A 228,283-nucleotide genomic window follows, 5' to 3' on the forward strand; every position below is an offset into this window, starting at 1 on the left:
AATGTCCATCTACATGTTCGCAGCGGGAATATACGTGATGAGGTAATCAAACTGGCGGATGAGCTTAACGTCAGTGCGATTATTGTGGGATCACGTAATCCAAATATTCAAACTCATTTATTAGGGTCAGAGGCGGCGAGTATCGTTCGTTACGCGCATGTTCCTGTTTTCGTTATTCGTTAATGTCATGAAAGCAAGGTGATTTCTGAAAAGAACCTGAGGAAGGAACGATGATAACAGAAAAGCCTCACCGTCCGTATTATCAACAGACCGTTGATGAAACCCTGACAAATATCCAATCCAGCCTCGACGGACTTAGCAGTACAGAAGCCACCGCCAGGCTGGAAAAATACGGTGAAAATGCCTTACCGCAAAAACCGGGTAAACCTGGCTGGCTGCGCTTTCTGGCCCATTTCAACGATGTCCTTATTTACGTCCTTCTGGCGGCGGCGCTGCTGAAGCTGATAATGGGACACTGGGTGGATATGTTTGTCATTCTTGGGGTAGCCATTATTAACGCCCTGATTGGCCATATTCAGGAGAGCAATGCGGAGAAATCGCTGCAAAGTATTCGCAATATGCTCTCCAGCGAGGCTGTGGTCATCCGGCAGGGCAACCATGAAACTATCCCGACGACAGCGCTGGTGCCCGGAGATATCGTCGTGATACGCGCCGGGGATCGCATTCCTGCCGATCTTCGCGTGACAGAGGCGCACAATCTGCGGGTGGAAGAAGCTATTCTCACCGGCGAATCCACGGTAGTGGAGAAAAGCAGCGATGCGCTCCACGGGGAGTTGCCGTTAGGCGACCGTTACAACCTGCTTTATTCTGGCACCACCGTCAGCTCCGGTGGGGGAAAAGGGTTGGTGGTGGCGACCGGTGGGGAGACCGAACTCGGCCATATCAACCAGATGATGTCAGACATTGAAAAACACCGTACCCCGTTGATGGTGCAAATGGACAAGCTCGGCAAGACCATTTTTATCACCATTCTGGTAATGATGCTGGCGCTGTTCGTTTTCAGTCTTATCTTCCGTGATATGCCCGTATCAGAGCTGGTGCTGTCGTTGATTAGCCTTGCGGTAGCGGCGGTGCCGGAAGGATTACCGGCCATTATCTCGATCATCCTCTCGCTGGGCGTGCAGGCGATGGCGCGTCGCAAGGCGATTATTCGCAAGCTGCCTACCGTGGAAACGCTGGGGGCGATGACAGTTATCTGCTCGGATAAAACCGGCACCCTGACCATGAATGAGATGACGGTAAAAGCGGTGATTACCGCGGACACCACCTACCGCGTGGAGGGAGACAGCTACGAGCCGGTGGGTACTATTCACCCCGTTGACGATCCGACACCGGTCACCGTGAACCCGGGATCTGTGCTGGAGCGCTATCTGCGCACAGTCGATCTCTGTAATGACAGCCAGCTGATCAAAGATGAGCAGGGGCTGTGGAAAATCACCGGCGGTCCAACCGAAGGCGCGCTGAAGGTGCTGGCGGCCAAAATCCCGCTTCCGGCAATTGACGCCGAGTTGCGCAGTAAAATCCCATTTGATTCGCAATATAAATACATGTCCACCCTCTATCGCCTGGGCGACGAAGAGGTGATGTTAATCACCGGTGCGCCGGACGTCCTTTTCCGTCTTTGCCAGCACCAGCAGACCCAAAACGGGCTGGAGCCGTTCAACCTGCACTATTGGGAAGAGAAGATTGAAGAGTATGCGCGCGAGGGATTGCGCATGGTGGCTGCGGCCTGGAAACCGGCTGCCAGCGGGCAGCGCGAGCTGACGCATGCGGATCTGCAAGAAGGGGTCATACTGCTCGGCATTGCGGGCATGATGGATCCCCCGCGCCCGGAAGCCATTTCGGCCATTGCCGACTGCTTGCAGGCGGGCATTCGCGTGAAAATGATTACCGGGGATCATCCACAAACGGCGATGAGCATTGGACAGATGCTGGGTATTGGCAACGCGGCGAGCGCCATCACCGGGCGCGAGCTGGAGGCGATGGACGATCACCAGCTGAGCGAGGCGGCGCAAAAATACGATATCTTTGCCCGCACCAGCCCGGAAGATAAATTCCGCCTGGTGCAGGCGCTGCAAAGTAAGCAGGAAGTGGTCGGAATGACCGGGGACGGGGTGAACGATGCGCCGGCGCTGAAGCGGGCGGATGTCGGCATCGCGATGGGGATCAAAGGTACTGAAGTCACCAAAGAAGCCGCCGATATGGTGTTAACGGATGATAACTTTGCCACCATTGCCCGGGCGGTCCATGAAGGGCGTCGGGTCTACGACAACCTGAAAAAGACCATTTTGTTCGTTATCCCGAGCAACATCGCCCAGGCCTTACTGATCATTATTGCCCTGCTGGCGGGGAACCTGATCCCACTAACGCCGGTACTGATCCTGTGGATGAACATGGCAACCTCTGCAACGCTGTCGTTTGGCCTGGCGTTTGAAGCGGGTGAGAAGGACATCATGAACCGGCCGCCGCGTAAGTCTAACCTGCATGTGATGGACGGTTATGCCATCTGGCGAGTAGTGTTTGTCGGCCTGATGATTGCCATCAGCGCCTTTGTGCTGGAGGCCTGGCTGCAACCACGCGGCTACTCACCGGAGTTCATTCGCACCGTGTTGCTGCAAACGCTGGTCACCGCCCAGTGGTTTTACATGCTCAACTGCCGCGTCACCGACGGCTTCTCCCTGAGTAAAGGTCTGCTGGCTAACAAGGGGATATGGATAGTGAGCGGCGTACTTCTGGCCCTTCAGCTTCTGATCATCTATGCGCCGTTCATGCAAATGCTGTTCGGTACCGAAGCGCTACCGTTCCGCTACTGGATCATTACCTTCCTGATTGGGTTTGCGATGTTCATGATTGTTGAAGCAGAAAAAGTCCTTACCCGGAGATGGCGCACGACGAAAAGATGACTGAATGAGTAGGCTAAGCCTGCCCACCGGCAGGCTTTCTCTTTGACTGAGTACAGAACACTATGATTCGATTTGCCTCGTTCGTTTTTACGCTTGGTATTCTGTTTCCCGCTGCATCTGCTGTAACCTACCCCCTCCCTCCCGAGGGCAGCCGTCTGGTGGGGGCGCCGATCACCATCACCGTGCCTGAGGGCAATACTCTGCCGCTCGAAGCGTTTGCAGCGCAGCACGGACAGGGGTTGAGCAATATGCTGGAAGCCAACCCGGGGGTGGATCCGTTTTTACCGCGAGCCGGAACACAGCTGGTGGTACCCCAGCAGCTTATTCTGCCGCCAACCGTGCGCGAGGGAATTGTGGTGAACGTCGCGGAAATGCGACTTTACTATTATCCACCCGGCAGCAACACGGTTGAGGTGCTGCCTATTGGCATCGGTCAGGCCGGGCGCGAAACGCCGCGTAACTGGGTAACCGCCGTTGAGCGCAAACAGGAAGGCCCAACCTGGTCACCCACGCCAAATACGCGACGCGCTTACGCGAAAGAGGGGAAAACGTTGCCCGCGTTCGTTCCCGCCGGGCCGGATAACCCGATGGGGCTGTATGCCCTCTATATCGGCAGGCTGTACGCGATCCACGGTACCAACTCAAATTTCGGCATTGGTCTGCGCGTCAGCCAGGGCTGCATTCGCCTGCGTAATAACGATATCAAATACCTGTTCGATAACGTTTCGGTGGGGACGAGGGTACAGCTTATCGATCAGCCCTTAAAGGTGACCACCGAGCCGGACGGTAGCCGTTGGGTAGAGGTTCACGAGCCGCTGTCACGCAATCGCGCGGAATTTGAATCGACAAATAAGGTGCCGCTGCCCATTTCAGCCGCACAAAGGACGCAGCTAATAAGTGAAGGGGCGGGCGCTGAGCTGGAACGGCGGTCGGGGATGCCGGTGAAGCTTGCTATGCCCGGTGGCGCTGCGCTTACCGGGTCTACAGGACCGTAGGTCGGGTAAGGCGAAGCCGCCACCCGACAATTTTACCGAACGCAGAATGTAGGTCGGGTAAGCACAGCGCCACCCAACAAACTGACCGAACGCAGAAAAGCAAAAAGCCTGCTTTAAAAGCAGGCTTTTCAAATTTGGCTCCTCTGACTGGACTCGAACCAGTGACATACGGATTAACAGTCCGCCGTTCTACCGACTGAACTACAGAGGAATCGTGTGAACGGGGCGCATATTATCGACCTGCGTACGCCTTGTCAAAGGATGGATCGCCGACTTTGAACTGTTTGCTGACAAAACCAGCAAAGTGACGTTTTTGCCAACGGAATGCACCATTATTGTGCAGATATACCCCGAATGGGGCAGATCGGAAACCGTTGTCCTCGACTCAAAACAGGCACCAGTGATTGGCTTTCCTTATTTTCAGCCGCTTAGCAGCGACATACGCCCGCTGCAAAAAACTGGCATCCATATTGCAAAACCTGTTTAACAACACAGCCGTTACCGGCACGCTATTTTCGAACAGGGGGCAACATGAACTTAAGACGACTGAAATACTTCGTAAAAATCGTCGATATCGGCAGCCTGACCCAGGCGGCTGAAGTGCTGCATATCGCGCAGCCTGCGCTGAGCCAGCAGGTCGCGACTCTGGAAGGCGAAATGGACCAGCAACTGTTGATCCGCACCAAGCGCGGCGTAACGCCTACCGAAGCGGGAAAAATTTTATATACCCATGCCCGCACGATCCTGCGTCAGTGTGAACAGGCGCAGCTGGCCGTGCACAATGTGGGTCAGACCCTGAGCGGCCATGTCTCCATTGGCCTGGCGCCGGGAACGGCCGCATCGTCTGTCACCATGCCGCTGCTTCAGGCGGTGCGCGCGGAGCTACCGGAAGTGCTGGTTTATCTGCATGAGAACAGTGGTTCCGTGCTCAATGACAAACTGCTCAACGGTCAGCTGGATATGGCGGTGCTGTACGATCGCTCCCCGGTTGCCGGGATCACCAGCCAGCCGCTGCTGAAGGAAGATCTTTACCTGGTCGGTACCCGTGATTGTCCCGGTCAGAGCATTGATTTAACCGCTGTGGCAGAGATGAACCTGTTCCTGCCGCGCGACTACAGTGCCGTGCGCGTGCGCGTTGACGAAGCGTTCTCGCTGCGCCGTCTGACGGCGAAGATCATCGGCGAGATTGATTCCATCTCCACGCTGACTGCCGCCATTGCCAGCGGCATGGGTGTAACGGTTCTGCCTGAGTCTGCCGCACGTTCACTGTGCAGCGCGGCGAACGGCTGGATGGCCCGCATCACCACGCCATCCATGAGCTTACCGCTGTCGTTGAATATGTCCGCGCGCGGCTCCCTGTCACCGCAGGCGCAGGCGGTGAAAGAAATCCTGATGTCTCTGGTCAGTAAGCCGTCGCTGGAAAATCGCGAGCTGCAACTCGTCAGCTGATATTCCAAATAAGCATAAGATGCTGGTTTTTATTATTTGTTCTCCAGCCCGCCTGACTCTAACAATAGCCTTATGTCAGATGCGCCGGAGTGAATTGTGAATTTCCAGCAACTTAAAATTATTCGTGAGGCGGCCAGGCGGGATTACAACCTGACCGAAGTCGCCAATATGCTTTACACCTCTCAGTCGGGCGTCAGCCGACATATCCGCGAGCTGGAGGAGGAGTTAGGCATTGAGATTTTTATCCGTCGCGGCAAGCGCCTGCTGGGTATGACCGAGCCAGGCAAGGCATTGCTGACCATCGCTGAGCGCATTCTCAACGAGGCCAGCAACGTTCGTCGGCTGGCGGATCTCTTTACCAACGACGCTTCCGGTGTGCTGACTATCGCCACCACCCATACACAGGCGCGTTACAGCCTTCCGACGGTTATCAAAGCATTTCGTGAGATCTTCCCGGACGTACGTCTCGAACTGATCCAGGGCACGCCGCAGGAAATTGAAGTGCTGCTGCATAACGGTGGGGCCGATATCGGTATCGCCAGTGAACGGCTGAGCAATGACCCGCTGCTGGTGGCGTTCCCGTGGTTCCGCTGGCACCACAGCCTGCTATTACCCGCCGAACACCCGCTGAACCAGGTTTCACCGTTGACGCTGGAAGAGATCGTCAAATGGCCGCTTATCACCTACCGGCAGGGCATTACCGGGCGTTCGCGCATAGATGAAGCGTTCAAGCGTAAAGGGCTCACGCCGGACGTGGTGCTGAGCGCGCAGGATTCCGACGTGATCAAAACCTACGTCGAGTTAGGGCTGGGGATTGGCCTGGTGGCCGAGCAGTCTGGCGGAGAATATGAGGCTGGTAATCTGGTGCGTCTGGATACACGTCATCTGTTCGATGCGAACACCGTCTGGCTCGGGCTGAAGCGCGGGCAGCTTCAGCGTAACTATGTGTGGCGTTTTATCGAGCTGTGCAATGCGGGGCTCTCCGTAGATGAGATCAAACGCCAGGTGATGGAGCCGGAAGAAGTGGCGATTGATTATCAGATTTAACTACGCGTTTGCCCGGGTGCGCTGCGCTTTCCGGGCTTGTATTCCCCCTTCACCCTGTTTCTCCTTTATTTCTGAAGACGGCTTCCATATTTTGCATCCTTAACCTGCATACCAGCCAATCTGTCTGCATAATCGGCACTATAGTTTTGCATCTATATAGTTTTTGATCTATGTTGTACAAGGAGATCCCGTGTGGGCGATTAAAACTACGGACAGGTTTGACGACTGGTTCACCTCATTAAACGATAGCGAGAGAGCCAGCGTACTGGCCGCGCTACTTGTTTTGCGGGAGAGGGGACCGGGTCTGTCCAGACCGTATGCCGATACGCTGAAAGGCTCCCGCCACAGCAACATGAAAGAGTTGCGTATCCAGAGTAAGGGTGATCCGCTGAGGGCATTTTTCGCTTTCGATCCGAACCGTACGGGTATTGTACTGTGTGCGGGCAATAAGGTCGGTAATGAAAGGCGATTTTACGATGAGATGCTCCTCGTTGCGGATCGGGAATACACTCGCTGGCTGAACACATTAAAAGAGAGGAATTAACGCGATGGGCAGAACCCTGGAGCAGCTTATTGCAGATGAAAAACCTGAGGTTGTTGCCAGCGCACAGGCAATGGCAACGGATATTTTGCTCAATATCCATCTGGCCGAGTTACGTGAAAAAGTGCAAAAAACGCAGGTAGATATGGCCAGGGCGTTGGGTATTAAACAACCTACTGTCGCCGTCATGGAAAAGGCAGGACGCGATATTAAGCTTTCTTCTTTGAAACGCTACGTTGAGGCCGCCGGAGGGAAGCTACGGCTGGATGTAGAACTACCCGATGGTTCTCATTACGAGTTTGTGTTGTAACCCACGAAAGCAAAAAGCCTGCTCTAAAAGCAGGCTTTTCAAATTTGGCTCCTCTGACTGGACTCGAACCAGTGACATACGGATTAACAGTCCGCCGTTCTACCGACTGAACTACAGAGGAATCGTGTGAACGAGGCGCATATTATCGACCTGCGTGCGCCTTGTCAAAGGGGAAAACATCGTTTTTGTTCGTTTGCCGAGAATTTCAGCAAACCGATGATTTAATAGCAAATTTGCTTTCAAATTGCACAGCAAATCGCGCCGCCCGCAGGCGGCGCGCAGGATCAGAACAGAACGGAGTAGTTCAGGCCAAACGTACGTCCACGGCCTTTATAAGTATAAAGACCCGGTGAGCCATAGGTTGGGCTATACAGCCCCGGTGCGCGCTGGCCCCAGGCGGTGGTGTAGTCTTTGTCCAGCAGGTTTTCCACGCTGAAGCTGACTTTGCCCACCGGCAGGGCGTAGCTGCCCAGGAAATCAACGGTGTTATAGCCATCAATCTTCTTACCGTCGGCGTCAGACACGTCGAAGGTTTGTGTGCTCTGCACGCGCAGGGCCCAGTCGCCCGGCGCCCAGTTAACCCATGCGCTGGCTTTAGACGGGCTGGCGCTGTCGACCGTCAGCTTCTCCCATTTCCCGTTTTCACGCGTTTCGGACTTGATGGCGTTAAAGTTCGCCCCGGTGCTCCAGTCGCTGTCGGTGAAGAAATAGTCCACCTGGCCTTCAACCCCATAGATACGACGTTTATCGTCCTCCAGGTTGATGGTCATGTCGCTCTTGTTGATGGTGATGGTTTTATCCGAGAGCGAGTAGTACGCCGCCACCTGGGTACGCAGGTTATCGCCGGTGAAGCGCCAGCCCAGCTCGTAAGCATTGACCTTAATACCGTCCAGCGTTGAGTCGTTCACGTTGACGCTGTTTTGCAGGCGATAGTGACCATCGACCAGCTGATAGGTGCCGGAACCGTAGTACTTCGCCAGGTCCGGGATCTCGAAGCCCTGGGAGAAGTTAAACCACAGCTGCTGCTGTTCGGTAAGACGTCCAAGGATCCCGGCGTTAAACAGGAAGTTGTTGTAGTCGGTTTTCCCGCCCGGCACCGCGTCAGCAGAGGTCGCTTTGCCCGTGGCGATTGCCTGCTGCTGGGCGTAGCCGACAAAATCGTCCACCTTGTTTTCGGTGTACTGGTAACGCACGCCGCCGCTCAGGGTGATGGCGTCAATGTCATAGCTGGCTTGCAGGAACGGCGCGAGGTTGGTAATGCTGTAACCCGGATAACGGCCCACGTTGTAGGCATTGTCCAGCTCCATGCCGCCGCTCGCCGCCGCTTTGCTCAAGTCAAAGAACTGCTGGTTGGCATCGAATGTTTCGTGGTCGGCATCCACACCCCAGGTGAGGGTCAGGTCGTCCATCGGCTTGCTGTTTAGCGTCAGCTTGCCGCCGTAAAAATCGGTTTTCTGCTGGGACGCGCCAATGCTGGTCACCGCGCCTTTGCTCAGCGTCGGGAACGGGTAGTAGGTCAGGCTCTCGTCACGGTAGTAAATCTGCGCAACCAGATCCTGACCCCAGAAATCGGTGTTCGAGTATTGCAGGTTGATCAGGTGACGCTCTGTGCCCGGGATACGGTCAGAGTTCAGGTTATCTTTATTATAGGCTTTGGCATCGCCCGTGACCGCAGCGAAATTCTCCCCAAGGAACAGGCCGTGCTTGCCGTCGGATTCGCTCTTGTAGTACTGCGTGGTTAACTGGAGCTGCTGATGATCGTCGATGTTGATGGTGCCTGTCCCCATCACGTCGATACGGTCGGAATACTGCAAGCCGGTCTGGGTGTTATCGATAATCACCTCGTCGCCGTTGCCGTCATACCAGCCGCCGTAGCGCTGATAGGAGACCGACAGACGGCCAGAGGCGTTGTCATTGCCGCCGCTCACGGCTGCGGAGACGTTCTCATCATGGTCGTTATGGCTGTTAAAACCGCTTTTTGCCCCGGTCTGGAACTCCACTTCGGTCTCCGGCTGGCCTTTTTTGGTGACGATGTTCACCAGACCGCCGGTACTGCCGCCGCCGTACAGCGAGGTGGCACCGGAGATCACTTCGATGCGGTCAATGTTGAACGGATCGATAGAGTCGAGCTGGCGGCTGTCGCTGCGGGAAGAGTTCAGACGTACGCCGTCCACCATCACCATCATGGAGCGACCGCGCAGGTTCATGCCGTAGTTGGTACGTCCCTGGCTGCTGACGTCCATGCCGGGGATCAGCTGGGCCAGCACGTCTTTAATCTCTTTCCCGCCCTGAACCTGCTGCTCAATTTCCGCCCGCTCAATAACCCAGGTGGTTTGCGCCATCTCTGCCACGCTGCGATGTGCCCGGCTGGCGGAGACCACAATATCTTCTTCCTTTTGTTCTTCCGCCCACGCAGAGGTAGAAAGCATGGCAAGCAAGCACGGATTTAAAACCCAAAGATGAGAACGTTTCATTGTTATGTTGATCCTGAATGTGTGTGTCAGTACTCGGTGGTCTTCATTAATGATTTAAAAACCTGGCTGCTCTCCGGGCTGGTGGTGCTCCGCCAGTGGATCACGCCGGGGGTGGTTGCCAGCTCAAACGGCTCGTCATCGTGAGCGCGATTCAAAATTCGCGCCGCGCGCCAGGCCATCAGGCTGAGCTGGGGTTCGGCAATACCGAGACGGTGCATCCCGGCATTGACGGCAAACAGGCGGTTGCTCTGCGGGCCGTCCCATTCAAGGGTGAAATCGTTGTTGATGCAGAAGGCTTCATCCTCATCCAGACGCAGTCGGGAAGAGAGCGGGGCGAGAAACGCGGGCTGCACGGCGCGGTAGCCGGTGGCGAAAATCACCACGTCGCTCTCCAGCTGTTCGCGCCCGCCGTCCAGGTGATGCTGGATGCTGAGGCGATGTCCGGTTTCCTGGCGCGTCAGCGCCGTCGCCGAGCGGGACGGCATCAGATGCGCCCAGGGTTTTTCGCGCAGCACTTCGAAGCGGTGATACATGGCGCGATAGATGGCCAGCAGCGACTCGGTGGTGATCCCGTCGGAGGTCATCTTCTGCTCCTGCAACATCTGACGTCGGGCGTCGTCACCAAGGGTCGAGAAGCTGTCCACGTACTCCGGCGTGAAATACTCATTGGCAAACGCGGCTTCATCCAGCGCGTTGTAGTTGTTGCGGCGCGACACCCAGTTGAGGCTCAGCGGCTGCCCCCACTCCCCACGGAAGATATTTAAAAACAGATCCGCACCGCTCTGGCCGCCGCCGACGACGGTGACGCGCTTGCCCGCTAAATCCGGCGTGCGCAGCATCATTTCGCTGGCGTGGAAGCAGGTGTCGTCCTGCGCGGTGACGCAGTCTGGGAGATTGATCTGCTTCCCAATCCCCACGCAGACGTGGCGCGCCAGGAAGCGATCCCGCTGGGTCACGACCTCAAACAGGCCGTTTTGCTCATCAAAGCTGACCTGCTGTACCTGCTGGCTGAAGGCCAGGTTAGTGAGGTTATCCGCCGCCCAGCACAGGTAGTCGGCAAACTCCTCGCGCGACACGGTGCGCTGCTCGGTGGTGAGGAAACGGTAGAACTTTTTGCGCTGTACCAGATAGTTCAGGAAGCTATGGCGGTTGGTTGGCTCCACGGCGCTGACCAGATCCTTCAGGAAGCTGGTCTGCATATGGCAGTCCGGCACCATCATCCCCGGGTGCCAGGAGAAGTGCGGCTTGCGTTCAAGAAACAGCGAGCTAAAACCGTCCAGCCCCTCTGCCAGCGCGGCAATACTGAGGTTGAACGGACCGATACCAATGCCGATGAAATCATAGGTTTTCATTGCGCTGACTCCTGCGAGACCAGAAAAAGAGGGTTATCAAGATCGCAGACGTAGTTCGGCAGCATGCGGCTGCCGCCGTCGTGTTCTGAGAAGGTAAGTTTGACCGGGTTGAGGATCACGCGAATAATCTGCGGCTTAAACAGGTCGAATTTGGCGAAGCGCGCCGCAAGATCCGGATGGGCGGCCATATAGCGACGTAACACCAGCGCCAGGATCTGATAGAAGCGGGTTTCGCTCACGCCGCATTGCAGGGTGAGGCGGGATATAAAGCGCAGCACCGTGACAAAGTTGCCGGTTTGCAGGTCGTGGATGATGTAATCCGCGCTGAGGCGCGCCGTCACCGCTTTTACCTGCTCCGGCAGGCTCTGCATCTGCGGGAAATCTTCATCCACCAGGCGCATGTCGCCCTGGAAATCCTTCAGCAAAATGCGCTGCGGAACGTAATCTTTCATCACCAGCGTGACGTTCTGGCCGTGGGCGATGAGCGCCACCCCGTAGCGGCAGAGCAGGTGGTAGAAGGGGATCACCGTCGCCTCAAACAGCTTTTCCAGCCATGCGTCAGCGGTTAACCCCGAGCGTTTGATCCACGCGTCAATCAGCGGGCGCCCCTGGTTATCGGTTTCCATCAGCGCCGCCATCAGCACCGCCTGTTCGCCATCCTGTAAATAGCAGGATGGGTTCTCGCGCCAGATCACCCCCAGCATCTCCTGATAGCGGTACGGCGCCTCAGGCAATGCGGCATAACCCGGATGCGACAGATATCCGGCTGCGGGTTCGCCAAGCACCTGCGCCCCGGAGCGAATCAGCGTGGCATCGCTGGCGAACTGCTGCTGTAGCCAGCGCGAGGCCAGCGGACCGGCGGCGATATACTTGCCCGGAATACCGCGATAGCAGGAGGTGTTGTAGATGGTCAGCGGCAGCTTGATGTCATACGGCGCGCGACGGCTGGCGTTGGTCAGCGTGCGCAGGGACTGCTGCGCCAGATACTCATCGCCGAACTCACCCAGCTCCACCATCTCACCGCGCGCGAGCTGCGCCAGGAAATGAATGGCAATTTTTTGCTGCCACTGCCACGGGTGCAGCGGCACCGGCAGCCAGCTGTCGTCCAGATCCAGCTCCTGCCAGCGGGCGTTGAACCGTTCGCGCTCGGCATCGTCCATGGCGCTGGAGAGCAGGCCGTTAATATCGCAATCGGCGTCGCTGCTCCAGACCAGACGCTCGCGCTGCACGGCGACCCAGTGCAGGCGGAAACGCCCGCGATATTCCGGCGCGTACAGGCGCAGGGCATCCAGCCCCCAGCTGCGGCGTCCCTTGTTGAAAATAAACTTCGGGTGACCGCGCATCAGGCACTGTAGTTCGTCCGGGTCGAGGTGGATCAGCGCATCGGCATCCAGCGTTTCACGCGCCTGCAACAGCTGCATGTCACCCCGCAGCGTGGCGTAGAGATCTTCCATGTGCTCCGCCGTTTGCGCGTCGCTCATCTCCAGCACGGTGGCCAGTTGCAGCAGCGCGTTTTCCGCTTCGACCGCCGCGCCGCTGGTTGTGGTCAGGGTATCAGGGTCAATATGCAGCCACCCCCATATCCCACGCGTGGCGCGAAACTGCCAGCACGCGTTGCCCATACTGATGCGCCAGTTGTCCGCCGAAACCGGCTCGGCGCGCAGGGTGCGTTCATATTCCAGTTCGGCGAGGATCTTCGCCACCATCTCGCGGTTCACTTTCTGCCAGAGTGCGTTCACAGTTCCACCTCGTGGAAGAAGTGATGACGCTCGCTCATGATCAGACGGGAGCGTTTGTGCGGGAAGTCGAACTCTTTCACCGTGTCGAAACCGGCGGACGCCAGATGGCGGAACAGACGCTGATTGTCGAAGCGCGGCTCGGCGACAATGCGCGTGGTGCGCGGTTCATCGAGATACAGATAGTGGCTCAGGCCGCGCAGCCAGCTGCGGATGTATTGCGCGCCGCGCCAGTTTTCTTCACCCACCAGCATGTGCAGCCCGCGGTCAAACGGCTGCCAGCGATAGTGGCGGCCAATGCGATCTTCTGCCGCCCAGTAGAGTTCAAAATAGCCGAACGGCTGATCGTCAAAGCAGCCGATCACCGGGTAACAATAGGTCGAGTCGAGCTGGCGACGCAGGTAGTTCTCCTGCTCGGCCTGCGGACCGGCCATCTCCCAGAAGGCATTTACGCGCGGGTTGTTCATCCAGCGGGTAAAACGCTCGCCGTCCAGCGCCACGTCCGCCACGCGGAAGCTCAGGGTGCGCTTAATCTGCGGATCGTAACGGCGGTACACCTCGCTCTGCGGGCGGTGAGGGCGCAGCGGGAAGTACAGCTGACGGCTTTCGTCAAACTGCATTCCGCCGCTCGCCTGCGGACGTTCGCCTTTCAGCCACAGCGGCAGCTGCCAGAAAATTTCACGCGCCAGATAATCCCCGTGAACGAGGCTAAACAGCGCCTGCGCCTGAGGTTCATCCTGCCAGGCTGCCCACGGCAGGGTAATGCCGGTCAGGGCGGGCGCGGCAACAAACAGCTGGTCGAGGGCGTCCACCAGCCAGCCGTCCGGGAGCCCGGTCAGCCGCTCCAGCACCGCGCTGCCGTCGAGACCCAGCGTCAGCGGCAGGTTTTGTTCCGTGACCGTGCAGCGAAAGCCGTAGCCGGAATGGACGATATTCGCGTTTGCCATCACGCCTTCTCCTTATAAAACGGGTTGCTAAAGTCGAAATAGATCACCGCCGGATCGACGATGGTGTTTTCGTTGCGATCGTGCAGGTAGCAGAAAAAGTTGCCTTTGCAGTTCCAGGTCGGGCTGTTGAGCACATAATCGAGGCAGCGGGTCTGCTTCGCCGTGGTGCGCAGTTCGGCCAGCGCGTCACGCACGCGGGACATCAGGTTCTCTTCGCTGTCGAAGCCGGCGGCGGCGAGCGCGGCGGTGACGGCAAGGGTAGAGTTCAGCAGCAGGTAATAAGGAAAGTAGCGCAGCAGCTGGCTCTCACCGAAGCGGTTTTCCACCTCGGTTTCACCTGCCTCTTTCAGCCACGCGTCGGCCCCTTCGGTCCAGGCGCTGCCCTGGCAGTCGCGGTAGATCAGCCCAACGGGGAAATCCTGCTGCATCTCAACGAGGATATTTTGTTGGTGCGCCAGCAGGACCAGACCGTAGTCCGCCTCGGCGCTGAACAGCGGAAGCAATACCCGGTCGCAGTAAGCGTCCAGCCAGCAGCGCGCGGCCTGGGCGAGCGGGAGATCCAGACGCTGGCTCAGACGACGCACCGCCGCGGCGAGCAGGCTGTCGCCGCCGTCCGGCGCGGCCTGGGTCAGGCTCACCAGCACGTTGGTTTGCGTTTCAGGGGTATCGAACAGCAGGTTGACGCGCAGGGCCATCAGGCTCTCTTCCTGGACGACGCCGTGCTCATCGCACAGCCCCGCCCAGCCGTCCTCCTGCATCACGCGCATGGTCGGGTAGCGCGCCTGAAGTTCCTGCCAGCGTGCCGTTTTCGCCAGGCGTGCCAGGCGCATGCCGCGCTTAACCTCTTTCACCGACAGCGTGCGCACGGAGTTGGTCAGCCGCACGCTCAGGGAAAACTTAATCATGTCGCTGTTGGTTTCACTGTACAGCGAGCGGGAAGAGCTGGTGGGCAGCCATTGCGCACCGGCTTCGCCCAGATCGCGCAGGGCGCCTTTTTCTACCAGACGCTGGCACCAGCCCTGCTCCAGCAGATAGTCGGCCTGCCACGGGTGCATCGGCAGCAGCCAGCAGGTGTCGGTGAAATGACCGAGAAGGGCCGGCGCGCTCTGCGCTGCAAAGCGCAGCAGACGTTCCCGCAGGGAGACATTCAGGCTGTCGCCGGTAATCAGCTCATGCTCAACCGCAAACCAGCGCAGCGGGAAGCGGGAGGCGAAATCCGGCAGATAGCGACGCGCCTCGGCCTCGTTAAACGGCTCGTGCGACTTTGGGGCAGGATGAAAAGCATGGCCGACCAGCAGCGCCTGTTCCGCTTCGGCAAACGTCAGCGGCTTATCGCGCAGGTTTGCCCAGTTGTGGCGTAAATCAATGGCCTGCCAGGTGTGCGTATGGCTTTCCAGGACGCGCTGCTTAAAGCGAGCCAGCGTATCGGCATCCAGATCGCCTTTTACCGTCTCTTTTTGAAGAATGAAATCAATCAGTTGATGAAATGTGACCGTGTCACCGCCGTCGCTGTCGGCCTGAATCAGCGTTGCCGGAAAACGATACTGGTGATGCTGCGTGGGGGAAAAATAGCGTACCGGAACCCGAATGGCCTGGGTTGGGGAGAGCGGGATATGAATCTGTGATAACTCATCCGCACGGGTTGCGGGAAGATAATGCCAGTCCTTCGTTTCGCGCAGCAGCGCGTTCAAAAAACACTGGGCCGCAACATCTGTACCGGCGGAGCGGGGCAGAGTACGCATAGTTGTACCTCATTCCATGACTGATAATAATTCTCGTTATGATATTCATTCTGTTTACAGTGGCAACTATTTTTGCAATATTTGTTTTCATAAACTTCATAATTTCCACACATTTATTGACATTATCTTCACAATTTTATGCGCACCCGTACTGAGAATCTCACTGACGTTGTGACCCCTAAAGCTAACTGGCCCCTGGCACTGGGCGCCGGTTTATTAGGTATTGGGCAAAACGGTTTGCTGGTTATGCTGCCGCAGCTGGTCTCCCTGACCGGACTGTCGCTCTCCGTCTGGGCCGGGCTGCTGATGTTCGGCTCGATGCTCTTTTTACCCGCATCGCCCTGGTGGGGACGCCAGAGCGAGCGGCACGGCTGTAAGATCGTTATGCTGGCCTCGCTGGGCGGCTATCTGGCTAGCTTTGTCGTGATGGCGCTGGTGGTCTGGGCGATGGCGAACGGCGCGCTGAATGCCCTCTGGGGAATGGCGGGCCTGGTGCTGTCGCGCATGCTGTACGGCCTGACGGTATCAGGGCTGGTGCCTGCGGCCCAGACGTGGGCCATTCAACGCGCGGGGCTGGATAAAAGGATGGCGGCGCTGGCGACGATAAGCTCTGGCCTTAGCTGCGGGCGTCTGCTGGGACCGCCCCTGGCCGCGCTGATGCTCAGCGTCAGCCCGGTCGCACCGCTCTGGCTGATGGCGCTGGCACCGTTTATCGCGCTTCTGCTGGTGCTGCGCGAAGCCGCCGATCCCCCGCTGCCGCCGGTGGCGCACCAGTCGACGCGGTTACAGGCCTCCATGCTGCCTTTCCTGGTGCTGGCACTGCTGCTGGCGGCGCTGGTCAGCCTGATGCAGCTTGGTTTATCGCCGCATCTTCACCCGTTATTTAATGGCGATGCCGTGCAAATCAGCCATCATGTCGCGCTGCTGCTGAGCCTGGCCGCGCTGGCGACCCTGGCGGCGCAGTTTCTGGTGGTACGCCCGCAGCATTTTACCCCGAGAGTTTTACTCTTAATTGCCGCGGTCTTGATGGTGGCGGGTCTTGGGCTGATGTGTCTCGCCAGTTTAGCCCTGTTCTACGTGGGAATTGTCATCACTTCGCTGGGGGCCGCCATGGCAACGCCGGGATACCAGCTTTTGCTCAACGATCGGCTGACGACGGGCAAAGGCGCAGGGGTGATCGCCACCAGCCATACGCTGGGGTACGGGGCCAGCGCGCTGCTGGTACCCGTGGTGACGCGCTTTTACGGTGAGCAGTTTTTGATTACTGCCGCAGGGGGAATGGCGCTGCTGTTTCTCGCGGTGAGCGTGTGGGTACGATCGACCGATCGTACCCCTTAAACATTAGTGGAACGGATGAGGGGAGGTGCTGGCTGCGTCCTCACTTTGCCGCAGACGCTGGAGCGGATCCTGCTGATAAAACTGGCAAAAACGCTGCCACAGCGCCGGGAAGCGCGGGGCAAAAAGCTCAGGTGCGCTAAAGAAATACTCGGACAGTACCGCAAAACACTCGGCGGGATCGGTCGCGGCATAGGCATCAATGCTGGCCGCGCTTTCACCCACCAGGTCTATCTCATCCTGAATGTTTTCCATCGCCGCGTGCAAGTCGTGCTCCCATCCCGCGACTTCACGCAGCGGGATCAGCGGCACGCCGCTGGCGCGATCGCCGTTGCGGGTATCCAGCTTATGCGCCACTTCGTGAATGATCAGGTTGAAGCCCGAGGCATCGAACGAGTCCTGAATATCCAGCCAGTTGAGGATGATTGGCCCTTGCTGCCAGCTTTGCCCGGACTGCACCATACGCTGGTTGTGCACCAGCCCGATGTCATCCTCCCACTCATCATCGACGATAAACGGCGCCGGGTAGATCAGCACTTCGTGGAAGCCATCCAGCCATTCGATACCCAGCTCCAGCACCGGCAAGCAGAAGAGCAGGGCGATGCGGGAATTTTTAAGCGGATCCAGTTCGAAGCCCTGTAGCGGTACCAGCCGTTTTTGCTGTAAAAAGCGCTCGGCCAGCTGAATCAGCTTTGATTGCTCTTCAGGCAAGAGATTCGCCAGCACGGGGATCGCCAGAGCCTCATCCCAGGGCAGCGTCATATTTCGACCAGCGTCGTTCGTTTTCCAGGGCCACTTAATCATCGCTTTGCTCGTTACTCGCACGTGAACAAAATGGAAAGGTCAGGGGCTGTTAGCATGCCAACATACTCTGTTAAGCAGTATGACACTCCTCTTCGGCTGCATGCAGACTGGCAGCCTGTTTAAGAGGAATCCAGCCCGCATAAACTATCACTATGTGCCGTCAGGTTGATAGCGCTTTAGGGGTATCCCCTTCATTTTGTGAAGTATGTCGTGCGCGACTATGATAAATCTCTTCTTACCCTACCGTGCTTAAGGATCCCGTCAGTATGCCCGTCAATTTTGACCTCAACGATCTCTATGCCTTCCGCGCTTTACTGGAATATGGCAATTTCCGTCTTGCGGCGGAGTCTATCTGCCTTTCCCAGTCGGCGTTGAGTCGAAGAATTGAAAAGCTCGAGGCGGCACTGGGGACAAAACTGTTCGACAGAACCACCCGGCGCGTCACGCTGACCCTGTATGGACAGACCTTTGCCGACCGATGCGGACAGCTGCTTGCTGATGTGGAGTCCATGCTTTCGGATATCGATAAGGCCAGCGAGGAGCGTACGGGGCTAATCACCGTGGCGACGGTGCCGTCCGCCGCCTGTTACTTTATGCCGGATGTTATCCGCCGCTTTCAGTCCCGTTACCCCCGCGTGCGCATAAAACTGATCGACAGCAGCGCCGGAAATGTTATCGAGGCCGTCACCCGCGGACAGGCGGATTTTGGTATCTGCTTTGCCCGGAGTTTGCAGCCCGACATCGAGTTTGTCCCGCTGGTGGAGGATGTCTACGTGGCTGCCTGCCGGCGCGACAGCCCGCTTGCAAAAAGAAAAAGCCTGACGTGGCAGGCTTTTTATCAGCAGGATTATATCGGTCTGGATAAGACCTCCGGCAACCGCAATCTTCTCGACCAGCGGGTCGGGCATATTCGGCCTGAGCGCCCCAGCATCTGCGAAACGCGGCACGTGACGACCATGCTGGGGATGGTTGAAGCCGGGATCGGCATTGCGGCCGTTCCCGCCATGTCAATGCCCCGCGCAGAGCATTCGCTGCTGACGTCGGTACCTTTAACCGAGCCTGAGGTCAGGCGAACCGTGGGGCTGATCCGCCGCCGCGGGCGGATCCAGTCCTATATTGCTGCCGAACTCGAAACGCTAATTACCGAGCAGTATCGCGAGGTGCACTGACGGGCGTTAAGCCCGTTGCCGTAATGACGCTGGCGGCCTGTGGCGAAGAGAGAAAGGCCAGCAGCGCTTTTCCCTGTTCGGGATGGTCAGCCTTCTGCGTTACGGCTCCGGCGAAACGGGTAATGTACTGCATGTCGTCAGGCAACTTACCCACAAACGTCACCCCCGGGACCGGCAGAAGCTCGCTCACCTGCTGAAAGCCGAGATCGTATTTCCCTTTTGCCACTTCAGACGCCACCGGGATGCGCTCAACCCGGTGCGCTTTATCGTGGACCTGGCCGTCGATGCCCAGCTTACGGAACAGCTGGCTCTCTACATACCGGCCGCTGGCGCTGTCGGAATAAGCCATGGAATGCGCCTTCAGCAGCGTTTGCCGCAGGGCAGGCACCGTACTGATATCCGGCACCGGCGCGCCCGCTTTGACGACCATCCCGACGGGCGAATCCGCCAGCTCCACGCGAGAGCCCGCCGCCGTCCTGCGATCCTGTTCCAGTTTCGCCAGCGCATCGCCCACCATAATCACCACGTCCGCTTTTTCGCCCCGGGCGAGCCGGGCCGGAATGGCCTGCGGCGTTTTGCCCATCGACGGGCCGGAAATCACAATGAGCCTGTCACCGCTTTGCGCTTCGTACTGCGGCGTCAGCTTCTCCAGCGCCGCTTTGAAGCCGCCAGAAATCATCACCGTCACATCCTGCGCAAGCGCGCCCGCGCTGAGGGTGGCGAAGGTCAGGGCGGCAATCACCGTTCTGAATGTAAGCATGAGGGATCACTCCTTAACGGCAGTTTGCAGGATTAACGTGCGACGACGATAGAGATAAAGCGTTGCCAGCAGGGCGCAAACGGCGGCAAAGCTCATCCAGTAGCCCGGGGAGGCTTTGTCGCCGGTGTACTCAATTAAGGCAGTCGAAATCACCGGCGTGAAACCGCCAAAGACCGCCGTTGCCAGGCTGTAAGCCAGTGAGAAGCCCGCCACGCGCACCTCTGCTGGCATGATCTCCGTCAGGGCCGGGATCATCGCGCCGTTATACAGGCCGTAGAGGAAAGAGAGCCACAGCAGCACGGTCAGCATCATTGAGAAGCTCGGGGCTGCGGCCAGCATCGTCAGCGCCGGATAGCTGGTCGCCAGCGCCAGCAGCGTCATGGCGATCAGCACCGGTTTACGCCCGAAGCGATCCGACAGCGCGCCGCCCACCGGCAGCCAGATGAAGTTGGACACCGCCACCAACAGCGTGACCAGAAGACTGTCCGACGCGCTGAGCATCAGGACTTTTTTACCGAAGGTCGGCGCGTAAACGGTGATCAGGTAAAACGCGGTGGTGGTCATCGCCACCATCAGCATGCCCGCGACGACTACCGGCCAGTTGGCGAGCAGCGTTGTGAAGACCTGACGCATTGCCAGATGGTGGCGACGGGCGCTGAATTCCTCGGTCTCTTCGAGCTTGCGGCGCAGGAAAAAGATAAACGGCACAATCAGACAGCCAAACAGGAACGGAATACGCCACCCCCATTCGCGAATGGCACTCTCTTCCAGCACCACATTCAGGGCGAAGCCCATCGCCGCCGCGATCATAATGGCGACCTGCTGGCTACCCGACTGCCAGCTGGTGTAGAAACCCTTGCGGCCCGGCGTGGCGATCTCCGCCAGATAAACCGAAACCCCGCCCAGCTCGGCGCCTGCCGAAAAACCCTGCAACAGGCGGCCGGTCAGCACCAGCAGCGGCGCCCACAGGCCAATGCTCTGGTAAGAAGGGATCAGCACGATCAGGAAGGTTCCGGCGGCCATAATTGACAGGGTGACGATCAGCCCTTTACGGCGACCCACTTTATCAATGTAAGCCCCCAGCACAATGGCCCCGATCGGACGCATCAGGAAGCCCGCGCCAAAGACGGCGAAGGTCATCATCAGGGACGCAAATTCACTGCTTGCCGGAAAAAAAGTATGGGCGATGAAGGTGGCATAAAAGCCGAACAGAAAGAAGTCGAATTGCTCAAGAAAGTTGCCCGACGTGACGCGGAAAATCGCGCCCGCTTTGGCACGAAGCGTTGCAGGTGAGGTTGAGGAAACCATGATTATCTCCAGTTTTATAGTGACGTTATGCTCGTCTGTTTCTGAAAACTGGATCAGGAAGTGGAAATTAATAAGCGCAAATAGCGCATGGACTGATGCGTGTGGTGCATTAATGACAAAGCGTTGACCAGTATTTACATATTCAACAATAACTTAACATTTCGGTGATCTTTTATTTACTCGATTTCGCTAAGTTGCTGATATATCGGTTTTGTGACATCGCGCAGGTGAGAAGCCAGGCGGGGCCTGGCTTGGGATTATCAGCGCAGCGCGTTCGCAATCGCGCTAAACATCAGCGACGCTTCCAGCGGCTGGGCGCTGAATGACGGCTCTGCCTGCGGCCAGGTGGACCACTGGACGATAACCAGATTTTCTTTCTGATTAACCATGATCATCTGACCAAATATACCCAGCGCCCACAGGGAATCCTTCAGCGAATTTTCGACTTTCGGCTCCACGTGTGTGGCGGTGGCTGGTACTTCGTTGTTCCACCACTGGTAGCCGTATAACCCCTTCGGATGCGCGTCGGACACCGATCCTTTGGCCTGTGTCCAGGCTGAGGACTGTTTCACCCAGCCCTCGGGGAGGATCTGCTTCCCGTCCGGCAGCGTACCGTTATGCAGGATAAACTCCCCGAAACGCCCCCAGTCTTCCAGAGTGGCGTTGAACCCATGCGCACCCACGTCGTGCTGGCCTTTGCTGTAGGCATGCCACACGCCGTCGCTCGCCATGCCGTACGGCTGCCAGATGGTCTTCTCCAGATACGCCGCGAGCGTCATGCCGGTGGCGCGCTCAAGCACATCGCCTAACAGCCAGGCGCCACCCGAGGAATAGGACCAGTTTTCGCCCGCCGGGTGTTCACGGTGTAACCCCTTCACCAGGGTGCGCACGCAGTTGTAGGTGCCCGGCTTCGCTTCACATTCGGTAAGCCGGGCGAAGTCAGATTGCGGGTTGGTGTAATCTTCGTTCCACGCCACGCCAGAGGTGTGGGTGATGAGCTGTTTTAGCGTTACGCCCTCCCAGGCGGTGCCTTTTAAGTCAGGTTCGTATTGGGTGACAAGGTCGTCCAGGGAGTGGATTTTCCCTTCTTTAATTGCAGCACCCACCAGCGCGGAGACCACCGATTTGCCCACGGACCGCGACGTCCAGAGCGTTGAGTCGGTATTGCCTTCACCCAGGTATTTATAGGCCACTTTGCCGTTTTTCAGCACCAGCATGCCGCTGACGTTCTGGCGTTTCAGGTAATCCTGAAGAGTGTAACTCTTACCCTTCACCTGATAGCGGGCATCGGTGAGCGGTTTTTCTGCGGGCAGCAGCGGCGTAGCGTTGCCGTGGCGGAACACATCCCCTGCGTAGTTGCGGTAGTCATTGCGAAAGCCCACCACGCGATCGGCCTGGCTCCAGGTGAGCATGGTATGCGCGTCCGGGAGTCTGGCATCGAAAGGCGCCGGACAGGTGGTGAGGTCGGTACCGTTGCAGGCCGCCATAACGGCGGGCGAGAGCAGGCTGCTGACAACCAGCGCCGCGAGCAGCGTGCGGTTTGTTTTGATTTTCATATTTATCTCGTTTGGCTCAGGAAGGACTTCAGTTTAAGAACCTGCGGCCTATAATAAAAAACGCGTTATGGGGGAAAATCCCCCGTAAAAATTGCGTGGAGAATGGCGTGGCATCACTGATCTATTCCTTTGCCCAGCTTGAGGCGTTCACTGCCGTCGCTGAACACGGCAGCCTGATGAAGGCGGCCAGTAAACTCGGCAAAGATCGTACTACCCTGCGGGATCTGATCGATTTCCTTGAGGATGGGCTGGGCTATGCTCTGTTCCTGCGGGAGGGGCGCAGCCTGCGCCTGACGCCGGAGGGGGAGCAGCTTCAGCGGCAGGCGCACCTGCTGATGCGCCAGGTCAAAGCGTTTGAGGCGTTTGCCAGATCGGTACCGGACAGCGCGACGCAGGACATTGCCCTCGCTTACGATCCGTTCACCCCCAGAGCTTTTTTACAGGCGCTGATTGCCACACTGGCGACGAAAAAGATCCGCCTGAGCCTGACCAGCGCATCGCGCGATGAGGCGGAAGCGATGCTGGCAAACGGTCAGGCCGATCTGGGGATCTGCCAGGCGCGCAACCGCAGCGTGGGCAATGAGATGGAGTGGCGGGCGCTGGGGGCGATCGAAATGGATTTTTACGCCGCAACGGCGCTTTTTGCGGAGGTTGCGTCGCCGGTGTCGCTGCTCGATCTCTCTCTGGTGCCACAGGTGATTATGCATCCCGCGTCAGACGAGCCGGTTGCCCGTCGCCTGCAAATTTCAGGGCACACGCTTTTCACTAACGAACTGGAGATGCTGCGCGGCCTGCTGGAACAGGGCTGCGGCTGGGGGTTTTTGCCGACCCATCTTCAGGCAACGCAGTGGAAAAATGTAAAAAGGCTGCCCACCGAAGTGGGCAGCCAGGGGATAAGCCAGACGATGGTCACTATCTGGAAGCCGGGCAGCGACAAGCGCGGGTTGATCAACGATACGCTGTCGCTGCTTCCGGCGTTATGGAAACGTTCAGCGCTGTGAGCACCCTTTGCACTGTTTATTCTGGATCTGCTGGAAGAAGTCGTTGCCTTTGTCATCCACCAGGATAAACGCCGGGAAGTTTTCTACTTCAATTTTCCAGATGGCTTCCATTCCCAGTTCAGGATACGCCACGCACTCCAGGCTCTTGATGCTGTTTTGCGCCAGCACCGCCGCCGGGCCGCCGATGCTGCCGAGGTAGAAGCCGCCGTGCTTATGGCAGGCGTCGGTGACCTGCTGGCTGCGGTTACCTTTGGCCAGCATGATCATGCTCGCGCCGTGGGATTGCAGTAAGTCCACATAGGAGTCCATACGTCCCGCAGTGGTCGGGCCGAGTGAGCCAGACGCGTAACCTTCTGGCGTTTTGGCCGGGCCTGCGTAGTAAATCGGGTGATCTTTAACGTACTGCGGCAGTTCTTCCCCGTTGTCGAGCAGCTCTTTCAGCTTCGCGTGGGCGATATCGCGCGCCACGATGATGGTGCCGCTCAGCGACAGGCGGGTGGATACCGGGTGCGAGGAAAGCTGCGCCAGAATGTCGGGCATCGGCTTGTTCAGATCAATGTTTACCACGTCGCCTTCTCCCTGCTGGCGCAGGGATTCAGGAATATACTGGCCCGGATTGTGCTCCAGCTTCTCAATCCAGATCCCCTCGCGGTTAATCTTCGCCTTGATGTTGCGGTCAGCGGAGCAGGAGACCCCCATGCCGATCGGGCAGGAGGCACCGTGGCGCGGCAGACGGATCACGCGAATATCGTGCGCGAAGTATTTCCCGCCGAACTGCGCGCCAAGGCCGAGGTTTTGCGCTTCCTGAAGCAGTTCCTGCTCAAGCTGGACTTCGCGGAACGCCTGGCCGTGTTCGTTGCCTTCGGTTGGCAGCGCATCGTAGTAGCGGGTAGAAGCCAGCTTAACGGTTTTCAGCGTGGCTTCCGCTGAGGTTCCGCCGATAACAAAGGCAATGTGGTACGGCGGGCAGGCTGCGGTACCCAGGGTGCGCATCTTCTCAACCAGGTAGTTTTTCAGCTTCGCCGGAGTGATCAGCGCTTTGGTTTCCTGGTAGAGATAGGTTTTGTTGGCAGAACCGCCGCCTTTCGCCATGCACAGGAATTTATACTCGTCGCCGTCCACGCTGTAGAGGTCAATCTGCGCGGGCAGGTTGGTGCCGGTATTCACCTCTTTATACATATCCAGCGCCGCATTCTGCGAGTAGCGCAGGTTATCTTCAATGTATGTGTTATAGACGCCCTGGCTCAGGGCCGCTTCGTCACCGCCGCCGGTCCAGACGCGCTGGCCTTTTTTGCCCATGATGATCGCGGTGCCGGTATCCTGACAGGTTGGCAACACGCCTTTTGCGGCAATTTCAGAGTTACGCAGGAACTGGAGGGCAACGTATTTGTCGTTCTGGCTGGCTTCCGGGTCGTTGAGAATGGCGGCAACCTGCTTCTGGTGGGAAGGGCGCAGCATAAACGCGGCATCGTGGAAGGCCTGCTGTGCCAGCAGGGTCAGGGCTTCAGGCTCCACTTTCAGGACTTCCTGACCGTCGAACTCGGCAACGGAAACGTGCTCTTTGGTCAGCAGATAGTATTCGGTGTCATCGTGCGCAAGAGGGAAGGGGTTTTGGTAGATAAACGGTTTGTTTGACATAGCGTATTGCTCCACAAAAATAAAACCGCCGGAGGAGAAGTCCGGCGGTCAGGAATCAGAACATCATGGACATCCACGGGTAACCAATCAGCAGCAGAGCTGCCAGGAAGATGGCACCGAAGATGGTACCGAGGCGCCAGTAGTCTTTGGTTGGCAGGTAGCCGCTACCGTAGTAAATCGGGCTTGGACCCGTACCGTAGGGGGTAATGATCCCCATCACGCCCAGCGAGGTCACCATCAGCAGAACGAACACTTCCATATTCATGCCCGGAATGGTGGAGGCGATGGTCAGCATCGCAGGCAGCAGCGCCGTGGTGTGCGCGGTGGTGCTGGCGAACAGGTAGTGCAGCAGGTAGAACGCCAGCAGCAGCACGATGGTGGCGACACCCGGAGAGATACCGCTCATCAGCAGGCCGCCTTCTTTACCCAGCCAGCTGATAAAACCGGTGGAGGAGAGGCCATCCGCCAGCGCCACCAGGGTGGCGAACCAGACGAAGGTATTCCACGCGGCTTTGTTACCGGTGATATCGTTCCACTCCAGCACGCCGGTCCACAGCATCAGGCCAACGATCAGCAGGGCAGCCATGGCCGGTTCAATCCACGCCGCGGCGAAGATCCACATCAGCAGCGCACAGCACACGAACACCAGCAGCAGGATCTCATTGCGCGACAGTTTGCCCAGTTTTTCCAGTTCACGGGTCGCCCACAGCGGTACTTCGTTATTCACTTTTACTTCCGGCGGGTAGAACCAGTAGGCCAGCAGCGGCATGGTCAGGATCAGCAGGATGCCCAGCGGCAGGAAGGCGAGGAACCAGGTCCCCCAGGAGATATCAATTCCAACCGTGCTTTTTACCAGCGCCAGCGCCAGCAGGTTAGGTGCCAGAGCGGAAAGGAACATCGAGCTGGTGATACAGGCCGCGGTGATGGCTACCCACATCAGATACGAACCGATTTTGCGCGCGCTTGGGTCATTGGGTTTTGAACCGTACAGCGGCGGCAGGTTGGCGATGATCGGGTAGATGGTCCCGCCGCTGCGCGCGGTGTTGGACGGGGTGAACGGGGCCAGCAGCAGATCCGCAAACGTAATGGCGTAACCGAGCGTGAGGCTGCGACGGCCCAGGTACTTCACCAGAATCAGCGCCAGACGGCGGCCGAAGCGGGTTTTGTCGTAGCCTGCGGCGAACATAAAGGCACCGAAAATCAGCCAGACGGTGGAGTTACCAAACCCGCTGACCGCCCATTTAAAGGAGGCGCCCGCCAGCTTGAATTTTGGGTCAGCCAGCTGTTCCGGGCTAAAGAGCACCCACTGGCTGCACAGCGCAATCGCCACGACGCCGGTAAGACCGATCACGGCGCCCGGCAGCGGTTCGAAAATTAAGCCGACGATGACGCCGACAAAGATGGCGAAGTAGTGCCACGCATAAGGCGGCAGCCCTTCCGGAACGGGGACAAACAACAGCAGGACGGCAACAATGACGGGCAAAGCCATCATCAGCAGTCGTTTTGCTGTTCCATTTGATGCCAGATTCGCCGCAGGAGGCGTTACAGCAGTTTTTGTATTCATAGTTTCACGTCTTAAGTTGTCAAAAATTCGTCGCCCGGCGAAAACACAAATTCGATTGAAATATCCTTTTTGCTTTTTTTAGTTATTTAAGGTGCGGGTTTGTGTTTTCACTAATAGCGATTTAACGCATTTTTGTTTGCGCTAAATAAAAAATGATGATGTTTTTATATTGCTCTTTTGAATGCCATAACTATTGATCGCGATCAAAAAAACGGAACTGAATGGCTATTTTTATATTTTTTATAATAACCACTCTGAGTAGTGTGGTTATTCGCTAATTTTACGCATCTTATGTATCAAAACTATAACATTTGAATTCTGGTGCTTTTGTTTATCGTTGTTTTGTAAGGTTTTTTTATAGATTTGGTGTATTGGTTTGACCTTTTATAATTTAACTTTTTTTAAATTCTTGTGAACGAGTGAAACATTCCCGCTAACACCAATGTGTTATTAATGTTATCGAAGGGATTAAATAGTTTATTAACTAACGTAATGACTTTAGAAACTAAAAAAAGCTTTATATTACTATCATGACATCGGCAAAAAACACGAAATAAAAAATCATTCCGATAACGAATTCTTAATTTTTAAAGTTTGGAGTTTCTATTATGAGCACTAACGAACGTATTTTAAGCCCCTTCACATTACCGAATGGTACTGAACTGAAAAACCGTTTGTTAATGGCCCCGATGACAACCTGTACCGGTTATTACGATGGCACCGTGACCAGCGAGCTGGTGGAGTACTACCGCGCCCGCGCGGGCAGCATCGGCACCATCATCGTTGAGTGCTGTTTTGTTGACGATCTCGGCCTGGCGTTCCCGGGCGCAATTGGTATTGATAACGACGAGAAAATCGCCGGGCTGGCAAAAATCGCTGACGCCATCAAGTCCAAAGGCTCTAAAGCCCTGCTGCAAATCTACCACGGCGGCCGTATGGTCGACCCAAAACTGATTGGGGGTCGCACGCCGGTTGGCCCAAGCGCCGTTGCCGCGCCGCGTGACGGTGCCGCCACGCCGGTTGCCCTGACCGCGGAAGAGGTGGAAGGCATGATCGGCAAGTTCGGCGAAGCCGTGCGCCGCGCAATTCAGGCCGGGTTCGACGGCGTCGAAATCCACGGGGCGAATACCTATCTGATCCAGCAGTTCTTCTCCCCGAACTCTAACCAGCGCGACGACGAGTGGGGCGGCAGCCGCGAAAACCGCGCGAAATTCCCGCTGGCGGTGCTGGACATTACCCACAAGATGGTGCGCCAGTACGCGGACGACGCGTTTATCATTGGCTACCGTTTCTCTCCGGAAGAGCTTGAAGTCCCGGGCATTCGCTTCGAAGACACCCTGTATCTGCTGGAAAAACTGGCCGCGCGCGGGGTAGATTATCTCCACTTCTCCCTTGGCGCCGCCCTGCGTCCTTCTATCGTCGATACTCAGGACCCGACGCCACTTATCGAAAAATACTGCGCCATGCGCTCTGACACGCTGGCGCAGGTACCGGTAATGGGCGTTGGCGGCGTGGTGAATGCCACGGATGTGAATGAAGCGCTGGATCACGGTTACGACCTGATTGCCGTTGGCCGCGCCACCATCGCCTATCCGGACTGGACCGATCGCATCGCGGCGGGCGAAAGCCTGGAGCTGTTTATGGACAGTACCCGACGCGAAGAACTGAGCATCCCGGAACCGCTGTGGCGCTTCTCGCTGGTGGAAGCGATGATCCGCGACATGAGCATGGGCGAATCTAAATTCAAACCGGGCACCTTTATTGAAAAAGTGCAGGACGATGCTAACGAGCTGGTGATTAACGTCAGCCTCGAAACCGACCGCATCGCCGATATCGAACTGGCCTCCGGCCCGAGTGAAGACGTCGAGTTTGCCACCAGCTTCGAAGAGATCCGTACCCGTATTCTGGATGCCAACACCCCGCACGTGGACGCGATTACGGGCGCGACCAGCCAGAGCGAGGCGGTGAAAAAAGCGGTCTCGAAGGCGATGCTGAAATCCAGCAAAGCGCTGGCGGCGGAAGAGGGCGCAGACCCGAATGAGACTAAAAGCGTGGATGTGGTGGTGGTCGGCAGCGGCGGCGCCGGTCTGGCAGCGGCGATTCAGGCGCATGACGAAGGCGCGAGCGTGCTAATCGTCGAGAAAATGCCCACCATCGGCGGGAACACCATTAAAGCCTCGGCCGGGATGAACGCGGCGGAGACCCGCTTCCAGCGCGTGAAAGGTATTCAGGACAGCAAAGAGCTGTTCTACCAGGAAAGTCTGAAAGGCGGTGGCAACAAGAACGACCCTGAACTGCTGCGTCGCTTTGTCGAGAACGCGCCGCAGGCTATCGAATGGCTGGCCACGCGCGGCATTATGCTGAACGACATTACCACCACCGGCGGGATGAGCATCGACCGTACGCACCGTCCGAAAGACGGTTCCGCAGTGGGCGGGTATCTGATCAGCGGCCTGGTGCGTAACGTCAACAAGCGCAACATCGAGGTGATGCTGGATACCTCCGTGAGCGACATCATTTTCGAAAATGGCGAAGTGACCGGCGTGCGTCTGACCACCGAAGAGAACGAAACCCTCACCGTGGCAACTAAAAGCGTGATTGTGGCAACGGGCGGCTTCAGCGCCAACAGCCAGATGGTGGTGAAATACCGTCCGGATCTGGCAGGGTTCGTTACCACCAACCACAAAGGGGCGACCGGAGGCGGTATCGCGCTGCTGGAGCGTATCGGTGCGGGCACCGTGGATATGGGCGAAATTCAGATCCACCCAACCGTTGAGCAGAAAACGTCGTATCTGATTTCCGAATCCATCCGCGGCGGCGGGGCGATTCTGGTAAACCAGCAGGGCAACCGCTTCTATAACGAAATGTCGACCCGCGACAAAGTCTCGGCGCAGATCATCGCGCTGCCGGAGAAATACGCTTACATCGTCTTTGACGAGCATGTTCGCGCCAAAAACAAAGCCGCGGATGAGTACATCGCAAAAGGGTTTGTTACCAGCGCCAGCTCGCCAAAAGCCCTGGCGGAAGCGCTGGGGATGGATCACCACCAGTTCCTGGCAACGCTGGAACGCTACAACGGCTTTGTGGAGAAACAGCACGACGATGATTTCGGTCGCACCACCGCGCTGCGTGCGCCAATCAACGAAGGGCCGTTCTACGCCATTCAGATTGCACCGGGCGTTCACCACACCATGGGCGGCGTGACCATTAACACAGAAACCTGCGTGCTGGACAGCAACCACAACGTATTGCCGGGAGCGTTTGCTGCGGGTGAGGTTGTCGGGGGCATCCATGGCGGTAACCGCATCGGCGGTAACGCGGTGGCAGATATCATTATTTTTGGTACGCTTGCAGGACATCAGGCGGCTATGCGTTCGAAAACACGGTAAGGCTCCTGTTTCCCCGGCGGCGCGGTGCCTGCCGGGGCTACATCTGAGGACTCATGAAATGCCTGATAGCCATCGCGTTTACAGCTACTCCGCCGTTCTGATGGGATCGCCCATCCTCCTGAAACTCTTTTCCCATGACGAAGCGCTTGCCTCTCGCGTGTTTCGCCTGATCAAACAGTACGAAGATCTGCTTACCGTTAACCGAGCGCACTCCCAGGTAATGGACATCAACCATGCGGCCGGTCAGCATCCGGTTGCCGTCAGTCGTCCGGTGTTTGAGCTGATCCGCTGCGCGAAAGCGGCAAGCCTGCTTAAAGACAGCGCCTTTAACCTGGCGATCGGCCCGCTGGTGAAGCGCTGGAAAATTGGCTTTAAGGGGGATGCTGTACCGCCCGCGGACGAGATCGCCGCTTTGCTGGGCATCACGCATCCTGCGGACGTGGTGCTGGATGAAGCCAACAGCAGCGTGTTCCTTACTCGCCAGGGAATGGAGATCGATCTGGGGGCCATTGCTAAAGGCTATATCGCCGACAGGGTGCGGGATTACCTGCATAAAGAGGGCGTTGAACTTGGGCTGATCAACCTTGGCGGCAACGTCCAGACGTTAGGTTCGCCGGAGGGCGGCTGGCGCGTCGGCCTGAAAAAACCGTTCGCCGGTGACGCGCTGATTGGCGCCATGACGGTCGAAAACCGGTCGGTGGTGACGTCAGGCACCTATGAGCGCTACTTCGAGCTGAACGGCAAACGTTATCACCACATACTTGACCCACGCACCGGCTACCCGCTGGATAACGAACTGGACAGCGTGACGATTATTTCGCCAGACTCCCTCGACGGCGATATCTGGACCACGCTGATCTACGGCATGGGCGTGGAAAAGGGCTGCGCCGCGCTGCGTTCGCGCCCCGATATTGAAGCCATCTTTGTCACCAAAACAAAAGAAGTGGTGATCTCCTCGATGCACCACTTCCGTTTTACCCTTCTGGACGACAGCTACCGAATTACTGGCAGTACTGTTTGAGTAGGCCGACCTGTTCCGGCTGCAAACGGTAGCGATATACCGGCCGGCCGGTAGCGCCGTAGTGAATGCTGGTGAACAGGATATTAATTTGCGCCAGCCAGATCAGGTATTTGCGGCAGGAGACGCGGGAAATGTTGACCGCATTCGCCAGATCGTCGGTGGAAAACTCTATCTCCGGATGGCTGTCGATCCACTGGCAAATGGTGCGCAGCGTCTGCGGCGTTAGGCCTTTCGGTAATTTTTTGCTGTCGGCCAGCTCCGGCGCGCCTCCGTGGATCAGCCTGTCGACGTCGGCCTGTTCATAATACTGATGCGATCCCATCAGGCTGCGCTTTGCCTTCCAGCCGTTCAGCGCCTCTTCAAAACGCGGGAACTGGAACGGTTTAATCAGGTAATCCACCACGCCATAGTGCATTGAGGTCTGGATCGTTGCGGCGTCGGAGGCCGACGAGATCATGATGACGTCAATCGGGCGGCCCGACGCGCGGATGATGGGCAGCAGATCCAGCCCGTTATCCTGCTGCATATAGACATCCAGCAGCACCAGATCGATCGGCTGGCCTGGGTTGGCGATCAACGCCTCGGCCTGGTTGAGCGTGGAAGCGACGCCGCAGCAGCTAAAACCCTCAACGCGGTTAACATACAGACGGTTGAGGTCGGCTACCATGGCGTCATCATCGACAATTAACACATTTATCACGCGATATTCCTCTCGCTATCCCAGGGGATCTGAACAAAAAATTGGGTAAATACGCCAGGCTCCGACTCGACGGTAATATCTCCGCCCAGATTCTGGATCTGCTGACGCGCAAGGAACAGCCCAACGCCGCGGTTTTCACCTTTTGTTGAGTAGCCCTTTGTAAAAATAGCCTCCAGCCGCTCGGGATCAATGCCGGGACCGTCATCACTGACCTCACCGCTCAGCCAGCCGTTCTGATAATGCAGCAGCAGGCCGATCTCGCCTTCCGGCTGGCCTTCCATCGCATCCAGGGCATTTTCGATTAAATTGCCCAGCACGGTGATCAGCACCGCAACCTGCTCTTCATTGGCGGTGTCGGGAAGCTGGCTCTCCTCCGCCAGCGTCAGGGTCACTCCGGCCTCTTTAGCGCGGTTAATTTTACCCAGCAGGAAGCCCGCAATGACCGGCGATTTAACTTTGCGCTGTATTGCGCCGATATCCGTCTGATAATTCTGCGCGGTCTGGATGATGTACTCCTCCAGCTTATCGTAGCGCTTCATGTGCAGCAGGCCGAGGATCACGTGCAGCTTGTTCATAAACTCATGCGTATGGGAGCGCAGGGCATCAACGTAGCTGACCATGCCATCAATACGCTGCATTAACTGGCTGATTTCGGTCTTATCGCGGAACGTGCTGATCGCCCCGATCACCTGATTCTGGCTTTTCACGGGGACCATGTTGCACAGCAGCAGCCGCCCGTTACAGCCGATCTCCTGATCCTGGCGGGCAATGCCGGTCCTGGATACTTCGCGCAGGCTGGCCAGCAGCGGTTCACTGCTGCTTTCGGAGTGCTGGCCCGAGGTCAGGAGTAATATTTCTCTGGCGGTGTGGTTAATCATCGTCACGCGCCCGTGCATATCCACGGCCATCACGCCTTCGCGCAGGGACTGCAACATGGCCTGGCGCTGCTCAAAGAGGGCTGAGATTTCGTAAGGCTCCAGCCCAAAGAGGATACGTTTCAGAACCCGGACCAGACCCCAGATCGCCACTGAGCTCATCAGAACGCTGAATAAGATGGTCCACACGGCGTTGAGCCGCCCGCGGGCAATCTGATCTTCAACTTTATTCAGCGAAATACCCACCACCACCACGCCGATCTGGTCGTGCTGGTCGTCATACACGGGCGTAAAGACGCGCAGCGCTTCCGCGAGCGCGCCGCGGTTAACGGAGACATTCTCTTTCCCTTCCAGGGCGGGCGTCAGATCGTCGCCAATAAAATGCAAACCTAACAGCGCTTCGTTTGGATGGGAATAGCGGACCCCACGCAGGTCGGTGACCACGGTAAACAGCAGGTCGTTGCGCTTCGTCACCGCCTCGGCAATCGGCTGGATGATGCCAGCCTGCGGCGATTCCATCAGGCCACGCTTGATCTCCGGGCTGTCGGCCAGCGTCCGGGCGATACCCAGCGCGGTATCTTTCACGTCATCGCGCGTGGCGCGGGTGATCTGCACAGAGTACAGCGCGAAGACCACCAGCAGCACCGAGCCGATAATCGCGCACACCATCAGCGTAACCAGCGTATTCAGCTTCATAGGTCGCTTGCGCGTCGGGGGGAAGGGCTGCAAATCGCTCATTAACACTCCGCGATGAATAAGAAAGGGCTAATTATCGCTGATGACGGGCGTTTCATAAAGCCATGTAAAGAGAGGCGTTTCGTGAGCCTCCTCTCAGGTGACCTATATAAAACACTTTATAGTGTGAGGGTACTCATAATAAGGAGGCAGTTTATGAGCATTATGCTTACCGGTACGGCCAGGGAAAGACGGCACGCCAGCACCACGAACATCGACAGATTATCGACGCTGGATATGCTTAACGTCATACACCAGGATGACGCGCAAATCTCTTCTGCACTTACCCCTCACTTAAGTATGCTGGCCCGCGTGGTGGATAACGCGGCGGCGACGCTTAGCCACGGCGGACGTCTGGTACTGACCGGCGCGGGCGCGTCCGGACGCGTGGCTGAACAGGCGGCAGAAGCGTTTGCCCCGGGAAAACATCCCGTCATTGCGATGACAGCAGGCGATCACGCCGGTAGCTATGCGCGCGGCGTTGCCGACCTTCAGACGATAGAATTTGGCGAGCATGACATGATGCTGGCGCTGTCCGTCAGCGGCAAAACCCCATGGGTATGGGGCGCGATGCGTCATGCGTGGTCTCTGGGCTCAACGGTTGCGATCATTACGGAGGATGCGCAAAGTGAAGCGGCGCAGCTGGCGAGCATGGTCATTGCTCCCGATCTGGGCGCGGATGTGGTGGCCGGGTATACCAACGCTAAAGCAGGCATTGCGCAAAGCATGATCCTGCATATGATCACCACCGGTCTGGCGGTACGTTCCGGACGGGTGTACAGCAACCTGCGCGTTGATCTGGAGGCAAGCAACACCAGATGGGCCGAACGACAAATTGCCATTGTGATGGAAGCGGGGGGATGTAGCCGGGCGCAGGCGAAGGCCGCGCTGGAAAGCTGTAACCACCAGTGCAAAACGGCAGTACTGATGGTGCTGACGGGGCTGGATGCCTGGAAAGCGCACGAATTGCTGGCGCAGAATAACGGGTTTGTTCGCCTGGCCTTGCAGGAAGCGCCATAACATTTCAGCGTCAAATAAAAAAAGCCCGCATCGCGGGCTTTAATATTGATGGGGATTAGAACTGGTAGGTCATGCCTACGCCAACGATGTCATCGGTAGCAATACCGTTGTCATTGTAGAAGGCATCATCTTCGTCCAGCAGGTTGATTTTATAATCAACGTAGGTGGAGAAGTTTTTGTTGAAGCTGTAGGTCATGCCCACGTCGATGTAGTTAACCAGATCCTGGTCTACATAGTCATAGCCATTGCCTGGGTGATAATCGTTACCGCCCAAATCGATGCCTTTAGAATAGACCCACGCCAGGGATGGACGCAGACCGAAGTCAAACTGGTACTGCGCTACGGCTTCAAAGTTCTGAGTTTTGTTGGCGATGCCATCGTTGCCGTACGGAGTCATGTTACGGGTTTCCGCATACATCATGGCCAGGTAGACATCATTAGCATCGTATTTAGCACCGATTGTCCACGCTTCCGCACGTTCACCGCCAGCATATTTGCTGAAGCGGTTATAGGTGCCAGCGCCGTAAGCGACCTGGTCGTTAGTACGGTCAGAGGAAGAATAAGCCGCACCCAGCGTCAGGCCGAAATCGAAGTCATAGGTGGTAGACATACCGAAGCCGTCGCCGTTCTGGAAACGAACGTCATCATGGCCGTTTTTGGTGCCTTCCTGATTTTCGTTTGGTCCACCTTCATTATTTCCCTGATATTGCAGCGCAAAGTTCAGGCCGTCGACCAGACCAAAGAAATCATTGTTACGGTAGGTCGCCACACCGTTAGTACGGCCAACCATATAGTTATCCGTCCAGGTGTAAGAATCTCCACCAAATACCGGCAGCATATCGGTCCAGGCTTCAACGTCATACACGACGCCGTAATTACGGCCGTAATCAAATGAGCCGTAGTCGCCATATTTCAGGCCAGCGAATGCCAGACGGTTGAAAGATTTATCCCCTGCGCCTTCGGTGTCGTTAGCGTAGGTTTTATATTCCCACTGGCCATAGCCTGTCAGGTCGTTCGTGATCTGCGTTTCGCCTTTGAAACCCACCTGTACATAGGTTTCATCGCCGTCGTCGCCAGGGTTGTCGGAGAAGGTATGACGCGCATCAACCTTACCGTACAGGTCAACTTTGTTGCCATTCTTGTTATACATTTCCGCCGCATTTACTGCGCCAGCCATTAATAACGCGGGTACGAGAATTGCCAGAACTTTTCTTTTCATTATATATTCCCTTTAAATATAAATTGTCTGAATATATGTAATTACCCTCCGTAACTACATGGCTGATACTATTCTATGGATTATTATTTAGGTTCAAAAATAAATGTAATTAAAGTGGTAAAAATATTACAAAATATTTCTTTTTATCTCTTTATTTTTCATATGAATTAATTCATTGAAAATATAGCGGGTAATTATTATTAAGTATTTCGTAATTCTATTTATAAAGGATTTTAATTCGGGTGTATTATAATTCACTCACTTTTGAGCAACAGGACAGGATGATGGAACTTGCGCAGTGGCAACACCGTTTTGAGCGCTGGCTCGACGAAAATCATTTTACTGATGATGCGGCGCACGATATCGCCCATTTTCACCGCGTCTGGATGACGGCGCAGGGTATTATGGCTGACGAGGATAGCGATCCGCTGGTTGTGCTGACCGCATGCTACTTCCATGACATTGTCAGCCTGCCGAAAAATCACCCGGAACGTAGCCACTCCTCGCGGCTGGCAGCGCGAAAAACGCGCGAGATCCTCAGTCGCGACTTTCCTGATTTTCCGCCGGATCGTTATGCAGCCGTTGAGCATGCTATTGAAGCGCACAGCTTCAGTGCCGGTATCGCGCCGCAAAGCCTGGAGGCCAAAATTGTGCAGGATGCCGACCGGCTGGAGGCGTTAGGCGCTATCGGCCTGGCGCGCGTCTTTGCCGTCTCCGGTACGCTGGGCGCCGCGCTGTTTGATGCCGACGACCCGTTCGCCGGAACACGAGAGTTGGATGATAAAGCCTTCGCGCTCGACCACTTTCAGACCAAACTCCTGCGCCTGCCTGACACCATGCAAACCGCGCGGGGGCGCGAACTTGCGCGTCACAATGCCGATTTTCTGATCCAGTTTATGGCGAAGCTGAGTGCCGAATTACAGGGCGATTACCTCGGAACCGACAGCCAGATATTGACCCATTTCCGTCGCAGTGTGCGATCCTGAACTGTGGTACTCTGTTTTCTGTCTTTATTGTCCGGTTAAGAGAATGCAGGAAAATCGATCAGTGACTGTGCCCGCGCCTGAGCGGGTTGAGAAATCAACGGCAGCCGTGCAGGCACTCCTGCGTCAGCTGCTGGAAATGTATGATGCTAAAACGCTGGCAAACCAGCTGGTGGCCCATGGCGAGAGCCACTGGAGCCCGGCGATACTCAAGCGGCTGCTGATAAGCGACAGGGCAGGGCACCGCCTGAGCGACGGTGAGTTCCGCTATCTACAAAATTTGCTGCCGCGTCCTCCTGCTGCGCATCCAAATTATGCCTTTCGCTTTATCGATCTCTTTGCCGGTATCGGCGGCATTCGCCATGGCTTTGAAGCTATTGGCGGGCAGTGTGTATTCACCAGTGAATGGAACAAACATGCCGTCCGTACCTATAAAGCCAACTGGTATTGCGATCCCGACGCGCACCAGTTCAACGCGGATATTCGGGATGTCACGCTGAGCCACAAAACCGGCGTCAGCGATGAAGAGGCCGCCGAACACATTCGCAATACCATTCCGGCTCACGATGTGCTGCTGGCGGGCTTTCCGTGTCAGCCGTTCTCGCTGGCTGGCGTGTCGAAGAAGAACGCGCTGGGACGCGCACACGGCTTTGCCTGCGATACGCAGGGCACACTGTTCTTTGATGTTGCCCGGATCATTGATGCCCGCCGCCCGGCAATTTTTGTGCTGGAGAACGTCAAGAATTTAAAGAGTCATGACGGCGGCAAAACCTTCCGCATTATCATGCAAACGCTGGATGAACTGGGTTATGACGTGGCGGATGCAGAGGACATGGGGCCGGACGATCCGAAAATTATCGACGGCAAACACTTCCTGCCGCAGCACCGCGAACGCATCGTGCTGGTGGGCTTCCGCCGCGATCTCAATCTTAAAGGCGATTTTACGCTGCGTGATTTGCCCTCGCTGTATCCGGCGCGCCGCCCGACGGTGGCCGATCTGCTGGAGCCCGCCGTCGATGCGAAATTCATTCTGACCCCGGTGCTGTGGAAATACCTCTATCGCTATGCCAAAAAGCATCAGGCCAAAGGCAATGGCTTTGGGTTTGGCATGGTCAATCCGCTTAATCCTGACAGCGTGACGCGTACGCTGTCGGCGCGCTATTACAAAGATGGTGCGGAAATTCTTATCGATCGCGGCTGGGATAAGGCGCTGGGCGAAAAAGATTTTGACGATCCCCAGAACCAACAGCACCGACCGCGGCGCTTAACGCCGCGCGAGTGCGCCCGCTTAATGGGCTTTGAGACGCCGCAGGGCTACAGTTTTCGCATCCCGGTATCAGATACCCAGGCCTATCGTCAGTTTGGCAACTCGGTGGTGGTGCCCGCCTTTGCCGCGGTAGCTAAACTGCTGGCCTCACGCATTAGCAAGGCCGTTCAGCTTCGTCAGAGCGAGGCCGTCAATGGCGGACGTTCACAATAAGGCCACGCGCAGTAAAAACATGCGTGCCATCGGCACGCGTGATACCGCGATTGAAAAACGGATCGCGGGCCTTCTGACCGCCGCCGGGTTTGAATTCAGGGTTCAGGATGCCACGCTTGCCGGGCGTCCTGATTTCGTCATCGACGCGTACCAGTGCATCATCTTTACCCACGGCTGTTTCTGGCATCATCACGACTGCTATCTGTTTAAAGTCCCGGCGACACGCACCGACTTCTGGCTGGAGAAGATTGGCAGAAACGTCGAGCGTGATAAACGCGATGTTTCTCAGCTTTACGCTCAGGGCTGGCGGGTGCTGATTGTCTGGGAGTGCGCGCTGCGCGGAAGAATGAAGCTCAATGACGTGGAACTGACGGAGCGGCTGGAAGAGTGGATCTGCGGCGGCGGTCAGGCCGCGCAGATCGATACCCAGGGCATTCACCCGATCACGGTTTCTCCACCTCACACCTCGTGACAATCGGTTTCGCGGGCAGCAAATATTTACCCAGCGTGACCAGTACCACGGCAAAGACAATCACACCCAGCGCCAGCCATTCAATCGTCGACAGCACTTCGCCCGCAAAACCGGTACCCAGCAGCACGGCAACCACCGGGTTAACGTAGGCGTAGCTGGTGGCAACCGCCGGTGAGACGTTGCGGATCAGGTACATATAGGCGTTGATGGCGATAATCGAGCCAAACAGCGCCAGATACCCGACGGCCAGGAAACCTGAAAGGTCTGGCATCGCCGTCAGTTTTTCACCCGTCAACGCGGAGGCCATCAGCAGCACAATGCCCGCCGCGAGCATCTCAATCGCACCTGCCATCATCCCGGAGGGCAGCTCGATGCGTGAACCGTAGACCGAGCCGAAGGCCCAGCTCATGGAGCCGATCATGATCAGAACGGCAGCCCAGGGGTTCCCGCTCAGGTTACCGCCGCTGTTCAGCAGGATGATACCCACAAGCCCAATCGCGATGCCCAGCCATTCGAGCTTACGGGTGCGGATCCCGAAGAGGCGACTAAAGCAGAGCGTAAACAGCGGCACGGTTGCGACGACCACTGCGGCGATGCCCGACGGCACGTTCTGGTGTTCGGCGACGGTTACCGCGCCATTGCCCACCGCCAGCAGCAGCAGGCCAATCAGGGCGGCGTTAAGCAGGGGACGCCGCGGCGGTAGTCTGTGGCCGCGCAGCAATAAAAACGCCATCAGCAGCACGCCGGCCGTAAGGAAACGAATACCGGCCATCATCAGCGGGGGCCAGCTTTCCACGCCTATACGAATGACAAAATAGGTGGACCCCCAGATGATATACAGGGAAAAGAGTGCTCCAATGAGCGGTAATAAATGCCGGAAACGCATAGTCCCTCACGACGAAATAAAAAGTTCGCTCATAGTTAACGCCAAAACTATCAGCCTGGCGAGTGCTTTAATTGTGTTGTTGATGTGAAATTTTTGTTGACGCGAGGTGCCAGTTTCCGGGCGGTGAGTTTTGTTCCATACTATTCACTTAATTAGCAAAAAAAGAAGGAAAGAGATTTTGGCAGGAAGTAGCTTATTAACATTACTGGACGACATCGCCACGTTGCTGGATGACATTTCGGTTATGGGAAAACTGGCGGCGAAAAAGACCGCCGGGGTACTGGGAGATGATTTGTCGCTTAACGCGCAGCAGGTCAGCGGCGTGCGGGCGAACCGTGAGTTGCCGGTGGTGTGGGGCGTTGCGAAAGGGTCCTTTATTAACAAGGTGATCCTCGTTCCGCTGGCGCTGCTGATTAGCGCCTTTATACCCTGGGCCATTACGCCCCTGCTGATGATTGGCGGGGCGTTCCTGTGCTTCGAGGGTGCCGAAAAAGTGTTGCATATGTTCGCTGCACGCAAAGAGAAAGACACCCCGGAAATGCGCCAGCAGCGTCTGGAAGCGCTGGCCGCACAGGATCCAAAAACGTTTGAACGCGATAAGGTCAAAGGCGCGATCCGCACGGACTTTATCCTCTCGGCCGAGATTGTGGCGATTACGCTGGGGATCGTCTCAGATGCCCCTCTGATGAACCAGGTGCTGATCCTGTCCGGCATTGCGATCCTCGTGACGATAGGGGTTTATGGCCTGGTCGGGCTGATCGTCAAGCTGGACGATATCGGCTTCTGGCTGGAAAAAAAATCCAGTGCAATAGCGCGCGGCATCGGGAAAAGCCTGCTGGTGCTGGCGCCGTGGCTGATGAAAACCTTGTCGGTGGTGGGAACCCTGGCGATGTTCCTGGTCGGTGGCGGAATTATCGTGCACGGTGTTGCTTCGCTGCATCACATGATTGAACATTTTGCGTCAGGCCAGGGAACGGTAGTTGCTGCGATCCTGCCCACACTGCTTAACCTCGTACTGGGCTTTATCGTCGGTCTGATTGTGGTAGCCGTTGTTAAGCTGGTTGAAAAAGTACGCGGGAAATCGCATTAATTATTGCTGACCCCGGATGCAAAAAGACCATTCCTCGTCTAAATTGAAAACGTTTCACCCTGATACAGGAGGCAGGTATGGTCTTTTTGATCAGTGATGAAGTTAAGCCCAAAAATGGTGGTCCAGGTATGATCGTCACCGGGTATTCCAGCGGAATGGTTGAGTGTCGGTGGCATGATGGATACGGCATTAAGCGGGAGGCTTTTCGCGAAGACGAGCTTCAGCCTGCTAATAAAAGGCAAAAACGCGACAAGGCTTAATCACACAACGCCCGGCCTTGCCGGGCGTTTTTACTGGCAGAAGACTTATCATATCGGATGGTGAGCGACAATCAGGGAGTGTGTGTGCAGCACGATACCTTTGTTGTAAAACAATCTTTTTTGCAGTGGCTGCATAAGCGCAGCAATCCCCGTTTGATTGTTAACTTCTGTTTTATCGTTGTCCTGATCTTTTCCACCCTCCTGACCTGGCGCGAAGTTGTGGTACTGGAAGATGCTTATATCTCCAGCCAGCGTAACCATCTGGAAACGGTTGCCAGTGCGCTGGACAGACAGCTTCAGTTCAGCGTCGATAAGTTATTGTTTTTTCGCCACAGCATGCGTGATGCCCTGGAAACGCCGCTGGCGTTTGGCGTGCTGCATGATGCGGTAAAGCGTTTTGCGCATTTGCGCACGTCCCCCAGCTGGCAAATTGCGGTTGATAAACAGCGCACGTTACCGATCAACGGTGTTTCGGATGCCTTCGTTGAAAAGACGACCCTTCTGAACCGTGATGATGACTACCTTGATAATGAACTGTCCGCCGCGCTTGAAGTGGGGTATTTGCTGCGTCTGGCATCCAGCCCTTCCCGCAACGAAGAGCGCGTGATTTATGTCTCTCGCGCCGGATTCTTTCTGGAAACGGACACGCCGGGAAATTCCAGCGATATCGTGCAGCGCTATTACCATCTGGTCACTCAGCCCTGGTTTACCCAACAGTCCGAGCGTGAAAACCGTGCGCGTGCCGTGCGCTGGTTTATCTCGCCGCCTTCCACCTTTGTCGGCAAAAAGCCGCTGATCACCGCCAGCGTGCCGGTTTATTACAATCACGTCTGGTATGGCGTGGTGGCGATGGATTTCACCTTTGCCACCCTGCGTCGCCTGCTGGTGGAAGCCGTGGGCGATAACCCGGAAGGGGAATACCAACTGTATGACAGTCGGCTTACTCAGCTTGCAACGTCTGAATCACCTGCTGCGGACGTTAATCATTTTGACGCGCGCGAATTAGCGCAGATAGCGCACGCGATAGAATCGGATTCCGAAGGCGGCATTCGCCTGGGGAGTCGTTTTGTGAGCTGGGAGCGTCTCGACCATTTTGATGGCATCGTCCTGCGCGTGCACACCCTGGATGAAGGGGTGCGCGGTGATTTCGGCAGCATCAGCATTGTGCTGGCATTGCTTTGGGCGCTGTTCACCGCGATGCTGCTCATCTCATGGCTGGTGATCCGGCGCATGGTCAGTAATATGTATTCGATGCAGAACTCGCTGCAATGGCAGGCCTGGCACGACCCTCTGACCCGGCTGAATAATCGTGGGTCGCTGTTCGAGCAGGCGAAAATGCTGGCGAAGCAGTGTGAACAGCAGTCGCTGCCTTTCTCGGTCATTCAGATCGATCTTGATTGCTTCAAGAGCATCAATGATCGGTTCGGGCATCAGGCGGGTGATAAGGTGTTGTCCCATGCCGCGGGTCTGATTGCCAGCACCCTCCGGACTAAAGATATTGCCGGACGCGTCGGGGGCGAAGAGTTCTGTGTGGTGCTGCCGGGCATGACGCTTGAAGAGGCGGCGGAAGTCGCAGAGCAGATCCGCGAGCGTATCGACAGCAAAGAGATCCTGATTAAGAAAAGTACCACCCTGCGCGTAAGTGCGTCGTTTGGCGTCTCTGGCGCGCAGGAGAAGGGCAATTATCACTTCGAAAATCTGCAATCCACCGCCGATGCGCGTCTGTATGAGGCGAAACAGCGCGGGCGTAACCGGGTCATCTGGCAGGATCACGTCAAAAAGTAATCAAGCCCCTCGCACCAGCCGGTCGGCCCGGTGTGCTGAGTGTGATAAACCCGGGCGGGATCGTTGTTCTTAAGGCTGACGCCCTCCCGGTTGAAGCCTTTCACCACGACGGCAAAGCCTACGCTGTCCAGCAGCGGGGCATCATTCGGGCCGTCGCCCAGGCCCAGCGTCGTCGGTTCGGAACCCTCGTGCAGGCGATACTGGTCCACAAGCCAGTGAACCGCCGCGTCTTTGCCGCAGCAGGTGTCCAGGATATGCCAGAAGCGTGCTCCCTGGACGATCTTCAGCCCCTGCCGGGCGAGTTCGGCGGCAAAGCGTTCCATTTGTTCATCACTGTCACGCCAGATCAGCGTCACGGAAGCCTCGTGTTTACGCGCAAGCACTGAGCGGGGACGACTCAGCCCAGTCCATTCGGCGACCACGCGCTCATCCACGTCATCGAAGGTGATGAATTTAAGATGCATCTCCTGGCGTACCCGGGCAATACACTGCCGGATATCGTCATGCTTCTTTTCTGAGATGAACCGTGCGGCGTTTTCCCACCGTACGTCAGGCTGGATCACCGCGCCGTTTTCCGCAATATAGGGCAACCCGCCAAGCCCCAGCTCCTGCTGGATGTCATCCATCTCGGACGCGGTTTTGCTGCTGCACAGAATGACCGGTACCTGTTCATCCATTAACTTTTCCAGCCAGGGGGCCGCAGGCTGCCAGTCGAGTGTGTGAAAATCCAACAGCGTGCCGTCGAGGTCGGTAAAAACAAGCAGAGTCTCCTCAAACGAAGGCATAACGTCTCCCGGGTGATGATTTCACCTAAGATAAATCTTAAAAAAACAGGGATTGACGCGCCGTTGAAGTGGAAACGATCCCGACAAACCCACAGGCGGCGCATGTTTATACTCATAACCAAAATTCACATGTATAAAATATAATATTCGCTAAGAGAATATATGCTTGTAAGACTATTCCGTTGGGGATAATGTCTTACCTGCATCAGATTTCCTGGTGTAACGAATTTACAAGTGCTTCTTGCATAAGCAAGTTTGATCCCGGTCATCCCCATGACCGGGATTTTTTTCGCCTTAGCGGTTCGTCTCCGAGACGCTAAAGTCATGGATATCCAGCTCGAATGCTTCAGCCAGTTCACGGTAGGTATGGTAATCCCTACCATTGACCACGACACGGTCGGAATTATCCTCCGCGCGATGAACTTCGGACTCACTGATTTCATTGATGGCGGCAAGCAGGGCATCGACATCCACTTCAACCTCACGCTTAATGGTGTCGCTGTACTCTTTGTCGGTCTTCATGGCGGGTTCCTCATTTAATCGTCTCAACAGTTAAGTATAGACCGCACACAAAAACGCCATTCGCGCCAGGTGGCGATGCCAGGCAATGCAATTTGTTCTACACTGGCTCAAAACCACAGGAGGAATGTATGAAGGTCAACGATCGGGTAACCGTCAAAACGGACGGTGGGCCGCGCCGCCCGGGCGTGGTGCTGGCAATAGAAGAGTTTAATGAAGGCACAATGTATCTGGTGTCGCTGGAAGATTACCCGCTCGGCATCTGGTTCTTCAACGAACTGGGGCACCCGGATGGTATCTTTGTGGAAACGGCGGAATAGGGCGGCGTCGGGGTGTCTTCTCCCCGGCTCCGGCTACTGAAAAGCAAAATCTCTGGCCAGGCCAGAGATCAAGGTAGGGTACAACATGGCCGTGCAAATTAGCGCATATTAACGAAAATCCCATTCGTCACATTATCTGTCAGGCGTACGACATGGTATATGACTTGCTTATTATGCGTTTTAATTTTCCTTTTAATATTTCCTTTGTGTGACGATACTGTTTTTGCCTTGATATTCATCTGATCTGAGATCTGAATTGTCCCTTGTCCAGCCATCCACATTCTTAGCATACTTGATTCAGTTCTGCTTAATGATAGGGTGGGTAAGTTAATCGCCCCTACATTCTTAACTTCTTTATTCAAATAATCGCCCAGGATATCATCAAGCGACTCTGGTTTAATCGATTTCGAACTGATTAATAAGTTTTTACGCACCAACAAATACTCATCGAAATGAATATTGGCGATCGCCATAAAAACAATAAACAGGGTCTTAGGATGCTGATTAATGATCTGCTTAATGTGCTGACTGTTAGCGGGGTCGTGAATGAAACAGTCCTCATTAATAAACACCACGCCGGGCTTGTGGGCGTCACAAGCGGCTGCGAGTTCTTCAACGGTGTGTGCATCGTTGATGTCTCTCTTTCTTACCCCTCTGCTTGCTAAGTACCCGGTTAACCCTAGCCGGGTGTAGCTGCATAAATCCATAATGATCGTTGACATGGCATACCCTCACTCAATGCGTAACGATAATTCACCACCTGCCTGAGAGCTCATAAACAGCCATACGGGATGGAAAAAATCTAATAAAACCTGTGAGCATGACAAAGACTTTCAGGCGAACTCACTATCCCGTAAAGTTACGTATAATTTGCCAGGAATCATCTTAAAGTAAAGTAAATATTAAGTATTGTGAGGTGGTTAGAAACATTTAAACCGCGTCAGATATATCCTGGTAGATGTTTTTCGAGATTATTTTTAGGAATATCCTCAGAAAAACATTGCAAACACTGCGGGTTATTATTTGCGTGGAAGTTCGCTGACAATATCCGCTAACAGATTGAATATCTCGCTGAATAAATGCTCGCAGAAGGGGGCGATAAGTGGCATCAATAATGACATTAATAAAAGGCCAACCGTCAACGTCACCGGAAAGCCGATGACGAATACCGACAGCTGCGGGGCCATTCGGTTGAGTAAACCTAATGCGAGGTTAACGGTGAGCAGCAGGGTAATGATCGGCAGCGCCAGCATAAGCCCGTTAAGGAAGATCAGCCCGGCAGCCCGCACCAGCGCCAGAAACGCGTTGCTGTTAACCGGGTTGTCGCCAATCGGCAGCGTGTGGAAGGTGTCCACCAGCATCGAGATGAGCCACAGGTGGCCGTTGAACGAGAGAAACAACAGCATCGCCAGCAGGTCGATAATACGCGCCAGCACGGGCATATTCAGATGGCTGCCCGGGTCAACGAACGTCGCGAAAGACAGGCCCATCTGTAAACCGATCAATTCGCCCGCCGTTCGTACCGCGGCGAAGGCGAGCTGCATCGTAAACCCGACCGCCACGCCAATCATCACCTGTTGCAGGGCAATCCAGATCGCATTCGGGGAAAAGATCGGGATATCCACGGCTGGCAGGGAAGGGGCAACGATAATGGTGATAACGATGCCCAGCCCAATTTTGACGCGTTTAGGCACCGACTTTTCACTGAGTATGGGGGCGGTGGAGATCAGCGCCATGATGCGCAGCATCGGCCAGAAATAGATCCCGAGCCACTGAACAAACTGATCGCTGGTGAAATGCAGCATCGTCCGTCAGCCGATGATGTAAGGCAGATTGGTGAACAGGTTGCGCATATAGTCTAGCAGCAAATTGAGCATCCATGGCCCGGCAACGATAATCGCCACGAAGACGGCAATGATCTTCGGGATGAACGACAGGGTCATTTCGTTAATCTGCGTGGCGGCCTGGAGAATACTGATAATCAGACCGGTGACCAGCGCAACCAGCAGCAGGGGCGCGGCGACGGCAATCGCGACTTTCATCGCCTCCGTGCCCATCATCATGACCGACTCAGGCGTCATTGCGCGCTCCTCAACTGTAGAAACTCTGCGCCAGCGAGCTGACCAGCAGCTGCCAGCCGTCGACCAGCACGAACAGCATGATCTTAAAGGGCAGGGCAATGGTTGCGGGTGGGACCATCATCATCCCGAGCGCCATCAGGACGCTGGCGATCACCAGGTCAATAATCAGGAACGGAATGAAAATGGTGAAGCCAATCTGGAACGCCGTTTTCAGCTCACTGGTCACATACGCCGGGAGCAGAATACGCATCGGCACCGCTTCCGGCCCCTGTAACTCACCGGTGTTAGCGAGACGGGCAAACAGGGCCAGATCCGCTTCGCGCGTCTGGCGAAGCATAAATTCACGTAATGGCTGCGCGCCCTTTTCCAGGGCAACCTGCATGGAAATTTTATCTTCGCTGAACGGCTGGTAGGCCTCGGTGTAAATCTTGTCGATCACCGGCGACATAATGAAAAAGGTCAGGAACAGGGCTAAACCCAGCAGCACCTGATTGGGCGGCGCGGACGGCGTGCCGAGCGCGTTGCGCAGCAGGCCAAACACAATGATGATGCGGGTGAAGCTGGTCATCATTAGCAGGATCGCCGGAATAAAGGTCAGCGAGGTGATGAATACCAGCGTCTGCACGGACAGGGACCAGCTTTGTCCCCCGTTCGCCAGCGGCGTGGAAACCAGCCCCGGCAGTTGCGCATACACAGAGGGCGCGAACAGGCCCAGGCCTGTCAGCGTAAGGAATAACAAACGGCGCATCAGGATCTCCCGGGACGCTTGAGCAAACTCTTCATTACGGACTGGAAATCCGCAGGGGCCTGGGCGTTAGCCTCCACCGTGACAGGCGCAGGGGGGAGCGTGTGAAGGACGTTAATGCTGGAGGCGGTCACGCCCAGCACCAGTCGTGCATCTTCCACCTCCACAATGACCACGCGCTCGCGCGGTCCTAGCGGGGTGCTGGCGCTGACCTTCAACCCGCGGGTACCGGCCGTTTTCCCCGCCAGACCGAAACGCTTTGCCAGCCAGGCGGCGATAAGGATAAAGGCAATAATACCGAACAGCGCGCCGCTCACCTGGAGCAGCGGTGAGCCGGGTACGGCGGAGGGCGCGGACAGTGTTGCCTGGGTTTTCATACTTAACGACTCAGACGACGCATGCGTTCGGAAGGGGTAATGATGTCGGTGATACGTACGCCGTATTTATCGGCCACCACCACTACTTCGCCCTGTGCAATCAGGTAGCCGTTGATCAGAATATCCAGCGGCTCACCCGCTAAACCGTCAAGCGCCACCACGGAACCCTGCGTCAGGCGCAGCAGCTCTTTAATGGTCATGCGGGTGCGACCCAGCTCAACGGTCAGCTTGACCGGAATGTCCATAATCAGGTCGATGTCCTGCAACGTGCCGCTGACGTCGCCGCCGCCTAACTGCTGAAAGACCGCGTCTGCCGCGCTTTTCGTCGGCGTCGTTTTCTGCTCGTTTAACGCGTCAGCCCACAGATCGTCCAGTGCTCCGCTGTTTTCATCGGACGGATTGTTCATGTCACTCATTTGGGCTGTTCCTCATTCAGCGAATTCAAAATCGGGTTGATCAAGTGCTCAACGCGTAACGCATACTGGCCGTTAATCGTGCCGTACTGGCTTGTCAGCACGGGTACGCCATCCACATGGGCAATAATGCGGTCAGGTTTATCTATCGGCAAAACGTCGCCGGGTTGTAATTTCAGGATCTGCGATAACCGCATGGAGATGTCGGCGAAGTTGGCTACCAGCTCCAGCTGCGAATGCTGCACCTGACGCACCAGGTTTTCACGCCAGTTCTGATCTTCGTGACGTGAGTTCTCCAGCGGCGGGTTCACCAGCAGTTCGCGCAGCGGTTCAATCATGCTGAACGGCAGGCAGATGTTGAACTCGCCCGTCAGGTTGCCGATCTCGACGTGGAACGGGGTGTTCACGACGATGTCATTCGGGGAGGTGGTGATGTTGGTAAACTTCACCTGCATCTCGGAACGCACGTACTCGACTTCCAGCGGGTTAATCGCTTTCCACGCGTCGCTGTAGGATTCCAGCGCAAGCTTCAGCATGCGGTTAATCACACGCTGTTCGGTATGGGTAAACTCGCGGCCTTCCACTTTGGTCGGGAAACGGCCATCGCCACCGAACAGGTTATCCACCGCGATGAACACCAGGCTTGGCGAGAACACAACCAGACCGGTACCGCGCAGCGGTTTCAGATGGATCAGGTTAAGGTTGGTTGGCACCGGCAGGTTGCGGGCAAACTCATGATACGGCTGAATGCGGATCGCACCGACGGTGATATCCGGGCTACGACGCAGCAGGTTAAACAACCCCATACGGAACTGACGTGCGAAACGTTCGTTGATGATCTCCAGCGCCTGTAAACGCTCGCGCACCACGCGACGCTGGGTATTGGGATCGTAGGGACGAATATTATCATCGCCGGTCAGACCCGGCTTCGGTTCGTCACTTTTATCGCTGTCGCCGTTGAGCAGCGCATCGATTTCTGCCTGAGAAAGAATACTGTCGCCCATGTCGTTACCGCAGAATGAAGGCTGTATACAGAACGTCAGTGACTTCCTGCTTAGGTTGGCCGTTTACCAGCGGGGTCGCCAGCGTCTGTTTAATGGCATCGACCAGCTTTTGCTTGCCCACATCGGTGGCGAGCGCGGAGGCATCCTGACGAGAAAACAGCAGCAGCAGACGGCTACGCACTTCTGGCAGGTAGTCGTTCAGGCGTGCACGGGTCGCTTCATCTTTCAGACGCAGCGTAATACCCACGTAAAGCACGCGATCCGCATCGCCCAGGTTCACGGTGAACGTATCCAGCGGGTAGAAGACCGGCGCCGGTGGAGGCGGCGCTTCAGCTTTGGCGGCCGCGCTGGAGGGTTCCTGCTGCATACGCCAGTAACTGTAGCCTGCGGTGGCGCAGGCCGCGAGGGTAATCAACACCAGCAGCGGGATCCAGATGGAACGCTTGCTTTTTTTGGTGATAGCGGAGTCTGTCATCTGATACGAGCTTCCTGTTTCGGTACAGCTTAATACGGTGATTATCCCGTGTCCGGCTTAGGTCAAAGCGTGGAAAAGACGGGGATAATCACGTTACCTCTGGCGTTTAGGCAAAGATGTCTACGGCACGGCTGCCGCGCGCGGCGGATTGCAGGGCGGCAGGGGCAGGCAATAACTCTTCACTCTCATCGTTAAACCCGCCATGCTGGCCGGAACGCGAAGTGTGCTGTTGCTGCCCGGATGAGGACTGCTGTTGCCCGGCAAAGCCCTCGCTGCTGACGCTACTTTGGGAAAGCTGAATGCCGTTTTCCGCAAGCTGCGTGCGCAGGATCGGCAGGGCCGCTTCCAGCGCCGCGCGGACGTGGCTGTGGGGCGAAACCATCTGCAACTGCGCCTGGTTGTCATCCAGCTTAAGCGAAATTTGCACCTGACCCAGATCCTCCGGGTGCAGACGCAGCTCTGCGGTCTGCTGTCCCTGCTTTGTGAACAGGGTGATGTGCTGGCTCAGATTCTGCTGCCATTCGTGCGTGCCCAGCGGCTGGCTTAACACCGGCGCTGTCGCAACGGTAGCGGCAGGCTGTGAAGGCGCCAGGTGACTTACGATCGGTGCCAGCGTCGCGGTTGGGCTGGCGGCAGACGACGCCGCGCTCGCTACGTCCTGCTTCTCCGTGACGGCGGCGACGGCTGGCGTAACGGCTGCCGTGGCGGGCAGCGATGTGTCGCTGTCCTGAACCGGCATTTTTTCCTGACCCGTTAACGCATGGCTAAGCGGCTGATGCTGGCCGTTGTCCGTCTGGGCTAGCGCAGAGGGGAGGGCAGTTCGGGGGGCGATCTCCCCGGTGCTCGCAGGCTGCGTCGCTACCGGGGTGGTGGTCTGCTGGTGCGGTAACATCGCCATCAGCGCGCTTAACCCGGCCAACTCCTCTTCTTCAGTCGTGGTCTCGCTGTTTGTTTTCGCCTCCGGCTGGGTCAGCGTCTTCAGCGCATCCGTATTCGCGGCGGGTTTCAGGCCGGAGACGAGGCTTTGCAGGGAGACGGCGGTATCTTCACCAGTCAGGGTCTCCTGACGGGAGAGCAGTTCGGCGATTTTGGCCTGGAGCGTGGTATCACCGTTTTTTTCCTTTGCCGCTGTCGACAGCTTGTTGCCCGCCGCTTTCAGATCCGCCAGCGTCAGCGGGGCATCTTTGCCTTTGCCGGTGGTCTCGGTCAGCGCGCCCGCCAGCAGAGAAAGAAAATCTTGCGCGCCCTCAGCGCCTTTCCCGGTCAGCGTGCCGCCGGACGGGTCGCTGTCGGTCATCAGCAGTTGTTGCAGTGTGATCATTCTGGTTTCCTCATTGATGCGCGCTGGGCAAACTCATCCATTTTTTTCTGATCCAGACGGTTTTCCGCCAGGGTCGAGGCTGCAATCTGTCGGTCCTGTAAGGTTTGCCAAGCCTGCAACCGCTGTTTTTTCTCGCGCCAGAAATTCAGCGCGGTATCGACTTTTTGCGTCCACTGGTTGAGCTGCTGGCGATGCTGCTCAATCGCCTTTTCCAGCGTCTGGATAAACTGCTGATAGTTAATCCAGCGCTGGCTACCAATGCCTTGCGCCATGTCGGTGTTAAGGTTGGTGCGATATTCATGCTGATAGTCGATTAACATCTTCAACTGTTCTTCAGCCTGCTGGCACCCGCGTCGCATTGCGCCAAGCTGCAATGCGGCATCATCAACTTCTTTTTCAGCCAGATCTTTCAGCGTTGATAACGCGCTGTTCTGCGCCATGACCTTCGCCCTCCACCTGTGTTACACCTGCGGGAAAATCAGCTCCAGTGCCTGGAGGGAATCTTCCCAGTCGGCGCGTTCAAAAATACCCTGTTGCAGAAATGCCTCCAGCTGCGGCCACAGGGCAATCGCTTTATCGAGCATCGGGTCGCTGCCTTTGGCGTACGCCCCGACGCTTACCAGATCGCGGTTGCGCTGGAAGCTGGAGAGCAGTTGTTTGAAGTTACGCACGCGGGCGTAGTGTTGCTCGGTGATCAAGGCCGTCATCGCACGGCTGATCGAGGCTTCAATATCAATTGCCGGATAGTGCCCGGCTTCGGCCAGACGGCGCGACAGCACGATATGGCCGTCGAGGATCGCGCGCGCGGAGTCGGCAATCGGGTCCTGCTGGTCATCGCCTTCGGTCAGTACCGTATAGAACGCGGTGATGGAGCCGCCGCCGCTGATGCCGTTCCCCGCGCGCTCAACCAACGCCGGGAGCTTGGCGAAGACCGACGGCGGGTAGCCTTTGGTCGCGGGCGGCTCGCCGATGGCCAGCGCAATCTCACGCTGCGCCATCGCGTAGCGGGTCAGGGAGTCCATAATCAGCAGCACGTGCTGGCCCCGGTCGCGGAAATCTTCCGCAATACGCGTGGCGTAGGCGGCACCCTGCATACGCAGTAGCGGCGACACGTCCGCAGGCGCGGCGATCACCACCGAGCGGGCGCGGCCCTCCGCACCCAGAATGTTTTCGATGAAATCTTTGACTTCGCGACCACGCTCACCAATCAGGCCAACCACGATAACGTCCGCCTGGGTATAACGCGCCATCATGCCGAGCAGGACCGATTTACCCACGCCGGAGCCGGCAAACAGCCCCATACGCTGGCCGCGTCCCACGGTGAGCAGGGCGTTAATCGGCCGCACGCCGGTATCCAGTACGTGCTCGATTGGCGTGCGTTGCAGCGGGTTGAAGGGTTGGGTGATCAGCGCGCCGGTTTCGGTGGTATCAGGGGAGGGCAGGCCATCGAGCGGTTTGCCGCTTCCGTCCAGCACGCGGCCCAGCAGCGCCGGACCGAGCGGGAGCTGTTTGCCGCTTTGCAGGCCGTCACCGCTGATGTTTTTCGCGTAGACGCGGGCGCCGGGCAAAATCCCTTCCACTTCTTCAAGGGGCATCAGAAACAGGCGCTGACCGTTGAACCCGACCACTTCGCTTTCCACTTCACGCGTCTCCCCCCCGTCCTGACGCTCAATCACGCAGGTGGCGCCGAGCGGAAGTTGCAGCCCCGTGGCTTCCAGGACCAGACCGGTGGCGCGCGTCAGGCGTCCATAACGACGAACGGATGGCAGCTGCGCCATCTTCGTTTCAAAATTATCGAGCGTGTTAAGCCAGCGCGTAAGGCGAGCGGTCATCAGACGACTCCCGGTGCCGCCAGGCGGCACAGTTCCTGCCAGCGGGTCGCGACGCTGGCATCCAGATCGCCCTCATCCGCCGAGACCTTACAGCCTCCGTGATGGAGCGACGGATCGCCGCGCAGCCGCCAGCCGTGCAGGCTCAGCGTCGCGCCGAGGCTCTCTTCCACGCGCTGCAAATCATCAGGATGAACGCGCAGCTGCGGTTTGCCGCTGAACAGCGGCTCCTGCTGGAGCAGGGCCTGGATCTGCTTAATCAGCGAGGCGTTATCCACTACCGGCGTCTGGCCGATCACCTGACGGGCCGCCTCCAGCGCCATCTGCATCAGGCGCGAGGCAATCACGCTGTCGAGCGCATCCAGCGTGTGCTGAAACTCGCTCACCAGTTGCTGCATGCGGGCATGCAGCGGCGCCTGCTGCTGGCGCGCCTGCTCAATGCCCTGCTCTAAACCTTTCGCCAGCCCTTCCTGATAACCCTGTGCGTGCCCGGTCTGACGGCCTTCGTTCATCCCGGCGTTGAAGCCCTGCTCGTGCGCCTGCATTTGCATCTGGGCCAGCATCTGGGCGCGCTGTTCCTCTTCACTCAGCTCGGGGATGCCCGCCCCGGCGTCGCCCTCGTCGGACGACATAACGGCAGGGGTGAACTCTGCGGTGGGAGGGGAGAGGTCGTCAGGCGTCCAGCGCTTCCACGACAGTTCATCAGACATAGGTGTCGTCTCCGCTGCCAATCACCATCTCGCCGGTTTCTGCCAGACGACGAACAATAAGCAGGATCGCTTTCTGTTCGTTTTCCACCTGAGACAAACGCACCGGGCCACGGTTGGCCAGGTCGTCGCGCAGGATATCGGCCGCACGCTGGGACATGTTGCGCAGGAATTTCTCGCGCAGCGGCTGCTCGGCGCCTTTGAGGGCGATAAGCAGCGATTCGGAGTCCACCTCCTGAAGCAGGCGCTGGATACTGCGGTCGTCCACTTCGACCAGGTTTTCGAACAGGAACATCTCGTCGATAATTTTCTGCGCCAGCTCGCCGTCGAACTCGCGTACCGCCGTAATAACCGCCTCTTCCTGCTGCGTTTTCATCAGGTTGATGATTTCCGCTGCCGTTCTCACGCCGCCCATTTTGCTGCGCTTGAGGTTCTGGCCGTCGAGCAGGTTGTTCAGCACTTCGGTCAGCTCCGCCAGCGCGGCTGGCTGGACGCCGCCGAAGGTGGCGATACGCAGCATCACGTCGTGGCGCAGGCGCTCGTCGAACAGCGCCAGAATATCGGCCGCCTGACCCCGTTTGAGGTGGACCAGAATGGTGGCGATAATCTGCGGGTGCTCGTCGCGAATAAGATCGGCGGCGCTTTGCGGCTCCATAAAGTTGAGCGTTTCGATCCCGCTGGCGGTGTCGCGCGTTTCGAGAATATCTTCCAGCAGGCTGGCGGCGCGCTCTTCGCCCAGCGCCTTAACCAGCACGGAGCGCAGGTATTCGTTGGCGTTGACGTTGAGCGCGGCAAACTGCTCGGCTTCCTGCTCAAACTCCGCCAGCACTTCTGTCAGCTGCTTGTTGGAGATCTGGCGCACGTTGGCCATCGCCGCGCTGAGGATCTGCACTTCTCGCTGGGAGAGGTGTTTAAACACTTCCGCCGCGCGATCTTCGCCAATGGTCATCAGCAGGATGACGCTTTTATCGGTGCCTGTAAGCGTATTACTCATGTTCGTTACCCATCCAACCGCGGATGACCAGCGCGACGACGCGCGGATCGTTATCTGACATTTCGCGAATGCGCTGGCTCATCACCTCTGCGCCCATACGCTGGTTAGCACGGCGCTGCTGCATCTGTTCATCTTTGCTGAGACGAACTTCAACCGCTTCTTCCTCGTCCGGACGCGCGTTCTTCTGTTCCAGCGCGGCTTTCTCGGCTTCAGCACGGCGCTGTAGCTGAGGACGAACGCCCTTACGCCACAGCAGCCACGCGACAATCAGCACCAGCAGCCAGCGGCCTGCGGACATTAGCTGATCGAAGAACGCCTGCTGTTGCCAGAACGGCAGTTCGCCACCGGTCTCATCCACCGGGTTGAACGGTGAGTTCACAACGTTGAGGGTATCGCCACGTTTTTCAGAGAAGCCCATCGCTTCGCGGGTTAAATCTTCGATCTGCTTCATCTGCTCCGCTGTGAGCGGCAGCGGTTTACCGTCCGGCAGCGTTTTGTAGTTCACCACCACGGCAACAGAGAGACGCTGAATATCGCCCGTGTTCAGTTTGGTATGGCGGATAGTCCGGTCGACTTCGTAGTTGGTCGTTTCGTTACGGCTGCTGTTACGCGGGCCGGTACTGTTCGCGGTCGAGGTCGTCTGCTGATTCGTTTGCTGACCGTTCTGCGGGTTTGCCGGCGGGGTGGAGATTGGCGCGGCGTTGGCAGGCGCTGGCTGGTTAGAGAGCGCGCCCGGCACACCGCCAGGATACTGTCCGCCGACCTGTTCCGTCTCATTGATCTGACGCGAGCGTAACACGGCGCGGGAGGCATCCCCGTTCGGGGCGTACTGCTCTTCGGTCTGTTCTTTATTCGAGAAATCAATCTGCGCCGTGACCTGCGCGTGTACGTTGCTGCTGCCGACCACCGGGCCCAGAATCGCTTCGATGCGACGCTGGAGACGGCCTTCCACATCCGCGGCGTATTTCAGCTGAGCGTCGTTGAGATCGCGCCCTGCGGTGTTGGACTGCGTCAGCAGATGACCACTCTGATCCACCAGCGTAACGTTACCCGGCGGCAGGCCGGCCACCGCACTGGAGACCAGGTGCGTGACGGCGCTGATCTGCCCTTCATCCAGCGCACGGCCAGGTTCGAGGTTAACGGTCACAGAGGCCGAAGGGGACTTTTGTTCACGGACAAACAGGGACGGCTTAGGCATCGCCAGGTGCACGCGGGCACTTTTCACCGGGCCTAAGGTTTCAATCGTACGGGCCAGCTCACCTTCCAGTGCGCGCTGATAGTTAACCTGCTCGCTGAACTGACTGATGCCGAATTTTTCCTGATCCAGCAGCTCAAACCCAACCGCGCCGCCTTTTGGCAGCCCCTGCTGGGCGAGACGCAGGCGAAGCTCGTGCACTTTATCTGCCGGTACTTCAAGCGCACCACCGTTATCGGCAAAGCGATACGGGATGTTCATCTGGGTTAACTGGGTGACGATGGCACCGCCATCCTGGTCGGAAAGGTTGCTGTAGAGCGTGCGGTAATCCGGGCTTTTTGCCCATAAGACCATCGCGACAACGATCGCAATGGCGGCAGCGCCTGCCACAATCAACGGGATCTTAGGGTTGGCGCGAAGGCGGTTCATCCACTCGAGTGATTTATTCTGTGGCGCTGTCGATGCTGCTGTCGCACTCATTGCGCACCTCTTAAATCCTGGTGGTTTACGTTATTCGTGTAGAGAAACAAAACTGACTCCCGGGTCGGCAAACACGACAAAAGTTCCATACTGATGGCCCTGCCATTATTTGATGATTCGGGATTTTCTATGCGTCAAATAACCTGGTTTTTTAACGCTATTTACCGCCATTATCTTATTGACAAGCTGTTAGTCTTGACCTCGTAAAAAACCATCCAGGGGAGAGTCATGGCTATACAGGGCATTGAAGGGGTACTCAGTCAGTTACAGGCAACGGCGATGACCGCCCGTAATCAGAGCGTGGCTGACCAGCCGCCGGGCGTTAGCTTCGCCGGTCAACTGCATGCGGCGCTGGACCGGATCAGCGACAAGCAAAACGCGGCCCGTACCCAGGCTGAGAGATTTACCCTTGGCGAACCCGGCGTGGCGCTCAACGATGTGATGGCCGATCTGCAAAAAGCGTCGGTGTCATTGCAGATGGGGTTGCAGGTGCGTAACAAGCTGGTGTCGGCATACCAGGAAGTGATGGGGATGCAGGTTTAATCAATACCTATCTTACGCTGGCAGCCTGATGGCTTTAATGCCACAATATTTTTTTCTTCGCATGCAGGAAAGATGATGAAAAAAGTAGCAATTGTGGCTGCGATGCTGACGTTAGCGGGATGTGTTCAGGTCGATAACTACCAGGAAGTGATTAAGCACCCGGTACCTTCGCAACTGGCAGGTTACTGGCAGTCGAAAGGGCCGCAGAGCGCGATGGTGAGCCCGGAAGCGATCGCCACGCTGGTGGTGACGCCAGAGGGGGATACGCTGGATTGCCGTCAGTGGCAGCGCGTTATCGCGGTGCCGGGTAAGATCATGCTGCGTTCAGATGATTATTATAACGTGACGCGTAAGCTGGATGTCTATCCGCTGGAGCGTGATGGGGCGGCGCTGGAGTATGACGGTATGGAACTGTACAAGGTTGACCGTCCAACGGTGGAATGCGCAGATTACCTGAGCAAGAATCCGCTGGAGAGTAAGCTTCCGTAGCGGTAAAAGCAAAACGGCAATCATATTGCCGTTTTTAGGGTTTGCTCCCTCTCCCGGTGGGAGAGGGTCGGGGTGAGGGCATCAGGCCGCACTTTCCCAGCACTACAGCGCGTCCTCAATCACCCAGACGCTGACGCTTCCCCCGTTACAGAAGAACGTCCCTTCGCCATCCGCCGCCGTGGTCACGGTTTCCTCGCGGTTGCCTAAAAAATCACGCCAGGTCTTATTGCCGTAATTTTCTCCGAGGCAGATGGTCTTCTCGCCGTCATCACCATTCGACAGCACCACCACACAGCCCGGGTGCTCCTCAGTCCCGCTGCGGCTGAACGCAATGCAGTTTGGATGATCGAAAAACAGCGTCTGCACGCCGTGGGCAAAACGCTGCCGGGCGAGGATCAGCTCGTGGAGCTGTTCAATCACCGGCATATCGATGTGATACGTCTCGCCATCCCCGCCGGTGTCGTCATAGCTGGCGCCAAAAAGATCCGGGTAGAATACGCTCGGCACGCCGTTTTCACGCAGCAGGATGAGCGCGTAGGCCAGCGGTTTGAACCAGGCTTCAACCGGGGCTTCCAGCGCCTGCAAGGGTTGGGTATCGTGGTTGGCTACCAGGGTCACGGCATGGAACGGATCGGCTTCCACCAGCGTACCGGTGAAAATCTGGCTCATATCGTAGTCGCGTCCCTGGCGTGAGGCTTCGTGAAATTTCATTTGCAGTGGCGCATCAAACAGCATGGTTTTACCGTCCACCTGATTGATGTAGTGCTGCAATTTATCCACTTCGTGAGACCAGTATTCCGCCACGATAAACAGCGGCTGCGGGGCCACCTCCTGGACGTGCTCAATCCACTCTTTGTAGAACCAGGCCGGGATGTGTTTTACCGCGTCCAGGCGGAAGCCGTCGCAGTGGGTTTGCTCCATCACCCAGCGCGCCCAGTATTTGATCTCCTCCGTCACCGCATGGTTGCGAAAATCGATATTTTCACCCATCAGGTAATCGAAATTGCCCATCTCGTCGTCGACCTGATCGTTCCAGCCTTCGCCGGTGTAGTCGTTCACGATTTTGAAGATACCGTCCTCATTGGGGTTTTCAATGTGGTCGATACCGCTGAAGCATTTGTAATCCCAGATGAACTGCGAATACTGCCCGGCCCGAACGGGGAAGGTGTAACGCGTCCAGGCTTCGCATTCGATGATCTCATCGCTGATTTGGGTGCGATCCTGAGCATCCACGCGCTGCACGCGGACGGGTTCCTTTTCATCGGCCCCCATTTTATGGTTGACCACCACGTCCAGAAGCACCGCAATCTGGTTGCTTTTTAAGGCGTTGATGGCCTCCAGCAGCTGGGCTTTATCGCCGTATTTGGTGGCGACGCTGCCTTTCTGGTCAAACTCACCGAGGTCGAAAAGGTCATAAGAGTCATACCCGACGGAATAGCCGCCGGATGCCCCTTTGTATGCCGGCGGTAACCAGACCATATTGATGCCGATTTCGTTCAGGTTGGGGGCTAATGCCGTGACTTCTCGCCACAGTTCACCGCCGGTGGGGTAGTACCAGTGAAAACATTGTAAAAGTGTTGGGTTGCGCATGCACCATCTCCATGAGGTCGCGAAACTCAAGTATGGAGCAGGTTTGGCAGAAATGCCTGGCGAACGAAACGGTTAATGCTCGAACGCCAGTTAAATGGCTAATTAATATCGCTATTACTTTGCGGAACCAGGACATGACCGCCCTGGTTACCGTAGGTGGAGAGAACGGTTTTCTGGATGGAGGATTGCCCAACCAGCTTCGCCAGTTCATCCATTCTGGCTTGCAGCAACGTTTTTACCTGGCCTTCGTTGTCCAGGATCACCCGCAGCGTCGGGCGAAGCTGCTCCTGAATCTGCATCGAAGGTTCACTTTCCTGAGTGAGACGAGCCAGTGAGTGCACCGCATTAACATAGTCGGTTTCACAGATGATCAGATCATCCCATAGTCCCTGCCGGGCCAGTCGCAACATCAACTGGCTCTGCTCAAGGAGTTGCTGATAAAGGGCATAAAGTTGCGGTGCGTTACTCATTAGACGGCGTCCTGCATCAGTTGTGGCGTACCGGCAACCTCCTTCCACCCGTCAGCGATATTGCGCAGCAAGTTTTCCACCTCTTCGATGGCGCTGGCGTCGTTATTCACATTGGCGTGCAGGAGGCGACGTACCATATAGGCATAAAGGGCAATCAGGTTTTGCGTAAGCTCATCACCGTTATTTTCCACCAGGCCAACCTTCAGCCCGTTTTCGATAATGTTGATGGCTTTTGAGAGCGCCAGCCCTTTTGCCGGGATATTACCGTCTGCCAGGAACAGACGCGCGCGTACCAGCGCGCTGAGGGCTCCATCAAATAGCATGATAACCAGCTGCTGCTGGCTGGCGCTCATCACCGCGCTTTCAACTTCTATCTTTGCGTAGGCTTGCGTGCCTTTTGCGCCGTACATGTTATCCCCCTCGGGTCTGATTAGCGTTTACTACTTGTTGCTGGACGTATTTTCGAACTGCTGCGTCAGGTAGCTGCTGGTGTTGTTCAGCGAGGTCATCAGTACGTCCAGCTGGGTAAACTGGGCTTTGTACTGCGCCACTCTCGCGTCAATACGTTCGCTCACGGCGTTATATTGATCCGTTAACTTGTTCAGCGTTTTGCTGACGCCATCTTTGGCCGCCTGGATAATGCCTTTACTGGAAAGCCAGTCAGTCAGATGGGTGGCCATGGTGGTAGTGATCCCGGTGGTTTTACCGTCACCCACAACCAAATCTTTCACGGCAGACGGGTTATCCGTCAGCGCTTTTTTCAGCTTGTCGCTGTCCAGCTCCAGCTTGCCCGTGCTTGGATCGGAGGTAATGCCGACCTGAGACAGCGTTTTATAGGCAGTTCCGCCGACGGAGTTGCCCAGCATGGTTTTCAGCTGCGTCTGGATAGTACGCAGCGTACTGTCTCCGAGCAGGGCACCGTTGCTGGAATCCTGCGCATCTGTACCCGCATCAACCGCCGTATATTTGGTTAATGATGCAAAGCTGTCCTGAAGGGTGTTGTAGGCATCCACCCAGGCTTTCATCGCCGTTTCCGCTTTCGATGTATCTTTAGCGATCGTCAGCGTCTGGTTACCGGTGGTGACATCGTTCAGGTTCAGGGTGATATCTTCCAGCGCATCGCTGATGGTGTTGCTGCTGTTTTCGATATCGACGTTATTCACCTTCAGCTTGGCGTTCTGCGCGGTGACGCTTTCTGTCATGCCGTTGCTGGCGTCGGTGCTGGTGCCGTTGTAACCCATAAAGGATTGCAGGGCGCTGTCGCCGCTCACGCTGATGCTGACCGCGTTGTCCGCCCCGGTTTCGGTGGAGGTGATGGACAGACGGTACTGACCATTACCGACGTTAATAATACTGGCGGTCACGCCGGCGTCAGCTTTGTTAATCGCATCGCGAATGCCGGTCAGCGAGGAGTTTGCCGCGCTGATATCGACGGTCACCGGATCTTTACCGTTACCGGCGGTAAAGGTGATCTTGCTGTCAGCCGTGGCAATGGCCGTTTTGGTATCCGGCTGCGCGTTTTTGGTCGTCAGGGTTTGCGCCTGCGCCAGCTGCGACACGCTGATGGTGTATTTACCGGCAATCGCGCTGCCGGTAGTGGTGGCGCTGAATGCCGTGGTACTGCTCGACGTGCTGGTCGCTGTAAACAGGTCGGCTTTATTCAGCGCGGTGTTGGCGGTCTGAAACGCTTCCAGTGAACTTTTCAACGTGCCGTAAGCGCTCAGCTTGGCGGTATACGATGTCTGTTGTTTGGAAATTGGCGTCAGCTGTGCTTTTTCGGCCGTGGTCAGACTATCCAGAATGTCTGCTAACTTAAGACCCGAACCAATCCCCAATGATGAAATACTTGCCATATTTATTCCTTAATCTATCGACACGTAGAACGAATAGTGGGGTTATCGGCCTTAATGGGGGAAAGTTTACGGTTAATTTCTTTTTTTTAATGGCGGGAATAACGGTAATAGAGAAGAGCTTTTCCGTGGCTAAAAAAATTAACGCGATCCTGAAAAAATATCTAAAGGTTGGTTTGGACCAGACGATAACACCTTTGACGGCGATGAAGCCGAAGGGTGGAAACCCAAATCTAACCAAACAGATTTGATGAACAACAGGAATCGAAATCATGGCACAAGTCATTAATACCAACAGCCTCTCGCTGATCACTCAGAACAACATCAACAAGAACCAGTCCGCTCTGTCTTCTTCTATCGAGCGTCTGTCTTCTGGTCTGCGTATCAACAGCGCGAAAGATGACGCTGCGGGCCAGGCTATCGCTAACCGCTTCACCTCTAACATCAAAGGTCTGACTCAGGCTGCACGTAACGCTAACGACGGTATCTCTCTGGCGCAGACCACTGAAGGCGCACTGTCTGAAATCAACAACAACCTTCAGCGTGTTCGTGAACTGACCGTTCAGGCAACGACCGGTACTAACTCTGATTCTGACCTGTCTTCAATCCAGGACGAAATCAAATCCCGTCTGGACGAAATCGACCGCGTATCCGGTCAGACTCAGTTCAACGGCGTGAACGTGCTGGCTAAAAACGGCACCATGAAAATTCAAGTAGGTGCTAATGATGGTCAGACAATTGCCATTGATCTACAGAAGATTGATTCCTCAACCTTAGGTCTTAATGGTTTGTCGGTATCTAAAAACTCGTTGAATGTTAGCGAGCCTGTTACTCAAATTAATAACGCCGCAAATACCGCACCTCTGAAGGTTGACCTCAGCGCTGTAGCTACAGATTTAGGCGTTGATGCGTCGTCCTTAACGTTGAGTAACGTTTTAGACAAAGACGGTAACGCAACCAAAAACTATGTTGTGAAGTCAGGAAACGATTACTTCGCAGCGTCTGTAGACCGTGCAACTGGTAAAGTTGCGCTTAACAAGGCCGATGTTGAGTATACAGATCCTGCAAATGGTCTTACTACTGCTGCTACACAAGCAGGTCAGTTTGTTAAAGTTTCAGCTGATAAAGATGGAAACGCAACGGCCTTTGTTACTTTCCAAGGTAAGAATTACGCGGCAAAAGCAGCTTCACTTGTTGATACAGGGGATGCAACTACAGCAGCACAAGGTACCGCTGCGACTACTAATAAAGTAACGCTTCAACTCAGTGATAAAGCTGCAGTGATTGGCACTGGTACAGCTGCGAACCCACAGTTCCCAGCCACTTCTGCTACAGCTGAATTTGCTGGCACTGCTACGAACGATCCACTGGCTCTGCTGGACAAAGCTATCGCGTCCGTAGACAAATTCCGTTCTTCACTGGGTGCGGTTCAGAACCGTCTGAGCTCTGCCGTAACCAACCTGAACAACACCACCACCAACCTGTCTGAAGCGCAGTCCCGTATTCAGGACGCCGACTATGCGACCGAAGTGTCCAACATGTCTAAAGCGCAGATCGTTCAGCAGGCCGGTAACTCCGTCCTGTCCAAAGCTAACCAGGTTCCTCAGCAGGTTCTGTCTCTGCTGCAAGGCTAATCGCCTGATTACGCTCAAACCCCGCTTCGGCGGGGTTTTTTCTGTCCGCATTTACGCGTAACCCCCCAAATAACCCCTCATTTCACCCACTATTCACCCGATTAAAACCCCTCCAGAATCGGATAATCATGCCGATAACTCAACTAACGCAGGGCTGTTTATCGTGAATTCACTCTATACCGCTGAAGGTGTAATGGATAAACACTCGCTGTGGCAGCGTTATGTTCCGCTGGTGCGTCACGAAGCATTGCGCCTCCAGGTGCGTTTGCCGGCGAGCGTGGAACTGGACGATCTGCTACAGGCGGGCGGTATCGGGTTATTGAATGCAGTTGACCGGTACGACGCTCTGCAAGGAACGGCATTTACGACTTACGCAGTGCAGCGTATTCGTGGTGCGATGCTGGACGAGCTGCGCAGCCGCGACTGGGTGCCGCGCAGCGTTCGCCGCAACGCGCGCGAAGTGGCGCATGCGATGGGGCAGCTGGAACAGGAGCTGGGGCGCAACGCGACGGAAACCGAAGTAGCGGAGCGTCTGGGCATTCCTGTTGAAGAGTATCGCCAGATGTTGCTCGATACCAATAACAGCCAACTCTTCTCTTATGATGAGTGGCGCGAAGAGCATGGCGATAGCATCGAGCTGGTGACCGATGAACACCAGCAAGAAAACCCGTTACACCATTTACTGGAAGGGAATTTACGCCAGCGCGTGATGGAAGCGATTGAAGCTTTACCGGAACGTGAGCAACTGGTGTTAACCCTCTATTACCAGGAAGAGCTCAATCTCAAAGAGATTGGCGCCGTGCTGGAGGTGGGCGAGTCACGGGTGAGCCAGCTGCACAGCCAGGCCATTAAACGCCTGCGCACAAAACTGGGTAAGTTATAGGTGAGTTATTCGCCTTGGAAATGCCGCACAACGTATTGACAACCAGGAGTTATCATGACGGTGCAGCAATCTAAAAGACGGCCTTTAAGCCGCTACCTGAAAGACTTTAAACACAGCCAGACGCATTGCGCCCACTGTAAAAAATTACTCGACCGCATCACGCTGGTTCGTCGCGGTGAAATCGTGAATAAGATTGCGATTTCCCGCCTCGACACGCTGATGGATGAAGCCGCCTGGCTTGAAGAGCAAAAAGAGTGGGTAGCGCTTTGCCGTTTCTGTGGCGATCTCCATTGCAAAGAGCAAAGCGACTTCTTCGATATTATCGGCTTCAAGCAATTCCTGTTTGAACAAACGGAGATGAGTCACGGCACCGTGCGTGAATACGTGGTTCGCCTGCGCCGCCTGGGGCAGCATTTGACCATGCAAAATATCTCCCGCGATCTGCTGACGACCGGATACCTGGATGAAAATCTGGAACCCTGGTTGCCCGCCACCAGTACCAATAATTACCGCATCGCGCTGCGAAAGTACGCGCAATATAAAGTCCAGATGCCGGGCGTCATAAAGCAGAAAGTCCGCGCCGGAACAACTTCTGATATATATTAAAAAAGAATAAGATGTAGCGCAGCCGCCTTTGACGTTGCAGGCGATTTCTCTACACTACTCAAAAATTCCACTGTATCGGGGTACTTATGAAATTAGCACTTCTGGGTCGTCAGGCGCTGATGGGGATGATGGCCGTTGCGCTGGTCGCGGGGATGAGCGTGAAAACGTTCGCGGCAGAGAATCTGCTCAACAAAGTTAAAGAGCGCGGCACGCTGCTGGTTGGGCTGGAAGGAACCTATCCTCCGTTCAGCTTCCAGGGCGACGACGGTAAACTGACCGGTTTTGAAGTGGAGTTTGCGCAGGAGCTGGCGAAACACCTCGGCGTTAAAGCCTCCCTGAAACCCACCAAATGGGACGGGATGCTGGCGTCACTGGATTCCAAACGTATTGACGTGGTGATTAACCAGGTAACCATTTCTGACGAGCGTAAGAAGAAGTATGACTTCTCCACGCCGTACACCGTGTCCGGTATTCAGGCGCTGGTGAAGAAAGGTAACGAAGGCAGCATCAAGTCCGCAGCAGACCTGAAAGGTAAGAAAGTCGGCGTCGGTCTGGGCACCAACTACGAAGAGTGGCTGCGCCAGAACGTGCAGGGCGTGGACATCCGTACCTACGATGATGACCCGACGAAATACCAGGATCTACGCGTAGGCCGTATTGACGCCATTCTGGTTGACCGCCTGGCAGCGCTGGATCTGGTGAAGAAAACCAACAATACCCTGGCTGTCGCGGGTGATGCGTTCTCCCGTCAGGAATCCGGCGTGGCGGTGCGTAAAGGTAACGAGGATCTGCTGAAAGCCATCGATGGCGCCATTGCTGAGATGCAGAAAGACGGCAGCCTGAAGGCGCTTTCTGAGAAGTGGTTTGGTGCAGACGTGACGAAATAAGTCTCTGACTGACAAAAAAAGGCGCTTTTAAAAGCGCCTTTTTTATTTCTCGCGCGTCTGCGTGCATAATGAAATAACAATTGTTTGCGTGACCGGAGGAACCATGTCACTACAGAATTTAACGCGCTTTCCCCGTCTGGAATTTATCGGCGCACCCACGCCGCTGGAGTATCTGCCGCGATTTTCTGACTATCTGGGGCGCGATATATTCATTAAGCGTGACGATGTGACGCCCATGGCGATGGGCGGAAATAAGCTGCGCAAGCTGGAGTTTCTCGCCGCCGATGCCCTGCGTGAGGGGGCGGATACGCTGATCACCGCCGGGGCAATTCAGTCTAACCACGTTCGCCAGACGGCGGCAGTGGCGGCGAAGCTGGGACTCCACTGCGTAGCCCTGCTGGAGAACCCGATCGGGACGCAGGCAGAGAATTACCTGACAAACGGTAACCGTCTGCTGCTGGATCTGTTCAACGTGCAGGTTGAAATGGTCGACGCGTTGACCGACCCGGCTGCACAGCTCGACGAGCTGGCGACGCGTCTGGAAGCGCAGGGTTTTCGTCCGTACGTGATCCCGGTTGGCGGCTCGAATGCGCTGGGTGCCCTCGGCTATGTTGAGAGCGCGCTGGAAATCGCTCAGCAGTGCGAAGGCGCGGTGAGTTTATCCTCGGTGGTGGTGGCGTCCGGCAGTGCAGGGACCCATGCTGGTTTAGCGGTCGGGCTTGAGCAACTGATGCCGGAGGTCGAGCTGATTGGCGTGACGGTTTCCAGAAGCGTTGCGGACCAGAAGCCGAAAGTCGTCACCCTGCAACAGGCGGTGGCTGAACAGCTTGCGCTTCAGGCGAAGGCAGAGATACTGCTGTGGGATGACTATTTCGCGCCGGGCTATGGCACCCCCAATGATGAAGGGATGGAGGCGGTTAAGCTGCTGGCCCGTCTCGAAGGTATTCTGCTTGACCCGGTCTATACCGGCAAGGCAATGGCGGGTCTGATCGACGGCATCGCCCGCAAGCGCTTTAAGGATGAAGGACCCATTTTGTTTGTTCATACTGGCGGGGCGCCTGCGCTGTTTGCCTATCATCCTCATGTCTAAAAATCAGGTAGAAAAATAATAATGCAAGAAAGTATTCAACTGGTTATTGATTCGCTGCCGTTCTTGCTTAAGGGCGCGGTGTTTACTTTACAGCTCAGTATCGGCGGGATGTTCTTCGGGCTGGTGCTCGGGTTTGTGCTGGCACTGATGCGCATGTCGAACATCTGGCCGGTGCGGTGGCTGGCGCGGTTTTACATCTCCGTGTTCCGCGGAACGCCGCTTATCGCCCAGCTGTTTATGATTTACTACGGGCTGCCACAGTTTGGTATTGAGCTGGATCCGATCCCGGCGGCGATGATTGGCCTGTCGCTGAATACGGCGGCGTACACCTCTGAAACGCTGCGTGCGGCGATCTCCTCCATCGATAAAGGACAGTGGGAAGCGGCGGCCAGTATCGGGATGACCCCGTGGCAGACGCTGCGCCGGGCGATCCTGCCCCAGGCGGCGCGCGTGGCGCTGCCGCCGCTGAGCAACAGCTTTATCAGCCTGGTGAAAGACACCTCGCTTGCGGCGACCATTCAGGTGCCGGAGTTGTTCCGTCAGGCGCAGCTGATCACCTCGCGCACGTTGGAAGTGTTTACCATGTATCTGGCGGCCTCGCTGATTTACTGGGTGATGGCGACGGTGCTGTCCGCTCTGCAAAACTATTTTGAAAACCAGCTTAACCGCCAGGAGCGTGATCCAAAATGAGTGCAATTGACGTCAAAAACCTGGTGAAAAAATTCCACGGGCAAACGGTGCTGCATGGCATTGATCTTGAGGTTGAGCAGGGCGAAGTGGTAGCAATTATCGGCCCGAGCGGGTCAGGCAAAACCACGCTGCTGCGCAGCATCAATTTACTGGAGCAGCCCGAAGGCGGGACGATCCGCGTGGGTGATATCACCATTGATACCGGGAAACCCATCAGCCAGCAAAAAGGGCTGATTCGCCGCCTGCGCCAGCATGTCGGCTTCGTGTTCCAGAGCTTTAATCTCTTTCCGCACCGCACGGTGCTGGAAAACATTATTGAAGGGCCGGTCATCGTCAAGGGGGAACCTAAGGAAGACGCGACGGTCCGCGCCCGCGAGCTGCTGGCGAAGGTTGGGCTGGCAGGGAAGGAGACGAGCTATCCGCGTCGCTTATCTGGCGGGCAGCAGCAGCGTGTCGCCATTGCGCGCGCGCTGGCGATGCGCCCGGATGTGATCCTGTTTGACGAACCCACATCCGCGCTCGATCCTGAGCTGGTCGGGGAAGTACTGAACACGATCCGACAGCTAGCGCAGGAGAAACGCACGATGGTGATTGTGACGCATGAAATGAGCTTCGCTCGCGACGTTGCCGATCGGGCTATTTTCATGGATCAGGGGAGAATAGTTGAGCAGGGGCCGGCTAAAGCGCTGTTTGTCAATCCGCAGCAGCCCCGTACCCGTCAGTTCCTTGAAAAATTCTTAATGCAGTAGCATTTTAGCGTTCAATTTGCTCCAGATGCCGCTTCTGGAGCAAATTATCCTCCCTTAAACTCCGTTCTGTTGCTTTTTTATTCCGCCTGATGTGGATAAGCCATCGCCAAATTAAAGATAATCTGCCTGTGGCCGATATTTTATATAAATAATCATGCTTTATGTGTTAGGTTATATTCACCATAATAATGATTATCTTTATCAGAGGCTTCATTCAGTAAGTATGAGGGATATAGACTTTTTCACCTGGCGACGGGAATGCTTCCTCCGGTTTCAGGAAATGACCTGTGCCGAAGAGGTATATCAGGAACTTCAGCGACAAACGCAGGCGCTTGAATTCGATTATTATGCGCTTTGTGTTCGACACCCTGTGCCATTTACCCGCCCGCGAACCTCCGTCCATTCCAGTTATCCGCAACAATGGATGGCGCAATATCAGTCCGAGAATTATTTCGCCATTGACCCGGTGCTGAAGCCGGAGAATTTCATTCATGGACATTTGCCCTGGACGGATGAATTATTCACGGATGCCCAGCAATTATGGGACGGCGCGCGGGACCACGGTTTACGCAAGGGAATAACGCAGTGTCTGATGATGCCAAATCATGCGCTCGGTTTCCTCTCCGTGTCATGTACCAGCTTACAGGCACACTCGATATCCAGTGAAGAAGTTGAGCTGCGTTTACAAATGCTCGTCCAGATGGCGCTCACTACACTGTTGCGCTTTGAACATGAGACGGTGATGCCGCCTGAAATGAAATTCAGCAAGCGTGAGCGGGAAATTCTGAAGTGGACCGCAGAAGGGAAGACGTCGGCAGAAATCGCCATCATTCTCTCCATCTCGGAAAATACCGTCAATTTCCATCAAAAGAATATGCAGAAGAAATTCAACGCACCGAATAAGATCCAGATAGCGTGTTATGCCGCGGCGACGGGGCTTATCTGACTGATATCACGTTCTGCGTGTCAGACGAGAAAACGGCTGAATGCTTTGCATCCAGCCGTTTTTGTTACTGGCGGTAGGCTTGTTTAATTTGCTTAACCGTATTGGCAAAAACAGCGGATTCCGCCTGGTCTTCCATCTGCGCGATCTGTTTTTCCATTTTAATGATCACACGACCAGCATCAGCCTGGCCCATCGCCTGTAGCATAAGCGTCAGCAGCGACTTCAGGCAGTTTACTTCCTGTGCCAGTTCCTGGTTATTCTCGGCAGTGGCAAATTCAGGTGTGCTCATTTATTTTCCTCATTATAAAACAGCGCATGAGCGCGACGATGAAAGTTAAGGCGGCGGAGTATACCACAAGCTACGGCAAAAAATGCAGTGGTTGTTTTTTATACTTATCGCGCAGTGATTATTGGGCGGCGCGGATTATGAAGGTACCCTGTCCAATATGTTAGCGACAATTAAATGTTTATCCCCGGTTCGCTATTCGTTAATTGTTGTTACAAAAAATCGCGCGCTCTTTTTCGTTTGAGTTAACAACTGTTTTAGTAACTTTTCGAATGTCGATGCTAAAAAATAGCGGTAAAAGCCCGGCGGGCAAGGGTTTTCTTTCCACTTACTGTACAGCTTAATTTCCAAAAACGAGACCAGAATCGAATAGCCGATTTTTTAGCGTTTTAATCTTGCATGGAAAACCGTTAATATAAACCCAATTAGCAGTCAGTAGCGTTATCCCTATTCTGGAGACATTTCCTTTGATCAACGTCCTTCTTGTTGATGACCACGAACTGGTGCGCGCAGGGATACGACGCATTCTTGAAGATATAAAGGGTATTAAAGTTGCCGGCGAGGCGTGTTGTGGCGAAGATGCCGTCAAATGGTGTCGCGCTAACTCCGCAGACGTGGTGCTGATGGATATGAACATGCCCGGTATTGGCGGGCTTGAAGCCACGCGCAAAATCGCGCGCATGTTCGTTGATACCAAAGTTATCATGCTGACCGTCCATACCGAAAATCCGCTGCCCGCCAGGGTTATGCAGGCGGGTGCTGCCGGGTATCTCAGTAAAGGCGCCGCGCCGCAGGAAGTCGTCAATGCGATCCGCACCGTACACGCCGGGCAGCGCTACATCGCTTCTGATATTGCTCAACAGATGGCGCTGAGTCAGATTGAACCGGAAAAAACGGAATCTCCGTTTGCCAGTTTGTCTGAGCGCGAATTGCAGATTATGCTGATGATCACTAAAGGTCAGAAGGTGAATGAGATCTCAGAGCAGCTGAATCTCAGCCCGAAAACGGTCAACAGCTATCGCTATCGAATGTTCAGTAAACTGAACATTCACGGTGATGTCGAACTGACTCACCTGGCCATTCGCCATGGTTTGTGCAATGCGGAGTCGTTAATAAGTCAGTGAGTGAAGCGTTCGATTCAAAAGCATTTCTGAAAACCGTCACCAGCCAGCCAGGCGTCTACCGTATGTACGATGCTGGCGGTACGGTTATCTATGTCGGTAAGGCGAAAGATCTGAAGAAACGCCTTTCCAGCTATTTCCGCAGCAACCTTGCCTCCCGTAAAACCGAAGCGCTGGTCGCACTTATACACAACATTGATGTCACCGTAACGCATACGGAAACGGAAGCGCTGCTCCTTGAGCACAACTACATTAAGTTGTATCAGCCGCGCTACAACGTTCTGCTGCGCGATGACAAATCCTATCCGTTTATCTTCCTGAGCGGCGACACGCACCCGCGGCTGGCGATGCATCGTGGCGCTAAGCATGCGAAAGGTGAATATTTCGGCCCGTTCCCGAACGGTTATGCCGTGCGGGAAACGCTGGCGCTTTTGCAAAAAATCTTTCCTGTTCGCCAGTGCGAAAATAGCGTTTATCGCAACCGCTCCCGGCCATGCCTGCAATATCAGATTGGCCGCTGCCTGGGGCCGTGCGTTGAAGGGCTGGTGAGCGAAGAAGAGTACGCGCAGCAGGTGGAATATGTCCGCCTGTTTTTAGCCGGGAAAGACGATCAGGTGCTGACGCAACTGATTGCCCGTATGGAAAAAGCCAGCGCGGCGCTGGAATTTGAGGAGGCCGCACGCATCCGCGACCAGATTCAGGCGGTGCGCAGGGTGACCGAGAAGCAGTTTGTTTCCAATACGGGCGACGACCTCGATGTTATCGGCGTAGCCTTTGACGCCGGTCTGGCCTGCGTTCATGTGCTTTTTATTCGTCAGGGCAAAGTGCTCGGCAGCCGCAGCTACTTCCCGAAAGTGCCGGGCGGCACTGAGCTGGGTGAAGTGGTGGAGACCTTCGTCGGCCAGTTTTATTTGCAGGGCAGCCAGATGCGTACGCTGCCCTCGGAGATCCTGCTCGACTTCACGCTCGATGATAAAACCCTGCTGGCGGAGTCGCTTTCAGAGCTGGCAGGCCGCCGGGTGAATGTTCAGACGAAACCGCGCGGCGATCGCGCGCGTTATCTGAAGCTGGCGCGAACCAATGCCGCCACGGCGCTGACCACCAAACTGTCCCAGCAGTCGACCGTCAGCCAGCGTTTAACCGCGCTTGCTACGCTGCTTAAGCTGCCGGAAGTGAAACGCATGGAATGCTTCGACATCAGCCATACGATGGGTGAGCAGACCGTGGCGTCGTGTGTGGTCTTTGATGCCAACGGTCCGCTGCGGGCAGAGTATCGTCGCTATAACATCACTGGCATTACGCCCGGTGACGATTATGCCGCCATGAACCAGGTGCTGCGCCGTCGCTATGGTAAAGCGATTGAAGAGAGCAAAATCCCGGACGTTATCCTTATCGACGGCGGGAAAGGGCAGTTGGGGCAGGCGAAGGCGGTATTTGAATCGCTCGACGTGGAGTGGGATAAGAACCATCCGCTGCTGCTAGGGGTAGCGAAAGGGGCAGATCGTAAGGCTGGCCTGGAAACGCTGTTCTTTGAGCCGGAAGGCGAGGGCTTTAGCCTGCCGCCGGATTCCCCTGCGCTGCACGTGATCCAGCATATCCGCGATGAGTCGCACGATCACGCCATCAGTGGGCACCGTAAAAAACGGGCGAAAGTGAAAAATACCAGTACCCTTGAGACGATTGAAGGCGTCGGGCCAAAACGTCGCCAGATGCTGTTGAAGTATATGGGCGGATTGCAAGGATTACTCAACGCCAGTATGGAAGAAATTGCAAAAGTGCCGGGTATTTCGCAAGGGCTGGCAGAAAAGATCTACTACTCGTTGAAACATTGAGGGCTCTGTAGCAACATAGAGCTAAATTTTACTGACAACAGACAGTTACCGTCATCATGCGATTTAATATCCCTACGTTGCTCACTCTTTTTCGCGTTGTGCTCATTCCGTTCTTCGTCCTGGCATTTTACCTGCCGGTCGTCTGGGCGCCTTTTGCCTGTGCGCTGATTTTCCTGATCGCTGCCGTTACGGACTGGTTTGATGGTTATCTGGCGCGTCGCTGGAACCAGAGTACCCGCTTTGGCGCGTTCCTCGATCCGGTTGCGGATAAGGTGATGGTGGCAATCGCGATGGTGCTGGTGGCGGAACATTATCATACCTGGTGGGTAACGCTGCCTGCCGCGACCATGATTGGCCGTGAGATTATTATCTCTGCCCTGCGCGAGTGGATGGCGGAGCTGGGTAAACGCAGCAGCGTGGCGGTGTCCTGGATCGGTAAAGTTAAAACCACCGCACAGATGGCGGCGCTGGTATGGATGCTGTGGCGTCCGAATGCCTGGGTAGAGTGGGCCGGCATTGGTCTGCTGTGGGTTGCGGCGGTGCTGACGCTGTGGTCAATGCTGCAATATTTGAACGCTGCGCGCGGTGATTTGCTTGAACAGTGATCGTTTCGGCTTAATTTTCAGCAAACGATCCTGAGATGCAAAAAATAACGTTGACTCAAAACGTCATATCAGTAGAATGCAACGCATCGAACGGCGGCACAGTTAGCCGGACGACAATGAAATCAAGTGGTTAGGAAGTAGTTAAATAGTTACTTGATAACATGCGGGAATAGCTCAGTTGGTAGAGCACGACCTTGCCAAGGTCGGGGTCGCGAGTTCGAGTCTCGTTTCCCGCTCCAGATTAATGCATCTGCAGTTTGCGGGTGCAGGTCGAAAGACAACAGATTTAAGGCGCGTTAGCAAAGCGGTTATGTAGCGGATTGCAAATCCGTCTAGTCCGGTTCGACTCCGGAACGCGCCTCCACTTTCTTCCCTGGCCGGATGGTGGAATCGGTAGACACAAGGGATTTAAAATCCCTCGGCGTTCGCGCTGTGTGGGTTCAAGTCCCACTCCGGCTACCATGGGAAAAAGCAGAATAATCAAAGCAATAAGCAGTGTCGTGAAACCACCGAAAGGTGGTTTTTTTGTGCCTGCAATCCCCCCTTCCTGACAACAAATCTTATTTTTCGTGCCTGACCCATGCACAACCATAATTTTTCGATCATTATGCGTTGAGGGCGTTTCCTTATCACGTAAATCCTTTTATCTCCGTTTCATCGATTGCCCTGCGGCAGTTTCGCAGATAACTTCATTTGGATTTTCCTTAGAAAAAGTGGAAGAGCTTGCAAATGGGCTGGGCAAGGGTATCAACAAATGATCAAAACATTGTTCTCCGGTGACAAGCTCTCGAACGTACAGGATATGAACTACGGTTGGCAAGAGGCATCTAAAACCGCAATGGCGCTGGATTTGACCAGTGGGAGTATTACGGGTTGGCAGATGTACCATATAGCTAAAGAGAATTGATTATGTCACAAGAATTAGAATTTTCGCTTCATCCACCTGTTTGGCCTGCTATCGTGTATTTTGTTGTATCTGTGGCAATTTTTTTCCTGCTTTATCTCGGTAAACTAAAAGTTAACAGGCTGCGTAAATACCCGCTATTTATCGCATATATGGTGTTTGTAATCGCTGTTGCAGCCGTTCAGATAAACATCTTTGCTAATGGCTACGAGTTTGTCCGCAGCTTTTTGCATATCGATTTTGACCCCTATCGATATGACTCGGTATATTGGGGATCATTGTGTTTCTCCATAATTTACTTGCTGGCGTTGCCCCGGAACAAGTTTTAGCATAATGAAATTTTCATTTAAGGGACGCTATGTCTTTACCGCCATTGTATGCACTGCGTGCGTTTGAAGTTGCTGCGCGGTTGAACTCCTTCAGTAAAGCCGCTGAAACGCTCAATATTACGCCGGGCGCGGTCAGCAGACATGTTCGTACCCTTGAACTGTGGTTCGACTGCGAGCTTTTCAAAAGGCAAGGTCCTCGGGTGGAGGTCACTGAAGCCGGGCGAGTGCTTGCCGGGCAGCTGAACGAAAGCTTCACGAGCATTGAATGGGCCTGCCGGGTATTTCGTAGTGAAAACCACCTGCTGCGGCTTAAAGCACCCAGTACCCTGACCATGAGATGGCTTCTCGACGTGCTGCGATCTTTTCGCAACAACCATGCAAAACCACAGGTTGAGATTGCCAGCGTCTGGATGGACATTGACACCGTTGATTTCAATCTTGAGCCCTACGATTGCGCCATTCTTCTCGGCAATGGGCGTTTTGGTGACACAACGGAAAGCCAACTGCTATTTCATGAATGGCTTATCCCGGTTTGTACTCCATCACTTATCGAACCGGCCCGGCAGCGGCTTCCGCAATGCGTTCTGATCCATCCTTCACCGGACAGACGTGACTGGCGGCGCTGGCTGCGAAGAACAGGATTGTTCCCGGGGCTCGATATGAGCAGCGGTATGGTGTTCGATACCCTTGAACAGGGAAGTATTGCCGCGATGAACGGGCACGGCATCGCTATCGCCGACCTGCATCTCACGCTTGATGCCCTGAAAAGTGTCCTGCTGGGCCTGCCTTTCAGGGAAGCTATCGCGACGGGGGATGGCTACTACCTCGTCTGGCCAAAAAATTCACTCAAAAGAGAGAGCATTCAGCATCTTCTGGCCTGGCTGCAAAACCATACCCCGGTCGTTCCGGCGCTGGATATCGATTATCTGGAATACGATGACAGTCGGATTTATTAATACCGTTATGAATAAGATATATTTACCATCTTTTTATAACGTTCTGGCAAAGCGCTGTTCAGGTAGAGCACCTTATCCAGAATATAAAATGCTGGCGTGTTTTTCTGTTGCTCAGCGTCAATAATTGCCGCACGTAATAGCGTGGCGGCAGACGAAATCTTGTGAAAATAGTCCTTAGACTCGGGCGTCTGTAATTCACCAGAAGTGGCGTAACGCACGTCCGGCCAGCCAGAGAAGTTGAGCAGCGGGAGAGGGTTGCCTGCTTCGGGCTGACAGGATGAAAGCAACGCAGCTGCTTTTTGGGGATCGCGATAGGCAACTGAAAGCATATACGCGCGCTGCGAAAACGGTAACAGGGCGTCAGAATGATTTTTGGTGGAGATAAGCAGGGTCATAAAATTCGCTAAATCGCCATCTGATGGAATTTCAGATGGCGATATAATTTTCATTAACTGAAATAAAGCATCAAGTGTCATGTTTGCCCCGGTTCCTCTCATTATGACTATTCAGTTTGCGCCTGAATGTTTTAATTGGCCCACCGTCAGGGTAGGTCGAGAGGATAATATTGGAAGGCGTGCGTTTTTGAAAAACGATTAATAATCGCAATCACTGTGAGTTTTTCTCACTATAGCCTTTTCGTTTCACACGCCACCCAGATACGCCTTCCTCACCTCCGGATCCTTCAGCAACGCCTCGCCGCTGCCGCTTAACCGAATCTGCCCGTTAACCATCACATAGCCGCGGTCGGACAACTTCAGCGCGTGGTGCGCATTCTGCTCGACCAGAAAAATCGTCATTCCGTTACGGGCCAGTTCGCGCAGCGTCTGGAAAATCTGTTTAACCACGATTGGCGCGAGGCCGAGGCTGGGTTCATCCAGCAGCAGAAGTTTAGGACGGCTCATCAGCGCGCGGGCGATAGCCAGCATCTGCTGTTCACCGCCGGAGAGCGTCATCGCCCGCTGGTAACGTCGCTCCTTGAGGCGGGGGAAGAGGTCGAACATGCTTTGCATATCTTCCGCTGCATGCTGATTGCCGACGGGGATTGTCCCCATCAGCAGGTTCTCTTCTACAGACATATCCGGGAAAATGCGTCGTCCCTCAGGTGCCTGCGCGATGCCGCCGGTGGCAACATAGTGGGTGGATTTGTGGCTGATATCCTCGCCGCAGAAGAGGATCTGCCCGTTGCGGATCCGGGGCTGACCAAAGACAGACATCAGTAATGTTGACTTCCCCGCGCCGTTAGCGCCAATCAGGGCCACGGTTTCCCCTTTGTTAACCTCAAGCGAAACCTGCTTCAACGCCTGGATCACCCCGTAGAAAACATCCACATCCTGAAACTGAAGCATCGGTTCGCTCACAGATTTACCTCGCTTTCGTCGGTGCCCAGATACGCGGCAATCACTTTTTCATTGTGCTGGATTTCAGCCGGTTTACCTCTGGCAATCACATCGCCATGATCGAGCACAATGATGTCATCTGAAATGCCCATCACCATCCCCATATCATGCTCGATCAGCAGAACCGTGATGTCATGGTGGTCGCGCAGGAACCGGATGATCTCACTCAGCTTGTGCGTTTCCACCGGGTTCAGGCCGGCAGCAGGTTCATCGAGACAAATCATCTCCGGGCCGGTACACATGGCGCGGGCGATTTCGAGGCGTCGTTGCTGGCCATAGGACATTTCCCCGGCCAGACGGTTCGCGCAATCCACCAGATCCACCACCTCCAGCCAGTAAAACGCCCGGTCCAGCGCATCGTTCTCTGCCCGTCGATACGCAGGGGTGTTCAGCACCCCCGCCAGCAGATTGCGGTTGACGCGCATGTGCTGTGCCACCAGCAGGTTTTCCACAACCGACATCTCGCGGAACAGGCGGATGTTCTGAAACGTGCGCGCAAGACCCGCGCGGTTCACCAGATGCGTGCCGCCAAACATCTTATAGAACAGGCGTTGACCAAGCTGCGCCGGGTTGAGCCAGTCGCCCGGCTGGAATTTCTGGCCGAGCACCTGAATGACATTGGTGGTTTTATTTCGTGCATTGAACAGAATGTTGCCGCCGGAGGCCCGGTAGAAACCGGTCAGGCAGTTAAAGACGGTCGTTTTTCCCGCGCCGTTAGGCCCAATGAGTGCGGTAATGGAGCCGCGCTGCACCTCAAGATTGACGTCGTTTAAGGCCTTGATCCCGCCGAAGTGCATCATCAGATGTTCTACACGTAAAATCGTTGCGTTCATGGCGCCACTCCTTTACGCACGGCAAATCCGCTGCGGTTGATGCGGATCAGACCGCGAGGACGCCAGATCATCATCACTACCATCAGCATGCCAAACAGCAGCACGCGATATTCCGCAAAGCTGCGCAGCAGTTCCGGCGTGACGGTCAGCACAAAGGCGGCCAGTACGACGCCGACGGTGGAGCCCATCCCGCCCAGGACCACAATGGCGAGGATCAGGGCCGATTCAAAAAAGGTGAAAGAGGTCGGGTTAACAAACCCCTGGTAGGTGGCAAAAAACACCCCGGCGATACCTGCCGTCGATGCGCCCAGGGTGAAGGCCGAGAGTTTGACCAGAACGTGATTCAGCCCCATGGAACGGCAGGCAATCTCATCCTCACGGAGCGCTTCCCACGCCCGTCCGATGGGCATTCGGGTCAGCCGGTGTTTAATGTACAGCACCAGCATGACTACCAGGAACAGCACCGCATAGATGAAGATAAACTTCAAGTTGGGGTTATAGGTCAGGCCGAAGAACTCGTGGAAGGGGACGCCGCCTTCTTTGGCGCGTCGGCCAAACTCCAGGCCAAAAAAGGTCGGGGCAGGGGCTGAAACGCCGTTAGGCCCGCCGGTGAAGGTGAGCCAGTTGTTCAGCACCAGGCGGATGATCTCGCCAAACCCGAGCGTGACGATGGCGAGATAATCCCCGTGCATGCGCAGCACCGGAAAGCCGAGCAGGGCGCCCGCGCCCGCGGCCATTAGCGCCGCCAGTGGCAGCATGCTCCAGAACCCAAGCCCCAGATACTGATACCCGAGCGCCAGCCCGTAAGCGCCGATGGCATAGAAGGCGACATAACCCAGATCCAGCAGCCCTGCCAGGCCAACAACAATGTTCAGCCCAAGACCGAGCAGGACGTAGATCAGTCCGAGAATGGCAACCGTCAGAACGTATTTAGTGGCCACAAACGGGAAGCAGATCGCCAGCGTGACAATCAGCGGAATGATCCAGCGCATGCGGCTTTTATACGCCGGCGGCCGGACATACACCCCCGCATTGTTGGATTCAAACCGCGCCTGTAAACGTCTTCCGGCCGCCGTAGCTGAAAACGCGCTCAGCAAAAAGCGTCCCAACATCACCGTGCCAACAATCCACGCCAGCCGCTGGCCGTCAAAGGTAAAGCTGTAACCATCCAGTATCACGCCCGCAATCGGGCCGAAAATAATCAGAGCGATCATTCCGGAAAAAATCGAGTCCAGAATGCAGCGCTTCAGGGAAAAACCGTCAGAGGTCATCGCGTTGTTCCTTACACTTTAGCCACGACGGGGCGGCCCAGCAGCCCCTGAGGACGAAAGATCAGAATTAAGACCAGCAATCCAAACGAGAACACGTCTTTATAATCCGAGTTCACCATCCCGGAGAATTGCGCTTCTGCGACGCCCAGAATCAGCCCGCCAAGCATCGCACCGGGCAGAGAGCCGATGCCGCCCAGCACCGCCGCCGTAAAGGCCTTGATGCCGATAACAAACCCGACGTAAAAATCAAAGGTGCCGTAATTCATGGTGATTAGCACGCCCGCCAGCCCGGCCATGGCTGCGCCGATAACAAACACCAGTGAAATAATTCTGTCGGTGTTGATACCCAGGATGGAGGCCATCTTACGATCCTGCTGTACCGCACGGCACATGCGTCCTAAGCGGGTACGGTTGATAATCCAGGTCAGCACCAGCATGCCCGCGAACGAGGCGATGAGAATAAAGACTTTGGTATAGGTTATCTGGACAAACCCTTCGCCGAGGTGAAAACGCAGCACGCCATCAAGCATGGTGGGCACGCCCTGCTGGCGCGGGCCCTGGCTGAGCTGGACGTAGTTTTGCAGTATCAACGACATCCCGATGGCCGAAATCAGCGGCGCCAGACGCGTCGAGTTGCGTAGCGGCTTATAGGCGATGCGCTCAATCGTCCAGCCGTAAACCCCGGTGACCACGATGGTGAAAACCAGCGTCCCCAGGATCAGCAGCGGAAAGGAGTGGAGTCCAAAAAACGCCAGCAGGGCCAGGCCAATGGCCGAGAGATAGGCGGAGATCATATACACTTCGCCGTGGGCGAAATTGATCATACCGATGATGCCGTACACCATGGTGTAGCCGATGGCCATAAGACCGTAGACCGAACCCAGCGTTAAGCCATTAATTAATTGTTGCAGGAAGAATGTACTCATGGTCGCGCACCTGAATAAAGGGTTACGCCGACAGTCAGACCTGCCGGCGCTGAGCAGATTCCGTCCCGTTATGGCACTTCTTTATATTTGCCTTTGTCATCCCACTGATAGACCACGTAGTCAGAGACTTTGAGGTCACCTTTGCTGTCCCAGGCTTTTTTACCCATCACCGTGTCGACAGGGTTGGCCTTCAGCCACTCGCTGGCTTTTGCGGAATCCGTCCCTTTCGTGGCCTTGAATGCCGCCGCGATAGCCTGCACAGACGCGTAGGCGTAGAGGGTGTATCCTTCAGGTTCAAATTTACCGGTGCGGAATTTCTCGATGACGGCTTTTCCGTCCGGGATCAGGCGCGGATCTTTACCGAAGGTCATGTAAATACCGTTGGTGTATTGCGCCCCACCGGCGGCGGTGACCATCTCTTCATTGACGATACAGTCTCCCGAGAAGAACTTCGCCTGCACGCCCTGTTCACGCATCTGGCGAACCAGCGGACCCGCTTCCGGGTGACAGCCCCCGAAGAACACCACGTCCGGTTTTTGTGCGCCAATTTTGGTCACCAGCGCGTTAAAGTCTTTCTCCCCGCGGGATAACCCTTCGTACATCACCTCCTTCACGCCGCGTTTCGCCAGCGCCGCCTTAGTGGCGTCCGCCAGCCCCTGACCGTAGGTGTCTTTATCGTGGATGATGACCACCCGTTTGGCTTTCAGCTTATCAAGAATGAAATCGCTGGCGACCTGGCCCTGCTGGTCGTCACGTCCGCACATGCGAAATATATCGCTCATGCCACGTTCGGTAATAAGCGGGTTCGTTGAGCCGGGGGTGATGGAGAGGATCCCGGCATCGCTGTAGACCTCGGAGGCGGGCATGGTCGACGAGGAGCAGAAGTGGCCGACGACCGCTTTCACCTTATCCTGATCGACTAAGCGGTTGGCAACGGCGACGGCCTGTTTGGGCTCGCAGGCGTCGTCGCCCTGAACCAGTTTGATTTTCTCACCGTTGATCCCGCCGGCGGCGTTAATGTCTTCTGCCGCCTGCGTAGCGCCATGCCAGTATTGATCGCCGTAGGTTGCGTTCGGGCCTGTGAACGGCCCGGCCACGCCGATGACGATATCGGCCTGCGCGGAAAAGGCCGTCATCAGACAACCGGCCAGCACCAGGGAGAGGGGAGTTTTGGTAAATTTCAGCGACATTATTATGTTCCTTAGCAAAGAGGTTTTTGCACCAGGTAGAAACCCGAACGCCTGATGGCATCGTAAATCCAAAAACAAGAGCGAGAACAAAATGCACTTTAGAAGCAATCTCATGCTTAATACGGCGAGGATCCCACGCACCGCGAAGCGCGCAGAACATTAAGCAAAAAGGTTGCCAGAATGGTTAATCCCTTGACCGGGTCACAACACGTTGAGTATAGAGCGCCGTTTTATGCGTCTTTGCGGGATGAGATGAATTTACAGCGGAGATCACATCTCCTTAACAACAAAGCCCATAAGTTGTGCAACGGTCACGATTTGCACGTTTTTGCAGCAATAAAGACCTAAACTTCAGATAGGCACGCGCGGCGATATATGTCAGGATCGTTTTTTTTATCAGGAGTATCAGCAATGGCTGAAGGCCCATTAAATGAAAGCGAGATGGCGTGGCTGGAAGAGACATTAATCTCTTACGGTCACGACGATGCATCCGTGATTGACGTGTCCGAACTGGACGGCATGCTTACCTCAGTACTTTCCGGTCCCGTTGTGGTGGAGCCCGACACCTGGCTGGTGGCGGTCTGGGGTGGTGAGAAATATATTCCGCGCTGGAAAAACGATCGTGAGATGAACCGTTTTATCGATCTCTGCTTTAAGCACATGAACGATATTGCCGAGCGTTTGAGCGAATACCCGGATCAGTTTGAACCGCTGTTTGGCTATAACGACGTTGACGGTCAGAGCTATACCGTGGTGGAAGAGTGGTGCTATGGCTACATGCGCGGCGTGGCGCTGACGGACTGGTCATCCCTGCCGGAAGCGCTGGAAGCGGACCTGGCGGTGATTGCCCTGCACGGGACGGAAGAGAACAGCGAGAAGCTGGATGCGCTGACCGAAGAGGAGTACATGGCCAGCATCGAAAGCATTCAGCCTGCGGCGCTGCGTTTGTATAACTACTGGGTGGCTAACCCGCAGCAGCCGGAAGCGAAAAAGCCGATCGTGAACGGGTCGAAGGTGGGGCGTAACGATCCGTGCCCGTGCGGGAGCGGGAAGAAGTTTAAAAGCTGCTGCCTGCATTAAATCATTTATTACTGTGGCCTGAATGGGGCACGGGTGTTGAGTCCCCGCTAAAATCGGCGTACCGGAGATCAGATGACAAGGGCTGGACGCCATGGATGCCGGCCAGAGGCGAATCGAGACAGGATGTCGAGTTGAGCCGACCGCAGGCAGATGGTCGGGAGGTGAGCGCAGTGCGAAGCACCGATTTTCCGCGGGGCCGCGGGGATTGATAAGGGGGCCGCGGCGGCCCCCTTATCCCGTTCACATGCTGTGAAAAAATTATATTCTGTTGATCTTAAGGTGAACGGAACAGTACCTCAGGACCTGTATAAATAAGTTATCCCACTTCCGGCAGCATTCCCGCTGCAATCAGCACCTGCACCAGAATAATCACCACCCCACAACCAAACACCGCGCACAGCATTGGCGTACCGCCCGCTACGCGATACCCCTGCTGCGGATGTTGCTGGCGGCTCTTCCACGCCAGCAGGGAAGGCAGCAGCAGGGCCAGTACCGATAACGCCACGCCAGCATACCCCAGCGCCATCACAAACCCGCGCGGGTAAAAGAGCGCGAAGGCCAGCGGCGGCAGGAAGGTCATCGCCCCCGTCTGTAAGCGTCCGGCAACGGTATTGCGACGCTGGAACAGATCCGCCATATAGTCAAACAGGCCAAGCGCTACGCCGAGGAAGGAGGTTGCCAGCGCCAGGTCTGCAAACAGATGTACCGCCAGCTCCACGTGTGAAGAGGCCACCACGTTACGCAGGGCAACCAGGAATCCATTCAGACCAGAATGCTCTGCCATCAGGCCGATAAAGGTATTGGAATCAATACTGCCCAGCGTCACCAGCTGCCAGAACAGGTAAGCAATCAACGGAATGGCGCTGCCGATAACAAAGACGCGGCGCAGCTTGCGAATATCACCGTTCATATAGCTCACAATGCTCGGCACGCTGCCGTGAAAACCGAAGGAGGTGAAAATAACCGGGATGGCCGAAAGCGCCAGACCTTTCTCCAGCGGGAGGGAGAGCAGGTTAACCTTGTGCACATGCGGTGCCAGCAGCACCAGCATCACAATCAGGAAGAGAATTTTGGCGCTGAACAAAAAACGGTTAAACAGATCGACCAGCGATGTGCCCGCGCAAACTACGCCGCCACCGATCAGCGTAAAGACAATGGCGCCTGTTTCCGGTGAAAGCGACGCACCGAAGCCGTCATTGATACTTGACGCAATCAACTCCCCGGCGCCGCTGATGTAAGCGGCAGTCAGGGCGTACATCAGGAACATCATGCTGAAACCGGTGATCCACTGCCCGTAGCGTCCAAGATAGCGTGCAGCCAGGGAGCCTAAGCCAGTATCGGCAGGGACATGCTGATAAACCTCCAGCAATAATAGCGCGGTGTAACACATCAGGGCCCACAGACCGCCAAGCAGCACTACGGTAACCCCAAACCCGACGCCGGCGGCAGCCAACGGCATGGCCAACATTCCTGCGCCAATTGTCGTTCCGGCGACGATAAAAATACTTCCCAGAGTTCTGTTCTTCACGCTTTCCTCTACAACGCTTCCATACCGCGACTCATTCTGCGGCGCAGAGTAAGGGAAAAGCACCATCTCGTCAAATCACCGTTACATAGGGTGTAATAATTAATTTACAAAAAGAAAAGGGTAACCTGCGCCAGCGCAAAGCGTGCCGTAGAGGGAACGTTTAGTCTGCTTTTTATTTGCGAGAGGTAACCATGTCAATTCACGGACACGACGTGCTGAATATGATGATTGAGTCAGGTGAGCGCTATACGGAGGAGAGTCTGGTTGAGGCGATACATGCCAGCTTTGGCGAAGCGGCGCGTTTCCATACCTGTTCAGCTTCGGAGATGACGGCCGCGGAGCTGGTGGCGTTTCTGGCGGCGCGCGGAAAATTCATTCCAGCAGCAGACGGATTTTCCACTCACGAAAGTAAAATCTGCCGCCATTAAATAATGCGGTGCTGAAAACTCAGCACCGCTTTTCTGTTAATTCTGGGTATCGAGCGTCGACAGCTCTTTATCAATGAAGTACAGACCTTCCCCGGATTTACCTGCCAGAGATAATTTATCCAGCACGGATTTAAACAGCTTCTCTTCTTCGTGCTGTTCAGCCACATACCACTGAAGGAAATTAAAGGTTGGATAATCCTGGCTGGTCATGGCGGCATGAGCCAGTTCATTAATTTTCTGGGTGATCAGCTGTTCATGCTCATAGGTGGCGCGGAACAGTTCATCAAGAGAGCCGTATTCGGCAAAAGGCGATGCCACGTTATCAATGCGCGGCAGGCTGCCGGTGTCCGTCAGGTAATCAAACAGACGCTGCATGTGCGTCATCTCTTCCTGGGCATGACGACGCAGGAAGGCGGCCGCCCCTTCAAAGCTGTGATAGCTGCACCAGGCGCTCATCTGCTGATAAAGCAGGGAAGAAAAAAGCTCAAGATTCATTTGCGCATTGAGCTTGTCGATCATTTCAGTTTTTAACATGGTGCAGCTCCGGTTTATTAATTCTGGTTCACGATGAGCGACACTATAATTTGTTATTTAATTATTTGCAAAAAGTAAAATAAATATTTCTTTATTAAAAATACGAATGGGAATAAAACGCATTGCCGCCATTTATATTTATTAATGAGAATTGTTTTAGTTCTTATTAAATAAACTGCCAGCGTGACTGGCAGTAGCGGTTAATACCACGGATTCTGGCTGGAAGAGGTAACAGCATATCCCTGACATTTATACTGAATGGTCACACTTTCGTTCAGACAGAGTGAACCGCTGATCAGGGTGCAGGTTTTAATTGGCTGCCCGTAGGCTGACGCAGTGGCGTAGCCCATATGTTGACAGGCTTTGGTTGCCGTACCGTTATTAACATACTCATCAGACCAGGCGTTTTGCAGCATGGCCTGGCCATAGTCGAGGCGCACAATTCCGTTTGGGGCATCCGTACTGCTGACTTCTGCCTGACGGTTGATACTGCACCCGGCGAGCAACAGGATCGTTCCGGCTATGATTACACGTTTCATGGTTCACTCTGCGTGACGGGAAATACGCCATTGTAACCAACGCGATGGTACGCAATGGCTGGAATAGCCGGAGGATCTGCCCTCTCACTGTGCAACGAGCCGGGCCACCGCGCGAAATTGTGAGCGCATCTTTGTTTTTTAAAACAAGTTTTCACTTAATTTGAAAGTGCGTTTGTTTGATAGTAAGGTTAAGTTGAAAAGGTATCCACAGCGGGATCGCCCGCCATGCATTCAGGAGAGACAAGATGAAAATTGCACTGATGATGGAAAACAGCCAGGCCGCTAAGAATCCCATCATTCTTAATGAGCTGAAAGCCGTTGCTGATGAGAAAGGTTTTCCGGTCTATAACGTCGGTATGAGTGATGAGAACGATCATCATCTCACCTATATTCACCTGGGCATCATGGCGAGCATTCTGCTTAACGCTAAAGCCGTTGATTTTGTTGTTACCGGTTGCGGTACCGGGCAGGGCGCGCTGATGTCCCTGAACATCCATCCGGGTGTGATTTGCGGTTACTGCATCGATCCTGCGGATGCTTTCCTGTTTGCGCAAATCAACAACGGTAACGCGCTTTCTCTGCCGTTTGCTAAGGGCTTCGGCTGGGGGGCAGAACTGAACGTACGCTTTATCTTTGAGAAAGCGTTTACCGGACGCAATGGCGAAGGCTATCCACCAGAGCGTAAAGAGCCGCAGGTGCGTAACGCCGGGATCCTGAACCAGGTGAAAGCGGCGGTGGTGAAAGAAAACTATCTGGATACCCTGCGAGCAATCGATCCTGAGCTGGTTAAAACCGCCGTATCAGGCCAGCGCTTCCAGCAGTGCTTCTTCGAGAACTGCCAGGACAAAGAGATTGAAGCCTTCGTGCGCGGTATTGTTGGCTGATTTACTTTGCCGGGCGGTGCGTTGCCTGCCCGGCAGATAGCGTTACTTTTTCGAAGAGACCGCGCTGCCCGCATCTTTAGTCAGACGCAGCGTGTCAACCATTCCCACCAGGCAGATCAGCGCGATTGCCACAAATGCCAGCCGGAAGCTCATTCCCGGCATACCGGCAACCCCCATCGCCTCACTGACTTTTTCCCCGATACGAATACCAATCGCCCCGAGCGTGATCCCAAGCCCCACGGCAAGCTGCGTTGCGGTTGAAAACAGAGTATTGGCATAGCTCATCTGCGCCGATGGCACATCCGCAAAAGCCAGCGTACTGATGGCTGTAAACTGAATCGAACGGAAAACGCCGCCCAGATAAAGGATCAGCATGATGAGCCACGCGGGCGTCTGCGGCGTAAGAAACGCGCAGGCCAGCAACGCCAGGACATTCAACGCACCGTTAATTAGCAACAGCCGCTTAAACCCCAGGCTGCGGATAAGCGGCGTCGTCGCCGGTTTAATGGTGAGATTGCCAACGAAAACCGCCAGCACCAGCAGGCCAGAATGGAACGCGTCCATGCCAAAGCCGACCTGGAACATCAGCGGTAACAGGAACGGAACCGCGCTGATGGAGGCGCGAAACAGCGATCCGCCGTACAGGGTGACGCGAAACGTTGGCACCTGCATCGCATCGAGCCTGATCATCGGCCAGGTTGCCCGCTTAAAGTGACGCAGCGCCAGGCTTAAGGCGACGACACCGACGATAAACAGCGTGGCGGTTAATCCTGTTCGCAGAGGCTCTGCGCCCATCAACTCCATCGCATAAACCAGGCTCACCATGGCAAGGGTGGTGACAACAAAACCCGGTAAATCAAACGGTCGGCGCGTATCTTCATGCAGGTCTGGAATGATGCGCAGTGCCAGCAAAATGGCGATTATCCCCAGCGGCACGTTAATAAAGAAGATCCAGCGCCAGTCGGCATAGCTGGTAATGAACCCACCCAGCGGCGGGCCGATGATCGGCGCGACCAGCGCAGGCCACGTCAGGGTGGCGATTGCCGTGATGAGCTGATGTTTTGGCGTGGTGCGTAGCACGGCCAGGCGACCTACGGGCACCATCAGCGCGCCACCCATGCCCTGGAGGACGCGCATCGCAACGAACTGATCGAGCGTGGTGGACAGGCCGCAAAATACCGAGGCCAGCGTGAAGATCGCCAGCGCGAGGGCAAACACTTTTCGCGCGCCGAAGCGGTCGGCGATCCAGCCGCTGGCGGGGATCAGTACGGCCAGGGTGATCAGATAGGCGCTGATGCCGATATTCAGATCCACCGCCTGGTCGCCGAAGCTTTTTGCCATATCCGGCAACGCGGTGGCGATCACCGTCCCATCCAGAAACTCCATAAAGAAAGCACCGGCCACCAGCAGCGCCGCAGGCGATAATCCACGGCTCTCTTTGCCGGATACGTTTTCACTCATTCTCTTCCTGCCCGCTCAAAAAATTTTATAAACATTTACTGGAATTTATAAGCCTGTAACGTGCGGATTTATCATGGCTTTTTTTAACAAACCAGCAGCACTGAGGGTTTAATAACCGTGATGCAGGTCACAAAATGGTTGATTTTTGTGATGGTGGTCATATTATAAGCGTATTGACAATAACACCTGCATAACACGTTACTGGAGCAACATAATGAAACTGCGCAAAATCCTGAAAAGCATGTGGGCAAACTACTGCACAACGTTTAAAGACGTCCCACCGGGTGCGATGTTCTGATAAAAAAACCTGCTTCGGCAGGTTTTTTTATGTCTGCGGACGACGAGAGGGAGATGGAAGGGCGTCTGTTTTGCTACTATGGCGGCCTTTGAATAAGGAGAACCCCATGTCACAAAACCTGAGCGCCGATCAGGAACTGGTATCTGACGTCGTCGCCTGCCAGCTGGTTATCAAACAAATCCTTGATGTGATTGACGTTATCGCGCCGGTTGAGGTACGCGAAAAGATGTCGACCCAGCTGAAAAACATCGATTTCACCAACCATCCTGCTGCGGCGGACCCGGTTACGCTCCGCGCGATCCAGAAAGCGATTGCGCTGATTGAACTCCGCTTCACACCGCAGGGTGAGTCACACTAAAATAAACCGATGTTTTAAAATTAGAAACTCTTTTCTGCTTTTACGTCGAAGGGCGACAGAGCCTGTCGCCCGCAGAAGGATCAGAAGAACGTCTGCACCAGCAGATAGCTCACCACGCAGGCACAGCTGACGCCAATCAGCCCCGGCAGAATAAAGCTGTGGTTGATGATGAATTTACCGATGCGGGTGGTGCCGGAGCGATCGAACCCGATACAGGCCAGATCGCTCGGATAGGTGGGCAGCACAAAGTAGCCGTAGGATGCCGGGAAGAAGGCCACCAGCATTTTCGGATCGATGCCCAGCATCAACCCCATCGGGGCGACCGCGGTCAAGGCCGCAGCCTGGCTGTTGACCAGTTTTGATACCAGGAACAGCACGATGGCATACGTCCAGGGATGACTTTTCACCACCCCCTCCAGCGCCATTTTCAGCTCGTCGAGATGCGCCTGAAAAAAGGTATCGCTCATCCACGCCACGCCAAACACCGAGAAAATCGCGACCATCCCCGCCTTAAATACCGCCCCGTTTGAAATGGCCGACGCATTCACCTTGCAGGTCATCAGCATGATGGCCCCGGCGATCAGCATCATCATTTGAATGACAAGGTTCATCGACAGGGCTGTCATTTTCCCTTTGATCTCAAACGCCGGACGCAGCTCGGGCAGCGCACCCAGCAGGACCACTACGGCAATCCCGGCGAAGAAGATCCACGTGGACCAGTAGGCCTGTTTCGGGAAACGTTGATCCATCAACGTCTCCGTTCCTCCATAGATAAACTCCCGCTGTTTCGGATCTTTCAGCTTTTCCTGAAATTCAGGATCGTCTGCGAGGTTTTTCCCGCGACGCAAGCTCCACAGTGCCGCAATGGCGACGCCAGACAGTGAGGCCGGTACGGAAACCGCAAGAATTTCAAGGATCCCCCACGCGTGGCCGATACCGTGCTGCGCACCAAGAATCGAGACCAGCGAAACGACGGCCACGGAAACGGGGGAGGCGGTGATCGCCATCTGAGATGCCACCGAGGCCACCGCCATCGGCCGTTCCGGGCGTATGCCTTTTTTCAGGGCGATATCCGCGATAATGGGAAACATGGTGTAGACGACGTGCCCGGTCCCGCACAGGAAGGTCAACATCCAGGTGGTAAACGGTGCGAGAAGGGTGATGTGCTGGGGATGTTTACGCAGCAGGCGCTCTGCAAACTGCATCATTACATTCAGGCCACCGGCGGTCTGTAGCGTGGCCGCACAGCCGATGACGGCGAGGATCGTGAGCATCACGTCAACCGGCGGTTTACCGGGTTGCAGACCAAAGACAAAACTCAAAACAAACAGGCCGATGCCGCTTATCAGCCCCAGGCCCATCCCGCCGAAGCGGGTGCCTATCAGCAGGCAGAGGATAATGACAATAAACTCAATGGTGATCATGATGCTCCCTCGTTAATGAATGTAATTAAACAAATCATTACACGATGTATGGTTATTCATTGGGAGCAAGATCTGATTTGTTAAATGTCAGCAAAAGCAGGGAGTTGGTACCCACTCCCTGACGGGCTGAGGGATCCCCAGTAATTTGAAAGCAAAAGCGATAACGTTGCCTTCAGAATAACTGAAGGCTTTCAGCGATGCCTCGGTCCGGCTGTAAATCGCTGAGGCGTTTCCTGTAGGCCGGGGCGAGGCGCAGGGATGCGCCGAGAGGGCGGGCTTTACAGGGATGTTACCTCCGCCCGTCCCCGATAAGCCGGAAGGAATAAGCCGAAGGTACCGCGAAGCGGCGATTTTCCGCCGGAAGCCCGGGTCGCCAGGGTGGTGGCGACTGAGCCACCCTGGCACGTTCACCGGTTATGCCGTGACAGAGTAGCAAGGAACATAAAGTGAACGGAATGACCACCAGAGCCGTATGTTCCCCCTCACCCCAGCCCTCTCCCTCAAGGGAGAGGGGCCGTCTGTGTAGGCATTATTTTGTGGGGAACTCTCAGCCCTGACGGGAGCGGGTGAAGGACTTAGTGGTGTTGCACGTTAGCAATGTCGAGAAGATGGCGGTCCGTCTGCTCCAGACAAATCCCCGCGCGTTTCGCGTTGCGGATTTCATCTGCGAGCGTCTTCAGCAGCATGCCATCCTGCTGCTGCTCTCTGTCCATATCACGCAAAAACTTGAGGGTAATGATGTCCCGTTGCGCTTTGGCTTCATCAGCCAGTTTGCTCAGCTTCGCACAGCGTTGCTCATACTCTTCGAGCGTTTTCTGAAACAGTTCTTCCAGAGAAGTGTAATTATCTTCAATCGTTTCAAGCTCTTTGACGGTAGGGTTTGCCCCGACAGCTTTCAAAAAGTTAAAGACGCGCATCATGTGCGTGACGTTACTTTGCGCCTGAGTACGAAAGAAGGTGGCAGTGCCGTTGAGGCTTTTTCTGGAACACCACGCGCTCAAATGCAGATGCAGATTTGAAGCATAAAACTCCAGGTTCATCTGGGCATTCAGTTTTTGCATCATCGTTTGGGTAGTCATTCTCATATCCTTATTGACTGTGGGACTTGATGTCCGCTACTTAACCTGACCCGGCAGGTATTGACGATTGAATGGCAGAAATAGATTTCTGCAAGGTAAAAAACTCGAAAATTCACTTCCTGTGTTCGATTTAAATAAGCATACGCTTCTCTTTGACTTAAGAAAACTCTTAATAAGGCTGTGTTTACCATACATTACAAATTTAAATATAGCCCAGAATAGAAAGAGGGTTAAGAGATTGTATTTAATATAACTTGTTGATTTTAATAGGTGTGAAATTGATATCGCTCATTTTTATCGTTTCAGGAAACGTTCTTTGGCGGGAAATTCTGTAAAAGTGTTAAATCAGAAATAATATCTGCAAATATATCCTGTCGTATCAAATTTGAGCTAAATCAATTTTCACTCAATATACGGTTCTGTGATCGCGTCGCAAGATTGTGATCTGATAAAGAGTGAAAGTGAAACACTGTTTTACATCTTTTCATTCGTTGAGGTTTATGATGGCTAACGTTGCGGTGCTGCTGGCACCCGGTTTTGAAGAAGCAGAAGCGATTATCACGATTGATATTCTGCGGCGTTTACAGATTGAGGTGGAGACGCTGGCCTGTGCGGAGTCCCGTGCGGTAGTGAGTTACCATAATATCCCCATGGTGGCTGACAGTACGTTAACGGAGCGCATTAATACGCTGTATGACGCAGTCGTGTTGCCCGGTGGGCCGCAGGGGAGCGTCAATCTTGCGGCTAGCAAGCAGGTGCTCCGCTTTGTTTCCGCGCATGACGAGCACGGCAAACTCATCTGCCCAATCTGCTCTGCGGCCGCGCGGGTGCTGGGCGGTAACGGGCTACTGAAGGGGCGTCGCTACGTCTGTTCCGGCGATCTCTGGCAGAGCGTTGATGAGGGAGTATATGTGGATGCGCCGGTCGTTGAGGATAATAACCTCATCAGCGGCAAGGGGCTGGGGCACGCTTTTGACTTTGCGCTGACGCTCTCTGCTCGTCTGTTGGGTGACGACGCCCCCGTGCGCGATCATGCTGAACACATCTATTACCGCTGGTAATTTTTCTGCCGGGCGCTAAGGCGTCCGGGTTACAGGGATTTCTTAGCTGACCTTATGGATAATCCTGCTTAACTCCCTTCCATTTGTAGGACAATTAGGTCCTTTTTTATGTCATTTTTCGCTGAATTTATGTACGCAATTACTGTAATTCTGCGGTGTGATGTCGCTCTCTTATGGATGATTAATTTCCCGCTAAAACTATCTCCAGCAATAACGCTTATGACGAGGTAAGCGCTAATGCCTTGTTTTAAGTCCGATTAAATAAGTTGTTCGCCATTATTCCCTACAGATAAGAATGCTAAAGCTGGAGTTTACCATGCACAAATTTACTAAAGCGCTGGCGGCCATCGGCCTGGCCGCCGTTATGTCACAATCCGCTATCGCTGAAAATTTAAAGCTCGGTTTTCTGGTTAAACAGCCGGAAGAGCCGTGGTTCCAGACCGAATGGAAATTTGCTGATAAAGCCGGAAAAGATTTGGGATTTGAGGTAATTAAAATCGCCGTACCTGACGGTGAGAAAACGCTGAACGCCATTGATAGCCTGGCGGCCAGCGGCGCGAAAGGTTTCGTTATCTGTACGCCGGATCCAAAACTGGGGTCAGCGATTGCCGCGAAAGCGCGCGGTTACGACATGAAAGTGATTGCGGTGGACGATCAGTTCGTGAACGCCAAAGGTAAACCGATGGATACCGTTCCGCTGGTAATGATGGCGGCCACTAAAATCGGTGAGCGTCAGGGCCAGGAGCTCTACAAAGAGATGCAAAAACGCGGCTGGGATGTCAAAGAGACCGCCGTGATGGCCATTACCGCTGACGAGCTGGACACCGCCCGTCGTCGTACCACCGGGTCCATGGACGCCCTGAAAGCGGCTGGCTTCCCGGAAAAACAGATCTACAAAGTTCCGACCAAATCCAACGATATTCCGGGCGCCTTTGATGCGGCGAACTCCATGCTCGTCCAGCATCCGGAAGTGAAGCACTGGCTGGTGGTGGGGATGAACGACAACACCGTACTGGGCGGCGTGCGTGCAACGGAAGGCCAGGGCTTTAAAGCACCGGACGTGATCGGGATCGGCATCAACGGCGTTGACGCCGTGAGCGAACTGTCTAAAGCGCAGGCGACCGGTTTCTACGGCTCTCTGCTGCCAAGCCCGGATGTCCACGGCTATAAATCCAGCGAAATGCTCTACAACTGGGTGACCAAAGGGGTTGAGCCGCCGAAATTCACCGAAGTGACCGATGTGGTGCTGATCACCCGCGATAACTTCAAAGAGGAGCTGGCGAAAAAAGGACTGGGCGGTAAGTAATACGCTGTGATTGCGCCCCTCACTCACCGTGAGGGGCCAGACGTACACACTACAGGAATCACGGAGTCGTTATGCAACAGTCTGATCCGTATCTCTCTTTCCGCGGCATCGGTAAAACGTTCCCCGGTGTAAACGCGCTGACCGATATCAGCTTCGACTGCTATGCCGGACAGGTTCACGCCCTGATGGGGGAGAATGGCGCGGGAAAATCCACGCTGCTAAAAATTCTCAGCGGCAACTACACGCCCACCACCGGCACGCTGGCTATTCGCGGCGACGAGGTGGCCTTTGCCGACACCACGGCAGCGTTAAATGCGGGCGTCGCCATCATCTATCAGGAGCTGCATCTCATTCCTGAAATGACCGTGGCGGAGAACATCTATCTGGGCCAGCTTCCGCATAAAAGCGGCGTGGTCAACCGCTCGCTGCTCAACTATGAAGCGGGCTTGCAGCTCAAGCACCTTGGGCTGGATGTCGATCCGCAAACGCCCCTTAAGTATCTCTCCATCGGCCAGTGGCAGATGGTGGAAATTGCCAAAGCGCTGGCACGTAACGCCAAAATTATCGCTTTTGACGAGCCAACCAGCTCGCTCTCGGCGCGTGAAATAGAAAATCTCTTTCGCGTGATCCGCGAGCTGCGCAAAGAGGGCCGCATCATTCTGTACGTTTCTCACCGAATGGAAGAGATTTTTGCCTTAAGCGATGCCATCACCGTGTTTAAAGATGGCCGCTACGTGCGCACCTTCACCGATATGCAGCAGGTCAATCATGACCAACTGGTGCAGGCGATGGTCGGACGCGATCTGGGGGATATTTACCACTGGAAACCGCGCGAGTATGGCCCGGAGCGTCTGCGTCTGGATAACGTCAAAGCCCCGGGCGTGCGCACGCCCATTTCACTCTCGGTGCGCAGCGGCGAAATCGTCGGGCTGTTTGGCCTTGTGGGGGCAGGGCGCAGCGAGCTGATGAAAGGGCTGTTTGGCGGCACCCGAATAACCCAGGGCCAGGTTTTCGTCGACGGGAAAAAGGTCGATATTCAGAAGCCTGCGCAGGCGATTAACGCGGGGATTATGCTCTGCCCGGAGGATCGAAAGGCCGAGGGCATTATTCCGGTGCACTCGGTGCGCGACAACATCAACATCTCTGCCCGGCGCAAGTTCATCCGCGCGGGATGTCTGATTAACGACGGCTGGGAGGCGAGCAACGCGGATCACCATATCCGTTCGCTGAACATCAAAACCCCCGGCGCTGAACAGCTGATCATGAACCTGTCCGGCGGCAACCAGCAAAAAGCCATTCTGGGGCGCTGGCTGTCGGAAGATATGAAGGTCATTTTGCTGGATGAGCCAACGCGCGGTATCGACGTGGGGGCGAAACACGAAATCTATAACGTCATCTATGAACTGGCAAAACGCGGTGTGGCGGTCCTGTTCGCCTCCAGCGATCTGCCTGAGGTGCTGGGCGTCGCCGACCGCATTGTTGTGATGCGTGAAGGTGAAATTGCCGGTGAATTGCTGCATGAACAGGCGAATGAACAACAGGCGTTGAGTCTCGCCATGCCTAAAGTTAGCCAGGCTGTCGCCTGAGTAAGGAGTCAATGATGTCCTCTGTTACTACATCCGGAGCGCCGAAGTCGGCTTTCAGTTTTGGCCGCATCTGGGACCAGTACGGCATGCTGGTGGTCTTTGCTGCCCTGTTCGTCGCCTGCGCGATTTTTGTGCCGAATTTCGCCACGTTCATCAATATGAAGGGGCTGGGGCTGGCTATCTCCATGTCCGGCATGGTGGCCTGCGGAATGCTGTTCTGCCTGGCCTCCGGCGATTTTGACCTGTCGGTTGCCTCGGTGATTGCCTGTGCTGGCGTCACCACTGCCGTGGTGATCAACATGACCGAAAGCCTGTGGATCGGCGTGCTGGCCGGGCTGCTGCTCGGCGTGCTGAGCGGCCTGGTGAACGGGTTTGTCATTGCGCGCCTGAAGATTAACGCCCTGATTACGACGCTGGCAACCATGCAAATCGTGCGCGGTCTGGCCTATATCATCTCCGACGGGAAAGCCGTGGGGATTGAAGATGAGCGTTTCTTCACGCTGGGCTATGCCAACTGGCTGGGGCTGCCTGCGCCAATCTGGCTGACGGTAGGCTGTTTGATCCTGTTCGGTTTCCTGCTTAACCGCACCACCTTTGGCCGTAACACGCTGGCGATTGGCGGCAATGAAGAGGCGGCGCGTCTGGCGGGTGTCCCGGTCGTACGGACCAAGATCATTATCTTCGTGCTTTCCGGGCTGGTATCGGCGGCGGCGGGGATTATTCTGGCGTCGCGTATGACCAGCGGCCAGCCAATGACCTCCATTGGATATGAGCTGATCGTCATCTCAGCCTGCGTTTTAGGGGGCGTTTCCCTCAAGGGCGGCATCGGAAAAATCTCATATGTGGTGGCGGGGATCCTCATTCTGGGGACCGTGGAGAACGCCATGAACCTGCTTAATATTTCTCCGTTCTCTCAGTACGTCGTACGCGGCCTGATCCTGCTGGCAGCGGTGATCTTCGACCGCTACAAGCAAAAAGCGAAGCGTACCGTCTGATTTATTTTTAGCCATCAATATGCTCAACTATTAACCATAGTTGACCCCCTGACCGGCCCGCCAGTTTTGCTGACGGGCCGGTTGCCAAATGGCGAGCACCGTCACACTGTCTATACTTACATGGCTGTTTTGTTCACTGTAAGGAGGATTAGGGTGGCTGACTTGTTAACCGCACCGCCTGTACTGCCCGGAAAATTTGCTTTCTTTTTTGACCTCGACGGGACGCTCGCCGGGATTGAACCGCATCCGGATGACGTCGTTGTACCGGACACGGTGTTAGAGAATTTGCAGCAGCTCTCCCGACAGAACGAGGGGGCACTGGCATTGATTTCAGGGCGCTCAATGGCCGAGCTGGACGTGCTCGCCAGTCCTTATCACTTTCCGCTGGCCGGAGTGCACGGAGCGGAGCGCCGCGATATCCATGATCAACTGCATATAGTTTCACTCCCCGACACGCTGATTCAGGCGCTGCATGCGCAACTCTCTTCGGCTCTGGAAATGCTTCCCGGTACGGAACTGGAAGCCAAAGGCATGGCCTTTGCGCTGCACTACCGTCAGGCGCCCCATCATGAGGCGGCGATATTTGCGGTGGCAAGAAGCGTGGCGGAAGCCCATCCGGAGCTGGCGTTACAGCCGGGTAAATGTGTGGTCGAGATTAAACCGGCAGGAATTAATAAAGGCGCTGCCATTGCAGCGTTTATGGCGGAAGCGCCGTTCAAAGGGCGTACGCCAGTCTTTTTTGGGGATGACCTGACCGACGAGGCCGGGTTCAGGGTGGTAAACCAGGCCCAGGGCATGTCTGTCAAGGTGGGATCTGGTGAAACCATTGCCGGATGGCGGCTGGAAAATGTCGCCAGCGTCTGGCAGTGGATATCTGACGTCGCTAACCAGCAACAACAACAAATAGCGCAAAACAACGGGAGAAATCATTATGGGTCGCTTAGTCGTCGTCTCTAATCGCATCGCACCGCCGGATGATAAAAAAGCCAGTGCCGGTGGCCTGGCGGTCGGGGTATTAGGTGCCCTCAAAGCCGCGGGTGGTCTCTGGTTTGGCTGGAGCGGGGAAATCAGTAATGATGAGAAACCGCTAAAAAAGGTGTCACGGGGCAATATCACGTGGGCCTCCTTCGCCCTTAGCGAGAAGGACTACGATGAATATTATTCCGAGTTCTCAAACGCCGTGCTGTGGCCAGCGTTTCACTATCGTCTGGATCTGGTGAAATTCCAGCGTGAATCCTATGAAGGCTACATGCGCGTTAACGCGCTGCTGGCAGATAAACTGCTGCCGCTAATCGAAGAAGACGATATTTTATGGATCCACGATTACCATCTGCTGCCCTTCGCCAGGGAGCTGCGTAAACGGGGTGTGAAGAACCGGATCGGCTTCTTCCTGCATATTCCGTTCCCGACCCCGGAGATCTTTACGGCGCTGCCGCAGCATGATGAAATTCTTGAAGCATTGTCTGATTACGACCTGCTCGGTTTCCAGACGGAAAATGACAGGCTGGCGTTCCTCGACAGCGTGTCGGGTAAAACCCGGCTGGTCACTCACGGCGGCAAATCTCACACCGCGTGGGGACGAAATTTCCATACCGAAGTCTACCCGATTGGTATTGAGCCAGACGAAATCGCCGAGCAGGCCTCTGGTCCGCTGCCGCCGAAGCTTGCCCAGCTCAAGGACGAACTCAAGCACGTTAAGAATATCTTTTCGGTTGAACGACTGGATTATTCCAAAGGGTTGCCGGAGCGATTCCTCGCTTATGAAACCCTGCTGGATAAATTCCCGCAGCATCACGGCAAGATCCGCTATACCCAGATAGCGCCGACCTCGCGCGGTGAGGTTCAGGCTTACCAGGATATTCGTCACCAGCTGGAGACCGAAGCAGGGCGCATCAACGGGCGCTATGGTCAGCTCGGCTGGACTCCACTTTTCTATCTGAATCAGCACTTTGAGCGCAAAATCCTGATGAAAGTGTTCCGCTATGCGGACGTCGGGCTGGTCACCCCGCTGCGCGACGGGATGAATCTGGTGGCAAAAGAGTATGTAGCAGCACAAGATCCTGCTGACCCGGGCGTGCTGGTGCTGTCCCAATTTGCCGGTGCGGCAAACGAGTTAACCTCGGCGCTGATTGTGAACCCTTACGATCGCGATGACGTGGCAAATGCCCTGAACCGCGCGTTAACCATGCCGCTTGCGGAACGTATTTCACGTCATTCAGAAATGATGGAGACCATCGTTAAGAATGATATCAACCGCTGGCAGGCGCGTTTTATTGACGATTTGCGCGCGATCCAGCCGCAAACTCAGGAAGGTGATCTGCAAAAAAAGATCGCGACCTTCCCTAAACTCGCCTGATTTTCTCCGGGGGCATTAATTGCCCCCGAGAGGCACCAGCAGGACATCCACCTGGCTTGACGAAACGATGGATTTTGCCGAGCATGCCGCCCGGGAAAAAAAGCTCTGGTTATGATTTCCGCAAATGACCAGGTCAACATTCTGTTTCTGACAAATGTCGAGAATATGTCCACTTAACTCGCCGGTGGCAATCACCGTCTGGTGGACAGGATATTTTGCCCGCTCAACCAGCTCGCGCAGAAATTGCTGCGTTTCCTCCTGAAGAACCTCACGAATATCTTCCAGCATTGGCGCTGCCAGTTGATTATACATTTCGGGTTCAGCAGCCAGGGTAATCAGACTTATGCGGGCATTATTCGGGCGGGCAATGGAAACGGCACGGGCGACGAGTTGATGACTTTCGGGGGAAACCGCAACAGAAACAAGAAGATGGGAGTAACTCATCACACACTCCTTTTATGTCAGAATGACACGTTTCTCAAGCTTTACCGCGAATCTACCGCTTCTGCAAGAGGCACATGCGACAATAGTGTGAAGCTTATCATAATTATTCATTAATTATTCTTATAAGAAGAATAACGAAATGGGGACGCTAAATGAAAGTAATTAACAACTTAACGTAAATCACACATTTAGCCTTCCGTGCTGTTAAATCGCGTTAACCGATCGTCAACGCAAACGTGATGGTTACCCATGGAAACTTGTTTCTCGAAAAGAAAACTTAAGCTGCTGTTTTTACTTAATTAACTCCGCCTCTTCTCTGGCGTTCGCGCCCGTTGTGACGCGAAAGGGCAGTGCTTCTTCGACGTAGCAATTTTCATACCCGATCCCCTCATCCCTCTGCATGAGTATTCGTTCCATAAGAATATAAACAAGCTTCACTTGCTCAATAAATAGTCAAATTACAAGTCACGCTGATGGATTTATGGGTTACATTCGCGTAAATTATGTGACGTAGATCACATTTTTTTTAAATTCCAGGGGGGGCTGCATTGTATGTGTCAAAACTGACGAGTAGAGTTTGCGTCGAATTAGGAAAAATCTTAGTTATTTGTAAGAAAAGATAAAATGTGTAACCGACATTTTGGCCATGTTAACCGGTCACGCGCTTTACGACGTACAAACCTAAATTCAACTATGCATTTGGCCTTTTCTTTTTATACCGGGTGATTTCCCGGCGACATCACGGGGTGCGGTCTTTCCGCATAAAAATAATAGTTGGTTATTCGGGATGGGAAAAATGCATACATCCGAGTTGCTAAAACATATTTATGACATCAATTTGTCGTATTTATTGCTCGCGCAGCGTTTGATTAGTCAGGACAAACCGTCAGCGATGTTTCGTCTGGGTGTTAACGAAGAGATGGCAACCATGCTGGGTGGATTAACCCTCCCGCAAATGGTCAAGCTGGCTGAAACCAATCAACTTGTCTGCCAGTTCCGTTTTGATAACCCGCAGACCATTACGCGTCTGACTCAGGAATCCCGCGTGGACGATCTGCAACAGATCCACACTGGTATTCTTCTCTCCACCCGCCTGCTCAACGAAATCAGCCAGCCTGATGACGTAGCCCGGAAGAAAAGGGCTTAACAATGAGCGAAAAAAGCATTGTTCAGGAAGCCCGTGATATCCAGCTGGCGATGGAACTCATCACGCTCGGTGCGCGTTTACAAATGCTGGAAAGCGAGACGCAGCTGAGCCGTGGTCGTCTGATCAAGCTGTACAAAGAATTGCGTGGTAGCCCGCCGCCAAAAGGCATGCTGCCGTTTTCGACTGACTGGTTCATGACCTGGGAGCAGAACATCCATGCTTCCATGTTCTGTAACGCCTGGCAGTACCTGCTTAAAACGGGCTTATGCAGCGGCGTTGATGCCGTGATCAAAGCCTACAAACTTTACCTTGAGCAATGCCCGCAGCAGGAAGAGGGACCCCTGCTGGCGCTGACCCGCGCCTGGACGCTGGTGCGTTTTGTTGAAAGCGGAATGCTTGAATTGTCCCGCTGCAACTGCTGTGACGGCAATTTCATTACCCACGCGCACCAGCCTGCGGGCAGCTTTGCCTGTAGTTTGTGCCAGCCTCCATCCCGAGCCGTAAAAAGACGTAAACTTTCCCGGGATGCTGCCGATATTATTCCACAACTGCTGGATGAACAGATCGAACACGCTGTTTAACCCGAACCTGTGGGCAAGATTCCAGCAGCGGTAAGCGATTACCGCTGCTTTTTTTTACCCTGCGTTCAGGTCATGCGCTCGAAATGAACGTCCTGCCATAGTCACTAGCGGAAGGATGATGTCGTGCTTATCTTATTAGGTTACCTGGTAGTTCTCGGTACAGTTTTCGGCGGTTACATGATGACCGGCGGGCACCTTGGAGCACTCTATCAACCGGCTGAACTTGTCATCATCGGCGGTGCAGGGGTAGGGGCTTTTATCGTTGGTAACAACGGCAAATCGATCAAGGGCACGCTGAAGGCGATTCCGCTGCTGTTTCGTCGCTCGAAATACACCAAAAGCATGTATATGGATCTGCTGGCGCTGCTCTATCGCCTGATGGCGAAGTCACGTCAGCAGGGGATGTTCTCGCTGGAGCGGGACATCGAAAACCCGAAAGAGAGCGAAATTTTCGCCAGCTACCCGCGTATTCTGGCCGACGCGATGATGCTCGATTTTATCGTCGATTACCTGCGACTGATCATCAGCGGCAACATGAACACCTTCGAAATTGAAGCCCTGATGGACGAAGAGATCGAAACCCACGAGAGCGAGTCCGAAGTACCGGCCAACAGCCTGGCGCTGGTGGGCGACTCGCTTCCGGCGTTCGGCATCGTGGCGGCGGTCATGGGCGTCGTTCATGCCCTGGCCTCGGCGGATCGCCCGGCGGCTGAACTGGGGGCGCTGATTGCCCACGCGATGGTGGGGACGTTCCTCGGTATTTTACTGGCCTACGGCTTTATCTCCCCGCTGGCGAGCGTGCTGCGCCAGAAGAGCGCCGAAACCACCAAAATGATGCAGTGCGTGAAAATTACGCTGCTCTCAAACCTCAACGGCTATGCGCCACCGATTGCCGTCGAATTTGGTCGTAAGACGCTTTACTCCAGCGAACGTCCGTCGTTTATCGAACTGGAAGAGCACGTGCGCGCGGTGAAAAACCCTAACCAACAGACGACAACTGAGGACGCATGAAAAACCAGTCCCATCCGATCGTCATCGTAAAAAAGCGCAAGCATAAGGGGCACGGGCACGGTTCTCACGGCTCCTGGAAGATCGCGTACGCCGACTTTATGACCGCCATGATGGCCTTCTTTCTGGTGATGTGGCTAATCTCCATCTCCAGCCCGAAAGAGCTTATTCAGATTGCGGAATATTTCAGAACGCCGCTGGCGACGGCGGTTACCGGCGGGCCGCGCATTTCTAACAGCGACAGCCCGATCCCCGGCGGCGGTGACGATTACACCCAGCAGCAGGGCGAAGTGAAAAAACAGCCTAACATCGACGAGCTGAAAAAACGGATGGAGCAGGCGCGCCTGAAAAAACTGCGCGGTGACCTGGATCAGCTGATTGAAGCAGACCCTAAGCTGCGCGCGCTGCGTCCGCATCTGAAAATTGACCTGGTGCAGGAAGGGCTGCGTATTCAGATCATCGACAGCCAGAACCGGCCGATGTTCAAAACCGGCAGCGCCGACGTGGAGCCTTACATGCGCGATATTCTGCGTGCGATTGCACCGGTGCTGAACGGTATTCCAAACCGCATTAGCCTGTCCGGACACACGGATGATTTCCCGTACGCCACGGGAGAGAAAGGATACAGCAACTGGGAGCTTTCTGCCGATCGCGCCAACGCCTCGCGTCGCGAGCTGGTCGCGGGTGGGCTTGATGATGGCAAGATCCTGCGCGTGGTCGGCATGGCTGCAACCATGCGCCTTACCGACCGCGGACCGGATGATGCCATCAACCGTCGTATCAGTCTTTTAGTGCTGAACCAGCAGGCGGAGCAGGCCATCCTGCATGAAAACGCCGAAAGTCAGAATGAGTCACTGGACGATTTAAAACAGCCTGGGGCCGTCCCTTCGGCTGCCGTTCCAACATCGCCACCAGCCAATCCGAGGTGATAGCGTGAGCATGGATATTACCGATTTTTACCAGACATTTTTTGATGAAGCCGACGAATTGTTGGCCGATATGGAGCAACATTTGCTGGATCTGGTGCCCGAGGCACCGGACTCAGAACAGCTCAATGCCATCTTCCGTGCGGCGCATTCCATTAAAGGCGGTGCCGGAACGTTTGGATTTACCATTTTGCAGGAAACCACCCATTTAATGGAAAACCTGCTGGATGAAGCACGACGCGGTGAGATGCAGCTCAATACCGACATTATCAACCTGTTTTTGGAAACGAAAGATATTATGCAGGAACAGCTCGACGCCTATAAAAGTTCGGCAGAGCCTGATGCCGCCAGCTTTGAATACATCTGCAACGCGCTGCGTCAGTTAGCGCTGGAAGCCAAAGGTGAGGCGTCTGCGCCCGCTGTCCCTGCGGCAAAACTGAGCGTTGTTGACGCCGTGGCCGAACCCGATACGGCGCCTGACGCGCCCGCAGGAAAACTGCGCGTAGTGCTGTCACGTCTGAAGGAGAACGAGGTCAACCTGCTGGAAGAGGAGCTGGGGAACCTGGCGACGCTCAGCAACGTGGTGAAGGGCAAAGACAGCCTGGCCGCGACGCTCGACGGCGGGATCGGCCAGGATGACATCGTGGCGGTGCTCTGCTTCGTGATTGAAGCGGATCAGATTGCGTTTGAAACCGAGGCGGCGGCCGTTGAAGCGCCTGCTCCGGCAGAGAATACCCCTGCGGTAGTTGCCGCTGCCCCGGCCCTGAAAGCCGTGCCAAAAGAGACGGCCGCTCCGGCCCGCGGTGAAAAACCGGCGGCGCGTTCCAGCGAGTCCACGAGCATTCGCGTGGCGGTGGAGAAAGTGGATCAGCTGATCAACCTGGTGGGTGAACTGGTCATCACCCAGTCGATGCTGGCCCAGCGCTCCAACGAGCTGGACCCGGTGACCCATGGCGATCTCATCACCAGCATGGGCCAGTTACAACGTAACGCCCGCGATTTGCAGGAATCGGTGATGTCCATCCGCATGATGCCGATGGAATATGTCTTCAGCCGCTTCCCGCGCCTGGTGCGCGACCTGGCCGGCAAGCTCAACAAACAGATCGAACTCACGCTGATGGGCAGCTCCACCGAGCTGGACAAGAGCCTGATTGAACGCATTATCGACCCGTTAACGCACCTGGTGCGTAACAGCCTCGACCACGGCATCGAGCTGCCGGAAAACCGTGTAGCAGCTGGAAAATCGCCCGTGGGCAACCTGATCCTGTCAGCGGAACATCAGGGCGGCAACATCTGCATCGAAGTGACCGATGACGGCGCGGGCCTGAACCGCGAGCGCATTCTGGCGAAGGCGATTTCGCAGGGAATGGCGGTCAACGAAAATATGACCGACGAAGAAGTAGGCATGTTGATTTTTGCCCCGGGCTTCTCAACCGCAGAGCAGGTCACCGACGTTTCCGGCCGCGGCGTGGGCATGGACGTGGTGAAACGTAACATTCAGGAGATGGGCGGTCACGTTGAGATCCAGTCTAAGCAGGGCGCGGGCACCACGATTCGTATCCTGTTGCCGCTGACGCTGGCCATTCTTGACGGCATGTCCGTTAAAGTGGCGGACGAAGTCTTTATTCTGCCGCTGAACGCGGTGATGGAGTCCCTCCAGCCGCGTGAAGAAGATCTGCATCCGCTGGCGGGCGGCGAGCGCGTGCTCGAAGTGCGCGGCGAGTACCTGCCGCTGGTGGAACTGTGGAAAGTGTTTGAAGTGGACGGGGCAAAAACCGAGGCCACGCAGGGTATCGTTGTGATCCTGCAAAGCGCCGGACGCCGCTACGCGCTGCTGGTCGATCAGCTGATTGGTCAGCATCAGGTGGTGGTTAAGAACCTGGAAAGTAACTACCGCAAAGTGCCGGGGATCTCTGCTGCCACCATCCTGGGTGATGGTAGCGTCGCGCTGATCGTCGATGTATCGGCACTTCAGGGATTAAATCGTGAACAACGTGTGGCGAACACAGCCGCCTGATTAAGTAAAAGGTAATAACATGACCGGTATGAGTAACGTAACGAAACTGGCGGGCGAGCCATCTGGACAGGAATTCCTGGTTTTCACTTTAGGGGATGAAGAGTACGGTATCGACATCCTGAAAGTGCAGGAAATTCGCGGTTACGACCAGGTAACGCGCATTGCGAACACGCCAGCGTTTATCAAGGGTGTGACCAACCTGCGCGGTGTGATTGTGCCTATCGTGGACCTGCGCGTGAAGTTTAGCCAGGGCGATGTGGAGTACAACGATAACACGGTGGTGATCGTCCTGAATCTGGGGCAGCGCGTGGTGGGGATCGTGGTGGATGGCGTGTCTGATGTGCTGTCGCTGACCGCCGATCAAATCCGTCCTGCGCCGGAGTTTGCGGTCACGCTGTCGACGGAATACCTGACGGGGCTGGGTGCGCTCGGCGAGCGTATGCTGATTCTGGTGAATATTGAGAAGCTGCTGAACAGCGAAGAGATGGCGCTGCTGGATATCGCGGCGAATCACGTGGCATAAAATAAAGCCGGGTGGCGCTGACGCTTACCCGGCCTACGTGTTCGAGCCATTCGTAGGCCGGGTAAGGCGAAGCCGCCACCCGGCTCTTTTGTAACCTTACGCCTCCTGCTCCACCAGCGCTGATTCCGCTTCCCGCGCCCCTTCATTCTGCGACAGCATCGCCGTCGCAATCCCGTTCCCCAGCACGTTAATGGCCGATCGTCCCATATCCAGGAAATGGTCAATCCCCATCAGCAGCAAGATCCCGGCCACCGGAATGTTAAAGCTCGGAATAGTTGCCGCCAGCACCACCAGCGACGAGCGCGGTACGCCCGCAATCCCTTTCGAGGCCAGCATCAACGTTAACATTAGCACCGTCACCTCGGTGAAACTCAGGTGAATGTTGTATGCCTGGGCGATAAACATCGAGGCGAACGAGCAGTACACCATGGAGCCGACCAGGTTAAACGAGTAGCCGATCGGCAGGACGAAAGAGGCGATATTACGTGAACAGCCGAAGCGCGCTAACTGCTCCAGCGTTTTCGGGTATGCCGCTTCTGAGCTGCTGGTGGTAAACGCGACCAGCACCGGATCTTTCAGCATCGCCACCAGACGGAAAATCTCTTTTTTCAGTACCATGTAACCTACCGCCAGCAATACCAGACAGGTCAGAAGGATCGCCACATAGTAACCGCCAATGAACGAGGCATAGTTCAGCAAAATGCCCAGACCCTGAGTGGCAATCACGGACGAAATCGCGGCAAAAATGGCCAGCGGCGCAACGTACATCACGTAGCCCGTCACTTTCAGCATAATGTGGGAAACCACATCCAGCGCCGCCACCAGCGGGGCGTTGAATTTTTGACCTAATGACGCGCCGCCGATGCCGAAGAACATCGAGAAGACCACAATTTGCAGGATCTCATTGTTCGCCATCGCGCCGGCAATGCTGGTTGGAATAGTGTGTGACAGGAAGGCTTTCAGCGACATCCCGCTAACGGCCAGGCCGGTATCAACCGTCTCTGTCGGAATGCTCAGGTTCAGACCGCTGCCGGGTTGTTCAAGGGTAACAATAAACAGCCCCACCAGAATGGAAAGTACGGATGAGCTGATAAACCACACCATCGCTTTACCCCCGACGCGCCCAATCGTCGACGTTTCACCCAGCTTCATAATGCCCACCGTCAGGGTGCTGAACACCAGCGGGGCAATCACCATCTTAATCAGCCGCAGGAAAATATCGGTCAGCAGGGTGATGTTCTCCGACCAGGCCTGTATCGCGTCGGGCGAAGCATACTCATGGATTGCCGCACCTGAAAGAATGCCCGCCAGCATGAAAATCACGATGAAGAGCGTGAGTTTGTTTGCACTTGCCACAAAAAGATCCTCTATGCGCTAAAAGAGTTTCCTGCGTCAATGCATACAAAATTTTTAGTTAAGCGCAGGAAAATATTCGGGGCATAAATTGAAGTAAAGCTGCGTGAGTTACAACTTGTTTTTAATTTTTATGAAATTCGTTGTTTTTATGATGACGATATATTGTGACGCGGATCACGTTACAGGCGATATATCCTCAAATTAAGCAAATATAATGCCCGTTTTATTTTGCTAACTCTTTGTAATGTTTGTTAATAGCCTGTTAATTGGAGGGCGGGTGTCTCACCTTCGCTGAAAGTGGTTGAAGCGTGAACCATAAACTAAATTCTCAGTAACCGCGCCGGGGAATGTTTAAGCGGGGCTAACATACTGAACAGTATGAATAAAATAGGGTAAGCGGACCATTATTTCTTCTGGAGGGTGGTAAATGAAAAGAACACTTCTTTTTATCTGCGCGGGTACACTGCTGACGGCGGCGACTGTCGGTCAGGCGCTGGCAGTCACCAGTAGCGGTACTATCGGGGCGACGCTGACGTTGACGAACGGTTGTTTGATCAACGGCTCGCCAACGCAAAACGGCATTAACTTCGGGACACTCGATTTCGGGACCCATCCTGCGACATTCTCCACCCTGACAACCCAGTTAACCGGGGCCAGCGGCGGAAACACCTTTACCATTCAATGTACCACTGCCAGTTACACGGTGGCGATCACCGGCAACACCAACGCGACCGCACCCGGAACCGTTGTCGGCACCCCCGGCACACCCGCCCGCTATCTGGTGAACACCGCCAATGCGGCACAGGGCGTGGCATACAGCCTCTATAGCGACAGCGGGTACAACAACGTGATCGCAAACAACGCCGCGTTGCCCGTTGCCTCCACGGCGGGCGGGGTGGACAGCTATACCCTCTACGGACGCATAACGGGCGGTGGCAATAGCGTAACGGTTGTACCGGGAACCTATACCGACACGATTAACGTCAGCGTCACCTACTGATTCAGCCATGAAGGCATTGTGTTTATGTCTGCGCGAAAGCGCAGAGGGCGTCGTGCACCCTTTTTTGGCCCTGATCGTCGGGCTGATGATGAACTGCGACGCCAGAGCGGTGACCTCCCAGTCCTTCAGGGTGAGCGCGACGGTAGTACCAGGGTGCTCGGTGAGTACCGGCACGGGCGGGCGCTTTGGGACGCTGGATTTTGGAACCCGTAACGGCGTGGACAACACGCCGGTCAGCACCAGCTTTGTCGCCGACGGTGCGTTGTCCATCGCCTGCACGCCGGGCGTGGCGCTGAGCATGAGCATTGACGGCGGCCAGAATTACAGCTCGGTGCGACGGATGACGCGTTCAGGTGGGACCGAAGTTGTTGGTTACCGGCTTTACAGCAGCAGCTCTCTGGCGGCGAACAGCGAAATTGGGGTTAACCAGGCCATACCGATTACCTATACCAACAGCAATAACATCGCGCTGCCTCTTTTTGGCGTCGCGCTCCTGACGGGGTTTAGCCTGCCGGGAACATATTCAGATCAACTCACCGTGACCTTATCATGGTAGGAAAGGGAGAACATCGATGAAGCCATTTTTCAGGCGATCAGGCCTGGTGGGTCTGTTGGGGGCAACGGCTCTGGCAGCGGGCCAGGCGCAGGCAGCGGCAACCATTCTTTTGTGGCCCATCGATCCGTGGCTTTCGGCAGAGGCCAGAGCAACTGAATTGTGGATCCAGAATCAGGGCAACAGCGCCACGACAATGCAGGTGCGTATTGTGCGCTGGAAGCAGGAGGGAGGATATGAGCGTTACACCGCCCAGCAGGATGTGGTCGCCAGCCCGCCGATCGTGACCATCGCCAAAGGCAGTAAACAGCTTATTCGCCTGATCAAGCAGGGGACAATCCCGTCGGGGGTTGAGCAGGCCTACCGCATTATTGTGGATGAAATTCCCCAGCCGGATGCCAAAGCGGAACCGTCCATGGGCCTCAAACTGCAAATGCGCTATTCCATTCCCTTATTTGTTTATGGGCAGGGGATCCCCACCCTCAACGAAGGGGCGCACCACGCGCTGGCGAATACTCAACAGCTGAGCTGGCGGGTCGTTCAGGAAGGGGGGAAACCCGCGCTTCAGGTCCGTAATCAGGGGGATGTGCACGTCCGGCTCAGCCAGGTTACGGTTGAGCAGGGCGGGCAAAAACGCACGGTTGCCGAGGGGCTGCTGGGTTATGTGCTGCCAGGCAGCACCCGAAGCTGGCCGCTTCCGGCAGGGATTTATCAGCCGAACCGGATGAGCGCGCAAATTAATGCCAGGGATACGCAATGGCAATCGACGCCCGTCAACTGAAACCGGCGATGATGATCCTGCTTTGCGTCAGTACCAGCGCCTTTGCCGAAACCGGCGACGACAGTTTACCGCCGCCGCCGGATGCACGGACGATGAACGGCGAAGCAGTATTTCAGCTCGTCCTGGTGCTGAACCACTATGACACGGGTCTGGTGGTGCCGGTGACGCAGCGTGAGGGCGCCTGGTTTATTTCGGGCGCCGATTTGCTCCGCGCCGGGCTGCCGCCCGCGCATGTGCCAGCCGGAGAGGTGAATCTCTCGACGCTTACGTCGGTACGCGCAGAGTACGACAGTACGGCCCAGCGCCTGTTGCTGACGGTCCCCCGGGACTGGGTCGCGGCGCGGATCACGCCGTTCAGCGAACAGAGCATGCAAAGCAAGCCGCACTATGGCCGCGGCGCGCTGCTCAATTACGACGTTTATACCAACCATTCCGAACACACGGGCGGCCAGGCATCGGTATGGCACGAGTTCCGCTATTTCAATGAGGATTATTCATTTTCATCGACGGGTTACGCCCGGCAGAATTTCACCGGTAACAGCGGGCAGCAGGAAGGGTACGTGCGTTATGACTCTACCTTACTGATCACCAACGAAGAGGATGCCACCACCTGGTCCGCCGGGGACGTCATCAGCGATGCGCTGAGCTGGAGCACCAGCGTGCGCATGGGCGGGATCAGCTACGGGCGCGACTTCTGCCTGCGTCCGGATCTGGTGACCTGGCCGCTGCCGGCGTTTTCCGGCGAGGCGGCTGTCCCGACCTCGGTCGATCTCTTTATTAACGGCTACCGTTCCGGCTCCACCCGCCTTCAGCCGGGGCCGTTTACCCTCACCAATCTGCCGTATATCAACGGTGCTGGCGATGCAGTACTGGTTACCACTGATGCGCTGGGTCGTCAGGTGAGTACCACGCTGCCGTTTTATGTCAGCAGCGATCTGCTTAAGCAGGGGTTAAGCGACGGCGCCGTGACGCTGGGCAGCCTGCGGCGTAACTACGGTATTGAGAATTTTGACTATGGCCCGGCGGCGGGCAGCGGATCGTACCGCTACGGGGTGACCGACTGGCTGACGCTGGAGGGGCATGCGGAAGGGGCGGAGTCGCTGGCGCTTGGCGGCGCGGGCACGGTACTGAAGCTCGGGCGTTTTGGCGTGGTAAATACCTCGTGGACCCAAAGCCGCATGCGCGGCGATAGCGGCGGCCAGATAAACTGGGGCTATCAATACAACACCAGCGAGTTTAGCGTAGCGACCCAGCATACCCGACGTGATCGTGGTTTTGGCAATCTCGCCCTGTACGATCAGCCCACCGTTTATGATGAAAATGATAACCCCGTTGCCAGCCTGAGCCGCAATACCGACCAGTATTCTTTAACCTTTAACCTCGGCGGATACGGCAATATCGGCGCGGCGTGGATCGGCGTTGAGAGTTTTGACAGCCAGAAAACTGAGCTGCTCAACCTCTCCTGGAGCCGTAATCTGTGGGGCTCAAGCAGTATTTATCTGGCTGCCAGCCGTGACCAGCAGCGGGGCGACTGGACGGTTGCGCTGTCGTTGCAGGTTCCCCTCGGCGAACGTGACAGCGCCGCCGTCACCTTTGAAAATACCCCTGACGCAGGCAGCACTCAACGCATTAACTACAACCACTCGATGCCTTCAGACGGCGGCTTTAGCTGGAACATGGCCTGGGCCAACCAGTCGCGGTCGAGTAACTATCAGCAGGCCACGCTCGGCTGGCGGAATAACAACGTGGAGCTACAGGGCGGCGGCTACGGTGAGAAGGGCATGATGACCTGGTGGGGCGAGGCGATGGGCTCTGTCGTGCTGATGGACGGTGAGCTGTTTGCGGCGAACAAAATCAACGATGCGTTTGTGGTGATCAGCACCGACGGACATCCGGATGTTCCCGTCAGCTACGAAAACCAGCCGGTCGGAAAAACCAATAACAAAGGCTATCTGCTGGTGAGCGGCGTTTCCGCCTATTACCCGGCAAGTTACCGCATCGATACCCTGAACTTACCTGCGGATACCCGGCTGAAAGAGACCGAGCGTCGGGTGGCGATTCGTCGGCATAACGGTTATCTGGTGGATTTCCCGATGGAGCAGGAGCGGGTTGCCAGCGTGATCCTGCGCGATGCGCAGAGCAATGCGATCCCGGTAGGAAGCCAGGTCAGACGCGCGTCCCGCAGCAGCGCGGTTGTCGGCTACGACGGCCTCGCCTGGCTGGAAAACCTCAATGACGTGAATCCGCTCGAGGTTACCACCCCGGAGGGTAAACGCTGTACGGCAACGCTGACCGTTGGCGCAAACCCTGAACATAAGCTGCAAACCTACGGTCCGCTGACCTGTCGGGAGGCGCCGTGAGACGCCTGTTAATCGCGCTCCTGCTGCTGTGCTCCGGCGGCAGCTGGGCGGCCTGTACCGTCAGTACGGTGAATGCCTCGTTTGGCAGCGTCACCTCGTTCGCACTCAGCGGCACCGGGGAAGTGGAAACGACGGGCACGCTGGTGGTGACCTGCGATACCGTTCTCAACCTGTTAACCAACGACTCGGTGACGCTGAATTACACCTCGGCATCCGTCTTCGCGAATAGCCGGGCGACCATGAAGCGTACGGACAACGCGGCTATTACCGATGTCATCCCTGCGCGGCTGTGCGGGGCGTCCGGCTGCGGCGGAAACAGTGAAATACAAATCAGCAAAGCCTATACCTGGAGCGGAAACACGCTGCTCGGGCTGCTGGGTTCAAGGCGCTACAACATTCCCCTTTATTTCCGGACCGTAATGGGGCAGAACGTCACCGCCGGGCCGTATCAGGTGTTGTTAACGTTCAGCATTAACTACAACGTGTGCGCCGTTGGCGCGGTCGGAGCGTGCCTGACCCCGCAAACCGGCACGGCAACCACCTCGATCCTCCTCAACATGACCGTCACCAACGATTGCAGCACCATGACCACGCCGGACGTGAATTTTAACAGCGCGCCGCTGGTGCAAAATTTTCCCACCGTTTCACAGTCGGTTGCCGTCACCTGCACCAAAGGCAGCACCTACACCATAGGCATTAATAATGGGGCAAATGCCCTGAACAACGTGCGTCGTATGGTCAGCGGCAGCAACTTCATGAGTTACGACATCTACAAAGAGGCGACCAGCAACCGCTGGGGTAGCAGCGGCAGCGAGCGCTGGGCCAGCGCCAGCTCATCACAGGTCAGTACGGACGGGCTTTTACGTACCTACAACTACACCGCCAAAGTTCTGACCAGCCAGGCCACGCCGCCTGCCGGAACCTACACCGACACGCTGATTGTCGACGTCGCATTCTGACTCCCGCGCTTTTCCCTTTCGCAAATGTAAAGTTCCTGTGGCCTGTGCCGATAACACCGTTAATAAATCTATGAGAAGGTGTTGTATGTTGAACCGTATCCGCGTTGTCACAATGCTTATGATGGTGCTGGTCATTTTCGCACTTCTTCAGCTTACTTCTGGCGGCCTCTTTTTCTCGTCGTTAAAACAGAACCAGGACAGCTTCGCGGCCTCGAACGATTTGCGAATGCAGCAAAGCGAACTGACCACGACCTGGGATCTGATGTTGCAGACGCGTATCAACCTGAGCCGCTCGTCTGCCCGCATGATGATGGACCCAAATAACCAGCAGAGCAGCGCAAAAACGGAACTGCTGAAGAATGCGCGCGCCACGCTGGCAGACGCGGCGAAACATTACGACGCCTTCAAAAAAATCGCCCCTCAGCCGGCAATGGCGCAGGCGAGCGCGAACATAGATGAAAAATATCAGGCCTACTTCGCCGGCCTCACGGAGCTGGTGCAGTTCCTGGAGAAGGGTAATATGGACGCCTATTTCGCGCAGCCGACCCAGGGAATGCAGAACGCCCTCGGCGCGGCGCTCGGCGAGTACGCTAAAGCCAGCGGCGAGCTTTATCACTCCGCGTTCACGCAAAGCCAGAACGACTACCGTTTCGCTAAATGGCAGATGGCGGTTCTCGCCCTCGCGCTGGTCATCGTACTGGTGGCCGTGTGGTACGGCATTCGTCATATCCTTCTTCACCCGCTTGGCCGCGTCATTGCCCATATCCGTGATATTGGCCGGGGCGATCTCACGAAAACGCTGACTGTTTCTGGGCGCAATGAGATCACCGAGCTGGCAACCAGCGTCGACCATATGCAGCGTTCGCTGATTGATACCGTCGCCAACGTGCGCGAGGGGGCGGATGCCATCTATACCGGCACGAGTGAAATCGCGATGGGCAACAACGATCTCTCGTCCCGTACCGAACAGCAGGCATCCGCTCTGGAAGAGACGGCGGCCAGCATGGAGCAGCTCACCGCGACCGTGAAGCAGAATGCCGACAATGCCCGCCAGGCGTCGCAGCTTGCAGAGAGCGCGTCCGACACCGCCCAGCGCGGCGGTCGGGTGGTCGACGGCGTGGTGAAAACCATGCATGACATTGCCGACAGCTCGAAGAAAATCGCCGACATAATCAGCGTAATCGACGGTATCGCCTTCCAGACCAATATCCTGGCGCTGAACGCGGCCGTTGAAGCGGCGCGTGCGGGCGAGCAGGGGCGCGGGTTTGCCGTGGTCGCCGGCGAAGTGCGTAACCTCGCCAGCCGCAGCGCCAATGCGGCGAAAGAGATCAAAGCCCTGATTGAAGACTCTATTTCACGCGTGGATACCGGCTCGGTGCTGGTGGAAAGTGCGGGTGAAACCATGAATGACATCGTGAATGCCGTGACGCGCGTGACGGACATCATGGGTGAAATTGCCTCTGCATCGGATGAGCAGAGTCGTGGTATTGACCAGGTCGCCCTGGCGGTATCGGAAATGGATCGTGTGACGCAGCAAAACGCTGCCCTGGTGCAGGAGTCCGCTGCCGCGGCCGCTGCGCTGGAGGACCAGGCGAGCCGCCTGAAAATGGCCGTCTCGGCGTTCCGTCTTACTTCAAAAACGACAAATACGGTCAGCTCGCGGTCGGCGTACAGCGAAGCAACCCCGGCGCCCGTGACAACACGTACGCGCGCAGCGGTGACCGGACAAGATGAAAACTGGGAAACATTTTGACTGACAATTAAACCGCGGCTGCTTGCCGCTTGATGGGAGCGTGGATGTTAAATCGTATTCGTATCTCGACCACACTGTTTTTGATTCTGATCCTGTGTGGGGTTTTGCAGGTTGGCAGTAACGGGTTGTCTTTCTGGGCGTTTCGCGATGGCTATCAGAATTTGCAGGAAGTTGAGACGAGTAATCAGCAGCGCTCCGCACTGGCACAAACGCGTGCCGTGCTGTTGCAGGCAAGCACTGCGCTGAACAAAGCAGGGACGTTAACCGCGCTGAGCTATCCGCCGGAGGATATTAAGGCGCTGATGGTCGTGGCCCGCAGCAGCCTGAAGCAGGCCGACGCGCAGTTTAAGGCCTTTACGGCGCAGGAGGCGGTCAGTGAGAAAGAGAAAGCGCTGAAAGTCGCCATGAAAAAGACCTTTGATGTGTGGTACGGCGATCTCGACCATCAGGCGACGTGGCTGGAGAACAACCAGCTTTCCGACTTCCTGACCGCGCCGGTGCAGGCGTCTCAGGCGGCGTTCGACGGCAGCTTTAACGCCTGGCAGCAGGATATTAACCAGTTTGTGGCGCGTGCCGGTGCGGACAGCCGTACCAGCTACCGCATGTCAGGGGCGATTTTCCTTACCATGGTGATCCTGGCCGCCCTGCTGACCGGCGGCTCGCTGTGGTGGTCGCGCAAAATGATCGTCCAGCCGCTGGCCATCGTCAGCAGCCACTTCGACAGTATGGCGAAGGGCGATCTGGCGCGTCCGGTGGCCGTGTATGGCAGGAATGAAATATCAGCGATTTTCGCCAGCCTGAAGGCGATGCAGGGGTCGCTGCGGGAAACGGTAAGCAACGTTCGCCAGGGCAGTTACGCCATGCATACCGGGATCTCCGAGATTGCGGCAGGCAATAACGATCTCTCATCCCGCACCGAACAGCAGGCGGCATCGCTGGCGCAGACGGCGGCCAGCATGGAGCAGCTGACCGCGACGGTAAGCCAGAACGCCGATAACGCGCGTCAGGCGTCCGACTTGTCAAAACAGGCGGCGATGACGGCGAAACGTGGGGGCGATCAGGCCTCTCACGTCGCCAGCACGATGCAGGAGATTGCCGCCAGCTCGCAGAAAATTGGCGACATTATCAGCGTCATCGACGGTATCGCGTTCCAGACCAATATTCTGGCGCTGAACGCGGCCGTTGAAGCGGCGCGTGCCGGGGAGCAGGGGCGCGGGTTCGCGGTGGTTGCCGGTGAAGTCCGAAACCTCGCCAGCCGCAGCGCCAATGCGGCGAAAGAGATCAAAGGGCTGATAGAAGAGTCGGTCTCCCGCGTTCAGCAGGGCTCCGCGCTGGTGGATACCGCCGCGCAGACCATGCACGAGATTGTCACCTCCGTGACGCGGGTTAACGACATTATGGGCGAGATTGCCTCGGCGTCTGATGAACAACGCCGTGGTATTGAGCAGGTGGCGCAGGCCGTTACACAGATGGATCAGGTTACGCAGCAGAACGCCTCACTGGTGGAAGAGGCGGCGGCGGCTACCGATCAGCTGGCAAACCAGGCGGATCACCTTACCGGGTTGGTCGCCGTATTTAATGTGAAAGAGCACGTTGAAGCAGTAACAGAAGTCGGACGGTCACAGGCCGTGCCCGTTGTATCCTGAATGTGATTAAGAAGGCGCTATGACATCACCCATGCCCTCAGGGCAAACGTCATTATTGTTGCAGATGACACAGCGCCTCGCGCTGTCCGACGCGCATTTTCGTCGGATATGTCAGTTAATCTACCAGCGTGCGGGGATCGTGCTTGCGGACCATAAGCGAGACATGGTCTACAACCGGCTGGTGCGGCGCTTGCGTACGCTGGGGCTGGATGATTTTGGCCGCTATCTGAGCATGCTCGAAGCGAACCAGAACAGCGCCGAATGGCAGGCATTTATCAACTCATTAACCACCAACCTGACCGCGTTTTTCCGCGAGGCGCATCACTTCCCGGTGCTGGCGGAACACGCCCGTCGCCGTAGCGGAGAGTATCGCGTCTGGAGTGCTGCGGCCTCTACCGGGGAAGAGCCGTACTCGCTGGCCATCACCCTGGCGGACACCCTGGGCATGGCGCCGGGCCGCTGGAAAGTGTACGCCAGCGACATCGATACCGAAGTGCTGGAAAAAGCCCGTAACGGCGTTTATCGCCAGGATGAGCTTAAAACGCTGTCTCCTCAGCAGCTACAGCGTTACTTCATGCGCGGTACCGGCCCGCATGAAGGACTGGTGCGCGTACGCCAGGAGCTGGCGAACTGCGTGGAATTTGCTCCCGTTAATTTACTGGATAAGCAGTACAACGTGCCGGGGCCATTCGACGCCATTTTTTGCCGTAACGTGATGATCTATTTTGATAAAACGACGCAGCAGGACATCCTGCGTCGCTTTGTTCCGTTGCTCAAGCCTGACGGTTTACTGTTTGCCGGGCACTCGGAAAACTTCAGCAACCTCGTGCGTGAGTTTAGCCTGCGTGGGCAAACGGTTTATGCGCTGAGTAAGGAAAAAGCATGAGTAAAATCAGGGTATTGTCTGTCGATGATTCAGCGCTAATGCGTCAGATCATGACCGAAATCATCAATAGCCACAGCGATATGGAGATGGTGGCGACAGCGCCCGATCCGCTGGTCGCGCGGGATTTAATCAAAAAATATAACCCCGACGTGCTGACGCTGGATGTTGAAATGCCGCGCATGGATGGCATCGATTTCCTGGAAAAATTAATGCGCCTGCGCCCGATGCCGGTGGTGATGGTGTCATCTCTGACCGGTAAAGGTTCAGAAATCACCCTGCGCGCGCTGGAGCTGGGGGCGGTGGATTTTGTCACCAAGCCGCAGCTCGGCATTCGCGAGGGGATGCTGGCGTACAGCGAGATGATCGCCGAGAAAATCCGTACCGCGTCGCGCGCAAAACTCGCGGCCCACAAGCCGATGGCAGCTCCGGCAACCCTGAAGGCAGGGCCGTTACTCAGCTCGGAAAAGTTGCTGGTCATTGGGGCGTCAACCGGAGGAACAGAGGCAATTCGCCATGTACTCCAGCCATTGCCGCTCTCAAGCCCGGGTATTCTGATCACGCAACATATGCCGCCAGGGTTTACCCGTTCGTTCGCGGAGCGCCTGAATAAGCTGTGCCAGATCAGCGTGAAAGAGGCGGAAGACGGCGAGCGCGTGCTGCCGGGTCACGCCTATATCGCCCCGGGTGACAAGCACATGGAGCTGGCGCGCAGCGGGGCGAACTATCAAATCAAAATTCATGACGGGCCGCCGGTTAACCGGCACCGTCCGTCGGTGGATGTGCTGTTTCATTCGGTGGCGAAACATGCGGGGCGCAACGCCGTTGGGGTGATCCTGACGGGAATGGGCAACGACGGCGCCGCCGGAATGCTTGCGATGCACCAGGCTGGCGCCTGGACGATTGCGCAGAATGAAGCAAGTTGTGTGGTGTTCGGCATGCCGCGCGAGGCCATCAATATGGGTGGCGTAAGCGAAGTGGTCGATCTTAGCCAGGTAAGCCAGCAGATGCTGGCGAAAATCAGTGCCGGACAGGCAATACGTATTTGACTCAGGAGTATTATTTTATGGCGGATAAAGAGCTTAAGTTTTTGGTTGTGGATGACTTTTCCACCATGCGTCGCATTGTGCGCAACCTGCTGAAAGAGCTGGGCTTCAACAATGTTGAAGAAGCAGAAGACGGGGTGGATGCGCTGAACAAACTCCAGGCTGGCGGGTTTGGTTTTGTGATTTCCGACTGGAACATGCCGAACATGGACGGTCTCGAACTGCTGAAAACCATCCGCGCGGATGCGGGCATGGCCTCTTTGCCGGTGCTGATGGTGACCGCAGAAGCGAAGAAAGAGAACATTATTGCCGCTGCACAGGCGGGCGCAAGCGGCTACGTGGTGAAGCCATTCACCGCGGCGACTCTGGAAGAGAAGCTCGGGAAGATCTTCGAGAAACTCGGCATGTGAGGTGATGGATATGTTGCAACCTGCTATGAAACCCGTTGAAGAACATTCGCCGAGCGACATTATTGCCCGCATTGGTAGCCTGACCCGCATGCTGCGCGACAGCCTGCGTGAGCTGGGGCTGGACCAGGCTATCGCCGAAGCGGCGGAAGCCATCCCTGACGCGCGCGACCGTCTGGACTACGTCGTACAGATGACCGCGCAGGCGGCCGAGCGTGCGCTGAACAGCGTTGAAGCCTCGCAGCCGCACCAGGATGCGATGGAGAAGGGGGCGAAAGCGCTGAGCAAACGCTGGGATGAGTGGTTTGAGAACCCTATTGAGCTGGCGGATGCCCGCGAACTGGTAACGGATACCCGTCAGTACCTGGGTGACGTGCCGGGCCACACCAGCTTCACCAATGCCCAGCTGCTGGACATCATGATGGCGCAGGATTTCCAGGACCTCACCGGCCAGGTGATCAAGCGCATGATGGATGTGATTCAGGAGATTGAACGTCAGCTGCTGATGGTGCTGCTGGAGAACATACCGGAACCGGCTGCCCGTCCGAAACGCGAGAACGAAAGCCTGCTCAATGGTCCACAGCTTGACACCAGCAAAGCGGGCGTGGTGGCAAGCCAGGATCAGGTGGACGATCTGCTGGACAGTCTTGGTTTCTGATTGCCCGTTCTGCCTCAGGTCGTTAACGCGGCCTGAGGCAGCTCAGAACAAAAACAGCGAAAAGAGCCCGAATAAACGGGCTTTTCCCGCCATTGGATTTTCTCTGCGCTGGCATGATACCCGTGAATTAATGGGCTGCGAGCAGGCACAGTGGCAGAAGAGAACGACGACAAAACAGAAGCCCCCACACCCCACCGACTTGAAAAAGCCCGTGAGGATGGGCAGATCCCCCGATCCCGAGAGCTGACATCCCTGCTGATCCTGGTGGTGGGCGTCTGCATAATCTGGTGGGGCGGGGAGATGCTTGCCCGCAGACTGGCGGGAATGCTCTCGGCTGGCTTACGTTTTGATCACAGCATGGTCAATGACCCCAATCTGATCCTCATTCAGATCATCAACCTTGTGAAAAGCGCGATGCTCGCCTTGCTGCCGCTGATCGCGGGCGTGGTCATCGTGGCCCTGGTTTCGCCGGTCATGCTCGGTGGCCTGGTGTTCAGCGGAAAATCGCTGCAACCGAAATTCTCTAAGCTCAATCCGTTCCCCGGCATTGCGAAAATGTTTTCCGCGCAAACCGGGGCTGAGCTTCTTAAAGCGATCCTGAAATCGCTTCTTATGGGCAGTACCGCCGGGTTTTTTTTGTGGCACCACTGGCCGGAGATGATGCGCCTGATCAGCGAGTCCCCGATGACGGCGATGAAGAATGCCCTGAACCTGGTCGGGTTATGCTCGCTGCTGGTGGTACTCAGCATTATTCCGATGGTGGCGTTCGACGTTATCTTCCAGATCTATTCCCATATCAAAAAGCTGCGAATGTCGCGTCAGGACATCCGCGATGAATATAAGCAGATGGAAGGCGACCCGCACGTTAAGGGCCGTATCCGCCAGATGCAGCGCGCCGCCGCGCGTCGGCGCATGATGGAAGATGTGCCGAAAGCCGACGTCATCGTCACCAACCCGACTCACTACTCCGTGGCGCTTCAGTACGACGAAAACAAAATGAGCGCGCCGAAAGTGGTGGCGAAAGGGGCCGGGCTGATTGCGCTGCGCATTCGTGAAATCGCCACGGAAAACCGTGTGCCGATCCTGGAAGCACCGCCGCTGGCTCGCGCGCTGTATCGCCACGCGGAAATTGGACAACAGATCCCGGGCCAGCTCTACGCCGCTGTCGCAGAGGTGCTGGCCTGGGTGTGGCAACTGAAACGCTGGCGTTTAGCGGGCGGTCAACGACCTGTAAAACCTGAGAACCTTCCGGTGCCTGAAGCACTGGATTTTTTGAACGAGAAGGACACTGATGGCTAATCTGGTGGCAATGTTGCGCCTGCCCGGCAACCTGAAATCGACGCAATGGCAGATCCTTGCCGGACCGATTCTGATCCTGCTAATTCTGTCGATGATGGTGCTGCCGTTACCGGCATTTATCCTCGACCTGCTTTTCACCTTCAACATTGCGTTGTCCATCATGGTGTTGCTGGTGGCGATGTTCACCCAGCGCACGCTGGAGTTCGCCGCGTTTCCAACGATCCTGCTGTTCACCACGCTGCTGCGCCTGGCGCTGAACGTTGCCTCCACGCGTATCATCCTGATGGAAGGGCACACCGGCGCGGCGGCGGCGGGCAAGGTGGTCGAAGCCTTCGGTCACTTCCTGGTGGGCGGCAACTTCGCCATCGGTATCGTGGTGTTCGTCATTCTGGTGATTATCAACTTCATGGTTATCACTAAAGGGGCGGGGCGTATCGCTGAAGTGGGCGCGCGCTTCGTGCTCGACGGGATGCCGGGCAAGCAGATGGCCATCGACGCCGACCTGAATGCCGGGCTGATCGCGGAAGATGAAGCGAAAAAACGCCGTGCCGAAGTGACCCAGGAGGCAGATTTCTACGGCTCCATGGACGGTGCGAGTAAGTTTGTGCGCGGTGACGCCATCGCGGGCATTCTGATCATGGTGATTAACGTCGTCGGCGGCCTGCTCGTCGGCGTGCTGCAACACGGCATGGACATGGGCCACGCGGCGGAAAGCTATACGCTGCTGACCATTGGTGACGGTCTGGTGGCGCAGATCCCGGCGCTGGTGATCTCCACCGCGGCGGGCGTGATTGTGACTCGCGTCAGTACCGATCAGGACGTGGGCGAGCAGATGGTGGGGCAGCTCTTCAGCAACCCGCGCGTTATGCTGCTCTCCGCGGCGGTGCTGGGCCTGCTCGGTATGGTGCCGGGCATGCCAAACCTGGTATTCCTGCTGTTCACCGCTGCGCTGCTGGGGCTTGCCTGGTGGATGCGTGGCCGGGAAACGCAGCCTAAGGCAGAGCCTGCGCCGGTCAAAATGCCTGAGAACACCCAGGCGGTGGAAGCCACCTGGAACGACGTACAGCTCGAAGATTCGCTGGGGATGGAAGTGGGGTACCGCCTGATCCCGATGGTGGATTTCCAGCAGGATGGTGAGCTGCTTGGCCGTATCCGCAGCATTCGTAAAAAATTCGCCCAGGATATGGGCTTCCTGCCGCCGGTGGTCCACATCCGGGACAATATGGATCTCCCGCCCGCGCGCTACCGCATCCTGATGAAAGGGGTGGAAATCGGCAGCGGTGATGCGTACCCCGGCCGCTGGCTGGCGATTAACCCGGGCACCGCCGCAGGCACGTTGCCGGGTGAGCAGACGACCGACCCGGCCTTTGGTCTGGCGGCAATCTGGATTGAGAGCGCCCTGAAAGAGCAGGCCCAGATTCAGGGTTACACGGTCGTTGAGGCCAGTACCGTGGTGGCAACGCACCTCAACCACCTGATTGGCCAGTTCTCCGCGGAACTGTTTGGACGTCAGGAGGCGCAGCAGCTGCTCGACCGCGTAACGCAGGAGATGCCGAAGCTGACCGAAGATTTGGTGCCGGGCGTACTGACCTTAACCACCCTGCACAAAGTGCTGCAAAATCTGCTCGATGAGAAGGTGCCCATTCGCGATATGCGTACCATCCTTGAGACGCTGGCCGAACATGCGCCGCTGCAAAGCGATCCGCACGAACTGACGGCGGTGGTGCGCGTGGCGCTTGGACGCGCCATTACCCAGCAATGGTTCCCGGGAACCGGCGAAGTGCAGGTCATTGGCCTGGACACGCCGCTGGAACGTCTGCTGCTTCAGGCGTTGCAGGGCGGTGGCGGGCTGGAGCCGGGTCTGGCGGACAGATTACTGGCGCAAACCCAGGAGGCGCTGGCGCGTCAGGAGATGCTGGGCGCGCCGCCGGTGCTGCTGGTAAATCACGCGCTGCGTCCGTTGCTGTCGCGCTTCCTGCGCCGGAGCCTGAACCAGCTGGTAGTGCTGTCGAATATGGAGCTGTCCGATAACCGCAATATTCGCATGACGGCGACCATAGGAGGGAAATAATGCGTAAGTGGCTGTGGATCTTACTTTTCCCGCTGGCGGCGCAGGCCGCAGGCGAGGGGGCATGGCAGGCCAGCAGTATCGGCTTGACGCTCAACCATCGGGGTGAGTCGATCTCCTCCCGTCCGCTGTCCGCCTCTGAGCCCGTGTCCGGGCAGATGACGCTGGTGGCCTGGAATTACACCCTGACGGGACCCACACCGGCCGGGTTGCGGGTGCGGCTGTGCTCGCTGACCCGCTGCGCGGAAATTGAGGGTCAACGTGGCACTACCCAGGCCTTCAACGGGGTGTCTGCTCAGGAGCCTTTACGCTTTATCTGGGAAGTGCCAGGCGGTGGACGTCTGATCCCGGCGCTGAAGGTTCAGCGCAACGAGGTGCTCGTCAACTACCGCTAACTGCCCGCCTTTTCGCCAGTCTCCAGGCATTTCTGAAGGCTGGCTCGCAAAAATGACCTTCCCTTTTGATACAAAAGAAACGCTGTTTTATAAATCAGTGACACGCGTATTGACACTCTTTGCGTTTTTGCCATTCACCACTTTGTGATGGCAGAAACAGAAAGGTATCAACAGGTCGATACTTTTACTGTAGCCGTGTAAAAACTCCCGGACGAGGTTGCTTACAGGGAGTCTCCCAAAACTGATTAGGGTTGACGGCAATGAAAACACGTAAAATTGGACTCGCAAATTATTTTGCTTACGGGTCAGGGGACTTCCTCGGGGCGGGGACTACCGCCCTGACGGCCGCCTGGCTTTTGTATTTTTATACCACCTTCTGTGGACTCACACCGATTGAAGCAACCTTTATCTTCGCTGCCGCAAGGGTGCTGGATGCGGTTGTCAGCCCGTTAATGGGCTTTTTGACCGATAACTTTGGCACCACCTGGCTGGGCAAGCGTTTTGGCCGTCGTAAGTTCTTCATCCTGCTCGGTATTCCCTGCGTTTTCAGCTACTCGCTGATGTGGGTAGGGGACATGAGTTTCTGGTACTACCTGCTGACCTATCTGATCTTTGATATCGTCTACACCATGATCCTGGTGCCGTACGAAACGCTGGTGCCGGAGATGACGGACGATTTCAAACAGAAAACAAAATTCTCCGGGGCGCGTATCTCTATGGCGCAGATGTCCGCCATTCTGGCCTCCTTCCTGCCGGGGATCCTGCTCACGCATTTCGGCAAAGACAACGCGATCTCCTTCTTCTATGCAAGCCTGGTCTTCTCCGTACTCTGCGCGCTGATGCTTACTTTCGTCTGGTTCTTCACCTGGGAGCGTCCGCGGGAAGAGTGGTCTGAAGCGGCCCTGCGTGCCGAGGAAGAGAAGAAAAAGCTGACCCTGGGCCAGAGCCTGAACCGTCTTTTTGTCGAATTAAGTTCGACGCTGCGCATCAAGATTTTCCGGCAGCATCTGGGGATGTACCTTGGCGGCTACATCGCACAGGATGTCTTTAATGCGGTGTTCACCTATTACGTGGTATTTGTGCTGATGCAGGAGGCGTCAATGGCGTCCAACCTGCTGGGCACGATGGCCATCTTCCAGTTCCTCGCCGTGATCGGCATGATCCCGCTGTGCATTCGCTTCGGACCTGCGCCGTCTTACCGCATGGTGGTCGTGCTGTTTGGTCTGGCCTCGCTCTCTTACGCGGTGCTTTATTACGCGGGCCTGAGCGACGTTTACGCTCTGCTGCTGCTGATCTCTGCGGTTGCCGGTCTTGGCCGCGGGGGTATCAACTACGTACCGTTGAATACCTACACCTACATTGCTGACGTGGACGAAGTGATCACCGGTCAGCGTCGCGAAGGGATCTTCGCGGGCATCATGACGCTGACCCGTAAAGCGTCTCAGGCCGGTGCGGTGATGCTGGTGGGGATCGTGATGCAGATGTCGGGCTTTGTCAGCGGGCAAAAAGTGCAGCCTGCGGAAGTGAGCCACACCATTCTTATGATCCTGAGCGTTGGCACTATTCTGGTGCTGTTCTGCGGCTTCCTTGTCTCCCTGCGCTTCAAACTCAATTTGCAGACTCACAGCACCCTGCGTGAAGAGACCGCGAAAATGCGCGAGTCCGGCCATGCGATGCCAGAGGCGGTGACCCCGCAGGCCCGCGCTACCGTGGAGATGCTGGCCGGTATGCCGTATGAATCCCTGTGGGGCAACAACAACATCGGTTATCTGAATCGCAATAAGCCGGCGGCCCCTTCGCTGAAGGATCGCGCGGTACTGAATTCGACATACAACAGAGGTTAAGATGATGAAAGTTTGGCCTGTCAAACATAGCCCGTTACTGCGTCAGCCTGAGCGCTTTATCGCCAGGGATGAGCTGAAATCGCTGATTCAAAAGGTGACGCATAACCTGGTCAATATCCACGACAAAACGGGTGAGTTTTTGCTGCGGCTGGACGACGGGCGCGTGATCGACACCAAAGGCTGGGCCGGATGGGAATGGACCCACGGCGTCGGTTTATACGGTATCTGGCAGTATTACTGCCAGACCGGTGACGAAGGCATGCGCGAGATTATCGACAGCTGGTTTGCTGACCGTTTCGCTGAAGGCGCAACCACCAAAAACGTGAATACCATGTCGCCGTTCCTGACGCTGGCGTATCGCTACGAAGAGACCAAAAACCCTGCCTGGCTGCCGTGGCTGGAAAGCTGGGCGGAATGGGCGATGAATGAGATGCCGCGCACCGAACATGGCGGCATGCAGCACATCACCCTGGCGGAAGAGAACCATCAGCAGATGTGGGATGACACGCTGATGATGACGGTGCTGCCGCTGGCGAAAATCGGCAAGCTGCTGAACAAGCCGGAGTACGTCGAGGAGGCGATCTATCAGTTCCTGCTCCACGTACAGAACCTGATGGATCGGGAGACCGGACTGTGGTTCCACGGCTGGAATTACGACGGCAATCACAACTTTGCCCGGGCTCGCTGGGCGCGCGGCAACAGCTGGCTGACCATCGTGATCCCGGATTTCCTCGAGCTGGTGGATCTGCCGGAAAACAACGCCGTTCGTCGCTATCTGGTGCAGGTACTGAACGCGCAGATCGCCGCACTGGCAAAATGTCAGGACGAGAGCGGATTGTGGCATACGCTGCTGGACGATCCTGATTCTTATCTGGAGGCGTCGGCCACGGCAGGGTTTGCCTACGGCATTCTGAAAGCCGTGCGCAAGCGTTATGTCGGCGCAGAGTACGCAGAGGTGGCGGAGAAAGCGATTCGCGGCATCGTGCAAAACATCTCGCCGGAAGGGGAGCTGCTGCAAACGTCCTTCGGGACGGGGATGGGGAGCGATCTGGCGTTTTACCGCCAGATACCGCTGACCTCGATGCCGTATGGCCAGGCAATGGCGATTCTGTGTCTGACGGAATATTTGCGGAAATATTTCTGATAATAAAAAACCCGGCGCTCGCCGGGTTTCTTTTTTACATACGTTCTACGGTTTCGATACCCAGGGTATCCAGACCGAGCTTCAGTGTCTTCGCCGTCAGCTGCGCCAGCTTCAGGCGGCTGTGACGCACCGCTTCGCTCTCGGCAGAGAGGATAGGGCAGTGTTCGTAGAAGCCAGAGAACAGACCGGCCAGATCGTACAGGTAAGCACACATAACGTGCGGCGTACCGTCACGCGCGACCACGGAGAGCGTCTCTTCGAACTGAAGCAGGCGGGCAGCCAGCTGTGCTTCACGATCTTCGGTAAGGGTCACCGTGGCATTCGCCAGCACGCTTTCGTCGATATTGGCTTTACGGAAGACGGAGAGTACGCGGGTATAAGCGTACTGCATATATGGCGCCGTGTTGCCTTCAAACGCCAGCATGTTGTCCCAGTCGAAGATATAGTCGGTGGTACGGTTCTTGGAGAGATCCGCGTATTTCACCGCGCCGATCCCAACCGCGTTAGCCAGTTTCTCCAGCTCGTCAGCAGGCATATCCGGGTTCTTCTCGGCCACCAGGCGACGCGCGCGTTCCAGCGCTTCATCCAGCAGATCGGAAAGCTTCACGGTGCCGCCCGCACGGGTTTTGAACGGCTTACCGTCTTTACCCAGCATCATGCCGAACATGTGATGTTCCAGCGGCACGGAATCCGGCACATAACCCGCTTTACGCACGATAGTCCACGCCTGCATCAGGTGCTGGTGCTGACGGGAGTCGATGTAATACAGCACGCGATCCGCATGCAGGGTTTCGTAACGGTATTTCGCACAGGCGATGTCGGTGGTGGTGTAGAGATAGCCGCCATCCTTTTTCTGGACGATCACACCCATCGGTTCGCCTTCCTTGTTTTTATACTCATCAAGGAACACCACCGTTGCGCCTTCGCTTTCCACCGCCAGATTTTTAGCTTTCAGGTCCGCCACAATGCCTGGCAGCATCGGGTTATACAGGCTTTCACCCATCACGTCGTCACGGGTCAGGGTCACGTTCAGACGGTTATAGGTGAGCTGATTCTGGGACATGGTAATATCCACCAGCCTGCGCCACATCTCGAGGAAGTACGGGTCGCCGCCTTGAAGTTTCACCACGTAGCTGCGCGCGCGCTCGGCGAAGGCTTCATCTTCGTCATAGTGCTTTTTGGCTTCACGGTAGAAACCTTCCAGGTCTGCCAGCGCCATTTCGCCTGCGTTTTCCTGCTGCTGCTTTTCCAGATACGCGATCAGCATGCCGAACTGCGTGCCCCAGTCGCCTACGTGGTTAGCGCGGATCACCTTGTGACCAAGGAACTCCAGGGTACGCACCGCCGCGTCACCGATGATGGTGGAGCGCAGGTGACCGACGTGCATCTCTTTCGCCACGTTTGGCGCGGAGTAGTCAACCACCACGGTCTGCGCTTCTGGCTGAGCCACGCCCAGACGGTCAGACTTCAGCGCCGCGTCAACGTGGCTTGCGAGGAATGCAGGCTCAAGGAAAATGTTGATAAAGCCTGGACCGGCGATTTCGGTTTTGCTGGCGATGCCGGTGAGATCCAGATGCGTCAGTACCTGCTCAGCGAGCTGTCGCGGCGGCATGCCCAGTTTTTTAGCCACTGCCATCACGCCATTAGCCTGATAGTCGCCAAACAGTACTTTCGCTGACTGACGAACCTGTGGTTCGCAATCCGCAGGCGCACCTGCGGCAATCAGTGCCTGACTGACTTTTTCTGAGAGAAGAGCCTGAATATTCACCTGGATACCTTACGTTTTTGATGCGGGTAAAAAACACCCACGCCAGTTTAAGAATTTAGGGCGGGAGTATACTGCAAATGCCTTCGGGCGTCAGCCCTGCGGGGGGCGAAGATCGCTCAGAATCCAGGCGAAGACGGTATGCATAATCATGCAGTCGAAAAAACCGTGATTCTGCGGTTGGTCGACAGAGGGCAACAGAGTAAATTAGCGGCTTTGCGACACGAAACGAGACTGACCTATGGCGAACTGGCATACCATTGACGAACTGCATGATATTTCCGCAGATTTACCGCGCTTCACTCAGGCGTTCACAGAACTTGCCACCCGTCTCGGGCTGGATATCGCGCCGCTTGAGGCCGATCACATCTCTTTGCGCTGCCACCAGAATGCCACCGCCGAACGCTGGCGGCGTGGCTTTGAGCAGTGTGGAGAACTGCTGTCGGAGAATATCATTAACGGTCGCCCGATCTGCCTGTTCAAACTTCACGCGCCGGTAACGGTGGCGCACTGGCAATTCACCGTTGTGGAACTGCCCTGGCCAGGAGAGAAGCGTTATCCGCACGAAGGCTGGGAGCATATCGAAATTGTTCTGCCTGGGGAGCCCGAGACGCTGAACGCCCGTTCGCTGGCGCTGCTTTCCGACGAGGGGTTAAGCCAGCCGGGTATTTTCGTCAAAACCAGCTCGCCAAAAGGGGAGCGCGAACGCTTACCGAACCCTACGCTTGCCGTAACGGACGGCAACGTGACGGTGAAATTCCATCCCTGGACTATCGAGCAGATCGTCGCCAGCGAAGCGTAAGCATTGTGAGCGTCGATCCAGACACCAATCGGGCAACGTGCCACGATGGTACGTTGAGTGAAATTTAAGGAGGATGACATGGCGCTGCTGGAAATTTGTTGTTACAGCGTGGAGTGTGCCGTCACTGCGCAACGGCACGGGGCCGATCGCATCGAGCTTTGCGCGGCACCTAAAGAAGGGGGATTAACCCCGTCCTTTGGCGTGCTGAAATCAGCCCGCCAGGCCATCACCATTCCGGTGCACCCGATTATTCGCCCGCGCGGCGGTGATTTTTGTTATACGGCGGGTGAGTTCAGTGCCATGCTTGAGGATATCGCCCTCGTCCGTGATTCCGGTTTTCCGGGGCTGGTGATCGGTATGCTGGACGAAGACGGCAACATCGATCTTCCGCGTATGCGTCAGGTCATGCGCGCCGCCCGGGGGATGGCGGTCACTTTTCATCGTGCGTTCGAAATGTGTCAGGATCCGATACAAGCCTTTGATACGCTGGCAGAAATGGGCGTGGCGCGCGTTCTGACGTCGGGCCAGCAGTCCTCGGCTGAAAAAGGACTGAAATTAATTACGGAACTAAAAGCACATTCCGGTGTTCCAATAATCATGGCGGGCGCAGGAGTACGCGCCAGCAATCTGGAACTGTTTTTAAACGCAGGGGTGGAAGAGCTGCACAGCTCGGCGGGTAAATGGATACCTTCACCCATGCGTTATCGCAATACAGGGTTGTCAATGTCGACGGATGCTGAAGCGGATGAGTACTCGCGCTACGGTGTGGATGGAGAGTCGGTTGCGGTAATGAAATCGTTGATTGAACGTCATCACGTGTAGCAACGTACCGATTTTTACCGCGCATCATGTCGCCCAATATGATGCTTGCTTGTACCAGGCCCCTGCAAATTACACAGGGGCCTTTTTTTCTTTTTTGCCCGGTGGCGCTGCGCTTACCGGGCCTACGAAATCACGCGTAGGCCGGGTAAGGCGCAGCCGCCACCCGGCTAAAGGCTACGGCTTGGTCGCAATCAATACCGCACGCATCGGGGCCGGATAGCCTTCGATGGTTTTACTGTGATCGTCCGGGGCGAGGAATTGCTCCAGCGATTCGGTGATCATCCAGTCGGTGCGGCGCTGTTCCTCAACTGACGTCACGCACACATCGGCGATGCGTACATCGACAAATCCACATTTCTCCAGCCAGTTCTTCAGCGCCAGCGCGGAAGGGATGAAGTAAACGTTGCGCATCTGCGCATAGCGATCGCCCGGCACCAGAACGGCATGTTCATCGCCTTCGATGACCAGCGTTTCCAGCACCAGTTCGCCGCCGCTGACCAGCTGATCTTTCAACTGCCAGAGATGCTCCAGCGGGGAACGACGGTGGTACAGCACGCCCATCGAGAAAACGGTATCAAACGCTTTCAGGGCAGGGAGTTGCTCGATACCCAGCGGCAGCAGGTGCGCACGCTGGTCGTTACCCAGCAGCTTACGCACCGCTTCAAACTGGCACAGGAACAGCTGCATCGGATCGATACCGACGGCCAGATGCGCGCCTGCGCCGATCATGCGCCACATGTGATAGCCGCTACCGCAGCCCACGTCCAGAATGGTGCGCCCGGTCAGGTCGGATAAATGCGGCAGAACGCGATCCCACTTCCAGTCGGAACGCCACTCGGTGTTGATGTTTACGCCGTACAGCGAGAACGGCCCTTTGCGCCACGGCATCAGGTTACGCATCAGCGTTTCGATGCGGTTGATCTGCCCGGCCGGGAGCGGCTCTTCGCTCTCCGCCGTCACGCTGTGCAGTAAATCCAGACGATGAGGCGTCAGTTCAGGCAGAAACTCCACGGCGTTGGACCACTGCTTCAACAGACCATGCTGCTGATCGCGCTGCCAGGTGGCAATTTGCGCAGGCAGGGTTTCCAGCCAGTGGGAAAGGTGGTTTTTGGCAATCAGCTGATAGAAATTACCGAACTCGATCATGCTGCGTCTCCGGCTTTAAGCGCCACCAGAGAACCAAAGTTAAAGCACTGGAACCACAGTTCGCTGTGTTCAAATCCGGCTTTGCGCAGGCGCGCTTTGTGGGTTTCTACGGAATCCGTCAGCATGACGTTTTCAAGCATGCTGCGCTTCTGGCTGATCTCCAGCTCGCTGTAGCCATTTGCACGCTTGAAATCATGGTGCATGTTGAACAGCAGTTCGCCCACGCTGGCGTCTTCAAAGCTGAATTTCTCAGACAATACCAGCGCGCCGCCCGGGTTCAGGCCCTGATAAATTTTATCCAGCAACCGCTGACGATCGTCCGGCACCAGGAACTGAAGGGTAAAGTTCAGTACCACCATCGAGGCGTTCTGGATGTCGATATCGCGGATATCGCCTTCTACCACCTCCACAGGCGTAGGGGCTTTATACGCGTCAATGTGGCGACGGCAGCGTTCGACCATGGCCGGTGAGTTATCGACAGCCACAATCTTGCAGCCTTCGTGATGAACGTTACGACGAATGGACAGCGTTGCCGCTCCCAGCGAACAGCCCAGGTCATAGACCTGCGTGCCGGGTTGAACAAAACGCTCCGCCAGCATGCCGATCATGGAGATAATATTGGAATAACCGGGAACAGAGCGCTGGATCATATCCGGGAAGACTTCGGCTACCCGTTCATCAAAGGTCCAGTCGCCCAGGCTGGCGATAGGCGCGGAAAAAAGCGTGTCGCGATCTGACATAACGTAAAAATCCGGGAAAAATAAAGGGGCATATTGTGCGCTAATGGAAGGAGAAAACCAACTCCCACGGCATATACCAAAGGTTAGCCAGCACCATCAGCAAAAGCGAGCACCAGGTCGCGCTCATGCCAGAACGACGCCAGCGGATCAGGCGGTGGTGAAAACCATAATAATGCATCAAACGCCCAGCTATCAGCAGCAGCCCACAGACGTGCACCATCCAGGTTTCTGCGCCATCCATCTCCATTAACAGCAGTAAAATTAACGCGACGGGAATGTACTCGACCGCGTTGCCGTGGATGCGGATTGCGCTTTGTAGCTCAGAAAAGCCCCCGTCACCGTACGAGACGCGGTACTGCATTCTCAGGCGCACAACATCAAATGAAAACTTAATCAGCAGTAATGCACCTAACACCGCATACAGCGCGCTGACCATACTAACTCCCTGTTTTTGGCAGATGGCACGTCTCTATGATAGGGGGTGATTTCAGAAAAGAGAAGATTGTTGTGGGATGGACGGCGCGGGGCCAACCGACGGAACCGCCTGCTGCAAGGCCTGCCAGAGAGCATCGACCAGTTCAGGCGCCTGTGCGATATCCGGCGTATGTAAAAAAAGGTACGGCGTGGTGGTGTGCTCCCATTTCGCCAGCGTTTGCAGCCAGACGGCGAACATCTCCTCATTTTGCTGCATGTTATCGCTGCCGATAAACCGGACCATCGGGTTCTGTGCCGTTACGATCGCGTGGACGGGCACTTTCGGTTTTTTTCGCTGGGCATCAACAACGGCTTCGCTGTGCGGGATTGCGCTATGTACGGGGCGGCTGTCGAGGATCACGCGGTTGACCGATCGTTCATGCAGGCCGCGATTGAGCGCTTTCTCCACGTCGCCCTTGGCAAAGAATTCCGGATGCCTTACTTCTACGCCGTAGGTGAAGCCATGCGGCAGGGCGTCGAGAAACTGCCAGAGGGCAGGCAGGTCGCGCGGGCCAAACGTGGCGGGAAGCTGGAGCCAGTACTGGCCAATACGGTTGGCCAGAGGCGACATCCGGGTGAAAAACTCGTGGGTTAAATCATCGCAGTTGCGCAGCGCGGCGTTGTGAGAGATGGTCGCCGGGAATTTAAAGCAAAAGCGGAAGTCGTCGGTGGTTTGCTCGCGCCAGCGTTCGACGATCTCCGCGCGGGGCAGAGCGTACAGCGTGGTATTGCCCTCAACGCAGTTAAAGTGTCGGGCATACTCTTCAAGGCTGGTAATACCCAGGCGCACCCATTTCGGGTGCGACCACTGGGGCAGGCCCACGTACATCATAGCGCGTTGAGGATCTCATCCGTGCTGCGCACGCGACCGATACGCGGGAAGATATGGGTCATGCTGCCCTGGTGCTGATCCGCAGAGGCTGCGCTGCACGCATCTTCCGCGATCACCAGGTTAAAGCCCAGCTCCCAGGCGTTACGGGCGGTGGATTCCACACCGATGTTGGTGGAGATCCCGCACAGAATAATAGTGTCGATCCCGCGACGGCGCAGCTGGAGCTCCAGGTCGGTGCCGTAGAATGCGCCCCACTGGCGTTTGGTGACTTCTATATCGCTGTCGCGTTTACCGAGCGAGACAGGATATGTCCACCAGTTGTCCGGCAGCGCCTGCGCCGGGGCCTTGGCATCAACCGGCTGCTTTAACGCTTCGGCGAAATCAGCGGACCAGCCGACGCGCACCATAACAACAGGCGAGCCGCTGGCGCGGCATTTTTCTGCCAGGCGCGCAGCGCGGCTGACCACATCGTCAGCGGTGTGCGGACCACCGGCAAAAGGCAGAATGCCTTCCTGTAAATCAATGACCACAAGGGCGGTTTTGGTGGCATCAAGTGTAAACATCGTCACTCCCGTCAAATGATTGCTTTTCTACACCTTACGACGTGATGGCCTGTTATCGGTCGGATAATTTTGTTAATTTTTGTGAGAATAGGCAATAAGAGTTCAGCAAACGCGCGTCAGGCCGTGCTTCGCTCTTATCGTGCGGCAGAATTTCCAGTATAATAGCCGCCTTTTTTCATCCAGTTGTGACATACAGAAAGCTGCGACATCGTAGCCTGCGAGACAGGCGACAATCAGCCTGCGGCTAATTAAGGGATATCTCATGCGTACAGAATATTGCGGGCAGCTGCGTCAGTCCCACGTCGGGCAGCAGGTCACCCTGTGTGGTTGGGTCAATCGTCGTCGCGATCTTGGTAGCCTTATCTTTATTGATATGCGTGACCGCGAAGGTATCGTTCAGGTGTTCTTCGATCCGGATCGCGCTGATGCGTTGAAGCTGGCTTCTGAGCTGCGCAATGAGTTCTGCATTCAGGTGACGGGCACCGTGCGTGCGCGTGACGAGAAAAACGTCAACGCCGACATGGCGACCGGCGCTATCGAAGTGCTGGCGTCCGATCTGACGATCATCAACCGCGCGGAAGCGTTGCCGCTGGACTCCAACCACGTCAACACCGAAGAAGCGCGTCTGAAATACCGCTACCTGGATCTGCGTCGCCCGGAAATGGCTCAGCGCCTGAAAACCCGTGCGAAAATCACCAGCCTGGTGCGCCGTTTTATGGATGACCACGGTTTCCTTGATATCGAAACCCCGATGCTGACCAAAGCCACGCCGGAAGGCGCGCGCGACTACCTGGTGCCATCTCGCGTCCATAAAGGCAAATTCTACGCGCTGCCGCAGTCACCACAGCTTTTCAAACAGCTGCTGATGATGTCCGGCTTCGATCGCTACTATCAGATCGTGAAATGCTTCCGCGACGAAGACCTGCGCGCTGACCGTCAGCCAGAATTTACCCAGATCGATGTGGAAACCTCCTTCATGACCGCTGAGCAGGTGCGTGAGGTGATGGAAGCCCTGGTGCGTAGCCTGTGGAACGACGTGAAAGGCGTTGAGCTGGGCGATTTCCCTGTCATGACCTTCGCGGAAGCCGAGCGTCGCTACGGTTCTGACAAACCAGACCTGCGTAACCCGATGGAGCTGGTGGACGTGGCAGACCTGGTGAAAGCCGTTGAGTTCGCGGTCTTTGCTGGCCCGGCTAACGATCCGAAAGGCCGCGTGGCTGCCCTGCGCGTTCCGGGCGGTGCTGCCCTGAGCCGTAAGCAGATTGACGACTACGGCAACTTCATCAAGATCTACGGCGCGAAAGGTCTGGCCTATATTAAAGTAACCGAGCGTGCAAAAGGTCTGGAAGGCATCACCAGCCCGGTGGCGAAATTCCTGAATGCGGACATCGTGGAAGCGATCCTTGAGCGCACCGGCGCGCAGGACGGCGACATGATCTTCTTCGGCGCAGACAACAAGAAAGTGGTTGCGGATGCGATGGGCGCGCTGCGTCTGAAGCTCGGCAAAGACCTGAACCTGACCGACGAAAGCAAATGGGCGCCGCTGTGGGTAATCGACTTCCCGATGTTCGAAGACGACGGTGAAGGCGGCCTGACCGCGATGCACCACCCGTTCACCTCGCCAAAAGAGATGACGGCGGCAGAGCTGAAAGCAGCGCCGGAAGACGCGGTGGCAAACGCCTACGATATGGTCATCAACGGCTACGAAGTGGGCGGCGGTTCCGTGCGTATTCACAGCGGTGAAATGCAGCAGACCGTGTTCGGCATTCTGGGCATTAACGAGCAGGAGCAGCGCGAGAAGTTTGGCTTCCTGCTGGACGCCCTGAAGTACGGTACCCCTCCGCACGCGGGTCTGGCCTTCGGTCTTGACCGTCTGACCATGCTGCTGACCGGCACCGACAACATCCGTGATGTGATCGCCTTCCCGAAAACCACCGCAGCGGCGTGTCTGATGACTGAAGCGCCAAGCTTTGCCAACCCGGCCGCGCTGGCTGAGCTGGGCATTGAAGTGGTGAAGAAGGAAGAGAAAAACTGATATGGCATATAAGCGTCCCGTTTCGGTTCTGGTGGTCATTTATGCAGAAGACACGAAGCGGGTGCTGATGTTGCAGCGGCGCGACGATCCGGATTTCTGGCAGTCGGTTACCGGCAGCCTGGAAGAGGGGGAGACCGCGCCGCAGGCCGCCGCGCGTGAAGTAAAGGAAGAGGTCGCCATTGACGTTGCTCGCGAGCAACTGACCCTGAAGGACTGTCAGCGCACGGTGGAGTTTGAAATTTTTAGCCATTTACGTCATCGCTATGCACCGGGCATTGAGCGCAATACGGAATCGTGGTTCTGCCTTGCGCTTCCCCATGAGCGGGAGATCGTGTTCACGGAACACCTGACCTACCGCTGGGTGAATGCGGCGGATGCCGCCGCACTGACCAAGTCGTGGAGCAACCGGCAGGCGATTGAAGAATTTGTAATTAACGCTGCCTGAGAAGGCGCGATTTTTGGAGAACTTTTTATGGCAGGTCATAGTAAGTGGGCCAACACCAAACACCGCAAAGCGGCACAGGATGCCAAACGCGGTAAAATCTTTACCAAAATCATTCGTGAGCTGGTGACAGCGGCGCGTCTGGGCGGCGGCGATCCGGCCTCTAACCCACGTCTGCGCGCAGCGGTGGATAAAGCCCTGTCTAACAACATGACGCGTGACACCCTGAACCGTGCCATCGCACGTGGCGTGGGCGGTGATGAAGACGCGAACATGGAAACCATCATTTATGAAGGTTACGGTCCTGGCGGTACGGCGGTGATGGTTGAGTGTCTGTCCGACAACCGTAACCGTACCGTTGCGGAAGTGCGCCACGCGTTCACCAAAACCGGCGGCAACCTGGGCACTGACGGTTCCGTAGCGTACCTGTTCAGCAAAAAAGGCGTCATCTCCTTCGAGAAAGGCGACGAAGATGCGATCATGGAAGCGGCGCTGGAAGCCGGTGCGGAAGACGTGGTGACCTACGACGACGGTGCTATTGATGTTTACACCGCATGGGAAGAGATGGGTGCCGTGCGCGATGCGCTGGAAGCGGCTGGCCTGAAGGCGGATAACGCTGAAGTCTCCATGATCCCGTCTACCAAAGCGGACATGGATGCGGAAACCGCACCGAAACTGCTGCGTCTGATCGACATGCTCGAAGACTGCGACGACGTGCAGGAAGTGTATCACAACGGTGAAATCTCTGATGAGGTTGCAGCGACTCTCTGATGAGAGCCTGTAAACCGTTTACGGGAGACGCGTGATGTCGATTATTCTCGGGATTGACCCCGGCTCACGCGTCACCGGCTATGGCGTTATCCGTCAGGTGGGACGCCAGCTAACCTACCTCGGCAGCGGCTGTATTCGCACCAAAGTGGACGATCTGCCGTCGCGCCTGAAGCTCATCTATGCGGGCGTGTCGGAGATCATCACCCAGTTCCAGCCGGACTATTTCGCCATCGAGCAGGTCTTTATGGCGAAAAACGCTGACTCGGCGTTAAAGCTCGGTCAGGCGCGCGGCGTGGCGATTGTTGCCGCCGTGAACCAGGATCTGCCGGTGTTTGAGTACGCGGCCCGTCAGGTTAAGCAGACGGTGGTGGGCATTGGTAGCGCGGAGAAAAGCCAGGTGCAGCACATGGTGCGTACCCTGCTGAAGCTCCCTGCGAACCCGCAGGCTGACGCCGCCGATGCGCTGGCCATTGCGATTACCCACTGTCACGTCAGCCAGAATGCGATGCAAATGAGCGAGTCGCGGCTCAATCTGGCGCGAGGCAGGTTACGATAATGACAAATCAGGTTGGATGTTTATCCAGCCTTTTTTTATTATGTCGGCAGATAATTTCTTCCAGAACGCAGGAGCGTCACGTGATAGGCAGACTCAGAGGCATCATCATTGAAAAACAACCCCCGTTAGTGCTGCTGGAAGTGGGTGGCGTGGGCTATGAAGTCCATATGCCGATGACCTGCTTCTACGAGCTGCCGGAGGCGGGCAAAGAGGCGGTTGTCTTTACCCAGTTTGTGGTGCGTGAAGACGCTCAGCTGCTGTACGGCTTCAATAACAAACAGGAACGCACCCTGTTCCGCGAATTGATTAAAACCAACGGCGTCGGGCCGAAGCTGGCCCTGGCGATTCTGTCCGGTATGTCAGCGCCACAGTTTGTGAACGCCGTTGAGCGTGAAGATCCAGCTGCGTTAATTAAACTTCCGGGCATCGGGAAGAAAACCGCCGAGCGCCTGATTGTCGAGATGAAGGACCGCTTCAAAGGTCTGCATGGCGATCTGTTCACGCCGGCAGCCGATCTGGTGCTGACTTCCCCGGGCGCGCCTGCATCGGATGATGATGCCGAGCAGGAAGCGGTTGCCGCGCTGGTGGCGCTGGGCTATAAACCTCAGGAGGCCAGCCGGATGGTGAGCAAAATTGCTAAACCGGATGCCAGCAGTGAAACTCTGATTCGTGAAGCGCTGCGCGCTGCATTGTGAGGTAAAGGATGATTGAAGCAGACCGCCTGGTATCGGCAGGCACTATTCAGCCAGATGACGTGGTGGATCGCGCGATCCGTCCCAAACTGCTGGATGAGTACATCGGCCAGCCGCAGGTTCGTTCTCAGATGGAGATTTTCATCCAGGCGGCAAAGCTGCGCGGCGATGCGCTCGATCACCTGCTGATTTTTGGTCCGCCGGGGTTAGGTAAAACCACCCTGGCGAATATCGTCGCCAATGAAATGGGCGTTAACCTGCGTACCACCTCCGGCCCGGTACTGGAGAAAGCAGGGGACCTGGCGGCGATGCTGACCAACCTCGAACCGCATGACGTGCTGTTTATCGATGAGATCCACCGCCTGTCGCCGGTGGTGGAGGAAGTGCTCTATCCGGCAATGGAGGATTACCAGCTGGATATCATGATCGGTGAAGGCCCGGCCGCGCGCTCGATCAAAATCGATCTGCCACCGTTTACCCTGATTGGCGCCACGACGCGCGCCGGCTCGCTGACCTCACCGCTACGCGACCGTTTTGGTATCGTGCAGCGTCTTGAGTTTTATCAGGTGCCCGACCTTCAGCATATTGTGGGGCGCAGCGCGCGCTACATGGGGCTGGATATGAGCGAAGAGGGGGCGTTTGAAGTGGCGAAGCGCTCCCGCGGTACGCCGCGTATTGCCAACCGCCTGCTGCGCCGGGTGCGTGACTTTGCCGAGGTGAAGCACGACGGCACCATATCGGCCGAGATCGCCGCCCAGGCGCTGGATATGCTGAATGTCGATGCCGAAGGCTTTGACTATATGGACCGTAAGCTGCTGCTGGCGGTGCTGGATAAGTTCTTTGGCGGGCCGGTAGGACTGGATAACCTGGCGGCGGCAATTGGCGAAGAGCGTGAGACTATCGAGGACGTGCTGGAGCCGTATCTGATCCAGCAGGGCTTCTTACAGCGTACCCCGCGTGGTCGTATGGCGACGGTGCGGGCGTGGAATCATTTCGGTATTACGCCGCCCGCGATGCCGTAAGCAGCGATAAATTGTAGCCCCGGTAAGCGAAGCGCCACCGGGGACATGCTGACTACTGCGCGGTCTTTTTCATCATACTGAAAATAAACAACACCGCCGCGCACAGTACCACCGACGGCCCCGCTGGCGTGTCATAAAACGCCGAGAAGGTTAACCCGCCCGTCACCGCAATCATTCCGATAATCACCGCGATACCGGCCATTTGCTCCGGCGTACGCGCAAAACGGCGCGCAGTGGCGGCAGGAATTATCAGCAGCGACGTGATGATCAGCGCGCCAACAAATTTCATCGCCACGCCGATGGTTAACGCCGTCACCAGCATCAACAGCAGCTTCACGCGCTGAAGCTTCACGCCATCGACAAAGGCCAGATCCGGACTGACGGTCATAGCCAGTAAATTCCGCCACTGCCACAGCAGGATCCCGAGTACCACTGCCACGCCAATGGCAATAGAAATCAGATCTTCGGGCGTGACGGCCAGCAGATCGCCGAACAGATAGGCCATCAGGTCCACGCGGATGTTTGACATCAGGCTCACTACCACCAGGCCCAGCGACAGGGCGCTGTGCGCCATAATGCCGAGCAGGGTATCAATTGCCAGGTGAGGGCGTTTTTCCAGCCAGACCAGACCGGCAGCCAGCAGCAGCGTGACGACAATCACCGCATAAAACGGGTTCACGTCCAGTAACAAACCAAACGCCACACCCAGCAATGAAGCATGGGCCAGCGTATCGCCGAAATAGGACATTCTGCGCCAGACGACAAACGAGCCGAGTGGACCCGCGGCGCAGGCAAGCATAATCCCGGCCAGCCAGCCGGGCAGTAACAGTTCAATCATGAGTGTCCATTTCCCCGACGCAGGACAATTCGTCCCTGTAAATCATGGCGGTGATTGTGATTATGACGATAGATGCCCAGCTGTTCGGCGCCGCGATGGCCAAACATAGAGATAAATTCCGGATGCATTGACACCACTTCCGGCGTGCCGGAACAACAAATGTGATGGTTCAGGCACAGCACTTCGTCGGTTTTGGCCATCACCAGATGCAGATCATGGGACACCATCAGCACCGCGCAGTTTAGCTCCCGACGGAGCTGGTCAATCAGATCGTACAGCGCAACCTGACCGTTGACGTCAACACCCTGCGTCGGCTCGTCCAGGACCAGCAGCTGAGGGCTGCTGAGCAGGGCGCGGGCAAGTAATACGCGCTGGGTTTCACCGCCCGACAGCTTTTGCAAGGGCGCCTCAACAAGATGTCCCGCCTGAACGCGTTTCAGCGCCGGGAGGATATCCGCTTTACGCGTACCGGGACGGAGGCGCAGGAAGCGGCTCACCGTCAGGGGCAGGGTGGCATCGAGGTGTAATTTTTGCGGCACATAGCCGATACGCAACTTGTCTTGGCGGACGATAACACCTGCGTCAGGGGCTACCAGGCCTAATACGACGCGTACCAGCGTCGACTTGCCTGCACCGTTAGGGCCGAGCAGCGTGAGTATTTTTCCGGGCTTCAGATTCAGCGACACGTCAGAAAGGACGCGGCGCTGGCCGAATGAGACCGAAACATTTTCTAGAGAAACTAAAGTCGTCATGTCAATTTAAGCTTGCAGAAGTCATCGAATGTTATAATATCACATTCCACGCATTCATTACGATGATTAGTCGCATTATGTTACAGAAAAATACGCTTCTTTTCGCAGCTTTATCCGCTGCTCTTTGGGGTACAACAGCACAAGATGTTAACGCCGCCGTTGTCGCTTCGCTTAAACCGCTTGGGTTTATCGCCTCTGCCATCGCGGATGGGGTCACTGAGACCCAGGTTCTGCTGCCTGATGGTGCTTCCGAGCATGATTATTCCCTGCGTCCATCTGATGTAAAACGCTTACAGAACGCGGACTTAGTCGTCTGGATTGGTCCTGAGATGGAAGCGTTCATGCAGAAGTCAGCCAGTCAGATTGCCGCTGAGAAACAGGTGACGATTGCCGGGCTGTCCGGCGTGAAACCGTTACTCATGAAAGGAGCTGAGGACGAGGGTGACGAACACGACCACGACCATGCTCACGGTGAAAAAGGTGACGACCATCACCATCACGGCGAATACAACATGCATCTCTGGCTCTCCCCAGAGATAGCGCGGCTTACAGCGGTTGCAATCCACGACAAATTAGTGGAACTTATGCCGCAAAGTCGAATCAAACTCGACGCCAACCTGAAGGATTTTGAGGCTCAATTAGCTGCAACCGACAAACAGGTAGGTAACGAGCTCGCACCGCTTAAAGGAAAAGGGTACTTCGTTTTTCATGATGCCTACGGGTATTACGAGAAACATTACGGTCTGACCCCGCTGGGGCATTTTACCGTCAACCCTGAAATTCAGCCTGGTGCGCAGCGTTTACATGAAATCAGAACACAGTTGGTTGAGCAAAAAGCGACATGCGTTTTTGCTGAGCCACAGTTCAGGCCAGCGGTCGTAGAAGCCGTGGCCAGGGGAACATCCGTGCGCATGGGAACCCTTGACCCGCTAGGTACGAACATCCAGTTGAGCAAAGCGAGCTATTCGCAGTTCCTCAGCCAACTGGCGAATCAGTATGCGAGCTGCCTGAAAGGAGATTAACGAGGAAGTGAATACGTGCAACAGATAGCCCGCTCTGTCGCCCTGGCATTTAACAATCTGCCTCGACCCCACCGCGTTATGCTGGGGTCGCTTACAGTTCTGACATTAGCGGTCGCCGTCTGGCGGCCCTATGTTTACCACCCGAGTTCCGCCCCAATCATTAAAACCATCGAACTGGAGAAGAGCGAGATCCGCTCTCTGCTGCCTGAGGCCAGCGAGCCTATCGATCAGGCCGCTCAGGAAGATGAAGCGATTCCCCAGGATGAGCTGGATGACAAGATCCAGAATGAAGCCGGCATTCATGAATATGTTGTTTCTACTGGCGATACGCTGAGCAGCGTCCTGAACCAGTACGGTATCGACATGGGCAACATCAGCCAGCTCGCCGCATCCGATAAAGAGCTGCGTAACCTGAAAATTGGCCAGCAGCTTTCCTGGACCCTAACGCCCGACGGCGATCTGCAACGTCTGACCTGGGAGATGTCCCGTCGCGAAACCCGCACCTACGATCGCACTGCAAACGGTTTCAAAATGACCAGCGAATTGCAGCAGGGCGACTGGGTTAACAGCGTCATGAAAGGGACCGTCGGCGGCAGCTTTGTTTCCAGCGCACGCGATGCCGGCCTGACCAGCGCTGAAATCAGCTCGGTGATCAAAGCCATGCAGTGGCAGATGGATTTCCGCAAACTGAAAAAAGGCGATCAGTTCTCTGTCCTGATGTCCCGCGAAATGCTGGACGGTAAGCGCGAGCAGAGCCAGCTGGTGGGCGTTCGTCTGCGTTCAGACGGCAAAGACTACTACGCTATTCGCGCGGAAGACGGTAAGTTCTATGACCGCAGCGGTACGGGTCTGGCAAAAGGCTTCCTGCGTTTCCCAACGGCGAAACAGTTCCGCGTCTCCTCCAACTTCAACCCGCGTCGTCTGAACCCGGTAACTGGCCGCGTAGCGCCGCACCGTGGCGTTGACTTCGCCATGCCGCAGGGCACGCCAGTGCTGGCGGTAGGGGATGGTGAAGTGGTCATGGCGAAACGCAGCGGTGCTGCTGGCTACTACGTTGCTATTCGTCACGGTCGTACGTACACCACCCGCTACATGCACCTGCGTAAACTGCTGGTCAAACCGGGCCAGAAAGTGAAACGTGGCGATCGCATCGCGCTGTCCGGTAACACCGGCCGGTCGACGGGGCCGCACCTGCACTACGAAGTGTGGATCAACCAGCAGGCGGTTAACCCGCTGACGGCAAAACTGCCGCGCACCGAAGGGCTGACCGGCAAAGATCGCAAAGATTACCTGGCGCAGGTGAAAGAGGTGATGCCGCAGCTGCGCTTCGACTAAGCTCTCCTGATTTAAAAAGCCGGCGTCAGTATGCGCCGGCTTTTTCTTTTGTGCGCGGGCGGCAGCCTCGCTACACTATCCGAATATATTTTTGCGTCACCAGACCCTGGAACCCGCATGGAAACCAAAAAAAACAATATTGAGTACATTCCCGAGTTTGAAAAATCTTTTCGCCACCCGCGTAACTGGGGCGCCTGGCTTGGCGTATACGCGTTTGCTGGCATGGCGTTGCTACCTGCTTCCCTCCGCGATCCGGTGCTCGGCAAAGTGGGGCGCCTGGCAGGGCGCTTAGGTAAAAGCGCACGCCGCCGCGCGCAAATAAATCTGTTGTACTGTTTTCCGGATAAAAGCGACGCCGAACGCGAAGCAATCATTGATGACATGTATACCACCGCGCCACAGGCCATGGCGATGATGGCGGAACTGGCGCTGAAAGGGCCGGAGAAGATCGTCGAACGCGTTGACTGGAAAGGGCTGGAGATCATCGACGAGATGCGTCGCAATGATGAAAAGGTGATTTTCCTGGTGCCGCACGGCTGGGGGGTAGACATTCCGGCGATGTTAATGGCGTCGCAGGGCCAGAAAATGGCGGCGATGTTCCATAATCAGGGAAACAAAATCTACGACTTCGTCTGGAATACCGTGCGCCGTCGCTTTGGCGGGCGTTTGCACGCCCGAAACGATGGCATTAAGCCTTTCATTCAGTCGGTACGTCAGGGTTACTGGGGCTACTATCTGCCCGATCAGGACCACGGCCCGGAACACAGCGAGTTTGTCGATTTCTTCGCAACCTATAAAGCCACGCTACCCGCGATTGGTCGCCTGATGAAAGTCTGCCGCGCCCGCGTGATCCCACTGTTCCCGGTTTATGACGGTAAAACGCATCGCCTGAGCATTGAGGTACGTCCGCCGATGGACGATCTGCTGACCGCAGACGATCACACCATCGCACGTCGCATGAATGAAGAGGTGGAGGTGCTGGTGGGGCCGCATAAGGAGCAATATACGTGGATCCTGAAGTTGCTCAAAACGCGTAAACCTGGTGAAACAGAGCCGTACAAGCGTAAAGAGCTTTTCCCGAAGAAATAGGAAACCTTCATCCCTCTCCCCTTAGGGAGAGGGGATCGGAGCTTACTCTACGGTCAGTACGCGGGTGGTATTGGTTGAGCCGATGGTGCTCATCACGTCACCCTGCGTCACGATAACGATATCACCGGATACCAGATAACCTTTGTCGCGCAGCAGGTTCACGGCATCGTGCGCGGCGGCCACGCCGTCGTTGGTGCTGTCGAAGTATACTGGCGTCACGCCGCGATACAGCGCCGTCAGGTTCAGCGTACGCTCGTGACGGGACATGGCGAAGATCGGCAGACCGGAGCTGATACGGGACGTCATTAGCGCGGTACGGCCAGATTCGGTCATGGTGATGATCGCCGTGACCCCTTTCAGGTGGTTGGCTGCGTACATCGCAGACATCGCAATCGCTTCTTCCACGTTGTCGAACTGAATGTCCAGGCGGTGTTTAGAGACGTTAATGCTTGGGATCTTCTCTGCACCCAGGCACACGCGCGCCATGGCGGCCACGGTTTCTGCCGGATACTGACCTGCCGCGGTTTCCGCTGACAGCATCACCGCATCGGTACCATCCAGCACGGCGTTCGCCACGTCCATGACTTCCGCTCGGGTTGGCATTGGGTTGGTGATCATGGATTCCATCATCTGGGTGGCGGTGATCACCGCGCGGTTCAGCTGACGCGCGCGACGGATCAGCGCTTTCTGGATACCGACCAGTTCAGGGTCGCCAATTTCCACGCCCAGGTCACCACGGGCAACCATCACCACGTCAGACGCCAGGATCACGTCGTCCATCGCGTCCTGATCGCAGACCGCTTCAGCGCGTTCCACTTTCGCAACGATTTTCGCATCGCAGCCTGCATCGCGCGCCAGGCGGCGAGCATAGTTCAGATCTTCGCCGCAGCGCGGGAAGGAGACAGCCAGGTAATCCACGCCGATCTGCGCTGCGGTCACGATATCCGCTTTGTCTTTATCGGTCAGCGCTTCGGCAGACAGGCCACCGCCGAGTTTGTTGATGCCTTTGTTGTTGGAGAGCGGGCCGCCGACGGTCACTTCGGTGAATACCTTCATACCCTGAACTTCCAGCACTTTCAGCTGTACGCGTCCGTCGTCCAGCAGCAGGATGTCGCCAGGCACAACGTCAGCAGGCAGACCTTTGTAGTCGATACCCACTTTTTCCTTATCGCCTTCGCCTTTGCTCAGGTTGGCATCCAGCAGGAATTTATCGCCGATGTTGAGGAAGACTTTGCCTTCTTTAAAGGTCGATACGCGGATTTTTGGACCTTGCAGGTCACCGAGGATAGCAACATGGCGGCCCAGTTTAGCTGCGATTTCACGCACTTTGTCGGCACGTAATTTATGGTCTTCTGGCGTACCGTGAGAGAAGTTCATGCGCACCACGTTGGCACCCGCGGCGATAATCTTTTCGAGGTTATTATCGCGGTCGGTGGCCGGGCCTAAGGTGGTGACGATCTTGGTTCTGCGAAGCCTTCTGGACATGTAATACTCCGTTGACTGAAACAACTTTGGTGTTGCGTGAACATAGAATCGGCCTTCATCTATCGCAAGGCAGTAGCGAGGGGACCGAATGCCGTAAATCGTACATCGTAGTTATTAGGGAACATCGCTCTTTATAAGCAATTCTTTATCAAAACGCGATTCTTTCAGGGCTTCCTTGACCCGCTTCAAGTTATCCCGGAATTTTGCGCCCCGGCGTAAGGTAAAACCGGTCGCCAGCACGTCGATGACCGTCAACTGCGCCAGGCGGGAGACCATCGGCATGTACATGTCGGTGTCCTCCGGTACGTCCAGGGTAATAGCGAGCGTCGCTTCCCTGGCCAGCGGCGTACCTGCCGTCGTCAGGGCGATGACCATCGCATCGTTGTCACGCGCGAGCTGCGCCAGCTCCACCTGGCTCTTGGTGCGGCCCGTATGGGAGATGAGTACCACGACATCATCTTCACTACAATTCATACAGCTCATGCGTTGCAGCACAATGTCATCGGAGTAAATCACCGGCACGTTAAAGCGAAAGAACTTATTCATGGCGTCATGCGCCACGGCGGCGGACGAGCCAAGGCCAAAGAAGGCAATCCGTTTGGCCTGCGTGAGAAGATCGACCGCGCGATTCACTGAACTCATGTCCAGAGACTGGCGAACGTGGTCGAGCGTGGCCATAGCCGATTCAAATATTTTTGCGGTGTAAGCATCAACGCTGTCGTCTTCATCTACATTGCGATTAACATACGGGGTGCCGTTTGCCAGACTTTGGGCCAGATGCAGTTTAAAATCAGGAAAGCCGCGCGTGTCCAGACTACGACAGAATCGATTGACCGTCGGTTCGCTGACGCCCGATTCCTGTGCCAGAGCGGCGATGCTTGAATGAATCGCCTGAGCGGGCGCGGCGAGAATAACTTCAGCCACTTTGCGCTCGGATTTGCTAAGGTGTTCCAGTTGAAACTGGATTTTTTCCAGCATGTTCATTGTTAACAAGACGCTCATGAGGGCATAAACGATTTCATAAAGAGATGAAATCTTGATTCGATTTAGCCGATATTACCCCCGGGACTCCCGAAAGGGTAATCGTCGACAAGAAATGTTGTTGTTTTTTTTCATTACTTGATCGACGTCGGGTTTTGCTCTGACCCTGTTGCGCAAAGAATCGACGTTTGTTGCGTCATCAGACGGGCGTTATGGCCCGGGTGACGAAAAATTACCGTATCGCACGCGACGTTAAGCGCTAATGGTTTCAGGAAACGCGTAAAAGCAGTACAGTGCATTGTAATAAAATTACAACGATACCTGGCAGAGTACCAGGCGATCTAAATGAGGAGAATGACATGGCGGTAACGCAAACAGCCCAGGCATGTGACCTGGTCATTTTCGGCGCGAAAGGCGATCTTGCACGCCGAAAATTGCTGCCTTCCCTGTATCAGCTCGAAAAAGCGGGCCAGATCCATCCCGACACCCGAATCCTTGGGGTAGGACGCGCAGACTGGGATAAGGAGGCTTATACCGAAGTCGTGCGCGAGGCGCTCGAAACGTTCATGAAAGAGAAAATCGATGAAAGCCTTTGGGATAAGCTGAGCGGGCGTCTCGATTTCTGCAACCTGGACGTCAACGATGTAGGCGCCTTTACCCGTCTGGGTGAAATGCTTGACCAGGAAAATCGTGTCACAATTAACTATTTCGCCATGCCGCCAAGCACCTTCGGCGCCATCTGCAAAGGTCTGGGCGAGGCGAAGCTGAACGCCAAACCGGCGCGCGTGGTGATGGAGAAACCGCTGGGTACGTCGCTGGCGACCTCGCGTGAAATCAACGACCAGGTGGGCGAGTTCTTTGAGGAGTGTCAGGTTTACCGTATTGACCACTATCTGGGCAAAGAGACGGTACTGAACCTGCTGGCGCTGCGTTTTGCCAACTCCCTGTTTGTGAACAACTGGGACAACCGCACTATCGACCACGTGGAAATTACCGTGGCGGAAGAGGTGGGCATCGAAGGCCGTTGGGGCTACTTCGACCAGGCCGGCCAGATGCGGGACATGATCCAGAACCACCTGCTGCAAATTCTGTGCATGATTGCCATGTCTCCACCGTCAGATCTGACGGCCGACAGCATTCGTGACGCCAAAGTGAAAGTTCTGAAATCACTGCGCCGTATTGACCGCTCCAACGTGCGCGAGAAAACCGTGCGCGGCCAGTACACCGCAGGTTTTGCCCAGGGGAAAAAAGTTCCTGGCTATCTGGAAGAAGAGGGCGCGAACAAGTCCAGCAACACCGAGACGTTTGTGGCGATCCGCGTGGATATCGACGACTGGCGCTGGGCCGGTGTGCCGTTCTACCTGCGTACCGGTAAACGTCTGCCGGCAAAATGCTCCGAAGTGGTGGTCTACTTCAAGAATCCGGAACTGAACCTGTTCAAAGAATCCTGGCAGGAACTGCCGCAGAACAAACTGACCATCCGTCTGCAACCGGACGAGGGTGTGGATATTCAGATCCTGAACAAAGTGCCGGGTCTTGATCACAAACACAACCTGCAAACTACCAAGCTGGACCTGAGCTACTCTGAAACCTTCAACCAGACGCATCTCGCCGATGCTTACGAGCGTCTGCTGCTGGAAACCATGCGTGGTATCCAGGCGCTGTTCGTCCGCCGCGATGAAGTGGAAGAGGCGTGGAAGTGGGTCGACTCTATCACTGAAGCGTGGGCAGCCGATCAGGACGCGCCAAAACCGTATCAGGCGGGAACCTGGGGACCTGTCGCCTCCGTTGCGATGATCACCCGTGATGGCCGCTCCTGGAACGAGTTTGAATAACCACCTTCTCTAGCCCAAAGGTGTTATTTTACCGGTAACATGATCTAACACAGCAAGTGGCATAATTTTTATCTTTTAAGCTCCGCGTGGATTCACCCGCGGAGCTTTTTTTATTACACTCCCTTCAGACATTTTGCCCCTGTGCTCCGGATATCAGGCGTTTCAGCGTTGTTAACAACCGTCAGAAACTGTGTAAACTCCCGAGCCTGGACAGATAAATTAGAGGAGCTTTTATGAATCCGACATTGTTACGCGTAACACAGCGCATTGTTGAGCGCTCGAAAGAGACCCGTACTGCCTACCTTGCCCGCATCGAACAGGCGAAGAGTGAAACTGTCCATCGCTCTCAGCTGGCCTGCGGGAATCTGGCCCACGGCTTTGCGGCCTGCCAGCCTGGTGATAAAGACGCGCTGAAAAGCATGTTGCGTAACAATATCGCCATAATTACCTCCTATAACGACATGCTTTCAGCCCACCAGCCGTATGAGGCCTACCCGGCTATCATCCGCAATGCGCTGCACAGCGTGAACGCGGTGGGCCAGGTTGCAGGCGGCGTGCCGGCCATGTGTGATGGCGTAACCCAGGGCCAGGACGGTATGGAGCTGTCCTTGCTGAGCCGCGAAGTGATCGCCATGTCGGCGGCAGTGGGCCTCTCTCACAACATGTTTGATGGCGCGCTCTATCTGGGCGTGTGCGACAAAATCGTCCCGGGGCTGGTGATGGCCGCGCTGTCGTTTGGCCATCTGCCAGCGATTTTTGTGCCGTCAGGCCCGATGGCTAGCGGTCTGCCAAACAAGGAAAAAGTCCGTATCCGCCAGCTGTATGCCGAAGGAAAAGCGGACCGTCAGGCACTGCTGGAAGCGGAAGCCGCGTCCTATCATGCGCCGGGCACCTGTACGTTCTACGGTACGGCCAACACCAACCAGATGGTGGTGGAGTTTATGGGTATGCAGCTGCCGGGCTCGTCGTTCATCCAGCCGGATGCGCCACTGCGTAAAGCGCTGACCGAAGCCGCAGCCCGTCAGGTGACGCGCCTGACCGGTAACGGCAACGAGTGGATGCCAATGGGCAAAATGGTGGATGAAAAAGTCATCGTAAACGGGATTGTCGCCCTGCTGGCGACCGGCGGTTCAACCAACCATACCATGCACCTTGTCGCGATGGCGCGCGCGGCGGGCATTCTGATCAACTGGGATGACTTCTCCGATATCTCCTCCGTGGTACCACTGATGGCCCGTCTGTACCCGAACGGTCCGGCGGACATCAACCACTTCCAGGCCGCGGGCGGCGTGCCGGTGCTGATGCGCGAGCTGCTGAAAGGCGGCCTGCTGCATGAGGATGTCAACACGGTGGCGGGCTTTGGCCTGCATCGCTATACCCTTGAACCCTGGCTGAACAACGGTGAGCTGGACTGGCGCGAAGGGGCGAGCGACTCGCTCGATCCTCAGGTTATCGCAACCTTCGAACAGCCGTTCTCTCCTCACGGCGGCACCAAAGTGCTGAGCGGTAACCTTGGACGTGCCGTGATGAAAACCTCTGCCGTGCCGGAAGAGAATCAGGTTATCGAAGCCCCGGCGGTGGTGTTTGAAAGCCAGCACGACGTTTTACCTGCCTTTGACGCGGGTCTGCTTGATAAAGACTGTGTGGTCGTGGTGCGTCATCAGGGACCAAAAGCGAACGGGATGCCAGAATTACATAAACTTATGCCGCCGCTTGGTGTATTATTGGACCGCCGTTTCAAAATTGCACTGGTAACCGATGGACGCCTTTCAGGGGCATCCGGTAAAGTGCCTTCAGCGATTCATGTCACCCCGGAAGCCTACGACGGCGGCCTGCTGGCGAAAGTGCGTGATGGTGACATGATCCGCGTTAACGGTCAGACAGGCGAGTTAACCCTGCTGGTGGATGAAGCAGAGCTGGCGGCGCGTCAGCCACATATTCCTGACCTGAGCGCGTCACGCGTGGGTACCGGACGCGAAATGTTTGGTGCGTTGCGTGAGAAACTCTCCGGTGCGGAGCAGGGCGCAACCTGTATTACGTTTTAAGACGACTTGATTTTAACGATCTGGCGAGAGAAAACTCTGATGAAAAACTGGAAAACAAGTGCAGAAGCAATCCTGACCACTGGCCCTGTCGTGCCGGTTATTGTGGTAAACAAACTGGAGCACGCTGTCCCAATGGCGAAGGCGCTGGTTGCGGGTGGCGTTCGCGTTCTGGAAGTGACCCTGCGTACCGCCTGTGCGATGGATGCGATCCGTGCTATCGCCAAAGAAGTGCCGGAAGCGATCATTGGTGCCGGTACGGTTCTGAATGCGCAGCAGCTGGCGGAAGTGACCGAAGCGGGCGCACAGTTTGCCATCAGCCCGGGGCTGACTGAGCCGCTGCTGAAAGCCGCAACCGAAGGTTCTATTCCGCTGATCCCGGGTATCAGCACCGTTTCTGAACTGATGCTGGGCATGGACTACGGCCTGAAAGAGTTCAAATTCTTCCCGGCTGAAGCGAACGGCGGCACCAAAGCGTTGCAGGCCATTGCGGGCCCATTCTCTCAGGTGCGTTTCTGCCCAACGGGCGGCATCTCTCCGGCCAACTACCGTGACTATCTGGCGCTGAAAAGCGTGCTGTGCATCGGCGGCTCCTGGCTGGTTCCGGCGGATGCGCTGGAAGCAGGCGACTGGGATCGCATCACTAAACTGGCTCGCGAAGCGGTAGAAGGCGCGAAACAGTAAGTTTGTTTGCCGGGTGTCGGCTGCGCCTTACCCGGCCAGCCAGACAGTTAAAACGGGCCTTTCGGCCCGTTTTTTTATCCTGCTACGCTGACGTTCGCAGCAGCTCTTTTCGCTCTCGCGACGGCTTCGTCCACATTTTCCCCGGTCGCTAATGCCACGCCCAGACGACGGCTTCCGTCGATCTCCGGTTTGCCGAACAGCCGGACCTGCAAGCCTGCGCCAACCGCACCTTCGACGTTATCAAAGGTGACATTCTGGCTGGTCAGCTGCGGCAGGATCACCGCCGAGGCTGCCGGGCCGTACTGACGGATGCCGCCAACCGGCAGGCCGAGGAAAGCGCGTACGTGCAGCGCGAACTCGGAGAGATCCTGTGAAATCAGCGTAACCATCCCGGTATCGTGCGGACGAGGGGAGACTTCGCTGAAGATCACCTCGTCGCCGCAAACAAACAATTCCACGCCGAACAGGCCGTAGCCGCCCAGCGCCAGCACCGTCTTGCGGGCGATCTCCTGTGCGCGTGCCAGCGCCAGCGCGCTCATCTGCTGCGGCTGCCAGGATTCGCGATAATCGCCGTCTTCCTGCCGATGACCAATCGGGTCGCAGAAATAAACGCCATCCACGGCGCTGACGGTGAGCAGGGTAATTTCAAAATCAAACTTCACCACGCCTTCCACGATGACGCGCCCGGCCCCGGCTCGGCCTCCCTGCTGGGCATAGTCCCAGGCATTGTCCAGCGTGCTGCTGTCGCGGATAAAGCTCTGCCCTTTGCCGGAGGAGCTCATTACCGGCTTAATGATGCACGGGTAGCCAATCTCCTCTACGGCCTGGAGAAACGCAGCTTTATCCCCGGCAAAACGGTAGCTGGAGGTCGGGAGCTGTAATTCTTCTGCCGCCAGGCGACGAATGCCTTCCCGGTTCATGGTCAGTTTTGCCGCAGTGGCGCAGGGCACCACGCGCTGGCCTTCCTGTTCAAGGGCAATCAACATCTCAGTGGCAATGGCCTCAATTTCAGGTACCACGAAATCCGGTTTTTCGTCGGCAATTAACCCCCGCAGCGCATTACCGTCAAGCATATCGATGACGTGCGAGCGATGCGCGACGTGCATGGCGGGCGCATTCGCGTAACGGTCCACCGCAATTACTTCCACACCCAAACGCTGGCATTCAATGGCCACTTCTTTACCCAGTTCACCCGATCCCAACAGCATGACGCGCGTCGCGGCGGGACGCAGCGCGGTTCCTAAACGAGTCATAAAAATCCCCCTGAAAAAGATGCGGGCAGTATAAACGAAAACGTTTGCGTCTGTCTTGTATGGGGATAACCGGACAGCAGGGAAATTTGCGCTTCTTTAGCACTGACAGACATTTCCTGACACCCGCTCGCTTAGGCTGTGAAGGTTACGCACTGTTACGTGAGGAAAAATATGTCAGGCTGGATGAATCAACTGCAATCCCTGTTGGGACAAAAAGGCTCGTCGTCGGGCGAGCAGGGTCTGAGCAAGCTGCTGGTGCCGGGTGCGCTCGGCGGGCTGGCCGGTTTGCTGGTTGCCAATAAATCATCGCGGAAACTGCTTACCAAATACGGTACCGGCGCGCTGCTGGCGGGCGGAGGGGCTATTGCAGGCTCCGTCTTATGGAACAAATACAAAGACAAGGTGCGCAGCGCGCATCAGGACGAACCGCAGTACGGGAAGCAGGTATCGCCGTTAGATTTACGCACCGAGCGGTTGATCCTCGCCCTGGTCTTTGCGGCCAAGAGCGACGGGCATATTGATGCCAGTGAACGTGCCGCAATTGAACAGCAGATGCGGGAAGCGGGCGTTGAGGAGCAGGGCAGGGCGCTGGTGGCGCAGGCCATCGAACAGCCGCTTGACCCGCAGCGTCTGGCGCAAAGCGTGAAAAACGAAGAAGAGGCGCTGGAACTCTATTTTCTGAGCTGTGCCGCCATCGATATCGATCACTTTATGGAGCGCAGCTACCTGAACGCCCTGGGCGATGCGCTGAAGATCCCACAGGACGTTCGTGAGGGAATTGAGCAGGATATTCAGCAGCAGAAGCAGACCCTCGTGGGCTAGAAGGCCATGTTTCGCTTGCATCATACGCGTGTTTTGCCAACCTTATAGGATGTAAAACGAAAAAGTAAGAATGCCATGCCTCCAAAAGCCCGACGTACTCCTTATGCGATCACCACGCATGGCGATACGCGTATCGATAACTACTACTGGCTGCGGGACGATTCTCGTTCCCGGCCAGAGGTGCTGGACTATCTGCACGAGGAAAACGACTATGGCCGCCAGGTCATGGCCAGCCAGCAGGCGCTTCAGGATCAACTTCTGAAGGAAATGGTGCAGCGTATCCCCCAGCGTGATGTCTCTGCCCCGTGGTGCAAAAACGGTTATCGCTATCGCCATATTTATGAGCCGGGAAACGAATATCCCATCTACCAGCGCCAGTCTGTGCTGAGCGCCGAGTGGGATGAATGGGAGATCCTGCTGGATGCAAACAAACGTGCTGCCCACAGTGAGTTTTATACGCTGGGCGGCATGTCCATTTCCCCCGATAACGCCATTATGGCGCTGGCTGAGGATTACCTCTCCCGCCGCCAGTACGGTTTGCGTTTCCGCAATCTTGAAACGGGAAACTGGTATCCCGAAATGCTGGATAATGTCTCCCCCGATTTCGTCTGGGGTAACGATTCAGAAACGGTCTACTACGTTAAAAAGCATGTCTCAACGCTGCTGCCTTATCAGGTCTGGCGTCATACGGTGGGGACCGATTCCGCCGACGATGAACTGGTGTATGAGGAAAAAGATGAGACGTTCTATGTCAGCCTGCACAAAACGTCGTCTCGCCACTACGTGATCATTTTCCTCTCCAGCGCCACCACCTCAGAAGTGCTGCTGCTGGATGCAGAGCTGCCGGATGCGCAGCCTCTGTGCTTCCTGCCGCGCCGTAAAGATCATGAGTACAGCCTGGATCACTTCCAGCACAGCTTTTACCTGCGTTCGAACCGCGAGGGCAAAAACTTTGGCCTTTATAAAACCAAAGTGCGCGATGAACGCAAATGGGAAGTGTTAATTCCCGCGCGCGATCAGGTGATGCTGGAGGGGTTCACCCTGTTTACCGACTGGCTGGTGGTGGAAGAGCGTCAGCGCGGACTGACCAGTATCCGCCAAATCAACCGCAAAACCCGCGAAGTGGTGGGCATTGCGTTCGATGACCCGGCTTACGTAACGTGGATCGGCTTTAACCCGGAACCGGAATCGTCCCGCCTGCGGTACGGCTATTCGTCGATGACCACCCCGGATACGTTGTTTGAACTGGATATGGACACCGGGCAGCGTCAGGTGATTAAACAGGCTGAGGTCCGGGGTTTTGAGTCGGAAAATTATCGCAGTGAGCACCTGTGGGTGACCGCACGCGACGGCGTTGAAGTCCCAGTGTCGCTCGTCTATCACAAGGCGCACTTCAACAAAGGTAAAAACCCCATCCTCGTCTATGGCTATGGCTCCTATGGATCCAGCATGGACGCCGATTTCAGCAGCAGCAGGCTGAGCCTGCTCGACCGCGGTTTTGTTTATGCGATTGCCCATATTCGCGGCGGCGGCGAGCTGGGTCAGCACTGGTATGAAGACGGAAAATTTCTCAAAAAGAAAAATACCTTTAATGACTACCTTGATGTTTGCGATGCGCTGATCGCGCAGGGTTATGGCGATCCGCAGCTCTGCTTTGGCATGGGAGGCAGCGCCGGGGGCATGCTAATGGGCGCCGTGATCAACCAGCGGCCTGAACTGTTTAAAGGGGTTATCGCCCAGGTGCCGTTTGTGGACGTGGTGACGACCATGCTGGATGAGTCCATTCCACTGACCACCGGGGAGTTTGAGGAGTGGGGGAACCCGCAGGATGAAACCTATTATCGCTACATGAAAGAGTACAGCCCGTACGATAACGTCGAGGCGAAAGCCTATCCGCATATGCTGGTGACCACCGGCCTGCACGATTCTCAGGTACAGTACTGGGAGCCCGCGAAATGGGTGGCGAAGTTGCGTGAGCTGAAAACTGACGATAATTTGCTGCTGCTGTGTACCGATATGGACTCGGGGCACGGAGGGAAATCAGGGCGATTTAAATCCTATGAGGGGGTGGCGCTGGAGTACGCCTTTTTGATTGGCCTGGCGCAGGATACGCTGCCAGGCCGGGCGGGGACTCAGGCTTCGCCTAAATAATGCTTCAGCGTCAGGCGCAGTTCCGGGCTCATTCTGTCGAGGTTGTTGTACAGCCAGCGCAGATAGCCCGGATCTTTGTCCGCCACTTCCGATACTGGCTTCCCGCGATATTTTCCGAACGTAAAGGTGGTCAGTAGCGCGGGGCGCCCGGTAATGGTCGCCATATCGTCTGGCGTCCAGCCGGAAGTATTCATGATATCAATCAGGAGCGCTGCGGTGATGTAGCAGTCGTAAAGAGCGCGGTGATGATGCAGCCCTTCCGGCGTCCGCACGCTGAGTTTACGCGACTTATACAGCGCCATATTGCTGTATTTGATCCCCGGCCACAGACGGCGCGCCAGCTTCATAGTGCAAATCCATTCGCCGGGCATCTCCGGCAGCACGCGGCGGTCAAAGCTGGCGTTATGGGCCACATACCACTGGCTACCGTGGTAAAGAGGGATGATCTCTTCAATCCACGGCTTATCCGCCACCATCGATTCCGTAATACGATGTATCGCCATCGCCTGCGCACTGATGGGACGATCCGGGCGCACCAGATGGCTCATGGGGTTGACAATCTTTCCGTCAATCACGTCGACAGAAGCGACTTCCACAATTCCACCCTGCAAATCACAGGTTTCGGTATCGATAACGCGCAGCATTGATCGCTCCTGATCCAAAAATGCCTAGCCTAATGGAATGATATCGCCTTGCCAACCCTGTTGGCCTAAAGAACCGGTTAGCAGCAGTTCTCCCTTATCGGCACGTACGATCAGCTGACCTTTTTCATCCCATAACGCGCTACCGCCGCGCGCGTTCGCCATTAATACCGCGATGGCGTACTTGTGCGCGAAGCGTTGTAACGAACCGATGGATTGCCGCCAGCGATGCTCGCCCACGGCCAGGCTGCTGGTGAACAGCGTTGCCTCCGGGTCCAGCTCCGGGGCGTCAGCCTGGTTATCCACGATGGTTAACCGTTTATCGCCAGGAATAACACCCGCACCGTTGCCCTGCGGATAACGCCGAATGGTCGACAGGTTAGGGGTGAAAAGCGCGAGTCCTTTCTGGGGCTGGCCGTGTTGCTGGAGCGTAATACCAGCAATCACCGTGATGAAACGTGACTGGGCGGCGTGAAGGAGGGGGGCAAGCTGCAAATCGTCAGGGGGTGGGGGTAAGGATGTTCCGCCTGGGCCGGTAAGCGAAAGCTCCGGAAAGACGATCAAATCGCACCCATGCCATGCAGCCTCGGCAATAAAGTGCAGGTGATGTTTTACGTGCTCATCAACACAGTTGTGCCGCGGGGCATACTGAGCCGCGGCAATATTCCATCGTGACATCGTGACTTCCTTATACACTAAGTCGCTGGGATTTTAAGATTACACCTAAATTTATCAGGGTTTTCTTATCCTGCCACATAACGCGTAAGGAAGTGTAACGAGACGTTAAGCTTATTTAACTTTAGGTTCGTACGGCAGGCGCGAGAGATTGACGGAGGCGAGGCGATGCGCAATGAGACGTTCGCGAAACCAGTCGCGCAGATGCGCGGGTTGTTCACGCTCTACCACTTCAGCCACGACGGGCATGTTGTAACGCTCTTTGAATGCGACCCCCGCGGCGGCGAGATCGACATTCACTTTGTCCATCTCGTCCTGAGGAAGGGCGGCCAGATTAACGTTCATTTCCTTCTCCTTTTTCTGCGGCGGCAACGTTACCGCGATTGTTCAACGATGACAAGGGAGCAAAGGATGTTCCTCGACTCGTTAATTATACAGAGTTATTCTTTAGCATTCAGGCATAACGAAAAGGAATGATTGTGATGCATTTTACCCCTTCCCGTGTCGCGTGCGCGCTGGTCTTTCTGCTCTCTTCAGCCATCACGCCCTCAGTTCTGGCCCATGCGCATCTTAAGCAGCAATCCCCGCAGGAAAATACCGTTGCGGTGGCGCCAGAGGTCATTACCCTGAACTTCTCGGAAGGCATTGAGCCTGCCTTCAGCGGCGTGGTGGTGACGGACGCGCAGCAGCACAAGATCCAGACCGGCGCGGTGAAGCGTGACGAGAAGGATAACGCAAAGCTGATTGTTCCTCTTGAGAAACCGTTGACGTCCGGCACCTACACGGTGGACTGGCATGTGGTCTCCGTGGATGGCCACAAAACCAAAGGCAGCTATCACTTTAGCGTGAAATAGCATGCTGACCCTGAGCTACGTCGCGTTACGCTTCATCCATTTTGCTGCGCTGATGCTGCTTTTCGGCAACGCGCTCTACAGCGTCTGGTTTGCGCCGTCTTCGTTGCAGCGCCTCATGACCCGGCGTTTCCAGCGGCAGCAGAAACTCGCGGCCTTAATCAGCCTGATAGCGGCTCTGCTGATGTTTGGCCTGCAAAGTGGGTTGATGGGCAACGGCTGGGGCGATGTCATTCGTCCGGCGGTCTGGCGCAGCGTGCTGGGAACGCAATTTGGCGGCGTCTGGTTGTGGCAAATGGTGCTGGCCGTTGTGACGGCGGGCGCTGCATGGCTTACCCCGCAAAAAGGCTCTCGGCTGTTACTGCTCGCGATGGGGCAGCTGGTGCTGCTGGCGGGCGTGGGACATGCCGCGATGAACGGTGGCGCACCGGGAGCGTTGCATCGTCTCAACCATGCGCTTCACCTGCTCTGCGCCGCGACCTGGGTGGGTGGTTTACTGCCGCTGCTGTTTTGTATGCGTCTGGCGAAAGGCCGCTGGCAGCCAGCCGCTATCTTTACCATGATGCGCTTCTCCCGCGTGGGGCATTACGCCGTGGCAGGCGTGCTGCTGACCGGGATAATCAATACGCTCTTTATTGTTGGCATAAACGTGCCGTGGCAGGCGCCTTATGTCCAGCTGTTGTTGTTCAAATGTGCGCTGGTCATGATGATGGTGGCAATTGCGCTGGCGAATCGGTATTTTCTTGTGCCACGCTTTCGCCCGGAGGCCGGGCGGGAACAACAGATTTTTATCAGGATGACACAGGCAGAGGTGGTGCTGGGCGCGCTGGTACTGGCGGCCGTCAGCCTGTTCGCGACCTGGGAACCCTTCTGACAAGGTTAAATAACATATGAATAAGACACTGCTTTCTCTTTTACTTCTCACCTGTGCCAGCAGTGCGTTAGCCGCGCCGCAGGTCATCACTGTCAGCCGGTTTGAAGTGGGTAAGGACAACTGGGCATTTAATCGTGAAGAAGTCATGCTTACCTGCCGTCCCGGTAACGCGCTGTATGTCATCAATCCCAGTACGCTCGTGCAGTATCCGTTAAATGACGTGGCGGAGCAGCAGGTTGCCAGCGGGAAAAGTAACGGACAGCCTGTCAGCGTGATCCAGGTAGATGACCCGGCAAACCCCGGGCAGAAGAAGAGTCTGGCACCGTTTATTGAGCGCGCTGAAAAGCTCTGCTAGCCGTCAGGTTTCCAGTAAAAAAAAACCGCAGGTGCTTGTAAAAGCTCTGCGGTTTTTCACATTTAGTGATGTTCTGACGCTTTTTTTCAGACCACTTTTGCTGTGGACTGGAAAACCTGACGTCGTCATCTATTCTTAAAGGGCAAGGCGATTGAGCCTGCATTAATGCCAACTTTTAGCGCACGGCTCTCTCCCAAGAGCCATTTCCCTGGACCGAATACAGGAATCGTATTCGGTCTCTTTTTATCTGCTTGAAAATAAACGATAAAATCCGGTTTTCGTCTCAGCAGAAGGTTCACTTCCTGTGCGCCTGCTTCAAACATACCACAACCCGGCAGGCGTAAGTCCAGTCCTTTTTGGCTGTTTTGTTAAATTTTTGTTTGTATTTTGCCTGAGACGACTGCGGGATCAATGCGCGCATGTACGGAAGCCGCAATATCATCAAGTAACGCAAAGCGGCGACGGTATTCGGCGCGTTTTTTGCTGGCAATCTCCTCCAGTGCTTTACGCTCCATCTGGAGCGGCAACTGCCAGCAGAAGGGGGAGAGTTTCTTTCCGTTCAGGCCTTCCCAGAACTCGTCGTAGCTGGCGTGAAAATGACGGCCTTTGCTCAGACGGTAGCGCAGCGCGCGGAAAACATGGCCTTCATCGCTGACGGCAAAAATCGCGCTAATGTTCGAGCGTGAGGCAAGCTGGAAGATCACCTCCATCAGCACGCGTTTCGGGAAAAGCCCATGGCAGGCACGGGTAGCCTGCTTAATCACCTCCCGTGAAACATGACGACGTGGACCCTGAAGGCCGCCGATCACCAGCACCGTACGGCCGTTACTGCGTGCGACACAGAACGTCAGGCTGGCAAGCAGCGTATTGTCATTGTCGTGCAGCCAAAGCGTGCTTTCGCCTTCGCGTTCGGCCTTACCTGCGGACGAGGCGTGGACGGTATAGATTTCGCCGTTTTTTGCCTCGAACCGGACAACCGGCACCTCTTGCGGGCTGGTCAGCGCGTGGGCGAGGGCGATGTTTTTCAGACTATCAATCCACTGATAGTGGCTGACGATAGCATCGGCCCGATCGTTTGAGTTCAGGCCGCGCATCAGATACTGGCGGTGAGTTTTGCTCGGCAAGGTAATTTGAGAGGTGAGCAGCCTGTCGAAATCATCGCGCCCGGACAGGGCCTCCAGCATGCGATGGGTGGAGGACCAGAATAAAAGCGAGCGTAGAAGGAACTTTAACCGGTAATCACGTTTGTGCCAGATTGGGCCGGGAACGCGTTTTCCTCTCACCAGTTCAGAAATAATATTTGTGCGATGCGGATAAAAAACATCGTTTTGCAGGTGTATGTTTGACACGTGAAAATCCCTCTTTTTATTCCGCTCTATTTTAAAGGCCAGGGAATAAGGGATTAATAGCGCAGCGATCTTTATTTCCGGCTGGTTTATGATTTGTTTGGATTGGCAAAATCCAACGCCAGCTCATGACATTTTCTGTGGCAGCTATACTTCTTACAGGAGGCGTTATGTATCAGAAAATAGAGGGAGAACACTGGCGTCATGTCTGGGTTGTCAGCGATATTCATGGTTGCTATCAGTGGCTTATGGATGAGCTGAAACGACGGCATTTTAATCCTGATACGGATCTGCTGATCTCGGTGGGGGATATTATCGATCGCGGGCCTGACAGCGTAAAATGTTTACAGCTGATGCAGGAAAACTGGTTTTATGCGGTACGCGGTAATCACGAGCAAATGGCGTTAGATGCGCTTGAAAATAATGATTTTAGTCTCTGGTCGATAAATGGCGGTAACTGGTTCACCGGGCTTAAGGACGCTCAACAAAAACAGGCGAAGGGTTTACTCGATGCGTGTCGGGACTTACCGCACATTATTGAAATAACCTGCAAAAACGGTCTGAACGTGATTGCTCATGCGGATTATCCCTCCGCTGAATATGGCTGGCATAAGCCGGTGGATGTCCAGCGCGTGCTGTGGGATCGCGACCGGTTAATGGGCTTTATGGTGGGCAAAGGGCAGGGCATTAGCGGCGCGGATCACTTCTGGTTTGGACATACGCCTGTGGACAAACGCTACGATTTTAACAATCTGCACTACATTGATACGGGGGCAGTATTCGGGGGCTTTCTGACGCTGGCGCAGCTTCAGTAATAAATAACCCGCCTTCGGGCGGGTTCTCTTTGGGTCAGGCAAGACGCAAGACCCAGGCATCGGTTTTACTGTCGTAATGCTCACGGTACAGAACGGAATGTTCCCCATCAAGGATCGCCGGGACGCTGGTATCTGCATCCCAGGCGTCCAGCTGCATGCACAAATCCGGATCGGATTTGCAGGGAATACTTAACGTTCGTTCGCCTTGTGATTCGCCGCGCAATTCAGCGTCGTCGATTTCAAAAGCGCCAATGCGTACGCTGGTTTTCGTCATAATGCTCTCCGGTTTGTTGCCCAAAATCTGGTATGACCAGTGCAGTCACCCATTTTTGATCCTAGACAAGGAGAGCGAAATCGCCAGTAAAAAAATGCGCTTTTTTTCAGGCGCTGCGGTTGTTACCGGTAAACAGGCGGCCATCGCGTACCAGTTCGCGCGGATAGCTGTTTTTCAGCCGCGAGCCGACTTTTTTCGCCAGCCCCAGCGGATAACCCTGATACGTCACGATGACTTCATCCTGTGACGGGCCGTCTTCCGGGTAAACGTCACGACCGCGATACCACTCTTCCGCTTCCTGATGCGTCAGGGCAAAGGTGTTCTCACTGCCGGCCAGCGCAATGACCGCTTCGTGCTGCCAGCGATAGCCTTTGTTGTGGATCTCCGCCAGGCGAATACCGAGGCGGGAGAAACGCACCTTACCAATCAGCGGTTCGATGTTGACCGGGAACAGCCACAGCTCTTTGTCACGCATCCAGAGGCGCAGGCTCTCATCCCAGTGCAGGCCGACTTTGCTCGCAGCCGCTTGCGCCTGTGCCGCCTCACGGCCTTTGACCGGCGTGAACGGGAAGTTGCCGACCTTAAACTTAGGGGCAGGCAAGGGATCGACGGCGCGGGTTTTACGCAGACGGGCAACAAAGAAGCCTTCGCAATCGTAAATCTGCGGGAAGACATGCAGGAAGCCTTCAGGGGTGGCCGCATGACTGGCCGAGTCGAAGAGGGTGTCCAGCGGCAGAAACTCGACGGCATCCGCATAGCGTTGCTTGAGCCACAGGCAGACGTCCTCGTTTTCATCGCGATTCAGCGTGCAGGTAGAGTAAACCAGCGTCCCGCCTGGGCGCAGGGCATGAAACGCGCTGTCGATCAGTTCGCGCTGTGTGGCGGCGATCTCCAGGTTGCTTTCAACGGACCAGTTTTTTAACGCATCAGGATCTTTACGCACCACGCCTTCGCCGGAGCAGGGCGCGTCGAGCAGGATGGCATCAAAGGCTTCCGGCAGGGCAGCGCCAAACACGCGACCATCGAAGTGCGTTAACGCGACGTTGTGGATCCCGCAGCGGCTGATATTGGCATGCAGGACTTTAACCCGGCTGGCGGAAAATTCGTTGGCGAGGATCGCGCCGCGGTTGTTCATCCGGGCGGCAATCTGCGTGGTTTTAGAGCCCGGCGCCGCCGCGACATCCATAACCCGCTCAGGCTGGTTCCCGTCGGCAAACAGCGCAGCAACCGGCAGCATGGAGCTGGCTTCCTGAATATAAAACAGCCCGCTCAGGTGCTCGGCGGTGCTGCCGAGCGGCAGGCTCTCCTCGTCATCCCGTTCGATCCAGAAACCCTCTTCACACCACGGCACTGGCGTTAATTGCCAGCCGTAGGGGGAGACGAGATCCAGAAACGCCCCGACGCTGATTTTCAGCGTATTGACGCGAATACTCCGGCGCAAAGGGCGCTGGCAGGCGGCAACGAAATCGTCGAAAGAGAGATGAGCTGGAAGCGCCTCGCGCATCTGTGCGAGGAATTGTTCGGGAAGAAATACGGAGTTTTGAGCCACGGGCACACCACAGGGAAACATTCAGGTGCGCAGTGTAACATAAAGGCTCCGGCGCGTTGACACCGGAGCCTGCGAGATTAACGCGGCAGCGCCGTTCCCCATTCGCGCCACTCTTTCGGTTCACTTTCCAGCAGCAGGAAGTGTTTACCTGCCTGCGCCTTAGGCGCCAGAGGCGTGCCAGGCGGCGTCGCGAAGGCAATGCCGCCGCGAATGAACTGATTAAAGGTCCCCGTTTTGACCACGCCACCGGTCAGGCCGAAGTCCAGCGAGTAGCCTGAAGCGAGCCAGAACACCGAGTTGTTGCGCACCAGATGCTGATAACGCTGGCTGATGCGCAGGCCGACCATCACGCGATCGGACAGATTACCCAGCGTCAGGCTTGTTACTGTCCCTACTTCAATGCCGCGGAACAGGACCGGCGTACCGATGCCCAGCGAACCGGCTTCCGGCACTTCAACCACAATGCTCAGACCGTCCAGATAACGGGAGTCGGTGATGGTGGCCTCCTGCAACTCAAATTCACGACGTGCGTTGCCGCGACCCGGTTCAACGTTAATGTACGGCTGAAGTATGGTATCGAGATGCTCAACCCCTGCGGCAGAAATTTGCGGCGTAACTACCGAGAAGCGCGAGCCTGCCCGGGCGAACGTCTGCACATATTCCGGATAAAGCACGGCGGTCGCCTGCACTTCATTGCGTGCGGTGATCAGCGTCAGCTTCTGGACCTGCCCGATATCAATGCCGAGATAGCGGATGGGCATGCCTTCTGCCAGTTTACCGGCATCAAAGGTGTGCAGGGTAATTTGCCCCCCGACCGCGCGCGCCGCGGTTTCGGACGGGAAGAGGATCCGCTTGTCACCTTTACGCATGTTGCCGCCGGCGCCGCTCAGGTTATCGAAGCTGATCGCACCGCGCAGGGCACGGGAGAGAGGCGATGCCTGTACGGTCAGCCCGCTGCCGTTGAGCTGCACTTTCGCGCCACCCTCAGCCCAGAACACGCTGTTTGGCGTGAGCAGCTTGCGGTACTCCGGCTTGATATGCAGTTCGATATCAAACGCGTCCGCACGAGGACGAACGGTGATCACTTCCCCCACCTCAAACTTACGGTAAAGCACGACGGAGCCTGCCTGGACATCCGGCAGCGTTTCAGCGCTTAAGGTCAGCGTGGTGGTTGGCAGGTCGCCGAGGCTGTTTTCAATGGCTTTGTCCAGATTGGCGAACAGCGGATAGCTTTCGCGCAGCGCACCTTTGCTGCCCGGCAGAATGCGGATCCCGCCGTTAACCCACTCACTGGCGCTGGCGCCGAGGAACTCAACCCCGTCCAGACCCACCTTCACGTCGACCCGACTGTTAACCACAAATTTACTGTCGCCGTGGACCAGGTTGCCGTACTGGGGATCGATGGCGGCGGAGAAGGAGACCCCTTTTTCCGACAGCTTACGTTCGAGGACCTGGCCCACCTGCACACCGTGCAGGATCAGCGGTTGCCCGGCTTCAATACCGTAGCTTTCCGGTGCATTCAGCGTAACCGTCAACACGCCCGGTTTTTGCAGCAGGGCTTTATCTGCCGGCGCGATAACAAAGTTTTTGTTCGGCGCACCTTCGCCGGGGATCAGCTCAAAGGTGCTTCCCGTCAGCAGAGAACTGATGCTGGCGTCGCTGAGGGAGAGCTTCGGATTACGCAGTTCAATGCGCGTTTTTTCCCGCAGGAGATCCACCACGCTCGGATCCACCGTCATTTCGCCGGTAACGGAACCGCCCGCATTGAGGGTTAATTTTGTCAGTTGCCCGACCTCTAAACCCTGGTACATCAGCGGGGTCGAACCGGCTTTCAGGCCTTTGGCATCCGGCAGGGTCAGCTTGACGATGACACCGCGCTGGCTGTGCGCCAGGTCGGCGTACAGGCCAAAGGTATCTTCTGCGGCGGCAGGGCTGGAGTTAGCTGGTGAGTCAAAGGCGATAGCGCCATTCACCAGCGCCGCCAGGCTCTCAAGCTTCACTTTCGCACCGCTTAAGCTCAGGTCGGCATCGACGCCTGAGACGTTCCAGAAGCGGCTGCCTTTTTTCACCAGGTTGGTAAAACGGCGCTCGATGAGTACATCAATAGTCACGCCATCTTTGTTCGGGTTAATGGCGTAGTCGTAAACGCGGCCTACCGGAATTTTGCGGAAATAGACCAGAGAACCACTGTTCAGCGAGCCCAAATCCGGCGCGCGGAGATGGATCATCAAATCGCCGTTATTCAGCCGATATTTCGGCTGGGTATCCAGCGCAACAAAGTGATCCTGTGGCTCACCTTTGCCGGGCATCATGCCGATATAGTTACCGCCCACAAGCGCATCCAGCCCGGAAACGCCGGCCAGGGAGGCTTTAGGCGTGACCAGCCAGAACTGCGTTTCGGCACGCAGGGCATCCTGCATGTCAGACTTAATGCTCGCCCGGACCTGGATTTTGTTCAGCCCTTTGCCAAGGGAGATATCCTGCACGGTACCCACTTCCACCCCCTGGAAGCGAACGGGGGTACGTCCGGCGACAATGCCGTCCGCAGACTGGAAATCAATCGTGATGGTACTTCCGCGATCTTCATAGCTCGTCCAGATAAGCCAGCCTGCGATCATCAGCGCGATAACAGGCAGCAACCAGAATGGCGAAATGCGGCGTTTTGTTTTAATTCTCGCTTCAGTCGGCGAAGCGGGCGTTTCCTGACTCATGTGCGTCCCAAAGTAAGCGGCTGTCCAGCCATTCCACTGCAAGAATAGTCAATATCACCGCAGAGCCGAAATAAAAAGCTGCGGGTCCCATGGTAAAAGCAAGTAACTGATCGCGATTGATGAGCGACATCATCAGCGAAATCACGAACAGATCCAACATCGACCAGCGACCAATCCAGGTCACAAATCGCAGAAGCAGGATGCGGGTGCGTAGTCCTTGTTCGCATTTAAAGTGAATGCTGATAAGCAGCGTAAACATCACCACCACTTTGGTAAAGGGCACCAGAATACTGGCGATGAAAACAATGGCGGCGACCCCCACGTTACTGTGCGCCAGAGAGATAATCCCCGAAAGGATAGTATCTTCCTGACGGGCGCCGTTCACATAAATTACGGAGATCGGCAGCATGTTGGCCGGGAACAAAAATACCAGGGAGGCGATTAGCGCCGCCCAGCACTTTTGCAGGCTGTTGTTGCGTCGCAATCTTAACGGAATGTGGCAGCGTGGGCACCTCCCGCGTTTATCCGGAAAACCGGTGTAATGGCAGCCCAGGCAGACGCGCAGGTTTTCATCAGGCCGGGTCGCGGGGCGCTGCGGGTAAAATCGCTCCCAAAGCTGTTCAACATTGAGATGAATCAGGGTCAAAATACTCAGCAGGACCAGTGAAAAAAACGCGAAAAGTCCAATGCCGGGTTGTAAAAACGCATAATCCTGCACCTTGATGGAGGCCACGCCAATGCCTACCAGATAGATGTCCAGCATCACCCACTCCTTGAGCTTTTCCAGCATGAGCAGGACAGGGCGCAGGTTCATCCCCAGAATGTTGCCAAACCACAGGTAGGCAATTGCCGCGACCAGCACCAACGGCGCGCCGACGACGCAGAACAGCACCATGGCGGCCGTAAGCGGATCGCCCTGGCGCGTCATCTGCCAGATCCCCTGCAACACGTTAGCGTCAATACGCACGCCAAGCAGGTAGAGCTTTAACAGCGGCTCGGTCCAGGCGAAGGGCATCAGCAGTAGCATGGTGACCGCCATTGCCGCCAGACGCGTCAATGACCAGTCCCGGCCATCGCGGATTTTGGCATCGCAGCATGGACAAAAAGCACTTTGGTGCGATTTCATCTTCGGCAACATAAAAAGCGTATCGCACTGGGGACAACGCTGATAATGTGCACGGGGCAGAGCCTGGCTTACCGTACGGACAACGATCTTTCGTGTCGGCGTAATTTGGGGTGTTTTTAGGGCCATCAGTCGCACACAGATTAGTATTGTTGAAAGTTATAATAACTCATGAACGGATTCATCTTGAGCATGAGCGCATTTAATGCTTATTTTAATAGGCTATGCGGTAACTATGTAAGATAACTAAGTGATTGAATAATGAACAAAACAGAATTCTACGCGGATCTGAATCGCGATTTTAAGGCATTAATGGCAGGGGAAACCAGCTTCTTAGCCACTCTGGCAAATACCAGTGCGTTACTGTTCGAACGCCTTTCTGACGTGAACTGGGCGGGCTTTTATCTGCTGGAAGGTGACACGCTGGTGCTGGGGCCTTTCCAGGGTAAACTCGCCTGCGTACGCATCCCGGTAGGTCGTGGCGTGTGCGGTACCGCAGTGGCGACCCGTCAGGTTCAGCGTGTCGAAGATGTTCATGCGTTTGACGGCCACATTGCCTGCGATGCCAGCAGCAATTCTGAAATCGTACTGCCGCTGGTGGTTAAAAATCAGATTATTGGCGTTCTGGATATCGACAGCACGGTCTTCAACCGCTTTACTGCCGAGGATGAGCAGGGGCTGCGCGCGCTGGCCGCAAACCTGGAAAATGTTCTGGCAGAGACCGATTATCATAAATTCTTTGCGAGCGTCGCAGGATAATCAACGGATAACGTAGCATTTACTGATAGCGTCATTATAATGTCGCCTGTTCATGCCTGCGCTTGTTGGCAACGTCCGTTGTAATCAGGAAATTTCATGGAAAATCAACCTAAGTTGAATAGCAGTAAAGAAGTTATCGCATTTCTGGCCGAGCGTTTCCCGCAGTGCTTCAGCGCTGAAGGTGAAGCGCGTCCTCTGAAAGTCGGTATCTTTCAGGATCTGGTCGCGCGCGTTGAGGGGGAGATGAACCTCAGCAAAACGCAGCTTCGTTCTGCCTTGCGCCTTTATACCTCGAGCTGGCGTTACCTGTACGGTATCAAGCCGGGTGCGACCCGTGTCGACCTTGACGGCAACCCGTGCGGTGAGCTGGACGAGCAGCACGTAGAACATGCGCGTAAGCAGCTTGAAGAAGCCAAAGCTCGCGTGCAGGCACAGCGTGCGGAACAGCAGGCGAAAAAACGCGAAGCCGCAGCGGCAAACGGTCAGGAAGACGCCCCTCGTCGCGAGCGTAAACCGCGCCCGGCACCGCGTCGTACTGAAAATAACGATCGCAAACCGCGTGCTGACAAACCAGCAGCTAAAGCCCCACGTGCGCCGCGCGAAGAGCCGCGCCACACCCCAGTTTCTGACATCAATGCGCTGAGCGTAGGTCAGTCTCTGAAGGTGAAAGCGGGTAACAACGCGATGGACGCCACCGTACTGGAAATCACCAAAGATGGCGTTCGTGTACAGCTGACTTCTGGTATGTCAATGATTGTACGCGCAGAACACTTGTTGTTCTGAAACGGAGGCCGAGCCTGGCATGAACACTTTTTTTAAGCTCACCGCGCTGGCTGGCCTGTTTGCTATAACAGGCCATGCTTTCGCTGTGGACGATATTACGCGTGTTGATCAAATTCCGGTTCTCAAGGAAGAGACTCAGCACGCGACGGTGAGTGAGCGCGTGACGTCGCGCTTTACTCGTTCGCACTATCGTCAGTTCGATCTCGATCAGGCCTTTTCGGCCAAAATCTTTGACCGTTATCTGAACTTGCTGGATTACAGCCATAACGTACTGCTGGCCAGCGATGTCGAACAGTTCGCTAAACGCAAATCCGAAGTGGGTGATGAGCTGCGCTCCGGAAAGCTCGATCTGTTCTACGATCTGTACAACTTATCGCAAAAGCGCCGTTTTGAGCGTTATCAATACGCGCTGAAAGTGCTGGAACGTCCGATGGACTTCACCGGCAACGACACCTTTAATCTGGACCGCAGCAAAGCGCCATGGCCGAAAGACGAGGCTGAACTGAATGCGCTGTGGGACGGAAAAGTCAAATATGACGAACTGAGCCTCAAGCTTACAGGCAAAGACGAGAAAGAGATCCGTGAGACGTTAAATCGTCGATACAAATTCGCTATTCGTCGTCTGGCGCAGACCAACAGTGAAGATGTTTTCTCGCTGGCGATGACCGCGTTTGCGCATGAAATTGATCCGCACACTAATTATCTCTCTCCACGTAACACCGAACAGTTCAATACCGAAATGAGCCTGTCTCTGGAAGGTATCGGTGCTGTGCTTCAGATGGACGATGACTACACCGTAATCAACTCCATGGTGGCCGGTGGCCCTGCGTCGAAAAGCAAAGCGATCAGCGTAGGCGACCGTATTGTCGGTGTGGGGCAAACCGGAAAGAGCATGGTGGACGTGATTGGCTGGCGTCTTGATGATGTTGTTGCGCTGATCAAAGGGCCGAAGGGCAGCAAAGTTCGCCTGGAGATCCTGCCAGCCGGTAAGGGGACCAAAACCCGTATCGTTACTCTGACCCGTGAGCGTATCCGTCTGGAAGATCGCGCGGTGAAAATGTCGGTGAAAACCGTGGGTAAAGAGAAGGTTGGCGTTCTGGATATCCCAGGTTTCTACGTCGGCCTGACCGATGATGTGAAAGTGCAGCTCCAGAAGCTTGAAAAGCAGAATGTCAGCAGCGTGATCATTGACCTGCGCAGCAACGGCGGCGGGGCATTGACCGAGGCCGTCTCGCTTTCCGGGCTGTTTATCCCGTCTGGCCCGGTGGTACAGGTGCGCGATAACAACGGTAAAGTGCGTGAAGATGCCGATACCGATGGTGTGGTCTACTATAAGGGTCCGCTGGTGGTGCTTGTCGATCGCTTCAGCGCCTCTGCATCGGAAATCTTCGCTGCTGCCATGCAGGATTACGGCCGGGCATTAATCGTCGGCGAACCGACGTTTGGCAAGGGCACCGTTCAGCAGTACCGCTCTCTGAACCGTATTTACGACCAGATGCTGCGCCCTGAGTGGCCTGCGCTGGGCTCAGTACAGTACACCATTCAGAAGTTTTACCGCGTCAACGGCGGCAGTACGCAGCGCAAAGGCGTGACGCCGGATATCATGATGCCGACAGGTACCGAAGAGACGGAAACGGGCGAGAAGTTTGAAGATAACGCGCTGCCGTGGGATAGCATTGATGCCGCGACATTCGTGAAATCAGGTGATATGAAACAGTTCGGACCGGAACTGCTGAAAAATCACAACGATCGCATCGGGAAGGATCCGGAATTCCAGTACATCATGAAGGACATCGCGCGTTTCAACGCTTTGAAAGCGAAACGGAACATTGTGTCTCTGAACTACGCCCAGCGTGAGAAAGAGAACAATGAAGATGACGCGACACGTCTGGCGCGTATCAACGATCGCTTCAAACGTGAAGGCAAGCCTCTGCTTAAAAAACTGGACGATCTGCCTAAAGATTACCAGGAGCCCGATCCGTATCTGGACGAGACGGTGCATATCGCGCTTGATCTCGCGAAGCTGGAAAAAGAGAAACCCGCTCTGCAACCTGCTCCGACAAAATAATCCCCTAACAGGCACAAGAAATTGTGCCTGTTTCTTTATGTACCTCCTCCTTCCGTCAGGCGGATTTCCAATTGTGTAAAGTTGTGTCTTTCTGGTGACTTACGCCGTCTGGATGCTTGAAAATAGCCGTAATACCCATACGATGTGGGTAATCGCATAGTGCGTTTTGTTAAACTGAGGTTAAAAGAATATTATGATGCGAATCGCGCTCTTCCTGCTCACCAACCTGGCGGTGATGGTGGTATTCGGGCTGGTGCTAAGCCTGACGGGAATTCAGTCGAGCAGCGTTCAGGGTCTGTTGATTATGGCGCTGCTGTTTGGTTTCGGTGGCTCTTTCATTTCACTGCTGATGTCGAAGTGGATGGCATTGAAATCTGTGGGCGGTGAAGTTATTGAGCAACCGCGTAACGATATGGAGCAGTGGCTGATGAGCACGGTTGCTCAGCAGTCAAAGCAGGCGGGCATTGCCATGCCGCAGGTAGCCATCTACCACGCGCCGGATATTAACGCGTTTGCTACCGGTGCGCGTCGTGACGCGTCCCTGGTGGCCGTCAGTACCGGTCTGCTGCAAAACATGAGTCGTGACGAAGCGGAAGCGGTTATTGCTCACGAGATCAGCCATATCGCCAATGGCGATATGGTCACCATGACCCTGATCCAGGGCGTGGTGAACACCTTCGTTATCTTTATTTCTCGTATTCTGGCACAGATTGCTGCCGGGTTTATGGGGGGCAACCGTGATGAGGGTGAAGAGAGCAACGGCAACCCGTTAATCTATTTTGCTGTTTCAATGGTGCTGGAGCTGGTGTTCGGTATCCTGGCAAGCATCATTACCATGTGGTTCTCCCGTCATCGTGAGTTCCACGCGGATGCCGGTTCCGCGAAACTGGTGGGTCGTGAAAAGATGATTGCTGCGCTGCAACGTCTTAAAACCAGCTACGAGCCGCAGGAAGCAAACAGCATGATGGCCTTCTGCATCAACGGCAAATCAAAGTCGCTGAGCGAGCTGTTTATGTCTCACCCGCCGCTGGATAAACGTATTGAAGCGCTGCGTAGCGGCGAATACCTGAAGTAACGTAATCGGGTTGAAAAGAACCGGGCTGGAGCCATTCTCCGCCCGGTTTTTTTATGCCTGCGCCTTTGGCTGGGTGACGCGAAGGCCGCTAATGACAGCCGCGAGGGTCGCCAGGGTCCCTGCGGTAATTAGCGCAACGTGTGTCGCATTCTGCCCGGCAAGGTTAAACATCAACGCCACCAGTGCGGCCCCGGTGCTTTGCCCTAACAGTCTTGCCGTGCCCAGCATCCCGCTGGCGCCACCGCTGCGATGACGTGGGGCAGAGGTGATAATCGTGTGGTTATTAGGGGACTGGAACAGACCAAAACCGGCCCCGCACAGGATCATGCGCCAGATAATATCCAGATCCCCCGGCGAGGCGGGCAGGAGCGCCAGCGCAAACAGTCCCACCGCCATGACAACCAGCCCAATCGCCCCCAGAAGCCCGGCATGGACGCGCTCAATAAGGTAACCGGCCAGCGGGGCCATCACCATGGTTGCCAGAGGCCAGGGCGTGAGCAGCAAGCCTGTCTCCACTTCTGAACGGCCAATCACGCTCTGCAAAAAGAACGGCAGTGCAACCAGCGCCAGCATCTGGGCGCAGAACGAGCAAATGGAGGTACAAATGGATAGCGAAAACAGCGGAATACGCAGCAAATCCACCGGCAGTAACGGCACGGGCAGCGCCAGCTGACGTCGAACAAAGAAAAAGCCGATGATAAGCATGGCAACGATTTCTGCGGCAATGAGCGACAGAGACTGTCCCTGCGCAAATCCGCTCAGCGCGGTAATCAGCAGGCCAAAAGTCAGCGCGTTCATCACGGCGCTGGGCAGATCGAAACGTGGCATGGTGCTTTTCGGACCATTTTCCGGAAGATAGCGCAGGGCGAAGAAGATCGCCACAATGCCCAGCGGCACGTTAATGGCAAACAGCCACTGCCACGAGGCAACGGACAGGATGGCGGCGGCAATCGTTGGGCCGGCGGCGGACGACACGGCCACAATAAAGGAGTTAATGCCCATGCCGCGCCCCAGGTGGCGTTGAGGATAAATAAGCCGTATCAGGGCCGTGTTCACGCTCATTAGCGCCGCGCCGCCAAAGCCCTGCGCGATACGCGCCAGCGTAAGGGTGTGCAGTGAATCTGAAAGGGCACAGAAGAGCGAGGTGAGGGTAAAGACCACCAGCCCGCACTGGTAAACCCGGCGATAACCAAACATATCGCCCAGGAAAGAGAGTGACAGAAGGGAAATCACAATCGCTATCTGGTACGCGTTCACAATCCAGATGGAGCTTGCCGGCGAAGCATTAAGGTCTTTGGCAATGGTAGGAAGAGCCACGTTGGCAATCGCACCGTCAAGGACAGCCATCGAAATACCGATGACAATAGTGGCAATTGCCCCGTACCGCTGCGGTAAGGGCAGGCCATCAGAAACGTTTTTTTGCATGGGGAAAGAATGACTCAGCGTGAAATTATTTTCAGAGTAACTATTTTAGCATCGTTATTTCGGTTTTATGTCGCAGATTTGTAACGAAGTAAACCCAGATAGATTGCAGCACGCATCACACGAATTTATAATAAAAACCGGTTCTGATTTTTATAAAACACTCTCCATGAGGTGATAAATGGCAATCGCAGATTTGGATAAGCAGCCAGATTCTGTTTCTTCCGTGCTGAAGGTGTTTGGCATCTTGCAGGCGCTCGGAGAAGAGCGTGAAATTGGTATTACAGAGTTGTCGCAGCGTGTGATGATGTCGAAAAGCACCGTTTATCGCTTTTTGCAGACGATGAAATCATTGGGTTATGTCGCGCAGGAAGGAGAATCAGAAAAATATTCTCTGACCCTGAAACTGTTTGAACTGGGCGCCCGCGCCTTGCAGAACGTGGATCTGATCCGCAGCGCTGACATTCAGATGCGTGAACTTTCACGACTGACGAAAGAGACAATTCACCTCGGTGCGCTGGATGAAGACAGCATTGTTTACATCCACAAAATTGACTCCATGTACAACCTGCGCATGTATTCACGCATTGGTCGTCGTAACCCGCTGTACAGCACCGCAATTGGTAAAGTACTGCTGGCCTGGCGCGATCGCGAAGAGGTGAAGCAAATCCTTGACGGGGTGGAGTACAAACGCAGCACCGACCGCACGATTACCAGTACGGAAGAACTGCTGAGCGTGCTGGATAAAGTGCGTGAGCAGGGTTACGGGGAAGATAACGAAGAGCAGGAAGAGGGGCTGCGTTGCATCGGTGTGCCGGTGTTTGACCGCTTCGGCGTTGTCATTGCGGGCCTGAGCATTTCGTTCCCAACGCTGCGTTTCTCTGAAGAGCGTCTTCATGAATATGTGGCGATTCTGCATACCGCAGCGCGCAAAATTTCAGAGCAGATGGGCTATAACGATTATCCGTTCTGATCGACGCCACCAATAAAAACGCCGCACTTTTGCGGCGTTTCTGTAAGCGAAGTTCAGCGCTGATTAACCGTTATCAACCACAACAGATGATTTACGCAGCACAGGACAGTTGGTTAACCCGATGATCCCGCTGTCGGAATGGATGTACTGAGCCGTGCTTATCCCCTGGGCGGTAAGATATTTACACTGGATACCCAGACCCGCGGCATTTTCTTTGCTCCCCATTAATACGCCGTACCCACTTAATAACAGGCCGATCCAGACAATGGCCAGTACAATTACTGTACGAATAAGTAAACGCATCGTTGCCTCTTTTTTCTTTGTTGTCATAGAGTAAGCGTAACGGCTTTACGCAGTGAAACAAGTGCACGATTCCGAAAAGCGTCTGTTGAAGGTACAGTTAGCCCCTGTTTAAGATAACCGTGATAACCTGGCTGTATCAGGTCATAAGACGGAGTGTGGAGTGAAAAAAATACGCTGGGTAATTCTGATTATAGTGTTGATAGCATGCGTGGTGCTGTGGACGCAGACTATCAATGTGATGTGCGATCAGGATGTACAGTTCTTTAGCGGCATTTGTTCAATCAATAAGTTTATCCCCTGGTAGAGACCATTTTTACGCTGAGTGATGTCCTTACGCGGCGGCAGTGGTAAAATGGCGGTTTTTACTGAGGTGGTGAAATGGGTGAGTTACTGAATTCGGGGCTGCTGAGCATTGCATCCCTGGTAATGTCTTTGTTGGTGCTGGTCGTTGGGCTGGTGCTGTGGTTTTTCGTTAACCGCGCCAGCTCCCGCACAAACGAGCAGATTGAGCTGCTGGAAGCATTGCTCGATCAGCAGAAACGGCAGACTGCGCTGCTGCGTCGTTTGTGCGAAGCCAACGAGCCGGAGGAGAAAGCGGTACCGAAGGACGCTGTTGCTCAACAACAAGACGAGGAAGACTTCATTCGCCTGGTAGCTGAACGATAGTCTGCCCGGAGCGGGGAGGTGGCCTGACGTACGGCGTAAATCCCCTCCCTTATCAAATGCATCCCACAACTTCCCGGCATTTAATTAAGCAGCAGTTAACTCATGTTTTAGCACACTGAAAACTGGCGAATATTTATCCTTATTTAACAAATTCAGTTTCGTTGAATAAATAGTGTGCTTTATCTTTCCTGAAGTGTTTTATTTTTATCGAAACGTTTTGCTTGCCTTGTTTTGAGGCAGAGTCATAAAAATTTCATTATTTTGGTGCAGAATAACACTTATTAAATGGTGGTTTTTAATACAGTTAGCAAAATGTAATTAACATCGTATATTCCCTGACACATGTTGGTGCGTTGCAATGTTTTCAGCATAACTTTTCACAAAATGTTCTAACTCAGTCATTCCTTTAAAGAAATTCTGGGATTGGGATGGACGCTTTGAAATGATTGAGCTATGTTTAAAAAGTCTTTGATTACAGGGCGCGTCAACGCACCCTGCGGGCAGTGAGGTCAGGTGGTGCTTCATTTGACAATTCGCATAACTGTGCAGATTGTTATGGAGTAACGTCTGATTTGTGCGGCGGATCGAGACACGTTTAAAAATGGCTTGCCATATTAAACGTTGTGTGTGATAACACGTTTTGGGTCAAACGAGGTACAGTTCTGTTTATGTGTGGCATTTTCAGTAAAGAAGTCCTGAGTAAACACGTTGTCGTTGAATACCGCTTCTCTGCCGAACCTTATATTAGTGCCTCAAGCAGTAATGTCTCAGTTTTATCTATGTCAAAGCCCGCGGGCTAAGAAAACACTCTAAGGAATTTTGCAAATGGCAAAGATTAAAGGTCAAGTTAAGTGGTTCAACGAGTCTAAAGGTTTTGGTTTCATTACCCCTGCTGACGGCAGCAAAGACGTGTTCGTACACTTCTCTGCAATCCAGGGTAACGGCTTCAAAACTCTGGCTGAAGGCCAGAACGTTGAGTTCGAAATTCAGGATGGCCAGAAAGGCCCAGCTGCGGTTAACGTAACTGCTATCTGATCGAATCACTGCTGACTGAAGCGCTCAGCGCTTCGATCTCAGACATAAGCCTCGCCGATGCGGGGCTTTTTTTATACGCTTATTTTTCAAAATATTACGTAATCCTCCTCTGTTATTATCTTGTTGCAAACCCGCGAGATTATTAGCATTGTTTTCCCGCCTTATTATCCGCTTTTCTCGTTAAATCAGGGCGTTGATTAACAGCCCTGGGGTTAAGGTGAAAAAAAAGACAATAACCACCACCGGAAATTTTACTCCGGCACGTTTTGCACTTCTGTGTCTCGCCATCTTTTGTAGCCTTGCGTTTCTGCTGGGCCGCGTAGCGTGGCTACAAATTATCAAACCGGATAATCTGGTGAAGCAGGAGGATATGCGCTCCCTGCGCGAAGTGGCGATAGACGCCCCGCGTGGGATGATTGTTGACCGTGAAGGGCGACCCCTTGCGGTGAGCGTACCCGTCCAGGCCGTCTGGGCCGATCCCAAAACAGTGCTGGAAAAAGGGGGGATCGGTTTTGACTCGCGCTGGCAGGCCCTGGCAAATGCCTTACACCTTTCTCTGAGCACGCTCGCATCGCGAATTAACAGTAACCCGCACGGGCGATTTATTTACCTGGCCCGTCAGGTTGATCCCGCCCAGGCAAAGTGGATCGATAAGCTGCGTCTCCCCGGTATCAACCTTCGCGATGAGTCCCGCCGCTTTTATCCTGCCGGGCACGTGGCGGCGAACCTGATTGGCTTCACCAATATTGATGGTCAGGGCATTGAGGGCGTCGAGAAAAGCTTTAACACGCAGCTTACCGGGAAGGCAGGCGTGCGGCTGGTCAGGAAAGATCGCTACGGACATGTGGTGGAGAACCTTACGGAGGTGGCTCCCGTACCTGCACATAATATCCAGCTTAGTATCGATGAACGCCTGCAAACTATCACCGAAGACGCGCTGGATAATGCCGTGGCGTGGAACAAAGCCGAGTCAGGCGCGTCGGTGCTGATTAATATACGGACGGGCGAAATTCTGGCGATGGCGAGCTTCCCCGACTTCAACCCCAACAACCGGGAAGGGGCAACGCTGGATGATTTTCGCAATCGCGCGATCAGCGACACCTTTGAACCTGGCTCGACCGTTAAGCCTCTGGTGCTGATGACGGCGCTACAGCAGGGGCTGGTACAGCCTGACAGCGTGATAGACACGCATCCCTACACCATTGATGGTCATCGTATTCGTGATGTGGGCTACTACCCCGAGCTGACGATGACCGGGATTTTGCAAAAATCCAGCGACACAGGCGTATCCCGTCTTTCGCTGGCGATGCCCGTGCAACGGTTACTGGATACCTATAAAAACTTTGGTTTTGGCGAGAGTACCGGGCTTGGTTTAACGGGAGAAAGCGCAGGTTTACTGCCGCAGCGAAAATTCTGGAGTCAGTTAGATCGGGCGACCTTTGCCTTTGGGTATGGCCTGATGGTAACCCCCCTCCAGCTGGCGCATGTGTATGCCACCATCGGCAGCTACGGCATTGAACGGCCTCTGTCCATCACCCGTATTGACCCGCCGGTGATTGGCAAGCGGGTGATGCCCGAGGAAATTGTTCACGAGGTGGAACATATGATGGAGAGCGTTGCGTTACCCGGCGGTGGCGGGGTCAAAGCGGCGGTGCGTAACTATCGCGTGGCGATAAAAACCGGGACGGCCAAAAAAATCGATGAACATGGTAAGTATGTGGATAAATACGTCGCCTATACCGCAGGCGTTGCGCCTGCCAGCGATCCCCGTTTCGCGCTGGTGGTGGTGATCAACGATCCGCAAAACGGTGCCTACTATGGCGGGGCCGTTTCTGCGCCCGTGTTCAGCGAAATTATGGGTAACGTCCTGCGCCTGGAAAACGTGAAGCCAGACGGGCTGCCGGCAGATTCTGACCATCTGATCGTGATGCGTCACCCAGCCGTTTATAACCCTGGCGAATAGCGGTACACTTCGCCTTTTGGTTTACGCCTGGAGCTGTCATGTCTTTCAGTTGTCCCCTTTGCCACGCGCCGCTGACGCGCGCGGAGAAAACGTTTATCTGTCCACAGGGACATCAGTTTGACCGGGCGAAAGAGGGCTATGTAAATCTTCTGCCGGTACAACACAAGCGCTCCCGGGACCCGGGTGACAGCGCGGAGATGATGCAGGCGCGCCGGGCGTTTCTCGATGCCGGGCACTATCAACCGCTCAGGGATGCCGTTGTCGCCTTACTCCGTCAATATCTGACAGAAGGCGCATCCGCCATGCTGGATATCGGCTGCGGCGAAGGTTACTACACCGCCACGTTTGCTGACGTGGCGGCTGAGAAGGGCGCCGAAACTTACGGGCTGGACGTGTCGAAAGTGGCAATCCGTTCGGCAGCCAAACGCTACTCAGCGGTAACGTTCTGCGTGGCCTCCAGCCACCGCCTGCCGTTTGAGGAAGCGAGTATGGACGCCGTGGTGCGTATCTATGCGCCGTGCAAGGCAGAGGAGCTGGCGCGCGTCGTTAAGCCTGGCGGCTGGGTTATCACCGTCACGCCAGGGCCGCGTCATCTGCTGGAGTTAAAAGGGCTGATCTATGATGAAGTTCACCTGCATGCGCCGCACTCTGAACAGCTGGCGGGCTTTGCGTTAAAGCAGGCGCAGTCGGTAGCGTATGAAATGACGTTGCAGGGAAGTGAAGCCGTGGCGTTACTGCAAATGACGCCGTTTGCATGGCGGGCAAAACCAGAGGTGTGGGAAACGCTGGCAGCGCAGACAGAATTTCGCTGCCAGACGGATTTCAGCATCCATTGCTGGCAGCGCGAAGGTTAACCCGCGAAGTGTGCCCAAAGGATTTGGGCACCAATCCCGATCAACACGATACCGCCCAGAATTTCGGCGCGTTTGCCTAACAGCGGGCCAATGAACCGACCCACCATCATCCCCAGCGTTGACATGATCAGCGTGGCGCAGCCAATCGCCAGCGCGGTGGCGATAATATTGACCTGCAAAAACGCCAGACCGACACCCACGGCCATTGCATCCAGGCTGGTTGCGATGGCGGTTGTCACCAGAAGCCAGAAGCCGTGGCGTTGCAGCGGCGCATCATCTTCATCGCCGTTACCACGAAAGCCTTCAATCACCATGCGTCCGCCGAGGAACACCAGCAGCACGAAAGCAATCCAGTGATTCCACTCCAGCACGAACTGGCTGGCGAGCATCCCCAGACCCCAGCCGATAAGCGGCGTCAGCGTTTCGATAGCACCAAATATGAGACCGGTACGCAGGGCGTCGGAAAATTTAGGTTTATGGAGGGTGGCACCTTTACCAATAGAGGCGGCAAATGCGTCCATGGACATGCCAAAAGCCAGAAGGATCGTAGCGGAGATATTCATAAGAGCGTCCAGACCGGGGATATCCATATGACACATCACTGCCCCCAGTAAACAGCAGTTGATGTATCTATGGTCTCGCCTGATCGCTTTTGGCACAGTAAGTGTGCTGAAAACGATCCGTACGCGCCACGTTTTTCAACGAGTATGTTGACACGTACATTTCCCGCAGGCAGGAAATCGGCTACTCCCCAACGACGGGCGCAACCTTAACATATTTTGAGAATATAAAACAACAACGAAGATGGCTTTATATAGCCACTATATTGATAACGATTTTCATTTAGATTTATGCGTGAAAATATCGTTAACAAATATAAGGCAATTAACAGAGGAGATATAGCATCGGCTATATTGCTGGTTTAAGAATAATGCAATATATAGCCGATGCTATAATATTAACTCATTGAGTTTTAACGAGTAATTTGTAGATCTTTTCCAGGTCATCAATATTTTTGACCCGGATGAGCAGGCGGCGTTGTTCTAATTGCATCACCAGAACCCCGTCTTCGGATAAATTCATCTCTTTAATACGGTTATATTCTATCCAGACATTGGCGAAGAAGAATCCGTGTTTTTTAAAAATGAGTTTTGGCGAGCGGATCCAGAACAGGTAAATCGCCATTAATGCCAGCGCACATAATAACCATGTGGTTAATATTGCGCCGTGGCTGGTCACATTATTGTAAATCAGGATGACTACCAGACCGGCGAAGATAAACGCATCAATGCGTCCACGGCGTAAGAGGGGAAGGGTCAGCAGCGTCTCGCCGTGGCGGCGAGGCATAATGAACTCGTCATAGATCGCGTAAGCCAGAAGGGCAACAATAAATAAAACCAGTACGGTGTCCGTGACAGTCATTCATCCTCCAGATAAAAAGACCGGGGGCAAGCCCCCGGTCGGTAACGCATTTTATTACAGACCCAGCAGGCCGACGGCGTAGCCCGCGATACCGATGACGAAGAAGCCAACGATGATCCACAGCGGGTTCACTTTCTTACGCAGCAGCCACATACAGGCGAAGGTTAACAGCAGCGGTACCAGGCCCGGCATCAGCTGGTCCAGAATCGTCTGCACGGTGGTAACGCGCGTCTGACCATCCTGACCAGTGATCGTCGATACCACCAGCGGGATGTTCACGTGCGTCCACTTGTTAACCAGCGCCCCCATTACAAACAGGCCGAGGATTGACGCCCCCTCAGTCAGTTTTTGCAGGAAGCCGCCGCCCATATCCTTAACGATATCCACCCCTTTACGATAACCGTACGCCACGCCGTAGTAACGGGTCAGCAGACGCACCGCGTTGAACAGGATGAAGAACAGCAGAGGACCGAGCAGGCTGCCGCTCATGGCGATCCCGGCGCCCAGCGCCGCAAAGACCGGCCGCACGGTACCCCAGAAGATCGGGTCGCCCACGCCTGCCAGCGGCCCCATCAGACCAACTTTGATACCGTTGATGGCACCATCGTCGATCTCAGCCCCGTTCGCACGCTGCTCTTCCATTGCCAGCGTCACGCCCAGAACCGGCGCCGCAACATAAGGATGGGTGTTGAAGAATTCCAGGTGACGCTTAATTGCCTGACGGCGTGCTTCGTTGTTTTCCGGATACAGGCGTTTGATGGCCGGCACCATGGAGAAGCAGAAGCCGAGCGCCTGCATACGTTCGAAGTTCCATGAACCCTGAAACAGGTTAGAACGGATGAACACGCCACGAATATCACCCGGAGTGAGTTTTTTCTCAGTGGTAGTTTTTGTCATATCAACCATTTCGCTCACCTGTTAGTCCAGTTCGTTATCGAGATCGTTGTTACCAGCAGCCTGCGCAGGGGCACCCGCGACACGGTTGTATTTCGGGCTGAGCTGGATATAAAGAATCGCCATCACCGCACCAATCACACCCAGCGCAACCAGGTTGAAGTTGGTGAACGCAGCGGTAACGAAGCCGAGGTAGAAGAATGGCATCAGGTAGCCCGCGCGCATCATGTTGATGACCATCGCATAACCGACCACCACGATCATACCCCCGGCGATATTCAGACCGCTGGTAACCACTTCAGGGATCGCATTCAGCATGCCCTGAACTTCGCTGGTACCGACAGAAATCGCCACGATAACCGCAGGGATTGCGATACGCATCGCTTGCAGGAACAGGGAAGAAACGTGGATCCAGGAGAGCGCGGTGAGGTTGCCGTTTTCGGCCGCCTTATCCGCCGCGTGCTGGAAGGCAACGGTAATAGTACGGACGATAATGGTCAGCACCTGACCCGCTGCGGCCAGCGGGATGGCCAGCGCGATACCGGCACCAATACTCTGATGACCAGCGATAACCAGAACGGTTGAAATAATGGACGCCAGCGCGGCATCTGGCGCAACTGCCGCACCGATGTTCATCCAGCCGAGGGCGATCATTTCCAAAGTACCACCGATGATGATACCGGTTTTCATGTCACCGAGAACGGCGCCAATCAACGTACAGGCCACCAGAGGGCGGTGGAACTGAAATTCATCAAGTACGGACTCCATACCCGCAATACATGCGACGATGAACACCAGCACAATCTGAAGAGTAGTAATCTCCATTGCACTTCTCCTATTACATAAGCTCTATATGAAAAACCGGCCCGGGCTTATTTCCCCACTTTGCCGATCAAATCCATCATTTTCAGTTTCTGGTCCGTGGAAACCTTACGGGCTTCCAGTTCGATACCGCGTGCATTCAGTTTGTTGAAGGCCTCGATATCTTTCGCATCCACTGAAATCGCGTTGTTGACCTGCGTTTTGCCCTGACGGAATGCCATACCGCCAATGTTAACGGAGGTGATTTTCACGCCGCCTTCAACAATGCGTTCGACGTCTGTCGGGTTGGTGAAGAGAAGCATCACGCGCTCACCCGCATATTTCGGGTTGTTGTAAACGCGGATCATTTTGGCGACATCCACGACGTGCGCGGTGACGCCCGGCGGTGCAACCTGGGTAAGAAGGGTTTTACGGACAGTGTCGGCGGCCACTTCGTCACTGACCACGATGATGCGTTGTACGTTGGTCTCTTTGGTCCAGCGTGTTGCCACCTGGCCGTGGATCAGACGGTCATCAATACGCGCAAGGCCGATAACCATGTAATCGTTCGGACCCATTGGCTTCGCCGGTGCTGCCGCCCTTGGTGCAGCAGGGGCAGGGGCCGGTTTTTCAACCGGCTGCGCTTTCAGCGCCTTCACGCCTTCGCGACCGGTTTCCACCGCCAGTGCCACCAGTTCATCAAAACCTGGGTTGTCGTCACGCGCCATGAAGGTTTCCACCAACATCGGGATATTCACCCCGGCGACGACTTCATAATGCTCTTTATCGACGACAATGCGGCTGGCAGCGTTGAACGGGCTGCCGCCCCATGTATCCACGAGAAACAGCACGCCTTTACTGGTATCCAGCTTCTCAAGCTGAGCAGTGTATTTTTCAATCAGCGTCTCGGCATTTTCACCGGGAACGAAATCGATCCAGCCGACGTTTTCCTGCTCGCCCAACAGCATTTCTGCCGTTTTGAGTAACTGCTCCGCAGCCCAACCATGTGTGCCTATGACAATAGCAATGGTCACTTGCTACCTCCTTTTATTATCATGTATACGTCTGCCAGGCAGGCGTACTGAGAATCGTATTGGCGAACCGAATCGATTCAGATAAGGGTTAGAGTTCAAAAAACTAAGACTTCCGCGAATTATTTTAGATAGTGAAAAAATAATTTATGTGATGAAGATCCGTAATTTAGCTAAGCCTTACAGATTTTTCTTTAAGTTAATCCGCGTGTGTTACAGAAGTTTGCAAAGGAACGTAAATCTTTGCTAAAAACCAATTGTCTCTGATATGTTTAGCGTCCGTTTAATTATTCAGGAGTATAGGGCTACAGCCCACTATATGGACCGTCACCGACGTCAGTCATCTTCCAGGCCATTCCGCGCCTTATTCATCGGCGATCTTCGCCACGCATCGACTCTCATTCCCTTTGAAATGCCCGAAATTAGCGGGGCACCGTTTTGTCATTCCTTTAGCAGGAGCGTGTCATGGAATTCTTAATGGACCCGTCAATCTGGGTAGGCTTGCTTACGCTGGTCGTGCTGGAGATCGTTCTCGGTATTGATAACCTGGTGTTTATCGCCATCCTCGCGGATAAGCTGCCGCCGAAACAGCGTGATAAAGCCCGTCTGATCGGCCTCTCGCTGGCGCTGATCATGCGTCTGGGCTTGCTGTCTGTGATCTCGTGGATGGTTACCCTGACGAAGCCGCTGTTCACCGTCATGGATTTCACCTTCTCCGGCCGCGATTTAATCATGCTGGTGGGGGGACTGTTCCTGCTGTTCAAAGCCACAACAGAGCTGCATGAACGGCTGGAGAACCGGCAGCACGATGATGGCCACGGTAAGGGTTACGCCAGCTTCTGGGTGGTTGTTCTCCAGATTGTGGTGCTTGATGCGGTCTTCTCACTGGATGCGGTGATTACGGCGGTCGGCATGGTGAACCATCTGCCGGTGATGATGGCGGCGGTGGTGATTGCGATGGCGGTAATGCTGCTGGCGTCAAAACCGCTGACGCGTTTCGTCAACCAGCATCCGACGGTCGTTGTGCTGTGTCTGAGCTTCCTGCTGATGATTGGTCTGAGCCTGGTGGCAGAAGGGTTTGGCTTCCATATTCCGAAAGGCTACCTGTACGCCGCGATTGGCTTCTCGATTCTGATCGAGCTGTTTAACCAGATTGCGCGCCGTAACTTTATTAAGCAGCAGTCGAATCAGCCGCTGCGAGCCCGTACCGCAGATGCGATTCTGCGACTGATGGGCGGACGTCGTCAGGTCAACGTGCAGGCTGATAACGAGAACCGTAACCCGGTTCCGGTGCCGGAAGGCGCGTTTGTGGAAGAAGAACGCTACATGATCAACGGCGTGCTTTCGCTGGCTTCCCGCTCCCTGCGCGGCATTATGACGCCGCGCGGTGAGATCAGCTGGGTGGACGCCAACCTGAGCGTCGACGAAATTCGTCAGCAGCTGCTCTCCTCGCCACACAGCCTGTTCCCGGTCTGCCGGGGTGAGCTGGATGAGATTATCGGTGTGGTACGCGCGAAAGAGATGCTGGTGGCGCTGGAAGAGGGCGTTAACGTCGAGGCCGTAGCGGCCGCGTCGCCCGCCATCGTGGTACCGGAGACGCTGGATCCGATCAACCTGCTGGGCGTGTTGCGTCGTGCCCGCGGGAGCTTTGTTATCGTCACCAATGAATTTGGTGTGGTACAGGGCCTGGTGACGCCGCTGGACGTGCTGGAAGCCATTGCCGGTGAATTCCCTGATGCGGATGAAACCCCGGAAATCGTTGCCGACGGTGACGGCTGGCTGGTGAAAGGCACCACCGACCTGCACGCGCTCTCGCACACGCTGGGCGTCGAAAACGTGGTCAATGATGATGAAGACATTGCCACCGTCGCGGGGCTGGTGATTGCCGTTAACGGGCAGATCCCGCGTATTGGTGATGTGCTGGAGCTGCCGCCGCTGCAAATTACCATCGTCGAAGCCAACGACTATCGCGTTGATATGGTGCGTATTGTTAAAGAGCACTCTGCACACGACGAAGAAGAGTAACGCTATCTAGCGTAACGGCAGTAAGGGCACGATGTGTCCGTTGTGGCGGGCTGGCGGAGAGTGACTTTCCGCCAGCCATTTCGGAAACTCGCGCAGCGGCATTGGCCGCGCATACAAGTACCCCTGCAAAATATGTACGCTGTGACGGCGCAGGTAGCGTGACTGCTCCTCGGTTTCCACCCCTTCCGCAACCAGTTCAATATTCAGCCGCTGACCCAGCGCAATAATAATATCCGTTACCGTTGAGTTCACGGCGTCGGTGCCGATCGCGGTGGTGAAGGATTTATCAATTTTCAGCACATCCGGATGCAGTTTTTCTAGCCATGAAAGTGAGCTGTTGCCGGTACCAAAATCATCAATCGCAAGTTTCACCCCTTTGCGGTGCAGCTCCCGCACGATGCGGTAATCCACATCCAGCAACGCATCGCGTTCGGTTAACTCCACGATCAACTGTTGAACAGGGCTGGCGTTAAACCAGATGCGGTTGAGATCCTGGATCAGCGCAGCGCGGCGAAAATGGCTGGCGGCCACGTTAATGCCGATATGGAAATCGCGCGAGGCCGGGAAATAGCCTATCTGCCGCACCGTTTCGCTGATGACGTAGCGGGTAAGCGGAACAATCAGGTTATGTTCTTCGGCCAGAGGGATAAAGACATCGGGCGAAATCCATCCCTGACGCGGGTTGTTCCAGCGCAGGAGGATCTCGACGCCGACGCATTCCCGGGTGCGGGCATTCACCAGCGGCTGGCAGAAGAGCTCAAACTCCCTGGCCGCAATTCCCATATTGATTTCCCAGGTGAAACTGATGCGCCGCGCGGTGGCGAGCCAGGCGATATAGCCCATCAGTAAGCTGAGCATTAACGCCAGCGGCAGCTGGGTGGGCAGATTTTTTAACGCCATTTCGCTAGGCCCGGGGCCGCTCACCGTGACGCTGAAAGGGTAATGCTGTGACGATTGTTCCAGCAGGGAGGCGTTTTCATTGAAGGTCGGCGTAGTCGTCACCTGTTGCCCGTCGCGGAGGAAGTTATCTCCTACTCTCAGGACAACGTCGGTGATCTGCGGCCGCTGCGGCTCGAGAATCATTTTAGTGATGAGATCGATATTCACCACCTCCATCACCCCGTCGTTGCCGTCGCTCGCGAGGGGAGACCACTGAATCAGTACCGGGCTGCCTTTTACCAGCCACCGATCGGTCAGCAGCAACAGCCTGGATTCACTGACCGGCAGCTCCGGCACAAACTCACTGACGGGCACATTACGGCTGCCAAAGACGCTTGAGCAATACAGTATTCCGTCTTGAATGAGGGCGATGGAGCGTACGGTCTGGAGGAGCGCCGCCTGTTTTCGCAGGATCAGATTTGCTTCGGAACAGGGTATGCCAACCAGTGAAAGTAGCGTTTCCCGCTGGGCCTCTAACGAAAGAAGCACCTTATCAAGCGCACGCACGGTGTGGTGGGTAAAGTCGTGGATCCGATCCTGATTTATGTTGCGCTGTGAAATAAAGCGAATACCCAGCGTCAGGACGAGCGTAACGAGCGCAACCGTGACACAGACGATAACGCGTTTTCGGCGATAGTCTTTAATGATCGTTTGTGCAGTTTGCATGAACGGTCGCCTGTTAAGCACCGGCCGGAAAAGCCAGACGCAACAGTGACAGTGTAGTGGGGAATACGTGAAGCGACGAGACGAGAGGGGAAAATTCGCCCATCCGTTGCAGATGGGCGAAAGGAAGGCTTAGTCGCACTGCACCTTAATGGCCAGACCGCCGCGCGAGGTCTCACGGTACTTCGCGTTCATGTCCTTGCCGGTTTCGTACATAGTTTCAATAACCTTATCCAGCGACACGCGTGGCTCGCTGGTACGGCGCATCGCCATACGCGAGGCGTTGATCGCTTTGACGGAGGCGATGGCGTTACGCTCAATGCACGGCACCTGCACCTGGCCGGCAACCGGGTCACAGGTCAGACCGAGGTTGTGCTCCATGCCGATTTCCGCCGCCACGCACACCTGCTCAGGGCTGGCGCCCAGCAGTTCCGCCAGACCCGCTGCTGCCATAGAGCAGGCCACGCCCACTTCACCCTGACAGCCCACTTCAGCACCGGAGATGGACGCATTCATCTTGTACAGCGTGCCGATAGCACCTGCCGCGAGGAAATAACGGATATAGATGTCCGGCGTCACGGGCTCAATAAAGTGATCGTAATAGGCCAGCACCGCCGGAACGATACCGCACGCGCCGTTGGTCGGCGCCGTCACGACGCGACCACCCGCTGCGTTCTCTTCGTTAACCGCGAGGGCAAACATGTTCACCCAGTCGACCACGTTCATTGGGTCATTGGAGAACTTGTCGGTAGTGACCAGCATGCGGCGCAGAGCAGAGGCACGACGCGGCACGCGCAGTGGCCCAGGCAGAACACCCTCGGTGTTCATCCCGCGGTCAATACAGGCGCGCATGGTTTGCCACACGTTAGCAAAATAGTCTTCGATCTCTTTCTTGCTGTGCAGCGCCAGTTCGTTCTGCATCACCATGCCTGACAGGGACAGACCGGTCTCTTTGCAGTAGCCCAGCATCTCGGTGGCCGATTTAAACGGATAGGGCACATTGACGTCGCCCGCGCTCTCTTTACCAAAGTGTTCTTCGTCAACGATAAAGCCGCCGCCGATGGAGTAGTAAGTTTTGCTGTAGATCTCTTTTTCGCCACTCCAGGCGTGGATGGTCATGCCGTTTTCATGCAGCGGCAGGTTGTCGCTACGAAAACGCATCCCGTCATCCTGCGGGAAGTCCACTTCGTGCTGGCCGTTAGCCAGCAGCAAACGACCGCGCGTTTCCACGTCGCGGATAAATGCCGGAATGGCATCAATATCAACTGTGTCCGGCATATTGCCCGCCAGACCCATAATAATGGCGATATCGGTGTGGTGGCCTTTACCCGTTAATGACAGTGAACCGTAAACGTCTACGGCGACACGGGTAACGCTTTCCAGTAATCCTTTTTCGACCAGATCATCGACGAACTGTTTACCGGCCTTCATCGGCCCTACAGTGTGGGAAGAAGATGGACCAATCCCCACTTTGAACATGTCGAATATACTAATCACTTTCACACTCCTGACAGGGTTACTGGGGTTCCAGTAACGATGTTATAACTGCGCATAGTGTAAGAGGGAACACCAACCTCGGCTTAACTATTCACATGAATTAAACTAATGGTTAACGATGGTTTTGCTAATAGCGCGACGCCGATCGCAAACCTGCCAGAAAAGGGTGGAATGTAAAGTATAGTCAAGGCTTCAGGCCGATTTGCAGGGCCAGCTCACGAATGATGCCTGCCGTCATGCCCCAGACAAAATAATGCTGATACCACGACAGCCAGACCCGATGATCGTGTCCGCGGCGGTGAATATCCAGCGGGTGATAGCGACCCAGACGAAGGGCCTCTTCCAGCGGCATTTCGAATACCGCTGAAACTTCATCGACGCTGGCGTGATACTGAAGATCGGGCGGAATAATGCCAACGACCGGCGTGACCTGAAAACCGGTTACGCTGTCCACTGGCGGCAGCACGCCGATCACCTCGACCGCCTCCGGAGGGATCGCCACTTCCTCATGCGCTTCGCGCAGTGCGGCGGCAATCAGGGATGCATCGGTGCTGTCCACCGCGCCGCCCGGGAACGCAACCTGACCGGCGTGTTTTCGCATATGCGGTGAGCGCTGGGTAAGCAACAGACCCGGCTGCTCACGACGCACGACCGGGATCAGCACCGCCGCCTGACGTTGATTCAGCGTGGCGCGGTTAACCTGGGGCCGCAGAAGCTGAAAGCGCGACAGAAAATCATCCAGCGTCAGGTTGTCTTTCTTCACCGTGAGTTCTCCAGTTGTTTCAGGATACGATTCACTTTATCAAAGGTTTCCTGATATTCCGCCTCCGCCTGGCTGTCGGCCACAATGCCACCGCCTGCGGAACAGTACAGGTTACCGTCGCAGGCCGTCAGGGTGCGAATAGTGATGCTGGTATCCATGGTGCCGCACAGACTCACATAGCCGATGCTGCCGCACCAGGCGTTGCGGCGATGCGGTTCCAGTTCGTCGATGATCTCCATCGCCCGGACCTTCGGCGCGCCGGTAATGGAGCCGCCCGGAAACGCGGCGCGGAGCAGATCGCAGGCGGTTCGCGAGGCCGGCAGACGTGCGGTGATGGTGCTGACCAGATGATGCACCGCCGGGAATGGCTCCACGACGAACAGCTCCGGCACGCGCACGCTGCCCGGCTCGGCGACGCGGCCAATATCATTGCGCATCAGATCGACAATCATCAGGTTTTCAGCGCGATCTTTCGGCGAGGCCGCCAGCGTCTCCGCCTGCTGACGGTCGGCGTCGGCATCCGCAAGGCGCGGCAGGGTGCCCTTTATCGGGCGGGTCTGAATCATACCGTCAGCCAGGTGAATAAAACGCTCAGGCGAAAGGCTGAGGATGGCGCCGTGTTCAAGGCGTAAAAATGCGCTGAACGGGGCCTTATTGCTGGCATTGAGGCGGGTAAACGCCTGCCATTCGTCTCCCTCGTATGCCGCCTGGAAACGCTGGGCGAGGTTGACCTGATAACAGTCGCCGCTGTGAAGATACGCCTGCACGCGGGAGAATTTTTCCGCGTATTCCTCCGCGCTCATGTTCGAGCGCCAGCCGGAGGTTAGCATAAAGCGTTCCGGGGCGGCGGGCCGTTGCGCCTCAAGCCAGGCCAGACGCGCCTGCACGTCCCGGTGGCTTAGCAGAGAAACCGTCTGCTTACGGTGATCCACGATCAGCGCCCAGTCATACAGCCCCACCGCCATATCCGGCAGGGAAATATCCGCCTGCGCATGCTCGGGCAGCTTTTCGAAACGGCGACCCAGATCGTAACCAAACAGGCCCAGCGCGCCCCCCTGGAAAGGCAGATCCGGATCCGGTGTGGCAGAAAAGCCCAGAGTATGGATCTCGTTCTGGAGCCGCATCAGCGGATCGTCAGTTGGCGACAGCGCATCGGTCGTCAGCGTTTTAACCGGGTCGGCCACCAGAATGTCAAAGCGGCTGTAGGGATGATCCGCATGCCCGGAGTGCAGGAGCATCGCAAAAGGCAGGTGGCTCAGACGGGCAAACCAGAACTCGGCGGCGTCTGCACGCCAGGGCAAGGTCATAACAGTGGGGAAGCGCATGTTCATGTATGGCATACTACCGGGCAGCGTGAAATAATTAGCGCGAATAATTTAGCAGGAGTTAACGATGTTTGCAGGTTTACCTTCTCTCAGCCATGACCAACAGCAGAAAGCCGTTGAACGTATTCAGGAGCTGATGTCCCAGGGGATGAGCAGCGGACAGGCAATTTCCCAGGTCGCGGAAGAACTTCGCGCCACCCATACCGGCGAGCGGATCGTGGCGCGCTTTGAGGATGAAGATGAAGAATAACCGGCTTACACTGCCGCGATAATCTTGATCTCAACCTTATATTCCGGTTTCATCAGCGTGGCCTGTACGGTGCAGCGTACAGGCGCGTGACCCGCCACCACCCACGCATCCCAGGCTTTATTCATCGCCGCGAAATCGTCTTTATTCGCCAGAAAAATCGTCGCATCCAGAATGCGGGATTTGTCGCTGCCCTGTTTTTCCAGTACGGCTTCGATCTGCGCCAGGGTGTTGGCGGTCTGCTCGAAGGCGTCGGCGTGCAGATTGGCAGGGACGCCGGTGTAGTACAGCGTCTGGTTGTGGATCACCACATCAGACCAGCGGGCTTCGGCATCAATGCGCGTAATTGTCATAAACGTATCCTCGTTATCTTTCGTCGTCAGGCGGCAAGACTGCCATAATGTTCCGCCGTCGTCACTATTTGGGGTGGCACCGGAGAGAAGGGGCTGACATAATCCCTGTGCAAAAATACAGTGAGAGAACACCGTGGCAGACGATTTTTCCCCAGAAGGTCAGTTAGCACAGGCTATTCCCGGCTTTAAACCGCGCGAACCCCAACGTCAGATGGCGCATGCCGTCGCGCACGCCATCGACAAGGCGCAGCCGCTGGTCGTGGAGGCCGGCACCGGTACGGGGAAAACGTATGCTTACCTCGCTCCTGCGCTGCGGGCGAAAAAAAAGGTGATCATCTCTACGGGATCAAAAGCGCTCCAGGATCAGCTCTACAGCCGCGATTTACCCACGGTGGCGAAAGCGCTGAAATACAAAGGGCGTCTGGCCTTGCTGAAAGGGCGTTCTAACTACCTGTGTCTGGAGCGTCTTGAACAGCAGGCGCTGGCGGGCGGCGACCTGCCGGTACAAACCCTGAGCGATGTGATCGTCCTGCGCGCCTGGGCCAACCAGACGGAGGAGGGGGACATCAGCACCTGCGCGAGCGTGCCGGAAGACTCCCCGGCCTGGCCGCTGGTGACCAGCACCAATGACAACTGCCTCGGCAGCGACTGCCCGCTGTATAAGGACTGTTTTGTGGTGAAAGCGCGTAAAACCGCGATGGACGCCGACGTGGTGGTGGTGAACCATCACCTGTTTCTTGCGGATATGGTGGTCAAGGACAGTGGTTTCGGCGAGCTGATCCCGGAGGCGGAGGTGATGATCTTCGATGAAGCCCATCAGCTACCGGACATCGCCAGCCAGTATTTTGGTCAGTCGCTCTCCAGCCGTCAGCTTCAGGATCTGGCGAAAGATATTACCATTGCCTATCGCACCGAACTCAAAGATACCCAGCAGTTGCAGAAGTGCGCGGACCGCCTGGCGCAATGCGCACAGGATTTCCGCTTACAGCTTGGCGAGCCGGGCTATCGCGGCAACCTGCGCGAACTGCTCGCAGACAAAAATATCCAGCGCGCGCTGCTGCTGCTCGATGATGCCCTTGAACTCTGTTACGACGTGGCGAAGCTGTCCCTCGGACGTTCAGCGCTGCTGGACGCCGCTTTCGAGCGCGCCACGCTCTACCGTGGGCGGCTGAAGCGGCTGAAAGAGATCAACCAGCCGGGCTATAGCTACTGGTACGAATGTACCTCGCGCCACTTCACCCTGGCGCTCACGCCGCTGACCGTTGCTGATAAATTCAAAGAGGTGATGGCGCAAAAGCCCGGCACCTGGGTCTTTACCTCGGCCACGCTGTCGGTCAATGACGATCTGCACCACTTCACCGAGCGCCTCGGCATTGAGCAGGCGGAATCCCTGCTTCTGCCGAGCCCGTTCGACTATGAGAAACAGGCGCTGCTGTGCGTGCCGCGCAATCTGCCGCTGCCTAACCAGCCGGGCGCGGCGCGCCATCTGGCGGCCATGCTGAAGCCGATGATTGAGGCCAACAACGGGCGCTGCTTTATGCTCTGCACCTCACACGCCATGATGCGCGAACTGGCCGAGCAGTTCCGCGCCACCATGACGCTACCGGTGCTGTTGCAGGGGGAAACCAGCAAAGGCCAGCTGCTCCAGCAGTTTGTCAGCGCCGGTAATGCCCTGCTGGTGGCGACCAGCAGCTTCTGGGAAGGGGTGGACGTGCGCGGCGATACGCTCTCGCTGGTGATTATCGATAAGCTGCCGTTCACATCGCCGGACGATCCGCTCCTGAAAGCGCGCATGGAGGATTGCCGTCTGCGCGGGGGCGATCCGTTCGACGACGTCCAGCTGCCGGACGCGGTCATCACGCTTAAACAGGGGGTAGGGCGACTGATCCGCGACGTCACCGACCGCGGGGTGCTGGTGATCTGCGACAACCGCCTGGTGATGCGTCCCTACGGCGCCACCTTCCTCGCCAGCCTGCCGCCCGCGCCGCGCACGCGGGATATTAAACGCGCGGTCCGCTTCCTGGCGAACCCGACGGCGGAGTAATTCTTCCCGGAGTGTGTTAAGATGCGCGCCATTTTGTGACTGACCATTGCGAGAGCGCGACGACTGATGCGAATTCTGGCTATTGATACCACGACAGAGGCCTGTTCCGTTGCCCTGTGGAACGACGGTACGACTTTTGCTCATTTTGAAGAGTGCCCACGGGAACACACCCAACGTATTCTGCCCCTGGTAAAAACCATTTTAACCGAGGGCAACACCTCCTTAACCGACCTCGACGCGCTGGCCTACGGCCGTGGTCCGGGCAGCTTTACGGGCGTACGTATCGGGATTGGCATTGCGCAGGGGCTGGCGCTGGGCGCTGACCTGCCGATGATCGGCGTCTCAACGCTTGCGACCATGGCTCAGGGCGCCTGGCGCATGACCGGGGCCACCCGCGTGCTGGCTGCGATTGATGCCCGCATGGGGGAAGTCTACTGGGCGGAGTACACCCGTGACGAAAACGGCGTCTGGCACGGCGAAGAGACGGAAGCGGTGCTTAAACCTGAAGCCGTCACCGGGCGCCTGAAGCAGCTCTCCGGTGAGTGGGCGACGGTCGGAACCGGCTGGCCGGCATGGCCTGAGATGGCGAAGGACACCGGCCTTACGCTGGTGGACGGTAACATGCTCCTGCCTGCCGCCGAAGATATGCTGCCGATTGCCTGTCAGCTGCTTGCCGCAGGAAAAACCGTGGCGGTTGAACATGCTGAACCGGTTTATTTACGAAACACCGTCGCGTGGAAGAAACTTCCTGGCCGCGAGTGAATCTCAGTAACAGGAACTGAGAAAAAGGAGTCGCATCATGGCGGTTCAGACTAAAGTTGTACGCTTTCTTATGGCAGGCGCGGTTGCCATAGCACTGAGCGGGTGCGTCACCGTTCCTGATGCGATCAAGGGCACCAGCCCGACGCCACAGCAGGATCTGGTACGCGTGATGAATGCCCCGGAGTTGTATGTCGGGCAGGAAGCGCGGTTTGGCGGCAAGGTGGTTGAAGTGCTAAACCAGCAGGGGAAAACCCGGCTGGAGATTGCCACTGTCCCGCTGGACGACGGCGCGCGGCCTGTTCTGGGTGAAGCCTCGCGCGGGCGGATCTACGCTGACGTCAGCGGCTTCCTCGATCCGGTAGATTTCCGCGGGCAGCTGGTAACCGTCGTCGGGCCGATTACCGGTTCGGTGGCGGGGAAAATCGGCAATACGCCATACAAATTTATGACCATGCAGGTGAACGGCTACAAACGCTGGCGTATCGCCCAGCAGGTGGTGATGCCGCCACAGCCAATCGATCCGTGGATGTGGGGACCGCATCCGTATCGTTACGGCTACGGTGGCTGGGGTTGGTACAATCCAGGCCCTGCACAGGTTCAAACAATCGTAACTGAGTAACTTACTGTTATTGTTAGGAAAGAGACAGCGGCTCAGCCGCTGTCTCTGTTTTTTTACGGATAAAACGAAAAAAAAGAGTGACGCGCTTCGCAACCTGCAATCTGAACAATTAATAAACTGGTACGCTGAGTTAATATAATGTTAACAAACTGTTTATTATCGGGGCTGTGATGACGACGAACACTCATTTCAGAGGTGATGCATTGAAAAAGGTTTGGCTTAACCGTTATCCCGCGGATGTCCCTGCGGAGATCAATCCTGACCGTTATCAATCCCTGATTGAATTATTTGAACACTCGGTACGGCGTTACGCTGACCAGCCTGCATTTGTGAATATGGGCGAAGTGATGACCTTCCGTAAGCTGGAAGAGCGCAGCCGGGCGTTTGCAGCCTATTTACAGGAAGGGTTGGGCTTGCAGAAAGGGGATCGCGTCGCGCTGATGATGCCAAACCTGCTGCAATACCCGGTGGCGCTGTTCGGGATCCTCAGGGCAGGGATGATCGTGGTTAACGTTAACCCGCTCTATACCCCGCGCGAGCTGGAACATCAGTTGAATGACAGCGGCGCGGCGGCGATTGTGATTGTCTCCAACTTTGCCCACACGCTGGAAAAAGTCGTTGAAAGAACCCAGGTTAAACACGTCATCCTGACGCGCATGGGCGACCAGCTCTCTACCGCGAAAGGTACGCTGGTCAACTTTGTCGTTAAATACGTTAAGCGGCTGGTGCCGAAATACCACCTGCCGGATGCCATCTCTTTCCGCCGCGCCCTGCATGCGGGCTACCGGATGCAGTACGTGAAGCCGGAGATCGTGTCCGAGGATCTGGCATTTCTGCAATACACGGGCGGTACCACCGGCGTGGCGAAAGGGGCGATGCTGACCCACCGAAATATGCTGGCGAACCTTGAGCAGGTTAATGCCACCTACGGGCCGCTGCTGCACCCGGGCAAGGAGCTGGTGATCACCGCGCTTCCGCTGTATCACATTTTTGCGCTGACCATGAACTGCCTGCTGTTTATTGAGCTTGGCGGTCAAAACGTATTGATCACCAACCCGCGCGACATTCCGGGGCTGGTCAAAGAGCTGGCGAAATACCCGTTCACCGCCATGACTGGCGTGAACACCCTGTTTAACGCGCTGCTTAACAATAAAGAGTTCCAGCAGCTCGATTTCTCCACGCTGCACCTCTCTGCGGGTGGCGGGATGCCAGTTCAGCAGGCGGTTGCCGAGCGCTGGGTGAAACTCACCGGGCAGTATCTGCTGGAAGGCTATGGCCTGACGGAGTGCGCCCCGCTGGTCAGCGTTAACCCGCATGATATCGACTATCACAGCGGCAGTATCGGTCTGCCGGTCCCGTCGACGGAAGCAAAACTGGTGGATGATGAGGATAACGAAGTGCCTCACGGCGAGCCAGGAGAGCTGTGCGTCAGAGGGCCGCAGGTGATGCTGGGCTACTGGCAACGTCCGGATGCCACGGATGAGATCATCAAAGACGGCTGGCTGCACACGGGCGACATCGCGGTGATGGATGACGAAGGCTTCCTGCGCATCGTCGATCGCAAGAAAGATATGATCCTGGTGTCAGGGTTCAACGTCTATCCGAACGAAATCGAAGACGTGGTGATGCAGCACAGCGGCGTGCTGGAAGTAGCGGCGGTGGGCGTTCCCTCCGGCAGCAGCGGTGAAGCGGTGAAGATATTTGTGGTCAAGAAAGATCCTTCTCTGACCGAGGATGCGCTGATAACGTTTTGTCGCCGTCAGCTGACGGGCTATAAAGTGCCGAAGCTAGTGGAATTCCGGGATGAGCTGCCGAAATCCAACGTCGGGAAGATATTACGACGAGAATTACGTGACGAAGCCCGTGCCAAAGTGGACAATAAGGCCTGAGCTTCACGTTAATCGCCCAGACGCCGGTTAATCCGGCGTTTTTTATGGGCGCAAACAAAAGAGAGTCCGATTTGAATTACCAGATGATCACTACCAACGACGAGCTGGCTTCGCTGTGCGAGGTGACGCGTGAATTTCCCGCTATCGCCCTGGATACGGAATTTGTCCGCACCCGAACGTACTATCCGCAGCTGGGTCTGATTCAGATGTATGACGGCAAACACGTGTCGTTGATTGACCCCCTCGGCATTACCGACTGGGCACCAATGCGCGAGCTGTTGCTGGATACCGCCGTGACCAAATATCTGCACGCGGGCAGTGAAGATCTGGAAGTATTTCTCAACACCTTTGGCATCATGCCGCAGCCGCTGATTGATACCCAGATCCTCGCGGCGTTCAGCGGTCGTCCGCTCTCCTGGGGTTTTGCGGCGATGGTGGAAGAGTACACCGGTCTGACGCTGGATAAGAGCGAATCGCGTACCGACTGGCTCGCGCGCCCGCTGACGGCGCGTCAGCTTGAATACGCCGCGGCAGACGTCTTTTATCTTCTTCCAATTGCCGGCCAGCTCATGAAAGAGGCTGAGGCGTCCGGTTGGCTGTCTGCCGCACTGGACGAGTGCCGCATGACGCAGCAGCGTCGCCAGGAAGTGGTTGATCCGAAAGAAGCCTGGCGTGACATCACTAACGCCTGGCAGCTGCGCACCCGTCAACTGGCCTGTCTGCAATTGCTGGCTGACTGGCGTCTGCGTAAAGCGCGTGAGCGCGATCTGGCGGTTAACTTCGTGGTGCGTGAAGAACACCTGTGGGCGGTGGCGCGCTATATGCCGGGTAGCCTTGGTGAACTGGACAGCATTGGCCTTTCCGGAAGTGAGATCCGTTTCCACGGTAAAACGCTGCTCGCGCTGGTAGAGAAAGCTCAGCAACTGCCGGAGGACGCACTGCCAGAACCGCTGCTTAACCTGATGGATATGCCGGGCTACCGTAAGGCGTTCAAAGACATCAAAGCGCTGGTGCAGACGGTGGCGGGGGAAAGCAAACTGAGTGCCGAACTGCTGGCTTCACGTCGTCAGATTAACCAGCTGCTGAACTGGCACTGGAAGTTGAAACCGCAAAATGGTTTACCGGAACTGGTCGCCGGATGGCGGGGGGAACTGATGGCCGAACGCCTGAATACCCTGCTGGAAGGGTATCCGCGCTAAAGAATTGTAGCCCCGGTAAGCGCAGCGCCACCGGGGAAATTGCCGGGCGGCGCGATGCTTACCCGGCCTACAAAACCACAAACGGATTAACGCGACTCTTCCGCTTCCGGAAGCGTCACGTTCAGCTCCAGAATCGAAATATCCCCGTCTTTTTGCTCCAGCTGAACGGTGACCATTTCCGGGTCAATCTGCACGTATTTGCAGATCACTTCCAGAATGTCTTTGCGCAGCTGCGGCAGGTAGTGCGGTTCGGCGTCGCTACGACGACGTTCCGCCACAATGATTTGCAGACGTTCTTTTGCGATGTTGGCGGTGCTTTTTTTCCGCGAGAGAAAAAAGTCCAGTAATGCCATAACTTATCCTCCGAACAGGCGTTTGAGGAAACCTTTCTTCTCTTCTTCAATGAAGCGGAAAGGACGTTCTTCTCCCAGCAGACGGTCAACGGTATCCGCATACGCTTTACCTGCGTCTGCCTGTGTATCCAGGATCACGGGCTCGCCCTGGTTAGAGGCGCGCAACACGGACTGATCTTCCGGGATCACGCCAACCAGTTTGATGCGCAGGATCTCCAGCACGTCTTCCATGCTCAGCATGTCACCTTTGTTCACCCGGCCCGGGTTGTAGCGGGTCAGCAGCAGGTGCTCTTTGATTGGCTCCTGGCCATTTTCCGCGCGACGGGATTTCGAGGCCAGAATGCCGAGAATACGGTCGGAGTCACGTACTGACGAGACTTCCGGGTTGGTGGTGATGATGGCTTCATCCGCGAAGTAGAGCGCCATCAAAGCCCCTGTTTCGATACCGGCCGGGGAGTCGCAGACCACGAAGTCGAACTCCATCTTTTTCAGATCGTCGAGCACCTTTTCCACGCCTTCGCGGGTCAGGGCGTCTTTATCACGGGTCTGGGACGCCGGAAGAATGTAGAGGTTCTCGGTACGCTTATCTTTAATCAGCGCCTGGTTAAGGGTGGCATCGCCCTGAATGACGTTCACGAAGTCATACACCACGCGACGCTCGCAACCCATGATCAGGTCCAGGTTACGCAGACCGATATCGAAGTCGATTACGACGGTTTTCTTTCCCTTCTGGGCCAAACCAGTAGCGATGGCCGCGCTGGAGGTGGTCTTGCCAACGCCTCCTTTACCCGAAGTCACAACAATAATGCGTGCCATAGAAATTCCTTGTTAAAAGGGATCAATTTAACGGTTGAACGGTCAAAGCGTTATCTGCCAGTTGCAGACGGGCCGCTTTGCCATAAAATTCGGCTGGGATTTTATCGCTCAGCCAATATTCACCTGCGATAGACACCAGTTCTGCCGTCAGGTGAGTACAAAAAATTTGTGCTTCTCGATCGCCGCTGGCGCCCGCAAGCGCACGCCCACGCATCATACCGTAAACGTGAATATTGCCATCTGCAATCAGTTCTGCGCCCGCACTGACGTGGCTTGTAACAATCAGATCACAGTTTGGCGCATAAATGCGCTGACCGGAACGAACCGGCAGATCAATCAATCGCGTTTTTGTGACTGGGGCTACATTTTGCGCCGGAGGCGGGGGAGCGGGAACGGTTGCAGGCGTTGCACGCGGGGCTTTTTCTTTGCCCTCGTTCAACAAGGGCAAACCCGCGCGTTCAATTTCGGCTTTTAACTCTGCGTCTTTGCAGCCGCTAATACCCACGATGCGCAACCCCGTGGAGACGACGGCCTGCTGGAGTCGCTTCCAGTTAACCGGCCCCTCAAGGTCGCTTACATTGACGACGACAGGAGCATGCTTAAGAAAAGCGGGAGCCTGCGCGATTTTGTCTTCTAACGCCTGACGAATAACCTCGGGTTTTGCATCATGCAAATGAACCACTGATAAGGTGAAGCTACTGCCTTTAAGCTCGATGGGCGTATTTGACATCCTGGCCTTACTCAATTTGCTATTAACCGCAACACATCGCCGCGATATTCCGAAGAGTATCAGGCATGTTATAGTCAGGAGTATATTGAGGCAAGCAACCACCCGTTAATTCAGAGTAAAAACATGTTTTGTGTGATCTACAGAAGTACCAGCCGCGACCAGACCTACCTTTATGTCGAAAAGAAAGACGATTTTTCCCGCGTGCCTGAAGAATTAATGAAAAGCTTTGGCCGACCGCAGCTGGCGATGCTGCTGCCGCTGGACGGCCGTAAGAAGCTGGTGAACGCCGATCTTGAGAAAGTCAAAAAGGCGTTAATCGAGCAGGGCTATTATTTACAGCTTCCGCCGCCACCGGAGAATTTATTAAAACAGCACCTTGAGCTGAGCGGAAAGAAATAAGCCCGGGTCCTTCCGGGAACAACTCATCAACCGATTAGGGGTCGACCATGTATCAACATCATAACTGGCAAGGTGCATTACTGGATTATCCCGTCAGCAAAGTGGTCTGCGTGGGCAGCAACTATGCAAAACATATTCAGGAGATGGGCAGCGCCGTGCCGGAAGAGCCGGTTCTGTTTATTAAGCCAGAAACCGCACTGTGCGATATTCGCCAGCCGCTGGTTCTGCCGCAGGGACTGGGCTCGGTGCATCATGAAGTGGAGCTGGCGGTGCTGATCGGCGCGACGCTGCGCCAGGCAACTGAAGAGCATGTAGAGAAAGCGATTGCGGGTTACGGTGTCGCGCTCGACCTGACGCTGCGTGACGTCCAGGGCAAAATGAAGAAAGCGGGGCAGCCGTGGGAAAAAGCCAAGGGTTTTGATAATTCATGCCCGATTTCCGGTTTCGTTCCGGTGAGTGAATTTACCGACGATCCGCAGAACACGCCGCTCAGCCTGAAGGTCAACGGCGAGATCCGCCAGCAGGGAACAACCGCTGACATGATCCATAAGATCGTTCCGCTGATTGCCTACATGAGCCGCTTCTTCACCCTGAAACCTGGCGACGTGATCCTCACCGGCACTCCGGAAGGTGTGGGGCCGCTGCTTAGCGGCGACGAACTGGACGTCAGTTTTAACGGCCTGTCGCTGAAAACCCGCGTGCTGTAAAAGCACCTTGCCGCCTGAAAAGGGCGGCAAAACTTGCATCAACGTGCCAGACTCGTTATAAGGTGCGCTCTATTTTGACGTGTGGACATCCCGATGAACGACATTCCTTTCTGGCAAAGCAAAACTCTCGACGACATGACCGACGCGGAGTGGGAATCGTTGTGTGACGGCTGTGGGCAGTGCTGCCTGCATAAGCTGATGGATGAAGATTCGGACGAGATCTATTTCACCAACGTAGCCTGCAAGCAGTTAAACATCAAAACCTGCCAGTGCCGCAACTATGAGCGCCGTTTCGAATATGAGCCGGACTGCATCAAGTTAACCCGTGAAAATCTGCCGACCTTTGAGTGGCTGCCGCATACCTGCGCGTATCGCCTGCTGGCGGAAGGAAAAGATCTGCCCACATGGCATCCGCTGTTGACGGGGTCGAAAGCGGCGATGCACGGTGAACGTATTTCCGTGCGCCACATTGCGGTGAAAGAGTCCGAGGTGCGCGACTGGGAAGACCACATTATGAATCACCCTAATCGGTGACAATAAAAAACCCGCCGAGGCGGGTTTTTTATTGTGCGCAATTTTGTCGGGTGGCGCTGCGCTTACCCGATCTACAAAACTGACGTTGCCGTTTTGCTTTTACCTTCCAAAAAGATCGCGTTTCTTTGGTCTGAACGGCTGGGCAATCAGCACCAGCAGCGCCACCACAAAGTAGGCGACAAAAATGCCCACCAGCCACTGCGGCATCTCCAGCGTCAGGAACTCCCACTGGCGTACAGAGCAGTCACCGGAGGCCACAAACACCTGCGGCAGCCATTTATCCAGCGGCAGCCAGCTCGGGAAGCGGGCGGCAAAATCGCAGGTCATAAACGGCGACGGGTGAAGCTGCATCTGGGTGTGCTCCCAGGCAAGCGCAATCCCTTTCCCGGCGCTGTATAGCCAGATGGCAATTGCCGCATAGCGTAACGGTGATTTGGGTGCAATCGCACCTACCAGACCCGCGCCCATAATGCCGAACAGCGCACAACGCTCATAAATACACAGTACGCAAGGTTTCAGCCCCATCACATGCTGAAACCACAGCGCGACCATTTCCAGCGCAAAGGCGGTCAGGGCCATCAACAACCACGCTCCGCGACCGCGTGAGCACTGGTTCAAAAATCGCAACATAATCATTTCCCTGGAACATGCTTAGACAGCGCAGTGTAAACGAATTTTAATGCGCCGCAAGTATACCTGCTTGCAATAACCATTGCGTACAGGGAACGAGAGTAATTTTGATGCACAGCAAACCAACCAGGGTAAGCACCAGCGTATACGGCAGCGCCATCCAGACCATTCTTCCATAAGAAAGTCGTATGAGTGGTGCCAGCGCCGAGGTCAGCAGGAAGAGGAATGCCGCCTGACCGTTCGGGGTTGCCACGGAGGGGAGGTTGGTTCCGGTGTTGATCGTCACCGCCAGCAGCTCGAACTGTTCACTGCTGACAATCCCTTGCTCCATCGCGGCTTTGGCCTCATTGATGTATACCGTCCCGACAAAGACGTTATCGGATATAGAGGACAACAGACCGTTAAACAAATAGAACAGCGTTAGCTGCGAATCTGGCGTAGCCTGAAGCACAAACGCGATGATCGGCGCGAACAGATGTTGGTCAATAATCACCGCCACGACCGCGAAAAACACCGCCAGCAGGGCGGTAAACGGCAGCGCTTCGGTAAAGGCTTTTCCGATAGCATGTTCGTCCGTAACGCCGCCCAGGCTGGTTGCAAGGATAATTACCGACAGGCCAATCAGCCCCACCTCGGCAAGGTGGAAGGCCAGCGCCGCGATAAGCCACACGCCGATGAAACCCTGTGCAATCAGGCGCAGCGTCTCCTGGCTCGTGCGTTGTTTGCGGCTCTGCTCGTCAAACTTATGCAGCTCCTGGCGGACCTGATCGGGCAACTTCGCGCCATACCCAAAGAGGTTGAATTTTTCGACCAGCACACAGGTGGCTAACCCGCAGACCAGCACGGGCACGCTGACGGGCGCCATGCGCAGGAAAAATTCGCCAAAATGCCACTCAGCCGCTTTGGCGATAATCAGGTTTTGCGGCTCCCCGACCATGGTCATCACGCCGCCCAGCGCCGTCCCCACGCCCGCATGCATCATCAGGCTGCGCAGAAACGCGCGGAACTGTTCCAGCACATCGCGGTTGTGCGCCTCAACGTGGCTGTCGTCCTGCAAGTTATCGCCGGGACGAGACGAGGCCACCCGGTGGTAAATCCCGTAAAAGCCGACGGCGACGCTGATCACCACCGCAACGACCGTCAGCGCATCCAGGAAGGCAGAGAGGAAGGCTGCGGCGAGGCAAAACGCCAGCGAGAGCAGCGTTTTCGACGGAATGCTCAGCAGCAAACGGGTGAAGATAAACAGCAGAAGCTGCTTCATAAAGTAGATCCCCGCCACCATGAAGATCAGCAGCAGCAGGACTTCAAGATTCGACGCTATCTCGTTTTTAACATGCTCCGCGCTGGTCATTCCGATGACCACGGCTTCCAGCGCCAGCAGCCCGCCGGGCAACAGCGGATAGCACTTCAGCGCCATCGCCAGGGTAAAGATAAATTCTGCGACCAACATCCACCCGGCAACGAAGGGATCCAGCAAAAAGATAACGGGATTAACGACCAGGAATACCAGTAAAGTGAGTTTGTACCAGTCAGGTGACTGACCTAAAAAGTTGCGCCACAGCGCGCGCCCAAATGAAATTTCCACGACAGACGTCCTTTACCCGTCAAATAAGACAAGACATCAGTATACGCAAAAATGGCGGCAGAGCGGGGGATTAAGCCATTTGTAAATTTCATAAAAATGAAACGGCGATCCCTCTTTTCTGTCTCTGCTGCGCTATCTGCCTCTGCGCGCCTCTGGTATGATGAGTGCAATTTGCTAAAGCTGTGTAATGGAAATCTCACTATGGTCATTAAGGCGCAGAGCCCGGCGGGTTTCGCGGAAGAGTACATCATTGAAAGCATCTGGAATAATCGTTTCCCTGCGGGATCAATTCTACCTGCTGAACGCGAACTCTCTGAACTGATTGGCGTCACCCGTACCACGCTGCGAGAAGTGCTCCAGCGTCTGGCGCGCGATGGCTGGTTGACGATACAGCATGGCAAACCCACTAAGGTGAACAACTTCTGGGAAACGTCCGGGCTGAACATTCTGGAAACGCTGGCGCGTCTCGACCACGAAAGCGTACCGCAGCTGATTGATAATCTGCTTTCCGTGCGCACCAACATCGCCACCATTTTCATCCGCACCGCGTTTCGTCAGCATCCTGAAGATGCGCTGAAGGTGCTTGCCACCGCTAATGAGGTGGAAGACCACGCGGATGCCTTTGCGACCCTGGATTACAATGTGTTCCGCGGTCTGGCGTTTGCTTCCGGCAATCCGGTTTACGGTCTGATCCTGAATGGAATGAAAGGGTTATATACGCGCATTGGTCGTCACTACTTTGCTAACCCTGAAGCCCGCAGCCTGGCGCTCGGCTTCTACCATAAACTGAGCAAACTCTGCACCGAAGGGCTGCACGATCAGGTCTATGAAACGGTGCGTCGTTACGGCCACGACTCCGGTGAAATCTGGCACCGGATGCAGAAAACGCTGCCGGGTGATTTAGCGATTCAGAGTCGCTAAAATAAAAAACCTCTCGATTGAGAGGTTTTTTTTCGCCCGGTGGTGCTTTGCTTACCGGGCCTACAAAACCCGTAGGCCGGGTAAGGCGTAGCCGCCATCCGGCAACAAACTACAGCGTATTCAACCGCGCCGGACACCGGTCCAGCAGCTCCACGCTGCCATCTTCGTTCTGCTGCTCCAGCAACACGTCAAATCCCCACAGGCGATGCACATGCTTCAGCACTTCCTTACGCCCCTTATCCAGCGGCGCGCGGTTGTGCGGAATATAGCGCAACGTCAGGGAGCGGTCGCCGCGCAGATCCACGTTCCAGACCTGAATGTTCGGTTCAAGATTACTCAGGTTGTACTGGGATGACAGGCGCGAGCGGATCTCGCGATAACCCTCTTCGTTGTGGATCGCGGAGATCTCCAGGTAGTTGTTGCGGTCATCATCCAGTACGGTGAAGAAGCGGAAATCACGCATGATCTTCGGCGACATGAACTGGCTGATAAAGCTTTCATCCTTAAAATCACGCATCGCGAAGTGCAGCGTTTCCAGCCAGTCGGAACCGGCAATATCCGGGAACCAGTATTTGTCCTCTTCGGTGGGCGACTGACAAATACGCTTGATATCCTGGAACATGGCAAAGCCGAGCGCGTACGGGTTAATGCCGCTGTACCACGGGCTGTTATATGCCGGCTGGAATACCACGTTGGTGTGGCTGTGCAGAAACTCCATCATAAACCGCTCGGTGACTTTTCCTTCGTCGTACAGGTGGTTAAGAATGGTGTAGTGCCAGAAGGTCGCCCAGCCTTCGTTCATCACCTGGGTCTGCTTCTGCGGATAGAAATACTGGCTCACCTTGCGCACGATGCGCAGGATCTCACGCTGCCACGGCTCCAGCAGTGGGGCGTTTTTCTCCATAAAGTAGAGCAGGTTTTCCTGCGGCTCGGAAGGGTAGCGACGCGCCTCGGCGACGGTTTTCTCCTCTTCACGTTTCGGCAGGGTGCGCCACAGCATATTCACCTGGCTTTGCAGATACTCCTCGCGGCTCTTCTGCCGGGCTTTCTCTTCCTGCAATGAGATCTTCTGCGGACGCTTATAACGATCAACGCCGTAGTTCATCAGCGCGTGGCAGGAGTCCAGCAGCTTCTCCACCTCGTCCACGCCGTAGCGCTCTTCGCAGTCGGTAATGTATTTGCGGGCGAAGATCAGGTAATCGACGATGGAGCTGGCGTCCGTCCAGCTGCGGAACAGATAGTTATTTTTGAAGAACGAGTTATGTCCATAGCAGGCGTGCGCCATCACCAGCGCCTGCATGGTAATGGTGTTCTCTTCCATCAGATAGGCAATACACGGGTTAGAGTTAATGACGATTTCATACGCCAGTCCCTGCTGCCCGTGCTTATACAGCCGCTCTGTCTCAATGAATTTTTTGCCAAACGACCAGTGCGGATAGTTAATTGGCATCCCGACGCTGGAGTAAGCGTCCATCATCTGTTCCGAGGTGATGACTTCAATCTGATGGGGATAGGTATCCAGACGATAGAGTTTGGCCACCCGGTCGATCTCCGCCAGGTAGACATCCAGCAACTCGAAGGTCCAGTCGGGTCCATCGCTCAGACGGGTGCTGTCCCTGGACATGGAATCTAGTGTAGCCATTAGCGCGCCCTCGTTGTTGGTCGCTCTCTCTGACTGGAGAGCCTCCTTTCAAGCATAGATCACCCCATTCAAATACGCGGGGCGCAGAAATTTTTTCTTTGCGATTTAGCGTTTTCGATACGGCAAATAAAGCGGTTCTCACAGAATTTTCTACTGGTTAAAAATAACGCGCAGCAGGAGATCCCAAATAAGCGCCATCCTCTGATACAGCGGGATATGTGAGTTGAGTCACCATAAAAAAGTCATATGTTGAATAATATTTTCAACTAGGTTATCAATCTGTAATTAGATGATTGTTCTTTTGCTCATAATGGAGTGGCTATGCGTGTTGTCATACTGGGAAGTGGTGTCGTTGGCGTAACCAGCGCCTGGTATTTAAGTCAGGCGGGACATGAGGTTACCGTTATCGATCGCGAATCCGGTCCGGCGCTGGAAACCAGTGCGGCGAATGCGGGGCAAATCTCTCCGGGCTACGCTGCGCCGTGGGCGGCCCCGGGCGTTCCGCTGAAGGCGATCAAATGGATGTTTCAGCGACATGCGCCGTTGGCGATAAGTCTTGACGGCACGCAGTTCCAGCTTAAATGGATGTGGCAGATGCTGCGCAACTGCGACACCCGCCACTATATGGAAAACAAGGGGCGTATGGTGCGGCTGGCGGAATACAGCCGCGACTGCCTGAAGGCGCTGCGTGCCTCAACGGGCATCGAATATGAAGGGCGTCAGGGCGGCACGCTTCAGCTGTTCCGTACCGCGCAACAGTACGAAAACGCGACCCGCGATATCGCCGTGCTTGAAGATGCGGGCGTACCGTATCAGCTGCTGGAAGCCAGCCAGCTGGCGCAGGTGGAGCCAGCGCTTGCCGAGGTCGCGCACAAGCTGACGGGCGGTCTGCGTTTACCGAACGATGAAACCGGCGACTGCAAGCTTTTCACCCAGCGTCTGGCGCGCATGTGTGAGCAGGCCGGGGTGAAATTCCGCTTCAATACTTCTGTCGACAAACTGCTGTCGGAAGGGGAGAAGATTTACGGCGTGAAGTGTGGGGAAGAGGTAATTAAAGCCGATGCCTACGTGATGGCGTTTGGCTCCTACTCAACCGCAATGCTGAAAGGCATCCTGGATATCCCGGTCTATCCGCTGAAAGGCTACTCCCTGACCATTCCTGTGAAAGAGGACAGCGGCGCGCCGGTCTCGACCATTCTCGATGAAACCTACAAAATCGCCATCACCCGCTTCGATAACCGGATCCGCGTCGGCGGCATGGCGGAAATCGTAGGCTTCAATACCGAGCTGCTCAAACCGCGTCGTGAAACGCTGGAGATGGTCGTGGGCGATCTCTTCCCGCGCGGCGGCTTCATTGAGCAGGCAACGTTCTGGACCGGCCTGCGCCCAATGACCCCGGACGGCACGCCAATTGTGGGCCGTACGCCATATAAAAATCTGTGGACCAACACCGGCCACGGCACGCTTGGCTGGACCATGGCCTGCGGTTCGGGCCAACTGCTGAGCGACCTGATCTCCGGGCGGACGCCGGCAATTCCGTTTGACGATTTGAGCGCCGCACGCTATCAATCAGGGTTTACCCCATCGCGTCCACAACACCTGCACGGCGCGCATAATTAAGGAGTCGTCATGTCCCGTCCCATTCTGGCCCAGCTGGATTTGCAGGCGCTGAAGGATAACCTGCAAATTGTTCGCCGTGCTGCGCCGGGTTCTCGTGTCTGGTCGGTGGTGAAAGCCAACGCCTACGGTCATGGTATCGACCGTATCTGGAGTGCGCTCGGCGGCACCGATGGTTTTGCCTTGCTGAATCTGGAAGAGGCCATCCTGCTGCGCGAGCGCGGCTGGAAAGGACCGATCCTTCTGCTGGAAGGATTCTTTCATGCGCAGGATCTGCCTCTGCTGGATAAGTACCGCCTGACGACCAGCGTTCACAGTAACTGGCAGATCAAGGCCATCCAGGACGCGAAGCTGCATGCCCCGCTGGATATCTATCTCAAAGTGAACAGCGGGATGAACCGTCTGGGCTTCCAGCCTGAACGGGTGCATACGGTCTGGCAGCAGCTTCGTGCGCTGAAAAACGTCGGTGAGATGACGCTGATGGCGCACTTCGCCGATGCGGAAAAGCCGGACGGCATTGCCGATGCCATGGTCCGCATTGAGCAGGCGGCAGAAGGTCTGGACTGTCCGCGCTCGCTGTCGAACTCAGCGGCAACGCTCTGGCATCCCGAGGCGCACTACAACTGGGTACGTCCGGGGATCGTACTGTACGGCGCGTCACCCTCAGGTCAGTGGCAGGATATTGCCAACAGCGGCCTGAAGCCGGTGATGACGTTACGAAGCGAGATTATCGGCGTGCAAACCCTGAAAGCGGGCGATACGGTGGGCTATGGCAGCCGCTATCGGGCAGCAGGTGAACAGCGCATCGGTATCGTGGCGGGGGGCTATGCAGATGGTTATCCGCGCATCGCCCCGAGCGGCACGCCGGTGTGGGTCGATGGCGTGCGCACCGGCACGGTAGGCACCGTCTCCATGGATATGCTGGCCATCGATTTGACGCCGTGTCCCCAGGCGGGCATCGGATCGCCGGTTGAGCTGTGGGGCAACGAGGTTAAAATTGATGATGTGGCCGCTGCGGCGGGCACCGTCGGGTATGAATTGATGTGCGCGCTGGCGCCAAGAGTGCCTGTTGTGACGGTGTAACTTGTGTGTGTGTGCCGGGTGGCGGCTTCGCCTTACCCGGCCTACAAAAGCCCGAACGTAGGCCGGGTAAGCGTTAGCGCCACCCGGCAAAAAAGCAGCTACTCCGCCTCCTCCTCCATTGGCCTTACGCCGACTTTGCGCACCGCGTTATCTTCTTTCTCCGCTACCGTCCAGATCATCCCGGCAAACTCCACCTGGTCACCGACGACCGGCGCAGCCCCTAATAATTGCTGAATAATTTCACCCAGTGTTTGCTGGTTATCGCGATTCTCCAGTCCACCTTCCAGGCCATAAATCAGCGCCACATCCGCAAAGCGGGCGCTGGCTTCGAGGATAAAATCGCCGAAGAAACGCTGATCCAGCGCCACCGGGGGCGACTGGCTGAACAGCTTGCCGAGGGCCGGCAGGTCGCGCTCGCGGCCAATCACGCAGAGGATATCGTTCTCACGCAGCCGCGTGCTGCCGGTCGGGTGAAGCAGGGCGTTATCCCGGAACAGGGCGGCAATGCGCGTTTCAGCGGGCATATGCAGATCGCGCAGGGACGCGCCCACGCACCACTTATCGGCGCTTAGCTGGTAGACAAACTGTTCCCAGGGATTCTCAGGGTGAATATCCAGCCCCACGCGGGAGACCGGCCAGCCAATGGGCGGTACCACCACTTTGGCTTTTTTCGCCGCCCAGCCCAGCGACGTCCCCTGGAACAGCAGCGACACCAGCACCACGAAGAAGGCGACGTTGAAGAACAGACGGGCGTTGTCCAGCCCGGCCATCATAGGGAACACTGCCAGAATAATCGGCACCGCGCCGCGCAGCCCCACCCAACTGATAAATATCCGCTCACGCAGGTTAAACCCGCGGAACGGCAGCAGCCCGGCAAACACCGACAGCGGACGGGCGAAGAAGATCATCCAGGCCGATAAAAGCAGCGCCGGTACGGCGATAGGCAGCAGGTCCGACGGCGTCACCAGCAGGCCCAGCACCAGGAACATGGCAATCTGCGCAAGCCAGGCCAGACCGTCGAAGTTCTGCAAGATGGCGTGACGGTTGCGAATCGGTCGGTTGCCCAACAGGAAACCGCAAAGGTAAACCGCCAGAATACCGCTGCCGTCCAGCGCGGTGGTGACGGCAAAGATCAGGATCCCACCGCTCAGGGCCAGCAGCGGGTAAAGGCCGGAAGGCAGCGTAATACGGTTAATCGTATGCTGTAACAGGTAACCGCCGCCGAGACCAATGATAATCCCGAGGCCAAACTGCTGGAGGATGTGCCAGGCGAACATCCAGCTCAGGCCGGTTTCGTGCTGCTGGATCATCTCAATCAGGGTAATGGTCAGGAACACCGCCATCGGATCGTTACTGCCGGATTCAATCTCAAGCGTGGAGCCCACGCGTTCGTTCAGCCCCTTGCCGCCGAGCAGTGAGAAAACCGCCGCCGCATCGGTAGAGCCGACAATCGCGCCAATCAGCAGGCCTTCCATTATATCGAGGTTAAACAGCCAGGCCGCCATCATGCCGGTCAGGCCGGAGGTGATCAGCACGCCGACGGTCGCCAGAGACAGCGCCGGGCCTAAGGCAACGCGAAACGAACTTGCCTGGGTGCGCATTCCGCCGTCCAGCAGAATCACCGCCAGCGCGAGGTTACTCACCATATAGGCGAAAGGGTAATTATCGAAGGGGATACCGCCGATACCGTCGATCCCGGCAAGCATGCCGATAGCCAGGAAAATGACAAGAATAGGTATGCCAAGACGCGATGAAAATGAACTTAATAAAATGCTAAAGGTTACCAGGATGGAACCCAGAATGAAAAGACTGATTATCGCTGTGGCACCCAATGTCGTCTTACTCCCACCTCAATGTGAACGCTGTTATTAAAACCCTAACATAATAACAACGTTAACTGCGTTTTATTGAGGGGGAATAACGGCTTTTTTATGCCTTTAAGACCGGATGACCGCTGATTGTTAACCGACTGCCTGAATTATCGTGTACAAGGTGCGCCTGGGCACCCAGCGGCAGGGTAACGGTTTGCTGCTCATGGCCGAAATCCAGACCGGCGATCACCGGGATATCCAGCCGGGAACGAATGAAATCAATCATCGTCTCCAGGGAATAGCCCGCATCGTAATCGTTGGGGGCTGAACCACTAAAACTGCCCAGCACAATGGCCGACTGCCGATCCAGAATCCCGGCGTGATACAGCTGCAACAGCATACGTTCGACGCGGAACGGGTGTTCGTTGATATCTTCCAGCACCAGTATGCCGTCCGTGATCTGCGGTAGCCACGGCGTTCCAATCAGCGACACCAGCATCGCGAGGTTGCCGCCCCACAGCTGTCCTTCACATTCCCAGTGCGGTCCATTGCCTTGCCACTCGACGGTGAACGTCGGGTTTTGCAGGGCGCGCCAGAAATGGTCCTGCGTAAACGCATCCAGCTCCGGCGCACCAAAGTTGCCGGCCAGCATCGGGCCGCTAAAGGTAATGACGTTATGCAACGCCAGCAGGCCGAGCTGGATCGCCGTGAAATCGCTGTGTCCGCAGATTAACAGCGGATCCTGCTGCTGGCGCGCGGCCAGCCCGGCCCAGTCGATGCTCTCCAGCAGCCGGCTTGCGCCATAGCCGCCGCGCACGGCCAGCACAATAGTGTTTTCACCTTCCAGCGTCGCCAGGCTGTTGATATCGCTCAGTCTCTGCGCCTCCGTACCGGCAAAACGCTGCATACGGCGGGGGATAATAGTCTGATTTTCTACCTGATGGCCCATTTCCAGCAGGCGCTGAACGCCCCGCTGTGCCGCCTCCTGGTTGATGCAGTAGCCTGACGGTGCGATGAGATGAAACTGAGGCATGGCAATTCCTTGCTGAATGAGAATCTAATTGTCTATATCATGCCGCTTATACGCCGCCTGCTTCAAGGGGCGACGTACCGCGATGACCGGCTATAAGGATAGATGACGTGAAATTGAGATGGTTTGCTTTTTTGATTGTGCTGCTCGCTGGCTGTAGTTCAAAACATGATTATCAAAATCCCCCCTGGAACCCTGAAGTGCCGGTAAAGCGGGCCATGCAGTGGATGCCGATCAGCGAACAAGCCGGGAAGGCCTGGGGCGTGAGCCCGCGTCTGATCACGGCGATCATTGCCGTGGAATCCGGTGGCAACCCGACGCTGGTGAGTAAATCGAATGCGGTGGGGCTGATGCAGTTAAAAGCCTCGACGGCGGGAAGAGAGGTCTATCGCTACATGGGCTGGAAGGGACAGCCATCCACCAGCGAGCTGAAAAACCCGGAACGTAATATCTCTATGGGAACCGCTTACCTGAGTATTCTCGAGCATGGCATTCTGAAGGGGATTGACGATCCGGAAGTGATGCAATATGCGCTGGTGGTGTCGTACGTTAACGGAGCCGGCGCGCTGCTCCGAACCTTCTCATCCGATCGCAAAGAGGCGATAGAAGAGATTAACGATATGGATAAAGATGAATTCTTCGAGCACGTTGTGAAGAATCATCCTTCAGCACAGGCTCCACGTTATATCTGGAAAGTACAGAAAGCGATGGACGCCATGTAACGCCTTTGTCGGGCGGCAGCATGCTGCCCGACGCCTTTCAGCGCACTTTGTTCGCGCGTTCCCGCGCTTCACGCTCCAGTGAGAAGATGATGCGCTGTAGTTCGCGTTCGGCGCCTGGCCCGACATTCAGAAAGCGAAAGCTCAGTCGCGGCGTGGTAATGGTTTCGTTTTTGCTGTCCACCACCTTACGCTCGCTGATGGCAATCAGCTGGGCGTCAAACCAGAAGCGTCCCCATCCGCCCATATCCAGCTCAATCTGACTAAAACGCATGCCTTCCACCAGTCCTTCCGGCTTCGGCGTATCCATTAACGCGCCCATCCCGCCCAGTGACAGGTCGAAGAGACGAAAGCGGATCTCTTTTTTGTCCGGCATTTTTGCCTTACAGAAATAGGCCGGGTGAAGCGGGGCGCTGATGCGAAAAAACTCGCGGCGTTGCACGAACCAGAGGTTAGCGGGCAGGGGAGCGATAAACGCAGGCAAACCCTGGTACGCGATCGTGGTCAGGCGGGGCAGCACAAACTCGACTTTCGCCCCCTGCGTTTCGGCCATCACCGAGAGGTTTTCTGCCTGGAGCGCGGCACGGTTTTCTTCGCTCTGGCTACCCAGATCCACGATCAGGTGTTCTGCCGTCACGTCCAGGATCTTGCTGATAAACTGGCTGGTTGACCAGTTGATGCGCAGCGGCACCTCGCCCTTTTTCAGGTCGCGTAACACTCCTAATACAGCCAGCGGATTTTGTTTCAGGAACTGCTCACTGTAGCTACTCACGCCAGATGGCTCCTCGATAGATGACAGACTGTCTCTGGGTTATCGGCACGCTGGCATGAAACTTAATACAAACGATCTGTTTTTCTCCCCCGATATTGATTTGCTAATGGAAATGATAATAATTGGCGTTCCCAATAGCATCTAATAACAAGACGACACTATGAGCACCTCACGTTTTGCGTTATGCGCGTTGGCAGGCGCCGTCACGCTGGCATTGCAAGCACAGGCTTTTGCAGAAGAACCCACCATCGTGGTGACCGGTACAGAGCAGGGCAGCGCGCTCCCTGCCTGGACCAACAGCGCCACGAAATCAGCCGTCGCGGAAAGTAAAACGCCCCAGGTGATCAACACCATCGCCGCTAAAGAGATTGAGCAGCGGCACGCCAGTTCGGTAAACGAGATCCTGCGCTATGCGCCGGGCGTTTCCACGGAGGTGCGCGGGAGCACCTCTTACATGAGCGAGTACAAAATCCGCGGGTTTAACGTCGAGCAGGAGTTCTACAACGGCCTGCAACTTCCCTATAACGTCACCGGGAACACTAAAGCGCGAATCGATCCGCTGCTGATTGAGAGCGTCGATATTCTGAAGGGGCCGTCATCCGTGCTGTATGGCGGCGGCTCCCCGGGCGGGCTGGTCAATATTCAGAGTAAAAAGCCGCAGAAAGAGGCGAAAACAGAACTGGGCTTTAACACCGGAAACCGCAATCTGAAAGAGGGGTACCTGGATTCCACGGGGCAGATTGCGACCAGCGACTGGAACTATCGCCTGCTGGGTAAAGCGACAGAGAGTGACGAACAGGCGCACACCACGCGCTATGAAAACTATCTGGTGGCCCCCTCCGTGACCTGGCAGCCGGATGACAAAACGCGCCTGACCATTGACGCGCTGGCGCAAAATACGCCGAGCCTGACGCCGTCTGATCCGATGCCGCTAAGCTATCTACGGTCTAAATACGCCGATCGTCGTGACTATGCCGGGGATGAGTGGAGCGGCTTTAAGCAGCGTCAGTGGATGCTGGGCTACAGCTTTGAACATGAGTTTGACAGTGGCTGGGGCTTTAGCCAGAAAGCGCGCTACTTTGACGTGGACACCCACCAGCGCAGCGCCTATTCAACCGGGACGGGCAGCGAGGTCTACCAGCTTAACCGCTTCGCCTATACCACGGATGAAGATTTACAGAGCTTCAACATTGATAACCAGGTCACCCGAACCGTCGCGCTGGGGGACTGGAAACATCATCTGCTGGCGGGCTTTGACTACCAGAAGCTGAACTCTCACTTCCATTATCGTTACGCCTCGTCCACACCGGGTATCGATATGCGTAATCCGGATCACTCGCAGATCGATAACGATGCGCTGGGGCTTGAAACCGCGCAGAAAAACCGTCTCAGCTATCAGCAGAATGGCTATTACCTCCAGGATCAGATTGCGTTTGGCGGGCTGAACGTGCTGGCCAGCCTGCGCTATGACGACTACCGTTCTGTCACCAGCAACTATCTGCAAAACGGTGACAAAGCCTGGGTATCGCAGGATCGCCTCACCAAGCGACTGGGCGCGCTTTATGCCTTCGACAATGGTCTCTCGCCGTTTATCAGCTATTCGGAAGGGTTCGCCCCGGTATCGCCGCAGGGCACGCTGACCGCGAAAGACGTTAAGCCCACCACCAGCAAGCAGGTGGAGGGTGGGGTGAAATACCTGCTGGCGGATTACGCAACCACCTTCACCGCCTCGGTGTTTAACATTCGTCAGAAAAATGTGGTGACCAGCGATCCGGGCTTCCTCAACTATCGCCAGACCGGGGAAGTGGAATCGAAAGGTGCGGAGCTTTCCGCTATGAGTCGTCCAACGGATAACCTGACGCTGATTGCCAACTACGCCTACACCCACGCCATCAATACCGAAGATGACAAGTACCAGGGCAAACGACCGACGCAGATCCCTGAGAACGCCTTTAATCTGTGGGGGGATTACACCTTTGACAGCACGCCGCTGAGAGGGTTAACGCTGGGGGCAGGGGCACGCTACACCGGGCCGATGGAGATCTCGCCAGCCAACGACGCAGGCAAGCTGGGCGGTACGACGCAATACGATCTGGCGGCGTCTTACCGCATGGGCGAGCTGGCGCCATCGCTGGAGGGGCTGACGTTGAAAGCGAGCGCGCAGAACGTCACCAACAAAGAGACGCTCACCTGCTATGACGCGACCAACTGCTGGATAGGCCGTGACCGCACGTTCCAGGTCGGGGCGAGTTACAGCTTCTGAAAAAAGCCCGGTGGCGCTTCGCTACCGGGCCAATCTATTGCACGGAACCGTCCCCTCGCCCCACCGGGGAGAGGGTCAGGGTGAGGGGCGCTACTGCGCCGCCTGTTTCGCAGGTGCAACATCATCGTTTGCCGCAGGCTGATTCTCCGGTACGCTGTCGCACGGCTTCTCTTTCGGGCAGACCATGTCCAGCATCCTGAGCGTCACGCCGTTACTCCAGCCGAAACCGTCCTGCAACGGATACTCACCGCCGCCACCGCCGGTACCGGTCGAAGAGACATCGTACTTCTCAACCAGTTTCTTCTCGCGATCGTAGGTATGCTGAACGTTTTTCAGGAAACGCCAGGTTACGTCCATCGCCACTTTCTGCTGACCATAGTTCTGCAACCCTTCCACCGCTACCCACTGCAACGGCGCCCAGCCGTTCGGCGCATCCCACTGCTGCCCGCTGTTGATGGTGGTGGTAGAAATACCGCCCGGTTTCAGCAGGCGTGACGACGCGGCTGCGGCCACTTTATCGGCGCGATCCTGTGATGTGGCCTTCACATACAGCGGGAAGAGGGCTGCGGCCGTCAGCTGATTACGCACCTTCCCGGTTTTCAGATCGTAATCCGCATACCAGCCCTCTTTATCGTTCCACAGGTGGCTTTCCATGGCTTTCTGACGTGCGGAGGCCAGCGCGTCATATTTACTTGCACTGGCGTTATCGCCGTCTTCCTGACTGGCGCGGGCCAGCAGTTTTTCCATCTTAAACATCAGCGCATTCAGATCCACCGGCACGATGCTGGTGGTGCGGATGGTACCCAGCTTCTGTGGATCGTCCATCCAGCGGGAGCTGAAATCCCAGCCCGAGGCCGCGGCAGAGCGCAGATCGCGGTAAATCTCGGTGGCCGGACGGTTAGGGTTATTTTTGGCGGTGGTCACGTCATCCAGCCACGACTCAGGGCGCGGCGTGTCCCGATCGTCCCAGTAGCGGTTGAGGATCGAGCCGTCAGCCAGTTTCACCACGCGTTTGTTCGCCTGACCAGGCTGGAGCCCATCAGCCCCCTCCATCCAGTAAGCGTACTCTTTCTCCATCTGCGGACGGTATTTCTTCAACGCGTCGCTGTCATGCGTGGCCAGCAATTCCACCATCAGCGAGAAGAAAGGCGGCTGAGAGCGGCTCAGGTAGTAGCTGCGGTTACCGTTAGGGATATGGCCCCAGGTATCAAGCTCGTAAGCGAAGTTGTCCACCATGTCGCCGATCTTATCCCAGTGGCCGCTCTCGGCCAGCCCCAGCATGGTGAAATAGCTGTCCCAGTAATAGACTTCGCGGAAGCGTCCTCCCGGCACGACATAGGGCTTTGGCAGGGGCAGGAGGGAGTCCCATTTGTTCGCTTTGTCAGTGGTGCGGGTCAGTACAGGCCACAGATCGTCTATGTGTTCGCGCAGGCTCTGGCCCTCAGGGGGAACGTATTTCTCACCTTCCTTCGGCAGGATAAAGTTCATCTCTACGAAGTGGCGCAGGTCAAAACCGGACTGGGTATGCTGCATCCGGTAATCCGCCAGGATGGTTAGCGGGTCGCTTTTGGGAACGGCATCCGCGAAGGTTTTCTGATCCGGGAACAGTTTGGCGCTCTGTACTTCATTAAAGAGGGGGCCAAGGAGAATATCAGGTGAGCTTTGCTGGCTCGTTGGCTGGTCTTCAGCATAACCAAATGCGGTAACACCGAGTAGGGCGCCTGCCAACGTAAGGTGTAACAAGCCAGGGCGTAGCATTCGAGTTTTTATCATCGGTTCATCTCCATTCGTCGCTGGGCAGCGTCACCGCTGTCGTCAATCACCTGAAAACCTTAGACGAATATTGCCCGCTTCGCGTGTTAGATATCCCATTTTGCGCATTACCAGACAATTTACCGCCGCGCCCGGACGTGAGAAGCGCGCCGAAAACTATTTACTCGGGGAATGTTTTCTGGGGAATGATTTTAATTAAATATCCTGTCAGGGCACACTATGAATATTGACCAGGCTTATGGGTTGCAACCTTTTTTAATTCTGTGAACGGGGTTGTGTTTCTTTATTACATTCCGCGAATAACTTTCCGTGAAGGTCACACAAAGTAAAAAACATAACCGACATAACAAAAAACATAATAGCCTGCCGAAAAACATTTAGACGAAATAGAGTGGCCCATCACTTCGGGTATTCACTTTTATTTCAGGATGGATTCTATGCAATTAAAAAAAATGGTTGTCCTCGTGGGGGCACTCTGTTCTGGCTCTCTTTTTGCGGCACAAAGCGCGACGAGCGTAGATGAAAAACTGGCGCAACTGGAGGCGCAAATCGAGGCGTTGAAACAACAGCAGGCGGCCAGTCAGCAGGCTGCTCCCGTGGTCGTCCAGTCAGAAGAGCCCGTCAATAAAGACGCACCACCGAAGCTGACGCTTTCGGGCTTTGGAGATATAAAATTTTATGGCGATGTGGAATTTAATATGGATGCTGCCAGCAAAACCGGCAGTCTGACTTCTGTTAAGCAAAGTGCTAATAGCGACTGGGCGCCGGGAGATAAAGAACGGTGGGATATTAATGGTCGTATTTTGCTGGGGTTTGATGGTTATAGAAAAATGGATAACGGCCATTTTTCCGGATTTTCTGTACAACCACTGGGCGATTTGGCAGGGCAAATGTACCTTGATGATGCGGTATTTTTCTTTGGCGCAGAAAACGACTGGGAAATTAAAGTTGGACGTTTTGAAGCCTACGATATGTTCCCGCTCAACCAGGATACCTTTGTTGAATACTCGGGCAATACAGCGGACGATCTTTATAGCGACGGCTATGGTTACATTTATATGCTGAAAGAGGGGCGTGGCCGTACCGACAGCGGCGGTAACTTCCTGATGAGTAAAACGCTGGATAACTGGTATTTCGAGCTGAATACGCTGTTCAAAGACGGCAGCGATCTGTACGTCGACCAGCGCTACCATGGCGCGGAACTGGATAATGATAAGAACGTCGCCTATGTCCGGCCAGTTATTTCGTGGCAGGACGGCCCGTTCTCAACGGCCGTCGCCATGGAAACCAATCTGGTCAACAATGCTTATGGCTATCGGGATGACGCGGGTCGTTGGGTCGATCAGTCTGACCGCACCGGTTACGGATTCACCATGACCTGGGCTATATTTATGCACATAACGAAATCGACGAATTTAACACTTCAACCTTTGACGCAGAGTGTGAGAATGATTGCTGGATCACCGATCCGGGTGAGTATGATATTCACACTGTCCATGCGTCATACCTTATTCCCAACGTAATGAAGATGAAGAACTTTAACATTTACCTGGGCGCCTACGCTTCGTGGGTGAACGCGTCGCCGAAAAAGGGAAGCGATAAGAACGACGATCGTTATGGCGGTCGTGTGCGGTTTAAATATTATTTCTAGTATCATGATGCCCCCCTGTTAGCAGGCAGAGGGGCCATTTTGCAGGCCGGGTATGCGCAAGCGTCACCCGGCAATACGATCGGCTACAACCCTTTCTTATCCATCAGCACCGCCAGATCCACCAGACGGTTCGAGAAGCCCCATTCGTTGTCATACCACGACAGGATCTTCACCATATTCCCGCCAATCACCAGCGTTGAAAGCCCGTCGATGATGGATGAGCGCGGGTCGCCCTGATAATCACTGGAGACCAGCGGTTCATCGCTGTAGCCCAGGATGCCTTTCAGCGGCCCGCTGGCGGCAGCCTGACGGAACGCGTCATTCACCTCCTCAGCGGTCACGTTGCGGCTCAGCGTCACCGTCAGATCGACAATCGACACCACCGGAACCGGCACGCGCAGGGAATACCCGGTGAGTTTACCGTCAAGCTCAGGGATCACTTTCCCGAGCGCTTTTGCCGCGCCGCTGGAGTAAGGCACAATCGATAATGCTGCCGCGCGCGCGCCGCGCAGATCTTTTTCCGGCTGGTCATGCAGCGCCTGGCTGTTGGTGTAGGCATGCGTGGTGTTCATCAGCCCGTGCTCAATGCCAAACTGCTGGTGCAGCACCTGCGCCGCTGGCGCCAGACCATTAGTGGTGCAACTCCCGTTGCTGACCACAAAATGCTGGGCCGGATCGTACAGCGTGTGGTTCACACCCATCACCACCGTCAGATCATCATTTTTAGCCGGGGCGGAAATAATGACGCGTTTTGCGCCGCCGCTCGTGATATGCACCGCCGCTTTTTCACGTTCGGTGAAGAAGCCGGTTGCTTCAATTACCACCTCAACGCCTGCGTCTTTCCACGCAATGTTTGCCGGGTCGCGTTCACTGAATACGGTGATGCGTTGCCCGTCAACCTGTAGCGCGCCGTCCGCCGCTTCCACAGGCACCGGCAGCGTGCCGAGCAGAGAGTCATATTTCAGCAGATGGGCGAGGGTTTTACTGTCCGTCAGATCGTTAATGGCCACAATCTGGAGATCCGGGTTGCCCAGCGCCGCGCGCAGGACATTACGTCCGATACGGCCGAAACCGTTAATACCGACCTTAACCATGATGCACTCCTTATCTGTGTTGTCTGGAGTTACTGTAGGCGTCAGGTCAGATGGCGTAAATGACAAAAAAGGATCATATTACGCCATTCTGCGGCAGTGGAAGCGCTGACGGTATTCGCCCGGCGTGAGATGAAGCTGCTTTTCAAAAACGCGGCGCAGGTTGATGCTGGTACCAAACCCGCTTTTTTCGGCAATGACCTCAAGCGGATCCTGGGTCTGCTCCAGAAGCTGTCGGGCGGCGGCCAGACGCGCTTCGGTGACATAACGGGCCGGAGGCACGCCCACGTCACGCGTGAACACGCGGGTGAAATTGCGCGGGCTCATGGCGACCCGTTCGGCCAGCCTTTCGACGCACAAATCTGCGGTGAGGTTTTGCAGGATCCAGCTTTGCAGTTCGCTGACTGGTCCGGTCGCGCCAGACTGCTCCAGATTATAGCGGCTGAACTGTAGCTGGCCGCCAGGCCGACGCAGGTACATCACCATATCCTGCGCCACATTGCGGGCGAGGGTGAAGCCGTAATCATCCTCCACCAGCGCCAGCGTCAGGTCAAACCCGGAGCTGACGCCGCCGGACGTCCAGACGGGGCCATCCTGAACATAGAGCGGGCCGCCCTCAACGTTGACCGCAGGATAGCGGGTTTTCAGGGTTTCCAGAAGCCGCCAGTGGGTCGTTGCCCGGCGCCCATCGAGCAATCCGGCCTGTGCCAGCAGCAGGGCCCCGCCGCAGACAGAGGCGACGCGTCGCGCATGCGGCGCGGCCAGGTGCAGCCAGTCCACCACGGCGGTGCTCTCCAGCTCATTCATGCCGCGGCCGGTAATAATGATCGTGTCCAGCGGCTCGCGCGGATCCAGCTCCGGCAGGCGATAGTCCGCCAGCAGGTTCAAACCGGACTGGCCATGGATCACCAGATGAGGCTGGGTGGTGGCGATAATGATGCGGTAGCGGGGCTGCGCAAGGCCGTCCGGGTGCAGCCGGTTGGCCTGCATCAGAATGTCGGCGATACCGGCGGCTTCAAACAACATGCCACCATCAGGAACGATAATCAGGATCTTCTTCATGTCCTGAAAAGTACCTTTATCACAAAATAAGTCAAGAGGAGAGCGTTGACTGTATGATCCACGGTTCTGTTCAAACGCCCGATGCTGGACACGGCACGTCTTTTGTACCCCAATTACACAGTCTTTGCCGCTCGTACTGCGAGCTATGGACGGGAAAAGCAAAGAATGCATAACAAATTTTCATCATGTTAGTAATAAGTCGTCGCAATGAAGAAAAGCAAGCGATAGTGTAGTGACGATAAAATACAAAATAGAATTCGCCAGGCGAAAGCAGCGTTTTTATCCGCCATTCGGGAGGGTGTGGTTATATTTTAAGCAATGCTCTGGTGAATGAAGTTGTAGTGAGACTTAATTATTCATACGACCCGGAAGAGAAAAAATCACCGTCAGAGAGAGGGAGCATAAAGTTAATTTGTGGCGTGAAATTAATTTCTCGATCCTTACTATGTTTTCTTAATTCGCTGGGATGGCGTCCCTGAGTTTTGTAGAGATGCTATCAATACATTAAATAATTCATGTGAAATATATTCATGCGCAACTGAAAAATTCTCCATTCTACTAATTATGGTAGTGGCGAAAATAGCGATGCTACGTTAGTGATAATGGTTCTCTTTTGTGTATTTTTGTTTTTAAATCATAGCATTGCATGGCTTGTGTATTTTTCAGATTAATCTCAGGGTGGGGCGGTTGCTTCATTAAACAGTAGTAGAGAGAAAGGAAATATTGAAAAGGTGACCAGCTCATGTAAACTTGTTTACCGTTTGTCAAAATATGTCAGGATTACGCTGGGCCTTATTCTCAAGGCTCGTGCGGTAGCTATGCCCAAATAATAGTAACGCCCCGGAAAAACCTGACTATTTTAACAATAGCACCTAAGTCAAATTTTATCCCCTCTCTTCATCCTCTAAATATCGCTACGGAAAAGCATATGAAACTGCGCGTATTGTTATCACTTTTGTTTGTTATGGCGGTGGCGGGCTGTAAGGCGCCGCAGAAACCAGCGATCACCGATGATACGATTGTGACCAGCCAGGTGAATGGCATCACGCTGACGCACCGTCACGCTGTTACCCCTCCGGCGGAGTTCACTCAGGTGAATGAACCGTACCGTGCCATGTACCCGGCATCCCTGATGAGCCGTCCTGACTACGGCGGAAAAGTGATCCGTACGCTTGAGACCGGCAAAACTTACGTTGTGCTGGGGCAGGTTGAACATTTCTGGATGGCGCTGGCCGATGAAGGGAGTGAACAGCTGATTGGTTACGTGCCGATGCGTGCCGTGATCAAGGCTGACCAGTACGAAGCCACCGTGCGTAAACAGGCACTGCGCCCGAAAGCGCGTAAGAAAACCACCTGTGTTGATGTCGATGGCAACAGCAAAGCCTGCAAAGACAGCGCGAACGGTACCTGGATCCTGAACTAAACGGGTTTCACGAGCATATTTTTATGAATAATAAAAATTTTCATCGGATGTGGTTCCCTTTTTTTGCGTTGATTCTCGCGCTGATCGGTGGTTGTACGTCGTCTTCACACAGCGACCCCTCCCGCTACAATCTTCAGTTTCAGGCTCATCCTCAAATCAATGATTCTGCACCGCTTAAGGTCAGAGTGTTGCTGCTGAAATCCGATGCGGATTTCATGTCCAGTGACTTCTACTCCTTACAGAACAATGCGTCAGCCACGCTTGGCGCGAATCTGCTGAACAGCGATGTGTTCTTCCTGATGCCGGGCCAGCTTTCGAAAACCCTGAGCGGACAAAGCTCACCGGAAGCGCGCTATATCGGCGTGATGGCGGAATACCAGGCGCTGGACGGCAAAAAATGGCGCGTCTCACTTCCTTTGCCTGTTCCCGGCGAAAACGCGATTTACCAGTTCTGGAAATGGTCCGCAGATGAACTCCAGGCCAGCGTCTTTCTTGACGTAAATGGTATCCGGGTCATCAGCCAGTAACGCCCTTCATAACAGGAAAGAGATCATCATGACGAAAGCAGAAAAGGTCGTCTGGACCGAGGGCATGTTCCTGCGTCCCCACCATTTTCAGCGGACAGAAAGCTACCTCCTCAACCACGTTCGTGAGTGGGGGGCCTTGCAGCGATCGTATCTTTGGGGCTTTCTCGACCTTGAGCTGGATGAAGCGATGCTTCGCCAGGGCTGTATTGCCCTGAGCTACTGTAGCGGTTTGCTGCCTGACGGCACCTTTTTCCAGGTTCGCAGCGACCGCAACGGTCCGGCTCCGCTAAAAATCCCCGATAATCTCACCAATGAAAAGGTGGTGCTTGCGCTGCCGGTTCGTCGCGGTGGCCGTGAAGAGGTGATTTTCAGCGAGGAGCAGTCTTCTCTGGCGCGTTTTATTACCTTTGAACAAGAGGTGGAAGACGACAACGCCATGTCGGTCGGGGAGGCGACGGTCCAGTTTGGCCGCCTGCGTCTGACCCTGATGCTGGAGAAAGATCTGACGGCAGAATGGACCGCCATCGGCGTGGCGTACGTCACCGAAAAGCGCAACGATAACCACGTGCGGCTGGATAACAGCTACATCCCGCCAATGCTGAACACCAATAACAGCCCGCAGCTGTACGGCATGATCAATGACCTGCACGGCTTGCTGGTGCAGCGTAGCCAGCAGATCGGCGGTCGACTGCGCCAGCCGGGGCGTTTCAATACGTCCGAGATGGTTGAGTTCACGCTTCTCTCGCTGATCAACCGCCACCTTGGCGACGTCTCACATTTAAAAACGCTGCCGCTGCTTCACCCGGAAGCGCTCTGGCGCAGCTGGCTGCCGTTTGCCACGGAGCTCGCCACCTGGACGCCGCAGCGTACCGCAGAGAGCATACTGCCGGTATACGACCATGACGATCTCGCCGTTTGCTTCAGCAAACTGATGCTGATGCTGCGTCAGGGGCTGTCGCTGGTCATGGAAGATCATGCCATCCAGCTGCCGCTGCACGAACGCTCCCACGGGCTGAACATCGCCACCGTGCCGGAGACCAGCATGGTCCGCGAATTTGGCTTCGTGCTGGCGGTAAAAGCCAATGTCCCCGGCGAACACCTGCAAACCCATTTCCCTGCCCAAATGAAGGTTGCGCCAGTGTCGAAAATTCGCGATCTGGTCCAGCTCCAGCTGCCGGGCATCATGCTTCGGGCAATGCCCGTCGCGCCGCCGCAGATCCCGTGGCATGCAGGCTACAGCTATTTCGAGCTCGAGAGGGGCAGCGAACTGTGGCACGAGATGGACAAGTCCGGGGCATTCGCGCTGCATCTCGCAGGGGAATTCCCGGGTCTCGATATGGAGTTCTGGGCCATCCGTAGCCCGACAGAATAATAAAGCGAGCGCTTAATATGCAGGAACGACAGGATACCGGCAGTGATGCCGTGTTTACCGGAGCCAGTGGGAACAATCAGCTGGTGGCGGCCGCCAATCCGCTGCTCAATGCGATTCCGCAAATCCGTCATTCGGTTTCCCACGACGATCAGGTCGGGCTGCGCCAGCGCCTGATTGACGAAATTCGCCGTTTCGAAGTGCGATGCCAGCAGGCGGGCTTACCGTATGAAGTGATTGTCGGCGCGCGCTACTGCCTCTGCACGGCGCTGGACGAAGCCGCCGCGCTGACCCCGTGGGGAAGCAGCGGCGTCTGGTCAAGCAATGGTCTGCTGGTGACGTTTCATAACGAAACCTGGGGCGGTGAGAAGTTTTTCCAGCTGCTGGCGCGTCTGTCGCAGAATCCGCGCGAACACATTCTGCTGCTGGAGATGATCAACTACTGTCTGCTGCTCGGCTTTGAAGGCCGCTACCGCGTGCTGGACAATGGCCGGACCCAGCTTGAAACCATCAAACAGCGCCTGTGGCAGATGATCCGTGGCGTGCGCGGCAGCTATCCGCCGCCGCTCTCGCCGCACCCGGAAGATCGCCCCGTTCTGCGCAAGCTCTGGCGGCCGATGATCCCACTCTGGGCGTGCGTGGCGCTGGTCGGCTTTATCGCCTGCCTGTTCTATATCGTGCTGAACTGGCGTCTGGGTGATAACACCAGCCCGGTGCTGGCGAAAATTTACCAGTCCCAACTGCCGGAAACCACCATCCAGCAGCCTGCGCGTCAGCTGCCAGCGGTGCTGAACCTGCGCGGCTTCCTGAAACCAGAAATTGATGCCGGTCTGGTGGCCGTTAAGGATGAGGCGGATCGCAGCGTGGTGATCCTGAAAGGGGACGGACTCTTTGCCTCGGCCTCAACGGTGGTGCGCGATCGCTATGAGCCGGTCATCGACCGCATCGCCCAGGCGATGAATAACGTCAGCGGCAAAATTCTGGTGGTGGGGTACAGCGACAACGTGCCGATCCGCAGCGCACGCTTCGCTTCTAACTATGAACTCTCGCTTGAGCGCGCCCGTTCGGTGCAAAAACAGCTCCAGGGTAGCCTCTCGCAGCCTGAGCGCGTCAAAGCCGAAGGGCGGGGTGAGATCAACCCGGTAGCGCCTAACACCACGCCTGAAAATCGCGCCCGTAACCGCCGCGTAGAGATTACGCTGCTGGTATCGCCTGACAATACCCAGGCCGAGCTGAACGGATTGCCGCAAGGAAACTAAGGATGCTGACAACTCTACTTTCTATACTGACCAATCGCATTCTGTGGAGCTTCCTGGGCGTAACGGCGCTCGCGGCGGTCATCTGGATGATTGGCCCGCTGTTGTCCATCGTGGATACCCGGCCCCTTGAATCAGAGCAGAACCGCGTCATCAGCATTGCGGTGGTCTACCTGATTTGGGCCCAGAGCCACATTCTGCCGCGGCTGTATAACGCCTGGCTGAACCGTAAGCTGATGGACAAGCTCAACGAAAATACCACCAGCCCGGAGGCGGCCGATCCGCAGAAACGTCTGAACAGCGAGGAGCAGATCCTTGCCGGGCGTTTCGATGAAGCCGCCCAGATGCTGAAAAAAGCCCACTTCAGCAAAGCGGGACATGGCGCGCAGTGGACGCAGCGCTTTAGCACGCAGTACCTCTATCAGCTGCCGTGGTACGTCATTATTGGCGCGCCGGGTTCCGGTAAAACCACCGCGCTGGCCAACTCCGGGCTGCAATTCCCGCTGGCGGATCGCTTCGGTAAAACCGCGCTGCGCGGCATTGGCGGCACGCGCAACTGTGACTGGTGGTTTACCAACGAGGCGGTTCTGCTGGATACCGCGGGGCGCTACACCACTCAGGAGAGCGAGCAGGTTCAGGACGCCGGGGAGTGGCTGGAATTTATCAACCTGCTGCGTAAATACCGCCGTCGCCAGCCCATTAACGGCGTGATTATCACCATCAGCATTTCCGACCTGCTTTCGCAGTCCGCTGAGGCCTCGCGCCAGCAGGCGGTCAACCTGCGCCAGCGTCTCTCCGAGCTGCATGAACAGCTGGGTATTCGCTTCCCGGTGTATGTGATGGTGACCAAAGCGGACCTGCTTAAAGGCTTCCGCGCCTGGTTTGCGGATTACGACAAAGCCCAGCGCGACCAGATCTGGGGCTTTACGCTGCCGTGGGAGCAGACCAAACACGCCGATTACGACCTGATGGGCAACTTCCAGCAGGAATTTTCCCTGCTGCAACAGCGTCTGGATGCTGGCCTTCCGGAAACCATGCTCAAAGAGCATGACGCCAAAACCCGTGCGGAAGCCTATCTCTTCCCGCAGGAGTTCGCCGCGCTGCGTCCGCTGCTGGCTGACTACCTGAGCACGGTCTTTGCCCGCTCAAACTTCGAAACCGAATTTTCTCCGCGCGGCATCTACTTTGCCAGCGGCACTCAGGAAGGGATGCCGTTTGACCGCGTGATGGGCGAGCTGAACCGCGCGCTCTCCTTACCTGAAGGGGGGGAAAGCACGCGCTGGGATTCGGTGAGCAAAGAGGCGCCGATCCCGGGCGCGAAGGGCCAAAGCTTCTTCATTAAAAACCTGCTGCAAAACGTCATTTTCCAGGAAGCGGGCATCGCCGGGGAAAACCGCTGGTGGGAGCTGCGCAACCGCGCCGTGATGTGGTCCGGCTACGCGGCGCTGCTGGCCCTGCTGGTGATCCTGGGTGGCCTGTGGCTGACCAGCTACGCCAAAAATAAAGCCTATCTGGAAGAAGTGGACGAAAAAGTGCCGATGCTGGAGCAGCAGAGCAAGGCGCTGCAAAACCAGCCCCAGCGCGATCTGTTTGCGCTTCTGCCGCTGCTTAACAGCCTGGTGGATCTGCCGAAAAGCAATGCCTTCGACGTTAACGACCCGCCGGTTTCCCGCCGCATGGGGCTTTATCGCGGGGATGACGTCAGTGATGCCTCGCAGTCTCTGTACCAGAAGGCGCTGGATCAGATGCTGCTGCCCGCCGTGGCAATGCACATTACCACCTGGCTGCGCAACGACAACGGCAGCGACGTGGAGTACAGCTACGAGGCGCTGAAAGCCTATCAGATGCTCTATCAGCCGAAGCACTATGACGGCAAATTCCTGCACTCGTGGGTGATGCTCAACCTGCAACGCAACCTGCCGCAGAACGTGACGCAGGCGCAGCTTCAGGAGCTGGAATGGCACCTGACGCAGCTGCTGGAGCCAAAAATTCAGGCTTCACCGTATGCGCAGGATGAGGATCTGGTGGCACGTGAAAGGGCGCTTATCAACCAGCAGCCGCTCTCAACACGCGTATATGGCCGCCTGAAACGTCTGCTGGAGCATGATGAAAACCTGAAGCCGGTTTCGCTTTCAGATCTCGGCGGCCCGCAGAGCGAGCTGGTGTTTTCCCGTAAAAGCGGCAAGCCGGTGAGTGAGGGCGTACCGGGCCTCTATACGCCGGACGGCTACTGGAAGAGCTTCAACGACCAGATCGACAGCGTGACCACCGCCCTGCACAAGGACGATGCCTGGGTACTGGGAGCGACCACCGCCCAGGAAGATAAACAGCAGATCGATAACGCCGTGCGCCAGCTCTACATGCGCGACTTTATCGTCAACTGGGATCGCTTTCTCGCTGACATTCAGCTCAACAACAGCGCCGATCTTTCCCAGCGTATTAACACCGCGCGCCTGCTTTCAGGCACCAACTCGCCGCTGCGCCGTCTGGTGCTTAACCTGAGCAAGGTGCTGACCCTGTCGCGCACTGCGCCTGCGCCGGAAGATGCGCAGAAAGCGGAAGACCAAAGCAACCGCGCCACCCGCACGCTGGAAGCGCTGTTCAGCAACGGTGACAATGCCCCGACGCAGGGCGCGGTCGTGACGCAGGCGCCTGAGCAACTGGTGACCGACCACTATGCGCCGATGATTGAGCTGGCGCAGCCGCTGGAGAAGGGTGGCAAGACCATCGTCTTTGACGATTTTCTTAAGCAGGTTGACGAGCTTTATCGCTACCTGACCGCCGTTCAGGATGCGGCAAACAGCGGTATGCCCGCGCCGGGCGGCGATGCAATCAGCCGCCTGCAAGCCAGCGCGGGACGTCTGCCGGGCGGGCTGCAAACCATGTTCAGCAATATGGCCGTCGGCGCCAGCAGCGACACCCAGCGTCGCGATCTGGAGAACGTGCGTAAGCGCATTAACGTGGAAGTGGGTGGGTTCTGCCGTCAGGCGATTGCCGGGCGTTATCCACTGGTGCGCAGCGCCAGCACCGAGGTGACGCCGGACGATCTCGCCCGCATGTTCGCGCCGGGCACCGGACTGATGGACACCTTTTTCCGCGACAACCTGACCAACAAGGTGGACACCACCCAGGCGAACTGGCGCTTTATGCCGGGCATCGACGGTAAAACGCTGTCGGGCAGCGAAGGGCTGTTGCGTCCGTTCCAGCAGGCGCAGTCTGTCCGCGATGCCTTCTTTGCCAACGGCGCGACCACGCCATCCTTTAAGGTCACGGTGCGCACCGTGCGGATGGATAACACCATTCTGAACCTGACGCTGGACGTGGACGGCCAGCTGCTGCGCTACAGCCACGGTCCGCAGGCGGTGCAGATCATGAACTGGCCGGGGCCGGGCGGGACGAACCAGGTGCGTATGCAGCTCGGTCTGACCAATGGCAGCACCGCAACGCTGGTAACTAACGGTTCCTGGGCGCTCAACCGCTTTTTCGACAAGGCGCGCACCAGCCCTGGCGCGGGTAGCCTGAGCCGTCAGGCGACCTTCAACGTCGACGGACATCAGGTCACGCTGGAGTTTGCCCCGAACAGCATCCGCAACCCGTTCCAGCTTCCCCGTTTCTCATGCCCATAACCGCAAGGACAGCCGTATGACGAATACCCCTGCGATGAACCGTTATAGCTGGTATGGCAAATTACCCAGCGCCGGAGATTTTTTGCAGCGTCGCTTTCCGGATACCCTGCAACGCCAGTGGTCGCACTGGTTCCAGGTCGGCCTGCTGGCCTGGCAACAGGAAGAGCAGCGCAGCGGCGAGCGCCCGTTTTCAAAAGCCCCGGTGTGGAACTTTGTCGTCCCGCCGATGCTCGGTAGCCAGATGATTCAGATGGGCTGCCTGCTGCCGGGCCGTGACAGCGTAGGCCGCCACTATCCGGTATGCCTGCAACTGAGCTTCACCCCCGCCGAGTGGTCATCCCGCCTGCTCGGGCAAGCTGAGAGCTGGTACCAGCAGCTTGGCCGTCTGGGGCTGCACGCGGTGCGTAACAGCTATTCTGCCTCCCAGCTGGATGAAATGCTGATGACCATCCCGGCGCCCCAGCCGGTTGAGCCGCAAAAGCGTTCCGACATTCTCGACGTGATTGGCTATGACGACGATGGTCAGAGCACGCTGGGCTGGCCGCAGGCGGCGGAGTGTTTTGATCCGCTGCGCCAGACCAGCTACTGGTGGACAAACCGCTGCGACGGCTATCCGCTGTACACCCACGTCCACAGTGGAAACTTCACCGGGCAGCTCTTTACGCTGCTGTTCGATCCGGCAGGCGGCGCCCGTCCGGGCCGCCACGGTCTTTACCCGCCTATGTTTGAATAAGCAGGGATCTTATGAATATCGATGAATTTCTCGCGCCGATAAGCCCCGATAACCCCTGCGGTGAAAACCTGGAGTACGACGCTGATTTCCAGGCCATGGGTCAGGCCAGTCAGGGTAAAGCCGAGCAGCAGTTTGGCGACACCATCATTCCGGCAGAGCCTGCCGACTGGAACACGGTGGAAAAACTCGCCACCAGCCTGCTGGGTCGCACCAAAGATCTTCGCGTCATGCTGGCGTTAACCCATGCCTGGACGCGTCGTCGCGGGCTGGCAGGTTACGCCGACGGACTAGTGCTGGTGCAGGAAGCCCTGTCCCGTTACTGGGAGCAACTTTACCCGCTGCTGGAAGAGTATGGCGAAACCGATCCGTTCTACCGTATCAACGCCCTCGCCGGGCTGAGTGATAAATCTGACCTGACGGTCGCGGTGCGTAACGCCTCACTGCTCCGCTCAAACGGCGATGAGATTTCGCTCCGTGACGCCCAGGCGCTGCTTGACGGCAGTAAAACCGAGTGTCCGGATTATCCGGGCGGTCGTCCACGACTGATCGATGAGCTGGCCCGGGGCGATCAACCCGGCACCGAAGCGGTAATCGTGATCCACGAACGCCTGCTGGCCATCCGCGAACTGCTTACCGGCTATCTCGGGGAAAGTGGCGTACCGGAGATGGAACAGCTGTTGAAAACCGTCGGACTGGTTTCCAGCGCCTGTCAGGTGACCGATATCAGCAAGCTGCTGCCGAACCGTGACGCGCAGGCTGAACAGCACGCCGAGCCGCAGCCGGTGGCCGCGTCGCCCGTTCAGCAGGTGACGGACTGGCGCAGCGTGCAGGTGACCAGCCGCGCCGACGCCCAGCTGATGCTGGAAAAAGCGAAACAGTATTTTGCGCAGTACGAACCCAGCCATCCCGCACCGCTGATGATTGAACGGGTGCAGCGGCTGTCTGAACTCAACTTTATGGACATTATTCGCGACCTGGCGCCAGACGGCGTTAACCAACTGGAAAACATCTTTGGACGCCGCGAATGACGCGTCCTGGCATTATGACGACAGGCATGGAGTCTGCCGTTTCACCTTCACCGCGCATCTTTGATGGAGAACATCATGGCAATGAGTAACAGTGGACAGAAATTCATCGCACGCAACCGTGCTCCCCGCGTGCAGATCGAGTACGACGTAGAGATCTACGGCGCAGAACGCAAAATTCAGCTGCCGTTTGTGATGGGCGTTATGGCCGATCTGGTTGGCAAGCCGGTGGAAAATCTGCCAGCCGTCGACGAGCGTAAGTTCCTGGAAATCGACATCGACAACTTCGACGAACGCATGAAGGCGCTGAAGCCGCGCGTGGCGTTCCAGGTGGATAACACCCTGACCGGCGAAGGTAAGCTCAACGTCGATCTGACCTTCGACAGCATGGACGACTTCCTGCCGGACGCGGTGGCCCGCAAAGTAGAGCCGCTGAACAAGCTGCTGGAAGCCCGTACCCAGCTCTCCAACCTGCTGACCTACATGGACGGTAAAAACGGTGCGGAAGAGCTGATCGCGAAAATTCTCCAGGATCCGACGCTGCTCAAATCCCTGAGCCAGTTGCCAAAAAATGACGAAAGTGCGAAAGGTAGCGAGGAATAATCGATGAGCAACCAGACTCAACAACACGATCAGCAGGCGGGCCAGGCGTTCAGCCAGGACGAGTTCAGCGCGCTGCTGAATAAAGAGTTCCGCCCGAAAACCGATCAGGCGCGCTCTGCCGTAGAAAGCGCGGTTAAAACCCTGGCGCAGCAGGCGCTGGAAAACACCGTAACCTTCTCAAACGATACCTACCGCACCATTCAGAACCTGATTGCCGGTATTGACGAGCAGCTTTCACAGCAGGTGAACCAGATTATTCACCACGAGGAGTTCCAGAAGCTGGAGAGCGCCTGGCGCGGGCTGAGCTACCTGGTGAACAATACCGAAACCGACGAGATGCTGAAGATCCGTTTTATGAGCATCTCCAAGCAGGAGCTGGGCCGCACCCT

The 228,283-nt window shown here is 55.9% G+C and carries 217 protein-coding genes, 5 tRNA genes, 3 pseudogenes and 1 riboswitch (2 of these 226 only partly in view); of the genes and pseudogenes, 129 read left to right on the forward strand and 96 right to left on the reverse strand.

Annotated elements, in window-relative coordinates; translation table 11 throughout:
• From H2Z33_RS17000 to ldtA, 3 genes are all read left to right on the forward strand, one after another.
• On the forward strand, window positions 1–183 hold the 3' portion of the coding sequence (locus H2Z33_RS17000; protein WP_063135199.1) for a universal stress protein. Its footprint begins 249 nt before the window's first position; the window shows 183 of its 432 coding nt (coding positions 250–432); its start codon lies beyond the left edge, outside the window; the stop codon is at window positions 181–183.
• 47 nt (window positions 184–230) lie between these two features.
• Window positions 231–2,924 (forward strand): cation-transporting P-type ATPase, encoded by a 2,694-nt coding sequence (locus H2Z33_RS17005; protein WP_045339063.1) that lies wholly within the window; start codon window positions 231–233, stop codon window positions 2,922–2,924.
• Between the two features lie 62 nt (window positions 2,925–2,986).
• Entirely contained in the window at window positions 2,987–3,919 is a 933-nt protein-coding gene (ldtA, locus tag H2Z33_RS17010) for a L,D-transpeptidase (RefSeq protein WP_032671703.1), read from the forward strand.
• A 135-nt stretch (window positions 3,920–4,054) separates the two neighbouring features.
• Here the strand turns inward: ldtA and H2Z33_RS17015 are convergent.
• A tRNA-Asn gene (locus H2Z33_RS17015) sits at window positions 4,055–4,130 on the reverse strand.
• A gap of 320 nt (window positions 4,131–4,450) precedes the next feature.
• On the opposite strand from H2Z33_RS17015, the gene nac reads away from it, so the two are divergent.
• The 4 genes from nac (at window position 4,451) to H2Z33_RS17035 (ending at window position 7,266) form a co-directional block, all read left to right on the forward strand.
• Window positions 4,451–5,368, forward strand: a complete 918-nt coding sequence (gene nac, locus H2Z33_RS17020; RefSeq protein ID WP_003859531.1) for a nitrogen assimilation transcriptional regulator NAC — start codon at window positions 4,451–4,453, stop codon at window positions 5,366–5,368.
• Between the two features lie 96 nt (window positions 5,369–5,464).
• A complete protein-coding gene (gene cbl, locus H2Z33_RS17025; RefSeq protein WP_017383311.1) occupies window positions 5,465–6,415 on the forward strand; it encodes an HTH-type transcriptional regulator Cbl in 951 nt (316 codons plus the stop codon).
• Window positions 6,416–6,605: 190 nt separating this feature from the next.
• Window positions 6,606–6,959, forward strand: a complete 354-nt coding sequence (locus tag H2Z33_RS17030; RefSeq protein ID WP_017383312.1) for a type II toxin-antitoxin system RelE/ParE family toxin — start codon at window positions 6,606–6,608, stop codon at window positions 6,957–6,959.
• A gap of 4 nt (window positions 6,960–6,963) precedes the next feature.
• The gene (locus tag H2Z33_RS17035; RefSeq protein WP_017383313.1) at window positions 6,964–7,266 is read left to right on the forward strand and encodes a helix-turn-helix domain-containing protein; all 303 of its coding nucleotides are present in this window, start codon (window positions 6,964–6,966) and stop codon (window positions 7,264–7,266) included.
• Window positions 7,267–7,311: 45 nt separating this feature from the next.
• On the opposite strand, the gene H2Z33_RS17040 is transcribed toward H2Z33_RS17035, so the two are convergent.
• The 6 genes from H2Z33_RS17040 to H2Z33_RS17065 form a co-directional block, all read right to left on the reverse strand.
• Window positions 7,312–7,387: transfer RNA gene (locus H2Z33_RS17040), tRNA-Asn, on the reverse strand.
• A 163-nt stretch (window positions 7,388–7,550) separates the two neighbouring features.
• Entirely contained in the window at window positions 7,551–9,740 is a 2,190-nt protein-coding gene (locus H2Z33_RS17045; protein WP_032654151.1) for a TonB-dependent siderophore receptor, read from the reverse strand.
• 26 nt (window positions 9,741–9,766) lie between these two features.
• Window positions 9,767–11,092, reverse strand: coding sequence for a lysine N(6)-hydroxylase/L-ornithine N(5)-oxygenase family protein (locus H2Z33_RS17050; protein WP_063135198.1), 1,326 nt, complete (start codon window positions 11,090–11,092; stop codon window positions 9,767–9,769).
• Window positions 11,089–12,831, reverse strand: coding sequence for an IucA/IucC family protein (gene iucC, locus H2Z33_RS17055; RefSeq protein ID WP_063135197.1), 1,743 nt, complete (start codon window positions 12,829–12,831; stop codon window positions 11,089–11,091). The genes H2Z33_RS17050 and iucC overlap by 4 nt, the downstream gene beginning before the upstream one ends.
• Window positions 12,828–13,775 carry a GNAT family N-acetyltransferase gene (locus tag H2Z33_RS17060; protein WP_033486923.1) on the reverse strand — a complete coding sequence of 316 codons (948 nt, stop codon included), beginning with the start codon at window positions 13,773–13,775 and terminating at the stop codon, window positions 12,828–12,830. Before H2Z33_RS17060 ends, iucC begins: the two co-directional genes overlap by 4 nt.
• Window positions 13,775–15,517: an IucA/IucC family protein gene (locus H2Z33_RS17065; protein ID WP_063135195.1), complete on the reverse strand. Its 1,743-nt coding sequence runs from the start codon at window positions 15,515–15,517 to the stop codon at window positions 13,775–13,777. Before H2Z33_RS17065 ends, H2Z33_RS17060 begins: the two co-directional genes overlap by 1 nt.
• 138 nt (window positions 15,518–15,655) lie before the next feature.
• On the opposite strand from H2Z33_RS17065, the gene H2Z33_RS17070 reads away from it, so the two are divergent.
• Window positions 15,656–16,855: an MFS transporter gene (locus H2Z33_RS17070; protein WP_063135194.1), complete on the forward strand. Its 1,200-nt coding sequence runs from the start codon at window positions 15,656–15,658 to the stop codon at window positions 16,853–16,855.
• A gap of 3 nt (window positions 16,856–16,858) precedes the next feature.
• Here the strand turns inward: H2Z33_RS17070 and mtfA are convergent, their stop codons facing one another.
• Window positions 16,859–17,656: a DgsA anti-repressor MtfA gene (gene mtfA, locus H2Z33_RS17075; RefSeq protein WP_063135193.1), complete on the reverse strand. Its 798-nt coding sequence runs from the start codon at window positions 17,654–17,656 to the stop codon at window positions 16,859–16,861.
• A 266-nt stretch (window positions 17,657–17,922) separates the two neighbouring features.
• Between mtfA and H2Z33_RS17080 the strand changes: the two genes are divergently transcribed.
• Window positions 17,923–18,825, forward strand: coding sequence for a LysR family transcriptional regulator (locus tag H2Z33_RS17080; RefSeq protein WP_003859540.1), 903 nt, complete (start codon window positions 17,923–17,925; stop codon window positions 18,823–18,825).
• On the opposite strand, the gene H2Z33_RS17085 is transcribed toward H2Z33_RS17080, so the two are convergent.
• The 3 genes from H2Z33_RS17085 to H2Z33_RS17095 form a co-directional block, all read right to left on the reverse strand.
• The gene (locus H2Z33_RS17085) at window positions 18,797–19,585 is read right to left on the reverse strand and encodes a substrate-binding domain-containing protein (RefSeq protein WP_047365515.1); all 789 of its coding nucleotides are present in this window, start codon (window positions 19,583–19,585) and stop codon (window positions 18,797–18,799) included. The two genes, H2Z33_RS17080 and H2Z33_RS17085, sit on opposite strands and share 29 nt — an antisense overlap.
• Window positions 19,586–19,591: 6 nt before the next feature.
• Entirely contained in the window at window positions 19,592–20,893 is a 1,302-nt protein-coding gene (locus H2Z33_RS17090; RefSeq protein ID WP_049013080.1) for an MFS transporter, read from the reverse strand.
• 260 nt (window positions 20,894–21,153) lie between these two features.
• Window positions 21,154–22,449 (reverse strand): serine hydrolase domain-containing protein, encoded by a 1,296-nt coding sequence (locus H2Z33_RS17095; protein ID WP_032654133.1) that lies wholly within the window; start codon window positions 22,447–22,449, stop codon window positions 21,154–21,156.
• A gap of 95 nt (window positions 22,450–22,544) precedes the next feature.
• Between H2Z33_RS17095 and H2Z33_RS17100 the strand changes: the two genes are divergently transcribed.
• On the forward strand, window positions 22,545–23,450 hold the full coding sequence (locus tag H2Z33_RS17100) for a LysR family transcriptional regulator (RefSeq protein WP_017383325.1): 906 nt from the start codon (window positions 22,545–22,547) through the stop codon (window positions 23,448–23,450).
• On the opposite strand, the gene fumA is transcribed toward H2Z33_RS17100, so the two are convergent.
• On the reverse strand, window positions 23,439–25,088 hold the full coding sequence (fumA, locus tag H2Z33_RS17105; protein WP_063135192.1) for a class I fumarate hydratase FumA: 1,650 nt from the start codon (window positions 25,086–25,088) through the stop codon (window positions 23,439–23,441). The genes H2Z33_RS17100 and fumA overlap by 12 nt on opposite strands.
• A 55-nt stretch (window positions 25,089–25,143) precedes the next feature.
• Window positions 25,144–26,652 (reverse strand): anion permease, encoded by a 1,509-nt coding sequence (locus H2Z33_RS17110; RefSeq protein ID WP_017383327.1) that lies wholly within the window; start codon window positions 26,650–26,652, stop codon window positions 25,144–25,146.
• Window positions 26,653–27,260: 608 nt separating this feature from the next.
• Between H2Z33_RS17110 and H2Z33_RS17115 the strand changes: the two genes are divergently transcribed.
• A complete protein-coding gene (locus H2Z33_RS17115) occupies window positions 27,261–30,041 on the forward strand; it encodes a flavocytochrome c (protein WP_198091806.1) in 2,781 nt (926 codons plus the stop codon).
• 58 nt (window positions 30,042–30,099) lie between these two features.
• Window positions 30,100–31,062: an FAD:protein FMN transferase gene (locus H2Z33_RS17120; RefSeq protein WP_017383329.1), complete on the forward strand. Its 963-nt coding sequence runs from the start codon at window positions 30,100–30,102 to the stop codon at window positions 31,060–31,062.
• On the opposite strand, the gene dcuR is transcribed toward H2Z33_RS17120, so the two are convergent.
• Together dcuR and H2Z33_RS17130 are read right to left on the reverse strand one after the other, a co-directional pair.
• Window positions 31,043–31,762, reverse strand: coding sequence for a two-component system response regulator DcuR (gene dcuR, locus H2Z33_RS17125; RefSeq protein WP_003859556.1), 720 nt, complete (start codon window positions 31,760–31,762; stop codon window positions 31,043–31,045). The two genes, H2Z33_RS17120 and dcuR, sit on opposite strands and share 20 nt — an antisense overlap.
• On the reverse strand, window positions 31,759–33,375 hold the full coding sequence (locus tag H2Z33_RS17130; RefSeq protein WP_048974428.1) for a sensor histidine kinase: 1,617 nt from the start codon (window positions 33,373–33,375) through the stop codon (window positions 31,759–31,761). Before H2Z33_RS17130 ends, dcuR begins: the two co-directional genes overlap by 4 nt.
• Window positions 33,376–33,528: 153 nt before the next feature.
• Between H2Z33_RS17130 and H2Z33_RS17135 the strand changes: the two genes are divergently transcribed.
• The gene (locus H2Z33_RS17135; RefSeq protein WP_032671692.1) at window positions 33,529–34,392 is read left to right on the forward strand and encodes an N-acetylmuramic acid 6-phosphate etherase; all 864 of its coding nucleotides are present in this window, start codon (window positions 33,529–33,531) and stop codon (window positions 34,390–34,392) included.
• Between the two features lie 55 nt (window positions 34,393–34,447).
• Here the strand turns inward: H2Z33_RS17135 and ompC are convergent, their stop codons facing one another.
• Window positions 34,448–35,611, reverse strand: coding sequence for a porin OmpC (ompC, locus tag H2Z33_RS17140; protein WP_033486932.1), 1,164 nt, complete (start codon window positions 35,609–35,611; stop codon window positions 34,448–34,450).
• Between the two features lie 284 nt (window positions 35,612–35,895).
• Here ompC and H2Z33_RS17145 point away from each other — a divergent pair, with 284 nt between their 5' ends.
• Genes H2Z33_RS17145 through H2Z33_RS17155 form a run of 3 tightly spaced genes read left to right on the forward strand, consistent with a single transcriptional unit; the run spans window position 35,896 to window position 38,546 of the window.
• Entirely contained in the window at window positions 35,896–36,597 is a 702-nt protein-coding gene (locus H2Z33_RS17145; protein WP_063135191.1) for a phosphohydrolase, read from the forward strand.
• 43 nt (window positions 36,598–36,640) lie between these two features.
• Complete coding sequence (locus H2Z33_RS17150) at window positions 36,641–38,074, forward strand: DNA cytosine methyltransferase (protein ID WP_094058366.1); 1,434 nt, start codon at window positions 36,641–36,643, stop codon at window positions 38,072–38,074.
• Window positions 38,055–38,546 (forward strand): very short patch repair endonuclease, encoded by a 492-nt coding sequence (locus H2Z33_RS17155; RefSeq protein WP_017383335.1) that lies wholly within the window; start codon window positions 38,055–38,057, stop codon window positions 38,544–38,546. Before H2Z33_RS17150 ends, H2Z33_RS17155 begins: the two co-directional genes overlap by 20 nt.
• Here H2Z33_RS17155 and yedA read toward each other — a convergent pair.
• Window positions 38,518–39,432, reverse strand: coding sequence for a drug/metabolite exporter YedA (yedA, locus tag H2Z33_RS17160; RefSeq protein WP_015572432.1), 915 nt, complete (start codon window positions 39,430–39,432; stop codon window positions 38,518–38,520). The two genes, H2Z33_RS17155 and yedA, sit on opposite strands and share 29 nt — an antisense overlap.
• 178 nt (window positions 39,433–39,610) lie before the next feature.
• On the opposite strand from yedA, the gene H2Z33_RS17165 reads away from it, so the two are divergent.
• The 3 genes from H2Z33_RS17165 (at window position 39,611) to dgcQ (ending at window position 42,567) form a co-directional block, all read left to right on the forward strand.
• Window positions 39,611–40,522 (forward strand): DUF808 domain-containing protein, encoded by a 912-nt coding sequence (locus H2Z33_RS17165; RefSeq protein ID WP_063135190.1) that lies wholly within the window; start codon window positions 39,611–39,613, stop codon window positions 40,520–40,522.
• A gap of 77 nt (window positions 40,523–40,599) precedes the next feature.
• On the forward strand, window positions 40,600–40,782 hold the full coding sequence (locus tag H2Z33_RS17170) for a YodC family protein (protein ID WP_003859574.1): 183 nt from the start codon (window positions 40,600–40,602) through the stop codon (window positions 40,780–40,782).
• A gap of 84 nt (window positions 40,783–40,866) precedes the next feature.
• Window positions 40,867–42,567, forward strand: a complete 1,701-nt coding sequence (gene dgcQ / locus H2Z33_RS17175) for a cellulose biosynthesis regulator diguanylate cyclase DgcQ (RefSeq protein ID WP_063135189.1) — start codon at window positions 40,867–40,869, stop codon at window positions 42,565–42,567.
• Here the strand turns inward: dgcQ and H2Z33_RS17180 are convergent.
• Together H2Z33_RS17180 and yodD are read right to left on the reverse strand one after the other, a co-directional pair.
• Entirely contained in the window at window positions 42,552–43,352 is an 801-nt protein-coding gene (locus H2Z33_RS17180) for a mannosyl-3-phosphoglycerate phosphatase-related protein (protein WP_062934153.1), read from the reverse strand. The genes dgcQ and H2Z33_RS17180 overlap by 16 nt on opposite strands.
• 294 nt (window positions 43,353–43,646) lie before the next feature.
• The gene (gene yodD / locus H2Z33_RS17185; protein WP_017383339.1) at window positions 43,647–43,874 is read right to left on the reverse strand and encodes a YodD family peroxide/acid resistance protein; all 228 of its coding nucleotides are present in this window, start codon (window positions 43,872–43,874) and stop codon (window positions 43,647–43,649) included.
• 128 nt (window positions 43,875–44,002) lie between these two features.
• On the opposite strand from yodD, the gene dsrB reads away from it, so the two are divergent.
• Window positions 44,003–44,191, forward strand: a complete 189-nt coding sequence (gene dsrB / locus H2Z33_RS17190; RefSeq protein WP_003859583.1) for a protein DsrB — start codon at window positions 44,003–44,005, stop codon at window positions 44,189–44,191.
• A gap of 98 nt (window positions 44,192–44,289) precedes the next feature.
• Here dsrB and rcsA read toward each other — a convergent pair whose 3' ends face one another.
• The 14 genes and pseudogenes from rcsA to fliF all read right to left on the reverse strand — a co-directional run bounded on the left by rcsA (window position 44,290) and on the right by fliF (window position 55,812).
• Window positions 44,290–44,913, reverse strand: a complete 624-nt coding sequence (gene rcsA / locus H2Z33_RS17195; RefSeq protein ID WP_003859584.1) for a transcriptional regulator RcsA — start codon at window positions 44,911–44,913, stop codon at window positions 44,290–44,292.
• Between the two features lie 290 nt (window positions 44,914–45,203).
• Window positions 45,204–45,996 (reverse strand): annotated as a pseudogene (gene fliR, locus H2Z33_RS17200) (flagellar biosynthetic protein FliR); the annotation flags it as partial.
• Window positions 45,997–46,002: 6 nt separating this feature from the next.
• Window positions 46,003–46,272, reverse strand: coding sequence for a flagellar biosynthesis protein FliQ (gene fliQ / locus H2Z33_RS17205; RefSeq protein ID WP_003859587.1), 270 nt, complete (start codon window positions 46,270–46,272; stop codon window positions 46,003–46,005).
• A gap of 10 nt (window positions 46,273–46,282) precedes the next feature.
• On the reverse strand, window positions 46,283–47,020 hold the full coding sequence (gene fliP / locus H2Z33_RS17210) for a flagellar type III secretion system pore protein FliP (protein ID WP_015572437.1): 738 nt from the start codon (window positions 47,018–47,020) through the stop codon (window positions 46,283–46,285).
• Entirely contained in the window at window positions 47,020–47,394 is a 375-nt protein-coding gene (fliO, locus tag H2Z33_RS17215; protein ID WP_015572438.1) for a flagellar biosynthetic protein FliO, read from the reverse strand. The genes fliP and fliO overlap by 1 nt, the downstream gene beginning before the upstream one ends.
• Before the next feature lie 2 nt (window positions 47,395–47,396).
• On the reverse strand, window positions 47,397–47,810 hold the full coding sequence (gene fliN / locus H2Z33_RS17220) for a flagellar motor switch protein FliN (protein ID WP_003859592.1): 414 nt from the start codon (window positions 47,808–47,810) through the stop codon (window positions 47,397–47,399).
• On the reverse strand, window positions 47,807–48,811 hold the full coding sequence (gene fliM / locus H2Z33_RS17225) for a flagellar motor switch protein FliM (RefSeq protein WP_003859594.1): 1,005 nt from the start codon (window positions 48,809–48,811) through the stop codon (window positions 47,807–47,809). Before fliM ends, fliN begins: the two co-directional genes overlap by 4 nt.
• Window positions 48,812–48,815: 4 nt before the next feature.
• Window positions 48,816–49,286, reverse strand: a complete 471-nt coding sequence (fliL, locus tag H2Z33_RS17230; RefSeq protein ID WP_003859598.1) for a flagellar basal body-associated protein FliL — start codon at window positions 49,284–49,286, stop codon at window positions 48,816–48,818.
• A 106-nt stretch (window positions 49,287–49,392) separates the two neighbouring features.
• The gene (gene fliK / locus H2Z33_RS17235) at window positions 49,393–50,607 is read right to left on the reverse strand and encodes a flagellar hook length control protein FliK (RefSeq protein ID WP_047740851.1); all 1,215 of its coding nucleotides are present in this window, start codon (window positions 50,605–50,607) and stop codon (window positions 49,393–49,395) included.
• The gene (fliJ, locus tag H2Z33_RS17240) at window positions 50,604–51,047 is read right to left on the reverse strand and encodes a flagellar export protein FliJ (RefSeq protein WP_017383343.1); all 444 of its coding nucleotides are present in this window, start codon (window positions 51,045–51,047) and stop codon (window positions 50,604–50,606) included. The genes fliK and fliJ overlap by 4 nt, the downstream gene beginning before the upstream one ends.
• Window positions 51,048–51,068: 21 nt before the next feature.
• Window positions 51,069–52,439 (reverse strand): flagellar protein export ATPase FliI, encoded by a 1,371-nt coding sequence (gene fliI / locus H2Z33_RS17245; protein WP_017693144.1) that lies wholly within the window; start codon window positions 52,437–52,439, stop codon window positions 51,069–51,071.
• Window positions 52,439–53,146, reverse strand: a complete 708-nt coding sequence (gene fliH / locus H2Z33_RS17250; RefSeq protein ID WP_047740852.1) for a flagellar assembly protein FliH — start codon at window positions 53,144–53,146, stop codon at window positions 52,439–52,441. The genes fliI and fliH overlap by 1 nt, the downstream gene beginning before the upstream one ends.
• Window positions 53,139–54,137 (reverse strand): flagellar motor switch protein FliG, encoded by a 999-nt coding sequence (fliG, locus tag H2Z33_RS17255; RefSeq protein WP_003859608.1) that lies wholly within the window; start codon window positions 54,135–54,137, stop codon window positions 53,139–53,141. Before fliG ends, fliH begins: the two co-directional genes overlap by 8 nt.
• Window positions 54,130–55,812, reverse strand: coding sequence for a flagellar basal-body MS-ring/collar protein FliF (fliF, locus tag H2Z33_RS17260; RefSeq protein ID WP_017383346.1), 1,683 nt, complete (start codon window positions 55,810–55,812; stop codon window positions 54,130–54,132). The genes fliG and fliF overlap by 8 nt, the downstream gene beginning before the upstream one ends.
• A 228-nt stretch (window positions 55,813–56,040) precedes the next feature.
• Between fliF and fliE the strand changes: the two genes are divergently transcribed.
• Complete coding sequence (gene fliE / locus H2Z33_RS17265; protein WP_003859612.1) at window positions 56,041–56,355, forward strand: flagellar hook-basal body complex protein FliE; 315 nt, start codon at window positions 56,041–56,043, stop codon at window positions 56,353–56,355.
• A gap of 75 nt (window positions 56,356–56,430) precedes the next feature.
• Window positions 56,431–56,844, forward strand: a complete 414-nt coding sequence (yedD, locus tag H2Z33_RS17270) for a lipoprotein YedD (protein WP_003859613.1) — start codon at window positions 56,431–56,433, stop codon at window positions 56,842–56,844.
• A gap of 102 nt (window positions 56,845–56,946) precedes the next feature.
• Here yedD and amyA read toward each other — a convergent pair whose 3' ends face one another.
• The 4 genes from amyA to fliD all read right to left on the reverse strand — a co-directional run bounded on the left by amyA (window position 56,947) and on the right by fliD (window position 60,757).
• Window positions 56,947–58,434: an alpha-amylase gene (gene amyA, locus H2Z33_RS17275; protein ID WP_003859614.1), complete on the reverse strand. Its 1,488-nt coding sequence runs from the start codon at window positions 58,432–58,434 to the stop codon at window positions 56,947–56,949.
• Between the two features lie 98 nt (window positions 58,435–58,532).
• Complete coding sequence (gene fliT, locus H2Z33_RS17280) at window positions 58,533–58,904, reverse strand: flagella biosynthesis regulatory protein FliT (protein ID WP_006811148.1); 372 nt, start codon at window positions 58,902–58,904, stop codon at window positions 58,533–58,535.
• On the reverse strand, window positions 58,904–59,314 hold the full coding sequence (fliS, locus tag H2Z33_RS17285) for a flagellar export chaperone FliS (RefSeq protein WP_003859616.1): 411 nt from the start codon (window positions 59,312–59,314) through the stop codon (window positions 58,904–58,906). Before fliS ends, fliT begins: the two co-directional genes overlap by 1 nt.
• Before the next feature lie 30 nt (window positions 59,315–59,344).
• A complete protein-coding gene (gene fliD / locus H2Z33_RS17290; protein WP_017693218.1) occupies window positions 59,345–60,757 on the reverse strand; it encodes a flagellar filament capping protein FliD in 1,413 nt (470 codons plus the stop codon).
• Window positions 60,758–61,026: 269 nt separating this feature from the next.
• Here fliD and H2Z33_RS17295 point away from each other — a divergent pair, with 269 nt between their 5' ends.
• The 8 genes from H2Z33_RS17295 (at window position 61,027) to sdiA (ending at window position 68,239) form a co-directional block, all read left to right on the forward strand.
• Window positions 61,027–62,388, forward strand: coding sequence for a flagellin (locus H2Z33_RS17295; protein ID WP_032624022.1), 1,362 nt, complete (start codon window positions 61,027–61,029; stop codon window positions 62,386–62,388).
• A gap of 163 nt (window positions 62,389–62,551) precedes the next feature.
• Window positions 62,552–63,271 (forward strand): RNA polymerase sigma factor FliA, encoded by a 720-nt coding sequence (locus tag H2Z33_RS17300; RefSeq protein WP_003859623.1) that lies wholly within the window; start codon window positions 62,552–62,554, stop codon window positions 63,269–63,271.
• Window positions 63,272–63,325: 54 nt separating this feature from the next.
• Window positions 63,326–63,877: a flagella biosynthesis regulatory protein FliZ gene (fliZ, locus tag H2Z33_RS17305; protein WP_015570235.1), complete on the forward strand. Its 552-nt coding sequence runs from the start codon at window positions 63,326–63,328 to the stop codon at window positions 63,875–63,877.
• A gap of 86 nt (window positions 63,878–63,963) precedes the next feature.
• On the forward strand, window positions 63,964–64,764 hold the full coding sequence (tcyJ, locus tag H2Z33_RS17310) for a cystine ABC transporter substrate-binding protein (protein WP_003859627.1): 801 nt from the start codon (window positions 63,964–63,966) through the stop codon (window positions 64,762–64,764).
• A gap of 103 nt (window positions 64,765–64,867) precedes the next feature.
• The gene (gene dcyD, locus H2Z33_RS17315) at window positions 64,868–65,854 is read left to right on the forward strand and encodes a D-cysteine desulfhydrase (RefSeq protein WP_017693220.1); all 987 of its coding nucleotides are present in this window, start codon (window positions 64,868–64,870) and stop codon (window positions 65,852–65,854) included.
• A 21-nt stretch (window positions 65,855–65,875) separates the two neighbouring features.
• Entirely contained in the window at window positions 65,876–66,544 is a 669-nt protein-coding gene (tcyL, locus tag H2Z33_RS17320; RefSeq protein ID WP_003859632.1) for a cystine ABC transporter permease, read from the forward strand.
• The gene (gene tcyN / locus H2Z33_RS17325; RefSeq protein ID WP_063135187.1) at window positions 66,541–67,293 is read left to right on the forward strand and encodes an L-cystine ABC transporter ATP-binding protein TcyN; all 753 of its coding nucleotides are present in this window, start codon (window positions 66,541–66,543) and stop codon (window positions 67,291–67,293) included. Before tcyL ends, tcyN begins: the two co-directional genes overlap by 4 nt.
• A 223-nt stretch (window positions 67,294–67,516) precedes the next feature.
• Window positions 67,517–68,239, forward strand: coding sequence for a transcriptional regulator SdiA (sdiA, locus tag H2Z33_RS17330; protein ID WP_063135186.1), 723 nt, complete (start codon window positions 67,517–67,519; stop codon window positions 68,237–68,239).
• A 64-nt stretch (window positions 68,240–68,303) separates the two neighbouring features.
• Here sdiA and H2Z33_RS17335 read toward each other — a convergent pair whose 3' ends face one another.
• Window positions 68,304–68,528, reverse strand: a complete 225-nt coding sequence (locus tag H2Z33_RS17335; RefSeq protein WP_003859644.1) for a DUF2594 family protein — start codon at window positions 68,526–68,528, stop codon at window positions 68,304–68,306.
• A 464-nt stretch (window positions 68,529–68,992) separates the two neighbouring features.
• Here H2Z33_RS17335 and uvrY point away from each other — a divergent pair, with 464 nt between their 5' ends.
• From uvrY to H2Z33_RS17380, 9 genes are all read left to right on the forward strand, one after another.
• Window positions 68,993–69,649 (forward strand): UvrY/SirA/GacA family response regulator transcription factor, encoded by a 657-nt coding sequence (uvrY, locus tag H2Z33_RS17340; RefSeq protein WP_017384478.1) that lies wholly within the window; start codon window positions 68,993–68,995, stop codon window positions 69,647–69,649.
• The gene (uvrC, locus tag H2Z33_RS17345) at window positions 69,646–71,478 is read left to right on the forward strand and encodes an excinuclease ABC subunit UvrC (protein ID WP_017384477.1); all 1,833 of its coding nucleotides are present in this window, start codon (window positions 69,646–69,648) and stop codon (window positions 71,476–71,478) included. Before uvrY ends, uvrC begins: the two co-directional genes overlap by 4 nt.
• A gap of 56 nt (window positions 71,479–71,534) precedes the next feature.
• Window positions 71,535–72,083 carry a CDP-diacylglycerol--glycerol-3-phosphate 3-phosphatidyltransferase gene (gene pgsA / locus H2Z33_RS17350; protein ID WP_003859652.1) on the forward strand — a complete coding sequence of 183 codons (549 nt, stop codon included), beginning with the start codon at window positions 71,535–71,537 and terminating at the stop codon, window positions 72,081–72,083.
• Window positions 72,084–72,246: 163 nt separating this feature from the next.
• Window positions 72,247–72,322: transfer RNA gene (locus tag H2Z33_RS17355), tRNA-Gly, on the forward strand.
• Window positions 72,323–72,373: 51 nt separating this feature from the next.
• Window positions 72,374–72,447 (forward strand) — tRNA-Cys (locus H2Z33_RS17360).
• A gap of 11 nt (window positions 72,448–72,458) precedes the next feature.
• A tRNA-Leu gene (locus tag H2Z33_RS17365) sits at window positions 72,459–72,545 on the forward strand.
• A 292-nt stretch (window positions 72,546–72,837) separates the two neighbouring features.
• Window positions 72,838–72,990: a hypothetical protein gene (locus tag H2Z33_RS17370; RefSeq protein ID WP_154819041.1), complete on the forward strand. Its 153-nt coding sequence runs from the start codon at window positions 72,838–72,840 to the stop codon at window positions 72,988–72,990.
• Window positions 72,991–72,992: 2 nt separating this feature from the next.
• The gene (locus tag H2Z33_RS17375; protein WP_017384434.1) at window positions 72,993–73,316 is read left to right on the forward strand and encodes a hypothetical protein; all 324 of its coding nucleotides are present in this window, start codon (window positions 72,993–72,995) and stop codon (window positions 73,314–73,316) included.
• Between the two features lie 29 nt (window positions 73,317–73,345).
• Window positions 73,346–74,272, forward strand: a complete 927-nt coding sequence (locus H2Z33_RS17380; RefSeq protein ID WP_063135184.1) for a LysR substrate-binding domain-containing protein — start codon at window positions 73,346–73,348, stop codon at window positions 74,270–74,272.
• Between the two features lie 5 nt (window positions 74,273–74,277).
• On the opposite strand, the gene H2Z33_RS17385 is transcribed toward H2Z33_RS17380, so the two are convergent.
• The 6 genes from H2Z33_RS17385 to H2Z33_RS17410 form a co-directional block, all read right to left on the reverse strand.
• Window positions 74,278–74,748, reverse strand: coding sequence for a hypothetical protein (locus H2Z33_RS17385; RefSeq protein ID WP_063135183.1), 471 nt, complete (start codon window positions 74,746–74,748; stop codon window positions 74,278–74,280).
• 165 nt (window positions 74,749–74,913) lie between these two features.
• Window positions 74,914–75,630 carry an ABC transporter ATP-binding protein gene (locus H2Z33_RS17390; RefSeq protein WP_058688579.1) on the reverse strand — a complete coding sequence of 239 codons (717 nt, stop codon included), beginning with the start codon at window positions 75,628–75,630 and terminating at the stop codon, window positions 74,914–74,916.
• Window positions 75,627–76,502, reverse strand: a complete 876-nt coding sequence (locus H2Z33_RS17395) for an ATP-binding cassette domain-containing protein (RefSeq protein WP_003859662.1) — start codon at window positions 76,500–76,502, stop codon at window positions 75,627–75,629. Before H2Z33_RS17395 ends, H2Z33_RS17390 begins: the two co-directional genes overlap by 4 nt.
• A complete protein-coding gene (gene livM, locus H2Z33_RS17400; protein ID WP_062937922.1) occupies window positions 76,499–77,773 on the reverse strand; it encodes a high-affinity branched-chain amino acid ABC transporter permease LivM in 1,275 nt (424 codons plus the stop codon). Before livM ends, H2Z33_RS17395 begins: the two co-directional genes overlap by 4 nt.
• 11 nt (window positions 77,774–77,784) lie before the next feature.
• A complete protein-coding gene (locus H2Z33_RS17405) occupies window positions 77,785–78,699 on the reverse strand; it encodes an ABC transporter permease subunit (RefSeq protein ID WP_063135182.1) in 915 nt (304 codons plus the stop codon).
• A gap of 68 nt (window positions 78,700–78,767) precedes the next feature.
• Window positions 78,768–79,889 (reverse strand): branched-chain amino acid ABC transporter substrate-binding protein, encoded by a 1,122-nt coding sequence (locus H2Z33_RS17410; protein WP_063135181.1) that lies wholly within the window; start codon window positions 79,887–79,889, stop codon window positions 78,768–78,770.
• Window positions 79,890–80,300: 411 nt separating this feature from the next.
• On the opposite strand from H2Z33_RS17410, the gene H2Z33_RS17415 reads away from it, so the two are divergent.
• The gene (locus H2Z33_RS17415; RefSeq protein ID WP_063135180.1) at window positions 80,301–80,969 is read left to right on the forward strand and encodes a YecA family protein; all 669 of its coding nucleotides are present in this window, start codon (window positions 80,301–80,303) and stop codon (window positions 80,967–80,969) included.
• Window positions 80,970–81,285: 316 nt separating this feature from the next.
• On the opposite strand, the gene tyrP is transcribed toward H2Z33_RS17415, so the two are convergent.
• Window positions 81,286–82,497: a tyrosine transporter TyrP gene (tyrP, locus tag H2Z33_RS17420; protein WP_026080699.1), complete on the reverse strand. Its 1,212-nt coding sequence runs from the start codon at window positions 82,495–82,497 to the stop codon at window positions 81,286–81,288.
• Between the two features lie 191 nt (window positions 82,498–82,688).
• On the opposite strand from tyrP, the gene H2Z33_RS17425 reads away from it, so the two are divergent.
• Window positions 82,689–82,925, forward strand: a complete 237-nt coding sequence (locus H2Z33_RS17425; protein WP_063135179.1) for a YecH family metal-binding protein — start codon at window positions 82,689–82,691, stop codon at window positions 82,923–82,925.
• A 36-nt stretch (window positions 82,926–82,961) separates the two neighbouring features.
• Here the strand turns inward: H2Z33_RS17425 and ftnA are convergent, their stop codons facing one another.
• Together ftnA and yecR are read right to left on the reverse strand one after the other, a co-directional pair.
• Window positions 82,962–83,459 (reverse strand): non-heme ferritin, encoded by a 498-nt coding sequence (ftnA, locus tag H2Z33_RS17430; RefSeq protein WP_003859676.1) that lies wholly within the window; start codon window positions 83,457–83,459, stop codon window positions 82,962–82,964.
• Between the two features lie 200 nt (window positions 83,460–83,659).
• A complete protein-coding gene (yecR, locus tag H2Z33_RS17435; protein WP_015570249.1) occupies window positions 83,660–83,998 on the reverse strand; it encodes a YecR family lipoprotein in 339 nt (112 codons plus the stop codon).
• Window positions 83,999–84,243: 245 nt separating this feature from the next.
• Here yecR and H2Z33_RS17440 point away from each other — a divergent pair, with 245 nt between their 5' ends.
• Complete coding sequence (locus tag H2Z33_RS17440; protein ID WP_003859680.1) at window positions 84,244–84,882, forward strand: RpiB/LacA/LacB family sugar-phosphate isomerase; 639 nt, start codon at window positions 84,244–84,246, stop codon at window positions 84,880–84,882.
• 42 nt (window positions 84,883–84,924) lie between these two features.
• On the opposite strand, the gene H2Z33_RS17445 is transcribed toward H2Z33_RS17440, so the two are convergent.
• Window positions 84,925–86,343 carry an MFS transporter gene (locus H2Z33_RS17445; protein ID WP_058688583.1) on the reverse strand — a complete coding sequence of 473 codons (1,419 nt, stop codon included), beginning with the start codon at window positions 86,341–86,343 and terminating at the stop codon, window positions 84,925–84,927.
• A 214-nt stretch (window positions 86,344–86,557) separates the two neighbouring features.
• Here H2Z33_RS17445 and azuC point away from each other — a divergent pair, with 214 nt between their 5' ends.
• A complete protein-coding gene (gene azuC, locus H2Z33_RS17450; RefSeq protein ID WP_003859682.1) occupies window positions 86,558–86,641 on the forward strand; it encodes a stress response protein AzuC in 84 nt (27 codons plus the stop codon).
• Between the two features lie 106 nt (window positions 86,642–86,747).
• Window positions 86,748–86,999: a DUF2766 family protein gene (locus H2Z33_RS17455; protein WP_003859683.1), complete on the forward strand. Its 252-nt coding sequence runs from the start codon at window positions 86,748–86,750 to the stop codon at window positions 86,997–86,999.
• An 80-nt stretch (window positions 87,000–87,079) separates the two neighbouring features.
• Here the strand turns inward: H2Z33_RS17455 and H2Z33_RS17460 are convergent, their stop codons facing one another.
• On the reverse strand, window positions 87,080–88,423 hold the full coding sequence (locus H2Z33_RS17460) for an anaerobic C4-dicarboxylate transporter (RefSeq protein WP_017693227.1): 1,344 nt from the start codon (window positions 88,421–88,423) through the stop codon (window positions 87,080–87,082).
• Between the two features lie 575 nt (window positions 88,424–88,998).
• Window positions 88,999–89,502, reverse strand: a complete 504-nt coding sequence (locus H2Z33_RS17465; protein WP_063134715.1) for a non-heme ferritin-like protein — start codon at window positions 89,500–89,502, stop codon at window positions 88,999–89,001.
• A gap of 503 nt (window positions 89,503–90,005) precedes the next feature.
• On the opposite strand from H2Z33_RS17465, the gene H2Z33_RS17470 reads away from it, so the two are divergent.
• The 6 genes from H2Z33_RS17470 (at window position 90,006) to otsA (ending at window position 96,806) form a co-directional block, all read left to right on the forward strand.
• Window positions 90,006–90,563, forward strand: coding sequence for a DJ-1/PfpI family protein (locus H2Z33_RS17470; RefSeq protein ID WP_047727142.1), 558 nt, complete (start codon window positions 90,006–90,008; stop codon window positions 90,561–90,563).
• A gap of 316 nt (window positions 90,564–90,879) precedes the next feature.
• Window positions 90,880–91,869 carry an arabinose ABC transporter substrate-binding protein AraF gene (araF, locus tag H2Z33_RS17475; protein ID WP_017384422.1) on the forward strand — a complete coding sequence of 330 codons (990 nt, stop codon included), beginning with the start codon at window positions 90,880–90,882 and terminating at the stop codon, window positions 91,867–91,869.
• 71 nt (window positions 91,870–91,940) lie between these two features.
• Window positions 91,941–93,455, forward strand: coding sequence for an L-arabinose ABC transporter ATP-binding protein AraG (araG, locus tag H2Z33_RS17480; protein WP_023303911.1), 1,515 nt, complete (start codon window positions 91,941–91,943; stop codon window positions 93,453–93,455).
• A 14-nt stretch (window positions 93,456–93,469) separates the two neighbouring features.
• Window positions 93,470–94,450, forward strand: a complete 981-nt coding sequence (gene araH / locus H2Z33_RS17485; RefSeq protein WP_003859689.1) for an arabinose ABC transporter permease AraH — start codon at window positions 93,470–93,472, stop codon at window positions 94,448–94,450.
• 153 nt (window positions 94,451–94,603) lie between these two features.
• Entirely contained in the window at window positions 94,604–95,407 is an 804-nt protein-coding gene (gene otsB / locus H2Z33_RS17490; RefSeq protein ID WP_033486793.1) for a trehalose-phosphatase, read from the forward strand.
• Window positions 95,382–96,806 (forward strand): alpha,alpha-trehalose-phosphate synthase, encoded by a 1,425-nt coding sequence (gene otsA, locus H2Z33_RS17495; protein ID WP_015570257.1) that lies wholly within the window; start codon window positions 95,382–95,384, stop codon window positions 96,804–96,806. The genes otsB and otsA overlap by 26 nt, the downstream gene beginning before the upstream one ends.
• Window positions 96,807–96,821: 15 nt before the next feature.
• Here the strand turns inward: otsA and uspC are convergent, their stop codons facing one another.
• Window positions 96,822–97,250 carry a universal stress protein UspC gene (gene uspC / locus H2Z33_RS17500; RefSeq protein ID WP_017384418.1) on the reverse strand — a complete coding sequence of 143 codons (429 nt, stop codon included), beginning with the start codon at window positions 97,248–97,250 and terminating at the stop codon, window positions 96,822–96,824.
• A 796-nt stretch (window positions 97,251–98,046) separates the two neighbouring features.
• Here uspC and flhD point away from each other — a divergent pair.
• The 6 genes from flhD (at window position 98,047) to cheW (ending at window position 103,452) form a co-directional block, all read left to right on the forward strand.
• Window positions 98,047–98,397 (forward strand): flagellar transcriptional regulator FlhD, encoded by a 351-nt coding sequence (flhD, locus tag H2Z33_RS17505; protein WP_003859693.1) that lies wholly within the window; start codon window positions 98,047–98,049, stop codon window positions 98,395–98,397.
• Between the two features lie 2 nt (window positions 98,398–98,399).
• Window positions 98,400–98,978 carry a flagellar transcriptional regulator FlhC gene (flhC, locus tag H2Z33_RS17510; RefSeq protein WP_003859695.1) on the forward strand — a complete coding sequence of 193 codons (579 nt, stop codon included), beginning with the start codon at window positions 98,400–98,402 and terminating at the stop codon, window positions 98,976–98,978.
• A 123-nt stretch (window positions 98,979–99,101) separates the two neighbouring features.
• Window positions 99,102–99,989, forward strand: coding sequence for a flagellar motor stator protein MotA (gene motA, locus H2Z33_RS17515; protein ID WP_003859696.1), 888 nt, complete (start codon window positions 99,102–99,104; stop codon window positions 99,987–99,989).
• On the forward strand, window positions 99,986–100,915 hold the full coding sequence (gene motB, locus H2Z33_RS17520) for a flagellar motor protein MotB (RefSeq protein ID WP_063134714.1): 930 nt from the start codon (window positions 99,986–99,988) through the stop codon (window positions 100,913–100,915). The genes motA and motB overlap by 4 nt, the downstream gene beginning before the upstream one ends.
• A gap of 4 nt (window positions 100,916–100,919) precedes the next feature.
• Window positions 100,920–102,929: a chemotaxis protein CheA gene (cheA, locus tag H2Z33_RS17525; RefSeq protein ID WP_017384416.1), complete on the forward strand. Its 2,010-nt coding sequence runs from the start codon at window positions 100,920–100,922 to the stop codon at window positions 102,927–102,929.
• 19 nt (window positions 102,930–102,948) lie between these two features.
• Window positions 102,949–103,452: a chemotaxis protein CheW gene (gene cheW / locus H2Z33_RS17530; protein ID WP_003859699.1), complete on the forward strand. Its 504-nt coding sequence runs from the start codon at window positions 102,949–102,951 to the stop codon at window positions 103,450–103,452.
• 96 nt (window positions 103,453–103,548) lie between these two features.
• On the opposite strand, the gene H2Z33_RS17535 is transcribed toward cheW, so the two are convergent.
• The gene (locus H2Z33_RS17535) at window positions 103,549–104,808 is read right to left on the reverse strand and encodes a dicarboxylate/amino acid:cation symporter (protein ID WP_017384415.1); all 1,260 of its coding nucleotides are present in this window, start codon (window positions 104,806–104,808) and stop codon (window positions 103,549–103,551) included.
• 427 nt (window positions 104,809–105,235) lie between these two features.
• Between H2Z33_RS17535 and H2Z33_RS17540 the strand changes: the two genes are divergently transcribed.
• The 16 genes from H2Z33_RS17540 to H2Z33_RS17615 all read left to right on the forward strand — a co-directional run bounded on the left by H2Z33_RS17540 (window position 105,236) and on the right by H2Z33_RS17615 (window position 123,604).
• The gene (locus H2Z33_RS17540) at window positions 105,236–105,808 is read left to right on the forward strand and encodes a spore coat U domain-containing protein (protein WP_017693232.1); all 573 of its coding nucleotides are present in this window, start codon (window positions 105,236–105,238) and stop codon (window positions 105,806–105,808) included.
• 7 nt (window positions 105,809–105,815) lie between these two features.
• Complete coding sequence (locus H2Z33_RS17545; protein WP_032669620.1) at window positions 105,816–106,364, forward strand: spore coat U domain-containing protein; 549 nt, start codon at window positions 105,816–105,818, stop codon at window positions 106,362–106,364.
• Between the two features lie 16 nt (window positions 106,365–106,380).
• Entirely contained in the window at window positions 106,381–107,142 is a 762-nt protein-coding gene (locus H2Z33_RS17550) for a molecular chaperone (protein ID WP_039270529.1), read from the forward strand.
• Window positions 107,118–109,502 carry a fimbria/pilus outer membrane usher protein gene (locus tag H2Z33_RS17555; RefSeq protein WP_198091807.1) on the forward strand — a complete coding sequence of 795 codons (2,385 nt, stop codon included), beginning with the start codon at window positions 107,118–107,120 and terminating at the stop codon, window positions 109,500–109,502. Before H2Z33_RS17550 ends, H2Z33_RS17555 begins: the two co-directional genes overlap by 25 nt.
• Window positions 109,499–110,461: a spore coat protein U domain-containing protein gene (locus H2Z33_RS17560; protein ID WP_017384412.1), complete on the forward strand. Its 963-nt coding sequence runs from the start codon at window positions 109,499–109,501 to the stop codon at window positions 110,459–110,461. Before H2Z33_RS17555 ends, H2Z33_RS17560 begins: the two co-directional genes overlap by 4 nt.
• Window positions 110,462–110,546: 85 nt before the next feature.
• Window positions 110,547–112,214 carry a methyl-accepting chemotaxis protein II gene (gene tar / locus H2Z33_RS17565; protein WP_063134712.1) on the forward strand — a complete coding sequence of 556 codons (1,668 nt, stop codon included), beginning with the start codon at window positions 110,547–110,549 and terminating at the stop codon, window positions 112,212–112,214.
• 44 nt (window positions 112,215–112,258) lie between these two features.
• On the forward strand, window positions 112,259–113,860 hold the full coding sequence (gene tap / locus H2Z33_RS17570; RefSeq protein ID WP_017693235.1) for a methyl-accepting chemotaxis protein IV: 1,602 nt from the start codon (window positions 112,259–112,261) through the stop codon (window positions 113,858–113,860).
• Window positions 113,861–113,879: 19 nt separating this feature from the next.
• Entirely contained in the window at window positions 113,880–114,746 is an 867-nt protein-coding gene (gene cheR / locus H2Z33_RS17575) for a protein-glutamate O-methyltransferase CheR (protein ID WP_017384409.1), read from the forward strand.
• A complete protein-coding gene (locus tag H2Z33_RS17580) occupies window positions 114,743–115,792 on the forward strand; it encodes a protein-glutamate methylesterase/protein-glutamine glutaminase (protein WP_014884341.1) in 1,050 nt (349 codons plus the stop codon). Before cheR ends, H2Z33_RS17580 begins: the two co-directional genes overlap by 4 nt.
• Before the next feature lie 17 nt (window positions 115,793–115,809).
• Window positions 115,810–116,199 carry a chemotaxis response regulator CheY gene (gene cheY / locus H2Z33_RS17585; protein WP_000763862.1) on the forward strand — a complete coding sequence of 130 codons (390 nt, stop codon included), beginning with the start codon at window positions 115,810–115,812 and terminating at the stop codon, window positions 116,197–116,199.
• A 10-nt stretch (window positions 116,200–116,209) separates the two neighbouring features.
• Window positions 116,210–116,854, forward strand: a complete 645-nt coding sequence (cheZ, locus tag H2Z33_RS17590; RefSeq protein WP_003859718.1) for a protein phosphatase CheZ — start codon at window positions 116,210–116,212, stop codon at window positions 116,852–116,854.
• A 150-nt stretch (window positions 116,855–117,004) separates the two neighbouring features.
• The gene (gene flhB, locus H2Z33_RS17595) at window positions 117,005–118,153 is read left to right on the forward strand and encodes a flagellar biosynthesis protein FlhB (protein WP_017693236.1); all 1,149 of its coding nucleotides are present in this window, start codon (window positions 117,005–117,007) and stop codon (window positions 118,151–118,153) included.
• Window positions 118,146–120,224 carry a flagellar biosynthesis protein FlhA gene (gene flhA, locus H2Z33_RS17600; protein WP_003859723.1) on the forward strand — a complete coding sequence of 693 codons (2,079 nt, stop codon included), beginning with the start codon at window positions 118,146–118,148 and terminating at the stop codon, window positions 120,222–120,224. The genes flhB and flhA overlap by 8 nt, the downstream gene beginning before the upstream one ends.
• Window positions 120,224–120,616 carry a flagellar protein FlhE gene (gene flhE / locus H2Z33_RS17605; RefSeq protein WP_023303901.1) on the forward strand — a complete coding sequence of 131 codons (393 nt, stop codon included), beginning with the start codon at window positions 120,224–120,226 and terminating at the stop codon, window positions 120,614–120,616. Before flhA ends, flhE begins: the two co-directional genes overlap by 1 nt.
• 260 nt (window positions 120,617–120,876) lie before the next feature.
• Window positions 120,877–122,460 carry an MFS transporter gene (locus H2Z33_RS17610; protein ID WP_063134711.1) on the forward strand — a complete coding sequence of 528 codons (1,584 nt, stop codon included), beginning with the start codon at window positions 120,877–120,879 and terminating at the stop codon, window positions 122,458–122,460.
• Between the two features lie 4 nt (window positions 122,461–122,464).
• A complete protein-coding gene (locus tag H2Z33_RS17615; protein ID WP_026080697.1) occupies window positions 122,465–123,604 on the forward strand; it encodes a glycoside hydrolase family 105 protein in 1,140 nt (379 codons plus the stop codon).
• 34 nt (window positions 123,605–123,638) lie between these two features.
• Here the strand turns inward: H2Z33_RS17615 and argS are convergent, their stop codons facing one another.
• Window positions 123,639–125,372 (reverse strand): arginine--tRNA ligase, encoded by a 1,734-nt coding sequence (argS, locus tag H2Z33_RS17620; protein ID WP_063134710.1) that lies wholly within the window; start codon window positions 125,370–125,372, stop codon window positions 123,639–123,641.
• A 238-nt stretch (window positions 125,373–125,610) separates the two neighbouring features.
• On the opposite strand from argS, the gene H2Z33_RS17625 reads away from it, so the two are divergent.
• Entirely contained in the window at window positions 125,611–126,171 is a 561-nt protein-coding gene (locus H2Z33_RS17625; RefSeq protein WP_032648766.1) for a VOC family protein, read from the forward strand.
• A 78-nt stretch (window positions 126,172–126,249) separates the two neighbouring features.
• Window positions 126,250–126,993 carry a copper homeostasis protein CutC gene (gene cutC / locus H2Z33_RS17630; protein WP_063134709.1) on the forward strand — a complete coding sequence of 248 codons (744 nt, stop codon included), beginning with the start codon at window positions 126,250–126,252 and terminating at the stop codon, window positions 126,991–126,993.
• Between the two features lie 174 nt (window positions 126,994–127,167).
• Here the strand turns inward: cutC and cmoB are convergent, their stop codons facing one another.
• The 5 genes from cmoB to H2Z33_RS17655 are packed head-to-tail and all read right to left on the reverse strand — an operon-like array spanning window position 127,168 to window position 130,748.
• A complete protein-coding gene (gene cmoB / locus H2Z33_RS17635; protein ID WP_063134708.1) occupies window positions 127,168–128,139 on the reverse strand; it encodes a tRNA 5-methoxyuridine(34)/uridine 5-oxyacetic acid(34) synthase CmoB in 972 nt (323 codons plus the stop codon).
• Entirely contained in the window at window positions 128,136–128,879 is a 744-nt protein-coding gene (gene cmoA, locus H2Z33_RS17640; protein ID WP_003859735.1) for a carboxy-S-adenosyl-L-methionine synthase CmoA, read from the reverse strand. Before cmoA ends, cmoB begins: the two co-directional genes overlap by 4 nt.
• Window positions 128,880–128,919: 40 nt before the next feature.
• Window positions 128,920–129,315 (reverse strand): MAPEG family protein, encoded by a 396-nt coding sequence (locus H2Z33_RS17645; protein ID WP_003859737.1) that lies wholly within the window; start codon window positions 129,313–129,315, stop codon window positions 128,920–128,922.
• A 51-nt stretch (window positions 129,316–129,366) separates the two neighbouring features.
• Window positions 129,367–130,185, reverse strand: coding sequence for a DUF72 domain-containing protein (locus H2Z33_RS17650; protein ID WP_032669630.1), 819 nt, complete (start codon window positions 130,183–130,185; stop codon window positions 129,367–129,369).
• The gene (locus H2Z33_RS17655) at window positions 130,182–130,748 is read right to left on the reverse strand and encodes a hydrolase (RefSeq protein WP_063134706.1); all 567 of its coding nucleotides are present in this window, start codon (window positions 130,746–130,748) and stop codon (window positions 130,182–130,184) included. Before H2Z33_RS17655 ends, H2Z33_RS17650 begins: the two co-directional genes overlap by 4 nt.
• 262 nt (window positions 130,749–131,010) lie before the next feature.
• Here H2Z33_RS17655 and aspS point away from each other — a divergent pair, with 262 nt between their 5' ends.
• The 6 genes from aspS to ruvB all read left to right on the forward strand — a co-directional run bounded on the left by aspS (window position 131,011) and on the right by ruvB (window position 136,266).
• On the forward strand, window positions 131,011–132,783 hold the full coding sequence (gene aspS, locus H2Z33_RS17660) for an aspartate--tRNA ligase (protein ID WP_017384352.1): 1,773 nt from the start codon (window positions 131,011–131,013) through the stop codon (window positions 132,781–132,783).
• A gap of 1 nt (window position 132,784) precedes the next feature.
• The gene (gene nudB / locus H2Z33_RS17665; RefSeq protein ID WP_006811037.1) at window positions 132,785–133,228 is read left to right on the forward strand and encodes a dihydroneopterin triphosphate diphosphatase; all 444 of its coding nucleotides are present in this window, start codon (window positions 132,785–132,787) and stop codon (window positions 133,226–133,228) included.
• Window positions 133,229–133,255: 27 nt separating this feature from the next.
• Complete coding sequence (locus H2Z33_RS17670) at window positions 133,256–133,996, forward strand: YebC/PmpR family DNA-binding transcriptional regulator (protein WP_003859747.1); 741 nt, start codon at window positions 133,256–133,258, stop codon at window positions 133,994–133,996.
• Window positions 133,997–134,030: 34 nt separating this feature from the next.
• Window positions 134,031–134,552 (forward strand): crossover junction endodeoxyribonuclease RuvC, encoded by a 522-nt coding sequence (ruvC, locus tag H2Z33_RS17675; protein ID WP_003859749.1) that lies wholly within the window; start codon window positions 134,031–134,033, stop codon window positions 134,550–134,552.
• 80 nt (window positions 134,553–134,632) lie between these two features.
• Window positions 134,633–135,247, forward strand: coding sequence for a Holliday junction branch migration protein RuvA (ruvA, locus tag H2Z33_RS17680; protein ID WP_003859751.1), 615 nt, complete (start codon window positions 134,633–134,635; stop codon window positions 135,245–135,247).
• 8 nt (window positions 135,248–135,255) lie between these two features.
• Complete coding sequence (ruvB, locus tag H2Z33_RS17685) at window positions 135,256–136,266, forward strand: Holliday junction branch migration DNA helicase RuvB (protein WP_003859753.1); 1,011 nt, start codon at window positions 135,256–135,258, stop codon at window positions 136,264–136,266.
• A gap of 52 nt (window positions 136,267–136,318) precedes the next feature.
• On the opposite strand, the gene znuB is transcribed toward ruvB, so the two are convergent.
• Window positions 136,319–137,104, reverse strand: coding sequence for a zinc ABC transporter permease subunit ZnuB (gene znuB, locus H2Z33_RS17690; RefSeq protein WP_015570280.1), 786 nt, complete (start codon window positions 137,102–137,104; stop codon window positions 136,319–136,321).
• Window positions 137,101–137,856, reverse strand: coding sequence for a zinc ABC transporter ATP-binding protein ZnuC (gene znuC, locus H2Z33_RS17695; RefSeq protein ID WP_017384350.1), 756 nt, complete (start codon window positions 137,854–137,856; stop codon window positions 137,101–137,103). Before znuC ends, znuB begins: the two co-directional genes overlap by 4 nt.
• Before the next feature lie 77 nt (window positions 137,857–137,933).
• On the opposite strand from znuC, the gene znuA reads away from it, so the two are divergent.
• From znuA to lpxM, 3 genes are all read left to right on the forward strand, one after another.
• The gene (gene znuA, locus H2Z33_RS17700) at window positions 137,934–138,878 is read left to right on the forward strand and encodes a zinc ABC transporter substrate-binding protein ZnuA (RefSeq protein WP_047733884.1); all 945 of its coding nucleotides are present in this window, start codon (window positions 137,934–137,936) and stop codon (window positions 138,876–138,878) included.
• Between the two features lie 15 nt (window positions 138,879–138,893).
• Window positions 138,894–140,213, forward strand: coding sequence for a murein DD-endopeptidase MepM (mepM, locus tag H2Z33_RS17705; protein WP_003859762.1), 1,320 nt, complete (start codon window positions 138,894–138,896; stop codon window positions 140,211–140,213).
• A gap of 117 nt (window positions 140,214–140,330) precedes the next feature.
• Window positions 140,331–141,302, forward strand: coding sequence for a lauroyl-Kdo(2)-lipid IV(A) myristoyltransferase (gene lpxM, locus H2Z33_RS17710; RefSeq protein WP_015570283.1), 972 nt, complete (start codon window positions 140,331–140,333; stop codon window positions 141,300–141,302).
• Between the two features lie 42 nt (window positions 141,303–141,344).
• Here lpxM and pyk read toward each other — a convergent pair whose 3' ends face one another.
• Window positions 141,345–142,787, reverse strand: a complete 1,443-nt coding sequence (gene pyk / locus H2Z33_RS17715; protein WP_003859767.1) for a pyruvate kinase — start codon at window positions 142,785–142,787, stop codon at window positions 141,345–141,347.
• 114 nt (window positions 142,788–142,901) lie between these two features.
• Window positions 142,902–143,771: a MurR/RpiR family transcriptional regulator gene (locus tag H2Z33_RS17720; protein ID WP_003859769.1), complete on the reverse strand. Its 870-nt coding sequence runs from the start codon at window positions 143,769–143,771 to the stop codon at window positions 142,902–142,904.
• A gap of 356 nt (window positions 143,772–144,127) precedes the next feature.
• Here H2Z33_RS17720 and zwf point away from each other — a divergent pair, with 356 nt between their 5' ends.
• The 3 genes from zwf (at window position 144,128) to kdgA (ending at window position 148,329) form a co-directional block, all read left to right on the forward strand.
• Entirely contained in the window at window positions 144,128–145,603 is a 1,476-nt protein-coding gene (zwf, locus tag H2Z33_RS17725; protein ID WP_063134704.1) for a glucose-6-phosphate dehydrogenase, read from the forward strand.
• A 233-nt stretch (window positions 145,604–145,836) separates the two neighbouring features.
• Window positions 145,837–147,648: a phosphogluconate dehydratase gene (edd, locus tag H2Z33_RS17730; protein ID WP_017693246.1), complete on the forward strand. Its 1,812-nt coding sequence runs from the start codon at window positions 145,837–145,839 to the stop codon at window positions 147,646–147,648.
• Window positions 147,649–147,687: 39 nt separating this feature from the next.
• Window positions 147,688–148,329 (forward strand): bifunctional 4-hydroxy-2-oxoglutarate aldolase/2-dehydro-3-deoxy-phosphogluconate aldolase, encoded by a 642-nt coding sequence (gene kdgA, locus H2Z33_RS17735; protein ID WP_003859774.1) that lies wholly within the window; start codon window positions 147,688–147,690, stop codon window positions 148,327–148,329.
• Window positions 148,330–148,403: 74 nt separating this feature from the next.
• Here the strand turns inward: kdgA and purT are convergent, their stop codons facing one another.
• Window positions 148,404–149,582, reverse strand: coding sequence for a formate-dependent phosphoribosylglycinamide formyltransferase (purT, locus tag H2Z33_RS17740; RefSeq protein WP_015570285.1), 1,179 nt, complete (start codon window positions 149,580–149,582; stop codon window positions 148,404–148,406).
• A gap of 171 nt (window positions 149,583–149,753) precedes the next feature.
• On the opposite strand from purT, the gene H2Z33_RS17745 reads away from it, so the two are divergent.
• Complete coding sequence (locus tag H2Z33_RS17745) at window positions 149,754–150,404, forward strand: tellurite resistance TerB family protein (protein WP_015570286.1); 651 nt, start codon at window positions 149,754–149,756, stop codon at window positions 150,402–150,404.
• Window positions 150,405–150,479: 75 nt separating this feature from the next.
• Window positions 150,480–152,555, forward strand: coding sequence for an oligopeptidase B (gene ptrB / locus H2Z33_RS17750; RefSeq protein WP_017693247.1), 2,076 nt, complete (start codon window positions 150,480–150,482; stop codon window positions 152,553–152,555).
• Here ptrB and exoX read toward each other — a convergent pair.
• From exoX to H2Z33_RS17765, 3 genes are all read right to left on the reverse strand, one after another.
• Window positions 152,537–153,199, reverse strand: a complete 663-nt coding sequence (exoX, locus tag H2Z33_RS17755) for an exodeoxyribonuclease X (protein ID WP_015570288.1) — start codon at window positions 153,197–153,199, stop codon at window positions 152,537–152,539. The two genes, ptrB and exoX, sit on opposite strands and share 19 nt — an antisense overlap.
• Before the next feature lie 24 nt (window positions 153,200–153,223).
• Window positions 153,224–153,874 carry a carbon-nitrogen hydrolase family protein gene (locus tag H2Z33_RS17760; protein ID WP_015570289.1) on the reverse strand — a complete coding sequence of 217 codons (651 nt, stop codon included), beginning with the start codon at window positions 153,872–153,874 and terminating at the stop codon, window positions 153,224–153,226.
• 111 nt (window positions 153,875–153,985) lie between these two features.
• Window positions 153,986–154,216: a DNA polymerase III subunit theta gene (locus H2Z33_RS17765; protein WP_003859784.1), complete on the reverse strand. Its 231-nt coding sequence runs from the start codon at window positions 154,214–154,216 to the stop codon at window positions 153,986–153,988.
• A gap of 137 nt (window positions 154,217–154,353) precedes the next feature.
• Between H2Z33_RS17765 and yobA the strand changes: the two genes are divergently transcribed.
• The 3 genes from yobA to H2Z33_RS17780 are packed head-to-tail and all read left to right on the forward strand — an operon-like array spanning window position 154,354 to window position 155,951.
• Entirely contained in the window at window positions 154,354–154,725 is a 372-nt protein-coding gene (yobA, locus tag H2Z33_RS17770; RefSeq protein WP_023296802.1) for a CopC domain-containing protein YobA, read from the forward strand.
• Window position 154,726: 1 nt separating this feature from the next.
• A complete protein-coding gene (gene copD, locus H2Z33_RS17775; RefSeq protein ID WP_017384341.1) occupies window positions 154,727–155,596 on the forward strand; it encodes a copper homeostasis membrane protein CopD in 870 nt (289 codons plus the stop codon).
• Between the two features lie 16 nt (window positions 155,597–155,612).
• Window positions 155,613–155,951, forward strand: coding sequence for a YebY family protein (locus H2Z33_RS17780; protein ID WP_033486805.1), 339 nt, complete (start codon window positions 155,613–155,615; stop codon window positions 155,949–155,951).
• A 125-nt stretch (window positions 155,952–156,076) separates the two neighbouring features.
• Here H2Z33_RS17780 and H2Z33_RS17785 read toward each other — a convergent pair whose 3' ends face one another.
• Window positions 156,077–156,274 carry a hypothetical protein gene (locus H2Z33_RS17785; protein ID WP_017693250.1) on the reverse strand — a complete coding sequence of 66 codons (198 nt, stop codon included), beginning with the start codon at window positions 156,272–156,274 and terminating at the stop codon, window positions 156,077–156,079.
• A gap of 45 nt (window positions 156,275–156,319) precedes the next feature.
• On the reverse strand, window positions 156,320–157,300 hold the full coding sequence (locus tag H2Z33_RS17790; protein ID WP_039270562.1) for a VirK/YbjX family protein: 981 nt from the start codon (window positions 157,298–157,300) through the stop codon (window positions 156,320–156,322).
• Window positions 157,301–157,467: 167 nt separating this feature from the next.
• On the opposite strand from H2Z33_RS17790, the gene pphA reads away from it, so the two are divergent.
• Entirely contained in the window at window positions 157,468–158,112 is a 645-nt protein-coding gene (gene pphA / locus H2Z33_RS17795; RefSeq protein WP_033486807.1) for a protein-serine/threonine phosphatase, read from the forward strand.
• Window positions 158,113–158,146: 34 nt separating this feature from the next.
• On the opposite strand, the gene H2Z33_RS17800 is transcribed toward pphA, so the two are convergent.
• From H2Z33_RS17800 to yebS, 4 genes are all read right to left on the reverse strand, one after another.
• Window positions 158,147–158,386, reverse strand: coding sequence for a YebV family protein (locus H2Z33_RS17800; protein ID WP_003859885.1), 240 nt, complete (start codon window positions 158,384–158,386; stop codon window positions 158,147–158,149).
• Window positions 158,387–158,492: 106 nt separating this feature from the next.
• Entirely contained in the window at window positions 158,493–159,956 is a 1,464-nt protein-coding gene (gene rsmF, locus H2Z33_RS17805) for a 16S rRNA (cytosine(1407)-C(5))-methyltransferase RsmF (protein WP_017693253.1), read from the reverse strand.
• Window positions 159,957–160,012: 56 nt separating this feature from the next.
• Window positions 160,013–162,646, reverse strand: a complete 2,634-nt coding sequence (locus H2Z33_RS17810; protein ID WP_017693254.1) for a PqiB family protein — start codon at window positions 162,644–162,646, stop codon at window positions 160,013–160,015.
• A complete protein-coding gene (gene yebS / locus H2Z33_RS17815) occupies window positions 162,615–163,898 on the reverse strand; it encodes a membrane integrity lipid transport subunit YebS (RefSeq protein WP_047740716.1) in 1,284 nt (427 codons plus the stop codon). The genes H2Z33_RS17810 and yebS overlap by 32 nt, the downstream gene beginning before the upstream one ends.
• 132 nt (window positions 163,899–164,030) lie before the next feature.
• Between yebS and H2Z33_RS17820 the strand changes: the two genes are divergently transcribed.
• From H2Z33_RS17820 to htpX, 4 genes are all read left to right on the forward strand, one after another.
• Window positions 164,031–164,528: a GAF domain-containing protein gene (locus H2Z33_RS17820; RefSeq protein WP_063134703.1), complete on the forward strand. Its 498-nt coding sequence runs from the start codon at window positions 164,031–164,033 to the stop codon at window positions 164,526–164,528.
• A 96-nt stretch (window positions 164,529–164,624) separates the two neighbouring features.
• Window positions 164,625–165,311: an RNA chaperone ProQ gene (gene proQ / locus H2Z33_RS17825; RefSeq protein WP_003859895.1), complete on the forward strand. Its 687-nt coding sequence runs from the start codon at window positions 164,625–164,627 to the stop codon at window positions 165,309–165,311.
• 19 nt (window positions 165,312–165,330) lie between these two features.
• The gene (gene prc, locus H2Z33_RS17830) at window positions 165,331–167,379 is read left to right on the forward strand and encodes a carboxy terminal-processing peptidase (RefSeq protein ID WP_015570296.1); all 2,049 of its coding nucleotides are present in this window, start codon (window positions 165,331–165,333) and stop codon (window positions 167,377–167,379) included.
• 193 nt (window positions 167,380–167,572) lie between these two features.
• Complete coding sequence (gene htpX / locus H2Z33_RS17835; RefSeq protein WP_003859899.1) at window positions 167,573–168,454, forward strand: protease HtpX; 882 nt, start codon at window positions 167,573–167,575, stop codon at window positions 168,452–168,454.
• A 51-nt stretch (window positions 168,455–168,505) separates the two neighbouring features.
• On the opposite strand, the gene H2Z33_RS17840 is transcribed toward htpX, so the two are convergent.
• Window positions 168,506–169,879, reverse strand: a complete 1,374-nt coding sequence (locus tag H2Z33_RS17840; RefSeq protein ID WP_017384333.1) for an MFS transporter — start codon at window positions 169,877–169,879, stop codon at window positions 168,506–168,508.
• Between the two features lie 178 nt (window positions 169,880–170,057).
• Between H2Z33_RS17840 and kdgR the strand changes: the two genes are divergently transcribed.
• Window positions 170,058–170,849, forward strand: coding sequence for a DNA-binding transcriptional regulator KdgR (kdgR, locus tag H2Z33_RS17845; RefSeq protein ID WP_015570299.1), 792 nt, complete (start codon window positions 170,058–170,060; stop codon window positions 170,847–170,849).
• 63 nt (window positions 170,850–170,912) lie between these two features.
• Here kdgR and H2Z33_RS17850 read toward each other — a convergent pair whose 3' ends face one another.
• Window positions 170,913–171,152: a YobH family protein gene (locus H2Z33_RS17850; RefSeq protein WP_017384332.1), complete on the reverse strand. Its 240-nt coding sequence runs from the start codon at window positions 171,150–171,152 to the stop codon at window positions 170,913–170,915.
• Window positions 171,153–171,312: 160 nt separating this feature from the next.
• Between H2Z33_RS17850 and mgrB the strand changes: the two genes are divergently transcribed.
• The 6 genes and pseudogenes from mgrB to rlmA all read left to right on the forward strand — a co-directional run bounded on the left by mgrB (window position 171,313) and on the right by rlmA (window position 175,670).
• The gene (gene mgrB / locus H2Z33_RS17855; protein ID WP_003859906.1) at window positions 171,313–171,456 is read left to right on the forward strand and encodes a PhoP/PhoQ regulator MgrB; all 144 of its coding nucleotides are present in this window, start codon (window positions 171,313–171,315) and stop codon (window positions 171,454–171,456) included.
• Between the two features lie 74 nt (window positions 171,457–171,530).
• Window positions 171,531–171,818 (forward strand): YebO family protein, encoded by a 288-nt coding sequence (locus H2Z33_RS17860; protein ID WP_032648590.1) that lies wholly within the window; start codon window positions 171,531–171,533, stop codon window positions 171,816–171,818.
• A gap of 668 nt (window positions 171,819–172,486) precedes the next feature.
• Window positions 172,487–172,631: pseudogene (locus tag H2Z33_RS17865) on the forward strand (DUF2627 domain-containing protein).
• 12 nt (window positions 172,632–172,643) lie between these two features.
• Window positions 172,644–172,853 (forward strand): transcription antiterminator/RNA stability regulator CspE, encoded by a 210-nt coding sequence (gene cspE, locus H2Z33_RS17870; protein WP_001062678.1) that lies wholly within the window; start codon window positions 172,644–172,646, stop codon window positions 172,851–172,853.
• Window positions 172,854–173,070: 217 nt separating this feature from the next.
• Window positions 173,071–174,816, forward strand: a complete 1,746-nt coding sequence (ftsI, locus tag H2Z33_RS17875) for a peptidoglycan glycosyltransferase FtsI (RefSeq protein ID WP_032648589.1) — start codon at window positions 173,071–173,073, stop codon at window positions 174,814–174,816.
• A 38-nt stretch (window positions 174,817–174,854) separates the two neighbouring features.
• The gene (rlmA, locus tag H2Z33_RS17880; RefSeq protein WP_032653960.1) at window positions 174,855–175,670 is read left to right on the forward strand and encodes a 23S rRNA (guanine(745)-N(1))-methyltransferase; all 816 of its coding nucleotides are present in this window, start codon (window positions 174,855–174,857) and stop codon (window positions 175,668–175,670) included.
• Here the strand turns inward: rlmA and mntP are convergent.
• From mntP to manX, 5 genes are all read right to left on the reverse strand, one after another.
• Window positions 175,667–176,233: a manganese efflux pump MntP gene (gene mntP, locus H2Z33_RS17885; protein ID WP_023296797.1), complete on the reverse strand. Its 567-nt coding sequence runs from the start codon at window positions 176,231–176,233 to the stop codon at window positions 175,667–175,669. The two genes, rlmA and mntP, sit on opposite strands and share 4 nt — an antisense overlap.
• 1 nt (window position 176,234) lies before the next feature.
• Window positions 176,235–176,435: riboswitch (yybP-ykoY riboswitch) on the reverse strand.
• A gap of 198 nt (window positions 176,436–176,633) precedes the next feature.
• Entirely contained in the window at window positions 176,634–177,092 is a 459-nt protein-coding gene (locus H2Z33_RS17890; protein WP_015570303.1) for a DUF986 family protein, read from the reverse strand.
• Between the two features lie 54 nt (window positions 177,093–177,146).
• On the reverse strand, window positions 177,147–177,998 hold the full coding sequence (locus H2Z33_RS17895; RefSeq protein ID WP_006810994.1) for a PTS mannose transporter subunit IID: 852 nt from the start codon (window positions 177,996–177,998) through the stop codon (window positions 177,147–177,149).
• 12 nt (window positions 177,999–178,010) lie between these two features.
• Entirely contained in the window at window positions 178,011–178,811 is an 801-nt protein-coding gene (manY, locus tag H2Z33_RS17900) for a PTS mannose transporter subunit IIC (protein WP_003859914.1), read from the reverse strand.
• A gap of 47 nt (window positions 178,812–178,858) precedes the next feature.
• Entirely contained in the window at window positions 178,859–179,821 is a 963-nt protein-coding gene (gene manX / locus H2Z33_RS17905; protein ID WP_017384327.1) for a PTS mannose transporter subunit IIAB, read from the reverse strand.
• A gap of 316 nt (window positions 179,822–180,137) precedes the next feature.
• Here manX and H2Z33_RS23605 point away from each other — a divergent pair, with 316 nt between their 5' ends.
• Both H2Z33_RS23605 and yoaE read left to right on the forward strand, forming a co-directional pair.
• A complete protein-coding gene (locus tag H2Z33_RS23605; protein ID WP_371286258.1) occupies window positions 180,138–180,296 on the forward strand; it encodes a protein YoaL in 159 nt (52 codons plus the stop codon).
• Window positions 180,284–181,843 (forward strand): CNNM family cation transport protein YoaE, encoded by a 1,560-nt coding sequence (gene yoaE / locus H2Z33_RS17910; RefSeq protein WP_006810992.1) that lies wholly within the window; start codon window positions 180,284–180,286, stop codon window positions 181,841–181,843. The genes H2Z33_RS23605 and yoaE overlap by 13 nt, the downstream gene beginning before the upstream one ends.
• Window positions 181,844–181,849: 6 nt before the next feature.
• Here the strand turns inward: yoaE and H2Z33_RS17915 are convergent, their stop codons facing one another.
• The 4 genes from H2Z33_RS17915 to pabB form a co-directional block, all read right to left on the reverse strand.
• Window positions 181,850–183,448, reverse strand: coding sequence for an EAL domain-containing protein (locus tag H2Z33_RS17915; RefSeq protein WP_063134702.1), 1,599 nt, complete (start codon window positions 183,446–183,448; stop codon window positions 181,850–181,852).
• A gap of 129 nt (window positions 183,449–183,577) precedes the next feature.
• Complete coding sequence (gene sdaA / locus H2Z33_RS17920; protein WP_045907225.1) at window positions 183,578–184,942, reverse strand: L-serine ammonia-lyase; 1,365 nt, start codon at window positions 184,940–184,942, stop codon at window positions 183,578–183,580.
• 184 nt (window positions 184,943–185,126) lie between these two features.
• Window positions 185,127–185,705 (reverse strand): CoA pyrophosphatase, encoded by a 579-nt coding sequence (locus tag H2Z33_RS17925; RefSeq protein WP_017384324.1) that lies wholly within the window; start codon window positions 185,703–185,705, stop codon window positions 185,127–185,129.
• Window positions 185,702–187,036, reverse strand: a complete 1,335-nt coding sequence (pabB, locus tag H2Z33_RS17930; RefSeq protein WP_063134701.1) for an aminodeoxychorismate synthase component 1 — start codon at window positions 187,034–187,036, stop codon at window positions 185,702–185,704. Before pabB ends, H2Z33_RS17925 begins: the two co-directional genes overlap by 4 nt.
• A gap of 61 nt (window positions 187,037–187,097) precedes the next feature.
• Between pabB and H2Z33_RS17935 the strand changes: the two genes are divergently transcribed.
• Window positions 187,098–187,280, forward strand: a complete 183-nt coding sequence (locus tag H2Z33_RS17935; RefSeq protein WP_003859925.1) for a YoaH family protein — start codon at window positions 187,098–187,100, stop codon at window positions 187,278–187,280.
• 5 nt (window positions 187,281–187,285) lie between these two features.
• Here the strand turns inward: H2Z33_RS17935 and H2Z33_RS17940 are convergent, their stop codons facing one another.
• The gene (locus H2Z33_RS17940) at window positions 187,286–187,630 is read right to left on the reverse strand and encodes a RidA family protein (protein ID WP_063134700.1); all 345 of its coding nucleotides are present in this window, start codon (window positions 187,628–187,630) and stop codon (window positions 187,286–187,288) included.
• Window positions 187,631–187,763: 133 nt separating this feature from the next.
• On the opposite strand from H2Z33_RS17940, the gene H2Z33_RS17945 reads away from it, so the two are divergent.
• From H2Z33_RS17945 to rnd, 5 genes are all read left to right on the forward strand, one after another.
• Window positions 187,764–189,674 carry an ATP-dependent DNA helicase gene (locus H2Z33_RS17945; protein WP_023296793.1) on the forward strand — a complete coding sequence of 637 codons (1,911 nt, stop codon included), beginning with the start codon at window positions 187,764–187,766 and terminating at the stop codon, window positions 189,672–189,674.
• Between the two features lie 66 nt (window positions 189,675–189,740).
• On the forward strand, window positions 189,741–190,436 hold the full coding sequence (gene tsaB / locus H2Z33_RS17950; RefSeq protein WP_063134699.1) for a tRNA (adenosine(37)-N6)-threonylcarbamoyltransferase complex dimerization subunit type 1 TsaB: 696 nt from the start codon (window positions 189,741–189,743) through the stop codon (window positions 190,434–190,436).
• Between the two features lie 37 nt (window positions 190,437–190,473).
• Window positions 190,474–191,055, forward strand: coding sequence for a Slp family lipoprotein (locus tag H2Z33_RS17955; RefSeq protein ID WP_015570309.1), 582 nt, complete (start codon window positions 190,474–190,476; stop codon window positions 191,053–191,055).
• 203 nt (window positions 191,056–191,258) lie between these two features.
• Window positions 191,259–192,944 (forward strand): long-chain-fatty-acid--CoA ligase FadD, encoded by a 1,686-nt coding sequence (fadD, locus tag H2Z33_RS17960; RefSeq protein ID WP_017693264.1) that lies wholly within the window; start codon window positions 191,259–191,261, stop codon window positions 192,942–192,944.
• Window positions 192,945–193,027: 83 nt separating this feature from the next.
• Window positions 193,028–194,143 (forward strand): ribonuclease D, encoded by a 1,116-nt coding sequence (rnd, locus tag H2Z33_RS17965; RefSeq protein ID WP_122959317.1) that lies wholly within the window; start codon window positions 193,028–193,030, stop codon window positions 194,141–194,143.
• 86 nt (window positions 194,144–194,229) lie between these two features.
• Here the strand turns inward: rnd and minE are convergent, their stop codons facing one another.
• From minE to minC, 3 genes are read right to left on the reverse strand one after another with little or no spacing between them, the layout of a single operon-like run.
• Entirely contained in the window at window positions 194,230–194,496 is a 267-nt protein-coding gene (gene minE / locus H2Z33_RS17970) for a cell division topological specificity factor MinE (RefSeq protein WP_003859937.1), read from the reverse strand.
• Window positions 194,497–194,499: 3 nt separating this feature from the next.
• Window positions 194,500–195,312 (reverse strand): septum site-determining protein MinD, encoded by an 813-nt coding sequence (gene minD, locus H2Z33_RS17975; protein WP_003859938.1) that lies wholly within the window; start codon window positions 195,310–195,312, stop codon window positions 194,500–194,502.
• A gap of 22 nt (window positions 195,313–195,334) precedes the next feature.
• Entirely contained in the window at window positions 195,335–196,042 is a 708-nt protein-coding gene (gene minC / locus H2Z33_RS17980; RefSeq protein WP_015570311.1) for a septum site-determining protein MinC, read from the reverse strand.
• A gap of 123 nt (window positions 196,043–196,165) precedes the next feature.
• Between minC and H2Z33_RS17985 the strand changes: the two genes are divergently transcribed.
• From H2Z33_RS17985 to H2Z33_RS17995, 3 genes are all read left to right on the forward strand, one after another.
• Entirely contained in the window at window positions 196,166–196,441 is a 276-nt protein-coding gene (locus tag H2Z33_RS17985) for a YcgL domain-containing protein (RefSeq protein ID WP_015570312.1), read from the forward strand.
• A 47-nt stretch (window positions 196,442–196,488) separates the two neighbouring features.
• On the forward strand, window positions 196,489–197,148 hold the full coding sequence (locus tag H2Z33_RS17990; protein ID WP_032619529.1) for a fumarylacetoacetate hydrolase family protein: 660 nt from the start codon (window positions 196,489–196,491) through the stop codon (window positions 197,146–197,148).
• A 93-nt stretch (window positions 197,149–197,241) separates the two neighbouring features.
• Complete coding sequence (locus tag H2Z33_RS17995) at window positions 197,242–197,682, forward strand: YcgN family cysteine cluster protein (protein WP_015570314.1); 441 nt, start codon at window positions 197,242–197,244, stop codon at window positions 197,680–197,682.
• A gap of 99 nt (window positions 197,683–197,781) precedes the next feature.
• Here the strand turns inward: H2Z33_RS17995 and dsbB are convergent, their stop codons facing one another.
• Window positions 197,782–198,312 carry a disulfide bond formation protein DsbB gene (gene dsbB, locus H2Z33_RS18000; RefSeq protein WP_063134697.1) on the reverse strand — a complete coding sequence of 177 codons (531 nt, stop codon included), beginning with the start codon at window positions 198,310–198,312 and terminating at the stop codon, window positions 197,782–197,784.
• A 46-nt stretch (window positions 198,313–198,358) separates the two neighbouring features.
• Window positions 198,359–199,897: a Na(+)/H(+) antiporter NhaB gene (gene nhaB / locus H2Z33_RS18005; protein WP_063134696.1), complete on the reverse strand. Its 1,539-nt coding sequence runs from the start codon at window positions 199,895–199,897 to the stop codon at window positions 198,359–198,361.
• 201 nt (window positions 199,898–200,098) lie between these two features.
• Here nhaB and fadR point away from each other — a divergent pair, with 201 nt between their 5' ends.
• The gene (gene fadR, locus H2Z33_RS18010; RefSeq protein ID WP_015570315.1) at window positions 200,099–200,818 is read left to right on the forward strand and encodes a fatty acid metabolism transcriptional regulator FadR; all 720 of its coding nucleotides are present in this window, start codon (window positions 200,099–200,101) and stop codon (window positions 200,816–200,818) included.
• A 109-nt stretch (window positions 200,819–200,927) separates the two neighbouring features.
• Here fadR and H2Z33_RS18015 read toward each other — a convergent pair whose 3' ends face one another.
• Entirely contained in the window at window positions 200,928–202,460 is a 1,533-nt protein-coding gene (locus H2Z33_RS18015; RefSeq protein ID WP_017384314.1) for a SpoVR family protein, read from the reverse strand.
• Window positions 202,461–202,781: 321 nt separating this feature from the next.
• Between H2Z33_RS18015 and H2Z33_RS18020 the strand changes: the two genes are divergently transcribed.
• Together H2Z33_RS18020 and dadX are read left to right on the forward strand one after the other, a co-directional pair.
• Window positions 202,782–204,080 carry a D-amino acid dehydrogenase gene (locus tag H2Z33_RS18020; protein ID WP_047637129.1) on the forward strand — a complete coding sequence of 433 codons (1,299 nt, stop codon included), beginning with the start codon at window positions 202,782–202,784 and terminating at the stop codon, window positions 204,078–204,080.
• Window positions 204,081–204,089: 9 nt separating this feature from the next.
• Window positions 204,090–205,160 (forward strand): catabolic alanine racemase DadX, encoded by a 1,071-nt coding sequence (gene dadX, locus H2Z33_RS18025; RefSeq protein WP_032653929.1) that lies wholly within the window; start codon window positions 204,090–204,092, stop codon window positions 205,158–205,160.
• Window positions 205,161–205,258: 98 nt separating this feature from the next.
• Here dadX and H2Z33_RS18030 read toward each other — a convergent pair whose 3' ends face one another.
• The gene (locus H2Z33_RS18030) at window positions 205,259–206,992 is read right to left on the reverse strand and encodes a potassium/proton antiporter (RefSeq protein WP_017384312.1); all 1,734 of its coding nucleotides are present in this window, start codon (window positions 206,990–206,992) and stop codon (window positions 205,259–205,261) included.
• A 97-nt stretch (window positions 206,993–207,089) separates the two neighbouring features.
• Window positions 207,090–208,004 (reverse strand): muramoyltetrapeptide carboxypeptidase, encoded by a 915-nt coding sequence (gene ldcA / locus H2Z33_RS18035; protein ID WP_032648575.1) that lies wholly within the window; start codon window positions 208,002–208,004, stop codon window positions 207,090–207,092.
• A 107-nt stretch (window positions 208,005–208,111) separates the two neighbouring features.
• Between ldcA and emtA the strand changes: the two genes are divergently transcribed.
• Window positions 208,112–208,723, forward strand: a complete 612-nt coding sequence (gene emtA / locus H2Z33_RS18040) for a membrane-bound lytic murein transglycosylase EmtA (RefSeq protein ID WP_017384310.1) — start codon at window positions 208,112–208,114, stop codon at window positions 208,721–208,723.
• Between the two features lie 37 nt (window positions 208,724–208,760).
• On the opposite strand, the gene ycgR is transcribed toward emtA, so the two are convergent.
• Entirely contained in the window at window positions 208,761–209,492 is a 732-nt protein-coding gene (ycgR, locus tag H2Z33_RS18045) for a flagellar brake protein YcgR (protein ID WP_063134694.1), read from the reverse strand.
• Between the two features lie 160 nt (window positions 209,493–209,652).
• On the opposite strand from ycgR, the gene H2Z33_RS18050 reads away from it, so the two are divergent.
• The gene (locus tag H2Z33_RS18050; protein WP_063134693.1) at window positions 209,653–211,755 is read left to right on the forward strand and encodes a TonB-dependent siderophore receptor; all 2,103 of its coding nucleotides are present in this window, start codon (window positions 209,653–209,655) and stop codon (window positions 211,753–211,755) included.
• 90 nt (window positions 211,756–211,845) lie between these two features.
• Here H2Z33_RS18050 and H2Z33_RS18055 read toward each other — a convergent pair whose 3' ends face one another.
• Complete coding sequence (locus tag H2Z33_RS18055) at window positions 211,846–213,528, reverse strand: alpha,alpha-trehalase (RefSeq protein WP_063134692.1); 1,683 nt, start codon at window positions 213,526–213,528, stop codon at window positions 211,846–211,848.
• Window positions 213,529–213,965: 437 nt separating this feature from the next.
• On the opposite strand from H2Z33_RS18055, the pseudogene H2Z33_RS18060 reads away from it, so the two are divergent.
• Window positions 213,966–215,179 (forward strand): annotated as a pseudogene (locus tag H2Z33_RS18060) (carbohydrate porin).
• Between the two features lie 83 nt (window positions 215,180–215,262).
• On the opposite strand, the gene gap reads toward H2Z33_RS18060, so the two are convergent.
• On the reverse strand, window positions 215,263–216,273 hold the full coding sequence (gap, locus tag H2Z33_RS18065; RefSeq protein ID WP_045907236.1) for a type I glyceraldehyde-3-phosphate dehydrogenase: 1,011 nt from the start codon (window positions 216,271–216,273) through the stop codon (window positions 215,263–215,265).
• Window positions 216,274–216,351: 78 nt separating this feature from the next.
• Window positions 216,352–217,332 (reverse strand): GlxA family transcriptional regulator, encoded by a 981-nt coding sequence (locus tag H2Z33_RS18070; protein WP_015570326.1) that lies wholly within the window; start codon window positions 217,330–217,332, stop codon window positions 216,352–216,354.
• A 928-nt stretch (window positions 217,333–218,260) separates the two neighbouring features.
• Between H2Z33_RS18070 and H2Z33_RS18075 the strand changes: the two genes are divergently transcribed.
• The 9 genes from H2Z33_RS18075 to tssC all read left to right on the forward strand — a co-directional run.
• The gene (locus tag H2Z33_RS18075) at window positions 218,261–218,755 is read left to right on the forward strand and encodes a hypothetical protein (protein WP_006810964.1); all 495 of its coding nucleotides are present in this window, start codon (window positions 218,261–218,263) and stop codon (window positions 218,753–218,755) included.
• A 23-nt stretch (window positions 218,756–218,778) separates the two neighbouring features.
• Window positions 218,779–219,282, forward strand: a complete 504-nt coding sequence (tssJ, locus tag H2Z33_RS18080; protein WP_022648418.1) for a type VI secretion system lipoprotein TssJ — start codon at window positions 218,779–218,781, stop codon at window positions 219,280–219,282.
• Window positions 219,283–219,310: 28 nt separating this feature from the next.
• The gene (gene tssK / locus H2Z33_RS18085; protein WP_033486827.1) at window positions 219,311–220,654 is read left to right on the forward strand and encodes a type VI secretion system baseplate subunit TssK; all 1,344 of its coding nucleotides are present in this window, start codon (window positions 219,311–219,313) and stop codon (window positions 220,652–220,654) included.
• Window positions 220,655–220,671: 17 nt separating this feature from the next.
• Window positions 220,672–221,910, forward strand: a complete 1,239-nt coding sequence (locus H2Z33_RS18090) for a DotU family type VI secretion system protein (RefSeq protein ID WP_003859963.1) — start codon at window positions 220,672–220,674, stop codon at window positions 221,908–221,910.
• A gap of 2 nt (window positions 221,911–221,912) precedes the next feature.
• Window positions 221,913–225,533, forward strand: coding sequence for a type VI secretion system membrane subunit TssM (gene tssM, locus H2Z33_RS18095; RefSeq protein WP_063134691.1), 3,621 nt, complete (start codon window positions 221,913–221,915; stop codon window positions 225,531–225,533).
• 16 nt (window positions 225,534–225,549) lie between these two features.
• Entirely contained in the window at window positions 225,550–226,266 is a 717-nt protein-coding gene (gene tagF / locus H2Z33_RS18100) for a type VI secretion system-associated protein TagF (protein WP_015570330.1), read from the forward strand.
• A gap of 11 nt (window positions 226,267–226,277) precedes the next feature.
• On the forward strand, window positions 226,278–227,294 hold the full coding sequence (gene tssA, locus H2Z33_RS18105) for a type VI secretion system protein TssA (RefSeq protein WP_063134690.1): 1,017 nt from the start codon (window positions 226,278–226,280) through the stop codon (window positions 227,292–227,294).
• A gap of 75 nt (window positions 227,295–227,369) precedes the next feature.
• Window positions 227,370–227,894 carry a type VI secretion system contractile sheath small subunit gene (tssB, locus tag H2Z33_RS18110; RefSeq protein ID WP_008502644.1) on the forward strand — a complete coding sequence of 175 codons (525 nt, stop codon included), beginning with the start codon at window positions 227,370–227,372 and terminating at the stop codon, window positions 227,892–227,894.
• A gap of 3 nt (window positions 227,895–227,897) precedes the next feature.
• Window positions 227,898–228,283, forward strand: the beginning of a protein-coding gene (tssC, locus tag H2Z33_RS18115; protein WP_006810956.1) for a type VI secretion system contractile sheath large subunit. Its footprint extends 1,114 nt past the window's final position; 386 of the gene's 1,500 nt are visible here — the first part of the coding sequence; its start codon is at window positions 227,898–227,900; its stop codon lies off the right edge, out of view.

This window comes from Enterobacter sp. YSU, from assembly GCF_016082135.1.
Taxonomy (GTDB): Bacteria; Pseudomonadota; Gammaproteobacteria; order Enterobacterales; family Enterobacteriaceae; genus Enterobacter; species Enterobacter hormaechei_C.

Excerpts from the sequence above, each read along its gene's own strand:
- H2Z33_RS17005 (WP_045339063.1), top strand. The coding sequence starts at position 231 with ATGATAACAGAAAAGCCTCACCGTCCGTATTATCAACAGACCGTTGAT.
- ldtA (WP_032671703.1), top strand. The coding sequence starts at position 2,987 with ATGATTCGATTTGCCTCGTTCGTTTTTACGCTTGGTATTCTGTTTCCC.
- nac (WP_003859531.1), top strand. The coding sequence starts at position 4,451 with ATGAACTTAAGACGACTGAAATACTTCGTAAAAATCGTCGATATCGGC.
- H2Z33_RS17035 (WP_017383313.1), top strand. The coding sequence starts at position 6,964 with ATGGGCAGAACCCTGGAGCAGCTTATTGCAGATGAAAAACCTGAGGTT.
- H2Z33_RS17045 (WP_032654151.1), bottom strand. The coding sequence starts at position 9,740 with ATGAAACGTTCTCATCTTTGGGTTTTAAATCCGTGCTTGCTTGCCATG.
- H2Z33_RS17050 (WP_063135198.1), bottom strand. The coding sequence starts at position 11,092 with ATGAAAACCTATGATTTCATCGGCATTGGTATCGGTCCGTTCAACCTC.
- H2Z33_RS17060 (WP_033486923.1), bottom strand. The coding sequence starts at position 13,775 with ATGGCAAACGCGAATATCGTCCATTCCGGCTACGGCTTTCGCTGCACG.
- H2Z33_RS17065 (WP_063135195.1), bottom strand. The coding sequence starts at position 15,517 with ATGCGTACTCTGCCCCGCTCCGCCGGTACAGATGTTGCGGCCCAGTGT.
- H2Z33_RS17070 (WP_063135194.1), top strand. The coding sequence starts at position 15,656 with ATGCGCACCCGTACTGAGAATCTCACTGACGTTGTGACCCCTAAAGCT.
- mtfA (WP_063135193.1), bottom strand. The coding sequence starts at position 17,656 with ATGATTAAGTGGCCCTGGAAAACGAACGACGCTGGTCGAAATATGACG.
- H2Z33_RS17080 (WP_003859540.1), top strand. The coding sequence starts at position 17,923 with ATGCCCGTCAATTTTGACCTCAACGATCTCTATGCCTTCCGCGCTTTA.
- H2Z33_RS17085 (WP_047365515.1), bottom strand. The coding sequence starts at position 19,585 with ATGCTTACATTCAGAACGGTGATTGCCGCCCTGACCTTCGCCACCCTC.
- H2Z33_RS17090 (WP_049013080.1), bottom strand. The coding sequence starts at position 20,893 with ATGGTTTCCTCAACCTCACCTGCAACGCTTCGTGCCAAAGCGGGCGCG.
- H2Z33_RS17095 (WP_032654133.1), bottom strand. The coding sequence starts at position 22,449 with ATGAAAATCAAAACAAACCGCACGCTGCTCGCGGCGCTGGTTGTCAGC.
- fumA (WP_063135192.1), bottom strand. The coding sequence starts at position 25,088 with ATGTCAAACAAACCGTTTATCTACCAAAACCCCTTCCCTCTTGCGCAC.
- H2Z33_RS17110 (WP_017383327.1), bottom strand. The coding sequence starts at position 26,652 with ATGAATACAAAAACTGCTGTAACGCCTCCTGCGGCGAATCTGGCATCA.
- H2Z33_RS17115 (WP_198091806.1), top strand. The coding sequence starts at position 27,261 with ATGAGCACTAACGAACGTATTTTAAGCCCCTTCACATTACCGAATGGT.
- H2Z33_RS17120 (WP_017383329.1), top strand. The coding sequence starts at position 30,100 with ATGCCTGATAGCCATCGCGTTTACAGCTACTCCGCCGTTCTGATGGGA.
- H2Z33_RS17130 (WP_048974428.1), bottom strand. The coding sequence starts at position 33,375 with ATGAGCGATTTGCAGCCCTTCCCCCCGACGCGCAAGCGACCTATGAAG.
- H2Z33_RS17135 (WP_032671692.1), top strand. The coding sequence starts at position 33,529 with ATGAGCATTATGCTTACCGGTACGGCCAGGGAAAGACGGCACGCCAGC.
- ompC (WP_033486932.1), bottom strand. The coding sequence starts at position 35,611 with ATGAAAAGAAAAGTTCTGGCAATTCTCGTACCCGCGTTATTAATGGCT.
- H2Z33_RS17145 (WP_063135191.1), top strand. The coding sequence starts at position 35,896 with ATGGAACTTGCGCAGTGGCAACACCGTTTTGAGCGCTGGCTCGACGAA.
- H2Z33_RS17150 (WP_094058366.1), top strand. The coding sequence starts at position 36,641 with ATGCAGGAAAATCGATCAGTGACTGTGCCCGCGCCTGAGCGGGTTGAG.
- H2Z33_RS17155 (WP_017383335.1), top strand. The coding sequence starts at position 38,055 with ATGGCGGACGTTCACAATAAGGCCACGCGCAGTAAAAACATGCGTGCC.
- yedA (WP_015572432.1), bottom strand. The coding sequence starts at position 39,432 with ATGCGTTTCCGGCATTTATTACCGCTCATTGGAGCACTCTTTTCCCTG.
- H2Z33_RS17170 (WP_003859574.1), top strand. The coding sequence starts at position 40,600 with ATGGTCTTTTTGATCAGTGATGAAGTTAAGCCCAAAAATGGTGGTCCA.
- H2Z33_RS17180 (WP_062934153.1), bottom strand. The coding sequence starts at position 43,352 with ATGCCTTCGTTTGAGGAGACTCTGCTTGTTTTTACCGACCTCGACGGC.
- yodD (WP_017383339.1), bottom strand. The coding sequence starts at position 43,874 with ATGAAGACCGACAAAGAGTACAGCGACACCATTAAGCGTGAGGTTGAA.
- dsrB (WP_003859583.1), top strand. The coding sequence starts at position 44,003 with ATGAAGGTCAACGATCGGGTAACCGTCAAAACGGACGGTGGGCCGCGC.
- rcsA (WP_003859584.1), bottom strand. The coding sequence starts at position 44,913 with ATGTCAACGATCATTATGGATTTATGCAGCTACACCCGGCTAGGGTTA.
- fliQ (WP_003859587.1), bottom strand. The coding sequence starts at position 46,272 with ATGACGCCTGAGTCGGTCATGATGATGGGCACGGAGGCGATGAAAGTC.
- fliP (WP_015572437.1), bottom strand. The coding sequence starts at position 47,020 with ATGCGCCGTTTGTTATTCCTTACGCTGACAGGCCTGGGCCTGTTCGCG.
- fliO (WP_015572438.1), bottom strand. The coding sequence starts at position 47,394 with ATGAAAACCCAGGCAACACTGTCCGCGCCCTCCGCCGTACCCGGCTCA.
- fliN (WP_003859592.1), bottom strand. The coding sequence starts at position 47,810 with ATGAGTGACATGAACAATCCGTCCGATGAAAACAGCGGAGCACTGGAC.
- fliM (WP_003859594.1), bottom strand. The coding sequence starts at position 48,811 with ATGGGCGACAGTATTCTTTCTCAGGCAGAAATCGATGCGCTGCTCAAC.
- fliL (WP_003859598.1), bottom strand. The coding sequence starts at position 49,286 with ATGACAGACTCCGCTATCACCAAAAAAAGCAAGCGTTCCATCTGGATC.
- fliK (WP_047740851.1), bottom strand. The coding sequence starts at position 50,607 with ATGATCACACTGCAACAACTGCTGATGACCGACAGCGACCCGTCCGGC.
- fliJ (WP_017383343.1), bottom strand. The coding sequence starts at position 51,047 with ATGGCGCAGAACAGCGCGTTATCAACGCTGAAAGATCTGGCTGAAAAA.
- fliI (WP_017693144.1), bottom strand. The coding sequence starts at position 52,439 with ATGACCGCTCGCCTTACGCGCTGGCTTAACACGCTCGATAATTTTGAA.
- fliH (WP_047740852.1), bottom strand. The coding sequence starts at position 53,146 with ATGTCTGATGAACTGTCGTGGAAGCGCTGGACGCCTGACGACCTCTCC.
- fliG (WP_003859608.1), bottom strand. The coding sequence starts at position 54,137 with ATGAGTAATACGCTTACAGGCACCGATAAAAGCGTCATCCTGCTGATG.
- fliF (WP_017383346.1), bottom strand. The coding sequence starts at position 55,812 with ATGAGTGCGACAGCAGCATCGACAGCGCCACAGAATAAATCACTCGAG.
- fliE (WP_003859612.1), top strand. The coding sequence starts at position 56,041 with ATGGCTATACAGGGCATTGAAGGGGTACTCAGTCAGTTACAGGCAACG.
- yedD (WP_003859613.1), top strand. The coding sequence starts at position 56,431 with ATGAAAAAAGTAGCAATTGTGGCTGCGATGCTGACGTTAGCGGGATGT.
- amyA (WP_003859614.1), bottom strand. The coding sequence starts at position 58,434 with ATGCGCAACCCAACACTTTTACAATGTTTTCACTGGTACTACCCCACC.
- fliT (WP_006811148.1), bottom strand. The coding sequence starts at position 58,904 with ATGAGTAACGCACCGCAACTTTATGCCCTTTATCAGCAACTCCTTGAG.
- fliS (WP_003859616.1), bottom strand. The coding sequence starts at position 59,314 with ATGTACGGCGCAAAAGGCACGCAAGCCTACGCAAAGATAGAAGTTGAA.
- fliD (WP_017693218.1), bottom strand. The coding sequence starts at position 60,757 with ATGGCAAGTATTTCATCATTGGGGATTGGTTCGGGTCTTAAGTTAGCA.
- H2Z33_RS17295 (WP_032624022.1), top strand. The coding sequence starts at position 61,027 with ATGGCACAAGTCATTAATACCAACAGCCTCTCGCTGATCACTCAGAAC.
- fliZ (WP_015570235.1), top strand. The coding sequence starts at position 63,326 with ATGACGGTGCAGCAATCTAAAAGACGGCCTTTAAGCCGCTACCTGAAA.
- tcyJ (WP_003859627.1), top strand. The coding sequence starts at position 63,964 with ATGAAATTAGCACTTCTGGGTCGTCAGGCGCTGATGGGGATGATGGCC.
- dcyD (WP_017693220.1), top strand. The coding sequence starts at position 64,868 with ATGTCACTACAGAATTTAACGCGCTTTCCCCGTCTGGAATTTATCGGC.
- tcyL (WP_003859632.1), top strand. The coding sequence starts at position 65,876 with ATGCAAGAAAGTATTCAACTGGTTATTGATTCGCTGCCGTTCTTGCTT.
- tcyN (WP_063135187.1), top strand. The coding sequence starts at position 66,541 with ATGAGTGCAATTGACGTCAAAAACCTGGTGAAAAAATTCCACGGGCAA.
- sdiA (WP_063135186.1), top strand. The coding sequence starts at position 67,517 with ATGAGGGATATAGACTTTTTCACCTGGCGACGGGAATGCTTCCTCCGG.
- H2Z33_RS17335 (WP_003859644.1), bottom strand. The coding sequence starts at position 68,528 with ATGAGCACACCTGAATTTGCCACTGCCGAGAATAACCAGGAACTGGCA.
- pgsA (WP_003859652.1), top strand. The coding sequence starts at position 71,535 with ATGCGATTTAATATCCCTACGTTGCTCACTCTTTTTCGCGTTGTGCTC.
- H2Z33_RS17370 (WP_154819041.1), top strand. The coding sequence starts at position 72,838 with ATGATCAAAACATTGTTCTCCGGTGACAAGCTCTCGAACGTACAGGAT.
- H2Z33_RS17375 (WP_017384434.1), top strand. The coding sequence starts at position 72,993 with ATGTCACAAGAATTAGAATTTTCGCTTCATCCACCTGTTTGGCCTGCT.
- H2Z33_RS17380 (WP_063135184.1), top strand. The coding sequence starts at position 73,346 with ATGTCTTTACCGCCATTGTATGCACTGCGTGCGTTTGAAGTTGCTGCG.
- H2Z33_RS17385 (WP_063135183.1), bottom strand. The coding sequence starts at position 74,748 with ATGACACTTGATGCTTTATTTCAGTTAATGAAAATTATATCGCCATCT.
- H2Z33_RS17395 (WP_003859662.1), bottom strand. The coding sequence starts at position 76,502 with ATGAACGCAACGATTTTACGTGTAGAACATCTGATGATGCACTTCGGC.
- livM (WP_062937922.1), bottom strand. The coding sequence starts at position 77,773 with ATGACCTCTGACGGTTTTTCCCTGAAGCGCTGCATTCTGGACTCGATT.
- H2Z33_RS17405 (WP_063135182.1), bottom strand. The coding sequence starts at position 78,699 with ATGAGTACATTCTTCCTGCAACAATTAATTAATGGCTTAACGCTGGGT.
- H2Z33_RS17410 (WP_063135181.1), bottom strand. The coding sequence starts at position 79,889 with ATGTCGCTGAAATTTACCAAAACTCCCCTCTCCCTGGTGCTGGCCGGT.
- H2Z33_RS17415 (WP_063135180.1), top strand. The coding sequence starts at position 80,301 with ATGGCTGAAGGCCCATTAAATGAAAGCGAGATGGCGTGGCTGGAAGAG.
- H2Z33_RS17425 (WP_063135179.1), top strand. The coding sequence starts at position 82,689 with ATGTCAATTCACGGACACGACGTGCTGAATATGATGATTGAGTCAGGT.
- ftnA (WP_003859676.1), bottom strand. The coding sequence starts at position 83,459 with ATGTTAAAAACTGAAATGATCGACAAGCTCAATGCGCAAATGAATCTT.
- yecR (WP_015570249.1), bottom strand. The coding sequence starts at position 83,998 with ATGAAACGTGTAATCATAGCCGGAACGATCCTGTTGCTCGCCGGGTGC.
- H2Z33_RS17440 (WP_003859680.1), top strand. The coding sequence starts at position 84,244 with ATGAAAATTGCACTGATGATGGAAAACAGCCAGGCCGCTAAGAATCCC.
- H2Z33_RS17445 (WP_058688583.1), bottom strand. The coding sequence starts at position 86,343 with ATGAGTGAAAACGTATCCGGCAAAGAGAGCCGTGGATTATCGCCTGCG.
- azuC (WP_003859682.1), top strand. The coding sequence starts at position 86,558 with ATGAAACTGCGCAAAATCCTGAAAAGCATGTGGGCAAACTACTGCACA.
- H2Z33_RS17455 (WP_003859683.1), top strand. The coding sequence starts at position 86,748 with ATGTCACAAAACCTGAGCGCCGATCAGGAACTGGTATCTGACGTCGTC.
- H2Z33_RS17460 (WP_017693227.1), bottom strand. The coding sequence starts at position 88,423 with ATGATCACCATTGAGTTTATTGTCATTATCCTCTGCCTGCTGATAGGC.
- H2Z33_RS17465 (WP_063134715.1), bottom strand. The coding sequence starts at position 89,502 with ATGACTACCCAAACGATGATGCAAAAACTGAATGCCCAGATGAACCTG.
- H2Z33_RS17470 (WP_047727142.1), top strand. The coding sequence starts at position 90,006 with ATGGCTAACGTTGCGGTGCTGCTGGCACCCGGTTTTGAAGAAGCAGAA.
- araF (WP_017384422.1), top strand. The coding sequence starts at position 90,880 with ATGCACAAATTTACTAAAGCGCTGGCGGCCATCGGCCTGGCCGCCGTT.
- araG (WP_023303911.1), top strand. The coding sequence starts at position 91,941 with ATGCAACAGTCTGATCCGTATCTCTCTTTCCGCGGCATCGGTAAAACG.
- araH (WP_003859689.1), top strand. The coding sequence starts at position 93,470 with ATGTCCTCTGTTACTACATCCGGAGCGCCGAAGTCGGCTTTCAGTTTT.
- otsA (WP_015570257.1), top strand. The coding sequence starts at position 95,382 with ATGGGTCGCTTAGTCGTCGTCTCTAATCGCATCGCACCGCCGGATGAT.
- uspC (WP_017384418.1), bottom strand. The coding sequence starts at position 97,250 with ATGAGTTACTCCCATCTTCTTGTTTCTGTTGCGGTTTCCCCCGAAAGT.
- flhD (WP_003859693.1), top strand. The coding sequence starts at position 98,047 with ATGCATACATCCGAGTTGCTAAAACATATTTATGACATCAATTTGTCG.
- flhC (WP_003859695.1), top strand. The coding sequence starts at position 98,400 with ATGAGCGAAAAAAGCATTGTTCAGGAAGCCCGTGATATCCAGCTGGCG.
- motB (WP_063134714.1), top strand. The coding sequence starts at position 99,986 with ATGAAAAACCAGTCCCATCCGATCGTCATCGTAAAAAAGCGCAAGCAT.
- cheW (WP_003859699.1), top strand. The coding sequence starts at position 102,949 with ATGACCGGTATGAGTAACGTAACGAAACTGGCGGGCGAGCCATCTGGA.
- H2Z33_RS17540 (WP_017693232.1), top strand. The coding sequence starts at position 105,236 with ATGAAAAGAACACTTCTTTTTATCTGCGCGGGTACACTGCTGACGGCG.
- H2Z33_RS17545 (WP_032669620.1), top strand. The coding sequence starts at position 105,816 with ATGAAGGCATTGTGTTTATGTCTGCGCGAAAGCGCAGAGGGCGTCGTG.
- H2Z33_RS17550 (WP_039270529.1), top strand. The coding sequence starts at position 106,381 with ATGAAGCCATTTTTCAGGCGATCAGGCCTGGTGGGTCTGTTGGGGGCA.
- H2Z33_RS17555 (WP_198091807.1), top strand. The coding sequence starts at position 107,118 with ATGGCAATCGACGCCCGTCAACTGAAACCGGCGATGATGATCCTGCTT.
- tar (WP_063134712.1), top strand. The coding sequence starts at position 110,547 with ATGTTGAACCGTATCCGCGTTGTCACAATGCTTATGATGGTGCTGGTC.
- tap (WP_017693235.1), top strand. The coding sequence starts at position 112,259 with ATGTTAAATCGTATTCGTATCTCGACCACACTGTTTTTGATTCTGATC.
- cheR (WP_017384409.1), top strand. The coding sequence starts at position 113,880 with ATGACATCACCCATGCCCTCAGGGCAAACGTCATTATTGTTGCAGATG.
- H2Z33_RS17580 (WP_014884341.1), top strand. The coding sequence starts at position 114,743 with ATGAGTAAAATCAGGGTATTGTCTGTCGATGATTCAGCGCTAATGCGT.
- cheY (WP_000763862.1), top strand. The coding sequence starts at position 115,810 with ATGGCGGATAAAGAGCTTAAGTTTTTGGTTGTGGATGACTTTTCCACC.
- cheZ (WP_003859718.1), top strand. The coding sequence starts at position 116,210 with ATGTTGCAACCTGCTATGAAACCCGTTGAAGAACATTCGCCGAGCGAC.
- flhA (WP_003859723.1), top strand. The coding sequence starts at position 118,146 with ATGGCTAATCTGGTGGCAATGTTGCGCCTGCCCGGCAACCTGAAATCG.
- flhE (WP_023303901.1), top strand. The coding sequence starts at position 120,224 with ATGCGTAAGTGGCTGTGGATCTTACTTTTCCCGCTGGCGGCGCAGGCC.
- H2Z33_RS17610 (WP_063134711.1), top strand. The coding sequence starts at position 120,877 with ATGAAAACACGTAAAATTGGACTCGCAAATTATTTTGCTTACGGGTCA.
- H2Z33_RS17615 (WP_026080697.1), top strand. The coding sequence starts at position 122,465 with ATGAAAGTTTGGCCTGTCAAACATAGCCCGTTACTGCGTCAGCCTGAG.
- H2Z33_RS17625 (WP_032648766.1), top strand. The coding sequence starts at position 125,611 with ATGGCGAACTGGCATACCATTGACGAACTGCATGATATTTCCGCAGAT.
- cutC (WP_063134709.1), top strand. The coding sequence starts at position 126,250 with ATGGCGCTGCTGGAAATTTGTTGTTACAGCGTGGAGTGTGCCGTCACT.
- cmoB (WP_063134708.1), bottom strand. The coding sequence starts at position 128,139 with ATGATCGAGTTCGGTAATTTCTATCAGCTGATTGCCAAAAACCACCTT.
- cmoA (WP_003859735.1), bottom strand. The coding sequence starts at position 128,879 with ATGTCAGATCGCGACACGCTTTTTTCCGCGCCTATCGCCAGCCTGGGC.
- H2Z33_RS17645 (WP_003859737.1), bottom strand. The coding sequence starts at position 129,315 with ATGGTCAGCGCGCTGTATGCGGTGTTAGGTGCATTACTGCTGATTAAG.
- H2Z33_RS17650 (WP_032669630.1), bottom strand. The coding sequence starts at position 130,185 with ATGATGTACGTGGGCCTGCCCCAGTGGTCGCACCCGAAATGGGTGCGC.
- H2Z33_RS17655 (WP_063134706.1), bottom strand. The coding sequence starts at position 130,748 with ATGTTTACACTTGATGCCACCAAAACCGCCCTTGTGGTCATTGATTTA.
- aspS (WP_017384352.1), top strand. The coding sequence starts at position 131,011 with ATGCGTACAGAATATTGCGGGCAGCTGCGTCAGTCCCACGTCGGGCAG.
- nudB (WP_006811037.1), top strand. The coding sequence starts at position 132,785 with ATGGCATATAAGCGTCCCGTTTCGGTTCTGGTGGTCATTTATGCAGAA.
- H2Z33_RS17670 (WP_003859747.1), top strand. The coding sequence starts at position 133,256 with ATGGCAGGTCATAGTAAGTGGGCCAACACCAAACACCGCAAAGCGGCA.
- ruvC (WP_003859749.1), top strand. The coding sequence starts at position 134,031 with ATGTCGATTATTCTCGGGATTGACCCCGGCTCACGCGTCACCGGCTAT.
- ruvB (WP_003859753.1), top strand. The coding sequence starts at position 135,256 with ATGATTGAAGCAGACCGCCTGGTATCGGCAGGCACTATTCAGCCAGAT.
- znuB (WP_015570280.1), bottom strand. The coding sequence starts at position 137,104 with ATGATTGAACTGTTACTGCCCGGCTGGCTGGCCGGGATTATGCTTGCC.
- znuC (WP_017384350.1), bottom strand. The coding sequence starts at position 137,856 with ATGACGACTTTAGTTTCTCTAGAAAATGTTTCGGTCTCATTCGGCCAG.
- znuA (WP_047733884.1), top strand. The coding sequence starts at position 137,934 with ATGTTACAGAAAAATACGCTTCTTTTCGCAGCTTTATCCGCTGCTCTT.
- lpxM (WP_015570283.1), top strand. The coding sequence starts at position 140,331 with ATGGAAACCAAAAAAAACAATATTGAGTACATTCCCGAGTTTGAAAAA.
- pyk (WP_003859767.1), bottom strand. The coding sequence starts at position 142,787 with ATGTCCAGAAGGCTTCGCAGAACCAAGATCGTCACCACCTTAGGCCCG.
- H2Z33_RS17720 (WP_003859769.1), bottom strand. The coding sequence starts at position 143,771 with ATGAACATGCTGGAAAAAATCCAGTTTCAACTGGAACACCTTAGCAAA.
- zwf (WP_063134704.1), top strand. The coding sequence starts at position 144,128 with ATGGCGGTAACGCAAACAGCCCAGGCATGTGACCTGGTCATTTTCGGC.
- edd (WP_017693246.1), top strand. The coding sequence starts at position 145,837 with ATGAATCCGACATTGTTACGCGTAACACAGCGCATTGTTGAGCGCTCG.
- kdgA (WP_003859774.1), top strand. The coding sequence starts at position 147,688 with ATGAAAAACTGGAAAACAAGTGCAGAAGCAATCCTGACCACTGGCCCT.
- purT (WP_015570285.1), bottom strand. The coding sequence starts at position 149,582 with ATGACTCGTTTAGGAACCGCGCTGCGTCCCGCCGCGACGCGCGTCATG.
- H2Z33_RS17745 (WP_015570286.1), top strand. The coding sequence starts at position 149,754 with ATGTCAGGCTGGATGAATCAACTGCAATCCCTGTTGGGACAAAAAGGC.
- ptrB (WP_017693247.1), top strand. The coding sequence starts at position 150,480 with ATGCCTCCAAAAGCCCGACGTACTCCTTATGCGATCACCACGCATGGC.
- exoX (WP_015570288.1), bottom strand. The coding sequence starts at position 153,199 with ATGCTGCGCGTTATCGATACCGAAACCTGTGATTTGCAGGGTGGAATT.
- H2Z33_RS17760 (WP_015570289.1), bottom strand. The coding sequence starts at position 153,874 with ATGTCACGATGGAATATTGCCGCGGCTCAGTATGCCCCGCGGCACAAC.
- H2Z33_RS17765 (WP_003859784.1), bottom strand. The coding sequence starts at position 154,216 with ATGAACGTTAATCTGGCCGCCCTTCCTCAGGACGAGATGGACAAAGTG.
- yobA (WP_023296802.1), top strand. The coding sequence starts at position 154,354 with ATGCATTTTACCCCTTCCCGTGTCGCGTGCGCGCTGGTCTTTCTGCTC.
- copD (WP_017384341.1), top strand. The coding sequence starts at position 154,727 with ATGCTGACCCTGAGCTACGTCGCGTTACGCTTCATCCATTTTGCTGCG.
- H2Z33_RS17780 (WP_033486805.1), top strand. The coding sequence starts at position 155,613 with ATGAATAAGACACTGCTTTCTCTTTTACTTCTCACCTGTGCCAGCAGT.
- H2Z33_RS17785 (WP_017693250.1), bottom strand. The coding sequence starts at position 156,274 with ATGTTTGAAGCAGGCGCACAGGAAGTGAACCTTCTGCTGAGACGAAAA.
- pphA (WP_033486807.1), top strand. The coding sequence starts at position 157,468 with ATGTATCAGAAAATAGAGGGAGAACACTGGCGTCATGTCTGGGTTGTC.
- H2Z33_RS17800 (WP_003859885.1), bottom strand. The coding sequence starts at position 158,386 with ATGACGAAAACCAGCGTACGCATTGGCGCTTTTGAAATCGACGACGCT.
- rsmF (WP_017693253.1), bottom strand. The coding sequence starts at position 159,956 with ATGTTTCCCTGTGGTGTGCCCGTGGCTCAAAACTCCGTATTTCTTCCC.
- H2Z33_RS17810 (WP_017693254.1), bottom strand. The coding sequence starts at position 162,646 with ATGAGTCAGGAAACGCCCGCTTCGCCGACTGAAGCGAGAATTAAAACA.
- yebS (WP_047740716.1), bottom strand. The coding sequence starts at position 163,898 with ATGGCCCTAAAAACACCCCAAATTACGCCGACACGAAAGATCGTTGTC.
- H2Z33_RS17820 (WP_063134703.1), top strand. The coding sequence starts at position 164,031 with ATGAACAAAACAGAATTCTACGCGGATCTGAATCGCGATTTTAAGGCA.
- proQ (WP_003859895.1), top strand. The coding sequence starts at position 164,625 with ATGGAAAATCAACCTAAGTTGAATAGCAGTAAAGAAGTTATCGCATTT.
- prc (WP_015570296.1), top strand. The coding sequence starts at position 165,331 with ATGAACACTTTTTTTAAGCTCACCGCGCTGGCTGGCCTGTTTGCTATA.
- htpX (WP_003859899.1), top strand. The coding sequence starts at position 167,573 with ATGATGCGAATCGCGCTCTTCCTGCTCACCAACCTGGCGGTGATGGTG.
- H2Z33_RS17840 (WP_017384333.1), bottom strand. The coding sequence starts at position 169,879 with ATGCAAAAAAACGTTTCTGATGGCCTGCCCTTACCGCAGCGGTACGGG.
- kdgR (WP_015570299.1), top strand. The coding sequence starts at position 170,058 with ATGGCAATCGCAGATTTGGATAAGCAGCCAGATTCTGTTTCTTCCGTG.
- H2Z33_RS17850 (WP_017384332.1), bottom strand. The coding sequence starts at position 171,152 with ATGCGTTTACTTATTCGTACAGTAATTGTACTGGCCATTGTCTGGATC.
- H2Z33_RS17860 (WP_032648590.1), top strand. The coding sequence starts at position 171,531 with ATGGGTGAGTTACTGAATTCGGGGCTGCTGAGCATTGCATCCCTGGTA.
- cspE (WP_001062678.1), top strand. The coding sequence starts at position 172,644 with ATGGCAAAGATTAAAGGTCAAGTTAAGTGGTTCAACGAGTCTAAAGGT.
- rlmA (WP_032653960.1), top strand. The coding sequence starts at position 174,855 with ATGTCTTTCAGTTGTCCCCTTTGCCACGCGCCGCTGACGCGCGCGGAG.
- mntP (WP_023296797.1), bottom strand. The coding sequence starts at position 176,233 with ATGAATATCTCCGCTACGATCCTTCTGGCTTTTGGCATGTCCATGGAC.
- H2Z33_RS17890 (WP_015570303.1), bottom strand. The coding sequence starts at position 177,092 with ATGACTGTCACGGACACCGTACTGGTTTTATTTATTGTTGCCCTTCTG.
- H2Z33_RS17895 (WP_006810994.1), bottom strand. The coding sequence starts at position 177,998 with ATGGTTGATATGACAAAAACTACCACTGAGAAAAAACTCACTCCGGGT.
- manY (WP_003859914.1), bottom strand. The coding sequence starts at position 178,811 with ATGGAGATTACTACTCTTCAGATTGTGCTGGTGTTCATCGTCGCATGT.
- H2Z33_RS23605 (WP_371286258.1), top strand. The coding sequence starts at position 180,138 with ATGGACCGTCACCGACGTCAGTCATCTTCCAGGCCATTCCGCGCCTTA.
- yoaE (WP_006810992.1), top strand. The coding sequence starts at position 180,284 with ATGGAATTCTTAATGGACCCGTCAATCTGGGTAGGCTTGCTTACGCTG.
- H2Z33_RS17915 (WP_063134702.1), bottom strand. The coding sequence starts at position 183,448 with ATGCAAACTGCACAAACGATCATTAAAGACTATCGCCGAAAACGCGTT.
- pabB (WP_063134701.1), bottom strand. The coding sequence starts at position 187,036 with ATGAACATGCGCTTCCCCACTGTTATGACCTTGCCCTGGCGTGCAGAC.
- H2Z33_RS17935 (WP_003859925.1), top strand. The coding sequence starts at position 187,098 with ATGTTTGCAGGTTTACCTTCTCTCAGCCATGACCAACAGCAGAAAGCC.
- H2Z33_RS17940 (WP_063134700.1), bottom strand. The coding sequence starts at position 187,630 with ATGACAATTACGCGCATTGATGCCGAAGCCCGCTGGTCTGATGTGGTG.
- tsaB (WP_063134699.1), top strand. The coding sequence starts at position 189,741 with ATGCGAATTCTGGCTATTGATACCACGACAGAGGCCTGTTCCGTTGCC.
- H2Z33_RS17955 (WP_015570309.1), top strand. The coding sequence starts at position 190,474 with ATGGCGGTTCAGACTAAAGTTGTACGCTTTCTTATGGCAGGCGCGGTT.
- rnd (WP_122959317.1), top strand. The coding sequence starts at position 193,028 with ATGATCACTACCAACGACGAGCTGGCTTCGCTGTGCGAGGTGACGCGT.
- minE (WP_003859937.1), bottom strand. The coding sequence starts at position 194,496 with ATGGCATTACTGGACTTTTTTCTCTCGCGGAAAAAAAGCACCGCCAAC.
- minD (WP_003859938.1), bottom strand. The coding sequence starts at position 195,312 with ATGGCACGCATTATTGTTGTGACTTCGGGTAAAGGAGGCGTTGGCAAG.
- minC (WP_015570311.1), bottom strand. The coding sequence starts at position 196,042 with ATGTCAAATACGCCCATCGAGCTTAAAGGCAGTAGCTTCACCTTATCA.
- H2Z33_RS17985 (WP_015570312.1), top strand. The coding sequence starts at position 196,166 with ATGTTTTGTGTGATCTACAGAAGTACCAGCCGCGACCAGACCTACCTT.
- H2Z33_RS17990 (WP_032619529.1), top strand. The coding sequence starts at position 196,489 with ATGTATCAACATCATAACTGGCAAGGTGCATTACTGGATTATCCCGTC.
- H2Z33_RS17995 (WP_015570314.1), top strand. The coding sequence starts at position 197,242 with ATGAACGACATTCCTTTCTGGCAAAGCAAAACTCTCGACGACATGACC.
- dsbB (WP_063134697.1), bottom strand. The coding sequence starts at position 198,312 with ATGTTGCGATTTTTGAACCAGTGCTCACGCGGTCGCGGAGCGTGGTTG.
- fadR (WP_015570315.1), top strand. The coding sequence starts at position 200,099 with ATGGTCATTAAGGCGCAGAGCCCGGCGGGTTTCGCGGAAGAGTACATC.
- H2Z33_RS18015 (WP_017384314.1), bottom strand. The coding sequence starts at position 202,460 with ATGGCTACACTAGATTCCATGTCCAGGGACAGCACCCGTCTGAGCGAT.
- H2Z33_RS18020 (WP_047637129.1), top strand. The coding sequence starts at position 202,782 with ATGCGTGTTGTCATACTGGGAAGTGGTGTCGTTGGCGTAACCAGCGCC.
- dadX (WP_032653929.1), top strand. The coding sequence starts at position 204,090 with ATGTCCCGTCCCATTCTGGCCCAGCTGGATTTGCAGGCGCTGAAGGAT.
- ldcA (WP_032648575.1), bottom strand. The coding sequence starts at position 208,004 with ATGCCTCAGTTTCATCTCATCGCACCGTCAGGCTACTGCATCAACCAG.
- H2Z33_RS18050 (WP_063134693.1), top strand. The coding sequence starts at position 209,653 with ATGAGCACCTCACGTTTTGCGTTATGCGCGTTGGCAGGCGCCGTCACG.
- H2Z33_RS18055 (WP_063134692.1), bottom strand. The coding sequence starts at position 213,528 with ATGATAAAAACTCGAATGCTACGCCCTGGCTTGTTACACCTTACGTTG.
- gap (WP_045907236.1), bottom strand. The coding sequence starts at position 216,273 with ATGGTTAAGGTCGGTATTAACGGTTTCGGCCGTATCGGACGTAATGTC.
- H2Z33_RS18070 (WP_015570326.1), bottom strand. The coding sequence starts at position 217,332 with ATGAAGAAGATCCTGATTATCGTTCCTGATGGTGGCATGTTGTTTGAA.
- H2Z33_RS18075 (WP_006810964.1), top strand. The coding sequence starts at position 218,261 with ATGAAACTGCGCGTATTGTTATCACTTTTGTTTGTTATGGCGGTGGCG.
- tssJ (WP_022648418.1), top strand. The coding sequence starts at position 218,779 with ATGAATAATAAAAATTTTCATCGGATGTGGTTCCCTTTTTTTGCGTTG.
- tssK (WP_033486827.1), top strand. The coding sequence starts at position 219,311 with ATGACGAAAGCAGAAAAGGTCGTCTGGACCGAGGGCATGTTCCTGCGT.
- H2Z33_RS18090 (WP_003859963.1), top strand. The coding sequence starts at position 220,672 with ATGCAGGAACGACAGGATACCGGCAGTGATGCCGTGTTTACCGGAGCC.
- tssM (WP_063134691.1), top strand. The coding sequence starts at position 221,913 with ATGCTGACAACTCTACTTTCTATACTGACCAATCGCATTCTGTGGAGC.
- tagF (WP_015570330.1), top strand. The coding sequence starts at position 225,550 with ATGACGAATACCCCTGCGATGAACCGTTATAGCTGGTATGGCAAATTA.
- tssA (WP_063134690.1), top strand. The coding sequence starts at position 226,278 with ATGAATATCGATGAATTTCTCGCGCCGATAAGCCCCGATAACCCCTGC.
- tssB (WP_008502644.1), top strand. The coding sequence starts at position 227,370 with ATGGCAATGAGTAACAGTGGACAGAAATTCATCGCACGCAACCGTGCT.